The organism is Sphingobacteriales bacterium (assembly GCA_016719635.1).
Taxonomy (GTDB): domain Bacteria; phylum Bacteroidota; class Bacteroidia; order Chitinophagales; family JADIYW01; genus JADJSS01.
In genome coordinates, this window is sequence record JADJYT010000004.1 from 230,686 (window position 1) to 399,335 (window position 168,650).

The following is a 168,650-nucleotide window of genomic DNA, read 5'->3' on the forward strand; positions in this document are numbered from 1 at the left end:
CCCGGAAAAGCCGATGAGAAGGCAAAGAATGAAGAAAAATTGACGATTGCCGTAGAAAATGCACATAAATCATTTGAATATGTCAAGCATTATGAACGTAAAGGCGCGGAAGTGGTGACCAATGAAATTGCAGAAAATGTGGATTTAAATATGGTGACAGGTTCCCGTATAGATGATAAAGTAAAATTGTTCTTTAAGGTAAAGCAATTAAAAATACTGGCACATAAAGATCCGACAAAAAAACAGGCGTATGAGTTTGCACAGGCGGCAGCCGATTCATTGAAATCTATTGCCAAGAAACACCACGAACTGGGATATGATAAGATGGTTCAGGCGATGCTGGCTAAAGTCCCGATTCAACCGGATCAGATTGCTGATTTCGAAAAAAGCGTGCGGGTGGACATAAAAAAAGATTTAACGAAAGAAATTGAAAAGGGCGACAATAAAATCATTCGCTATGGGTTGATTGCAATGCTGTTAATCATCATCATTTCATTTGTATATACGGAAAAAGTGAAAGAACCCAGCGCACAACGAACCGCCAATAATTTCAAACAAATGCAGTTGCTTTCTTCTGCCGCGTTCAGTATTGGTCATGGCGGCAACGATGCGCAGAAGGTTATGGGTATCATTGCGGCAGCATTAATAGCGAACGGAAATATTGTGGATATCAAGGCTATGCCGGATTGGGTGCCTTTGTCCTGTTACCTTGCCATAAGTTTGGGTACGCTGAGCGGCGGCTGGAAGATTGTAAAGACCATGGGAACAAAAATCACCAAAGTAACACCTTTGGAAGGTGTTTGCGCAGAAACGGCAGGTGCGACCACCTTGTTCCTGACGGAGCAAATGGGTATTCCTGTTTCTACCACGCATACCATCACAGGTGCAATTATCGGGGTGGGTGCTACCAAAAGATTAAGTGCTGTAAGGTGGGGTGTGACGATTAATCTATTGTGGGCATGGGTATTGACCATTCCTATCAGCGCATTACTGGCAGGATTAACGTATTATATCGTTTCCTTCTTCGTGAAATAGTTCTAGATTTGTAAGAATAAAAACCCTCCGGAACCGGAGGGTTTTTCCTATTCAATCAATCTTCTGTGGTAATTGATCTGTCCGAGGTGATATTCGAGATGAGCCAGCAGATGCAGCAGCATAAAATCCGTTTTAACCGTCTGTCCGTGTTTTTCCAGCGGGAAATCTTTATCAAAATCTTCTTCCGGCAGATGAGTCAATGTTTGTTTGACGATATTTGTCGTATTGTCTATAGCATCAAGCAACTCCTTCAGCGGGATGTTCTTATCGGAAAATTCTTTGTCCCGTTGGCGTATATATCCGGTATTGCCTAGTGTTGCACCGATAAAATGGTTCAGGTTGCCAATTAGATGTAAAGCTAAGTTCCCGGCAGAATTGCTGATTTGTTTCTCCGTTATCCAAAGATTGTCTTCATTCTTATACAAACTGATTTCTTCTCTCAGTTTTAATAAGTCTCTTTCAACTATTTCTGCTAATGCGTCTTTTATCATAGAAATTTACAGATGAAATGAATTTAGTTGTATACTGCTAAAATTTAATCCAGTGCCATGCCACCTTGCTGCCGTGTTTATTGTCGTTAAACTCGATAGCCGGCGCCGGAAGTTTTATGACATTCAATACCTTCATCAGTCCTTTTGCCCAATGTCTCTTTACAGGCAGCTTGGTCCAGTCTATATCGAAGGAGAAATAAAAACGATGTAAGCGCTGTATGTCCGATCGGTCGATAATATCCGCTGGGTCTTCATTGTTTAAATCCTCATCACCGCCGAGATCGTTCTTAGACCATACGTTTTTGTAGCCTCCCAGCATGCCACCGGCGCCGTAACCGAACGAAAACTGCAGCCATTTTGGAAACTTTGACTTGGGATTTTGTATAAACGCACCCGGTGCCACACTCCACCAAAATGTCAAAGAGTTATAGTCTTTCAGTAATATTTCTCCGAATGAGGTGCCATATAATTTATCCGTTCTGGCTTTTACCTGCGGGTCATTATATTTGGAATAATTGGTTGGAAATGCCGATATCTTCATCTGGATGCGCTGGTCATGCCAGATATATTGCTGAATGCCGAACAACAGGGAGCCGGCGATATTCATGGAAACATCCGGCCATGAAAATCCCCATTTTTTCTGAAATCCGTCGTTGATTTCGATGGACAGCTGCCACATGTTACCCATCAGGATCCCAATCCAGATGGCATGTTTTTCTTTCACACCGGCCCATTTGTAGAGGTCATAGGTCCATTTGGTTTCCAGATAACAGCTATAGACATGGGCAATCTTATCCATTTGATTCCATTCACCCCAGTCGTTAAAGAAATGAAATTTTGATTTGTTGTATTGGGAATACCAGGCGCCGCTCCACCAGGCATTGGCACCTACATATAATCCGCCTATAAATCCCGTTACTAATCCGACTCTGGGTTTATTCAGCACTTCGGAAGGACGAAAAAACGAGAACGGCTTGCTCATTTTTATTTTTCCGGTATAATTGTAGGCAGCGTCTTTTGCAATATAATCGTAATGAAAGACGGTGTCGTATCCGGCAGAATAGACATTTTCATTTTGCCAGATGGTGTCAGGAATCAGGTCGTAGGAGGTGATTATTTTTTTGACTTCATATTGATTCGTAAAAACGGTGTCGTTATGTACTTCCCAGTTGTTATTGCTCCAAACCGAGTCTTTCACCATAGTATAGGGTGAATGAACAGCCGGTGTGTCTTTCTGTTTTTTACTCTTGTTTTGTTTTCCAATGCAGAAAGCAGGCAGGAATATAAAAAAGCAGATAATTAAGACAACAGCTTTACGGATCCCATTCGTCCAAAACGAATGCTTAACTGTAAAGTGTTTCACTTTTCTCATGCTTGGTTATTTAACAGCACAGCTTTTACCGTTTCCAGAATATCAATGACGGCAGTTCTGTCTTTTGCTTCGGCATACACACGAAGAACGGGTTCAGTGCCGCTGGCGCGTATCATCATCCAGGATTCATTTGGAAGGAAATACTTCCAGCCGTCAGTATCTTCCTTTCGTTCAATGGGATAGTTTCCAAAGCTTTTATATGCGTCATTTTTACAGTTAGCGATAACCTGTTGTTTTAATGCTTCCGAGATGTGCAGGTCATAGCGGTCGTAATCAAAGATGCCGACCACATCGTATACCTCCTGTATCAGCTCCTGGATGGATTTTCCGGTTTTTGCCATAAATTCCATCAATACCAATGCCATCCACACGCCATCCCGTTCCGGAATATGTCCTGTAATGGCAATACCACCGCTTTCTTCACCACCCACCAGTACGTTTTCATTGACCATGATTTCACACACATATTTAAATCCGACGGGTGTTACCTCGCACGCTAATCCGTATACTTCGCACATCTTTTTTATCTTGTTGGAGACGGTAAATGAAATGGCTACTTTACCCGTCAGGCCTTTGTATTTGTACAGATAGTGAATCAGCAACAGAATGACATGATGTGAATCAATGAAATTTCCTTCATTGTCATAACAACCGATCCTGTCTGCATCACCGTCGTTGGCAAATCCGAATTCAATATCCGTGGAGTTTTTTATCAGTTCGGAAAATTCGAGTAAATTCTTGTGCAACGGTTCGGGAGCCTGCCCTTTAAAACCCGGATTCTCCTCGCAATGCAGGTAAACCAAATTATCCGGCAACAGCCGGCGGACAATTTTCTGTCCGGCGCCATACATGCCATCGTATCCGAAAATCATACCACACTCACGAATCGCTTTCATATCGAAAGAGGCTTCTACGTGGTCAAAGTACATGGTTTCTAAATCCACGTATTCCAGTTTGCCGGATTGGATATATTCTTCGAGGGAAGCGGAAGGAACGACCGTCTGATCAGGTATCAATGCCTCTACCTTGGCAATATCAGCCGGTGTGGTGGGGCCGCCAAAGTGTGATTTTAATTTGAATCCATTGTAGGAGGGCGGATTATGTGAAGCGGTAATCACCACACCTGCTTCGGCTTTCAGTTTTACACAGCCTAAAGACACCATGGGTGTAGAGCAGATACCTTTATGCGCATAAACCTTTACGCCGTGATGGCACAATACCTTAATGGTGGTTTCTGTAAATAGCGGTCCTCCAAACCGGCAATCGTGCCCGATGACGATGGTTGGTTGTGCTGAGAAGGATTTTACCCAAAGGGCGGTAGCTTCTGCTACCCTAGCTACGTTGTCTGTTGTGAAATCCTGTGCAATGATGGCTCTCCAGCCGTCGGTTCCGAATTTTATCTGCATTTCTAAAGTGAATTAAGGCTTTAAAAATACAAAAATAAATTAAATCGGCCGTTTTGCAATGAATCCGTATACTTTAAAAGCGTCTGATTTATCATTAAAATTTTTTAACCGCCGATTCTGCTCTTTTCTTCTTCGTTGCTCTTATTTACACGGGTATTCTGGAACTTTTTCCCTTTCTGGAAATTATAAGTGACGCTTAAACTGAAGAATCGGGAACTCCATCGGTTAGTGGTTTTGGAATTAACATTAAAAAAGTTAGTCGTGTAAGACATGTTTTTAGTACCTAAGATATCATTGCCTGCTAACCGGATACGGAGTTTCTTGTCAAAAAACGCTTTGGAGACGGATATATTTAACATGCCATCGCTTTGCATAATATCAGTTGCATCGTAGTGCGGTGAAGTGTAAAACCCAAATACATTAATCGTAAAATCTTTAGGTAAAATAAATGTATTATCCAGTGAAATATTGAATTTATGGGAAGTGACGATAAATGGGGAATTGTTGACAATGGAATTGTATTTAAAAAAGGTGTATTGTGCGGAATAGGAAATCGTCCACCATTTAAATAGCTCCCTGTTGATGTTCACACCTATATTCAGGTTGTTGCGTACTTTAAAATTGGACGCTCTGTAAGTGGAAATTTTTGTGCTGTCATCCTGAAATATCAGGTGGGTGTAGTTGTTATTCAGGTTTTCATGGCCTATGAAAAAGCTGTAGGCATTTTTGTACGTGTAGGTGAATTCCGTAATATTAGCGTACTGTGGTCTCAGGTTCTCATTTCCGGTCCAGATGGAATACGGACTCAGATAAAACTGAAAAGGATTTAAGTCATTGAAATCAGGACGGTTGATCTTTCTGCTGAAATTTAAATTGATACTGTGTTTGTCCTTTATGTTTTTCTGTATGAATACACTCGGAAAAAAGTCAACGTAGTGCCTTTTGGTAATTTTGTTTAACGTGTAAGACCGCTGATTGGTATTGGTTTGTTCTATTCGCAGGCCTAAATTGGTGCTCCAGCCTTTTTTCCAGTTTTTGCTCCAGGTGGAAAATAGCGCATTAATATTTTCTATGTACTGAAATTTGTTGGATTTAGTGCTGTCAAACACATACGCTGTACCTGACAGATTTTTAAATTGTATGTCATTGGTCGTTGTTGTCCATGTGAATTTTACACCAAACTCAATACTGTGTTCTTTTTTCATCGGTTTGTTATAGTTCAATCTGGCGGTATGCAAATTAACGATGTACGGGTTGTCTTGTATAAAATCGGAATGTGGAATGGGCTTCTCTGCATTGGTAGAATCATAGAACCCCATGTCTAAATGGCTGTTGGTATATAAATACGAATAGGTATAATCATACGTTAGTTCCAGTGAGCTGCCCATGCTGTCCAGCACACTTCTGAAATTAAAATTGGCGGAAGGGTTAATACCTTTGCCATAAGAGGTATTAATTGTTTTTTGAATAGAATTCAGATTTTCACTTATCGAAATGTTATTGAATACATTTAAATGAGAATTAGCGGTGTGAGGATTGTAAAACTGAAATATTTCACCGCCTATACCAATGGTGTTTTTATCATTGATGTTGTATTTTAAGCTCAGGTTGGCGTAGTGATTGATAAATTTGTTCCTATCATAACTTTTTTCATCAAAACGAATGATGGCACTGTCGCCTGTGAAATCACGTTTAAAGGTGTTTTTCTGATAGTTGTTGTTATACCCGAAATTATAATTGGTACTTAATGTCCATTTTTTGTGATTCACATTGATATTGAAACCCGTTTCTGTACTTGCAAATTCATTTTGCCGGTAATTGGCATATACAGATCCGTTCATACCGGTCATCAGACTGGATTTTAGCTGAATCTCAAGTACGCCGCCTTTTGATTCCGCATCGTAACGGGCGGACGGATTGCTCACTACATCAATTTTTTTGACATTTGAACTTTGAACGGATTTTAACAGGTTTGCCAATTGTTCAGCATTTAATACTTCCACTTTTCCGTTAATGATTACCTGAACATCACTTTTCCCATTGATGCGAATCTGCTCATTGCCGCTGACCGTTACGCCGGGAACGGAACGTAATAAATCCAGTACATTTTCGCCGCTCGATTTCGCGCTGTTTTCTACATTGTATACTATTCTGTCCGCTTTGCGTTCAATAATGGGCCTTGATGCGGAAATTTCTACTCCTTTCAGTATGTTTTCTTCCAGCTTTAAGGCGATTTCCCCTATATCTTTTGTAGCATTGTTTTCAAGCTGGATATCCGTTATCGTGTCCGTCTTATATCCGACATAAATTACTTCTAAAAAGTAATTACCATCCTTCAGGGCGTCCAGTGAAAATTGGCCGATGCTGTCACTTGTTGCGCCATTCAGAAAATTCGTGTTGCCATTCTGATGTAGCAGGATATTGGCGAATTCAACCGGATGTTTGTTTTCATCTTTTATGATTCCTTTGATCGTATTGCCTGAAACAAACGACAGGATCAGAGTGAATAAAAAGGTGGTAAAAAGATTCCTCATATTTTACAGTGTTACAGCAGTTAGTAGCAACCTGTTGACTTTTATTACAACCGTTTCATTTTTTTAACAAGTTGCAGCCGAACCAAACCCAAAGGATGTTGTTTTGACATATTTGGTGAGAATGGATGTTGTTAACAATTTAGCATAGATTTTACTTTCTTAATACTGTTTTTGCACCTATTTTTGTGCTATGCAGGATACATTCAGACATCAGGGGTTAAGGAAACGATTGGTCGGTGAATTGAGGGGTTTAGGGATAAAGGACGAACCTATACTAAACGCAATAGAGAAAATTCCAAGGCACTTCTTTGTGGAGCACACATTCGAACACGATGCTTATGAAAACAAACCGTTTCCGATCGGGCGCGGACAAACCATTTCCAACCCGTTTACGGTAGCGTATCAGACAGAACTTTTAGAACTCAATAAGGAGGATAAGGTCTTGGAGATTGGAACGGGTTCCGGATATCAGTCAGCTGTGTTGGCAGAATTGGGGATACAGGTTTTTACTATCGAACGGCATCAGCCATTATCCTTGAAAGCAAAGAAATTACTCGAGCGTTTAGGGTATGGTAAGGTGAAGACTTATTTTGGAGATGGATTTAAAGGCTTGCCCGATGAGGCGCCTTTTGATAAAATTCTGATTACGGCCGCTGCGCCTGAAATTCCGAAAGAACTACTGAAACAATTAAAGATTGGCGGACTCATGGTAATTCCATTCGGGGAAGGGGATACCCAACAGATGATACGAATTAAACGATTGGATAACAATGAATTTGAAAAAGAAACGTTTGATTATTTTACTTTTGTTCCGATGTTAAAAGGTATTGAAGATTAATATTTTACAAAAGAAAACAGCTATCATGAAAAAACTATTTTTAAATATAAACGCCCTACTCATAGCGATGTTCATTTTTGCGAATTTGCAGGCGCAGAATGCAAATTCCGTAAAGGCGTTTGATGATTTATGGGAAAAGACAGCACACGGAAACGGTAAAACCGGAAATGTTACAAAGGATTTGAATGCACTGGAGAGAGAAAAAATAAAATCAATTGATGTTAAAGAGAAGAACCTGAATCCCAATGCAAAAAAAATTGACACCAGTAATCTGGAAATCTTTTCCACTAAACCGATTGTCAAAGGGGCTACCTACAAAAGCAAAACCACGGATAAGCCAAATGAAGAAGCGGAGACAACTAAGACGGCCATTCCTGTTCCCCCGATAAATGCAATAAAAGATACGGTTAAAATAAAAGAAGTAGTAAAACCAAAAATTGTAATACAACCGAATCCTGATTTGAAAATAAAAGAAGAAGTTAAAACCAAAATGGACGTTAAACCGCAGCCAAAGATCGATGATTTTTCCACCCATCCTATTGTCAAAGGGAAAAAATCAACGGAAGCAATTGAGAATGCAGTTACAGAAAGACCTAATAAGGTTAAAATGGATACGGCTAAAAATGTTAGGGAATTTACATTTGAATCGTCTCCTGTAATTAATAAAAATGCCAGTTATAACCGACGGGATGAACCGATGCCTAAGTCAAAGGCACAGATAGAGGATGAAATCCCGGTTAACAGGAAGCCCAATAACACCAACATAGGCAAAGACGATGCTTTCATTAAAGAAACCTACGCGCAATACAACAAGGAGGCCGATTCTTTGCATCTGGCAAATAAGAGAAAACTGGACAGCATCATGAAATCGCTTAATATAAAAGTGCCGGTGGTGATTAACCCGGGGGATTACATTGATATTTATGTCAATGGAGGCGGTACCCTGGTGACGAATGATTCAAAAATATATGACCGCATTTCCATTTTGCATACCGGTGTGGTACAGCGCGAATATAAAACCAAAAATGAAGGGGTTCAACGTATGGAAAAGAAAATTTCACGCGATGAGTTGACCAAACTTGCCCAGTATATTGTAGATATGGATTTCTTCGATTTCAAGGAAGAATATGATTGTGCCGACAATGATGCTGCCTGCAGCGACCGAATGAAAAAGTCACCACAGCCTGTTCCTATGGACATATCCGTGACGGTAGGGCAACGAAAGAATAAGGTGGATGTATCTCTGTTTACTCCGAAATCCGAAAAGAACTGGGTGAATTATCCGGCTAATCTGGAGAAGATAATGAATGCGGTATATGCCATCGTGGAAAAATAACAACGTACAAGTTTTCGGTTATTTTGATTTTAGTAACTTTATTTTAAATCCAAAGCCATGAAACCGATTGCATACATCTTTATGCTTTTTGCCATTTTAATTGGCAGCTGTAATCCGACAGATTCGCCCGTGGTTAACCAGAAAATCAGGTCTTTGACAATTACCACTTTCGGAGACACGGTATCGTATGAATTCAGTTATACAGATGACCGGCTTACTGCTGTCAATAAACAGGGTGATCCATATGCCAGATTATCCTACTACACGAATGAGGTGAATGTCGAAATGGTCAAGCCATCTTACAGCGATACATTCCGCATTTATCTTTCACCTGCCAATTTTATTGATTCGATTAAACAGCAGGGGATACTGCAACGGAAATATTTCAGGAATATCGCAGGACAGCTGGATTCTTGCCGGTATACGGAGTCGGGGGTTTCCCTGTTTTATGATAATGTGGTTTATTCTGGAAATCAGATTTTGAATTTTCGCCAATCCCGGCCTTACACTTGTGGCTTTTATAATACCTGTATACAGATTGGTTCAGATACCGCTGCATATACTTCACTGACGCCGCAGCCCAATCTTCCTGAGCAGTTCTTTACATTTCCTTTGTCCGAAGGGCTAAGTTTTAAGGATTTAAACCCGATGTTCCTGGTGCAGCAGAGCGGAATATTCCCGTATCTCTCTCATCGGAATCTGGTGGGTAGCTGGAATACTTTTTATTCCATACTGGTTACACAGACAACACCGCCTAAATTTCATTTCCGCTATACGTATTCATTTGACACACAAAACAGGGTGATTGCCATGTATACCTACAATACTTTGCAGTCGGATACCGTTCCGTTCAAAACATATTCGATAGGCTATTTTGACTGATAAAGAAATGGAAAACTATTTCTTTGTCCAGCTGTCCTTCAGGCCAACCGTCTTATTGAAAATAATTTTATCCGCAGTAGAATCTTTATCGGGATAAAAATAGCCTTTACGTAAAAACTGGAAATGATTATCGGTAGTTGCCTCTTTTATCGCTGGTTCTGCATATGCGGCAGAAATGGTATGTAAGCTGTTTTCATTGATATAGTCCTTGAAGTCGCCCTCTTCCGCATTCGGATTTTCTACCTTGAACAACCGGTCGTATTCGCGTATTTCCACCTGAATGGCATCTCTTGAATTTACCCAATGTAAGGTCCCCTGTGCCTTAACACCCGAAGTGTCATTGCCGCTCTTGCTGCCCGGAAGATAATCACAATGAATGGCTGTTATGGTTCCGCTTTTGTCTTTTTCGACGGAAGTACATAATACTATGAATGCGCCTTTTAAACGGACATGCTGCCCGACAGCCATCCTGAAAAATTTCTTCGGAGGATTTTCCATAAAGTCTTCCCGTTCAATATAGATTTCTTTCCCGATTTTTACGGTGCGGAAACCGGTTGATTCATCTTCCGGATTATTTTCTATTTCTAATGGAATGTCCTCCTCATTAAAGTTATCTATCACTACTAACACCGGATCAAACACCACCATTCTGCGTAACGATATCTTGTTGAGTTCTTCTCGTACACAAAATTCCAGCAGGGAAATATCGTTCACCTTTTCACGCTTGGCAATGCCGGCTCTGTCGCAAAACTCACGGATAGCGCCCGGAGTGAAGCCGCGCCTGCGCATCCCTGAAATGGTAGGCATTCTCGGGTCGTCCCAGCCGGACACATGCTGTTCGTTGACGAGTTGCAACAGCTTGCGTTTGCTCATTACCGTATAGTTTACGTTCAGTCGGGCGAACTCATATTGTTTGGAAGGGTAGATGCCTAATTTCTCGATACACCAGTCGTACAATTCACGATGCGGCACAAACTCCAGCGTGCAGATGGAATGTGTGATCTTTTCGATGGAGTCGCTTTGTCCGTGTGCAAAATCGTACATGGGATAGATACACCACTTATCGCCGGTGCGATGATGATGTGCAAACTTAATGCGGTATAAGAGAGGGTCACGCATCAGCATATTCGGAGATGTCATGTCAATTTTTGCACGCAGTGTTTTAGAGCCTTCTGCAAATTCGCCGACTTTCATGCGGGCAAATAAGTCAAGGTTTTCCTCTGTGCTTCTGTCCCTGAAAGGGCTGTTTTTTCCGGGATCTGTCGGTGTGCCTTTTTTTGTGGCAATTTCATCAGCAGATAGATCACAAACATATGCATCACCCTGACGGATGAGCTGTAATGCAAATTCATATAATTGATCGAAATAGTCGCTGGCGTAAAAAACATTCGCCCATTCAAAACCCAGCCACTTCACATCTTCCATGATGTTCTCTACATATTCGGTATCTTCTGTAACCGGGTTGGTGTCGTCAAACCGGAGATTTGTATTTCCGCCAAATTTTTTAGCCACACCAAAATTCAGACAAATCGAAGAGGCGTGTCCCATATGCAGGTAACCGTTGGGTTCCGGTGGAAAACGGGTTAGGATGGAATCGTATTTCCCTTCCTTTAAATCGTTGTCGATGATTTCTTCAATAAAATTAAGTGACTTATTTTCTCCGGTTGGTATTTCCATTTTTTCTGTTTTTGAACTCGCTATACAATCCATCTTTATAACTGGCTGAAACAATTTTCCACTCTCCTGATAGTTTCACGCCTGCCAAGTAAACAAATCAGGTCGGGTATGCCCGGCCCGGACAATTCCCCGACAAGGCTAACACGCAGAAATTTCATTAAGTCCCCCGTTTTTATATGATTGGCGTCTGCAAATTCTTTCAGGGGGATATCTATATTTTCCCTTTTAAATTCCGTGATGGCATCCAATGCATCTGAAAATGTATCGGTATGAAACGTCTCTTTAATCGTGGTTAATTTGGATAATACTGCTGTATCGTATTGTGCAGGAGCTGAAAATAAATAAGGGAAATTATTGGCATCATTCAAAAAGACAAAGCGGTCTTTGACCAAACCAATCGCTTTTGACAGGTAGTCTGTATCGATGCCGGTAAACTTATCCGGGGCATTTTTTTTCAGCCAATCAGCAATCTCATCATCGGTTAATTTTTTGATGTATTCTGCATTGAACCACTTGGCTTTCTCAAAATCGAATTTGGCGCCGGCCTTATGCAGTTTTTCAAGACCGAACAATTCTATCATTTCATCCAGCGAAAAGATTTCCTGTTCAGTACCCGGGTTCCACCCCAGAAAGGCCAGCATATTGACGAATGCCTGCGGCAAGAATCCACGTTCTTTAAAACCTTCGCTGACCTCACCCGTTTCAGGATTGGTCCAGTTCAACGGGAAAATCGGGATTCCAAGGCGGTCTCCGTCGCGTTTGGATAATTTGCCATTGCCATCCGGTTTTAAAATCAATGGCAGGTGTGCAAATTCCGGCATGGTACTTTCCCACCCTAAAAAACGATACAATAATACGTGTATAGGCGTGGAAGGCAGCCATTCTTCACCCCGAATCACATGGGTGATTTTCATTAGGTGGTCATCCACCACATTCGCCAGATGGTAAGTGGGCATGCCGTCACTTTTAAACATCACCTTGTCATCCAGCTGGGAAGAGTGGAATACCACTGACCCTCTGATGATATCATGGATATGTATGGATTCTTCTTCCGGCACTTTAATCCGCACCACATACGGATCGCCGTTTTCCAGCCGTTGCTTTACTTCTTCCTGTGACAGGGATAAACTGTTTTTCATACCCATACGGGTAGCGATGTTATACGAAAAGTTAGGATTTCCTTTTGTCTTCTGCTGCTCGCGTTCTGCTTCCAGTTCCACTGCAGTATCAAAGGCGATGTAGGCATTGCCTTTTTCCAGTAACAGGTCTGCGAATTGTTTGTACAAATGTTTGCGGTCACTTTGCCGGTAAGGGCCGTAGTTACCTCCTTCGTTAATGCCTTCATCCAGCTTAATACCCGCCCAGGCTAAGGTTTCCATGATATATTTTTCCGCACCCGGAACTAAGCGGTTCTGGTCGGTATCTTCAATGCGTAAAATAAAATCACCACTCTTGTTTTTGGCAAATAGATAATTGTACAAAGCTGTGCGGACGCCGCCTAAATGCAGCGGACCGGTAGGGCTTGGTGCAAAACGAACTCTTATTTTACTACTCATTTTTTTCAGTTTAATGCTCCTTACGGCAAATTTCGAGGGGACTGTAAAGTTACTAAGATAATGATGAAAATAAAATCCGATAGTTTAATATAAAATGATGTTTTGCTGCCTGCATTACTTATCCGGATAGCCCAGTATGAGGTATTCTTTCGAAACAGGGGGCTTGTAAAAGACATTCCCGAAGAGTATAAGCCAGCGTGTTTTCAGGCTATGGTTATGTTTCAGCTCAAACCAAATCTGGGCGAAACCGCTGAACGTGACGCGAAAAGGGTTCATCAATATGCTGGGGTTGCCGCTTAACCCTGTATTCGGAGGGGTAGGTTGCGGTTGCTCAAAAGTGCCGAAAATTCTATCCCATAACAAGTAAATGCCGCCGCCTAAATTGACGGTCTCTTTACCTACCTCAGAAGTATGATGCACATAATGATAGATTCCGCTGCCCGTTAGGTCTGAGAAGAAACGGACAAATCTATTGTGATAGGCGGTATGGTAATGTGTGGAAAGATGATTGAAGATTTCAAAATGATAATAAAAAATCAAGATTAAGGTGGTTTCCAGAATCAGGGAGCCTTCATAAAATAATTTGGTGAATAACACATTAAACAGCAACCCGGGAATGATTAATATGAAATCAAAATTAAATGCTAAAGGTATACCAACGGGATGCAGTATCTCAGGCATGTGATGCGGGCGGTGAACGGTTAGCCAGAGCAGCCTAGATTGATGGGTGAGCCAATGGATGAAGTAACCTCCGAGTGAGCTGACTGTTAAACCCAGAAATATGGTAAGAAGCGCAACAGGATATGGCAATTCCACCAGAGTGGGAATGTTGTTGTATATGAAATATTGAAAGCGGTCTGCCATATTTTCCATGACCATTACCCCGTTATGGAACCCATTGCCGCTCAGCCAGTAAATAAGTCCTATGATCCGGAATAATAAAACGGTTGCTGCGACAACCAACACTACAGAGAAAATATATACCAGAAAGTCGCGCTGGAATTTTTGCCGGTCGAACATTCTCATTGAAATAAAGTAGGATGAAATGATAAGGTAGACACGAAAAATATAGCAGCTCAGAACCCCTGCTATCCACATATAAGGAAATAGCTGTTTTACAATTGCAGGGGCCTCATAGGATATTTGTCCTTGTAGTAGACGGATAAAATCGCTGATACCTATCTTCAGTCCGGGATTGCCAATCTTGAGGAATAACTCCATGAAGGTATAGCCAAATGCAATCACGACGACGAGCAGATAAAAATGGGCGGATGGCCTTGAAATATTCCAGTCAACTTCCCACCAATGGCGTAAGCGTTTCTTTATGGAAGTAATCATGGGATAGAATTATTGACAGAGAACAATCTCTAATTTATGAAAATTTTTTTTACTTAACCGCAGTGATAGCAATAAATGACCAATACTTTAGTAATTTTAAGGGTTCAAATGTATTTTGTACGAACTCCATATATTATTCAAAAGCTATTCAGCGGTATTATCTGGAATTTTTCGGATGTAACCAATAAGGTGTATCTGACATTTGATGATGGGCCACATCCTGAAATAACACCCTGGATATTGGCTCTGCTGAAGAATTATCAGGCAAAAGCAACGTTTTTTTGTTTAGGGAAAAATGCGGAGAAATATCCCGGACTGATTACGCAGATCCTGAACGAAGGACACGGCATAGGCAATCATACCCATACACATCTGAACGGATGGAGGACAACGAATGAGGATTATCTGCAGGATATAGAAAATGCAAACCGGACAGTAAAGAGCAGCCTGTTTCGTCCGCCATACGGCAGGATAACATTGGCTCAGCTCACACAGCTTTCATCCAGCTATAAAGTGATTAACTGGTCGTTGATGCCGGGTGATTTTGACGAAAGCATTACATCTGTTCAGTGCCTGCATAATTTACAAAAAGCACAAGGCGGCGATATCATTGTACTGCACGAGAATGATAAGAGCAGAGTTCATTTGGAGTACAGTCTTCCGTTGTTTTTAGAAAGTAACAACAGATTCATTTTTGATAAAATTAACTTCTAACTTACTATGACACTCATCGATACACATACCCATCTTTATGAAGAACAGTTTGATGCAGACCGTTCGGAGATGATACAACGGGCTATGGATAACGGGGTGTCAAAAATGATTATTCCCAATGTGGATTCAACGACCATTGATGGCATGATGGCATTAGTCAGACAGTTTCCAAATGCTGTTTTTCCGATGATGGGACTGCATCCATGCTACGTAAAGCCGGATAGCTATCGGCAGGAAATGGAGATTATCCGCAATCATCTGTTCAGCAACCAAACTTTTGTGGCAGTAGGTGAAATCGGCATTGATTTATATTGGGATAAGACTACACTTGACATACAAAAAGAGGCTTTTGAACTTCAGTGTGACTGGGCGCTGGAAAAAAACCTGCCGGTTGCGATTCATTCCAGAGATTCCACTTATGTGTTACTGGATATTTTAAAGAAAAGAAGGGCCAATCCTCAGGGTGTATTTCATTGTTTTACCGGCAGTCCGGAGGAAGCCGCTGAAATTCTGAAACTCGGTTTTTATCTTGGTATCGGTGGGGTGGTAACCTATAAAAATACACAACTGAGAGAAACGTTAAAACAGCTTCCACCTGAAAGGATAGTTTTGGAAACCGATGCACCCTACCTTCCGCCCGTACCCCACAGAGGGAAGCGCAACGAAAGTGCCTACACCAAAATAGTGGCGGAAACATTGTGTTCCGTGTACGAGATCGGATTGGATGAAATAGCCGCTATTACATCCAAAAATGCCGCTGATTTGTTTGGCATATGATTTGAATGCAGTAACTTAGATTTCTAAATAAAATCTATGAGAAAGGTATTCCTGTTTTTAATTGTTGCCGGCTTTTTGATTTCGTGTACGAAAACAGAAGATACCGGTCCGAAGCTCATATTTATATTCAAATTTGATTCTACCCAGACCCGATTAAATAACTTCGGTAATCCTGTCACGACGTTGCCTGCAGGCCACGCGGCGCAGTCGCCCGTTTTTCATAGTATGAGCGCACATTACATAGAACTGGCACCTGATAGTTTATCACCAATAGGAACGGGTACAATTCTGTATAAAGCGAATGAGGTTAACACCGGCGGGGCGTTGGCCATCGATTTTTCCAAATCTGTATTTGCCGGAAATGATGAAGTGTTTTTTTCAGTTCCGATTAAGAATGTAACGCCCGGTTCTTACAAATGGTTGCGGGTTTCATTAGCTTACCAGAATTATGATATCAAGATAAAATATGAAAATTCAACTTACCCGGTTGCAAACGGCATGTATACAGGAAGAGTAGCTTCTTTCGTTGGATTTAATACATACATCACTTCCTATAGGGTGAAGAATCAGACGGTAACGGTGAATGCCAACAAGAAACAGGGATATGGCGCCGTGGAAGTAAATGATTTACCTTTAGGAATTACAAGGCCGCCGGTGGAATGGCAGGCTCCTGAAAATGCAACGACGGTTCCTAATCCTATTTTCAATACATCTCCTATTGCTCCGGGTTCCTGCGTGGTGACAGGCAGATTCCTGTCTCCTTCCGGATTTACCATCACCGGTGCAGAAACAGGCGATGTGGTGATTACGGTTTCGCTTTCTACCAATAAAAGTTTTGAGTGGAAAGACAAAAACGGAGATGGATTGTTTCAGCCGCTGAATGCCGCTAATACAGGTGTGGAAGATTCCGTGGTGGATATGGGTATTCGCGGACTGATTCCGTTTGTGGATTAATACAAACAGTTTTCCAGATTAACGGCCTTACCTTCTTTCTTGTAGGTTCCGCTGATATTGACGAATGCTCCGAATCCGCAACTGCCGTCATCGGTAGATTGAAGTATTTCCAGTTTTTTATTTTTAAAAGTAAATGTGAGCTCACATGGCTTGTCACCCGTATTCAGTGATTCGCTGTGTGTATATACCCCGTCAGCGGAAGGGGAAGCCGTACCCTGGATCTCGCCAGTATGATAGCCGGGATATCCCTTTGTATAGCTGATGCAGAAACCTATTTTTTTATTAGAGAAAAGCATGACAGTGGCTTTGCCGCCATAACCATTTTCTCCCTTGGGAATGGCTGCTCCCTTTGCTTCCTCTTTGCTCATGCCAAGGGAATAAGTGCCGGAAATATTGTCCGCATCTTCGGCTATCCATTCTTTATTGATAAGGCTGAACGATAATTCTTTGCCGCTTGTATTGCTCCAGTCTCCTTTATACAGATTATTCAACATTTTGCCTTTGAATGTTCCGGTGATGGTGTCATTGACCTTTTCATTCAGCGTGATGGTATTTCCGCTTCTTGTTCCTTCCAGATCAATCGGTTTAAAACTGCTGGAATAATAGTAGGAGCCTTTTACCTTAGCGGCTTCTATGGTTAGCTTCATGTGTATCTCGTACTTGTTATTCATCTTTCCTATCAGGATAACGGTTACGGGCTTTTTAGATGCAGCGTAACTGAAGGATGTAAGTACGATTAGGATTGCCGGAATGATTATTTTCCCGGCATGGTAAATTCTATTCTCCATATTTTATTGGTAGTGTGATATAACAATTTACTTCTTTTCCGTTTTGTTTGGCAGGTATCCACTTAGGCATGCCGTCTACCAGCATAATCGTTTGCAGGTCAAACGACGGATCTGTACTTTTTGTGATCTTGGGATTCTTCGCATCACCCAAAGTATTGATGTGAAATTTGACTACAACAGTCGCCTTTTTACCAACCAGTGTATCCGGTATGAACGCCGTGCCGGAAGCAATATATTCTTTCAGGCCTTTTTCGCCGTCCTGAAATTGAGGCATAATTTCAGCTTTCTCCACAATTACGGATTCATCATCTATTCCCGAATTTTCTTCCTTCGCCACTTCTTTAGTCGATTGATAGAGATAAGGATGTGCCAGAGAATCTAACTTCCTCTCTTCCCGAAGCATTTTATCAACGTCACCGCCGTATTTGGAATACAGGATATCATTTTTAGGAAACGGGCTTTTTGGAGGCTTAAAGCCATAAATAGTCAGCAACAATAATAATCCTACTGGTAAGATGAAAAATTTTGTATGCACTCTTTTTCGCATTTAATCAAACTTAGCTAAAAAAATGCGTAAAGTCAAAATAAGCACGTTAAGCGCAGGTTATACAAACATAAAATTAGCAGGAGAATTTAATTACTTAAAATAATAGGCGCCTGTATAGCTGATGACGGAAAAAATGCAATAGCTGATAATAAAAAACAGGAAATCCGCTTTATGTTTAGTACCGAATAAAATAACATATAGTATCACAACCAGCATGGAAGCAATAAATTTTAGGGTAATGGCAGCCAGATTGGCGCCGGCTTTAGCCGCAGCTAGTTTTTGGCGGGATTGAACTATCATAAGATAAAAGAGGAATGAAACCGCCGCCATCCCCATAGACATCCAGTAGTAGCCCATTTTTAAATCATCCGCGATATAAAAACCAGCAAGTATAAAAAAACCTGTAATAATTACTAACGAACAGAACCACTTCATGGATTGCTGAATTGTTGGTAGATGCGATAAAATGCGGCGGCTAGCCCGATGAATAAGAAGAGGAGAATCAGTATCGGTTGCGTTTGAAATTGTTTATCCAGGAAAAAACCGATACCTGTGAAGACTCCGATGATTGCAAACATCTCAAATGCCATCCCGGAATAAGCTACCCAGTTTCTAGCCTGCTGTTTGTTGGTAGGGGGTGTTGGTTTCTCCATGGTGGGTGGTTTGCTGAAGTGGTTTCGTTACGGCATTGGTATTGACCAGAGAGCCGGTAATGTTTGCACCTTCTTCCACAATCAGCTTTTTGTATTTGACATCACCGTCAAAAACGGCTTCCGAGCGGAAGAAAAGGATACCGTTAACTTCCAGGTTGCCGTCCACTCTTCCTTCAATGGTTAGATCATTGCAGGTGATATGACCGGTGATATGTGCATTGCTGCCTATCACTACTTTGGAAGAGCAGATAATATTACCCATGATGGTTCCGTCTAACCGGATATCGGTTTGTGCTGAAATATCTCCGGAAATGACAGTGCCCTCATTAATCCTGTTGGCTACCATGGTTTCTCCGTTTTTTGTTGTACCTCGTGAAAACATATTTCTTTATTTTAAGAATTTGGCGGGGTCAATCGGCTGTCCCTTGTACCAAAGTTCCAGAACAGAAGCATATTTCCCGGATGGCCTGATTTTACCTGCATTCGCTATGGTTTCGCCCATCCGTACAAAGTTACCTGTTTTCTTTAACACTTGATTATTATTTTTCAAGATATAAACCAGCTGATTTTCAGACTGAACGGCAATATAAGCGCCATTCGAAAGAGAGTTTCCGGTAAAAATGACATTGCCGGATAATACCGCTTTAACTGCTTCATTAGCACCGGCCTCCATGGTGGTGCCGGTCGATTTATTCGGGTCAAACGGACTGATTATTTTTCCTGAAACCGGCTTTTGGAGCTGTAAATTGCTGAATATACTAGTTTTGGTATCGCGAACAGACTCCATTAATTCAGCATTTTGGAGCCCTTTTTCCATCTTTTTTACAAATTCTGCCTCATCCGTTGTCTTTAAACTTAAAATGCCGCTGTCCACCTTGGATTTTTTCAACGGCGTCGCAACAGCATCTACCACTACCTTGTCATTGAGAATGTTTTGCAGATTCTGGACATACTTCTGATGGGCGTTTAATTTGCGCTCCAGCTCCTGCGTCTTGATATTCATACTGATTACCTCGCTTCTTCCGGAAGAGGTTCCATAACCCGGAACATATTGTTTCAGCGGGGTGAATGAAATGAAAAGAAAGTTTAAAAAGGTGAAAAATGCGAGCAGCAATCCACCTACGACTATCACATTCAGTCGGTTAAGTTCTAATACCAGTTTGACATCATAGTGTTTTTCATCTACAATCTGGAAGCGATATACATCCTTCAGCTTTTCACGCCACTTGCTCCAATCCGGTTTTTTTAACGTCATTGTGAATGAATTAAATCAATTTCACTCGAATAAGTAAAATAAATTTAAGAAATTGCGTTAAAATTAAGGAATTAAAACGAGCATGCGTTTATATACGGTCAAAAAATTGTTTCTTCTTTTAGGTTGTGTTAGCTTTTTTACGATACTCTCGTTCGCAGAAAAGAAAAAGAAAACACAGTCGCAATATGAAAAACCCAACATCATCAAACGGGCATGGGGTGATTTAACCACACGCAACAACTATTATTTCAATGCCAATGAATTGTACAAGGAACTGGTGTTTAACTATCAGTTCCAGCGAAAGTATGACTATAACAAACTGCTTCCTTTTTATTACCATGACGACGCGGATTTTTCGCAGTATACCACAGAACTGGAAACGGTTGCCAAAAAAACCGGCATCGTTCTCCAGCTGCACGATTACAGCCGCTGGCGTGATAATGCCTATTTGTTGCTGGGTAAATCCCAGTTTTTACGCAAACAATACGATACTTCCTTAATCACGTTCCAGTATATCGTCACCACGATGAAGCCGGGAAAGATGAACTATAAGCTCGAGTTCAGTAATAAGGATCGTTTGAAATACATTCGACAGCGGCAGAAAGAACTGGCGAAGCAGGCCGGTGAAAAGAAAAAAATCATTGAATTCCAGTATAAGAAACAACAGGAAGAAGCGAAACAGAAAGCAGATGATGCCCGGGAAAAGCAACAGGCAGCTATCGACAAGAAGCGGAAGGAAATTGAAGAAATAATCAAAGCCAAAAAGAAGATCATAGAGCTGCAGAAGAAAGGCAAGAAAATTCCGGCAGACTTAATAGCAAAGGCAAAGGGGAAATCCTCCGCCCTGGACTCCAATGTGGTAAAGCTGAATCCGAATGTGAAGAAAACGGAGAAACCCAATTTTGACAGCAAGCTTCCGTACGTTATGATGGGAGATCAGTACGTGAAAAACCCATACTATGTCGACTCCACCGCCAAACGGGATAATCAGAAACCGCTGGATGCATTAACGGCCAAGCAGGAAGCCAAGTTCGATAAGCTTACTGTCTGGGAAAAGATCAAGCACAAACCATCCAGGCCGGAAGCTATAGTCTGGATGTCCAAAACATTGATAGAGTCAGGGAATTACGCGGATGCTAAAAGCATGATATCCTACGGGAAGTCATTGCGCAAGCTTACGAAAAAACAACGACGAGAATTTTATCTGATTGATGCGTATTATAACATCCGCAGAAATGACTACTCTCCTGCAATCGAGGAGCTGGAGAACGCCATGCTGTATTTCAAAAAGAAAAAGGAAAAAGCGTATTACGAATACATTCTGGCACAGTTGTATCAGAAGAATGATCAGCCTGCCGATGCGGTGGATTATTATGTGAAAGCGGGAAAGCATACCAAAACGGAAGAATTGAATCTGTTTGCTCAAATCCAGCTGGCCAAATTATACGGACAACATCCCGATCTGGCAGACCAGGATATTGTAAAGATGCTCACCAAACTGATTCGCTTTGGCAAAAACAAAGACCATGCGGATGAAGTGTTGTATACGATTGCCAATTATTATTACTTCAATAAAGATACTGTCAGCACGATAGCCTATCTGCAAAAATCCATCAGCAAATCTGTTTCAAATAAAGAACAGAAAGGTAAATCATATTTGCGACTGGGAGAGATTTACTACGAAAAGGAAGATTACGCGCAGGCGGCTGTGTATTATGACAGCGCTATCGTATTTCTCCCCAGTACTATTGAGGGTTATGATGCCATTGTCAGCAGAAAAAGTACATTAGCGGAATTGGCCCAGAATACCAAAATTGTTATGGTGGAGGATAGTCTGCAGCGTCTGGGAAAAATGAATCCGAAAGACCTGGAGAAATTTCTGGCAGATGTAAAAGCCAGGCAGGAAAAGGAAGAAAAGAAAAAATCAAGGTTCAGCTCAGAAGCGGGGGATAACGGTTCGTCCGCTCCTGCAGTATTTGTTCCTGAAGATGCCGTCTCTAACGGATTATGGTACTTCTATAATCCGGAATCCAAGAGCAAAGGTTACAACGATTTTGTTCGGCTTTGGGGTGACCGAAAACTGGAAGACAACTGGCGCAGAAGCAATAAATCCGCTTTTTTTGATGAATTACCAGCCGCTAATAACAATACAGATACAGTTTCTTCGGCTGCAGCCCTTAAAGGTAAAGACAAAGGTAAAGTTACCACAGCCGCTTCTGACAGCCTTGCAATACCAGAATCTCCGGAAGATTTTATGCGATCTGATGCGAAGATTGCAAACGCCCTTTTTGGTAACGGAGAGCTTTTCAAGAATAAACTGAATAATCTTCCAAAATCCAAACAGGCTTTTGATGAACTGACACGTCGGTTTCCTAATAGTGAATATGACGCAAAAGCACACTATTATCAATACCTGATTTTTCTGGATAAGAATTTACAGGGTTTGGCAGAAAAAGAGAAACAATACATTTTACAGAACTATCCGCTCAGTGATGTATCGGAGGTGTTGAGAAATCAGGGAAAAAAATCATCGCAAGAAACGGAGGGAGAAACTTCCGCACGTTTATATGCTTCTACCTATCAGTTGTTTTTAGACGGGGATTACAATCAGGTCATTAAGAATAAATTTATTGCCAAGACAAAATATCCGTCTTCCTTTGAGATGCCTCAGTTTGAATTTCTGGAGGCGGTCTCGTATGGAAAAACCAAACAGTACGACGCATATAAGAGATCGTTATCAGACATCATTACCAAATACAAAGAAGGTGAAATTAAACAGAATGCGCAGGAATACCTGATTGCCTATATACAGTTTGAAAGCCACCTGAAAGATACAACGGCCCCGTTTATAAAACCTGAAATCATTCAGCTTCCGAAAGATACGATTTCAGAGAAGTTTGTTTTTGATACAACCAATGTTTTTGTGTTACTGCAGTTAAAGGAAAAATATATCAATGTTCAGTCTGTCGTTGCGAAACTCGTCAAATTTAACAAGACCAAATTTGACATCTTTAGAATCAAGGTGAATCCATTTTTCATAGATGGGTTCACACTGATCCAGATGAAAAAATTTGACGGTATTACGGATGCCAGAAATTATTACGACGCCCTGCAGATTCATGCACCATCCCTTGTCGGAGATAATGATCTGAATAAGGTGGATTATTTCATTATTGCACCTGCCAACTTCAGGTTGATTAAAAATCAGGTTGATTTAGACAGGTATTCCAGGTATTATATCGAAAATTATTTGAAATAATGAGCACAGGACTTCAATGGTTTAAAGACCCTAAAAATTTATGGAAACTTTTCGGTCTCGGCGTATTGGGTTTAATGGTGTTTTTTCTGCTGGTGCGTATTGGTCTGTTCGGACGTCTGCCCAGTTTTGATGAACTGGAAAATCCAAATGCTAACTTGTCTTCCAAGATTATTTCAGCAGATTCAGTTGTAATCGGGAAATATTATGTTGACAACAGGAGCAATATTGCATATGATCAGTTGCCGCCGATTTTGGTAAAAGCCCTGGTGGCGAATGAAGACGAACGCTTCTATGATCATTCCGGCATTGACCTGAAAGGAACACTTCGTGCGCTGGTAACGCTGGGAAAGGACGGAGGTGGAAGTACCATCACGCAGCAGCTGGCTAAAAACATGTTTCACAACAGAGCCAGAAACATCGTGCAGCGTATTTTCCAGAAGGCCAAGGAATATGTCATCGCCGTGATGCTTGAACGTCGCTATACCAAAGATGAAATCATTGCGATGTATTTCAATACGTTCGATTTTGTCAATAATGCCGTCGGGATTGAGAGTGCCTCCAGGGTTTATTTTAATAAGAAACCCAATGAGCTTAAAACAGAAGAGGCCGCCATGTTTGTCGGTATGCTGCAGAATCCGTCCTATTACAATCCAAGAAGATTTGAGAAAAGAACACGCGACAGACGCGCGACCGTTTTGCGCAAACTGGTGGATAATGGTGACATTACACCCGCCCAGTTTGAAGCATTGAAAGATAAACCGATTGAACTCGATTTCCATCCCGAATCAGCCAACGACGGTTTGGCTCCTTACTTCAGAATGGTGCTGGCGGAAGAGTTGAAAAAGTGGGCGAAAGAAAATAAAAAACCGAATGGAGAGTCTTACAATATTTACACCGACGGTCTTAAAATTTATACTACCATTAACACGCGTATGCAGAAGTATGCGGAGGAAGCTGCCATTCAGCACCTGACCCGCTATCAGAATATTTTCAAGGCACAGTTTACTGCCGGCTGGAATCCCTGGGGCACAAAAGATGGTAAACGCATCCTCGAAACAGCCTGCAAGTATACGGACAGGTGGGTGGCACTAAAAGAACAGGGGTTGTCAAAAGATGAAATACTCCAAAACTTCCAGACACAGAAACAAAAGATGAAAGTCTTTACCTATCGAGGTATGAAAGACACAACGCTTACACCATGGGATTCTGTCAAATACTATAAATCATTCCTGCAGATTGGAGTAATGGTGGTTGAGCCTTATACCGGATATGTGCGTGCCTGGGTAGGTGGCCCGAATTTCGAACACTTTAAATATGATCACTGCAATGTCAATACCAAGCGTCAGGTAGGCTCCACCTTTAAGCCGGTGCAATATGCTCTGGCGGTTGATAACGGATGGTCGCCATGTATGAATATACCAACCGGTCCGATTACCGTTACCTATCAGGGACAGGTTTGGCAGCCTAGAAATTCCGGACGTTTCGGCGGTGCCTATCCGATGAAAGTATGTCTGGCACATTCCATCAATACCGCTGCGGCGTACATGATGAAAAATTTCGGACCGGAAGCGCTCGTTGATTTATCCCACAAGATGGGCATTACCTCCAAAATTCCTACCGTACCTTCCATTTGTCTGGGTGCCGGCGAGGTTTCTCTCTATGAAATGATGACGGTATATTCCACTTTTGTCAATGCAGGCATCAGTACCAAACCTCAGTATTTGCTCCGTATTGAAGACAAAGACGGCAATATCATCCAGAATTTTACTACGGAGATGAAAGAAGTCTTTAACGACAATACCGCTTATAAGATGTGCCAGATTATGAAAGGACCCGTTTCCCCGGGTGGTACGGCTGCGGGCTTACGTGCCTATTTCTCCTATCCTGCTGATGTGGGCGGCAAAACCGGAACGACCAACAAGAATACGGATGCCTGGTTTATCGGCTTTACACCCGAATTGCTTGCCGGCGTTTGGGTAGGCTGTGATGATCCTTTGTTACGCTTCCTGTACACCGGAACCGGTCAGGGAGGACGGGCAGCTATGCCGGTTTGGGGGATGTTCATGCAGAAAGCATACAGTGATGCCAAATTAAAACTGAATAAAAAAGCGAAATTCTTTGCCCCTTCCGATTCTTCGCTGGTGAAAAATATCTGTGAAGAAGGAGGCGATGTGCTCATCAGCGGTGGAAGTGCCGGCAATTGGGGACAAGTGGATGAAGAGGCGCCGGATTCGGAATATTAATGGCATTGCAAACTCAATACCCTCTTGTCAGCAGACAGGAAGGTTCGAAACAATTTCTTTAAATTGAAGCATGACACCAATAGCACAACGCATTTTATGTCTTATTTTAATGTGTCTTTCAACTGTTACTTTTGCCGATAAACTATTTTTTGATCTTTCCAATCTACCTCCCGCCGCTTCACTGAAGTATACCATTGAAGATGCTCAAACATTGCTGAAACAGGGCAATATAATCATTGCCGATAAATTTGACAGTGCAACAACCTTCAATGTAATTCTTCAACTTGATTCCGATACGTCAAGATATAATAGTCTATATGAGGCCAATACAAAACAGACACAAAAATTTTCAATAAGATCGAGTATCCACGAGGGTACTTATCTGATTGAAATTACTTCGTTGTCGGCAAAAGGTCTGTCAAACGGCATTTATTATTTCCTGCAAAAACATTTGGGTTTTCAGTTTTACCATCCCAAAGAAACCATCATTCCCGATTTGTCCGATTTTCAGCCGGATACTTTTTCTGAAACGATAACTCCGCGTTTTGATAAAATCGGGTTTCATGTGCATGCGATGCATCCATTGGAAATTACAGAAGCGTTGCTGAATGAAAATACGCCCAATGGTGCAGAGGAAGTGAAGACGTATATCAATTGGTTGTGCAGAAACGGACAGAATTATCTTGAATTCAATCTTCTGCGCAGTATAAAACTGAAAACATGGGTTCCGTATATGAAGCCGATTGTTGATTACGCACATGAACGGGGCATTATTTGTGGTGCGGATATGTCATTTCACATGATTCAGCAGCGTGCATTCCAGTTGTATAAGAATTTTCCCGCATCGTTCAGAAAAAAGGACAGACAGATATTGGATAATATTTCCGCCCTGATGCAGATAAACTGGGATGTCTGGAATGTGGAATTTGCAACGACGGAATTCACCCATAAAGACCAGGAAAAACTGCACAAACAGCAGAAATTCCTGTACGACAGCCTGGCGAAATATCACGTGAAACTTACGAGCAGAAAACACGTGGTGAAAGATGAAAATTTGATTTCGAATGCGAAATCCATGAAAACAGGCAGAACGGATATGGACAGCGCCTACAGCCAGTTTGTGCATACAGTGATGTTTTATGGATTGCTGGATTCGAGTACGCCCGTATACCGGAACAAAGATTTCTCTCACCTGCGAAACCTGTTGATAGAAAGTAAAACATACCGGGACACCTGGTATTTTCCGGAATCTGCCTACTGGATTACGTTTGACAATTCGGTTCCTATGTTCTTGTCTCCTTATCTTGCCACGCGCTTGCGGGATATTCAGTATTGTGATTCATTAGGTATTAATGGCCATCTTACCTTTACGTCGGGACAGGAATGGAATTACTGGCTCATCGACTGGAGCATTGCTCGATGGTGCTGGAAAAATGAACATTCGGCAACTGCTGAAACCAATGCTTTGGAATTTTTAAAGATTGCCGTTCACGATACGGCTTTATTGCACTTTGCAGAAAAAGTAAACGGACTGCAAACGGAGTTTATCAAAAATAAACAGCTGATAAAAGTCATGACGGCGCAGACCATTACAGATGAAATCGGCGGAAAACTGAACCTGGAATTTCACCCAAGGCCTGAGTATGCATATAAATACATCCTGAATAAGGCGACTAAAGAAGAACTGGAATTTATACAGAGAAAGTATATATCGGTACTAGATTCTTTCGTACAGCAATACAATGACCTCAGACGGAATTATGGATCCGATGCCGGAAATAAACTGATTAATGAACTGTTGCTGAGTTTCGATATAACCGCATTACGCGCGCTGCATAGACGAAATACACTCTCTTATCTAATCGCATACCGCTTCAATAAAGTTAATAAAACAAAGATTCCGGTTCAGCAGTATCTGGATGAAGCAAAAGCGGTCAGGGAAAAGGCGCTAACCTTGGTAAAACAACAGGAAGCAAATTATCGTTTTCCGGTGAGCAATGTGGCTGCACAAAAGAAAAGTAAAACCGTGTATGATTTCGGGTATCTGTACCCGGTATCCAATCTTCATTTTTGGGAACGGGAAGAGTTGCAGGCGAAAAATAACAAATGGAAATTCTGGTACAAAAATATTTGGGATGTGCTTAAAATAATAGGCGTGAAGAAGTAGTTTTACTGCATTTCTTCTTCTGGATTTTGTGAGTCGGTAAACTGGGCTAATTCCCTTTCTTCGCCTTCGGTTTTTCGTCTTCGTCTTTCGCTTTTTCTTCAATCACAAAACTGGCGGGAAAATACGATTTCAGCTGCTGCATGAATTTGTATGCTTCCTGCTGCGTGGCGAAATCGCCCACCCTCAGTTTGAAGTTCGGGGAGGAGTAGGATATGAAAATCGGAATGCCGGGATAACGGGCGGAAAACTGGGATTTGGCTTCAAAAACCTTATCGCGGGAAGTAGCCTGAAATACCTGCACCCGTATCGCCTGTTTCTTGGCGTCGTTGTTGCGCATGTACATCTTTTGAAGCACGTCCACCCGAGGGTCTTTGAAAAACAAGATGTTGTTGTTGATTTCTACCTGCGTCGTATCATTGTCCGCTGCACTGGTAAGTAAAGCGGTAAAAAGTAAACAACAAACAGTCAAAATATATCTCATTCCGGCTTTTTAAACTTTCCCTATTGACAATAAACCCTTCAGAATCTTTTTTTGCTTATGAATCAATTCTTATGCCAACTCCTGTCCATGACAGTGCTTGAATTTCTTTCCGCTTCCGCAAGGGCAGGGATCATTTCTCCCTATCTTCACTTCCGCGCGCACCGGCTGCTGTTTTTCTCTGGTTTCACCGCTGTCGGCACTTTTAAATTCTTCGCCCATATTGCCGCCTTCGTCCCCTCTGGATTCTTTTGTTTTTTCCACGACCTTTTTCTGACGGTGCTGCTGAATCTGGTTTGCATCCTGTACCGGCAGGCTTCCCTTTAACAGGAAGGTGGTTACATCCTTATTGATGGCGCTCAGCATCTGTTTGAATAATTCAAACGCTTCAAACTTAAAGATCAGTAACGGGTCTTTCTGTTCGTGTACCGCCATCTGCACGGAGTGCTTCAAATCATCCATCTGGCGTAAATGGTCTTTCCAGTGATGGTCGATGAAGGAGAGGATGATGTTTTGTTCAAATACTTTTATCAGTTCACGGCCTTTGCTGTTATAGGCTTTCTCCAGATTTGCGACGATATTGATGTTTCTGTTACCGTCTGTAAACGGGATGACGATATTCTGGAACTGGTTCCCTTTTTCTTCATACACATTTTTCACCACCGGATAGGCTTCCTTCATGATGGCTTCTGACTTGCGTGCATACTTCTCATACACTTCATGGTACAAACGGTCGGCTAGTTCATCCGCTTTCTGGTTCTTTAAGTCAGCTTCGGTAATGGCAGTATCCACGGAAAGGAATCGGATGCAGTCTAACCTGAATGCTTCGATATCCAGTGCGATTTTGGCATCGTTGCAAATCTCATAACTCAGTTCATAAAACATGTTGATGAGGTCAAACGTAATGCGTTCGCCCGCCAACGCATGCTGTCTTCGTTTGTATATCACTTCGCGCTGCGCATTCATCACGTCATCGTATTCCAGCAAACGTTTGCGGGTACCGAAGTGGTTTTCTTCCACTTTTTTCTGTGCGCGTTCTATGGATTTGGTCACCATGGAATGCTGAATCACTTCCCCTTCCTTGTAGCCCATTTTATCCATAAGGCCCGCTATTCTCTCAGAGCCGAATAATCGCATCAGATCATCTTCGAGGGAAGCATAGAACTGGGTGGAACCCGTATCGCCCTGACGGCCGGCACGGCCTCGCAACTGCCTGTCCACACGACGCGAGTCGTGACGCTCCGAACCGATGATGGCCAAACCGCCTATCTCTTTCACACCCGGGCCGAGCTTGATATCCGTACCACGTCCCGCCATATTGGTGGCGATGGTGATTTGTCCCGGTAAACCCGCCTGTGCCACGATTTCGGCTTCACGCTGATGTTGTTTCGCATTCAGTACATTGTGGGAAATCTTGCGCATGTTCAGCATTCGGCTGAGTAATTCCGATACTTCCACATTCGTTGTACCCACCAGCACCGGACGGCCATCCTCTTTCAGCTTCTGGATCTCGTCGATGATGGAATTATATTTTTCACGCTTCGTTTTGAAAATCAAATCTTCCCGGTCGTCGCGTTGTGTCGGCTTGTTGGTTGGCACTACCACCGTATCCAGTTTATAGATTTCCCAGAACTCAGCCGCCTCCGTCTCCGCTGTACCCGTCATACCGCAAAGTTTGTGGTACATCCGGAAGAAGTTCTGCAATGTAATCGTGGCAAATGTCTGTGTGGCCGCTTCGATTTTTACGTTCTCTTTTGCTTCAATCGCCTGATGTAATCCGTCGCTGTAGCGTCGCCCTTCCATGATACGGCTGGTCTGTTCATCGACAATCTTAATCTTGCCGTCCATGATGACGTATTCGACGTCTTTGTCGAAAAGGCAATAGGCTTTCAGCAGCTGGCTGACCGTATGCAGACGCTCGGATTTGATATTGAAATCCAGCAGCACCTGGTCTTTCAGTGTCAATTTTTCCTGATGGGAAACAGATTGCTGTTCCACTTCGGCAATCATGGCGCCCACATCCGGCATGATGAAGAAATCTTTTTCCTCTCCGGAAGAGGTGATCAGGTCGATGCCTTTCTCCGTTAAATCAATCTGGTTGTTCTTTTCATCGATGACGAAATAAAGTTCCGCATCGCAGACCGGCATTTCCTTCTGCTGGTCCTGCAGATAGTAATTTTCCGTTTTCATCAGTATCTGGCGGATACCCGGTTCGCTCAAATATTTGATGAGTGCGGAGTTTTTCGGCAACCCTCGGTGTGCACGCAACAGTGCCAGTCCGCCTTCGCCTTCCTTATGGCCTGTTTTGCCTTCGGCAATTAGTTTTTTGGCATCCAGTAAAAACTGGCCAACCGCTTTTTTCTGCGTGGCCACCAGTCGCTCGATGCGCGGTTTCAGTTCCTGGAACATCTGTTCTTCGCCTTTCGGCACCGGCCCGGAAATGATCAGCGGTGTTCTCGCATCGTCAATCAAGACGGAGTCGACCTCATCCACCATGGCAAAGTGCAGTTTGTGCTGTACCTGTTCATCCGGTGTGCGTCCCATGTTGTCGCGCAGGTAGTCAAAACCGAATTCGTTGTTGGTACCGTAGGTGATGTCTGCCAGGTAGGCGTTTTTACGGGCATCCGTATGTGGCTCATGCTTGTCGATGCAATCGACGGTCAACCCCAGGAAATTAAACAGCATGCCGTTCCATTCCGAGTCACGGCGTGCCAGGTAGTCGTTCACAGTAACGATATGTACTCCGCAGCCGGCCAGCGCATTCAGGTAGGCCGGTAGGGTGGACACGAGCGTTTTACCTTCCCCCGTTGCCATTTCCGCGATTTTTCCGCGGTGCAGCACGATACCACCAATCAACTGTACATCATAGTGTACCATGTTCCAGGAGATTTCACCACCGGCTGCTGTCCACTTATTCGGGAAAACGACCTCGTCACCCACGATTTTCACCGCCGGATTTTTGACGGCTAAATCCCGGTCAAACTGGGTAGCCTTTACGCGGATGAATTCGTTGGTGGAAAATCGCCTGGCTGTTTCTTTTACGACGGCAAAGGCTTCCGGCAGTATTTCATTCAGGATTTCCTCGATGGCTTCGTCGCGGTCTTTCTTCAGTTTATCGACCTGCGCAAAAATGGCCTCTTTTTCATCAAGTTCCAATTCCTGGGTTTCCGCCTTTTCAGAGAGTTCTTCTATCTGCCGGTCTATTTCGGAAAGATATTGCTGGACCCTGTATTTGAAGTCCTGTGTTTTCTGACGGAGTTCGTCGTGTGTGAAATTCTGGTAGGACAAAAAGTGTTCATTGATTTCGTCTATGATGGGTAGGACTGACTTAACGTCACGATTCGATTTGCTGCCGAAAATTTTGGAAAGTCCCTTCTGGATGATATTTAGCATGATATTACAGTATAAATAGGTTGCAAAGTTAACATTTTGCACTCATTTGGAGTGATAATAAAAGTGAATTTGCAAATATTGTGCAAAAAAGCCGCAGCGGACAAAATGACACCAAACCGAAGGGAATGCAACTAAGATTAATTGAGATAAGATGGGGTGGAAGGCTTTGGAAAATAAGGGGAGAAGCTATTTGTAGTGGTTTTGTTGGGTGTGTTAGTACCCCATTATTCAGACAGTGCAAATTAGGGCTTTTGATAGATTTAATAAATTAATTTCCATTCATTGGGTGTTTGATTTTGTAAAGATTCACGTAGCCGTCAATGATATGAATTAAAATGATTATTTTGCAGCAAAAATTTCCATGCACATTTTATTACTCGGGTCCGGTGGCCGTGAACATGCATTTGCCCTCAAAATAGCGGCGAGCAGGCTGTGTACGAAATTGTTTATCGCTCCCGGAAGCCCCGGCACAGCTGGCCTGGGAGAAAATGCCGCAATAGAATCGACGGATTTCCCGGCTATAAAAAAACTGGTGCTGGAAAATGATATCCGCATGGTCGTTGTTGGCCCGGAGGTTCCGCTCGTAGAAGGAATTTACGATTTTTTTATGCAGGATGAGGCGTTAACTTCTATTCCGGTTATCGGTCCTTCCAAAATGGGTGCGCAGCTGGAGGGCAGCAAGGCGTTTTCCAAAGCCTTCATGCTCCGGCATCATGTGTCTACTGCCGCCTATGCGGAGTTTACGCAGGCAAATCTGGCGGAAGGCATTGCTTACATTTCCAGGCAAATACCTCCGGTGGTGCTCAAAGCGGATGGACTGGCTGCCGGCAAGGGCGTGCTGATATGTCCGACGATAGAGGAGGCGACGGCAGAGTTCACAGACATGCTGGCTGGAAAATTCGGAGATGCCAGTTCCAGAGTAGTCATCGAAGAATTTATGGACGGCATCGAATATTCGGTGTTTGTGCTGACAGACGGAAAAGACTATAAGATTCTGCCGACGGCGAAAGACTACAAACGCATAGGCGAGGGAGATACCGGACTGAACACGGGAGGCATGGGCGCCGTTTCGCCGCCGCCCTTTGTGACGGATACTATGATGCAGACGGTGGAGGAGACGATCATACAACCTACCATCGCGGGATTGCAGAAAGATGGAATCGTTTACAAAGGGTTTGTGTATGTCGGCCTGATGGTGTTAAAAACAGGGGAGATAAAAGTGGTGGAATACAACTGCCGTATGGGTGATCCGGAAACGGAAGCTGTTTTCCCGAGATGGAAAAATGATATCATAGCCGTTTTTCAGTCGTTGGCAAACGGACGCTTGTCTGAAGTGAATATTGAGATGGATGAGCGGGCTGCGGTTACAATCATACTGGCCAGCGGTGGCTATCCGCAGGAGTTTGAGAAGGGTAAAATCATCTGCGGCATCAGCGAGGTGAATGACTCATTCGTATTTCACTGCGGAACGATAAAAGATGCCAATGGAAATATCGTCACCAACGGTGGGCGTGTACTGGCGGTTACTTCCCTGCATCAGGACTGGCGGGAGGCGTTGAAGCTTTCCAATAAAAATGCGGAAAAGATACAGTTTGAAGGAAAATACTTCCGGAGGGATATTGGATTTGATTTGTAACTTTCGACCTCGAGGGTCGGTCGACCCTCGAGGTCGAAAGTTAAATTTCCTTTTTTTTATGGAATTTGACCCATTTTGGTATCTAAATGATAGGCAAATTTCCGTTTATGATAAAAACTACATTCTTAGAGCCAGAAAATATTTATCACATCTACAACAGGGGAAATAACAAAGAGAATTTGTTTCTCTCCTCGTCAGACTATAACAGATTCCTTCTGAATTGGTCGAGATATATTGAACCCGTAGCTGAAACGTATGCTTATTGTTTACTGCCTAACCATTTTCATTTTCTGATTAAAATTTTACCGGAACAAAACATCAGATATAATTTTCGTCACAAGGAACTGGGTGATAATCAGCGACTTTTATATTTTATTTCTCATCAGTTCTCCAATACCTGCAATGCTTATACAAGATACTTCAATCTCAAACATGATAGAATCGGTAAGTTATTTACGGAACGTTTCAAACGAAAAGAAATAATGGATGATATGTATTTTACTGAAATGATCAGGTACATACATCATAATCCGGTAAAACATGGAATTGCTGAGAACTACAAAGATTATCCGTACAGCTCATACTGGAGCCTGGTCTGTGACCGCCCAGTTATGTTGAAAAGAGATACGGTAATGGAATGGTTTGGAACCAGACATCATTTCAGGGAAGTCCACGACCACCCTCGAGGTGGTTAGTCAATAATCAGCATCGCATCACCGTAAGAAAAGAAATTATATTTCTTCTGCATGGCAATCTGATAGGCTTCCATCGTTAAATCATAGCCGGCGAAAGCCGCCACCATGATGATTAAACTGGATTTCGGAACGTGGAAATTGGTAATCATGCTGTTGGCAATGGAGAAGTCATACGGCGGATGGATGAATAAATTGGTCCAGCCTTCCATAGGTTTTAATAAACGTTCAGCGGAAACGGCAGTTTCGATGGAGCGCATGGCAGTGGTCCCCACAGCACATACATTTTTACCACGCTGGATGGCACGGTTCACAATCTTCGTGCATTTCTCATCGATTTTGAAATATTCCGCATCCATCTTATGCTTGGACAAGTCTTCCACATCAATAGAACGGAAAGTACCCAGTCCGATGTGCAGTGTCAGTTCCGCGAAATCCACACCCTTTATCTCCAGACGTTTCATCAACTCCTTGCTGAAGTGCAAGCCCGCTGTTGGTGCAGCTACCGCACCTTCACTGCTGGCAAAAACGGTTTGATAACGTTCCTTGTCAATTTCTTCCGGTTCTCTCTTGATGTACTTTGGAAGTGGTGTATTCCCTAATTTATCCAATACTGCCCTGAATTCGGCTTCGCTGCCGTCGAAAAGGAAACGGATGGTTCTTCCTCTGGAGGTCGTATTGTCCACCACTTCCGCCACCAAATCATCATCGCCAAAGTATAGTTTATTGCCAACCCTGATTTTACGGGCAGGATCTACCAAAACGTCCCACAGGCGCAGGTCGTGGTTGAGTTCTCTTAATAAGAATACTTCAATCTTTGCACCGGTTTTTTCTTTCGTACCGTACATACGGGCTGGAAAAACCTTAGTGTTATTGATGACCATTACATCGCCGTCGTCAAAATAATCGAGCACATTCTTAAATGTTTTGTGTTCAATCTTGCCGGTTTTACGGTGTACGACCATTAATTTGCATTCGTCCCGCTGTTTGGAAGGATAAAGCGCGATTTTTTCTTTGGGGAGTTCGAAGTCGAATTGTGAAAGTTTCATGAAGTTATTATTTTACGGAATAATAAAAGTGTTGCAAAGGTAACTGTAAGAAACGCATTTTACAAACGACAGATGTTTTTATTTGATTAAATTTGACACATGTTCCAGTTTTTCAGGGTATTGAGTGAAACGTTTAAATTGACCATACAACAACTATGGTTGAATAAGCTGCGCACGTTTCTATCCCTATTCGGAATAACGGTGGGTATTTTCAGCATCATCGCTATTTTGACTGCGGTGGATGCCCTGAAAAACAATATCAATCAATCCATCAACAGCCTGGGAGATAATATTCTGTTTGTCAATAAATGGGCATGGACATTTGATGGCCCAAGCGATTATCCGTGGTGGAAATATTTCCAGCGTCCCAACATTAAATATGAGAATTACAAGTACGTACAGGCGAAATCAAAACTGGCCGAGTATGTCACTTTTGAAATCAACCCGAGACAGCCGCCGGAAGTGGCGTATAAAGATAAAAAGACGCACAAGGCACAGGTTTCTGCCGTAACGGATAATTACGGAAAAGTTTTTCAGCTGGATATCGCACAGGGAAGATTCTTGTCCAATATGGAAATCAGCAATGGTATCAATGTGTGTGTGGTGGGAGGCGATATTGCCGATAAGCTCTTTAAAAACATCACCAACCCGATTGGCATGGAACTGAAGATGGATGGCCGGCGATTAACGGTGATTGGCGTAATAGCCCGGAAAGGGCAGGATTTGCTGGGTTTTAATTATGACAAGGCCGTGATCGTACCGCTGAATTTTTATGAACGTAATTTTTCATACGACATCAATCAGATTGATCAGACACTTGAAATACGCTCTAAACCCGGCGTTATGCTGGATGAATTGAAACAGGAATTGATTGGCATTATGCGGGCTTCCAGAAAACTGAGACCGGCACAGGAGGATAATTTTTCCGTGAACCAGCTGAGCGTAATTGCCAAAGGGTTTGACAGCCTGTTCGATTCGTTAGGATTGGTGAAATGGGTGATAGGCGCCTTTTCACTGATCGTTGGAGGATTTGGTATTGCCAATATCATGTTTGTGAGTGTATCGGAACGCAAGGCTATCATTGGAATTAAAAAAGCACTGGGCGCTACGCGAAGTGAGATTTTGCTGGAATTTCTGCTGGAGGCAATCTTCCTTTGTATGATGGGTGCTATCGTCGGATTGTTGCTGGTATATGTGATGTGTTATTTTCTGACGGAGGCATCGGGTATGGAATTTACACTCAGTATCATCAATGTGGCGGTTGCCTTTGGTATTTCATTTTTGCTTGGTATTTTATCCGGTATCATACCGGCTTACCTGGCTGCCACCATGGATCCGGTGGAGGCGATTCGCAGTAAATAATCGTCAAGTCAACATATACGTAATCTTAACTGGGATAGTAGTAATGTTTGTTTCTGTTTTTATCGTATAAATTCCGACAGAAAAAGAGTATGAGAAATCAAAATAAACCCAATAACAGCAATGGGAAACTTTAAATTTTATACCTCAATATGAAACCGTAAATTGTATCTTTATACAGAATATTTCTATCTAAAACTAGATAGTGTTATACCTGAATTCAGCTTTGAAGAATGAAACTAACCTATCAACATATTTCAGATGTCTTTCGTCACTATTTGAGTGATGCTTCAAATGAGTCTGACGCTCAGGATGAAATCGGCAAATTGTTACATGACTGCATAGCAACGAATACAAAACTTTGGAAACTGGAAGATGTGGCAAGAATGCACCATTTGGGTTACGAATCTGTTGCCAAGACAAAGATGGAAATTGACATCGTTAATCATAAAAGGAATGAAACAATAAACATACTTGATTCATTTCTTGACAAACATCTTTGTAATGTTCAGCTTGAATCCAGCTCAAAATTCTATTCAGAAAGTCCGGGAATGTTAATTGACAGGCTTGCTATTTTATTCATTAAACAGAATTTCATACGGCAATTGATTGATAAAATGGATGACAAGCTCCTAAGAATTGAATTTGCTGAAAAAGAACAGCTGTTAAATCAAAACATAACAGACCTAGGCTTGTTCTTAGACCAATACTTTGACAGAATCAGAAACGGTGAAACTTTCTTTAAGATTTACAAGCCGCTCAAGATATATAATGACCAAAGAATAATGAGATACATTAAATCAATGACCATAGATTGAATTGACTGAGATACTACATCCTCGATTCGATTGCCTGATGGAATTTCTGAACTATGCCAATTTCGCGAGTGCGTTCTTAACACGGGTGAAGGCTTCTTTTAAATTTTCTTCTGAAGCGGCATACGAAAAACGGATACATTCCGGTGCGCCGAAGCCGGTCCCGCTCACAGCAGCCACATGTCCTTCGTGCAGTAAGTATAACGCTAAGTCATCGGCATCCCTGATGGCCTCGCCATTAAAGTCTTTGCCGAAATAGGCGCTTAAATCCGGGAATACATAAAAGGCTCCGGTAGGCACATTGCATTTCACATTCGGAATGTCTTTCAGCATATCCAATACCAGGTCTCTTCTTTTTCTGAATGCTTCACGCATATCGTATGTTGGCTGCTGGTCGCCCAGCAAGGCTGTAATCGTCGCATGCTGTGCCACCGAGTTCGTACCGGAAGTGATCTGTCCCTGTAGCTTATCACAAGCTTTAGCAATAGAAGCAGGTGCTGCCATATATCCGATTCTCCATCCCGTCATCGCGTAGCCTTTTGCCTGTCCGTTCACGACGATTGTTCGGTCTTTCATGGAAGGGAATTCCGCAATGGAAACGTGTTTTCCGGTATAGTTGATATGCTCGTAAATTTCATCGGAAATAACATAGACATGCGGATGTCTTTCCAACACCTGAACAAAGCTTTCCAGTTCCTCTTTGGTATAAACAGAGCCGGTAGGGTTGCTTGGGGAAGAATAGACTAAGAATTTTGTTTTGGGGGTGATCGCAGCTTCCAGTTGTGCTGCTGTCATTTTGAAATCGGCGTCTACCGATGTCGGGATATATACCGGAACGGCATTGCACAATTTTACCTGTTCCGGATAAGACACCCAGAAAGGAGCGGGAATGATGACTTCATCGCCTTCGTTTAAGAAGGAAATGAAAATGTTGGCCAAGGATTGTTTGGCACCCGTGGAAACTACAATATTTTCCGGCTTGTACTCCAGTTGATTATCGCGTTTCAGTTTTTCACAGATGGCCTGTCTTAAATCCAGGTAACCGGAGATAGGAGAATAAGAATCGTATTTGCCGCTGTCGATAGCCTTTTTGGCGGCTTCCTTGATATGCTGGGGCGTGTTAAAGTCAGGTTCGCCCAATGACAAACTGATGACGTTTACGCCTTTGGCGGATAATTCTCTGCTGAGTTGAGCCATTTTGATGGTTGCGGATTCAGATACTCTGTTGAGTGTGTCGGAAGTTGGTAGCATATTGTCTGTTTTCTAAAAGCAAAAGTAGCCAAATGGAGGACAGAAATTATTGTACAATATGTTATGTTTAAATAAAGAGTTGATTTAAATTCGGTACATGATTGCTCAGTTTTCTGTTACATTGCCTGCTTATTCAAGAGGGTTCCACCTCATCACCCGGGAGGTATTGCATTCCATTCCTGCATTACCGAAAACGGGTATCCTGCATGTTTTTATTCAGCATACCTCTGCTGCACTGATCGTAAATGAAAATGCGGACAGCGATGTCAGAATGGATCTTGGCAACTGGATGAATCGGGCTGTAAAGGAGAATGAACCTTATTACAGCCATACGCTGGAAGGAGCCGATGATATGCCGGCGCATATTAAGTCATCGCTCATGGGGAGTTCCGTTTCCATTCCCATTACAAGTTATCGGCTGAACTTAGGAACATGGCAGGGAATTTATCTGTGTGAATTCAGAAACAACGGTGGGAGAAGAAATTTGATTGTGACAATATACGGGGAATAAAAAAAACGCCCTTATGGGTGTTTAGAATGCTGTTGTTTTATTTGATTCTTCCGGCTCTGCAGTAACGTTTTTCCCAGTAAGAGTCGCTTAAATCACTGATGGTTACTCCCTGTGAGGAGGAAGAATGGGTGAACTTTCCGTTTTGGAGGTAAATGCCGACATGTGAAATGCCACCGCCCTGAACATTGAAGAACACTAAATCACCTTCTCTCAATTCTTCCCTGTCTACATACTCAGTCAGGTCGGCTAATTGCCGGGATGTGGCATAGGAGTCGGTGCAGGTTGCCTCATTCATTAATTTGTACACGTAGTTGGAGCAATCAATTCCTTTGTCTCCTTTACCACCATAGCGATAAGGCGTGTACAACCATTTGAAAATGTTCGCATACATTCCCAGGTCTGTGGCTTTGTTGATATTGACACCTACTTTTTGGAAAAAATAGGAGAATGCATCCAAATCTATGTTTTTCTGATCACAGATTTTTTCGAGAATGGAACAGAATCCTCCGCTGGCATAACTGTTATTCGTTAACAGTGTAGTAACCAATAATAAGGAAAGTGCTGCTTTTTTCATTATTGTAAAAATAGAAAACTACCCTTAGGAATCCGAATATTTGCAATAATGTTGCAGGTTAAAAACTTGTTAAAAAAGCTCTAATTGATTATAATTTTATGATTTTCAATGATTTGATTTTTACTGACGATTTGCAGGCTGTAAAAGCCAGGGCTTAGGAAGGAGGTGTTTAGGGTGGTATGGTTGTTTAGAACCGGACTTTGAAAAACCATTTCACCCAATGTGTTGAAAATGCAGAAAGCAGCATGCTGATTATTCAGTTCCCGGTTCCATATGATATGCAGTAATCCTTGTACAGGGTTTGGATACAGGTATGCTTGGTTAACGGTATTTTCAGCGGTGTAGGATGTAACGGCATTTGTATAGTGTAAGGTATATTTTCCCATGGATAACCCCGGTAGTACAAGCGAGTCAAATTGAGTAAGGGTGTCGGGTAGTATTCTGTATCCGTTTTCATCCATGGTTTGATTGATATACTCACAGTTGGAAAAACCGGTGGACGTGAAATTATCCGCATCCGCTATATAACTGCTGCCCGATTCAATGAGCAATAACTGATTGCCTTTCCTGATGGAACGATTATAAAGTGGTAATGCATGCGGGAGCGTATCGGTATTGACAAATTGGATGTAGATTTCTTTGGCAGCATCATTGACAAATGCGTCTGCTGTGATATTTGCATCCGTCTGCACAAATGCTGACTTTATTTTTTTAACGGTTTGATGGAGTGTATTGCTCCAGATAAAGAAAGGTTCAAACATGATCTGTTTTTGTGCGTAATATAAATGAGTGTCTGTGGTGTCATAACCGGACCGTACCAAAGGCCAGGGGTAATAGGCACTGGCTAACAGGTGATACATCCACGTCTTTACCATATTCGGCCGCTGTTCATACAACTCAACCGATTTTCGAATGAAATGATAAATATATAAAGCGTGGAGGAAGGTTCCGGTGGCATAGGACTGGTCCGTAAAGTTCCACTCCGTTACCCATAACTGCTTGTGGTTTCCCGTATTGAAAACGGATTGAAGGCTATAAGGCATGCTGTTGTTGCAATAAGCTTTTATATACAGTTCGGTTAGCTTGTTGATGATGTATTTGTCTTTCTTTTCAGGAATGGCAGCATAATCTTCACAGGATATGAAATTCTGGAAATACAAATGTGGGATCAATGCACTTACATTCGGCTGTAATCCATAATAGGCATTCCAAAGGTCTTTTACCTTTCCTGTCAATCCGTATGGTTTTATTAAAATGGGAAGATGATTGCTATCCGGTTGAAGATAACTGAGCCGAACGGCTGCCGGCACGCCGCAGGGCAGGTTGTAACGGGCTTTGATGCTGTCCGCATACAACGAAACAAGGATCCAGTTTTTTAATAAGCCTTCAAAGAAATTTCGTATCGGAAAATTAACCAGTGTGGTGGAGTCCGCCCGCGTGGTATTGGTAACACAATCGTATCCGGAGTAAGACAGGTCATCGTCATAGATGATATAATCTGCATCGGTTTCATTTCCGATTTCAACACCCTGCACCGGTATGTCATATCTTTTCAGATATTCCAAAGCATCCAGATTTTCCTTAAACCGGCTGTAAAATCCGGGTGTACGTACCAGCTTATCTTTTATCCTCTTGAATAAACCGTTCTGTTGTATGTTGAAAACGGACAGTGCATAAAACCAGATATTGGTGCTGTCCAGATAAAAATCACCATTGGAGTTGAGGAATGCGTTATTGTTATTGTTGTAAGTATTGATCAGGTATTGTATGGAATCGCTGAAAGGGATCAGGTCGCCTTTGTAAAAATGGGTATGTGAATTGAGCCTGAAATACACACCCACCTGTTTCCCGCTGCCTTGATAAGCCTGCACTTCGTCCTTAAAATATTCAATGATATTTTTATTGACCTTTCTGTCAAACCGTAAAAATAAATTTGCCCACGGATAACCGATTCTGCCGGGCGCGCAGTTGGTTTCACCGGTATCTATACCGTACCCATTTCCGTAAAAGTGATAGAAATTTCCAATCGTCCCGCCCGGAAAACGAAACAGCTTTATACCCAACGGCTTTGTTAAGGATAGTATAGTGTCACTGAAATGAGAGGAAATGACAGTACCCGCAGTGTCCCAGGCATAATTTATCTGGTCATTCAGGCTCATGCTGCTGATGCCTGTGAAAATGCCTGGGTATGGGTCGTTCAGCACCGTTTGGGAAATATCCAGCGTATCGTTTGAATACGCTTTAGAAGTTAAAAAGGTAAAAATTATACAGGCATACAACCATTTCATTCTGCTAAAAATAAGAAATATTGCAGAAATAGGTTGATTTGAGTTAAAATCCGTTACGGCGAATTATAACTCCTTATTTTACAATTGTTAAATAATTATTAATCCAATGCATGCATTGGATTTTTAATGCTAACTTTCCTTCAACTAAAATTATCGGACATGGCAGCAGATGCAACAAAACTAATAGGAGGAAATTTTCTTTTCTCAGAAACCAACCCTAAAGACGTATTTATTCCGGAAGAATTTACCGAAGAGCAGAAAATGATCTGGCAAATGGTACACGACTTTTGCCTCAAGGAAATACATGGATTGGGCATTGAACGGGTGGCGCAACTGGATGCGGAGAAAGACAAGGAGCTGCTGCTGGAATTATTTCATAAAGCTTCAGAATTAGGGATATGTGGTGTTTCCATTCCCGAAGAATACGGTGGTATGGGCCTGGATTTCAACACCGGTTTATTGTTTACGGAAGCACTGGCATTGGGTTTGTCCTTTGCGACGACCATCGGTGCGCAGGTGTCTATCGGTTCTTTGCCTATTGTGTTTTACGGCACACACGAACAAAAAGAAAAATATCTGCCAAAGATTGCCGCCGGTGAATATGCCTGTTCGTATGCATTAACGGAACCGGGAGCCGGCTCTGATGCCAACTCGGGAAAAACCAATGCGGTGTTGAATGAAGCCGGGACACATTATTTGCTGAACGGACAAAAGATGTGGATTACCAACGGCGGTTTCGCGGATATCTTCATTGTCTTCGCCAAGATAGAAGATGATGAAAGATTATCAGCCTTTATAGTAGAGAAGGAATTTGGAGGCATTGAGATTGGAAAAGAAGAAAAGAAGATGGGTATTAAAGCCTCTTCCACCGTGCAGCTGTTTTTCAACAATTGCCCGATTCCGAAAGAAAATTTACTGGGTGAGCGCGGAAAAGGATTCAACATGGCGTTGAATATCCTGAACAACGGACGTATTAAGATATGTGCCGGCGGTGTGGGCGGTATCAAATTCGGGGTAACCAAATCCGTGGAATATGCCACACAACGTATCCAGTTTGATAAACCTATTTCTGATTTCGGCGCCATCAAATACAAGATAGGCCAGATGGCGATGCTCGCTTTTGTGAACGAATCCGCAGCCTACCGGGTGGGAGCGGAAGTGGATAAAAAATACCTGGAACTGAAAGCGAACGGCTCTTCCGAAAATGATGCGAAAATCAACTCCATGCGTGAGTATGCGATTGAGTGCGCCATCCTGAAAGTACAGGGTTCTGAGGCGGTGTGTTATGCTGCAGATGAAGCGATACAGGTACACGGTGGTATGGGGTATTCCATGGAAACCGGTGTGGAGATGGCGTATCGCGATGCGCGCATCACCAAGATTTATGAAGGCACGAATGAGATCAACCGCATGCTGAGTCTGGCGGAATTTTATAAAAGGGCTTTCCAGACCAAAGAGTTGAAATTAAATGATGCGATGAAAACGATACCGTTGGGCATTGCACAGAATTTCAATCCGTTTAACAGCGGGTTTCTGGCCACCGAGTCGGAAATCGTTTCCAACCTGAAGAGTGTCTTTATGATCATCACGGGAGCGGCAGGCCGAAAACTGAAAACCAAACTCGTGGATGAGCAGGAGATTGTGATGAACCTGGCGGATATCATGGCGGTGGCGTTCATGGCGGAATCCGCCCTGCTGCGTGTCAAAAAACTGAATGCCGATCCGAATGCCGACAAAGAAGCGTTGAAGACAAAAATTAAAATGCTTCAGTTATACATTTATGAAGGGCTGGATATCGCACGTAAATCGGCGGAGAATGCGATTGACAGCTATGCAGGCGGTGTGGAGAAATTTACCATCAAACGACTGGTGAACGGCTTGCTGAAAAGTTATGATATCAATCCGAAAGACACCCGCAGGGAAATTGCGGATGTGGCGATAGCTGCAGGTAAATATCCGTTCTGATAAAAGGTCATTGCGAGTGCAGTGCAGCAATCTGTAAAATGAAAAAAGGCCTTATGGTTTTGTAAGGTCTTTTTTATTTCTCCAGTTCCTTTCCGAAAGTTTCCAGGGATGCATAAACCTGTTCCATCACTTCGCTGAACGCTTTGAGCTGTTTGGGTGAAAGATTTTCGGTAATGCTTTTTTCCAGGTCAAAGACCGTTTTCAAGGCAATCTTTCTCAGTTTTTTTCCTTCCGGCGTCAGGAATACCAATACTTTGCGCTGGTCATTTTCATCCGGTTTTCTGGAAATAGCGCCGCTCTCTTCTAGGCTGTTCAAGGTTCTGGACAGACTGTTCGGCTCCATACCGATGCGGGGCGCAATCTTGGTCACCGGCACGCCGTCTTCTTCGTAGATGGCCATCAAAACAAATGCCATCGAAATGGTGCCGTTGTATAGATGTGCCTTGTCGTTAAATACTTTCACTATGTTCAGCCAGGAAGTACGCAAATGGTATAGTACCATCTGACTGGCGGTCTGTTCAAACAAATCCATGTGTTAAAAGTAAAAAATAAACCGGCATTTAGTATCTTGTAACAGGGAAAAAATGAATGCAAGCATTGAAAAATATATAAAAGCGTATAACCTGCTTCAGTTAGGCGGATGGTTGGCTGGATTGGCATGTCTGCCATTTAATTTTCTGATCGGGTATTATATCATTGCGCTGTTCCAAATTTATTCGCTGGCGGAAATAGTTCATGCGTTAAAAAAATGGCACAATTCGTCCCCTTTATACAGCTTTCTGCAGATCGGGGCAAGGCTCTTTATTTTGTTCTTCTCGTATGTGTTGATTTTAAGCTCCGTTTTCAGTCCGTTGCCGTGGCTGAATGAAGTGGTGTATGTTATGTTAACGGCATGGTGCCTGGCTGAAGTGATCCGTTATGGTTATTATGTGATGCTGCTCTTTAAAAAAGAGTACAAATGGCTGATTAAGCTCCGGTATACAGCCTTCATTATTTTGTATCCGCTGGGTGCCGGCTGTGAATGTTACCTGTTATACCTGATTTTTCACCTTAATGCTATACTTTGGATAAAAATTTTAATCATTGGGGTTGCTATCCTGTATGTGTTTATGTTTCCTAAGTTATATTTGCACTTACTGCGCCAACGCAGGAAAAAGTTAAACGAAAGCAAAACATAATTTCAATTTATACTTATCAATTAAATACCATGAACGATTACTTACAAAATGCCACCTTGCGCCAGGTACTGAAAACATTGAACATACCGGTACCGGTGCCGCCCATTCTCAAACGAAATTTAAATGCCTATTCGGATGAAGAGCTGACCGCAAAAAAAATCGCCGTTGCCGGTAAAGAAACGGATTTTTTACATCAGCTTCAGAAAGAACTGCATCCTAAAACAGATGTCGCTACCGTATATGATGCTGCCATAGATGGACTGGTCGTGAATTGTGTGGGCATGGAAACCATCGATGACCTGGAGGATTTATATACTGCCATCAAAAATGCTTCTGTTAAAGTTGCAGCCAACGGAAGGATAGTGATTATCTCCAAACTGGTGTATGCTGATGCCTTATCATACGCCGTACAGAAATCCATAGACGGATTTTCAAAAGCGCTGTCCAAAGAAATAGGCGGAAAAAAAGGTGTGACCGTCAATCAGTTAAAAATCACCCATAACGAGGTAACAGTGCCGGATATTGCGAAAGTGGCTTTCTTTTTTCTGAGTGATAAATCTTCCTTCATCACAGGCCAGGTGGTGGAACTCAATAATGTTACCGGAAATGCATTCCAGTCACCCGCGCAGTTATTGAAAGGGAAAACGGCCATTGTAACCGGCGGCGCCAGAGGGATAGGTGCCGCGGCTGCAAGAGCCTTGCACAGAGAAGGCGCAAAAGTGATTATCGTGGATGTCCCGCCTTCCAAAGAAGATGCGGAAAAACTGGCGCAGGAAATTGACGGAGATGTGTTGCTGGAAGATATCACATCGCCGCAGGCGGTTCAGGATATACAACAATATGTTCTGAATAACTATAAAGGACTGGATATTTTGGTAAATAATGCCGGAATCACCCGAGACAAGACCATCGCCAAAATGAGTATTGACCAGTGGCGCGGGGTGTTGAATGTCAACCTGAAGGCGGTCATCCAGCTCACGGAAACCTTTTTAAAGAATGGGTTTAACGAGCATGCCAAAGTGGTCAGTTTGTCATCGATTTCCGGTATTTCCGGCAATGTCGGCCAGACGAACTATTCGCTTACCAAGGCGGGTGTTATCGGCTATATGCAGGCCGTTGCCTCCAAACATCCGACGATTTCTGCAAATGCGGTAGCCCCGGGATTCATTGAAACAAAGATGACGGAAAACCTGCCGTTTTTTGTCAAGGAAGGAGGCAGAAGGTTGTCTACCTTGAAGCAGGGCGGATTGCCGGAAGACGTGGCGGAGCTGATTGGATTTTTATCATCCCCGCTTTCAGACGGGATAGACGGGCAATGTATCAGAGTTTGCGGCGGCAGCATGATAGGCGCATAAGATCAGGAATTCGATATTTATTGACACTTTATTTTTGAATTACTGTACTTTTGCGTAATATTACGCCATCATTAACAAAAAATAACTTTAAATATTACAGAGTAAAGGTTTTGGAAGATGTTATCCTTGCTGTACTCTTAGAAATTAAAACTACAAAAATATACACATGAAAAAACTGATTTCTTCTGCTGTTCTGGTACTTTCTTCCATTTTTATTTTTGCACAACAACCATTGGATAATGGAGCTGTTTCCGGTAAAGAGCCGCTTAAATTACGCATTCGAAAAAATGTTATCCGCCCGCTTGGTAAAGACTGGTATGTTACATTCAGTGCAGGTTATGGTATGCCGTTTCTTTCTACAAATAAACGTTCACCGCTGAAGGAAATCGGAGACAAAGACTGGTATCAGAAAAACGGAGAGTTAAGTGTCAAGCCATTATTTGGAACAAACGGAGGCGGTTTCGCGTTCAATCTCGGCTGGGGACACATGTTTAACAAATATATTGGAATTGATGTCCTGCATACGGTAGCCTGGCATCCGGAGCAGCTGGATGCCCGCATAGATTTAGACACCTATTATGCTACCCAAAAAACCGGAACGCTCGGAATATATATATCTCCGCATTTGATTATGCGATGGGATAATGGAAAGCGTTTTGGCATAACCGGCAAAGCAGGGTTGGTGCTGCCTATTTTCGGACAAACGCAATCACGGGCCTACATTTTGGATAAACAAGGCCGGATTATTGAAACGTTGGGCGGTTATCCGGTGATTCCTTTAGCCATTCCCGGACTTATAGGATTGGAGATAGAACTTAGTGCAAATGCACATACTTCCTATAAGCCAACGGTTGGTGTCAGCGCTTCCATCGGGTTCGATGTAAAACTCAGCAAACGAGTTACACTCTTTGCAGAGGCAAGGGTACAGGCATATACGATAACCCTTAAAGAAACCATATTTGATGAATTCAGGCAAACTTCCAGCATCAATGTTTTAGGTATTAAAATTCCGGCACCGGATGGTTTATTGGTCATTCCGTCCAACGTAAACAGTGCTGCCGAAGCTCCTGAATTCCTGAAGCATTATGTATACAAGTCAGAAATTACAAAGGAGTCCAATACCGCCCGTTATGGTTTTAAAGAGATTATCAATTTAGATCCGAACATACCGGAGGTGGATATTAACAAACCTAGGGATGAACCCGGTCAGAAATTTAATGCATCCACCATGTATTTCAATGCCGGCCTGAGAATAGATTTTGACCTGATGGCTAAAAAACGGGAAGCACAAAGAGATGGAACGTCTTCCAAAAAGAATAAAAGATAAAATTCAATGAGTCCTATTGTTTATTGATTTCAGAACAGAAGTTTAAAACAGCAGCTATGTTAAAACAAATCCATAAAAATTCAGCTATGAGGAAACTGATTGTACTGTTGTTAACCTTTGTCATCATCAACACAATATCGGCGGAGAAAGGACCTAAAAAGCCGAAAACACCCGTTACTCCTGCACCTGAAAGTAAACTTAATATCAGGAAAAAAGTCTCCAGGCCGGAGGGAAAAGGATGGTACATATACGGAACAGCCGGTTACGGCATACCTTTTCTCAGCACCAACAAGTTTTCCCCGTTTAAAGAGGTCGGAAACAAGGACTGGAATCAATCGGATACAACATTAAGTGTAAAGCCGATCTTTGGAACATTAGGCGGAGGCTGGGCAGGCAGTTTTGGCTGGGGCCACATGTTTAATAAGTACATAGGGATAGATGTTTTGCATACCGTCGCATTCCATCCCAATCGGCTGGATGCGAGAATCAATACCGATGTAACACTGTCAAATGGAAATAAAGCATCTTATTTTGCAGAAGAATACACAGAAATTAAGCCTGCAATTTATATCAGCCCGCATTTAGTGATGCACTGGGATAATGGCAAACGCTTTGGCATTACCGGTAAAGCCGGCCTTTGTCTTCCAATCGGCGGATCACCGGTTTCCAGAGCCAAGGTAATCGACCATTCCGGCAGATTACTGGAAACACTGGCAGGGTTACCAACCATACCTTTGACCTTAATTGATCCCAGCTTTAGCATGGAATACAACGCAGTGGCCAAAACATCCTTACACCCTACTATAGGTGTAAGTGCTTCCATTGCGTTTGATGTTCGTCTGTTTAAAAATGTATGGGCGTTTGCAGAATTCCGTGTACAGGCATTTACCATCCGTCCGAAAGAGACGAAATTTTCGGAGTTCTCTGTAAAAACGGAATCCTCCCTGCTTCCGTTAATTTCAGCTCTTACACCAATCCCGCTAAATATAGCCAGTGCTGCGGAAGCACCGGTATATCTGAAGCATTTTGTCTATCACGGTGAAATTACCGAAGAATCTAACACCCTGCGTTATACCACCGGTTTGGATTTGAAAGAAATTGATATTGATAAACCCATGGATGAACCGGCACAAAAATATAACGCCTCTACCATGTATTTTAATCTGGGCGTCAGGATGAACTTTACACAAAACTGGGATAAAAGAAGAGGCGCAAAAGTAATTCCAAAAAGAGAAGCAAAAGCAGCCAAGAAAGCAAATAAATAAGAATATTTTTTTCGCGTTCTATATTTTTCAGACAGTTTAACAGGTTTTCTTTTATGAAGAGGAGCATAACATTTATAACCGTAATGTGCTTATGCATGATGCCGGTTTTAGCAGGCTATGTCTATGGCAGTATGAGGTTTGATAATGCAAACCGTAAGTATATCATTTATGTGCCGGATATTTATACTACTCAAAACAAGTCCGTTCCATTATTGGTAGGGTTGCATGGTTTTGGTGACACTATCGGGAATTTCAGCCGTATTTGTATGTCCGATATTGCGGATACGGCCAATTATATTTGTGTTTATCCGGAAGCATTGCCGGATCCTGTGTTAGGCGCAAATGCCTGGAATTCCGGAGCAAGTACCGGAATCGTTGTCGTAAACAACGGCGTGAAGGACAATGCCTTTATCAATGCACTGGTAGATACCATCATTTCAAGATATCGGATTGATTCCACCCGCATGTATGTCTTTGGTTTTTCTTTTGGCGGGTTTATGACGGACAGGCTGGCTGCAGAGAACAGCAACCGATTTGCCGCCGCCGCTAATGTTTCCGGCCTGAGAGGAAATTCGTTAACGGCCTTGCCGGCAAAGCCTATGCCTTATCTGAAGTTTCATGGTACCAATGATGCTACAATTGGCTATTACGGCACGTCAACGCTTGGGTTCCTTCCCGGATTAGGTATGAGTGCTGAAAATACCGCCAAATTTTGGGCAACGCAGAATCAGTGTAATATGACGCCTGTGATAGATACGATGCCGGATCTTGCCAATGACGGAAAACGTTTTGTCCGGTTCACCTACAACAACGGCAGAGAAAACAGTAAAGCAATTTTTTATAAAGTAATGAACGGGGAACACAGATGGTACGGCTTACCCGCAAATGATATCTCTTATTGTCAGACCATTTGGTCGTTCTTTCGTCAGTATTCAAGGAATAGTATCATTTCATCCATAAGAGATAATCAGCAGGATGAAGTGCGTCTTAAAATTTATCCGAATCCATCCGGAGAAAAAATCAGGATAGACATTTCTGCAGTGAAAGAACACATAAACAGGCTGTATGTATATTCCATTACAGGGAATCTGGTGTACAGCACGGAAGTGACAGGTGCATCACCGGAACTATACATCGATACAAAACTCTCTTCTGGAATATATATGTTACAGTTAGCCGGAGAGAATGGTATTCTTGCAACGGAAAAAGTGGTTATACAGTAGATTTATACGAAGCGCAGATGAAACAGCTGTGTCATGTCCATGACTTTATTGAATCTCATGGCGATTCTGGTCGTCAGCCGCTGATTGGATTTCGGCATGTCTTCAAAAAACTTAATGGCTCTCACCAGTTCAATATGCTCACTCCAGTTGGTGACCGTTTCCGGTTTTAAAATGCCCCATTCCAAATGCGCCTGTTTCATGCCTGCCGCCTTGATGCGGAAGTCTACAAAAAATTTAGCGAAATGAGAAATCACATCAAACACGATTTCCGCTCCCTTTAATCTGGAGGCAATGGTGGTCAAAAAGGATTTTACATCCTCTTCTTTAAAATAAGGCAATACACCCGGAATGGTGATGAACAATCCGTTTGAAATATCGCCGATATCATCTAGCCAGGTATAATCCAGCATTGACTTTGCAATATAGGTTACCCTGCTGTTGGGAGGAGGCAGCAATTGCGTGCGCAGTGCAATGGAATCCGGTAAATCCAGGTCGTACCACAATGCGGTACCATTGTCGCAACGGTAATAGGTCGTATCTAATCCTGCGCCGATATCCAGGATTTTTCCGTTCGGATTTTTTTGCAAAAATGCTTTTATGGCTTCATCCATCTTGTAAGCGCGGTAGCATAAGCCGTGTACACCAATCTCCGTAATGTTTCGCAGCAGCTTTTTCTTATCGACATCCAGTTGTCTGAATAATTCTACGGCTTTCGTGTCATTCAACAACGGATGTTTATATTCCGTTTCTTTAGCGCGGGAAACCAAAGGCAGCAATAACGTTTCTTGCACACGGCCAAGCCGGATAGGTATCTTTTTCATACGAAAAACTCTTTAGTTTTTATTCGATTCTATTTACCCGGGATGATAGACCCTTTCTTTTTCTTTCATGATTTCTTCGTACTTCATGCTCATCTTTTTACATTTCTTATGTACGAATAAATCCATCTGGTCGTCATAATGTTTATTGCCCTCCACATTGCTGGCGCCATAAGGTGAGATGCTCTCAATAATGGGTCCGTCTTTGGTAAATTGTACCAGTTCTATATACGTTTCGCCGGTCTCAGCTTTGTAAACACCATTTTTATGTTCAGCTATCCACATGGTGGCTAACACATCGGGAATACCGCCAATCGGCAGTTCTTTTTTCCCCCTTACCAGATGCTGCAGGTCACCTAAAGGAACCTCGAGGGTACCGAAATGTTTTTTCAAATGTTCCTGCGCTTCTTCTACACACTGTACCAGATACCATTCTTTTATTCTTGCTCTGGTTGCCGGGAAATGCCCCTCTTCAACCAGCTTGTCAATGACCTTGCGAATGACAATGGCTACTATGGCAGCCTGTTTGTTATTCATATCAGCACTGCGGTTCCATTTATTCAGGACTTCAATGCTTTCTTTAATCTGCGGGTGCTTTTTGGGATCAAAACGCAAAATATCTTCGATGTTGACCATGGCATAGTTATATGCCGGATTCATAAATGTCTGGTCGTATTTGATAACTTTGAATTCGTCATAGGATATCTTGCCGCAATTGCCAAACAGGTAACTGGTTCGCATGGAACGGTTGTCATCATAGGCAAAATAATAAGGAGCTAACGGGCTTTTGGATTTTACGGGATTGTCTGCTTTGGATGTGCAGTTGAATGGGGTGTTATTGTTGTTGAAAATATACCCGCATGTTGGATTAATTATTTTTACCAGACTGTCATACGGGTAGTAATCATTGGCTTTCCATAAGGTGGCAGAGGTATCCCCGGGCAGCACATTCCACCAATTGTAGTGTTTATCTCTTCTGGGGAAATGCCCGTTGTCTATATATAATATGTTGTCGTCTCTGTCAGCATAAACGATATTCAGTCCGGGCAATGCCATCATCTTCAGCGCCTGCTGAAATTCTTCCAGATTTTTAGCTTTATTCATATGGTACCATTGTTCCGCACCGCGAATGTCAAAAGAAGAAGGAAAGCGCATGGCAAAATATTTACCGTCTTTTTCCATAACGGGACCATATACACTTTGGTAAAATGTCTTCGTGACGGGAATCTTGATGAACCAGAAAAGCTTTACTTTAAGTTTTACCTTTTTCTCCACCAGATCCAGCCATTTGCCGTCGAAATAATATTTATGTTTTTCCGTCGGATGCATTCTCAGTAAATAGACGTCATCATGATCCGCCATACTGACCGTATGCGCCCAGCCTAAATTTTGATTGACGCCATGGAAGATGGTCACTCCGCCGGGAAAGGTGCCACCTAACATATCCCAGCCTTCCTCAGAATGAACATGCGCCTCATACCAGGAGTAGGGTCCTTCCAGCGGCTGGTGTGAATTGATGCCCAGATACGTGCGGCCGTCTTTCGTTTTGGCACTGTTGACTGCAAATCCATTAGAACCTTTGGGTGCTGTAAGCATGTCTGTCTTTAACGTCCCGTTGGATATCTTCATGAGGGTAAACGGAACATTTGTCATCAGGGCCAATCCGATGGTATAACCGACAATCATGTCTTTCTCCGTAATGGGAAGCAGGTCGTGCATACTCTCCACTTCGGGATGTGCCTTGATATAATTGTTGCAGGCCAATACATAAGCGCCCAGTATATTTTTAAATTTGGGTGAAAAACTTTTGTCGTAGTTTTTATCGACACTTTCCCTCGCTCCGATGAAAGCGCACAAGAAATCCATGATGGCGCCGTCTTTACCTTTTAGTTCAGCCAGTCTGCCTCTTGCGGTCAGCAGATTTTCCCGCATCGATTTGATATCATCCTCACAGGTCGCCCATGCCAGACCGTATGCCACTTCTTCATCCGTCTTTCCATAGATATGCGGTACCCCACATTTGTCACGGATAATCCGGATGTTTTTAGTATTGATTTCAATGGCGGAAGAAATATGGAAGAGGAACAGAATCGTTGCGGTAAAAAAAATTCTTTGCATAGATTTTAATTAGACAATTAAGGTAAGTATAAATAAGAAGAAATCAGCTAATCGATTGTTTAATTTTGGTTAATGTTAAACAGATGCCGATGCGTTGAATTTTCTTATCTTCATCAAAATTTTTACATGCATATTCTCACCATAAATTGCGGCAGTTCCTCCATCAAAGCGGACGTTATTGATACAGTACATCATACGGCTGTGCTGTCTCTGGATGCAGAGCGTATTCCTGTCGCACCCCAGATAAAGCTCAATGGCGCTGTACTGACTTATGAAGGTGATCTGACATTGGACAACATCATAAGATTTTGTCTGAACCACCTAAAGGCTGCAGTAACAGGAAAGGATATTCAGGGTATAGGACATCGCATAGCACATGGGGGAGACAGATACAGCCAACCGGTGCTGATTGACGAAAACGTGGAACAGGCAATCCTGTTGCTGAGCGATTTGGCACCGCTGCATCATCCGGCCCATTTGTCGGGTATAAAGATGGCAAAAGTAGTATTTGGGAACCTGCCCAATATTGCAGTATTTGATACCGCCTTTCATCAGACACTACCCAAGAGAGCGCAGTATTATTCCATCGATAAGAAGATGGCGGATAAATATGCCATAAGAAGATATGGATTTCATGGGACGAGCCATAAATACGTTGCGGAAAGGGCAGGCAGTTACCTGAAAGAAGATATCCGAAACTTGAGGATACTATCCTGTCATTTAGGAAACGGTTCCAGTATCTGCGCCATTGAGTACGGCAGAAGCATCGAAACTTCCATGGGTATGACACCAATGGAAGGACTGGTGATGGGCACACGCTGCGGGGATATTGATCCGGGAATCGCTACGTTCTTGCAGGAAAAGGAGGGTTGGACACCCAAACAAACCGAAGATTTTTTGAATAATCATTCCGGACTATCCGGGCTAAGCGGCATCGGAAATGACTTGAGGGATATACTTCAGCAGGCGGAAAACGGGAATGAAGACTGCCGGCTGGCGATTCATGTCTTCACACACCGGCTTACAAAATATATTGGAGCGTATGCGGCGGTGATGGGCGGTGTGGATGTGCTCATCTTTACGGCAGGCATCGGAGAAAACAGTGCGGAAATCAGAAACAGGACATGTCAGGGATTGGATTTCCTCGGCATCAAACTGGATGGGGATAAAAATAAATCGGCAAGGCTGACAGATGAACAGGATGTCATCGCCATATCTGAAGAGAACTCCAGGGTAACCATCCTTGCCATCCGGACGGATGAACAATATGCCATTGCGTTGGAAGCTCAAAAGATCTTGGAAGAAAAAAATAAAGTCAATACGCTTCCCAAAATACCCATTGCCATTTCAGCCAGGCATGTACATCTGACCAGAGAGACCCTGGATAAATTGTACGGGAAAGATTATGAGTTGACCGTCTATAAGTCTTTGTCACAGCCTGGGCAATTTGCCGCAAACGAAATGGTGACGCTGGTGGGTCCCAAAAACCGAATTGAAAATGTCCGGATATTGGGGCCGCTTCGCACAAAGGATCAGGTGGAGATTTCCAAAACGGATGAGTTTTTTCTGGGTATAGACGCGCCGGTCAGAGACAGTGGCAATGTGGCGGGATCGCCGGGTATTACATTGATTGGAGAGGCTGGTACCGCTGCCATTAAGGAGGGAGTGATTGTGGCACTGCGGCATATTCACATGCATCCGGAGGATGCTCAAAGATTTGGAGTAAACGACAGGGATATGGTGAGTGTGGATGTGGAAGATGAAGACCGCCCGCTGACCTTTAAGAATGTGCTGATTCGTGTTTCCGATAAATTCAAACTGGAGATGCATATTGACACCGACGAAGGCAATGCCGCGGAGATTCAGAGCGGGGAAGAAGGTGTGCTGATGGCTTGTGGTAAGAATGTAAGTCTGCAGTTAAAGAATGTCTGAGTAATGCGGTATTATATCTTTTCGACGAAATTGTAATAAATCATCCGTTTTAATGACTAATTTAGAATCTTAAATTTTTGTATGAATAAGCTGATTTTTCTTTTCCTTTCAATTAGTTCGTTATTATCATTTTCACAGTCGAAAGACGTTGTGGGTGCTAACATTGACCCAACGGCAAAGCCCGGTGACGACTTTTTCAAATATGCCAACGGCGGGTGGATAAAACAAAACCCGATTCCCGCAGCCTACTCACAGTGGGGTATCGGCAACCTGGTGCAGGAAGATGTATGGATGAAACTGAAAGCCATCAACGAAAAGGCATTAATCAGCTCATCAGGGGATGAAAATACCCGAAAGATTCGCTATTTCTACTTCACCGCCATGGACACCTTGCTGATAGAAAAAGTAAAGCTGACTCCCATCACCGCCGAATTATCGATGATTAACAGTATTCAGGATATAAAGGGGTTGATCAAAGTCATCACCTCCCTGCATTCCGCAGGTATTCCGGTAGCCTTTGATTTAGGGGTTTATCAGGATATGAAAAACAGCGAAGTGAACGCATTGTATTTATCTCAGGGCGGACTGGGGCTTCCGAACAGGGATTATTATTTCAACAAGGATGCCCGAACCGTAAAAATTGTGACCGATTATAAGGCCAGGCATTTGTTGAGAATGCTCGGTTATGTCAATCCGGCATTTCAGAATGGTGCGGCAGGCGTTTACAGCCTGGAGAAGATGCTGGCAGAAAAATCCAGAAAACTGGAAGACCTGCGCGACCCGTATGCGAACTATAATAAAATGTCGGTTGCGGATTTGAATAAACTGACTCCAAAGATGAACTGGAATACGGTGTTCGCCCAACTAAACATCAAGACGGATTCAGTCATTGTCGGCCAACCGGAATTTTTTACACAACTGAACACAGCCTTATCCAAAATCCCTTTGGCTACCTGGAAGAACTACCTGAGATTTCATGTCATTTCCTCCTATGCTGACTATTTATACAAGAAAGTTGACAAAGAAGATTTCAGGTTTTACAGCACCGTTCTCCGAGGAAAGAAGGAGCAATTGCCGCGCTGGAAACGTGCATTGATCTGGGAAGAAGGAGCGATGGCAAAAATTAAGTACGGTTATAAAGAAGGTGGGTTATCCGGACAAATGGAAAGATTTTTCTGCCTTGAAGCTAAATGACAAATCCATCGTGGAGAATATGCGCAATGCGAATAAATTCTGGTTCAACTATCATATCGGCAAGCTGAATAAACCCGTGGACAGAACGGAGTGGGATATGACGCCGCAAACCTATAATGCCTATTATAATCCTTCCAATAATGAGATTGTATTGCCGGCAGGTATTTTTGTCATCCCGGGCCATAAAGACGCCGAGATTGATGATGCTGTCATTTACGGATATGCCGCCGCTTCCACCATCGGACACGAAATCACACACGGGTTTGATGATGAAGGACGTCAGTTTGACGATAAAGGGAATCTCCAAAACTGGTGGCAGGAAGAAGACGAGAAAAAATTCAATGAGAAAGCCGCCAGATATGTGGATCAATTCAATAATTACGTTGTGCTGGACAGCCTTCATATCAATGGAAAAGCTACCCTGGGTGAAAATATCGCCGACCTGGGCGGCCTGGTCATTGCCCTTGATGCCTTCAAGAAAACGGTGCAATTTAAAGAAGGAAAAACGATCGATGGTTTAACGCCTCTGCAGCGCTATTTCTTAGGTTATGCCCTCGGGTGGCTTGGCCATGCCAGAGAGGAAGAGCTGGCAAGCCGTGTGATGACCGATGTACATTCGCCTCCGTTCTTACGGGTAAATGGACCATTTTCGAATATTGATGATTGGTACGATGCATTTGGCATCCAAAAAGGAGAAAAGATGTGGCGCGATGGCTCAGATCGTGTCAAAATATGGTAAAATAATCCAGTCTTTCCTGGGTTGGCTTAACGAATCCTGATTAACAGCTAGTTGATGTTGGTGTTTTTTTGTTGATATATGTCAATAAAAAACACCAAATTTGCCACTTACCAATCCAAATCCACCATTTAGGCACTTAAAACCGCCATATATAAAGTGAGGTTTTCAGAGAATGAATTACGTAGTAATATTGTATCAACAAACAGATTGTTTACGTTTCTCTCTCTTTATCTGTTGTTTACGGCTTTTAAAAGGCCCTAAAGTATTTAGAAGCTCATTCCCATTGAAAAATTTGAAGTTTTCTAAAAGTTTCACTCTCAGGTGAAACTTTTTTATAAGATATGAAACCATTTTTAAAATATTTTTGTTATTTTTAATGATTCTAGGTTCTGCTAAGAACATTCTGAAAACCCGAAAATTATTAAAAACCTGTGCTTATGAGAAAAATCTACATTATTATACTATTCCTCGTTTTTCATATTCCGCTTTGCTTACTGGCAGACAGCAGTGATTTGGATTTAACGGTGAATAACGGCAACTCCAAAGCAGTTATACGAAGTATATGGAAATATGAACAGGACTTATCTGCCTTTTCCTATGATAATGGCATCGCCAAGAAAATCTATTACCTGTCCCTGAATTCGGACGGAACCTATCACCAGTATGTACAGGTGATTCCAAGCAGTCCGCAAAATTATTACAGGGTGAAAAACTTTGAAATTAACGGAAAATGGTTTGAAAAGAACGGAAAACTGATTCTAGACGAATACGGCAAAGAAAATGCCATAGACTATAATTTCATGTATTCCAATTTTGAGAATATTGATAACCAGTTCATCTCTAAAAAGTAAATTATTTCTTCATTCTAAAATTAGTTGGTATTAGTTGATTTTACGTTTGGCCGCTCGTTAGAGCGGCTTTTTCATTTCTAAAATATTATTTCTTCTTTGTTTAATATGGAATTGGTTCTAATCCCTCATTCATTTTGTAAATTTATTGCGTACTAATACATAGTTTGTTAAAAACAACGAATACTGTGTGATGAAACAACCAACTGAAAATCCTCTACTGGACAGTATCGCTGCTCAATTGGAAGGTGAATTTTTCTACGATGCAAAAATGCGGACGCTTTATGCCACGGATGCATCCGTTTATAAAGAATATCCCCTGGCCGTCGCATATCCAAAGTCGGAAAAGGATATACAGGCACTCATCCGGTTTGCCCGCGAAAATAAAACGTCTTTAATCCCCCGTACTGCCGGCACCTCTTTGGGCGGTCAGGTGGTTGGCAACGGAATCGTGGTGGATGTTTCCAAATATTTCGATAAGATTCTGGAGATAAATAAAGAGGAAAATATGCCATCGTTCAGCCGGGTGTGGTTAGGGATGAATTAAACAGGCAGTTAAAATCTGCAGGCCTGGTTTTTGCACCCGAAACGTCTACGGCCAACCGTGCCATGATTGGCGGTATGGTGGGGAATAATTCCTGCGGTACGAATTCTATCGTTTACGGTTCCACCCGCAATCATGTGCTGGAACTGAAAGGGTTACTGAGTGATGGTTCTGCCGTGAAATTTCACGCGTTATCCAATGGAGATTTTCAGCAGAAACTCGCTATGGATAATCAGGAAGGGCAGGTCTATAGATTCCTGCAGAAAGAACTATCCGATAAAGAAACACAGGAGGAAATTACCGCACAGTTTCCCAATCATAAAATTCACCGCCGCAATACCGGCTATGCCATCGATGAGTTGATTCGTCAGCAGCCTTTTGATGAGAAAGGTTTGCCATTTAATTTGTGTGAATTGATTTGCGGCAGTGAGGGGACACTTGCTTTCATCACTGAAATTAAATTAAACCTGGTGTCACTTCCTCCAAAGGAAAAGGTAGTGGTGGCCGTGCATTTCAAAACACTCGAAGAAAGCCTGCGCGCTAGCGTGCTGGCGATGAAGCATAAGCCAACGGCCTGTGAGCTGATGGATAAGATAATTTTAGACTGTACCAAAGAAAATATTGAACAGGCCAAGAACAGATTCTTTGTAAAAGGGGATCCGGAAGCTATTCTGTGTGTCGAGTTTCATGCAGAAACCAGACAAGAAGTGGAAGCGAAAGCGTTTGCGCTGCAAAGTGACTTTGAAAAGGAAAATGTAGGGTATCACTTCCCGTATCTGTTTGGCAATGATACGACCAAGCTTTGGAATCTTCGCAAGGCGGGCTTAGGCTTGCTTGCCAATATGCCGGGAGACTCGAAAGCTGTGGCTGTCATCGAGGATACCGCAGTTACTGTGGAAGACCTGCCGGCTTATATCGGGGAGTTTACGGATATGATGAACAGCCACCGGCAGCGTTCGGTGTATTATGCGCATGCCGGTGCCGGAGAGTTACATTTGCGCCCTATCCTGGATTTAAAGAAAAAAGAAGACAGGATCTTATTCAGGACAATAGCGACCGAATCGGCAACGTTGGTCAAAAAATATAACGGTTCGCTCAGTGGCGAGCACGGCGACGGCCGTGTCAGAGGAGAATTTATTCCGATGATGGTGGGAGAGAAAAATTATCAGTTGCTGCGCAGATTAAAGTATACGTTTGACCCGGATAATATCTTTAATCCCGGAAAGATTGTGGACACCCAGCCGATGGATACTTCATTGCGTTATGAAGAGAATCAGGAAACACGTCAGTTTGAGACCATTTTCAGTTATGATAAAGACGGCGGCATTCTGCGGGCAGCGGAAAAATGCAACGGCAGCGGTGATTGCCGCAAACTGCCCGGCAGCGGCGGTACGATGTGTCCATCGTATATGGCTACGAGAAATGAAAAGGATACCACAAGAGCGCGTGCAAATATTCTGAGAGACTTTCTGTCGAATTCTTCAGAGGTAAATAAATTCAATCACAAAGAAATTTACGATGTGATGGATTTATGCCTGAGCTGTAAAGGATGTACTTCCGAGTGCCCGTCCAATGTCGATATTACCACGTTAAAGGCGGAGTTCTTATACCAGTACTACAAAGAAAACGGCGTTCCGCTGAGAACCAGGGCAATTGCAAATATCGGTCAGTTGAGTAAGCTGGCGATGTTGTTTCCCGGGTTGAGTAATTTCGGTTTGTCGAATAAGCTGACATCCTCCATATTAAAAAAAGCGTTAAAGATTGCTCCGAATCGTTCCATGCCATTATATCATAAACAAACGTTGCTGACCTGGTACAAGAAAAATCAGGACAAGCTGCAGGCACAGGGAGAGCGTAAAGGGAAAGTGTATTTCTTCTTTGATGAGTTTACCAATTTCAATGATGTGGAAATCGGAATTAAGTCATTGCTGCTGTTAGCAAGATTGGGTTATGAAGTGGCTTATATGCAACATGCCGACAGCGGCAGGGCGCATATGTCCAAGGGTTTGATAAAGAAAGCACAGGAGCTGGCAAATGAAAATGTACGCATCTTCAGCACGTGGGTAAATAAGGATGTGCCTTTAATAGGAGTCGAACCATCCGCCATTTTATCATTCAGAGATGAATATCCGAGGCTGGTGGACAAGAATGAAATACCGAAAGCCCGCAAATTAGCACAAAACTGTTTTATCATTGATGAGTTCATAGCTAAAGAAATTCAGAAAGGGAATATTACAGCCGGACAGTTTACAAAAGAAAAAAAATACATCAAACTGCACGGCCATTGCCATCAGAAAGCATTATCCTCTGTCGATCATACCATCCAGCTGCTGAGTTTGCCTGAAAATTATCATGTGGAAAACATACCGAGCGGATGCTGCGGTATGGCAGGCAGCTTTGGTTATGAACAAGAGCATTTCGACGTGTCCATGCAGATAGGCGAGTTGGTATTATTTCCCGCAGTCAGAAATGCAGCCCCGGATACCATTATCGCTGCCCCAGGCACCAGTTGCCGCCACCAGATAAAAGACGGTACGCAAAAACAGGCATACCATCCCGTGGAGGTATTGTATGATGCTTTGTTGAAATGAAATGATTTTAATTTTTTTTTTATTTTTAATTATTTCAAGTGCATATAACGTACCGATATTGTAGTTATCCACAATTTACTGGGGACTCGTGTGATATGAGTAATTGAATTTATTGAGGAAAATCAAGGTACGTCTAACTGTTTTTTGTTATTTTTATGTAAAGTAAGTGAACTTCCTTTATGCAAAGTATACAGAGTATTACCGTACAAACCTTTATTAATGTTTTCAGAAGAAGCCTCTTTGTCCATAAAACCGAGGCAAACACCATAAGGGTTGGTTTCGAGCGGATGTCTAACATTTCCAAATTCCCCCGATTTGTCAAAAAGGAAGAACTCACCTATGCCGGTGTCGATGCTTCCTGGTTTATCCCGGAGGGATACGGTAAATCCAAGACTATATTGTATTTGCATGGCGGCGGTTATGTGATGGGTTCCGTCAATACACACAGGGCATTGATAGCAAGGATAGCGAGAGCCACCAACTGTAAGGCACTGGCCATTAATTACAGAAAATCTCCTGAAAACCTGTATCCGGCAGCCATTGAAGATGCAGTCAATACCTACAAGCAAATGATAGCAGATGGATATGAGAATATTTTCATCATGGGTGACTCGGCAGGCGGCGGTTTGTCGCTCGCATTGCTGCAAATGATTAAGAAACAGAAGCTCCAGAAGGCCGCCGGTACGGTATTGTTATCGCCCTGGACAGATTTGACTTTAAGTGGCGATAGCGTTCACTCCAAAAAGGACGTGGATCCACTGATACAGCCGCATTTACTGGAAATATTTTCCAAACGGTATTATGGAAATGAAGACCCTGCCAATCCATTGATATCTCCGCTGTTCGCAGACGTGAAAGGGTTTCCGCCAACATTGATACAGGTGGGTGGCAATGAAATCTTGCTGGATGACTCGACGCGTATTGCGCAGAAACTCAATAAGGCAGGTGTAAGGGTCAAGCTGGATATCTTTGAGAATATGATGCATGTATGGCAGTTTTTTGGTGGTATTATGCCGGAAGCCAACAGAGCGATTGAGGAAATAGGTGAATTTGTAAAATCTATTAAGGTCTCCACAAAAGCGGATAAATTGGATACGATGGCAGTTTACTAAATGTCATAGTGTAATATCAGCTGCCGCTATAAGGTGTATTCGGTTTTTTAATAGTAGTTCAATTATGGAATATCTTGACGCCAATAAACATAAAATCGTCTGTCCTCAATGCGGGGCCAATGATTTTAAAGAGGTTGATTCAAGTCACATCGAATGTGTGCATTGCGGTACTCAGGTGGACACCACCATTATTCTTACGGATAATACCCATCACAACATGGTGATTAAAGACGGTGCGGAAGTGCAGGTAAAAGACCATGCCAACGTGAAAATCAAGGGCGGACTGGAAATAAAAGGCGGTAGCCTGACCATAACAGACGGCGGCAGTCTGGAAATAGGATAGTGTAATTTTCAAAATCTTTTTTATATTTGTCGAAGAATGATGCTTTCTAACAAACAAATGATGTGTTGTTGCTGTTGTAAAACAGATATGGAAGGCTATGTCTAATCATAAACTATATTATACCATATACCAGCCTTCCCTAATTGCGGAAGGCTTTTTATTTTTTAACAATTAAAAGATATATAATGAGTAGTTACAGATTTGAAACATTACAGCTGCACGCCGGCCAGGAAGTGGATCCAACAACAGGCTCTCGCGCTGTTCCGATTTACCAAACCACCTCTTATCAGTTTAAGGATACTGAACATGCGGCTAATCTGTTTGGCCTTCGTGAATTCGGCAATATCTATACACGTATCATGAACCCGACAACGGATGTGTTTGAGAAACGAATAGCAGCGCTGGAAGGCGGCGTGGCGGCACTGGCGACGGCATCCGGACAATCCGCGCAGTTTCTGGCGCTAAACAATATTCTCGAAGCAGGGGACAATTTTGTTTCCACTTCCTTTTTATACGGAGGTACTTATAACCAGTTTAAAGTTGCATTTAAACGTTTAGGTATTGATGTTCGCTTTGCAGATGGTGACAATCCGACAAGTTTTGAAAAACTAATTGATGATAAGACAAAAGCGATTTATCTGGAATCTATCGGAAACCCTAGAGGCAATGTGCCTGACTGGGCTGCTTTTAAGGCTATTTCTGATAAATACGATATACCGATTGTTGTTGATAATACGTTTGGCGCAGGCGGTTATTTATTTCAACCCTTAAAACATGGAGCTCATATTGTCGTGGCATCTGCCACCAAATGGATTGGCGGTCATGGTACGTCCATAGGTGGAGTTATTGTAGACGGCGGAAATTATAACTGGGGCAATGGAAAATACAAGCAGTTTACAGAACCTTCCGAAGGTTACCATGGTTTGAAATTCTGGGATGTATTCGGTACGCCCGGTCCTTTCGGCAATATTGCCTTCATCATCCGTGCGCGGGTGGAAGGATTGCGTGATTTTGGTGCTTCTGTTTCCCCTTTCAATTCCTTCCTGTTTTTGCAGGGGCTGGAAACATTGTCCCTGCGGGTAGAACGCCATAGTCAGAATGCATTAGCATTGGCGCAATGGTTGCAGCAGCATCCTAAAGTGGAGAAAGTGACTTATACCGGCTTGCCGGATTCACCGTATCACGAACTGGCGAAGAAATACCTGACCAATGGGTTCGGCTCCGTATTCACCTTTGATGTGAAAGGCGGATATGATGCGGCGAAGAAATTTATCAACTCACTGAAGTTAACCTCACATGTGGCCAATGTGGGTGATGTGAAAACACTCGCCATTCACTCTGCATCTACCACGCATGAGCAATTGACTGACGCGGAACAGGCTGCATCCGGCGTGTCCAGGAGTTCCATCCGCGTTTCTGTAGGTATCGAACATATTGATGATATCAAAGCCGATTTTGACCAGGCATTGAACGTATAAAATTTTTAAATCTCAAATTCTTTTGTGTCTGTGCATATACTAACATATAACGAACCCATCCGATTAGAATCCGGCACTGAACTTCCCAAAGTGGAAATTGCCTATAATACCTTTGGTACCTTGAATGCCGATAAATCAAACGTGGTCTGGATTTGTCATGCGTTCTCCGCCAACTCGGATCCGACGGAATGGTGGCCCGGAATGGTGGGAAACGGTAAGTTTATAGATCCTGAAAAATATTTCATTGTGTGTGCCAATATGCTCGGATCCTGCTATGGCACTACCGGGCCGTTGTCCGTGAATCCGGAAACGGGGAAAAAATATTACAACCATTTTCCGGTGGTGACGGTCAGGGATATGGTGCAAACCTTATCCATACTCAGAAAATACCTTGGTATCGGTAAGATACATTTTGCCTGTGGCTTTTCCATGGGTGGGCAACAGCTGCTGGAATGGGTGATACAGGAACCGGACAGTTTTGAAAATATTTTATTAGGGGCCACCAACATTAAACATTCTCCGTGGGGGATTGCATTTAATGAATCACAACGATTGGCTATTGAAGCCGATTCTACCTTTGGGGAAGAACGCGATGATGCCGGTGCCAATGGCATGAAGGCAGCACGCAGCATCGGCTTGATTTCGTACAGGAATTATAAGGCATATTGCAAAACACAGGAAGATACGGACAATACCAAGCTGGAAAATTTTAAAGCCTGTTCGTATCAGCAGTATCAGGGTGAAAAGCTGGTAAAACGCTTTAATGCCTATTCCTACTATATTTTGTCCAAAGCGATGGATAATCACAACATCACGAGAGGAAGGGGAGATGCTAAAGAAGTGTTGTCGGCTATCAAATGTAATACACTGGTGCTGGGCATTACTTCCGATTATCTGTATCCGCTGGAAGAACAGCAGTTGCTGACATCCCTGATACCGCACAGCATTTTTGTAGAGATAGATTCTGATTACGGCCACGACGGATTCTTAATAGAAGATGTACAGATGACTAAAATATTGAGCACCTTCCTGCGGGTATAATTTCAGGTGCTTTGCAGAACCGTTCTTATCCGCACAGTCTCCGGAAATGAATGCTACGCAGCTTTCTGTAGCAATATCATGCCACTATGATTGTGGGGCACAAGCGTACCAAAACGAAACCCCTAATTTCCTGCGGGAGGCAGACGGGCGACTAGGCACGAGGATAAATTCTGTTTTGTCCACGTTCATTGTGAGGTACGAAGCAATCATTTTTTAGGTTGAGCTTACTTTAATCATCTTTGCAATTTCAACGGCACGTTCTTTTATGGCATCCACATCACTTCCCACTTTATCATAAGCGAGTGCAACACCCATTCTGCGATAAGGACGCGTGGTGGGTTTCCCAAAAATCCGTATATCACTTTTAGTATGACTCATGGCATCTTCCAATCCGGTATAGAGTGGATGTGAACCATCTTTTTCCGCTAAAATAACGGCGCTGGCACCTGCCCGTTCTAAAGTGATTTCAGGAATCGGCAACCCTAAGATAGCACGTGCGTGCAATTCAAATTCTGAGAAATTCTGTGTACCGGCCAGGGTGACCATGCCGGTATCATGGGGTCTTGGGGATAACTCTGAAAAATAAACACCGTCATCCGCCAGGAAAAATTCCACACCCCAGATGCCTGCTCCTGTCAGTGCATTTGTAACGGTACCAGCCATTCTTTCCGCTTCTGCTAAATCTTTCGATTTAACAAACGCAGGCTGCCAGCTTTCCTGATAATCTCCGCGTTCTTGTCTGTGTCCGATTGGCGGACAAAATAAAGTAGGGCCGTTTATTTGTGTAACCGTTAATAGCGTGATTTCCTTATAGAAATTGACAAACGCTTCCACGATGATTTCCGTGTAGTCGCCGCGCTTGCCGGACTGCGCATATTCCCAGGCTTTTGAAATATCTGATTCAGTTTTAATAACGGATTGTCCCTTCCCGGATGAACTCATTAATGGTTTTATCACACAGGGTATACCAATCTTTTCGACAGCAGCCGTTAGCTCTTCCAGACTATCGGCATATTCATATTTAGCTGTCTTTAAACCCAATTCTTTTGCTGCCAGATCCCGAATTGCTTTACGGTTCATGGTGAAGTTGGCCGCTTTCGCACTGGGTACCACCGTGATACCCTGTTGCTCGTAGTCATAAAACCGTTCGGTGCGGATGGCTTCAATCTCCGGTACTATCATGTCTGGCCGGTGTTTGGCTACAATGGCATCCAGCGCTGAACCGTCCAGCATGTTGATGATTTCCCGCTCATCGGCCACCTGTTGTGCGGGAGCATCATTATAGGAATCAACGGCAATCACATATTGCCCCAGTCGTTTCAGGGCAATCACCAGTTCCTTGCCCAATTCACCGGAACCTAATAATAGTATTTTTTTCATAGGATACTAAATTTGTCAATTTTCTAAGTCTTGTAAAAATTTTGGCCATAATAACTTTTCTGCACTTGAAAGGAAAAAACCGCGATGCCCGAATTTTTTCATTCCATAATCGTTTGCATGCAGCGTTTCAATAGATTTGTCCGCATGTGTATACAGATTTAAGATGTATGCACAGCTTTTCCGGTTGGCTATCACATCATCTGCCAAATGATATTCTTTTACAGGGTTTGTAATGGTGTGGTAATGTGATACGACAGGTTGTTCCCGGAAAAATGGAACGAAGAAATCCGGATGAAAACACCAGCTCCGTAATTCCAGAATTATATTTTTGGGAAATCCACCGCTGCTACCGAACAGTTTGTTGTTCATATAACCGTATCGGCGGATGGAATAGGGCACGACCATTTTCCAGAAGAACCACATCCCCAGCCTGACGGGAAATGTAAGATTGCCGACATACCCGTTAGAGGCGGCCACTAAAAATACCTTGTCAAAATGTCTGCAGTTATTGGTGTAGCCGATAAGCTGGCCGCCTGAGCTATGTCCCACTACATATTTTTTCAGGGATGCGTATTCCTGTATTATATAATCCGTTACGCTTTCCATATCCGCAATCCAGGCCGTATGCGAAACTGCAGACCTGAAATTAGCCGCATCGCCGTAATCATAGGTTACGGTTATGTAATTATTTTTTGTCAGGAATTCAGCAAACTTCCAATAAACCTGCTCCGGAATGCAGGTGCCGGTATTGATTTGTACGATGCCTTTAACCGTAACTTCGGGCACTCTTAGTGTCAATGGTATGCTTTTACCGGATTTGGATGGTATGGTAACAGATTCAATTTGCATTCCGAAAAAAAAGTTTCGCTTTCAAATTTAATCTTCTTATTTTTAAAAATATTAATTCCTTCCTATGGATTTTCAACACAACCTCCGGACACTCGAATACATTAAGAAAGTACGGCAGTTTATAGACCAGAAAATTAGACCTGCTGAAGAAGAATACTTCAAAGAAATACATCACAGAAATCTGGGGAGCGACTGGAAAAAATGGACCGTTTCTCCCGTTGTGGAGGATTTAAAGCAACAGGCGAAAGCGACAGGCTTGTGGAACTTGTTTTTGCCGGACACAGAACATGGACAGGGATTGTCCACGATTGAATACGCACCGCTGGCGGAAGAAATGGGTAAAAGTTTTCTGGCACCCGAGATTTTTAACTGCAATGCACCGGATACAGGCAATATGGAAGTACTCCATAAATATGGCACTGCTGAACAAAAGGCGACATGGCTCTCACCGTTGCTCAGCGGAGATATACGTTCGGCATTCTGTATGACGGAACCTGACGTCGCCTCCTCGGATGCCACCAATATGCAGGCAACAGCTTTGATTGAGGGGGATGAGATTGTCATTAATGGTACCAAATGGTGGAGTTCCGGCATCGGACATCCAAATTGTAAGGTCATCATCTTTATGGGTTTATCGGATCCTTCCGCACATCGGCATGCCCAGCACAGCATGGTATTGGTTCCTGTCGATACACCCGGTGTGACCGTTGAACGTATGCTGCCCGTTTTTGGAGAGTATGACGAACCTTACGGCCACGGTGAAGTGTCTTTCAAAAATGTGCGCGTTCCGTTATCCAACATGATTCTGGGAAAAGGAAGAGGTTTTGAAATTGCACAGGGACGATTAGGCCCCGGCAGAATCCACCATTGCATGCGCTGCATTGGTGCTGCGGAATATGTTTTGAAACTGCTGATTGAAAGAGGATTGTCAAGGGTGGCATTTGGTAAGCCTATCATCAATTTAGGAGGCAACAGGGAACGCATTGCAGATTTCAGGATTGCCATCGACCAGGCGAGATTGATGACGTTGTTTGCTGCCTGGAAGTTAGATACGGTTGGTGCGTTGGGTGCGATGACGGAGATTTCAGCGATCAAGGTGGTGGCGCCGAATGTGCTGCAACAGGTAACAGACGAAGCCATACAGATTCATGGTGGCGCAGGTGTTTCTAATGATTTTCCGTTTACCGCATTTTTTGCGGTGGCGAGATGTATCCGAATTGCAGATGGCCCCGATGCCGTGCACCGCGGTCTGATTGCACGGTTTGAATTGCTGAAGTATCCGAATGCAGGTAAGTAATTTGTGATAAAAAATGACTGTCTGCAAATTATTTTAGAAATACCGCAGAAGAGTTAGGGATATGGTTTTTGAAGTGATAGAAGTAAAATCAACGAAGTATGGCAATCGGCATTTGCGTTGATTTTATCTTCGGTTTCTTTTGAAATGCAATGTAGAAAGAAAATCATCTTAAAAATCATAAATGCTTTTTGGTTTACTCGATTTGTGTATTTTAAATGGAGCTTTTGAATGTTTTACATTTTTTTTGGCATCAAAAAGTGACAAAGAATAATATAAAAATATGAATGAACAACTCATTGATAAAGCCAAACCCGTTCGCGAAAAGGAGCAACTGCCTTTAGATAAGGTAGATGCCTGGATAAAAAATAATATACCAAGTGTTACCGGAACACCCGAAATCACCCAATACACCGGCGGAGCATCCAACTGGACGTACAGAATAAAATACGATTCACACGATCTGATTTTGCGCCGCCCCCCCGCGGGTACCAAAGCAGCTTCCGCACATGACATGAAGCGCGAATACGACATTCAGAAAGCGCTGATGCCGTATTACACCGTACCTGAAATGCTGGCATTTTGCAGCGATCATTCTGTAATGGATTGTGATTTTTATATCATGCGCAGAGTGGAAGGCATTATTCCGCGTGCCAATCTTCCAAAAGAATTGAATCTTGAAAAAGAACTAGTCAGGCAATTATGTTTGAATGTTATTGATAAATTAATTGAATTACACAAAATTGATATCAATTCTTCAGGTTTGGATAAATTTGGAAAAGGAAAAGGCTATAGCGAACGGCAAATCAATGGCTGGAGCGAACGATACAACAAAGCGAAAACCTGGAATGTGCCGAAGTTTGCTAAAGTGATGAAATGGCTGAAAGCCAATATTCCGGAGGAGGAGGGAATCTGCCTGATTCATAATGATTTTCGTTTTGACAATGTGATTTTAGATGCGGAAAACCCGATGAAGATTATCGGCGTACTGGATTGGGAAATGGCCACCATCGGAGACCCTATGATGGATTTGGGAAATACACTGGCCTATTGGGTGCAGGCAGATGATGATTTCATGGCAAAGTCAACCAGACGACAACCTACCAATGCGGAAGGCATGCTGACCAGAAAAGAAGTCATCCGGTATTATTGCGATAAAATGGGGTTTGAACCAAAACAATTTACCTTTTATGAAGTGTACGGATTGTTTAGACTGGCCGTTATTGCACAGCAGATCTATTACCGCTATTACCATAAACAGACACGGAATAAAGAATTTAAAAAATTCTGGATACTCATTCATTACCTCAACTGGCGATGCAAGAAAGCAATTAATCAATCAATTAGCTAATTAGCTAATTATCAAATTAACTATGGCAACAATCTATTTAATACGTCACGGACAGGCACAATTCGGCATGGAAGAATACGACGCGCTTTCACCCACCGGCATCGAACAGGCAACATTACTCGGAGCAAGTCTGCTGCAACGCAATGTCATTCCGACAAAAATTATTTCCGGTGCTATGAAACGCCATCAACAGACGATGCAGTATTGTTTAGAGAAAATGAATTTGTCTGATGTAGAAAGAATAACCAACGATGACTGGAACGAATTTGACCATCGCGATATCATTGCAAAATACGAGCCGCGTTATGCCGATTTAAATGAACTGAAGAAGGATATTCTTCTGGATAAAAGTCCGAAAGAAAAGATTACGGAAGTACTCATTGGTGCTGTCAGCCGTTGGACCGGCGGACAGCACCAGGACTACAACGAAAGTTGGATAACATTTTGCGAACGTGTAAGAAACGGCTTGCAAAAAATAGAAAGCGAAACGCAAAAAGACGATGTAGTTTTTGTATTCAGTTCCGGTGGCAGCATATCCGTTATTCTTCAAAAGATCCTGGATTTATCCGTGCAGAAAACGTTTGAACTCCAGTTGAATATTGCCAACTGTTCGATTACAAAACTCAAGACGTCATCGCTTGGTTTACGATTGCTCGCCTTTTCCGACCATGCTCATTTTGAAGGTGATCATGCCAATTGGCTGACGTATAAGTAACTGAAATGAAGGTTCTTAAGTTTCGTATAGATAATTATCCAACGTTAAATTCCAATGCAAGCATTGTTTTTTATAAATTAAATCCTACTTTTACCAAACGAGCGTTTGGTTAGCATCTTGAAAAGTAAAACTACCAAACCGCAGAAGAGTTAGGGTTATGATTTTTGCAGTGATAGAAGTAAAATCAACGAAGCTAAGCAATCAGCATTTGCGTTGATTTTATCTTCGGTTTCTTTCGAAATGCAATAGAGAAAGAAAATCACCTTAAAAATCATAAATGCTTTTTGGTTACTTTTTGGCATCAAAAAGTGAAAAAAAACGAGGGCATTATTAATTAAAATCTTAAATACTTAAAAATGGCAGAAGCTTATATCTACGACTGCGTGCGGACACCACGCGGCAAAGGCAAAAAAAACGGTGCATTACATGAAGTCACACCCACTGAATTGCTGGCACAAATGCTGAAAGCAATTCAAAAAAGAAATAACCTCGATACGTCTTTAGTGGAAGACGTGATCATTGGTTGTGTAACGCCTATCGGTGATCAGGGCGGTAACATCGCAAAGACAGCCGTGATGATGGCTGATTATTCGGATTCGGTTCCGGGTTTTCAGCTGAACCGTTTCTGCGCGTCCGGTCTGGAAGCCGTGAATCTGGCTGCGATGAAAGTACGCTCCGGCTGGCAGGACCTGATCATTGCAGGCGGTGTGGAATCGATGAGCCGTGTGCCCATGGGCTACGATGGCGGTGCATGGGTACTGGATATGCGCGTGAACAGTCATACGCATTTCATACCGCAAGGTATCAGCGCTGACTTGATTGCTACGCTGGAAGGTTTCAGCAGGGAAGATTGTGACAACTATGCCTTGCGTTCGCAAAAACTGGCAGGTATCGCCAAGGCGGAAGGCCGTTTCAAAAAATCCATCGTACCTGTAACAGATATTAACGGACTAACGGTTTTAGCGGAAGATGAATTCAATCGTCCGGATACGACATTGGAAGGTTTATTGTCTTTAGCACCGTCTTTCCAGATGATGGGTGAAATGGGCTTTGATTCCGTGGCATTGCAAAAATATACGACATTGGAAAAAATCAATCATATCCATACACCGGGCAACTCTTCCGGAATTGTGGATGGTGCCAGCCTGGTGTTGATTGGTTCCAAAGAAATCGGAGAAAAATTAGGATTGAAACCAAGAGCGATTATCCGTTCGGTAGCCGTTACGTCAACAGAACCTACCATCATGCTTACAGGTCCCGGCCCGGCTTCGCATCTGGCCCTGAAAAAAGCAGGTATGACCATCAGCGATATTGACTTGGTGGAAATGAATGAAGCGTTTGCCTCCGCGGTATTGCGTTTGCAAAAAGACCTGAACGTGCCGGATGAAAAACTGAACGTAAATGGCGGAGCGATTGCATTAGGCCATCCACTGGGTGCTACGGGTGCCATGATTCTGGGAACATTGGTAGACGAGCTGGAACGTACCGGAAAATCTACCGGTTTGGCTACACTTTGTGTGGGCGGAGGAATGGGAATTGCGACGATAGTGGAAAGAGTATAGGTTGCTGAATGATGATAAACACAAAACATAATTTTCAGAAATACTTTTTAAAAAGTAGTGGTGTGTTTATTTTCATTTTTTTCACTACGGCCTGTTCCAAAGAATCCAATACTGTTGTCCCTGCTGAACTGCTCTACGCTACCCGCGGAAACAACCCGGGCATCTACGACCAGAGCGGCAGATTTGTGATTCTAAGGGGTGTCAACTATAATTCATTAGGCGATTACTGGCAGGGCAATCCGGCTTACCCTACTGTAAAGAAATACGATGCAAATGATTTTAAGGAAATGGCAAGGTTTGGTATGAATTGTGTTCGGCTGGTGCTGAGCTGGAGTGCCCTGGAACCTCAGCGCGGTGTTTACAATTATGCCTATATCGACAGTATCAGAATGGCTATTGAAGATGCCGCCAAATACAACATTTACATTGTGCTCGATATGCATCAGGATGCGTGGGGCAAATATATCGTAACACCGAAGAATGTAAGCTGCGAATTTCCGAATAAGGGATGGGATGGCGCACCGGCCTGGGCAACCCTGACTGACAATATGAGTACCTGCATGTCTTCGGATTTCAGAGAGTCACCGCCGGCAGTTTACCATGCCTTTCACAACCTGTGGTTTAATACAAATGGTATTGCGGATGATTTTGCCAGTATGTGGAAAGAACTGGTGAAGCATACATGCGGCTATAAAAATGTGGCAGGATATGATTTGTTCAATGAGCCGGGATTGGGTGACGGCCCTTTGAATCTGGAATTCGACCGATATTCCGGTGTCTTGTCTAAAACCATTAATTCCATACGTGCCGGAGAGAAAGAAGCCGGCGGCTATGAACATATCATCATTTTTGAACACACCATTACCTGGAAAGGTGAAAAAATTCCCTTTACTCCGAGATTTGATTTCACCGCAGATAACAATATCGTTTTTTCGGCACATAATTATTTCAAAGATCAGCCGGAAACCATATTGTCATTGGAGCAAGGTATGGAATTGTTTGCAGTACTTTCCAAATTCTATCAGACGGCATTTTTCTGCGGAGAGTGGCTCTACTATGAAAGGGAATACCTGAACCGGTTTGCGGCATTTGAAGATGCGCATTTTTGGAGCGATACGTTCTGGCAGTGGGCAGCCCCTCCGGGCGATCCGCATCATGTCAGTTGGGATGGCATACCCGGAAATATGAAAACCACCCTGTTTATCGAAACGGACGCAAATGCCAATTCTACGGGCGTTTACAATGAACCAGCAGCTAAGGTCATCAGCCGTGCTTATCCAAGAGCTATACAAGGTAAGCCATTGTCACTTTCTTCCAATCCGGATAACGGGGAATTTCATTTAGCGGCAAAGACAGAAACTGTTGGCATAACGACACTCTGGATAAATGACAGATTTGGTGAGCCGGTAATAAATGGCACAAACGCTACCGTGAATCATATCGAAAAAGTACCCGGTGGATATCTAGCAGATTTGATTGTAAACAATCATTATACGATTGATGTAACGCATTAAGTAACTTTTAAAATTAAAAACTTCAAAGGAAGACAGAAATTACTTGTAAGTATGATGTTAAGCAATAAACCAATATTATATGTACTGTGTATTATGCTTTTTTCTTGTCAAAAGCAGCAGGATACTATAGTCTCTGATAATGAAGATTTATCGGAAGCATTTGGTATGGCTGTACCGCATCTGGCACATGGCCGCCTTGTTGATGCAGTTGCACGATATAATATGGGGGTTCGCTGGATAAGACGGGATATTACCTGGGAGAATATTGAAAAAAGCAGAGGCATATTTGATTTTAGTGAAATTGATACAGTCGTAAATCGGGATAATGGGAGCGGAACGAACGTTTTAGGTATTTTGGATTACAGTAATCTGCTATACATTAAGAATTCGAATGCGACTACCAGCTATCCTCCGGATACTTTAGAGTATTTTGGAAATTATGTAACACAAACGGTGACACATTTTAAAGGTCGTATCAATGTCTGGGAGATATGGAATGAACCGAATGGACCGACATTTTGGAAACCACAGCCAAATCCACGTGAATTTGGAAAATTAGTTTTAGAAGCTGCGCAAAAAATAAAAGCAGCTGACCATTCCGCAAAGATTATGCTGGGCGGCATGGTGGGAAACTCAGACCCCGTTTTTTTTTCGCTTCGCCCATGGGGATTTTTAGAAGATTTACTACACATATATCCGGATATTGTAAAATACATTGATATATACGCTATACATCCGTATACGCTATTACAATCTCCTTCTCCTGAAGATGGTACATTTCTGATAAAAATCGGATACATCGATATGCTTAAAAACTTTAAATCAGTATTGAGTAAATATGGTGCGGGAACTAAAGAAATATGGGCTACCGAGTTAGGATGGCACACTGCTGTACAGGCACCAATCTTTAAAGGAGTTTCAGAAAACCTACAGGGCGCTTATATGGTCAGAGCATGTGTTCTGGCACTCTCTCTGGGAATGCAAAAAGTATTTCCATATACTTATTGTGACGGTGAAGGTGATTTAACGCAAAGTGAAGCGCATTTCGGAATGTTTTATTATAAACCCCATCCGGCGGTAAATGAGCCTTATTTGCCGAAGCCTGCTTACTTTGCCTATAAAACCATGTTTGAGCAATTAAGCGCCACACATTTCATTGAAGATTTACGCATGGAAATGAATTTATCCAGTCAGATATATGCGTATAAATTTGATAATGTCATAGTCGCCTGGACGACTGCTTCATCAGGAAAGTCCATACAGTTAAAGAATATTCCGGTACAAGTGATCCAGATGGACGGTACAAAGTCTGTTCCCGTTACTGCTGATATATCCTTAAGTCAATACCCTTGTTATATAAAAATATGAGTAAATAATTGTTAATATAAATAAATTTAAAACACAGTAATATGTTTCACTACGAAAAAGACAACGACAACATCGTCACCGTAAGGATGGATATGCAAGGCAGAAGTGCTAATGTCATCAACGAAGAATTCGGTAAGCTTTGGTTGGAAACCATCGACCGATTGGAAAAAGAAAAAGCGGAAATTGCAGGCGTGGTACTGACCTCTGCGAAATCAACCTTCTTTGCCGGAGCGGATATCGACAATCTCTACAAACAAACCGATGCACAATTGATTTTTGACATGTGCGAAGGCCTGAAAAAACAATTGCGCCGACTGGAATCCTTAGGAAAACCGGTCGTTGCAGCCCTCAACGGGGCGGCACTCGGCGGCGGTCTGGAAATCGCGCTGGCGTGCCATTATCGCGTAGCACTTAACAATCCGAAAGCGCAATTCGGCTTGCCGGAAGTGGGCCTGGGCCTATTGCCCGGCGGCGGCGGCATCGTGCGATTGACACGTATGATAGGCTTACAGCCTGCATTGCCTTTACTATCAGAAGGTAAACGTTTAAAAGTGAAAGAAGCATTGAGCAACGGTCTTATCAACGAGATTGCGGAAACAGCGGAAGATATGATGGCGAAAGCAAAAGCATGGATTAAAGCGAATCCGAAAGCGATGAATCCTTGGGATGATAAAGGCTTCAAATTTCCGGGTGGTGATGCGCGCAACCCAAAAGTGGCGAGCATGATTCCGATTGTTCCGGCCATGACCAAGAAAAAAACATGGGGCAATTATCCGGCTGTGGAAGCCATCATCAACACGGCGGTAGAAGGCTCCGTGGTGGATTTTGAAACGGCTTGCAGAATTGAATCCCGTTACTTCACGTCGCTGGCGGTAGGACAGGTGTCTAAAAACATGATTACCGCTTTCTGGTACAACCTGAATGCGATTAATGCAGGCGGCTCACGACCAAAAGGCTTTGATAAATACAGCACGAAAAAAGTGGGCGTATTGGGTGCCGGTATGATGGGAGCCGGGATTGCGTATGTGTCTGCGATATCAGGAATGGAAGTCGTGCTGAAAGACGTAAGTGTGGAAGCGGCGGAAAAAGGAAAAGCATATTCGGAAGGCTTGCTGAAGAAGCGTGTTTCCAAAGGTAAAATGACCAAAGAAAAATGGAAGAAGTGCTGTCTAAAATAAAGGCGACAGACAGTGCTGCGGATATGGAAGGCTGCGATCTGATTATCGAAGCGGTATTTGAAGACAGAGCACTGAAAGCGAAAGTGACGCAGGAAGTGGAAGCGGTGATGTTGCCGGAAGGAACCTTCGCATCCAATACTTCAACCTTACCAATTACCGGTTTGGCGCAGGCATCTGCACGGCCAAAACAATTCATCGGTCTGCATTTCTTTTCACCGGTAGACAAAATGCCATTAGTAGAAATTATCTGTGGCGCGGAAACCGATGACGCTACGTTGGCTAAAGCATTCGACTATGTATTGCAAATCAAGAAAACACCGATTGTGGTAAATGATTCACGTGGTTTCTATACGTCTCGAGTATTCTCTACCTATGTGATGGAAGGCATCGCCATGCTGGGCGAAGGTCAACATCCTAAATCGATTGAAAATGCCGGTATGAAAGCCGGTATGCCGGTAGGACCTTTGGCACTGACGGACGAAGTGAGCATGAAGCTGATGGATCATATCCGCAAACAAACGGAAAAAGACCTGGCAGCAGAAGGGAAGACCGTACCGACACATCCCGGATTTGCCGTATGCGAAAAACTGCTGGCAGTAAACCGACCGGGCAAAGCGGCAGGTGCAGGTTTCTATGAATATCCGCAGGGCGGCACCAAATATCTGTGGCCGGAACTGACCAATATGTTCCCTCAGAAAGAACCGTTACCACAACAGGAAATGGTGGACAGAATGCTGATCGTTCAGGCGCTGGATACGGTTCGTTGTGTGGAAGAAGGCGTGTTGCGTTCGGTAGCGGATGCCAACATCGGCTCCATCTTCGGCTGGGGTTTCTCACCGTTCAACGGCGGAACACTGCAGTTCATCAACGGCTACGGCCTGAATAAATTGATTGCACGAGCGAAAGAACTGGAAGCCAGATACGGCGAACGTTTTTCTGTTCCGAAATTACTGCAGGACAAAGCCGATAAGGACGAGTTGTTTGTGGATTAACGATCACCTTGTGTCAATCGTGGCACAAACATACCTAATCAATATCACACACCATCAAGGTTTAAAAAACCTTGATGGTGTGTCATTTTGTATTTGAAAACATTCTGATAGATTTGTAGGATAGTTTTATGAAATGAAAAATAAAAAGCTTGAAGCATTTATCTATTTTCTCCTGGCAATTCTATTTGCAGGCTTTGCTTATTTTATCTTTGAAGAATTTAGACCGGTCGGGAATGTATCCGAATTTTCGCAATTCAATACATTAAGCTGGATTGGGCATCGCATTGGGAAAATACCCATTGTGATGCTTATTTTGGTGCTGTCGGTTTTTTATTTTTACAAGAGCATCCGATTTTTTCGGAATATATAATATTTGTATTTCCTTTCCAGACAGAATCTGATGTAAGGACGCTGCGTATCGGTAAGGAATAGGCAGAACTTTATTTTACCTGAGTATATTGACAATTTACTCAAATAGTTATACATTACGATAACCATGAAATTATGAAAGTATCGAAATGGATATTGTGCAGTTTTATTTTGATAAACAATATCCTTTTGTTTTCACAAAATGCAGGTTTTGATATCGGAATTCATTATCCCATCTCTACCAAATCTGATAAAAATAATTTTCCGTTTTCGGCAGGACCCACTGTTTTTAATACAATCATATCCAATACCGTTCTATCCAATTCATTAACAAGCGCTTTGCAGATTGCGGATGTTGTTTCTGTTGATAATCAGCAGAATGTCAGAGTGGCTAATTTCCCCGGTGTTCACCTGGGAGGCTCCTATACCTTTAGCAATAAAATCCGCATAAAACTCAGTACAAATTTCTATACGGGAAACAGAAGCGGTAAAAATGATTTCATTTTCATAAAACAACTGCAGACAAAAGCAGATACATTGCCCATTTCATTCAGGCAGAAGCAGTTTTCAATTGGCCTGCATCCGCAGGTATCATATATTTTCTGTAATAAGAAAGTTCATCCGTATCTGGGCGCTGGATTTTCCTGGCTGTATCGTATTTATAAGCCACTTGAATATGAGCTGGCGGGTATCGGTTTTTCTGATAATACAACTACCAGACAGCATGGTGTTGGAATCAATGCAGATTTTGGTGTAGAATTTAATGCGTACAAACATATCAATGTAGATATTGGGATGAGTTATCAGGGTATACAGTTTATTAAGCGTAATTTTGTTTCCATCCCTTCTGTCTACGCCACGCTGTCTGTGGTATTTCCGAGTACTAAAAGTAATACTGCTGCCAACACGAATATTACTGTTCCGCCTGAAAATTTATCATACTACCATTCTATGGATCCGGATTCTGTTTCCTATTGGTATCCTGTTCCTTTGTTCGATGTCCCTCCGCCGGGAGATATATGTATGTCGGATGGTATGGATATCCGGGAAAAAATAGATAAACTCATCGAGTTACTGAATAAACTGAAGGAATTGGGTGATAAAACACAGGAGGAGCTGGAGGAAAATGATTTATATGGTGAAGTGCAGGCGCTGAAATCGATACTGGAATTATTGGAATTATTAGAGAATTACGATAAGATTGACAGCACGATGCTCAATGCCATGACAGAATTTATGTTGTGCAACAGCAAACCGCTGCGCGACCAGATTTCCAGTAAAAAGGATGTCGTGAGCAATGTTATCCTGCCGTTGAAATTATTGAAGACGATTATTGGAGCCAAGATGATGGACAAATCATTATCCAAAGCGGAAAGAGACAAACTAAAAAAAGCTTTTAAATACCTGAAAGAAAAGATCGAACAGATAGAAAAGGCGGTTGAAAAAGGCGAAAGCCTCGACAAGATTCTGGAGTATTACGACAAGATAAAATCGGACATCAACTGGCCGTCGGATTTGCTGAAGTCACTGCTGGAAAGCGCCATGAAAGAATTGCAGAAGGCGATAAAAGATAAGGCTAAAGAGGCATTTAAAAAGGAACTGCAGTCTATACTGGCAAAGATACTGGGGAATGCCAATGCCGCAAAAGCAGCAATTTCAATTGGAAAAGATGTGGTGGATTTAATTGATGCCTGGGATAAACTGAATAAATTAAAAGATACGGATGCCAAATGGAATGACGGATTGATAAAAATTATTGACCTTGCTAAAAAAGGAAAAATGTACCCTGAAGGGGTGGATTGTGTGTGGTGGAATGTAGAAAGTGATGAAATAGGAAAAGTGGTTATTACAGCTCACATGAAATGCTGGTGTCCTAAGAAAGATGGAAAACCCGGAGAAGGTGAATGGAAAGACACGCCCGTGGATTTAGTTGACAGTAAAGGGAAAACTACAAGAAAGATTACGATAGAGAACCCGGAAAGTAATGGTAAAGCAGACTTGAAAGTAAAATCACCTCCAAAATCAGAACGGGCATGCGGCGGAGACAATTGTATCATTTTTATAGACGTGGAAATTTACAATAAGGATGGAAAATTAATTTCCAGCGGCAGCATGGTGGCCGGTGTGCCGTCTGATTAATACTAGCTGCTTTAAATAGGCACGATCGATTTTAATAATAAGATTCTATTTCCCCTGCAGGCTCTCTCGCAGGTAATCTTTGTAAGGCATGATGGATAAAAGAAAAATAGAATTCGCCTGAAAGAACGGAATCCGCTAAAACTACAACCCGTTGATGGAGTCCACAACGGCTTTAGCATCACCGATTTCGTAAAAATCAACACCAAGAAAATTTACAAAATGGCTGTTGGCGGCAGAACATTCCTGTACGCGCTTGCCGACTACTCCTCTGGCATTTGCCTTTGGTGCGAGCGACTTATCAGGTAGCCCGAGCACATTCCCCAACCAGTGATTAATCAGGTATAATTCCCTGGTGCCGCTTCCGCCACGGTTCACGGCGCAGTCAAATTCACTGAGTTCCTTATAGGAATATTTGGTATCAAAGACAGTTGACCACGCGTGCATCAGATACGGTATATTAGGAAGTTTGTCGCTTTCGGCAAATAATACCAGCCGCTGGTTACTGTCTGTCATGGTCTGTAAGGTGGGCCATGTTCCGTTGTAGGTAAACGTAAACTTATCCAGGCCAATGCTGTCAATGGCTGTTTGCAGTTGTACATTGCTTCCGTTGTTTTCAAAAATAATGGAAATGACGGCTTTCGGATTTTCTGACAGGAAGTCCTTAATTTCCTGCAGTACGTCCACCAGTTTTTGTTGGCCGACAATGGGCGTTCCGTGATACGTTAATGCGACACCATTGTTGCCATCATAAGTGTCGATCATCAGGCCACGCACACCGTTCTTTAGCTGATTGGTAATGGAATGCGTCTGGTTAGGGATGGTAAAGCCTTTTTCAGTATTATTCATGGCATTATGCGTCATCATAAAGCAAACCTCATTGTATCTCTTTGATAACAGTAATTCATCCGAAGTCAGGGGTATGCTTGTTTCTTCACAGGAAAAGAGGGCTATGGTAAGGCAAAATAATAAACCAATAAACGTATAGTTGCCATTTTGTTTCATATATCTGTATAATTTAAGCAAAATGTAAAATTACGCCTTTGCACATTAATATTTGATACTTTTTTAGTAATATTAGTATCGGATTTAATATGGCAAAAGGTAAACCATCTATTATCAGTAAAATTTTTAATGATCCTACCATGGAGGAATATGTGAATGTATTTCCAAATAAGGTAGGATCTCATGGCTTTGATGCATGGGGTTTCAATATCAAGAATATGAAGAACAACATGCGCTTCACCAAATTCCTGTACGATAATTTTTATAAGGTGGAAGCCTTTGGTCTGGAAAATATTCCAAAGAATGGCAGATGTCTGATTATACCGAATCACAGCGGACAACTCCCGTTTGACGGCATGTTGGTTGCCTATGCACTTTTAACAAATCCCAACGGTGCACGTGCGCCAAAAGCCATGGTAGAACGGTTTCTGCCTTCCGTACCGTTTATCGGAAACTGGCTGAGTTCCGTTGGGGCTGTAATTGGTGATCCGGTAAATTGTGAACGGATGCTCGATAATGAGGAGGCAGTAATCGCCTTTCCGGAAGGTGTGAGGGGTTCCAATAAACTATACAGGCACAAATACCAGTTGCAGCGGTTTGGCACAGGGTTCATGCATCTGGCCATGAAGCACCATGCACCGATAATTCCGGTTGGCGTTATTGGGATGGAAGAGACCATCCGATCCTATGCGGACATTAAACCGCTTGCAAAAGCCTTGGGTATGCCTGTGGCGCCATTGGTATTGCCGTTTATCTTTCCATCTAAAGTTTACATTTATTTTGGTAAACCGATTTTCTTTGAGAACGATGTGTATAAAGAACATGACATTAAGGGCCGGGTAGATACGGTAAAGGCGGCCATTAATGAATTGATTCAGGAAGGGTTGAAAAAGAGAGAAGAATACATGGCGGAAAAATCAAAGAAATAAGTTGTTCATTTTATACTAACACCGTTTCTATATGGAACCGAAAAAGAAAATATTAGTTACCGGCGCCGCCGGGGCATTGGCAAAAAAAGTAATCGATAAACTCAAAAAAGATTACAAAATCATTGCCATTGATTTTCGAACAAAAGTGGACCTTGGGATTCCGGTAGAGAGCTATAAGGTTGACTTTAATAAACGAATCTTTGAAGATATTTTCAGGGAACATCAGTTTGACGGCATCATCCATCTGGGCAGGATTTCAGCGCAGGAGTTAAACCGGTTTACACGCTACAACGCCAACGTGATAGGAACGCGAAAGTTATTTGATTTGGCGAGGAAATATAAGGTACCCAAGACCCTGGTCATGTCCACTTACTTTGTTTACGGGGCTTCTCCGTACAATCCTTCCTTGCTGGATGAAACAACACCGTTAAAGGCCTCCGAACTGACAATGGATTTGGTGGATTCGGTGGAGCTGGAGAATTTGTCTACGATTTATTTATATAAACATCCGGAGTTGAACATTACGGTTTTGAGGCCATGTAATATTGCCGGACCAGGCGTTCGGAATACGTTCTCATTATTGCTGTCAGAAAAACGTTCTCCGGTGTTGTGGGGCTTTTCACCGCTGATGCAGTTTATACACATTGATGATATGCGGGATGCCATCTGTCAGGCATTTGAGAAAAACATTCCCGGTGTATACAATGTCGCACCGGATGATTATATCAGCCTGCAGGATGCCATAAAAGCATCCGGCTCTCAAACGATTCAAATACCATCAGTGCCTCCGTCATTGACGGAAGGAATAGCGAAATTGTTGAAATGGAAATCCTTTCCTCCGTATCTGATAAATTATTTTAAATATCCCGTCATCATTGACGGCAGTTTATTTACGAAGACGTTTGATTTTAAACCTAAGCGGACCTTAGATGATATTTTCACTTATTATAAGAGTTTAAAATAATACACGGTTATCTGTTGCTTTCCGCATTTATAATATTCTTGTTGTAAGAAGTAATCCATTGAAAAGTTATACCTCCAGTTTAGAAACGCCATTAGGCCTAATCGAAATAAATGCGAATGGTACTGGCATTTTATCGGTGCTTTTTTTGGACGATACAGCGCGAATAGAAAGCGAAGAAAATGATTTTTCAGCTTCCGCTAAGGCAGAGCTTACGGAATACTTTTCCGGTATAAGAAAAACGTTTGATTTACCGCTGAACTTTATGGGGACTGGTTTTCAGCAGAGGGTATGGTCGCAGTTGCTTGCAATTCCGTATGGGGTCACTGTTTCTTATCTGGATTTAGCGAAACAATTAGGTGACCCGAAATGCATCAGGGCTGCTGCATCGGCAAATGGTAAAAATCCATTTTCCATTATTGTACCTTGTCACAGAGTGGTAGGAAGTAATGATACTTTGGTTGGTTATGCAGGCGGATTGTGGCGTAAACGTTGGTTGCTGGAACACGAAAATAAAATAGCCAATGGTTTGCAATTGCTCTTTTAAAGAACAGCCGTTTTATAAAATTGTATCCTGTAATTTCTTTTCCTGACATTCCTGCGTTCTGTACGGTTTAACCCCTCGAACGTATATGCAGGGAAGGTTTGATAATGCTGCCTATCTGCGACACGTTTCATGTTTTTGCTTGGTGTAAATGGCTTGTAATGCAGTACGTTTTCCTGAGGATAGTAATAACAGCAGTTTACCAGTATGAAATTGCTGTCTGTGTGATACGGATAATTTGTTTTTTTATTGATGGGGTTTGGAGAAATGGCCAAGAATAACGTATCCGATGACTCATTGTAAAACTGATCACTCCTGAATTTTCGGTTGTCTATTTTCAGGTCATACAGCATGTCTTTCGGATAACCTAATTTCTGATATTCTATGGTGAAATGAATGAAATGTGCAGAAAAGAACAGCAATACGGCGGTAAAAAGCAGGATCTGACGGTTGGTCGTTTTCACCTGCCGGATCAGATAAACGAGTGTGATTACCAGAAAGGGCATATATAGATGCATGAGCCTTCCATAAAAAACCATCTTGTGGAAAAGGGTACCTAAGGTTCCATGAGCAACTATTCCTATGAAACCTATACAAAATAATAAATAAAATGGATTGCCTGCAATAACAGAAATATCTTTCTTTGCACTCAGTAGTTTGGCTGATTTAAAAAGCATAATGACAGCTGTAAACAACAGGATAAATCCCGGAATTTGTTCTACCTCAGCTAAATACTTGACCGGAAATGCCAGCGATTCATCAAAGGATCCCTGGCTGATGGTATCTGAGAGCGTGCTGCTAGCCCACAGGTAGGATTCTCCTCCTACGTAGGAGAATAATTCAAGTCCAAAGATAATACATATGAATCCGGACAGGATACTCATGCCATTTTTAATAAAATCCCTGAAATTTCGTTGTAGGACTATGTTTTCCGAAAAGTAAATGAATCCGATAAAAACCGGAATATAATAATAACCCGGATAAATGGTAAAAGAAATCCCGCAAAGTATGCCTAATCCAAAATTGATAAGAATACTCTTATCTCTTTTTCGGAAATAGATATATAAAACCAATAACAGGCAGAGCAGGGATTTTTCATAGGGCAGGATATGCCTGATATAGATATTCGAATTTACCAGTAGTTTGTATAGAATTACAGTAAGCAGTGCATACGTTGAATGTTGGAATAAGAGTTCTGCCAAAAGGTATAAGACGAAAAGTAATACCAGGTTTACGAGGATATTGAAGAAAACGGGAATTTTAAGCGAATCCAGATTGGCAGGAGAGATGCCTTTAAAATGATACAGCAGCCCCTGTAAAGTCACTGAAGGTAATCTGAAAATGGCATCTCCCGGTTTTCCCCGTGTGTTGTTTATGTGTCCGCTGAAATTAGGAAAGTTCTTTTGAGACAAGGCATCCATTGCCAATACCGCTTCATAGTATAGATTTTCATCCGGAATGGACATAGCCCCCTTATCACAGATAAAGATGTTGTAAATCAAACAGATAATTAAAAAAACAGTGATCTTCTTGTATTTCATCCCCGGCTTTTCAAAATGTGTATAAATATAGTTATATAATTCAGATTGATACACGTTTTTTCGTTCAAAACATTTCAGCTTTTTGTACCTTTGTGGACTGATTTTTTAAAACAAAAGCAACAAAATGGGAAAAGTTCTTATTATCGGCGCCGGTGGCGTAGGAAATGTAGTTGTTCGCAAATGCGCACAGGTACCGGAAGTATTCAGTGAGATTATGCTTGCCAGCCGTACCAAATCCAAATGTGATGCCATTGCGGCTGATATAAAGAATGTGAACATACAAACAGCAACTTTGGATGCGGATAATGTACCGGAAATAGTTGCGTTAATCAATTCTTTTAAACCGGATCTGGTGATGAATATAGCATTGCCTTATCAGGATTTAACGATTATGGACGCTTGTCTGGAAACCGGCGTTCATTATTTAGATACGGCAAACTATGAGCCGAAAGACGAAGCGAAATTTGAATACAGCTGGCAGTGGGCGTATCAGGAGCGTTTCAGGGAAAAAGGCATCATGGCTTTGTTGGGTTGTGGTTTTGACCCGGGTCAATCCCAGATTTATGTGGCGCATGCCGCTAAACATCATTTTGATGAAATACATTATTTAGATATCGTGGATTGCAATGCAGGTGACCACGGACAGGCCTTTGCAACGAACTTCAACCCTGAAATCAATATCCGGGAAATTACGCAGGAAGGTAAATATTGGGAAAATGGCGAATGGAAAGTGATTCCTGCCATGTCCATTCATAAACCGATTGAATATCCGAACATCGGACCCAAAGAATCCTATTTATTATACCACGAAGAGCTGGAGTCACTGGTAAAGAATTTCCCAACCATCAGACGGGCACGCTTCTGGATGACGTTCGGTCAGGCTTACTTAACACATCTGGAGGTGATGCAGAATATTGGAATCACCTCCATCAAACCGATTATGTTCCAGGGCAGGGAAATAATCCCGATAGAATTCCTGAAAGCATTGTTGCCGGAGCCGGGAAGTCTGGGTGAAAATTATTCCGGAGAGACCTCTATAGGCTGCCAGATGAAAGGCATCAGGGATGGCAAGGATAAAACCTATTTTGTCTGGAACAACTGCAAGCATCAGGATGCATACAACGATTGCAAGGCACAGGGCGTTAGTTATACCACCGGTGTTCCTGCCATGCTGGGGGCAAAATTAATGCTGGAAGGCATCTGGATGAAACCGGGAGTATACAACACGGAAGAAATGGATCCGGATCCGTTCATGTCACAGGTAGGGAAATACGGCTTGCCATGGGAAGAAAAAATAAACCCGGAACTGCCGCACGAATATTAACAGGCTGTCATGCTGAACTTGTATCAGCATCTTAAAAATAATTATCTTTATACTTCGCAGGGCTGATACAGCTGCGAAGTTTTTATTTAAATGCTATGCAAACCATAACTGCCAATTATATCGATATATTGAACAGGGAAATTTTTCCTGCACGAATAGTCGTTGAAAACGGAAAGATAGCGTCCATCGAAAGAACGGAGGATGTGGTATCAGACTATATTTTACCGGGCTTTGTAGATGCACATGTGCACATCGAAAGTTCCATGCTGGTCCCGACAGAATTTGCAAAGAAAGCGGTTGTGCATGGTACGGTAGCGACTGTTTCCGATCCGCACGAAATAGGAAATGTTTTGGGGAAAGAAGGCGTGTATTATATGCTGGAAAATGCAGGGAAAAGTCCGCTTAAATTTAATTTCGGGGCACCATCCTGCGTGCCGGCAACAGGTTTTGAAACAGCCGGTGCGGAGATAACGGTTGAAGATATCGATGAATTGATGCAGTTGGATGAAATTAAGTATCTGGCGGAAATGATGAATTATCCGGGAGTCCTGTTTCAGGATAAACTGGTGATGGATAAAATTTCGGTGGCGGTGAAATATCATAAACCGGTCGACGGACATGCACCCGGATTAACGGGTGAGGAGGCACTGCAATACATTGCAGCTGGAATCTCTACCGACCATGAATGTTTTACATACGAAGAAGGATTGTTCAAGCTGCAACAGGGCATGAAAGTGCTGATTCGTGAAGGCAGCGCTGCGAAGAATTTTGACGCGCTGATTGATTTATTGCGTGAATATCCTGATGATATCATGTTTTGCTCCGATGACAAGCATCCGGATGATCTAATGGCAGGACATATCAATTTACTGGTGAAACGTGCCTTGCAGAAAGGAAATGATTTATTCCAGGTTTTACAGGCTGCCTGCATCAATCCTGTCCTGCATTATAAACTGGATGTCGGCTTGATCAGGTCAGGTGATGCGGCGGATTTCATTCTGATAAACAATTTGGATGATTTTGAAATCCGGGAAACGCATATTGATGGTATATGTGTGGCTAAAAATGGTGTTACCTGTTTGGAAACTATTCCTGAAAAGATAGTCAATAACTTTTCCATAGGGAACAAGCAACCGTCAGATTTTTTACTGAAAGTATCCAATGAAAAAGTGAAAGTGATAGAAGTACTGGATGGTCAGCTTATTACCAGTACGTATATCGGAACGGTTCAAACGAATAAAGAAGGGTATGCTTTTTCTGCCCTGGAAGAGGATATACTGAAAATAGCCGTTGTCAATCGTTATCAGGATGCACCTGTTGCGGTAGCTTTTATCAAAAACTTTGGATTGAAAAAAGGAGCACTGGCTTCATCTGTGGCGCACGATTCGCATAATATCATTGTAGTGGGAGTGGATGAAGAAAGCATGAGTATAGCTGCAAATGCGGTTATTGCGGAAAGTGGAGGTCTTTCTGTTACGGATGGAGTGCAGACAAGAATATTGCCGTTGCCAGTTGCCGGATTAATGAGTACGGACAGTTGTGAGGTGGTTGCAGAGAAATATACCGATTTACTTGAAATGGCAAGGCAATCAGGCTGCACGTTGCACTCTCCGTTTATGTCCATGTCTTTTATGGCATTATTGGTAATACCTCAGTTAAAGCTCAGTGACAAGGGATTGTTTGACGCTGAAAAATTCCGGTTTTGTGGTTTGGAAGTAAATTGATTTATAATAATAGCAGATACAAAAAACTGCACTAACTTTAAGGTATGAATATTGATTATACTAAAATCCCGTCCCCATCCTATGTAATGGAGGAAGAAAAGCTACTGAGCAATCTGACCCTTTTGAAACAGGTGCAGGCTGATGCAGGTATTCATATTATCTGTGCCTTGAAGGGGTTTTCCTTTCATCATGTATTTCCGACAGTAAAAAAATATTTACATGGTGCCACTGCCAGTTCTTTACACGAAGCCAGATTGGTTTTCGAAGAGATGGGTGTAAGGGCACATACCTATTGTCCTGTGTATGTCCCGTCTGAGTTTGACGAAGTGCAGTCCATATCGTCCCACATTACTTTTAATTCTATATCCGAATATGAACGATATAAGGATAAAATGCTGCCATCAGTTTCTTATGGTTTCCGAGTAAATCCGGGTTATTCGGAAATACAGACGGAATTGTATGATCCCGCGTCACCTAATTCGAGATTGGGTATTCCGTCCGGTTTGTTGGGTGATACTTTGCCGGAAGGCATTGCCGGTATTCATTTTCATGCGTTGTGTGAAAATACATCTTATACGCTGGAGAGAGTGCTGGAATCCTTTGTAAAATTATACCATCCTTTGATTCAACAGGCGAAATGGATTAATATGGGAGGCGGACATTGTATCACACGTAAAGATTACGAACCGAAGCATTTGATTCAATTGATGAGGTCGTTTAAGGCACAATATCCGAATATTGAGGAGATAATCCTGGAGCCAGGCAGCGCTGTCGGCTGGCAGACCGGCGTATTGGTCAGTACCGTGCTGGATATTGTTCACAACGGAGCATTTCCAACGGCGATGCTGGATGTGTCGTTTACCTGTCACATGCCCGATACGCTGGAGATGCCTTATAAGCCTGTTATTCGGGGACAGGCAGAGAAAAGCCTGTTTGAATACAATATGGGCGGTATGAGTTGTCTGGCCGGCGATTATGTGGGCTCCTATTGTTTTGAAAATGAACTGAAAGTGGGAGATACGGTTGTATTTGAAGATATGATACACTATACCATGGTAAAAACGACCACTTTCAACGGCATTAACCTTCCGAATATCGGAATCTGGAAAACCGATAATACATTTGAATTAATCCGTTCTTATGGTTATGAAGACTATAAAAACAGGTTGAGTTAAATCAATTAATGTAAATAATCCTGTTTTCGTTTAAAGCTATCAGAACTGCCATCACTTTTTTTTATAAATTGCATGTTCATTGAATACGTATGCAGACAATATTTGATAAATTATACAGAAAAGCGGAACGATTGATCTCTTCAGAAAAATCGGTACTGTCTAATTTCCTGGACGATGTATTTTTGAAGATCGGAGAGTCGACGGAATATTTCTACAAGTTTCAGGACAGCCTTTTTGCTTTAGTGAAGATGGCCCGAGCCTGGCTTGAAGGGGATTACAAAAATATTTCTAAAAGATCGATTGTCGCTGTAGTGGCAGCATTGATTTATTTTGTGAATCCATTTGACCTGATTCCTGATTTTATCCCTATACTCGGACACCTGGACGATATGCTGGTCTTGGGATATTTGATCAAGATGCTGAATAAGGAAATTGAACGATTTATGGCCTGGCAGCAGGCTCAGGGCGTTCAGTAACAAATTGAAAAAATATGGATAATTCTCTGCTTTCGGTTATCCTGCGTTACTATTACCCCGAAACGTCCCGAAAGGTTCAGGATATAGTCGCTTCCCATGAGAAGCTGGAAATGCTAACGGCAAAAGTTTACGGCAAGCTGGAGAAATCAGTGCAGCAATATGCGGACATCAGTGGCCGATTGATGGATTTGACCGGATTGTTAGATGCATGGCGTAAAAAAGAGTATACTGACATTTCCTATCTTAATCTTATTTTAGGTGTTTTCATCCTAGTGTATTTTGTCAGCCCCTATGATGTTATACCCGATTTTATTCCGTTTGCAGGTAAGGTGGATGATGATTTTGTCCTGCAAAGAGGATTCGCCATGCTGGATATAGAATTGGAAAAATTCCGCAGATGGAACATGCAGCGATAAGAAGCACTAAACCTCGTTAATTGGCTGAAGCCAGCGGATTACACCAACCCTTTCTTATAGGCTATTTTCAGGAGTGCGGCGGTATTGTTCACATTCAGTTTCGCCAGCATATTTTTACGGTGTGTTTCTACCGTATTTTTACTGATGAATAATTTGGTGGCAATATCCTGTGAGGTTAACCCCAATGCAATCAGTTGTAATATTTCCAGTTCACGCTGAGTGATTTGAGCTGCCAGCTCATCATAATTTCTGTCATCATCGTCATCCCCGTTTGAGATGGAGTTAATCAGTCTCTCCTGTGCATCCTGATCCAGATAAGACTTATCCTGATTCACCGTTTCGATAGCTTTCAGCAGATCATCTTTGGATATGTTTTTCATCACATATCCTTTTGCACCGATTTCCAGGCATTCTTTTATGAAACGCGGCTCACTATGCATGGTCAGCATCAGAATCTTAATGTCTGGATTGGATTTTTTAAGTTGTTTGGTGGCTTCCAGCCCGTCCATCTCCGGCATGTTTATATCCATCAGTACCACATCTACCTTGGCATTTCTGATACGCTCAACGGCTTGTTTGCCATTGTGGGCGGTGCCGGCAATTTTTATATTGGGTTCATCGTCCAGTAATGAAACAATTCCATCCAGAAAGATCTGATGGTCATCTACTACAAAAACATTTATTTCCTGCATAAGGCTGATTTAATAAGTCACAAAGTTATTTCTTATTATGCAAATTCCCTGCCATTTACCAATATTTAATAAAAGAAAACCACTTCCTTGTTTTCAGGTACTCATAATTGGTTTCATTCTCATAGGCTTCGCGTTCAAACGAAATATTTCGGTATGCCTGCTCCCAGTTTTTATATTTTAATAACAAAATCAAAAATTCAAGATAATAGAGTACTATAAACAGGATCAGCAATAATTCGGCCTGTTGGTAAATATGAATCATCTCATGATTAATAAAGGTTTTATCATTTTTAAGGGTATTGTTTTTAAGAATAATAAATGGGTAAATAGTAATCCCAGAAATTGGTTTAGGCGTAAAATAGCGTATAATAAATGAGTTAACCCAGATAATCATAGTCTGAAATTAAAAATTAAATTCCAAAACAAAGATTAACACATCTGAATTCGTATTTTTAGGAGATAATAAAATAATATGGGAACGAGAAAATATGACATTGTCTTATTTGGTGCAACGGGGTTTACAGGTAACCTCGTATCGGAATATTTTGCACATCATGTGTCTCCTCATAAGGTCAAATGGGCGATAGCAGGCAGGAATATCAATAAACTGGAAGCGGTAAAGATAAAATTAATGCACCTGAATCCGGAATGTGCAGAGGTGGGAGTGTTGGAATGTAATTCTGATGATTTGAAATCGTTGGAGAAAGTAACGAAGCAGACAACCATCATCATCACTACGGTAGGGCCGTTTGTACAACATGGCGATAATCTGGTGCAGGCCTGCGTCAATACTTCCACGAATTACTGTGATATCACAGGGGAACCGGAATTTGTAAAATCTGCTTTGAAGAAACACGATGACGCCGCCCGGGAAAAAGGCATATATATCATCAACTGCTGCGGTTTCGACAGCATCCCGGCAGATGCCGGAGCATTTTTTACGGCTATGCAGTTGCCTGCCAATGAAGTCAAAACGATAAGAGGATTTGTATCCACCAATGCTTCCTTCTCCGGCGGCACATATGCTTCCGCTATCAATGCGATGGCAGATGCAGGAAAAAATTTCAGTATTTTCCCGGCTAAAAAAAGTGACGATCCTAAACCATCAAAGAAACGGATAGAAAGTACAATCTATTTTGATAAGACTTTAAAAAAGTGGGCGATACCCATGCCGGTTATCGATCCCTGGATGGTCATGAGAACCAGCGGTTATCAGAAAGATGTTTTTGGAGATTCTTTTGAATATGCCCAGTTTATCTCGGTAAATACGCTGCCGCAGGCTATCGGACTTGTTGGAACTGTAGGTACATTAGTGGTCGGCGCTCAAATTCCGCCTGTTAAAAACCTGATGCTGCAATACCGCAAAAGCGGAGAAGGTCCATCACTGGGAGAGCGCGCAAAAAGTTATTTTAAAGTGACCTTTATAGGTGAAAGCGAAACTAAAAAAGTGCTGACAAAAGTTTCCGGCGGTGACCCCGGTTATAGCGAGACATCGAAGATGTTATCTGAAACGGCGCTGACCTTACTGGAAAATATAGGAAAGTTGCCGATAGCCGGTGGTGTGCTGACACCCTGCGGCGCATTGGGCAATCTGCTGATTGAAAAATTACAATCCAAAGGGATTATGTTTGAAGTGATTGGTTAATTGTATGAAAAAGCAAATTTTGTTTATGCCGGTATTCTTGTTTCCAACCGGATTTGCAAATCATTCAGCACCATTTTTTTCCACTCTTCGCTTCCTGGAGATTCCGGAAAGCTGGCTTTATATTCTGCAATATCAGCAGTGTCGATATTCATTTTAATCGTTTTGAAAATTTTGGGCATTCCTTCTCCCGGAATCTGTACGTGATGCAGGCCTCCGCTATAAGCAAAGATTATCTGCCCTTTATACAGTCCTTTCAGAACATCCACTACGCCCTGTTTTACGTTCATTTTTTTGCCCTCCAGGTCCAATCCGTTTTTTCGTTTCATTCTTCCTTCCGGAGCGATGATGATGATGGAGTCTTCATAGATGGATTCTAAAAATTGCTCCCAGCTGTTATCTCTTTTCCTTGTAATCGGCATCATGCCTGGGCTGAATAATTTAAAGAAAAATCCGACAATGGGGCGGTTGAGCGTCTTATCTGCAGCCGGTGCCACCATTCGTTTGGAGAGTGTGCGTAAAAAATGATTGGGTAAAAACCCCAGGTATAAAAACTCAAACAGCGAAGTGTGATTCAGAAAGATAATCAGTTTAACGTCATTCCATCTTATCCCGGCATCTCCCCTGGGCCATCCTATTTCAAAACGATAAAATAATTGGGATACAAATTTAATAAGCAGCAGCGTGACATAACTGAGAATACTTTTCATCTTTCCGGTTCTAACACCACCTCAATATAATTATTCATATTTAGATATTTGTTAAAAGCGGCCTTAATTTTTTGTCTGTCGATTCCGTCGATGAGTTTAGGGTAGTTTTCCAGCATGCGGATATCCTTTCCATACTCGTCAAAATAAGTAATCGTATTGACCCAAAAACCGTTATCTTTTAAATCCGTTTCATGTTCTCTGCGCAATGTTTCCTGCACTTTCTTTATTTTCTCTTCACTGGTCATATAATTTTTCAGTGAGTCTATATTCCGGTAAACCGCTTTAAGTAACTCGTCAGTGCGCTTTGGGTCGGTATTAAACTGAATATTGATTCCATAGGCATTTTTTGGACGTTCCGCAAATTGTCCGTTTACACCTACGCCATAAACGCCTCCCTTGTCTTCCCGCAGGGCTTCCCGTAGCTGAATGTCTGATATTTTAAGCAGGACATTAAATATGAAATAATCCTCCTCTGTCCATGCAGCCTGACCATGGAAATGTATGCCTACCAGATTTTTTTGTGTCAGACCCATTTTTTGCGTAGAGTGGACGACTCCTGTTGTCTTGATGATATTCGGGTCCTTCCAGGTTTCTTTTTGTCCGTTCGACGGAAGGCCTCCTAAGTAGGTTTCCAGCAATGGTTTTATTTTTTCAATGTCAATATTACCCACCAGCACGAATGTAAAATCTGATGCATCTTTGAATCGTTCCCTGTATATTTGAAACGATTTCTCAAAATCAACTTTTGCCAGTTTATCTGTGGTGGTGATGCCTCTGCGGATGTTGTTGTTGAAAATGATGTTCTGAAATTTATCGACAAAAAAGGCGCCCGGGTTGTCTAAAATATGTTCGACGGAACTCTTTTGTTTAGACATGAACGAATTGAAATCATCCAGTGATTTACGCGGTTGTGTGAAATACAGGTAGGTAAGCTGAAGCATCGTTTCCAGGTCTTTTTGATTGCAGCTGCCGTTAAATCCTTCGTCCAGCTCAGCCACATACGGATAGCAGGCAGCCGTCTTGCCGGCCAGTAATTTCTGTAATGTTGTTTTATTAAAAGTAGATACGCCCGATTCGAGTACAACCGCATTCGAATAATCGGCGCTCATATAATCTTCGTCCGGATAGAGGGAACTGCCACCTGGGCTATAGGCAGTCATTAGTATTTCGTCGTTTTTGAAATTGGTGGTCTTCAGTATAATGCGTACGCCGTTTTTTAGTTCGAGGGTTGTGATATTGTAAGATTCGTTTTTTGTTTCCTTTACAACGGGAGAAGGAACAGGGGGTGTATTTATCAGAGGTTCATCAATGATAATTTCTTCATAGGGAACGACTTTTCCCGTAATTATTTCATCTGCTAATTCAATGATATCGTTTTCAGAAGGCAATGATTTTTTTTCTGTCTCGGGTGCTGTCAGGACAATTACCCTGTTTTTGTCGGTGATATATTTTACGGGTAACGCGTTGATATCTTTCAGTGTGATTTTCGGGATAATTTTCTTTGCCAGCGTGCACTCTTTTTCAATGCCCGGCGAGGGCATATTCTCTAAAAAATGAGTTATATATTCTCCCGCCAGGTCGCCGGACGCTGTCTTATTCTTTTCTTTCAATGCATTTTCGTAGCCTGTCAGCAATTCTTTTTTTTGCCGTTCCAGTTCGGATGCCGTGAACCCATACCGCTTTATACGTTCATTTTCGGTTAACAGGATTTTTAGGGCATCTATGGTTTTTCCTGTTTTTGTTACGGCCGTTAAGTTGAAAGCATCGTTGGCCCGTGTTTCCCGTTCATATCCCGAATATGCTGCGAAGAAAGGCGGATTGGGCTGCTGCATCAGTTCCTGCAACCGGTTATTGAACATCCCGTTAAACAGCACATTTATCAGGTATCTTTTGAATCCTTCTTCTGAGTTCTGGTTGTCTGCCGGATGCTTATAGATAATCATGACTCTGGAATAGGTTGCTTCCGGGTCCGTGCAGACAGATACCAGTGTTTTGGAATGTTCCGGCAAACGATAGATTTCTTTTTTCTTTTCTGCAGTTGGATTCTGTATGCCACCAAAGCGTTTCATAATCTGCCGCTCCATTTCACCCACATTGATATCACCCACAACAATAACAGCCATTAAATCTGGCCGGTACCACGAGTTGTAAAACGAGGAAAGCCGCTCGTAGGGTGCATGCAGCAGAACAGCTGTGTCACCGATAGGCAATCGTTCCGCATACCTGGATTGGTGATAAACGACCGGTAAATAGTTATCCATCATTCGCTTGTTGGCACCTAAGCCATTCCTCCATTCAGAAAGTACGACACCGCGTTCCTTGTTTATCTCGGTGGTATCGAAACTCAACCCATTCGCCCAATCCTCCAGTACCGTTAATCCTTTATCCAGCATCTCTTTTTTATCGGTCGGGAGTTGCAGCATATAGACGGTTTCATCAAAACTGGTATAAGCGTTCAGGTGGGTGCCAAATTTCGTGCCGATGCTTTCCAGATAATCGACCAATTCATTTTTTGAAAAATGCTTTGTACCGTTGAATGCCATGTGTTCCACAAAATGCGCCAGCCCTTTTTGTGTTTCTTCCTCCTGATTGGAGCCTGCATTGACTGCCAGCCTAAGTTCTACACGGTTCTCCGGTTTGTTATTATGCTGGATGTAATACGTTAGTCCGTTCGACAGTATTCCGTAACGTACTACCTTGTTGAGCGGCAAAGGTTTGCCGGTGGCAGATTTTGCCTGGGCTCTAATGCCTGATAAGATCAGGCTGATTACAAACAGCAGCAACAACAAGCTTGAGGATTTTCGCATGATTTTTTTAAATTAATCGGACAGTAATTATCGTAAGATAGAACAGGGGAAAGATATAAAAATTATTATGAAGCCGGATGCTCTTTTAATTCCAGTTTGCGTATCGATGGTGATACGAAATAGGTGGCGATAACAATCAGGCAAGTCATGCATCCGCCGAAGATGACGGCAGGTACCGTACCCATCAGATGAGCGGTGGCTCCGCTCTCAAACTCACCGATTTCATTGGAAGATCCGATAAACATGGAGTTCACGGCGGAAACCCTGCCCCGCATGTGGTCAGGGGTGGCTAATTGAACAATGGTATGGCGAATGGATACGCTGATGCCATCCAGCGCCCCGCTCATCACTAAACAAAACATGGAGAACCAGAATAACTTGCTGACGCCAAACAGGATGATGAACACACCAAAGCCAAATACGGCTATCAGTAATTTGATACCGGCATTCTTACGGATTGGGAAGTAGGCAAGTATCAGCAGCATGATGATGGCACCCATGGCTTGTGCGGCTCTCAGCCAACCTAATCCTTCGGCACCTACATGTAAGATGTCTTTGGCATACACGGGCAGCAATGCCACCGCTCCGCCAAATAAAACAGCGAACAGATCCAGTGTGATGCAGGACAGGATGACTTTATTTTCGACGACAAATTTCAATCCTTGCATGGCACTTTGAAAAACACTTTCTTCCTGCGGAATATACTGAATCGGTTTTTTCTCAATCTGCATCAATGCGAAAATGGCGATGGATAAAAAGAGAACAATAAAAAAGAAGGTAACGGTGATGCCGAGTTTGCCGAGCATAATACCGCCGACCGCCGGACCCAGCACAGCACCCAGTTGCCAAGCCGAACTCGACCAGGTGATGGAACTTTGATAAACCTCTCTCGGAACAATCTGCGCCGCCAAACCGAAGGATGCCGGTCCGGAAAAACTGCGTGCAATACCTGTAAGAAAAATAACCAGAAAAATCAGTATCACTACCTTCTGGTTGCCCATAAACACAATCACATTGGATTGGGTGATGAAAAGCAACACCAGACACATGACGGTATAGAGGGTTATAAATCCTATCAGCATCGTCCGCTTATCCGATTTATCCGCAACATATCCGCCATACAGGGCAATGCCGATGGCAGGAATGGCTTCCGTTAATCCGATAAAGCCTAAAAGTAATTTTGAATTCGTCAGTTCATAAATCTCATAACCGATGATTACGGCCTGCATGGTGAGCGCAATCGTAATCAGAAAACGAGCCAGTACATAAGCACGAAATTCTTTATACCGAAGTGCCAGATAGGGATCTTTCCCGGAAGGAGTATTCATTGGGTAAAAATAAGATAAAAAGCAGGATAATCAGCTTACAGCTTATTGATATATCCCTTTAAGTGCGGTTTTTCCTGGGTATTGTCCACCACATCAAAGTCAAAGCCTATATCCGTCTTTTCATGGCGGAAAATGATGCTGGCCGGCAGAAAAACAGGTACTTTAAAGGAAGCAGTCAGTTCAAAGCTTTCCGGCATTCTTTTTTCAAAGATGGATAATATTTTCCCTACACTCCACATACCGTGAATGATGTGGCGTTCAAAACCAAAGATCTTGGCTGTCAGCGGATGTAAGTGTATGGGGTTAAAATCGCCGGAAGCCATGGCAAATTCAAAACCCAGGTTTTGATACAGGCTCCAGCTTTCCTTAATGCAGTTTTCGTGTAAGGTGGGCTGCCTCCATTCCAGTACATTTCCTACCCCTTCTTTGCCTTTGTACAAATAGATGCTTTCATCTTCCCATATGCGTTTACCGTTCACTTCGATATAGCTGAGCACCTCAAAAGCCTGCCCTTTGTCGTGTGCAATCAGATTGCCCAATTTGCAGGTAACGGAAAAATCTTCACCAATGTATAACGGACGGTGCTGTTTGATGGAATTGGCGAAATGAATCAGCCCGGGCAACGGAAACGGCACTTCCGGCTGGCTGAGCAATTGGGTGTGCAGCGGAAAGATGTAGGCATGTATGTAGGTGGCTGGAACAATCAGCGTATGGTCAAAGCCGCAGACCTTGTTGTATTTTTTGAGTGCGTCAGGTTTAAGAGATGTCTTTTCCAGATGGATGGAGATATCCGGAAAATCTCCCTTTCCTTTTTTGAAAAAAGTGGTGGCGACGCGGGCATATAAGCCGGCCCCGGAATTGATGGATTGCAGTTGTATGGTTCGTGACATGTTAGATAAATACTTAACAGAAAGGTACGGAAATAGATAAAGAAAAATATTGATGCAGGATAAAAAATGAGATTATTTCAGTTTCAATCGATAACTGCCGCTTTTGACGGCTTTGCGCAATCTTTTCCTACTGCCGTCATCAATGATCATCGCGCCGGCCATGCAGGAAAGGCCGCCAAGCAGCGCACCTAAGAAAGTGGTTATCATTAATAAAACGCCTCCGGTGATGTCCGTTTTCAGGCTCTGGGAAAATAACAGGGCGATTTTAGAACTCAGGATATGTTCATTTCTGATGTCCAGCACAAGTGCATATGCCAGCCAGAATATACCTACCGCCAGCAAACCGGCTAAAAAATTATTGCCCGCTTTGTTGGATAAGATCAGGCCGACCATAAAGCATATGATAAAGGGTGTGTACCAAGGCATAAACAGGGTAAGCAGGAAACTCAACAGCAGGATGGAGAAAACTTTAACTAGGAACATAGTGCTTTATTTTTTGTTGGTAATACTTCTCATGGCTTCATTCTTATCCGCATAGAAATGCAGTTTGTAATACTCGCCTTTTGCCCATTTATCTATAAATTCCGTAAACCCTTTGGTAGCGGGATTGCCGCTTTGTCCTCCGGGATACAGGCCGTAGCATTGTGGTTTCCCGTTGGTGAAATCCACTATCATGCGCCAGGAAGGACCCCATTTGGTGGAAGCGGCATTTACAATATTATTATAGCCGCCTATCGGTAAGTCCTTGATCGAGAAAGCATCCAGGAGGGCTAAATGGGTGATGCGGGTATTTTTATAATATTGCCATTTTGCAGTATTATTCTTGTCTTTTTCGAATTCCCTGAAAAAAGAGGTTGTTTTTCTGAATGCCAGCTCTACCACCTCTTTAGCTGTTTCTTTCGTATCGGTGTTCAGAATGTCAAATAACGGAAATGCAGGATCGCTGACAATCAGGTTCGCGGTGTTGTAAGGCTCAGGCATGCGCAGCGAAACATTCTTGTTATCCAGTTCATCATAGGTGGTCTGTTCGATAGTTTCCCAAAGTTTATAAAAATAACTGGGTGCTTCCAGTTCGATATTGGCTTCGTAATTCCAGGAGGATAAAGAAGCGATTATCTTTTTGGATAACGGATCATTGCTGCCGTCCATATTAGTAAGCAGCGTAGGTAATACTTCTTTGGCCAGCAAACTTAAATTGTTGTTTTGCAGTTTGCCCATATCTTCCCGGGTAGCATGTTCTGTTGAGGTAAGTGTGGTGTTGATGACTCTGTTTCTGTAGTTTTCATACACTCCGTTTGTCAGATACGGATAGGTTGGATCCACCGGATTCTGATTGGCGCTGCTGCAAAATCCACGCTCCGGGTTCAGTACATACGGATTCTGTTCATTGGGAATGCTGGCTTTTAGTTTTGCCAAATCCACCGTTGCCAATGGAGTCAAAAAGGAACCATCGCCGGGATTGGTGCGCAGCATAAATCTTCCCTGCTGCCGGATGGCGATATTATTCTCCACGTCCGCATACACAAAGTTTTGTCCGGGACAGGAATAGTAATTCAGGGCTTTCAGGTAATCCTTGTGATTTTTGGCGGTGTTCAGGTAATAAAAAGCCATTAAATCGTTGGAGGGCTCTTCTGCCCGCCAGTACGTGGCGATGTGTTTTTTATCATCCGCTTCGCCAAATGTTTCGTCATAGACAATAGCACCGACTTTGGTCATACGGATGCTGTCCACCAGATCCTTTCCTTTTCTGATTTTATAGGTTTCCACATCATATTCAAATGGAACATAATCATTACCCAGTTTGTAGGCTCTTTTGCGCTTATCCTGATATTCCACCGTAAAATTATTGATAACATCCCGTTCTGCATTCGTCACACTCCAGGCGATGTGGTCATTGTGGCCGATGATTACACCCGGTGCGCCCGGAATGGTTACGCCATACACATTTAAGCCAGGACAATTCAGCTGTACCTGGTACCAGATGGAAGGCAGGTTGAGGGACAGATGCGGGTCACCGCATAAGATGGGTTTGCCGGATTGTGTTTTGCTCCCGTTGATACACCAGTTGTTGCTTCCGTAATTCGGATTGGAATAAAATTCCCGGTAAGGATTCTTATAAAAGGCAAGGGAAGATTTATTGGCAGTTGGGGCGGAGAAAGAATCCACCGATTTAAAACCCCACTTGGTACCGACAGGAATAATCGGGTCAATAGCCGGCGGCGGAAAGTCTGGAAACATCTTTTTGTAAATTTCTGTCCCGAATAAGCGAAGTGCATTGGTGTTCTCAACATCGGTATCGTAATAGGTTAAATCCTTGGCCATATATTTCATCAGCAAGGCGCATTTCAATGGCGTCCACGGTTCAGGCTTATAGCCGATGAGTTTGTATTCGATGGGAAAGTTGGCAGGCTTAAGCTGTTCGATATAAGCATTCACCCCTGCTGTGAAATTATCTACAATCGCTTTGCTGACCGGATTCTTCTCCATTTCGACAACGGATGCTTTTGCTGCTCTGACAATTCCGATTCGTCGGCTGAACCGGTCCATAGACAGGGCCTTTTCACCCACCAGTTCTGTCAGCCTGCCGGATGCAGCATAGATCTGGAACTCCATCTGCCAGAGCCTGTCTTTTGCTTCCACATACCCCTGGGCATACATCAGGTCTTCTTTGCTGTCGGCAAAAATATGCGGTATGCACAGTTCGTCATAGACTACGGTGGCCGTTCCTTTCGGGCATTGAATCTGTAATGAAGTGTTGCGTGTTTCTTTTTGTGAAGCGCTTTTCCAGAAGCCATGGGTGGGCGATAAAAACATGCCCAAAGCCGGAACATCTCCTAAAGGCCGGTTCAGAAAAAACACCAAAACGCCAACGGCTAATGCTATGAATACACCTGAAATCTTTTTAACCATAAGACTGAATTACATCAAATTTACTGAAAAGATATAAGGAAACCGATAGAAGATATAAGAATTTTAAAATGAATTCTGTAGCGGTTTGATTATTTTTGGAATATGAACAATAATGAAATTGCGCAACATTTCGCCCTGCTTGCCGACCTGATGGAATTGCATGGTGAAAACCCGTTTAAGATCAAGAGTTATACGTTTGCCGCCCGACATTTGAAAAATTTGGAACCGCCACTGTCCAACCTATCTATTGAAGAGCTGGAAGAAATAGAGGGAGTGGGAAAGGCGATAGCAGCTAAAATTTTTCATTTATGCAAAACTGGTAAGCTGGACCTGCTGGAAAAGTTTTTGTCCGTAACACCGCCGGGCGTGGTCGAGTTATTGAAAATAAAAGGCATTGGCCCTAAAAAGATAGCGCAGCTCTGGAAAGAACTGGAAATAGAGAGTATAGGTGAACTGGAATATGCCTGTAATGAAAACCGATTGATTACACTGAAAGGATTTGGTGCCAAGACACAGGAAAATATCTTGCAGCAGATACAGTTCATCAATCAAAGTTCGAATAAGTTCTTGTGGGCAAACCTGGAAGAGCTGGCCAATGAAATCTTGCACGAATTGACGCAGCAGTACCCGGATTTGCTCATCTCCACCTGCGGTGATTTCAGAAGGAAAGCCATCGTCCTGGAAGGAATAGATTTTTTAGTTGGAAATGAGGATCCGGCAATACAACATGCAATAACTGAAAAATATAAGCAGTATCCTGTTCATTTCTATTTCTGTGGCAAAGACTCTTTTTTTCTGAAATTGCTTGAATTATCCAGTGATGCTGGTCATTTTAGTTTTTTATCCTATAAAACCGACGCGTCAAGATCATACTCTTCTGAAAAAGAAGTGTATGAAAGCGCAGGTTATCCGTTTATCATTCCTGAACTGCGGGATAACAGGATGGAGTGGGAATTGGCGGAACGCGGAGCGCTGGATAAGCTGATTCAGCTAAGGGATATCAGAGGGATTGTTCATGCACACAGTGATTACAGTGACGGCAGCAATACATTGAAAGAAATGGCGTACCATTGCAAAGAGCAGGGGTTTGAATATTTGGTGATTTCTGACCACAGCAAGAGTGCCTTTTATGCGGACGGATTGAAGGAAGATAAGATACTGCAACAACATCAGGAAATTGACCTGCTCAACAGGGAACTGGCACCATTCAGGATTTTTAAAAGTATCGAAAGCGATATACTGAATGACGGCAGTCTGGATTATGATAACGATGTGCTGCAATCATTTGATTTGATTATCGCTTCCGTGCATTCCCAGCTGCGCATGAACGAGGAAAAGGCCATGCAGCGGCTGATAAAAGCGGTTGAAAATCCATATACCACCATACTTGGGCATTTAACGGGCAGACTGCTGCTGTCGCGGCAGGGATATCCTGTAAATCATAAAAAAATAATTGATGCCTGTGCAGCCAATAAGGTGTGTATCGAATTAAACGCGAATCCATATCGGCTGGATATCGATTATTCCTGGATTCTTTACTGTCAGGAAAAAGGATTATTGGTTTCGGTCAATCCGGATGCCCATAATTTGCGGGGTGTTCATGATATACAGTACGGCACCCATGCGGCCAGGAAAGGCGGTTTGCTGAAGGAGAACACACTAAACGCTTTAACGAAAGATAACTTTGAAAAATACCTGAAAAATAAAAACCACCGATAGCAAATTGCTATCTTTGCAAAAAAAAGTAGAATATGCAAAAATCACTTTATGTTTTCATCTTATCGGGTTTTGTCATGCTGTTTATGGTTCAGTGCAGGAATAAAGAAATATCGGCGGATGTTGAAATCCAAAAGTTTGATAAGGATTCTATTTTAAAAAATGATAAGGTCTTAAAGAAGACGGATTCTGTCAGCAAAATCACTGACTCGGAAGCGGAGGCAGGAAATAAAGAAGTCACCTCCATAAGATTTGATAAGGAAGTGTACGATTTCGGTGAATGCACGGAAGGAGATAAGGTGATTAAATCAATCGAATTCACGAACACAGGTAAATTGCCGCTGGTGATTAACCAGACTTACGGTTCCTGCGGATGCACTGTTCCAAAATACAATAAAGAACCTATCGCTCCGGGTAAAAAGGGGGCAATTGAGATTCAGTTTGATTCCTCCCGCAAACCGGGTGCCAATACGAAATCCGTCATGATTGAAGCGAATACAAACCCATCTGTTACAAGCATAACTTTCAGTGTAAAAGTAAATACAAAGGCTAAGAAAAAATAGACTATAGTTTGTAAGGATTCAAAAATGAAAAACTACCTATCATTAGTAAAATTCTCTCATACCATCTTCGCGATGCCTTTTGCCATGATAGGTTTCGTGTTGGGATGTTACCATATTCCGGGCATCACTGAACCATATTGGTGGGTATATAAGTTGGGATTGGTGCTGTTGTGCATGGTGACTGCACGAAATGCCGCCATGGCTTTCAATCGCTACATAGACAGGAGATACGATGAAAAAAATCCGCGGACGGCTGTTCGTGAAATTCCAAGTGGCATCATTACTCCTAAAAACGCGTTGTTTTTTGTAGTGGTAAATTGCGGCTTGTTTATAGCAGCAACCTTCTTTATCAATCCATTATGTTTCTATTTGTCGCCTGTTGCTTTGACGGTCATATTGGGATACTCCTTGACGAAACGTTTTACATTCTTGTGTCATTTGATTTTAGGTGTTGGACTGGGGCTGGCACCCATCGGCGCTTTTCTCGCAGTTGCCGGCAGATTTGAAATCCTTCCGTTGTTTTTTTCGTTTGCCGTTTTATGTTGGGTGGCGGGTTTTGATATCATTTATGCCTTACAGGATGTGCAGTTTGATCAGGAGCACAAGCTGTATTCCATTCCGTCTTATTTCGGACAGGAAAAGGCAAAATGGATCTCCCGTTTCCTGCATCTGTGCAGTACGCTTTGCATCTTTTCCGCCGGCGTGTATGGCAACTTTCATATGTTATTCTGGATAGGTTTTGCCATATTCTGTGGTTTATTGATTTATCAGCATTCTTTGGTGATTCGTTTCGGACTGCAAAAGATAGGTATGGCATTTTTTACCACAAACGGAATAGCCAGTGTCTTGTTCGCTGTTTTTGTGATTGCAGATGTTGTGTTTTAAATCAAAACGGGAAGCAGAAATGCTTTTTAAATCGTTAAGACGTTACAGTTAAAATAAATATGTCAAAAATTCTTGCAATAGATTTTGGTGCTAAACGGACAGGATATGCCATTTCGGATGACTCCAGAATATTCGCATTTGGATTGTCGACTCAGGAAACAAAGAATAACATATCCTACCTGCAGAATTTACTGCAGAAAGAAAAGATTGATACCATCGTTATAGGCCTTCCCAAGAAATTAAATAATGAATTCGCAGATATTGTTCCGCGAATTCAGCAGTTTAAAAATGAGCTTAGAAATAAATTTACGGATATTACCCTTATAGATATGGATGAGCGTTTTACCTCCAAAATGGCGTTTCAGTCTATGATTGACAGTGGAATGAAGAAAAAAGACAGGCAAAACAAGGCGTTGGTAGATGAAATCTCTGCCACCATTATCTTGCAAAACTATTTAGAAGTACATAAATCCTGAACGCCGGGAACGATTCATTTTATTTAAACGTTTATTTTTTTAAATTTGCAGCCGGTATGCATGACCTACATTCATGTATCGACAAATAATATGATTTTAGCCATTACACTCTACGGAGACCCGGTTTTGAAAAAACGTGCAGAGGATATTTCATCGGAATATCCCAATCTGAATGATTTGGTTAAAAACATGTGGCAAACGATGTATGCCGCCTCCGGTGTGGGGCTGGCTGCGCCGCAGGTTGGTTTGTCAATCCGCTTGTTTGTGGTGGATACCCAGCAATTGGCGGAAAAAAGAAAGAAAGGTTTTACCGGCATCAAAAAAGTATTTATAAACCCAACTATACTGACAGAAACAGGAGAAGAATGGAAGTATGAAGAAGGCTGTTTGAGTATTCCCGGAATCCGCGAAGATGTCTTTCGTCAGCCGTCAGTAAAAATTCATTATTTCGACGAGCAGTTCAATGCATTCACGGAAGAGTATGACGATATCACAGCAAGGGTCATTCAGCATGAATATGACCATATTGAAGGGATTTTGTTTACAGATAAACTCAAGCCTCTGAAGCGGAAGTTGTTGTTGCCAAAACTGGCAAAAATTGCCCGGGGTGAAGTGGATATTGATTACCGCGTAAAAGTGTATAAAAAGTAAATCTTTTACTTCTTTTTCTTCTTTTTAGCCTTGATGTCTTTGATGAATTGTGCCCAGGCAAACGGATTTGTCAGAGAAATACCGGGCCTTTGATTGCCGTAACGGTTATAGTAATATTCAGCCTGAGATTGGACATATTGATTGAAATTTTCTTTGCCGTCAAAATTGGTCTTCTTGGAAATTTCATCCGTCAGGATGGATTGTTCAATTGTTTGTTGTGCCAGTTCCTGTAAGTTATTCGGAATATCCAGATTCAGCATGGCGTGTCTCAATTGTCCGGGTGTTGGCAATGGTTTGATGGTGACACCTTTAAGCTGAACAATATCGCGTTCCAAACCTACTTCTTTTGTGAAACTTTTTTGTTCAAAGTCTGTTGGTATGACAATCTTGAAGGTTTTGTATCCTAGTGACTTAACGACAATGGTATCTCCTTTTCCTGCAACAAAAATAAAATATCCGTCGGCTCCCGTGATGGTACCCCTGTTTTCGTTCTGAATATAAACGGCACAAAAAGGAACGGGTACATTACTTTCCGCATCTCTTACAAATCCGGAAAATTGAACAACATCCTTGGCTCCGGCAACAAAATAAGTATAGCTGAGAAAAAGAACAGTAAACAGTCGCTTCATGATGAAAATTATCTCCAAAATTAATACCAATAATCGGTTAATACTACTTTTTACACTTTAATAATACTTTTTAACAGATTTACAACTAGTTAGCACCCGATTTTTAGGGCTTAGCAAATAACGGTAAATCGCTTATCTTTACCATCCGGCTTTTTACCATTTCATCACTAAAAATTTCAAGCTCTATGGATTTTATTCAACCTTTAATAGAACAAAATAAAAACAGATTTGTAGAGGAGCTTATTGAATGGCTCAGGATTCCTTCCGTGTCCGCTGATCCTAAGTTTAAAAACGATGTGCTGAAAGCAGCCGCATACCTGAAACAGCAATTTGAAAAAATCGGAATGGAAAATGTAGAGCTGCTGCCTACAGAGGGATACCCCGTAGTGTATGCCGAAAAGATATCGGATGCCTCCAAACCAACCGTTTTGGTTTACGGGCACTACGACGTGCAGCCTGCAGACCCTTATGAACTGTGGACTTCACCGCCGTTTGAGCCGGTCGTGAAACCGACCGATATTCATCCGCAGGGCGCTATTTTCGCACGAGGTGCCTGCGACGACAAGGGACAAGTGTATATGCATGTGAAGGCATTGGAGATCATGTTGTCGAATCGTGTTTTGCCCTGCAATATCAAAGTTATTATCGAGGGGGAAGAAGAAGTGGGTTCATCCCATCTCGGAGATTTTCTTCAGAAATATAAGGAAAAACTGAAAGCCGATGTCATTTTGGTGTCTGATACCGGCATCATCAATAATGAAACACCTTCGATCACGAATGGCCTGCGCGGCTTGTGCTATATGGAAGTGGAAGTGGTCGGACCGAATCGTGACCTGCATTCGGGCATTTACGGCGGCGGTGTCGACAATCCGCTGAATGTATTGTGTAAGCTAATCGGAGGCCTGAAAGACGACAACGGACATATTGCCGTCGAAGATTTTTATGGCGATGTGCTGGATCTGAGTGCCGGGGAAAGGGCGCAAATCAATGCAGGGCCTGTAACCGTGGAGGCATTTGAAAACAGCATCGGATTGCCAAAATCATTCGGAGAAGAAGGATATACACTGGCGGAACAATTAACCATCCGACCGACACTGGATGTCAATGGTATCTGGGGAGGGTACATCGGCGAAGGAGCTAAAACGGTACTGCCGGGCAAAGCCAATGCTAAAATATCCATGAGGTTGGTTCCAAATCAGTCATCTAAAAAAATAGCGGAAATCTTCACCAGGCATTTTGAGAAAATTACGCGCGATACGGTGAAAGTAAAGGTGACCGAACATCACGGCGGGGAACCGTATGTGACGCCGGTGGATTCCGTGGAATTCCAGGCGGCATACAAGGCGATGGAGAAAACGTTTGGCAAGAAGCCGTTGGCCATGCGCAACGGCGCCAGTATTCCGATAGTTGCGCTGTTTGAAGAAATTCTTGGACTGAAAACCGTGCTGATGGGCTTCGGGCTCGACAGCGATGCCATCCATTCCCCGAACGAGCATTACGGGCTGTTCAATTATTTCAAAGGCATCGAAACCATTCCGTATTTTTATCAGTATTATGCGGAATTGAAAAGGTAGAATTTATACTAAAGATTAACTAACTTTAATATATGGTAGAACTGACGTTGGATTGTAACGAAATATCATTCAGGCAGCATGCTTTGCAGCGAATGATAGAACGAAACATACCATTTGAAGTTATAGAATAGGGTATAAAATTTGGCGAAATTATTAAAGTGTATAAAGATGACAAACCTTTTGAAAGTAAATTATTGTTTGTGAATTTTAAAAACCGGGTTGTTCATCTGGTGGTTTCAAAGGATATGGATAATAATATCTGTTATGTAAGTACGGTTTACATTCCGGATATCTTAATTCGGGAAGAAGATTTAAAAACAAAAAGATAAACATATGAAAACTTGCCCTATCTGTAAAATTGGAAAAATCGGCAGCCCGAGTAAAACCACACTGGCGGTTGAGAATGAAGGTACCTTGATTGTAAAAAAGAATGCCGATGCAGAAATCTGTGATAATTGTGGCGAAGTTTTTCATACGGCCCAAACGGCACAGCAGATTATATCTGTTACTAAGCAGGCACACGTAAGTGGCAGGGAGTTAGAATTGGTTAGGTTGTAGTTGTTTCCCTTTTTGTATTTCACTAACTTGATATTTTGGACTGTAGCGAGAAATCTTGCTTAAATTAATGATATTTTATGCCAATACCAGATTTTCAAACCTTGATGCTACCTTTATTAGAATTTGTTTCTGATGGTAAAGAACATATTAGTAATGAAATTGAAGATTTTTTAGCAGAAAAATTTAATTTATCAGATGAAGATAGGCAGCAGATGTTACCAAGTGGAAAACAGCAGGTTTTTACAAACAGAGTTGCTTGGGCTAAAGCAGACCTGAAGGGAGCTAAATTAATTGATTCACCCAAAAGGTCTTTTGTGTCAATAACAGAAAGAGGTAAGAAGATTATAGAATCAAAACCATCTAAAATTGACAGAAAACTGTTAAAACAATTTGATGAGTATAATTTTTATATAGGTGCTTATAAGAATGACGATAAGGTTGTTTCTAAAAATGACAATAATGTAATCAGTACAAATGACTCTACACCAGATGAAATTTTAGAATCATCGTATCATACAATAAGAAAGAATTTGGCAAGCGAGTTGCTTTCAAAGTTAAAAAGCATGAACCCTTACAGATTTGAAGTAGTAGTAGTTGAGTTATTGGTAAAAATGGGTTATGGTGGTTCCATTACAGAAGCAAGTAAAGCCATAAAAAAAAGCGGAGATGAAGGAATTGATGGTGTAATAAGCGAAGATAAATTGGGATTAGATATCATTTATATTCAGGCTAAACGCTGGGAAAATGTTGTTGGCCGTCCTGAATTACATAAATTTGTTGGTGCATTGGCAGGACAAGGCGCTAAAAAAGGAATATTTATTACTACCTCTCACTTTTCCAAAGACGCGTTAGAATATAATCCAAAGAATGATACCAAAATTGTTTTAATTGACGGAATTAAATTAGCAGATTTAATGATTGATTATAATCTTGGAGTATCAAAACAAAATATTTACGAAGTAAAAAAGCTGGATACAGATTATTTTGAAGAAGATTAGTTTTATTTTATATTTCAACCATTGATCACCCGCGATACCATAGCAAAAATACTTGATACGGCTCAGATAGAGCAGGTGGTGGGTGATTTTGTCAATCTCAAAAAATCCGGAAGCATATTAAAAGGCAACTGCCCCTTCCATCAGGAAAAAACACCTTCGTTCGTCGTCAACCCGAATAAGAATATTTTCAAATGTTTCGGCTGTGGCAAAGGCGGCGACAGCGTCAGCTTTATCATGGAACATGAGAAGTTTTCCTTTCCGGAAGCACTGCGTTACCTGGCCAACAAATACCATATAGAAATTGAAGAGACACAGGTGGCAGCCGAGGACAAACAGGCACAGGATGAGAAAGACAGCCTGCTGATTGTGTTGAATTTTGCAGCAAAGTTTTATCAGAAGCAACTGACCGAAACGGAAGAAGGAAAGGCCATCGGGTTGTCTTATTTCAAGGAAAGAGGGTTTCTGGATGAAACCATTTCCACGTTTCAGCTGGGCTATGCACAGGATAGTTATGACAGCTTGTTGAAGGATGCCCTTCAAAACGGCTATAACAGGGAGCTGCTGCTGAAAGCCGGGCTGATAAAAGAAAAAAATGACAAGGCTTACGATTTCTTCCGCGACCGCGTTATGTTTCCGATTCACAATGTCAGCGGTAAAGTCATCGCTTTTGGCGGGCGTATTCTGAAAAAATCAGAAAACCAACCGAAATACATCAACACGGCTGAAACGGAATTATACCACAAGAGCCAGATATTATATGGTATTGCACAGGCAAAAAATGATATACGCAGGGAAGAAGTCTGTTACCTCGTTGAGGGCTATACGGATGTGATTTCTTTGTATCAGGCAGGTATCCGCAATGTGGTGGCTTCCAGTGGTACGGCACTGACCAAGGAACAGGTGCAGCTCATCAGACGTTTCACACAGAATATAGTGATATTGTACGATGGCGACGCGGCAGGCGTGAAGGCTGCATTGCGCGGATTGGATATCGTGCTGGAACAGGGTTTGAATGTAAAAATAGTATTGCTGCCGGATAGTGAAGACCCGGATTCTTTTGTGAAGAAAAATGGAACGGATGCCACGCTGGATTTCATTAAGAAAGAACAGAAGGACTTTATCCTGTTCAAAGCCACACAAGGCATCAAAGACATCGGTAATGACCCGATTAAGAAATCCGAAGTCATTAAGGATATTGTAGAAAGTATTGCGCTGGTACAGGATAATATCAAACGTCAGCTGTACATCAAGCATTGCGCCGATATTGTGGAAGTGCCGGAAAATATTCTGGTCAATGAAACCAATAAGATCCGCACACAGCATTTCAAAAAATCCAGAGAATTTACACAGGAAGAAACACAGGATATAAATACCTATGTACAAACGCCCGTTAACCATACTCAGCTGATTTCAAAGACCTCTCAGCTGTATCATCAGGAAAGAGACATTGTCCGCATTTTGCTGGAACACGCTGATAAATCAATGACGGAAGAACATTCTGTAGCCGAATACGTCATCTTTGAACTGGTGGATATCGACTTTAAGAACGACGTATTTTGGAAAATCATCAAATGGCATATGGATGCCTATCAGAACGACATCCCGTTTTCGGAAATCAAGAATCTCAATACCTTAGAGGACAAGGATGTGAAAGAGTGTCTGATTGAATTGATGTCGTCTCCATATGAGTTGAGTCCGAATTGGTTTAACAAGCACGAGATTGTTGTAAAGGGGAACGGAGATGCCTATAAATCGGATGTGGTCTCTGCCATGCAGCGGTTTCGTTATTTCAAACTGATGGAGCTGATGAAAATAATGGATGAAAAAATTAAGACAGCGGAGCAGGCCGGCAGATTCGAGGAAATGATTGCCGCCCTGATGAAGAAAATGGAGTTGGTGAAAACCCGTGAGCAACTGGCTAAAGAAATCCAAACGGTTATTCATCCATATTGAATTATATTCAATTGATTATAAGTAGATTATGATTTAAACTGTTTGAAATAATTGTAATGCAATTAAATAATAGTAACCTAAATACCCATTAATTATCAACTAATTACCAATAACGCGTAACATTTTGTAATTTTGCGCTTCATTTTAAAACTAATAACGACGAGTTTGCCTTTGGAGTGATTTTCCACAGAGGCTTGTCACCATTATAAATCGTACAAAAAATGTTATTATTCTCCATAGGACCTACCGCTACAAAAGTAATTTTGCTCTTACTAAGTTTGTCAATTTTGATTTTATTGCACGAAATGGGGCACTTTATACCATCAAAGATCTTTAAAATTAAAGTACACAAGTTTTACCTGTTTTTTGATTTCCTTTTCCCTTTTTCCAACATAGGTAATTTTGCCTTGTTCAAAAAGAAAATCGGCGATACGGAATACGGCCTTGGCTGGTTTCCATTTGGCGGGTATGTGCAGATTGCAGGTATGGCAGATGAAACACAGGATGCAGAAGAACTGAAAAACAGTGAACCTCAGCCCTGGGAATTCAGAAGTAAACCGGCCTGGCAGCGAATGATTGTCATGGTAGGCGGCGTAACGGTCAACATGATCTTGGCGATGGTTATCTTTACAGGATTGCTGTGGAAATACGGGGAAGAATTTCTGCCGATGAAAAACATGACCAATGGGGTTATGATTGTGGATTCCCTGGGATATCAGATGGGGTTACAAAACGGAGATAAAATTTTACGGATTGATAATGAAATGGCCGGTAATTTTGAAGAGTTCCAGAAGGACCTGATTCTGAACGATGCAAAAAATATTACAGTGGAACGCAACGGTGCAGAAGTGGTTTTGCCGCTTAAGGACGGCGTTTTATCGGCAGTTATCAAACAGAAGAAAGCCAGTTTTATTTTACCGAGAATACCCGGCGTCGTGGCGCAGGTACAGGATGCATCCGGTGCTGCAAGGGCAGGGATGAAGTTGGGGGATAAGATTACCGCTGTCAATGATATGCCGACTCCTTTTTATGACGAAGTAAAAAAAGCAATTACTGAAAATAAAGGAAAAACCATTAAGGTCACGGTGGAAAGAGAGGGTAAATTGGTTGAACTGAGCGGCGAAGTTTCCAAGGAAGGTCTGTTTGGATTCGGTTCTCAGGCCTATTCTGAATTACTCAAGACCGAAAGAGTGAATTACAACTTCGCAGCGGCTGTTCCGGCAGGTATTGAAAAATCTTTCTTTACATTGGGTAATTATTTCAAAAGTTTGAAGATGTTGTTTACTTCAAAGGAAGTAAAAGTAAAAGACAGTTTAGGGGGATTTATTTCCATTGGCAAAATGTTTCCGGATACGTTTGACTGGGAACATTTCTGGGTACTGACCGCCACCATTTCAGTGATTCTGGCATTCATGAATATTTTGCCGATTCCTATGCTGGATGGAGGATATGTCGTCTTTTTACTATATGAAATGGTGCGTGGCAAGCCGCTTCCGGACAAAGTTCAGCAGTATGCGCAGAGTGTGGGGATGTTCATCATCTTAGGCTTGTTGTTGTTTGCAAACGGTATGGATGTGATCAGGGCCATATTTAGTTAAAATAAATTTCAGCCTATCATTTGAAATGCAGCTTTTTTCATTAAATTTGCATCCCGTTCTTTTGAAATTGGTTATTAGTTGAATGTCATAAGGTTCATTACTTCCTGGTAACTTCTTTTCTCAGGCGCGCCGAAGTGGCGGAATGGTAGACGCGCACGACTCAAACTCGTGTACGCAAGTGTGTGGGTTCGAGTCCCACCTTCGGTACTCTTTAAGGCATCCTGCGGGATGCTTTTTTCTTTATCATAAACAGATGCGATACCGTTTTCGAAATATATTGACGCTTATTGTTTTGTGCAGTTTCTATCTAAATGCTTCTGCAAAATACCCGATAAAACCGATGCCTTCGGATACGGTACTGAGATTTATATCCAATTTCGGAAAAGATTCCCTGCTGCATTTGCTGGATAATCGAATTGAAAGAGCCGTCCGCTTTTTTAACGAAACTAAGTACGAAATTTATGAACCACTGCCTATTGCTCAGTTTATCGCTGTCAATGATTGTTATGATTTGGGAATCGATTTGTCTGAAAAGAGTAGTATCAACAGGAATGGTTTTTTTAAAATGTACGGTAATGAGTATTACCGCACAGATTCCCTGCGCTTTGCAGTACGGAAAATGAGTGATAGCCTGCCGGATTTCAACAGCCTTTTTTTTCAACATATGAAAGATGATATGACAAAGGTAGGATTTGCCGTTTTCTGCGATGTCATACCTTTTTCAAAAAATAATGCTGATTCAGCGTACAAAAGATCTTTCGGTTGTCCTGCCTACGAAAAACTAAGCATATATTTCATGTTTACGGATTTGGCACGGAATTGTCCTGAGTATATTAGCGTGACGCAAACGTACAGGGAAGATTTATTCGGCCGGTTGTATGACAAATACAGTTTTAAAAGATTGATTGGATGGTGCAATAAAACAGGCATATCCGCCGTGTCTGACAAAACGAAAATTTATAATTCATATGTTCTGACTGCATACGGATTATATGCAAACGATATTACGTTAGACCAAAGATCGGATAATCTGTTTTACCTGTTTGCCTTGCAGAAGGAACTGCACGGCGACTGGCCGGCGCATTATACTTCCAATGTGCTGGTTCATGATGATTATTCCACATTTTATGCTTTATGGGCATTGGTTCAGTTTAGGGAAAAGCTGGCAAACTGGCAGATTCGTTAAATTTCACGGAATGAATTGAAGATTCCCTAAATCTTTTACTTTTTTCAATTATTTTACTTAATTTTAAGTAAAGTATGACATGAGTAGAATTTTACAATCTATCTTATCTGTATTTATCTTTTTTGTTTCCGTAGTTTCCTTCGGACAGAATGGTTATTGTGGTCAGGAAAATCTTCACAAAAACGGTGAAACACCTTACGATTCCGTTTACTTTGAAAATATGATGAATGCATACGTTAATGCAGTAAATCATAAGAATATCAAAATACTGAACCCTTATCTGTTGTCTGAGCAGGAATTTAAAGATATCATTGAATTCAACAGACGTTACTTTCCTCAATGCCTGAGTACCATGGATACCACTTATAAGTCCGTAACATTTATGACCATATACAATAAATTTATAGAAAGGGATATTACCATCAATAAACTTACCGTTGTTGAATCCAGATCTTCATTTTCGTGCAGTAACGGAGAGTTGAAAAAAATACACTGTGATATAAACTTTAATAAAAGAGACATCAATAACGGGATGTCCAGGATTATTTTATTAACAGCCAAAACTTTATCTGGTGATTTTAAAATCGGAATAGAAGTTTGTGAATCTAAACTTTTCACCAATGATTAGACTATACAAAAATGGTGCCTTCGGCATCCTGATGCTTTTTTTGATGACTTTGCCTCAGCATCTCTTCGGGCAGATGTATAATGACGGCGGCCTGCGGCTCAGGGTTTGGGCACATAAGGTATGGTCTGCTGCCAACTGCGGTGATATTGGTGATCAGGAATATAACATTCAGGATATCCAGGCACGGGTCCGAGATGCTGCCGGTACCGGGTATATTACCTCCCCCAGCGGATTCAATGCGGCTTTCTGGGGGGCGGAAAACCGGTTTTACTCATTTAATCCCAACCAGATGAATAACGTAAATTCGGCCGGTCTGCCTTTAGAGGCAGAGGGATATAAGATGCTCGATATAACGTATTCCGGTTCTCAGGTACCAGTAGAATTTCAGGTCTACCTGGGGAAAGCATTTGAAGACGATTGTTACGGCGATATTTTATCCTGCTACCAGGGTGCACCGCGTCAGTATGATGAGTGTTGCTGTCTGTTTGGGGTCTGCGCATTAGGAGATGATTATTTTGCAGGCTCCGCTGGCTGGACTGCAGTTAATTTCCGGGGAGGTAACAATGGTGCAGTCAGTTACACGCTGCCGGTTATGCTCAGCTCAGGTGGTGAGCACAGATATGCGGTGGTATTTGCATACAGATGGGATTGGTCACCGGCATTGAAACCACTGTGCGCTTCACTTCCAAACTATAAAGACGGTAATATTACCGTTACGGCTGATTTAGTCGGTGTATTTAATGATATGGATTGGGATGGCGGTACATGCGGCATTGCTATTGGCGGCGCTGAAGACTTAAGGGTAAAGGTTTTAGCTAAGGACAATATTACTGCCGGCTTTCCTTCATTCCCTACCGGGCCGGGTTCGGCAGTAAAGATTTCGCAGGATGTTCCCGGTTATAATACGTTTGCAGCTGTAAATATTTTTAATAAAACATATACTACTGAAACAAATTTCTCTGCTTTAAATTTAGCATGGGATCTTTTTGAAGAAGACGGATTTTATTTATCCATCCTGGGTTTTGGAATTTCCTGTGGTACGGATGATAATTATGAAGGGTCTGATTATTCTTTTCCCTGGTTTTGTATCAACAGCGATGATGCGCATAATGTAACACGAACCGGCGGACCTGGTGGAACGGTGAACACCGGCTATACCATCAACTGGCGCGACAGCCCGCCGAATACCTATAACTATGTTGAAGTTCCCGCCGTTATAAGCGGATCATCCTATCGGAACTGGATGCTGAAGATACGCTATCGATGGACCATCAGTGCACCTACGGTATCTATCGTCACCACAGACTTACACGCCTGCAGGGGTACTACCCAGTCATTAACGGCTACCACTGCAAATGCAACCTATTTTCAGTGGCAGGTGGCTGATATAAATGGATCCGGGACAGGAAACTGTCCTGCAGGTGCAAACTGGACTAATGTTTCCGGTGCAATTTGCCCAACCATTACCTTTCCGCAAACACTCGGAACCAGGACTTACCGATTAATCGTATACAACAGAAACGGAAGTGGCAGCACTACCAGCTCCGGCTCAAGATATGATTCAGCAGTTTCCAATTGTGTTAGGGTTACTTATTTCCCCTATACTCCGCCAATAGTTTCCACTGCATGCGGACGTTCCGTACCTTCCGGAAATGCTGTTAACTTCTCGGTTCCGGCTATTCCGGCACTGAATGCGATAGGCGATGCATTAGCGGGCTGGCAGTATAATTGGAGCATATCCCCGACAACAAATGTTGCACCTACTTCGGCCACAAATTCCAGTACATTTTCACCTACGTTTGCCGCCGCCGCCGCCGGTACCACCTATACCGTCACTTTAACGGTAGTTGATCCGTGCGGGGCGATTTCCGACTCAACAACAACTTGCACATTTACAGTAACGACACCTTCCTGCGATTTGCTTTATGTTGCACCGGCAGCTAACGGCGGAAATGATGGCAATGCCGGTACGGCAACCTCCCCCTATGACACCATCACCAATCCACTGGCAAATATTTCCGGTTCCAGAAATCATATTCGTATAATGGGTGGGGCGACCTATAGTGAAACGCAGTGGTTATTACCTGCTAATGCAATTATTGACGGTGGTTGGGAAATAGTGAATTTAGCTTTAGGAGAGTGGCGGAAAAATTCAAGCCTTACAACAACAGTTAATTTAAACCCGGGAACACAAAATAACGGCTCGGTGGGTTATCATCGCGGAATAATTTCTAATGGTAACAGCTGGCTGTTACAGGATTTAACGGTAAATGTAAAGGTCTCGACACCTGCAACAGGACAATACCTCAATAAGGGTTACACTGTTTACGGTTTTTATATAAACGGCAATACAGGCTGGGAAATAAAAAGGTCCACAATCAATGCCGGCCCGGGTTCTACGGGTGCTGCAGGTACTACACCATCGGGATCCGGAGGTTCCGGAGTTGGTGGCGGTGCTGGTGGCGGTGGTGGTAATGGCAGCACTTCAGCCTGTGGCTGCGGAGCCTGGGGTACTTCATCGGGAGGTTTAGGCACCTCCGGCAATGGCGGAGCAAGTGGCGGAACAGGTGGCGGAAATTGCTGTGGAACAGGATGTAATGTTGCAGGATGTGATGCAAATGGATGTTATGCCGGAAATGGGAATCCAGGCAATGGTGGTGGAGTAGGTTCAACAAACTGGGCGGGAGGCAACAGGCCTGCCAGTCCGGGTGTAGCCAGCCCCTATTTTATTCCTGCAGGTCAGTCAGCAAGCGGCAGTAATGGATTTGGCGGCGGCGGCGGCGGCGGCGGCGGCGGCGGCGATTATGGAACGTGTTGTACGTGCAGTCCATGTCCCAGTGGTTTTTATTATGGCGTTACAGGAGGAAGAGGAGGTCACGGCGGGCTGCCCGGTTCGGGGGGCTGGGGTGGTGGTGGCTCTTTCGGTATATACATTGTAGGGAATGCCGCAGGGACTTTGAGTCAGTCTGTATTTAATGCAGGAGCTGTCGGATTGGGAGGTAACGGAGCAGTCGGGCAGCCGGGAGAAACCGGATTAGGGCCATATTCCGGCGGCGGTTCGGGTGGGTGCAATGGAAGTCAGGGTAGCGGCGGCGGCGGCGGTAAGGGCGGTAACGGCGGCCCTGGCGGAAGAGGCAGGGACGGCGCTAATGGCATAGCACAGGGAACAGTTAATCTGGCGACAACGCCTGCAAATATTGTAACAGTAGCCGTTGGGGCTTCCGGGGCTGGTGGTCCAAATGCAGTTGCAGATTTCTTAAGAGCAACCTATAATAGAGGTTGTACCAACTCAGTCATTACTTTACAAAAAGCGGCAGGCAGCGCTCCGCCAAGCGGCGCGTTTGATTTTACAGTCATGGGTTCTCCAACACTCATTAATAATGAGTCACCAAATACGACCACTTACGCCAATGTGACCGGTGCATCGACCTTAGAGGTAGTATATAGCTCAGCCGGAGGCTGGAAAACAATGGATTTAACGACCATTAACCCCTGGCAGTATTTTATAAGAGTTTTGGAAACAAGACCGTTGCCAACTATCTCTGTTGCAAAAAAACGCATTTGTTCCGGAGATAATACCTCTTTTACAATTACGTCCAATAACCCCAATCAGGATTTTGCGGGAAATGCATCGGATTATGAATGGAGATGGAGAAAATATAAAGATGGCACTATCCGCACTTCCCCGATTCCTGCGTGGACCAACGGAACAGGAGCCGGAGCAAATACAATTGCACCAACTAATGCTACGTCAGATACCATTACCTATTTGATAGCAGCCAGGGTAAAAGATAAGTGTTGCGGCTGGTCCGGATGGGTATATGATTCCGTCGTAGTTTTCCCGCCTATTTCACCGAATAACACGTTTACAGTTTGTGCAGGTTCTCCGGCCAGTGGCTCAGATGTATGTTTGACAAGTGCTTCACCATTATGCGTAAATGCTCCGAGTGGTGGCTCAACCTATTCATTTATTACCATATTCTACAGATATTCTACTGATAATGGAACAAGCTGGTCTGCATGGAGTACAACCCGACCTACCAATATTACAAAAGCTATCGGTACAACGATTGTTCAAACGATGTCAGCCATAGGTTCATCCATTAGTGTAGTTGGGCTGGGAAATTGTGATACTGCATATTCAATTACACAAATTACCTGGAATATCAACGATACAGTTAACGCAAATGCAGCATTGGTGGATGTTTCCGGCTGCGGTAATCCAAATGCCACGGCTACCCTTCAGGCAGCTTCACCTGCAGTCGGTTCAGGTCAGTGGACATTGGTCACTTCTTCTGCAGGTGTTACATCCAATCCGGCAATGCCAACTTCAACGCTGGATGTGAGTGTGGATATACCATTTGGCGGAAGTGCGACATATAAATGGAAAGTCGTCAATGGGGGGTGTTCTGATTCAATATCTATTCCGATAACAGCACCTTCCGTTTCCAACACTATCATTACGGATAATTCCGATTTATGTTATACCTGTCCTATTCAGAATGGAAATACCTATACCTATTATGATTATGAGGGGAAAATAATTTGTACCATTGAAGATTTAACAGGAGGCGCTTATTCTGCATCTGCTTTAGGTGAAACAGAGGTGTGTACTCATATAAATACGTATACACCAAGAACATGGACAACCGCCTATCCATCAGATTCCATGCCGTATCTTCAAAGATGGTGGTCCGTCAGTCCGGAATTTCCACTTGGCAGACATGCAAGGGTAACGTTATACTTTAAAGCACCGGAGTATGCTTCTTTGCTGGCAAAAGCAGACGGTGGATCCTATAATTTTGCGAGTATCAATGAATTAAGGGTTTCTAAATTCCCGGGCGGCGGCGGTGGTACCTATTCCGGACCAAACGGCAGTACAACCATTCATACACCGGGCGGTCAGATGCTGCCGGCAGGACAAGGGTATTACGGGGGAAATGCGACCTGGACAACTCCTGTCTTTTCAACCTACGCCGGAAATGGAACGGATTATCAGGTACAATTCATCGTAGATACATTTTCCACTTTCTATATCCACCCGGTAAGATTCCCATACGAAGTGTTGCCGGTAGAACTGGTGTCCTTTACCGGAATACATATCGGCGATAAGAACAGGCTGGACTGGATGACGGTATCAGAAAAGAATACATTTAGATTTGTGGTGGAAAAAAGCTTAGATGGGATTAACTGGTTTTATGTAGGTGAAAAACCTGCCGCTGGAAACAGTGCAACTACACTTCGCTATGATTTGTTTGATTATTATCCGGTAGCAGGAAATAATTATTACAGATTGAAAATGATAGACATGGATAGTACGTTTGAATACTCGAATATCATTAACATTCCAATTGCCACTTCTAATATAACCGGTATTATAGGTGTATTCCCTAATCCGACATCACAGGATATCACTATTTTGATATCTTCCAGCAGCAGTCAGAATGCTGCTATAGCTATTTATGATGTATTGGGTAAAGTGGTTAAAACGACAACTGTAAGTTTGTTGACGGGTGTTAACAGCAATACGCTTAATCTAAGTTCATTGGCGAATGCCGCTTATATGCTGGTGTTAACGGACAAAAACGGAACTGAATATAAATACAAGATTGTGAAACAATAATCATAATCATAATTATTTATTAATGTAAAGGGCTGCAGGGTTATTATTGCAGTCCTTTTTTATGTAAGACTTTAACGGAACGAAGTGAATGGAAATTGAACATCAGCAAAAAATCAAAAAAGACAATCCTGTTTATTTTCCCGTAATGAGTATCTTGAGTTAATAAATGGCAGTCAGCACGATTAAATAATACAAAGGCTTTTACAGATACAAGATGGCTACAAATAAAAAATCTACATTAAAGAAACGGCAATATCCTTCATCTGTCCTTATGTCTGATGTAAGTAATCAAAAATCAATATACCATATCTGCAGCGGCACATACTTTCATTACGGATTATTGATATTGTCCGGTTTTTTACTGTTTGGTTACACCGTTACGTTTGATTACGGACTGGATGATGAGTTTATAGTGTCATCTATCAGCCAGGCTGGTCCGGGTTTCAACGGACTTCTTTTTATCTTTAAATCCTGGTTTGCAAGTGCAGATTACCGGCCGGTTACCTTAGCATCCTTCTGGCTGGAAAGATTTTTCTTTAAAGAAATGAATCCATCCGTTTCTCATTTTCTCAATGTGATGATTTTTGTTTTTTTGCTGACCCGGATTTACAAATTCATCGTAATCAGCAGGATGATCGGGGATGTGAATAGGCTGAAGATAGTTGCCTTACTGACCGCCGTATTTTTTCTTGTCCACCCCAATCATGTGAGTGTGGTGGCAAATATCAAAAGCCGTGATAATTTATTAAGTATGACCTTTGGGCTGATGGCTGCCATTCAGCTGATTACGGCTTTCGACCGCATTCAGTATCAAAGAATATTTGTTGCGCTTTTACTGATAGTCTTAGGGCTGCTTTCAAAAAGGGACAGTTTTGTTTTCCTGATAGTACCCGTGCTCGTGCTGTTTTTCTTCAGAAATCAAGGTGTAAAAAAGTTGCTGATTATTTCGTTGCTGAGTTTCTTCCTGCTGATAGTTTCAGCGTATGTAGTAAATGATTTAACGTCTAATCTAGATACGAATTTGAATCGCAGCTTTTGGGGGTTAGATGAGAATCCATTATACCAAAATGATACATTCTATAACAGGATTTCACTTGCCCTGACCTCTTTGTTTTATTACATAAAATTCCTGTTTATTCCCTTTGGCTATTACTTTTACTTCGGGTACAATCAAATTCCGCTTACTTCTGTCTTCTCACCGATGAATATAACCGGTATGGCAATTGTCTTAGTGCTCTTCATATTCAGTATCCGATTTTATAAAAAAAATAAGGTTTATCTATTCTCCATGTTGTTCTTTTTTCTGTCTATCGCGTATGCGTTAAATTTTATCAGCCCGGTTGCGGGTATTGTCATGGATCGCTATAATTTTATTGCATCAATGGGATATTGCATGGCGTTGTCAGCAATCATAACGGATATGCAGCAGTCGGATTACTGGCGAAGGTTGGTAAAGCCGGTCTTTATTGTTTTATTGGTTACTTATGCAGGATGTACAATATACAGAACCACGGCATGGAAAGACAGATACACGTTGTTCGACCGGGACTTGAAACATCTGACAAGGTCTGTAAACGCAAACCGGATTGCAGCGGGTACCTATATTCATTTTGCGTTACAGGAAGAAATGAAATCATCCTACGACAGAAGCCTGACGGATAGTTTCATCAATAAGGGAGAACGGTATGCATTGCTTGCCGTAAAGGCGAACCCGTTATCCGCACAGTCCTGGGAGCATGTGGGTCTGTGTGAATTATACCGGAGAAATGACAGCACTACGCTGGAGATTTTCAGGAAATGTTACCGGTTGGATTCCTCCTACCTGTCTGGTGTGAATTATTTGGGATTGGCATTCTGGAATCTCGATCAGATAGATTCTGCCGCTCATTATTTTAAGTTTGTTATACAACGGGAAAAGATTTTCAGTTATTCTGCCAACAATCTGATAAATATGTACATGCAGCGAAGCAGGCATAGGGAAGCAGATAGTTTGCTTCAGTATCTGGAACGAAGATTCCCGAATGATGTAGGTCTCAAGCGGAAACAGGATGAATTGAAAAATCATCCGGTACCTTTCAGCAGATAATGGATGTGATAGACTGGCATAACCTGAATAATTCAACTCAGATCATTCATCGGCATACAGTGAAGATGCCTGCATATCAGCAGTTGATTTTTTAAAGGTCAACTGTTCTCCCCGTCCTTTCTTGAATACTTTGCGGCCCGGATTCAACCCTTTGCGCAAGGCTCGTCTTTCTTCTTCCGGTAAGGAGACGATGCTCATGCAGTCTTCACAACAGCAACCTTTGTATTTTGCTGTACAGGATTCACACTGGATGAATAGCAGATGGCAGGCCTCGTTTTTGCAATTGGTGTGTGTGTCCGCGGGCTCACCACATTGATGGCATTGGGCAATAACTTCATGTGAGATTTTTTCTCCCAAACGTCTGTCAAAAACAAAATTCTTGCCACGGAATTTATTCCTTAAACCTAGTTGCTGTACCTGTCGTGCATATTCAATGATGCCGCCGTTCAACTGATACACCTGTTTAAACCCGTTATGTTTTAACCAAGCGCTTGCCTTTTCACAACGGATGCCGCCGGTACAGTACATCACCACCGGTTTATCCTTGTCGTTTTCCAGCATATTGACTACCAGAGGCAGCTGTTCCCTGAAAGTATCCACATCCGGCGTAACGGCATTCTCAAAATGCCCGATTTCGCTTTCATAATGATTGCGCATATCTATCAGAATAGTATCCTCCTGATCGGTCAGTCCGTTAAATTCTTCAGCGTTGAGATGGATGCCGCAGTCACTCGAATTAAAGGTGTCATCATCCAGTCCGTCCGCCACAATTTTTTTGCGTACCAGTATTTTTAATTTGGAAAATGATTTTCCGTCATCATCGATGGCATAGTTCAGGCGTATACCTTTCAGAAATGGATAGGAGTACAGATGTTCGATAAACGCCGTCTTGTTATTTTCAGGTAAGGAAATCTGTGCATTAATGCCTTCGCGGGCGATATATATTCTGCCTAAGACATCCAGGTTGTTCCAGGCCAGATACAGTTCATCCCTCCATAATGAAGGTTGTTCCGTTTTGGCGTATTTATAAAAGGAGATGGTAATGCGGTTTTCGCTGTTTTCCAGAAGATTTTTCTCCAATATCCGCTTGTCTACCCTGTTCCAAAGTTGCATGCTTTGTATATTTGGGTTAAATAATTTTTACAAAAGTAGTACAATTAAAAGGTTTTTTGTAATTTAACGTCGATTTTATAAATCAATACAAACAAAAACTAAATAAGATGAGAAAATTACTGGTTATTATTTTGCTGTTAGGAACATTTATAAACCATTCAGAGGCGAAAATTCAGGCAGGTATCGGCATTAATGTGGGTCCCAATTTCGGAAGGATGAACAATGAGTTTTTGAAAGGTAAGTTATCTACAGCCGGTGGTACACTCAGTTTTGTTCCCGGAGTACATGCAGCCATTCAGGGCAGGATATGGATAAATAAGTTTGTAGGGGTAAATCTAGGTATTGAATTCAATATGGGTGGAAGCAGCTACACAAAATATTCAGGTGCAGGAAATGTCATCAGTTCCAATAAAACACATAAAGAAAACCAGCTGACCATTCCTGTAACCATTATGGCTGGTTGGGGAAATCAGCGATTGAGAGTATTTGCCAATGCAGGAGGTTATTTCGGTTACAATATCAGCGGTACAGATGTCAGAACAATCAACAATAATGGTTCTGTTCAGCCTAAAGTAAGTGAAAAGGCAGATTATAAAGAAGTTTATAATAATATCGACGCAGGTGTCAGAATGGGGGCAGGTATTCAGGTATATGTTTCCAAAGACCTGAGAAGCAGTGTAACCTTTGATATGAATTATGATTTTGGATTGGTGAAAACGTTCAGAGGTGCGGTTGATCCGTTTTATAATAACTCTACCAAATTAAAACTGTACAACTCGAAATTTAATATCGGTGTTGGTTACATGTATACGTTTGGTAAAAATCAGGCGGAAGAGCAACCGAAAACAGGTCTGTAATTCATTCAGTCAGCAAATGTAAAAAAGGGAAAGTTACACTTTCCCTTTTTTTATGTGATTCAGCGCATAATCTTTTGAACCATAAGAGATGATAACATCAGCACCTGCACGGCGTATGCTCAACAGCGTTTCTTCTAAACATTTAGAATAATCCAGCCAGCCGTTTTTTGCTGCCGCCTGCAGCATGGCATATTCACCACTCACATGATAGGCGGCAATGGGAATCGGAAAATTTAGTTTCAGTTCGTGAATGATATCCAGATAAACTGTGGCCGGTTTTACCATCAGGAAATCTGCACCCTCTTCAAAATCCATGGAGGCTTCCAGCATGGCTTCCCGTTTATTGGCGGGGTTCATCTGGTAGGTTTTCTTATCACCCGATTTGGGTGCCGAATCCAACGCATCACGAAACGGTCCGTAAAATGCACTGGCATATTTAGCCGTATAACTCATGATGGATGTGTCTGTAAATCCTTTGGCATCGAGCGCATCTCTGAGATAGCCTACACGTCCGTCCATCATGTCGCTTGGCCCGATGATATCTACCCCGGCGTTTGCCTGGGCAATTGCCATCCTCGCTAAGATGGGTAAGGTTTTGTCGTTTATAATTTTTCCGTTTTCAACATATCCGTCGTGTCCGTCACTGCTGTATGGATCCATGGCGACATCGCTGATCAGGCAGCATTCCGGAAACTTTTTTTTGAAGGCAGCAATCGCTTTGAGGTAGAAATTTTTTTGAGAATAACTGTAGCTGGCTGTCTTATTCTTTAATCCGTCATCGACGGCAGGGAATAATATAAAGGAGTACACACCCGCATTCATACATATCTCTATTTCTTTCAGGGCATTATCTATGCTAAGCTGAGACATGCCGGGCAGCGACTTTATCGCATTCTTCTTATTTCGGCCATCCGCTAAGAATAAAGGTTGTACCAGATGTTGCGGAAGTAAGCTGGTTTCTGCTGCCAGTGCGCGTATGGCAGCACTCTTTCTGTTTCGGCGAGGACGTTGTAACATACTGCAAAAATACAAATAAATGTCAGTACCGGGAACAGATGAATATAAATTGTCGATGTGAGCATTTTTTGAGAAAGAGCGGATGTATCAGACTAATTTCTCCAGTGCCAGTTTAATCGACTTTTCCATGTCTTCCAAGATATGAGTCGTATTGAAAGGAACAAAAGGGTTGCCTAAAATATTTTCATACAACTCAATATACCGGTTGGAAATATTGGATACAATTTCTTCCGTCATTTCCGGCACTGTTTGTCCCTCTTTGCCCATGAAATCATTCGCAATCAGCCATTCGCGCACAAACTCCTTGGAAAGTTGTTTTTGCGGTTCACCTTTTTCGAGGCGTTCTTCATATCCTTCGGCGTAAAAATAACGGGAAGAATCCGGCGTATGGATTTCATCCATCAGGTAGATGGTGTCGCCGATTTTCCCGAATTCATATTTGGTGTCCACCAGTATCAGTCCGCGCTCTTTGGCCAGTACCGTCCCTCTCTGAAAAACGGCATGCGTGTATTTTTCCAGTTGCGCATACTCTTCTTCCGGCACAATTCCCTTAGCGATGATTTCCGCCCCGGATATTTCTTCGTCGTGCCCGACTTCCGCCTTGGTCGTGGGGGTGATGATGGGTGTCGGCAGTTGCTGGTTTTCCTTCAGGCCATCCGGCAGCTGTACGCCGCAGATTTCGCGGATACCGTTTTTATAGGCGCGCCATGCCGAGCCGGCGAGATAGCCGCGAATGACCATTTCCACCCGGTAGGGCTCGCACAGTTTGCCGATGGTCACATTCGGATGCGGCACATCCACCACCCAGTTGGGTACAATATCGTTGGTTTTGGACAGATGGTAATTGGCGATTTCATTCAGGATTTGTCCTTTGTAGGGGATGGGTTCAGGCAGTACCACATCAAATGCGGAAATGCGGTCGCTGACAATCATCACGAGGTAACGGCCGTCAATATTGTAGACATCCCGGACCTTTCCTTTGTAAAAACTCTTTTGCCCGGGAAACTGAAAGTGTGTTGCGCTGATGGCCATACGGAATGGGATTGAATGGCACAAAGGTACGAAGTAAGACAGCAGTATCTCTGACAATATTTCCACAGCAGCTGTCTTTTCAACAACAAATTATTTATTGAGGTTGGCAGTTTACCTTCAAGCGAGCGTAGCGACGCTATCTCATAAACTGTCCGGTTACCTTTGCTGCTCACCTTTGTCTGGCCGTATGGAAAGAGTTTCATATATCGTGTGAATGAAAGAAACTAACCTTTGATTGGATAAGCGTTTAGATTTAAGGATCCGGTCAGTGAGCGACAGGTATAACAGAGGCGAGTAATCCAGTGGAACACTCGCCAGTGAGGAGGTGGTGTTGCAAATAGTATGTAGAATCATTCTGTAAGCCATTTGAACCAAGTTTCCTGGGTTATTATAGGTATGTTGTTTTGCAGGCATACACTCATTGTATGTCCTGTTCCTCCATTCATTGGGTTTCCCAAATCATCATAAAATATACCAAAAGTTGCAGGTTTTATATATTCCGTTCCAATTGCTTTAATGGTATCCCGAATTATATATGCGGCTTTTATAGAGTATCGGTTTTTATCACCCGACACATATTGGTCTATTAATTTTTCCATTTTCTTGTTTCTTTTGGATTCATACACTACCTCAGGTTCTGAAGCGATATTTATGTCATCCAATGAAATGGTCTCGTATGCATGATTATTTCTTTGTCTATGCCCGGAGTAAGGTGTAATTACCTGTAATCTTTCATAATCTACTGACCTGACACCTTCAGAAAATAATTGATCAGAGCCGTCTGCATTTCCACTTCGGAAAATCATTTTTTTTGACAAAGATGCCAGCATCTTCCCAAGTGCAATTAGCTTATATTTATCCTTTTCCAAAACTTTTCTCTTACCTTCAAGAAGGATAATTGAATTTTCATTGTCAAATCTGTTAATAAATTCATTTAATGTCATGATTGTTTTTTACGATTACCGGAACTGTTAAAAATAAGCAATTGGCATATTTTTTCAAGATTTTTTAGCAAAAAAGCAATTGCTCTTGTTTAGAATACTTGTTATCATGCCATACGAGTACCTTGGTTAAGGATGAAGGAAGTGGAAAATGGAATGTGACCCCGCAGGGATTCGAACCCTGGACCCGCTGATTAAGAGTCAGCTGCTCTACCAACTGAGCTACGAAGTCATTTATTGAACGAGGTGCAATTTACGATTTTATTGCGTTGTTTTGACCCTCGAGGTTAAAAAAATGAAAAAAGCCGTACTGCAACAGTACGGCTTTGTGTAAAATTAAACAGTCAGCTTAATTGGCATTGCCTTGTCCGTTCCGGAAGTGCTGCTCCCGTTCCGTTTCTTTGTCAAATGCCTTTATAATGTCTTTCACCAATCGGTGACGCACCACATCATCTCCGGAAAGGTGCACCATACCGATGCCGTCGATACCATCCAGAATCTGCATGGTCTTTCTCAAGCCGGATTGCTGGTTTTTCGGTAAATCGATTTGTGTCATATCACCGGTGATGATACACTTGGCGGAAGGGCCGATACGTGTCAGGAACATTTTTAACTGCAGCTGTGTCGCGTTTTGCGCTTCATCCAGAATCATAAAGGCGTGGTCGAGCGTACGTCCTCGCATATAGGCCAGCGGTGCCACCTCAATCACACGGTTCTGCATATAATACGTGAGCTTGTCCGGAGGAATCATATCATCCAATGCGTCGTACAGCGGCCTTAAATACGGGTCTATCTTTTCTTTCAGGTCGCCCGGCAAAAATCCTAAATTTTCACCTGCTTCCACCGCCGGGCGTGTGAGGATAATTTTCTTCACCCATTTATTTTTCAATGCACGCACTGCCAATGCCACCGCGGTATATGTTTTTCCGGTACCTGCCGGCCCGATGGCAAACAGTATATCGTTATTTTCTGAAGAGTCCACCAGTTTCTGCTGGTTCTCCGTTCGCGCACGCACGAGTGTGCCGTTGTTGCCATACACCAAAACGTTATCCTGAAATTGCGGGAAATTCGTTTCATAAGGATTACGCCCGTGCAGGATCTCCTCGATGTGCTTGTCGGAGATTTTTCCGTAGCGTTCGAGGTATTCCACGAGCTGGTGCACTTTTTCGCTGAACACTTCCAGGTCTTCCTGGGAACCGGCAACTATGATCTTGTTGCCTCTTGCGCTGATATTTAGCCTGTTAAATTCTTTTTTCAGGATTTTCAGCTTGTTGTTGTTGAAACCGAAGAACTCTACCTGATCGACAGTTTCTAATTTAATAGTTAGTTCGCTCAATTATTTTCTTATTTTTGTTTTTCAATTCCAAAGAAACGGTTTTTGTATTTCCTTTGGCTTATCAATTTGAAAATAGAATAAAATTTTAAATGGCGGTAATAACGTTATTAACAGACTTTGGAGAAAAAGATTACTATGTAGGCTTATTTAAAGGGGATTTATACTCATCCAGCCCATCAGCCAAGATTGTGGATATCTCACATTCCATACCACCTTATGACATTGTAACAGCCGCTTTTTTTCTGAAAAACGTCTATGCGCACTATCCGAAAGGCACGATTCATATCGTGCGCGTGAATGAACAGGGGCTGGCAAGCCAGAAAATCCTGGCTGCAAAGTACCAGAATTACTATTTCATCGCTCCCGATAACGGAATCCTTACGTTGATTTTTGAGGATAAGCCGGATTTAATCGTGGAAGTGAATATCAAACAGGTAAAACTGAACACGCTGGAAGAATATTATTGCAGGGTGGTGAAAGAAATTATCTTTAACAACAGCATCGGTTCCATTGGCATGGCTATCAACGATTATGTAGAAAAGAAATTTATGACTCCTGCCATACAGCAGGATAAGATTGTGGGTAATGTCATGTATGTCGATAATTTTGGGAACGCCATTACAAATATCCATATCGGTGAGATTGAACGGTTTGGTGCTGAAAAACAGATGCGTATCAATTATCGCAAATACGATTTTATTGAACAGATTGTAACTAATTATTCTGATGTGCCACCAACATACAGCCTGGCACGTTTTAATTCCATCGGATACCTGGAGTTATGCATTAACGGGGGCAGTGCCTCCGATTTATTGGGATTGACCACCGGTGATGCCGTGCAAATATTATTTGAATGATAATACGGATTGTGAAATTAACGATGCGCGAAACGGAAGCAGAAACGTTCAAAATGTATTTTGCTACCGTGTGCGATACCATTCGCCGGCAGAAGGGATGTAACTTGCTGCAGGCATGGCAGGATATCAGCAACCCGGCTGTTTTCTTCACCTACAGTTTGTGGGATAGTGAAGAAGATCTGAACAACTACCGGGATTCCGCTTTCTTTGCCCAATTCTGGAAGACGGTGAAACAATGGTTTGGAGCAAAAGCGGAAGTCTGGAGTTTTGATAAGATAGTGGACTTGCCCTGAGAATTATAGTAAAGATAAATCGGCATTTAGCAATAAGCAATGGAAACAATTTCTTTAAAAGAGTACAGTATACAATTTGATGATTCATTGCAGTCATTAGGTGCTTATTTATCGGAGAATAAGTATTCTGCCGTTTTTATACTGGTGGATGAAAATACGAAAGAGCACTGCCTGCCGCTTTTAAAATCCGTCATTACCGAATTTAATTTAATAGAGACCGAAAGCGGTGAAGAAAATAAAAATCTGCTGGCCTGCGAAAGTATCTGGCAGCAGCTGATGGAACTAGGAGCAGATAGAAAAGCGGTGGTGGTCAACCTCGGAGGTGGGGTGATTGGAGACATGGGTGGATTTGCTGCCGGTTGCTACAAGAGGGGGATTGATTTTGTCAATGTACCCACCACCCTTTTATCGCAGGTGGATTCTTCCATCGGCGGCAAACTGGGGATTGATTTTAAATATGGGAAAAACCTGATCGGCTTATTCCGGAATCCGATGTTGGTGGTGGTTTCTGCTGCATTCTTTAAGACCTTGCCGAAACGCCAGTTTATTAACGGATGGGCAGAGATATTCAAACACGCGCTGATTAAAGATAAAGAACAATGGGAGGTTTATAAAACGACCGATATCTCAACATGTGCCATGAATCCGGTTGTATATGCTTCCTTGCTGATTAAAAAATCCGTGGTGGAAGAAGACCCTTTTGAAAGAGGCTTGCGTAAGATACTCAACTTCGGACACACTATAGGACATGCCATTGAGACCTACTCGCTGGAACATGATTCGGACAGTTTACTGCACGGTGAAGCTATTGCCATCGGCATGATTTGCGAAGCTTATTTATCTGTTCAGAAATGCGGATTGAAAGAAAATGAATTGAAGGAGATACAAACCCTGCTCATTACTCATTTTCCAAAACGGGCTATAGCAGGTTTTGACAGGGATACATTATTCAAAATCATGCAATCGGACAAGAAAAACCAGGGTGATAAGATGCTTTTTGCATTGTTAAATGAAATAGGCAGTTGTGAATATGATGTTGAAGTAACCCATGCGGAAATCGCCGTTGCGATAGACTATTATATTGCCTCATAGTCTTTAGTCTTCTTCCTTGCTCCTTTTAAATATCTCCCAGTTGCGGACGAATCACTATTTCCTCGACAACGGAATTGCCGGATAGCTGCGTGATGGCATAAACTAAATCTGCGATATCCTCCGGCTTGCTGAACCTGTCTTCCGGCAAGTCTGTGTCACCCCAGGAGTCTGTCAGTGTGGCACCGGGGAGGATGGATGTCACTCTTATATTGTAAGGTTTTAATTCCTCTCTTAATGTTTTGGAGAATCCCAGAAGCGCGAATTTGCTGATGGAATAACTGCCGCCGTTTTCATACGCCTTGATACTGGCAATCGAACACATATTGAATATGAATCCTGCTTTCTCCGCCATCATTGCCGGCACTACTTCCTTCGTCAGGTAATAGGCACTGTATAAATTGGTGGCTATCTGCTGTTCTAAAACTCCGTCCTCTTCTTCGGTGATCTTACCCGGCAGGAAAATACCGGCATTGTTGATTAAAACATCCACTTTGTTAAAGTGAGACTGAACAAAACGACCAAATCTTCTTACGTCTTCTCTCACAGCCATATCACAGGAAAAGACAGCGATGGTCGGATGATTCTGCTGAAGTTCTGCTAATTTCTTTTCATTCCGGGAACAAACTAAAACGGAATGGTGGTGAGCGGCAAATTTTTCGGCTATGGCTTTCCCGATGCCCCTGCTGGCACCTGTGATGACGATGTTCATACTATAAAATTATAAATTCTTTTGTCTTTTGACTCATTACCTGTTACTTATTACTAAAAATACATTATTTTTACCCACTTTATAAGAAAACCAAAACAGCAAATGGCAGAATACGTACACGATACCGGAGGCCCCATTTTCCATATTGGAAGATATGTCCTCATGATTAGACGTTGTTTTGTGAAGCCGGAACGTTTTTCCATGTATTGGAAAGAAACGCTTCGCCAGATGGTCAATATTGGTGTTGGTTCCCTGGTGATAATCCTTCTGATTTCCTTTTTTATAGGGGCGGTTTCTGCGGTTCAGTTTGCTTATAACCTGTCCAGTTCCATGGTGCCGATGTATTATGTCGGGTATGTTGTTAAGGAATCCCTGATTTTGGAATTGGCGCCTACCATCTCCTGTCTGGTGCTGGCTGGTAAGGTGGGATCTAATTTATCTTCCGAGCTGGGCACCATGCGTCTGACAGAACAGATTGACGCTCTGGAGATAATGGGGGTGAATACCTTTTCCTATCTGATAGGGCCTAAATTAATGGCAGCCATCACAATGGTTCCGATATTGGTGGTTATATCTGCCGGCACTGGTATCTATGGCGGTTTGCTGGCAGGTTCATTGACGGGATATGTGTCTTCTACGGATTTTATACAAGGGGTATTGATGAACTTTATTCCAAAAAACGTTTATATCATGCTGACAAAAGCAGCAGTCTTCGGGTTTATCCTGACATCAATTTCCTGTTATCAGGGATTTTATGCACACGGAAGCTCCATAGAAATCGGAAAGGCAAGCACCCGTGCAGTGGTTTTAAGCAGTATTATGGTATTGTTTGCTGACCTTATTTTAGCATGGCTATTATTAAACTAACAGATACTACGAAGGATGATAGAAATTAAAGATGTTACAAAAAAATTCGGTGAACAGGTCGTGCTGAACGGAATTACATCTTTTTTTGAAGGAGGGAAAAATAACCTGATTATCGGAAAGAGCGGATCAGGTAAAACGGTGTTGTTGAAATGTATAGTAGGGTTACTTACACCTACCGACGGACATATCCTATTTGACGGGAAGGATTATGTGGCGATGGGAATTGACGATAAAAATGAGATTCGCAGGGAAGTGGGTATGTTGTTTCAGGGAGGTGCCCTGTTTGATTCACTTACAGTGGAGGAGAATGTAAGATTCCCGCTGGATATGTTTACCAAGATGCCGATGTCTGATAAAAATGAACGGGTCAATGAGGTGTTGAAAAGGGTGAATCTGGTAAATGCCAATCATAAATTTCCTTCCCAGCTTTCCGGTGGTATGCAAAAACGTACCGGTATCGCCCGTGCCATCGTGATGAACCCGAAATATTTGTTTTGCGATGAACCCAATTCCGGCTTGGACCCGCAGACCTCCATAGTGATTGATGAACTGATCATGGAGATTACGGAAGAGTATAACATCACCACCATCACCAATACACACGATATGAACAGTGTGATTACAAACGGAGATAAGATAATATTTCTGCATCAGGGCAACAAGCATTGGGAAGGTACCAAAGAGACATTGTTTGAAGCGGACAATCAGGAATTGATTGATTTTATATTTGCATCCGATTTCTTAAAGGAGGCCCGCGATGTACGCTTGAATAAATTAAAAAGTAAACTTAAACAGCAGTGATATTTTGTCACTTCAAAACAGCCAATTAAAGATGAGCATCTTAGTCAACAAAAACTCTAAAGTCATAGTTCAAGGTTTTACAGGTAAGGAAGGAACATTTCACGCAACACAGATGATAGGATACGGCACCAATGTGGTAGGTGGCGTAACGCCGGGCAAGGAAGGTACATCCCATCTGGAAAAGCCTGTTTTTAATACGGTAGAAAATGCGGTGAAAGCCACAGGCGCGGATGTATCTATCATTTTTGTACCGCCTGCCTTTGCTGCGGATGCCATTATGGAAGCGGCGGATGCAGGTATAAAAATTATTGTAACAATTACAGAAGGCATTCCGGTACAGGATATGATAAAAGCGAAGAAGTATGTTACATCCAAAGGTGCAAGGATGATAGGGCCGAACTGTCCTGGAATCATCACCCCGGAAGAATGTAAGCTGGGTATCATGCCCGGGTTTGTATTTAAAAAAGGGAGAATCGGTATCGTATCCAAATCCGGAACACTGACCTACGAGGCGGCAGACCAGGTGGTAAAGGCGGGTTATGGCATTTCAACAGCAATAGGAATCGGCGGAGATCCGATTATCGGCATATCCTCCAAAGAAGCCGTAGAACTCTTTATGGACGATCCGGAAACGGAGGCTATTGTCATGATAGGCGAGATAGGCGGTACCATGGAAGTGGATGCTGCTTATTGGGTAAAAGAGAATATGAAAAAACCTGTAATAGGTTTTATCGCCGGACAAACGGCTCCCAAAGGAAGACGTATGGGGCATGCGGGTGCCATTGTAGGCGGAGCAAATGATACGGCTGCCGCAAAAATGGCCATTATGAAAGAATGCGGCATTCATGTAGTGGATTCACCGGCATTTATAGGTAAAATGGTGGCTGATGTACTGAATAAGCAGTAACAGAACTTGTGCCATAAGGTTTCATACTTCATGCATTCATCCTTAATAACATCTTCTATTTGCATTATTCCTGAAAAATCAGGATACTTGCAGGATAGACGTCGGTTGTAAATTGATTCAATAGGTTATTCTGTTTTTAATTTTTTTACAACTTCCGTTTCTTGACGCAAATTTCATGACTTTCATCTCTTCATATCCCTGGTGGTTTCTGCTTTTCTGTATGGCAACCGGAATCCTGTTTGCCTATCTGCTGTATGGAAGGAGGTCGTATGTTTTTCATGAAAAAGAACACAAAGGATGGAGATATGGATTAGCCTTTATTCGTTTCTTATCAACTGCGCTGATTGCTTTTTTATTATTGTCATTATTGATTAAGCATAAAAAAACCGAAGAAGAAAAACCGGTTATAATTGTGTTACAGGATAACTCCTCTTCGTTGAGTGTGTCCTTTGGCGGCTTTCCGAAAGACCAGTATAAAAAGGCTTTGGGCGCTCTTCAGTATAAGATAAAAGAAAAATTTGAGCTGATATCCTACAGTTTCGGCAACACGCTTTCCGTTTACCAAACCCCGGATTTTTCGGAAAAGGAAACGGATATCTCCAATGCGCTGGAGGAGGTATTCACCCGTCATGGTTCACAGAATATTGGAGCAATTGTTTTGGCATCAGATGGTATTTTCAATAAAGGGAATTCACCGTTGTACATTAAAAATGCATTGGCCGTTCCTGTCTATACTATCGCATTAGGAGACACTGCCATTAAGAAGGATGCGATGATAAAAAGTGTCCGTTATCCTGAGATCGTATACCTCGGGGACCAGTTTACCATCAATGTCCAGATTGAAGCCAATCATCTGAAAGGTCAAAATACGACGCTGGAAATTACTGCTCCGGATGGAAAAGTGATTCTGAATAAAGTCATTCAAGTAACGGAAGACCGGTTTACGTATCAGACGGATGCGATAGCAGATGCCCCCAGACCCGGAGTACAGCAGTACAAGGTAAAGCTAAGAACCCTGGCAGGAGAGGCTATTGCCGAGAATAATTATGATCTTGCCTATGTGGAAGTATTGGATGGAAGACAAAAGGTGCTGATGCTTTATGATGCGCCCCATCCGGATGTCAAGGCTTTTAAAAATGCCATTGAACAGAATAAAAATTACGAATTTGAACAGGCGGATATCAAGATTTTTAAGGGCAATTACAAAAAGGCGGATTTGCTGATATTGTACGGATTACCATCACTAAATACGACCGGTTCCCTGCCCTTGATTCAGGAAATGATGGGTTCCGGAAAACCGTTGTTGTTGGTGTTGTCAGCCGCAACGAATGTTGCACAATTCAATACCCTTCAGAATATCCTGCAAATCACAGGCACCTCTCAGAATGGAAATGATGTCTATCCGGTTTACCAGCCGTCGTTCTCCAAATTCACCACAAATGAAAATACGATAAAGGGTATACAGTCGTTGCCTCCTTTGCTGGCGCCTTATGGGAAATATCTGGCTGCGACGACGTCAGATATTTTCTTGAAGCAGCAGATTGGGAACGTACCGACTAATAATCCGCTGATTCTGATGAACGAAGTGAACGGTAAAAAGACCGGTATCATCTGCGGCGAAGGTATCTGGCGCTGGCGTATGAATGAATTCCTGCAAAACAATAATTTTGATGCCACCGATGAAATTATAAATAAATGTGTGCAGTATCTTACCGTAAAGGCGGATAAAAGAAGGTTCAGGGTGCATACACCCAAAAATATTTACAATGCCAATGAATCCATACAGCTGGATGCGGAGTTGTATAACGAAACCTATGAACTGGTGAATGATGTGGATGCTTCCTGTGTGGTCAAAGGGGATAATGGTAAAGAATATCCGTTTGTATTTGACAAAACGATCAATGCATACTTCCTGAATGCCGGCGTACTTCCGGTAGGAAATTATATGGCCAATGCTAAAGCCACCTACAAGGGGAATACCAATACGGCTGTCTGCAGTTTCTCTGTCCGTCCTGTCTTGATAGAGACTTTATATACTCAGGCCAATCATTCCCTGCTGCGTGTTTTATCGGTACAAAGCGGAGGGAAATTATATTATCCCAATACCATGCAGTCAATAGCAGATGATTTGGAAAAAAACAATCAGGTTAAGTCCATATTATACGATACGTTTTCAACCCGTCCGCTGATAGATATAAAATGGATTTTCGGACTTATCCTGCTTTTGTTGATAAGTGAATGGTTTATTCGTAAATACAATGGAAATATTTGATATTTTTGCGTAACCGATAAAATAGATTTTTCATGAAAAATGCCATCAAAATAGTTCTCTTACTTTTTCTGATTACTTCGCTGAATGCTGCAAAGGCCGTTGAAAAGGGAGATTTTCACGTGATTCTAGCCGCCAATCTTGGGCATCACAGTTTTATACCTATTTATGATCTGGAAGCACCCAATGCAAATACTGGGAAACTAGAAAAATTGGGCTTTATACCCGGTTTTACATTAAATATGGATTATGCTGCCAGCCCTTACTTCAGTATAGGCGGTTGGTTTACGTTTTCCGGCAGGACCTATACCCGTGATTCGCTGAGTGTCTTTAAGGATTTTAAGTACAGAAGTTTCGGATTGGGAGTGCGTGGCGTATTCCATTTGTATCAACTGATTTCCGAGAAAGGAAATACCAAGCTGGACCCGGAAAAATTCGATGTGTATATTCCACTGTCAGTAGGTGGGGGATTTCGCATGAAAAGTAAAGGAACGACCGTTCCTGAATATCAGAAATTCAAAGGTGGTGCCATTGTCGGAACAGGATTGGGGATGTCCTATTTTTTTGTGGAACATATCGGGGCCAATATTGAAGCGGGCTATTGTGAAGGTTCTTATGCCAAAATTGGTCTGGCCTTTAAATTTTAAGGAATTATCAGCAGTTTGATATTCAAGGGCAACGCATAGTGTTGCCCTTTTTTGCTTTTGATTAAAAATTCTTGCTGCGGACTGCCTACTACTCATTACTAATTCGTACCTTTGCCCCGAATTTTTTAAATCTTTAATCCAAAATAAAATCACATGAAAGTTACCGTTGTAGGTGCAGGAGCAGTGGGTGCCACCGTTGCTGACAACATTGCACGTAAAGAATTATGCCACGAGCTGGTATTGTTAGACATCAAAGAAGGTTTGGCGGAAGGCAAGGCCATGGATATGATGCAGACTTCTTCACTTTTGGGATTTGATACTAAAATAACAGGTTCTACGAATGATTATTCCAAGACTGCCGGAAGCGACGTGGTGGTGATCACTTCAGGAATTCCACGCAAACCGGGTATGACACGTGAGGAATTAATCGGTACCAACGCCGGAATCGTTAAGGGTGTGGCGGAAAATATCTTAAAACATTCTCCGGATGCCATTCTGGTTATTATTTCTAACCCGATGGATACGATGACCTATCTTGCATTAAAAGCAACGGGTATCCCTAAGAACCGAGTTATCGGTATGGGCGGTGCCTTAGACAGTTCCCGCTTCAAATTCTATTTGTCGCAGGCGTTGGGTTGTTCTCAGAATGATTTGAATGCTGTTGTTATTGGCGGACACGGAGATACCACGATGATACCTTTAACACGACTGGCAACGCTGAACTCCAATCCGGTTTCCAATTTACTGGATGCAGATAGCTTGAAAAAGGTAGCTGCTGATACCATGGTTGGAGGTGCAACACTGACAGGTTTAATCGGTACTTCCGCATGGTATGCTCCGGGAGCAGCAGGTATGGCGGTGGTGGAGGCCATATTGCGTGATGAGAAGAAAGTCATTACATCCTGTGTTTACCTCGAGGGTGAATACGGTCAGTCTGACATTTGCATGGGTGTTCCGGTCGTAATCGGCAAGAGCGGATGGGAAAAAATCATCGACTACAGACTGAATGACGACGAACAGGCAGCTTTCAATAAAAGTGCCGATGCGGTAAGGGCGATGAACGACGTTCTAAAAACGCTGTAATATTAAATTTTAGGGGTGTTGATAAAAATAACACCCCCCAGATAAAAGATGAAATTCCCCTGTGATAGCTGATTTATATCAATTATTATAATGTGAATATCCGATAAAAAGGGCACTCATTGAGTGCCCTTTTTATTTCTTCCGGTTGATTTGTTTGCAGATTATACATATCTTTCCCAAAAAATACATAATTATGGAAATAAAGAATTTAACAAAGTACCTTGCGGAAGGCATTGGTACCATGGTATTGGTTTTAATGGGCTGCGGCAGTGCCGTCATAGCAGGTGCTGATGGTACCACAGGTGTCGGTTTGCTGGGTATCTCTTTTGCCTTTGGCTTATCAGTGGTAGGAATGGCTTACACCCTTGGCCCAATATCTGGTTGCCATATCAATCCTGCAATTTCTGTGGCGATGCTTGTAGCCGGACGATTAACACCTAAAGACACCGCAGGATACATTATCTCGCAGGTGATAGGAGGCATTGCGGGTGCTGGAATCTTATATATTATTGCCAGTAATCAACCTGCTTTTGAAATGAAAGAATGGGCGCTGGGATCGAACGGCTGGGGCGAGGGGTATCTCGGTGAGTATTCTACGCTGGCGGCATTTATTGCTGAAACGGTGTTTACCTTTATTTTCCTGACAGTTATCTTTGGCACTACCAGTTCCCAAAATTCGAACGGTGCCTTTGCCGGATTGGTAATTGGTTTGACATTGGTATTAATCCATATCGTAGGTATAAAAGTTACCGGTGTTTCCGTTAACCCTGCCAGAAGTATTGGTCCTGCCGTATTTGCAGGCGGTGCTGCATTGACACAACTATGGCTGTTTATAGCTGCGCCGATTGCCGGTGGTGTAGTTGCGGCCCTATTTTGGAAGAAGGTATTGGGCAGAGACTAAACCAACTTGTGAAAAAAATATTAAAAGCATTCAATAGTACCTCTGTTGGATGCTTTTTTTATGTTAAGGTAAAACATAAGTTCGCTTTAATCATTAATTTTACCGGATGAGAAAAACCATACCTTATTTGTTTCTGCTGCTTATGATTGCTTCCTGTAAGAAACAAGATTCAGACGTACTGGTGGAATTTGTCGTCAAAACGACCAATAAGACTCCTTTCGGCAGACCTTATGTATTGAATACCCCTGATAGCAAAATACTTTTTTCAAATTTCAGGTTCAGGGACTCAACGGATAAACAAGTTCTTGTCCAAGATATTTTTCTTTACAAAAATGACAGCCATTCCTTTTCCTTTTCAGTCCCGGAGGGGACGTTTTCTATTTTTGAATTCTCATTTGGACTGGACAAGGATCAGAATGCATCCATTCCGGCCAGTTTTGAAGCAGCCCATCCCTTGAGTGTAGAATCGGGATTATATTGGGATATGCTGAAATACAGATTTTTGGTTGTGGAAGGCAATATTGATAATTCTCCAACCAAGAATCAAACCCCAACAAACCCTTTTTCCATGCATATAGGCACAGATACTCTATACCATACTATAAGTGTAACAGGTTTGCCAAAAGCCGGCAGTAAACTGACCGTTGAGCTGGATTTGGACAAGTTATTTGTATTGGATGCGGATCCTTTTCAAATCACCAATTTCAGTATTCACAGTGAATCTACTGAAATACCCAGGGCGATAGCAATCAAGAATAGTTTTATAAGTGGCATAAAAACAACCATTACTCCTTAATGAGTAAAAGGATAAGCATATTATCAGCAATTGCAGCATTTTTGTGCGCGGTTACCTTGTTTTCCTGTAAAAAAGAAGTGGTACTGATTCCGCCTGCCACAACGCCTTATATACCTCCTGTTATCAGAAATTTCAGAAGTTTACCGGAGAATCCTGATAATCCGATGACTCTGGAAGGCATAGCATTGGGTAAGAGATTGTTTTTTGATCCTATCTTATCGTTAGATTCTACTATCTCCTGTTCCAGTTGTCACAAGAAAGAGAATTCCTTTTCAGATCCATCAGTCAGGAGCTCCGGAGTGGGAGGCACACTTGGAAAAAGACACTCCATCGCTTTGATTAATCTGGCCTGGCAAAAAGACCGGTTCTTTTGGGACGGCAGGGCTGCTTCTTTGCAGGAACAGGCAAAAATGCCTATTGAAGACCCGCTCGAAATGCATTTGCCTATAACACAGGCAGTACAGCGGTTGCAACGTCAGCCTGGTTATATTGATTTATTCTGGAAAGCATTTGGAACTAAAACGGTAAGCGAAGGGTTGGTTACAAAGGCGTTGGAGCAATTTGAAAGATCCCTGATTTCTTATAACACACGATTTGACAGATATCTCCGGAGTGAAGGTACTCTTTCTGATGCTGAGTTGAGGGGATTGCAAATTTTTACCACGGAAAAAGGAGATTGCTTTCATTGTCACAGCACAGCTGCCCCGGAAGTTTTTATTTCTCCGGACAGGACATTTGCCAACAACGGTCTGGATTCCGTTTCTGCAGCAAATGATTTTGTGGATTTGGGGTTAGGCAAGTTTACCGGAAATCCTTCAGATAACGGCAGATTTAAGATACCTGCACTTCGGAATCTTGCCTTCAGCAACCCTTATATGCACGACGGAAGGTTTGCTACGTTGGATGAGGTTATTGATTTTTATAATGAAGGGCCCAAGGGCTCACCTACACTGGAGCCGATCATGCGGGAGAAGGCAAATAAGCGGGTTGAAACCACGGGATTCTGGGGGCTGAATCTGTCAACGCAGGATAAGGCGGATTTAAAAGCATTCTTATTAAGTTTTACCGATTCATCATTTGTGGAATAGAACTTTTCGGAATGTCTGATAATTTGGATGTTACGGCAAAGATTGCAATGTGTTCAGGTACTCCTGCGCTTTTTCCTTATTCCCCAGATTGGAATGGGTTGCCGCCATGTTTCTGATGGCGTCTTTATTGCCGGGATTCAGTTGAATTATCTTTTCAAAACAGCTTATAGCCTTTTCGTATTGTTTCAGCACAGCATAGCAATTTCCGGTATTGTTCATGGCATTAATATGATTACTATCCAGTTGAAGTGTCTTCGAATAATTTTTGATTGCAGAAGCAAAGTCGCCTCCTTTCGCATACCAGTTGCCGATATTGTACCATACATCGGGTTCTTTGCTGTCCAGTTGAGCAGATTTTGTTAATGCATTGAATGCCTCTTCCCGCTGATTGGTTTCCGTTAAACTCATACCCAGGCAATTTAACAAGACGGCATTGTTGGGTTCCATTTGCAGGGCGGTACGGCAGGTTTCCGTTGCTTTTGAATAATTGCCTGTGTAGTAATAGGCATTGACTCCCATGATATAGAATTTTATTTTGTCGGGTTCGTTTTTGTAAAATGGAATACCATTCTCAAAGGCATGAATAACCTGCGGATAGTCTTTCAGTTGGGATTGACAATAAGCCAGCAGGTTCCATGCCTTGAAATTATCCGGAATAATGGCAAGGCTTTGAGTTAAATAACTGACGGCTTCCCGGCAATTCAATAACTTATCCGGATTGTTTTCCGGAAGCGGGATGATTTTCTGTTTAGTGAATTCAAATGCATAGGCGGACAAAACCCTGTAGCTTTTCGGATTGTGTTCTTTATCGGCAGTAAATAATGTAAGGTTGTCTTTCCAGTCCGCATTTCTGCTTACGGTTTTTACAGAAAAGAGTAATAAGATAAAACCCATCAAAACAACCATCCATTTGTACTCCCGGAAGATATTGGCAAAGCTCGCCTCTTTACCGACTGAAAACAGGAATGCTTTTTCCATTAAGAATACAACGGCAAGGCATAATCCCAGTGAAGGCAGAAATAAAAATCGTTCTGCGAGAGTGGCTTCTATTAAAAGAAAAATATTGGAAACGATGGAAAGCGTAATGCCAAAAAACAGGATCCCGAATACAATCACACCCTTCTTCCTGAAGTTTTTAAGAATATAAAACAATAAAAAGAACAGGACCCCCATAGTCATCATGAATCTGTAATCACTGAAGGTGATGGTCGGGAAAGTGTTCAGGGAGTAATCAAAACTCAGCGGATGCGGGAAGATAAATAGCAACAGGTAATACCCCACCAGCATAACTGCCGTAGCGATTCTGTCAGCCGGGTTTTCAGCCGCAACCAGAGAATTATTCAGTACATCAATTTTATTGAAATTCACTAAACTGCCTAAGGCTATTTTACGGAGGATGAAATAGATTGCAACACCAACCAGTAATGCAATCATCACTATCAGTAGTTTTTTGTAATCCATAGCATTGAAAAAATACATGGATAACGGAACAACGGCAAAGAGTGTGATGGCGCTTTCCTTGGATAATACGGCCAACAGGAAACAGATACTTCCCAACGCCAGATCTTTTATCTGTGTAGTGACGGCGTATTTATGGAAAGATTGAAATGCGAGTATGGCGAACAGCAACCCCAGGATTTCATCACGGCTTTTGATATTGGCGACTACTTCTGTATGTAGGGGATGTACTGCAAAAAGTATGGTTGCCGACAAAATAACCAAAGAATGTCTTTGCGGCATCCATTGTTGCAATAACAGATACAGAAGATATATGCTAAGCGCATAAAAAAGTATATTGATAAGGTGCCCTACTATTGGTTGGTTGGGGGCAACCTGCCATTCAATAGCAAAAAAGATTAGGGATAGAGGACGATAAAGGCTTTCCTGGCGGTCCCAGGCGCCTTTTCGATAGGCAGAGGTCATGATCTCCGGTATGGCTTTTATACCTTTCGTTACAATCGTATTTTTTGCCATTACCGTGTCGTCATCCAGCACATACCCGTGATTCACCGTATTGATGTATAGCAGGAAGGCAAATGCGGCAGCTATCCACGGAAACCATTTTGTATAATCAAATGCAGGTCCGACGGACACCTTCGTTACCGGTTCAGTGGTTTTGCTCTGAATAGCCGGTTTTTTAGCTGCAGCTGATTTCTTCATGTTATAAAGCTACAACAAAGATAGGATATTCTAATGTATTGACTGAATGGTATTCAGGTGGTGCTGAATATGGTAAACGGTAAAAAATAATAATTCCCGCACGGTAATCTTTCCGATAATCGGATGCGGAATCAGGTAGGTGTCCAATTCTTCTTCTGTCCAGGAATCCAGGGATTGCAATAATTCTTTTGCAGAATTCTCCCAAAGCTTTTCCACCAGAAATCGAATAGGTACCATGCTTATTTTTGGCTGAAATGGAAAAGTCGCTTTTGCACCTCCGCTCAGGCTTCGCTGATATCTCCATACCACCTCATCGTAGTTTTGGCAGGTGCGGTTGTTGGTATCATATAATTGCTTCAAAACCACTTTCGGTATATTAAGGCTAAGATTGGTGATGAAATTGGATAGGGTCAGGTGGTCTGTATTCTGTGCAATGCTCCATTTTCCGTTTATAGTTTTCTTAAAGGTGGCATCATCTACCGTCTTCAGGTATCCATTTAATTCATCAAAAATGGATATCAGCGCTTCTTTGATATCTTCTTTTGAGTTCATTTTTGTTATCATTGCAGTGTAATTGTATTAAAGTTACACACTAACAGACAAAATCTGGGGTGAATCAGGTTATGCAATTCTTAAATCAATAATCAGGCAAAAAGTCATTGGAAACATTGCATACATATAAACAATTTGTACAGGTCATTCTGCCGCTGGCATTACCCAGATTATATACGTATGCTGTGCCTGATTTTTTAACCGGTCAGTTAAAACCCGGCTGCAGGGTGGAAGTGCAGTTCGGCAGACAGAAACTATATGCGGCACTGGTCCATTCGGTCAGCAATCAGCCTCCGTTGGAATATGTCGCCAAGCCGGTCTTGTCTGTCATGGATGAGCAGCCAATCGTCACTTCCGGGCAATTGAAATTCTGGGAATGGCTCGCATCATACTACATGTGCACACTCGGGGAAGTGATGCAGGCGGCGTTACCGGCTTATTTTAAGCTGGACTCGGAGACATATTTCGTTAAAAACCCTTCTGAAGAGATGGATATTCTGAATCTTCCGGATGACGAATACATGATTGCCGAGGCATTGAACCATCAGGATGCCATTACTGTCAAAGACATTATACAGATTCTGCAAAAACAAACCGTCAGCAAACCGATTAAGAGTCTGCTGCAAAAGAAAATAATGTATGTCAGGGAAACGCTGAATGAAAAATACACACCCAAAACGGATACCTTCATCGCATTGGGAGATAAATATAACGCCAAAGGAATGCCTTCGAAAGAAGCATTCGATTTGGTCGTAAAATACCCGAAACAGGAGGCCGTTCTGCTATCGTTCATGGAATTTTCCAAAAAAAATCAGTCGGTGAAGCGGTCAGAATTGCTAAAAAAAGCAGGTGTTTCTTCTGAGGTGCTGAAGTCTTTAGTCAATAAGGAAATTTTTACTCTGCAGGAATGCGTGATAGACAGAATAGGTAAATCAGGGCCGGATGAATTGACTGCATTTGCATTGTCTCCGGAACAGACAGCTGCCCTTCAGGAAATCAAAGAGCATTTCCAGACCAGGGAAGTGGTGTTGCTGCATGGCATTACTTCCAGCGGGAAAACATTAGTGTACATTGACCTGATAAAAGAACAATTACAGAAAGGAAAACAGGTATTGTACCTGCTGCCGGAGATTGCATTAACCGCTCAACTGATACAGCGAATAGAAAAAATCATCGGTTCGATAGCGGTGTATCATTCCAAATTCAACAATGCCGAACGGGTGGAAATATGGAATAAGGTGCTGAGCGGTGAAACAAAAGTGGTGCTGGGCGCCCGTTCTGCCGTCTTTCTCCCTTTTCAGGAAATCGGTTTGGTGATTGTCGATGAAGAACATGACACTTCCTATAAGCAATACGATCCGGCACCCCGCTACCAGAGCCGTGATGCCGCCATTTATTTGGCCAAACAATTTAACGGAAAAGTGGTATTAGGTACCGCTACGCCAAGCATAGAAAGTTATGCGAATGCAACAGCCGGAAAATACGGGTTGGTAAAGCTGAATAACCGCTACGGCGATATACAGTTGCCTGAAATAAATTTTATCAGTTTAACGGAAGCTAACAAGAAAAAACAGATAGTTTCCGGTATCACTTTTGTACTCCGCGATGAAATTCAACAGACATTGAACAATAAAGAACAGGTTATACTTTTCCAGAACAGGAGAGGATATGCGCCTTACCTTGCCTGCAGCAGCTGCAACTGGATTCCGATGTGTAAAAATTGTGATGTGAGTCTGACGTATCATAAGTTTACGAATGACCTGCGCTGTCATTATTGCGGTTATACGCAAAGCGTCGTAAATACCTGCAAAGCCTGTGGTTTGAACGATATGCAGCAGAAAGGATTGGGTACGGAGCGCATTGAAGAAGATTTGAAAACGATGTTTCCGCATGCCAATATCGGCCGGATGGATTATGACACGGTTCGCAGCAAAAAAGGACATGAAAAAATTATTGAAGCGTTTGAAGAGGGAGCCTATGATATTTTAGTGGGAACGCAAATGGTGACGAAGGGGCTGGATTTTGAGAATGTAAGTATGGTGGGTGTGCTGAATGCCGATGCTTTGTTGTTTTATCCGGATTTCCGGGCGATGGAACGCGCGTATCAGCTGCTGCTGCAGGTGAGCGGCCGTGCCGGCAGGAGAGGCAAACGCGGAAAGGTGTTCATACAGATTGGCAATATCCATCATGTGATGGCGGATTATATCTTGAATAAAAGCTATGAAGATTTTTATATGCAGCAGCTGCAGGAAAGGCAGCAGTATAATTACCCTCCGTATTCAAGACTGATTCAGCTGACGCTGAAACACAAAGAAATAAAAACTACCATAGAGGCGGCCACTAAAATTGCCGAATACCTCAATGCCAGATATCCCGGCTGGGTGGTAGGTCCGAATGCACCGATTATCCAGAAAGTTAACAACCTGTATCTGCGCGATATACTGATAAAAATTCCCAAAAACCATAAGGAACTGGCGATTGTCAAGAAAGATATACAACAGTCGATTCAGGCATTATACCAGTTTCAGAGTTTTAAGCAGTTGAGAGTGGTGGTGGATGTGGATTGTTATTGAAGATATTGCATTTTTTTTATTTCCCCTTTCCTTTCCATAAGATCAAAACGGTATAAATCAGGATTTTAAAATCCATCAATAGTGAAATGTTTTCTATATACAGCAGGTCATACCGCATGCGTTGCAGCATTTCTGTAATGCTGGAAGCATAGCCGAATTTTACCATTCCCAGCGAGGTGATGCCTGGTTTTACACGTTGCAGGAGCTGGTATTGAGGGGCTGTCTGAATAATCTGGTCAATGAAATATTTTCTTTCAGGTCTGGGGCCAACAAGGCTCATATCGCCTCTGAGTACGTTCCATAATTGTGGTAGTTCATCTATGCGGTATTTTCGGATGAACTTACCGAAAGGTGTGATGCGTTCGTCATTTTCGGAGGATAACTGTGGAATTCCGTTTTCTGCATTCAGCACCATTGAACGGAACTTGATGATGGAAAATAATTTGCCGTTCAGCCCCACTCTTTCCTGACGGAAGAAAATAGGACCGGCGGATGACTTTTTGACTTTCCATCCGATTGCCATAAGCAGCGGTGATAAAAATAGTAATCCAAAAAGAGAGGCAAATAGGTCAATACCACGTTTGGCGACTCGCTGCCAGGGTTGTATCAACGCTGTCGGGATTTCTATCAACGGCGAACCAAAGATGCTTTGCGTCTTAAATTTTCCCGATAAGATATCTAATTCATCCGGCAATATCTGCACCGTTTTTTCCTGATTCAGGAATGAGATGATGGTACTTTCCATCAATTGCGTCGAAACACTTCCGAGTGCGAGAATGACATCTTCGTAATATATGTTAACCGGATGTATACGGAAAGTCCCATTATCCAGTTCCTGTTTCTGAACAATCCGATAGGGAAGTTTGACCTTAGAGGAATTGATATCCTGTTCTATCTTTTCACAATTTTCCTTGGTGCCAATTAAGAGTGTCGGTATAAAAACTGTTCCATTAGCTATCTGGTGTTTCAGTATCGTTAAGACGCTTAACCTGAATACCACAGTGCAAAAGAAATGCAATACGATAAATCCAAAGAACAGGTAATAGTAGTCTTTGTATCCCTGTATGAGGTCGTTGAGCATTAAACTGAAAAAGAGTATGATTCCGCCGACAAATGACTGTAAGGCTGTTTTATAGATTTCCTGCAGCCTCGACTTTTTCAGCATTTTCGTGTAGGTGTTGGAAAAAAAATAATAAATCACCCAGAAGACAGGGATGAAGAAAATACCGAATATGAACTTTTTGTCATGGATCAGTTCATCTAAACCTAATGCAATATGCTCAATGTATGTTTTACGAAAAATAAAAAAACAACACCAGCCGGCAAGTGCTGCGAAATAGTCTGACAACAGGTAAGCATATACGCCCTTATCGGCATTTTTGTGCATAAACAAAAGTACTAAATTGTAGACGTATTGAGAGACAGAAGAAAAATTAATTTAAAGAGTACCACACGCCGTAAAAATGGGTGATGCTGCCGCCGAGCACGAAACAATGCCATACGGCATGATGGTAGGTGAATTTTTTCCAGGCATAGAATATGACTCCCAGGGAGTAACACAGTCCGCCGGAAATCAGCAGCCACATCACATTTGCCGGCATTCCGTGTATCATCGGCTTGATGATGAAAACCGCCATCCATCCAAGTACAAGGTAGCTCAGGGTGGAGATGAAGTCATATTTGCCGGTAAAGAAAAATTTTAATAATACGCCCACTGCTATGATGCTCCATAGTATCATTAAAAACGTACCGGCTTTGGGATTGGTAAGATATTTGGCGATGTAAGGCGTATAACTCCCTCCAATCAGCATATAAATGCTGATGTGGTCCAGTACGCGGAGTTTCTTTTTGAGTTTTTCTTTCTGGATGGCATGATAAATGGTGGAAGATGCATATACCATAATCAGGCCGATGCTGAATACGATGCATGCCACCAAATAGATGGTTTTAACGTGAAAAGCTTTGTGCAGTAAAAAAGGAGTCGCAATCAGAAAGAATAAGATTCCTATTCCGTGTGTTATACTGTTAGCAATTTCCTTTTTTATTTCAACTTTCATTAAGTATATTTATGAAATTAAAGATACAGAATAATATGAGAAAACCGGCTGTGAAATCAAGGCGTCCTATTATCGTTTCTTTAATAGTAGGTATCTTTTTCGTGTCTTGTTACCCGTTGTCAACCGGAGCGATTAAATGGAGAATCAAATGGGATAAGAATTTACTGGCCGGAAAAAAGGAATTCTTGTCCGCAACCGTTTCCAATGTATCCAAATCACCCAACATCATTTTAATCGTGGCAGATGATTTGGGGCTGAATGACGTCAGTTGTTATGGCAATTCCACGGTTCAAACGCCCTTCATCGACGAATTGGCACAAGAAGGGGTGAAATGCACAAAAGGGTATGTATCTTCTCCGATTTGTGCACCATCGAGGTGTGGTATTCTCACCGGCCGCTATCAGCAGCGATGCGGATTTGAAACCCAGCAGATGGAGTTTTATCCTACCAACCTGATTGAGTATTTTACGGGCAAGTATTTCTCTGAGAAAGACAGCTCCTGGGTGGTTGTTACAAAGCCGCATTATCCCAGAGAATGGGAAATTGTCAAACAGGGTATCCCTCCTTCAGAAATAACACTTGCAGAGTTACTGAAAAAAAATAATTATGCTACCGGTATCATCGGCAAATGGCATTTAGGTAAAAATCCGGAAATCAATATTCCCGGTAAATGCGGCTTTGATTATCAGTATGGCTGTTATGGTGCCTTCACCTTGTATGCCGAAAAAGAATTTCAGGATAATATTGTGAATCACCGGAGAACAAATTTTGAGGCAAAATATCAGTGGCAGATGGCAAGGAAGGAAGACGCCATGATTTATGAAAACAACAAGAAGATAAAACATGAAGCACAATACCTTACGGATGCGATTCGTGACCGCTCCATTCAGTTTATAGAGAAGAATAAAGACAGACCATTCTTCTTATATATTCCTTTCACTGCGCCGCATGAGCCTTATCAGGCGCCGCTGGATTTATTTGCCAGAGAATATTATAATACAAAAGATAAAGGAAAAGCGGTTTATAATGCCATCATCCGTTCCATGGATAATGCAGTGGGTGCGATTCACCAAAAAATAAAAGATTTGAATCTGGATGAGAATACGATGATTATATTTTTGAGTGATAATGGGCCTGCCACTTACACACAGATTCCTACAAGTGAGCCATTGAAAGGCGGAAAACTGACACAATTTGAGGGAGGCATAAAAGTTCCGTTTATCTTTAAATGGAAAAGCCATTTGCCGGAAAATACAGCTTATAATGAATCGGTCATTTCGCTTGATATTTTTACAACCGTCGCAGCCATCTGCAATATCAATTTATCTATCGACAGAATTTATGATGGTACCAATCTGTTTCCGTATCTGTCCGGACAAAACGATGCTGCTCCGCACGATAAATTGTTTTGGAGGGCGGATCACATACATGCTGTCATAAAAGGCGATTATAAACTGATTTTCAGTTCAAGAGATAAATGGGTTGAATTGTATAATCTGAAAACTGACAAGGGAGAGAGAAACAATCTGCATCTATTGATGCCTGATAAAGTCACGGAATTGACCAAAGATATCGAGGACTGGGAGTTGACGCTTCCCAAAAAACCCTTATGGCCGCGGCTGATGGACCATCGTTTTATAATAGAAGGGGTAGAATATTTATTTCCAACCTAACCTGTTTCTATGCTGTATTCCGTGTTTTACATCTTATTAAGGCATCATCCGACTCGATTCTTGTGTTGTCTCGTATCCATCCTTTTTATTTCCTGTGAGCCTAACAAGCCTTCCGGATGGATTAGAAAGGACGGCATGGTACTGATTCCCGGAGGAGAATTTGAGATGGGCGGAAACAATGAGCAGTCAAGGGTTGATGAATTTCCTGTACATAAAATGAAGGTACCTGATTTTTGGATGGACGAGACAGAGGTGACGAATGCACAGTTTAAAAAATTTACAGACGCTGCCGGCTATGTTACCACCGCAGAAAAAGATTTTGAATATCAGGATGAGCAGGGTAAGCCGGTTTTTCAGAAAGCAGGCTCTCTTGTTTTTAATCCTCTAAAACCCGGTGAAGAAGCAAACCCGAATACCTGGTGGAAATTTGTGGAAGGTGCTGACTGGAAACATCCTGAAGGGCCGGAGTCTTCCATCGAAGGCAAAGAAAATTTCCCGGTGGTACATATTTCCTGGTATGATGCATTGGAATATTGCAGGTGGTCCGGAAAACGGTTGCCAACGGAAGCGGAATGGGAATATGCAGCAAGAGGTGGTATGGAAGACAAAATTTATACATGGGGGAACGAGTCTGTTAATAGAGGAAATCAAAAATGCAACAGCTGGAACGGCGATTTCCCGTATCTGAATACACGATTGGATAAATACGAACGGGCAGCTCCGGTGAAATCCTACGCTCCTAACAACTTCGGATTGTATGATATAGCCGGCAATGTTTGGGAGTGGTGTGAAGACTGGTATGTGAAAGATATTTATGTTTATTGTAAGAAAAATAATATCTTTAATATATCTGTTAATGACAGGCAAACAGAAATTATGAAAATCGAACGACCTATGGAAAAGGTCATCAGGGGCGGCTCATTTTTGTGCAATGACAGCTACTGTTCCGGATTCAGGGTGTCGGCACGAATGAAAACATCACCTGAAACCGGTTTGCAGCATACGGGTTTCAGATGTGTGCGTGATGTAAAAGTTAAGTGACATGAGAAAGAGTTTGATGATTGGATTTTTATTTTTGGTTCCATCGCTTTTATTCGGCGAAATGAAACCCCATGTGTTTAAGATGGGTGCCCGCCCTAAACTTCAGATTGGTTTTCAGTCCGGGATAAATATAGACCATTATGTTTATCAGTATAAAGCACAAAAAGATGTTGGATTGGGGTATCAGGGCGGGATTTTTTTCAGGGTATCCAGACAGAAAGTTTTTGCTCAGTTTGAACTGAATTATTTGTGGTCACAGGTTCATATCAACAGTGATGCATTGACAGGCACTATCGGTCAAAATATCCCAATTGGTCATCTGACCATGCGTTATCATACGTTTGGAATTCCTTTTATTTTTGGCGCCATCCCTGTCAAAAAACCTATTTTTAAGTGGAGGATATACAATGGAATCGAGGCTGATTTTATCATGAAGGCACATGCCGTATTATATCAGCAAAACAGTAAAGAAGTCTATAAGCTGAAACTGAATGAAAAGAGAGCAATACTCAGGCCGGAACAATTCAGTTACCAGCTGGGAACCGGAATGGATATTGCCATGTTTATCTTTGATTTTAAATATAATTTAGGATTCCGCAGTTTTTACAAGGAAGTTTTCCGGACGCAGACCCACATGTTCCAAATGACAGCCGGCGTCATATTTTAATTTTTTTTTACATCTTGTTATTGTAATTTATACATCGAGTTTCTATTTTTACCGTTATGTCTGAATATCTATTTGCCTATGGCACCCTGCGCCTGAACCAAAATCACCCTATGGCGGGGGCACTGGCTGAAAATGCGACCCTCATCGGCATGGCAATACTGCCCAAAGCCCGTTTATACAGAATTGACTGGTATCCGGCATTAATCGAAACCACGGATGCCGGTGATGAAGTCATAGGCGATGTATTTAAGCTGAACGATGCTGCGGTACTGAAGAAAATAGATGAATACGAAGGGATAGGAGTTGGAACGGTACCGTATGAATACAGAAGGGTAAAGGCAACCATCAATACGGAAAAGGAAGAGCTGGAAAGCTGGGTGTATTTTTACAACATCCCCCTTCCTGAAAACGCTGAACGGATAGAATCCGGTGATTTCTTAAATCCATGATATGCGAACGGCAAGCCTGATAGTAATGATGAAAATAGTTGGCATACTGTATGCACAGGATTCTTTATCCGTCAGGCCTAAACATTTAAATGCACAAAGTATTTTATTTGCGGATACCCAGAAGCAAAAGCAGGATTCAGCGATTTTCAAAACGCCAGCCTACAAACAGGGATTTTTCTGCAATTTCGAAGACCAGCTGAATCGCAAGAAAGTACCGATAGATTTTTCCCTGGGAAACAGCAAGTATTAATTCACCCACATCTTCAAAAATAAGATCCGTTATGCAGGACAGAGCCATTGTAGATATGAATATAGACCTGGAGGATTTTTTTCAGACCAAAACGGTTCAGGTTATCGAAGCAATTACCGGCGATGAACAGCCGTTATGGGGAATGATGAGTATCCATCACATGCTGGAGCATCTTGTTTTCCCCCTTGAGTTTGTCCTTTTCAACGAGAAGGTACAGCTGATTACTCCTGCAGAAAAACTTCCAAGGCAGCGGGAGTTTTTATACAGCGAATACGGCATGCCTGTCAGTTTTAAACCACCTTTTCTTCCAAAAGACGAAACTGTTCCCCTGAAAACCGCAACCTTACAGGAAGCAAAAGACCAACTGAAACGAACCATTTCGCAATTCCTCCATACCATTAACAAGCCTGATTTTACAACATTGCTGCATCCGTTATTCGGTCGGCTGGATAAACGGGAATGGCTGATTTTTCAGTACAAACACTTTATGCATCATTTTATGCAATTCGGATTGGTGTAGTTTAATGAAAAATTTACTGTATTATCTCAAACAAATACCTGTTATTCCCTAACTTCGTCGCATTATGGCAATGGAACTACCTACCGTACAAGGGATCTTAAAGGCAAAAAATGTGCTGAGCAATGTTGTGGAAACCACTCCGTTGAAGCTCAATGAGCATCTTTCAGAAGAATTCGGTTCAAAAATTTATCTCAAAAGAGAGGATTTGCAGGTCGTTCGTTCCTATAAAATAAGGGGTGCTTATAACCTCATGTCTCAGTTGTCTGCAGCACAAAAAAAACAAGGCGTCGTTTGTTCCAGTGCCGGCAATCATGCGCAGGGATTTGCCCTGTCCTGCAGCCTGCTGAAAATAAAAGGGATTGTCTTTATGCCGGTGACTACACCCAAACAAAAGGTATCTGCGGTGGAACGCCTGGGTAAAAAATATGTGGATATTGTTTTATCCGGAGATACCTACGACGATGCAAAGAATGCGGCCATCAAATTCACACAGAAGGAAAATAAGATTTTTGTTTCCCCATTCGACCATAAACTGATTATTGAAGGACAAGGTACGGTTGGTTTGGAAGTGCTGGAGCAGATGGGTAAGAAAAAGATTGATTATGTTTTTGTTCCCATTGGCGGCGGTGGTCTCGTTGCCGGAATCATTACCTGGTTCAAACAGTTTTCGCCTGCAACCAAGATAATCGGTGTGGAACCGGCAGGAGCGCCGGCGATGGAACAGTCCATCAAAAAAAACAAGGTCATCCTGCTCGATAAAATAGACAGTTTTGTGGATGGCGCTGCCGTCAAACAGGTGGGACATATCACCCTGCCGATTTGCAAAAAAGGACTGGATGATATGGTTCTGGTACCGGAAGGCAGAATCTGCACCCGCATTCTGCAGCTCTATAACCAGGATGCGATAGTGGCGGAGCCGGCTGGTGCCTTGTCGATTGCCGCACTGGATTTTTATAAAGAGCAGATCCGGGGAAAAACGGTGGTCTGCATCCTGAGCGGTGGTAATAACGATATCGAACGTATGCCGGATATCAAGGAGCGCTCCCTGATTTATGAAGGATTAAAACATTATTTCATTATAAAATTCCCGCAGCGCAGCGGTGCATTGAAGCAGTTTGTCAATAAGGTGCTGGGTGAAAATGATGACATCACGCTGTTTGAATATACCAAGAAAAACAGCAAGGAAAGCGGACCGGCTTTAGTCGGTATCGAGCAGAAAAACAGGAGCGATTACGATGCACTCCTGCAGCGTATGAAGAAATATAAGGTGGATTATATTCCGATTCAGGAAAACCCTATGCTGTTTAATTTCCTGATATAACCAGACATTATTGGAAATTAACACCATTGCGAATGTATTTACGGGTAACAATCAGGTGTATGAATCTAACCGTTGGTTTTCCTGTACACAAAATGTCTGATTTGTATCATACGAACCATTTGCAATAGCTCAAAATTCCCTCTTTCATATAAAACAGCGTGTTAATTCCCGAATACTCGATGAAATATGCCAAATACTCAATTATAATCATTTCTGATGAATTTATTGTAGATTTAATTAACAAATATACAACGATGAGAATCATCACTAAACATGTAACCATTATCTGTATCTGTATGCTTGCTGCCTGTAATAAAGAAATTACCGGCATTAATACAACTTTCAAAAATCTGCGTGTAGAAGTTGGCAACAGAGTATCCTTTGTACTTAAAGAAGATGGTTCGCTTTGGGCAAGCGGGAAAAGAAATGGAGGAGAACTTGGTATCGGCACCGGACCAAACAGCGCTACGTTCATGAAAATTGCTGATAGTGTTGCTCAGGTATCGGCAGGCAGCTCTCAAACGTTCATTTTAAAGGCAGATAAAACGCTTTGGGTTACAGGAAGTAATTATGTTGGTGAACTAGGAATTGACGATACAATTCACGCTAATTTATTTTATTTCACGTTTGCAGAAGATAGTGTGGAAAGTATCAGTTGTAATGGTCAATCGTCTTTTATAATAAAAACTGATTATACACTTTGGGCTGCTGGCAATAATGACAACGGACAATTAGGTTTAGGCAGAATTGGCTCAACTCCTGTTTTTAAAAAAGTAAAAGATAATATTGCGTTTGTTTCAGCTGGCAACGGACATTCGTTGGCTGTTGACCGTTCAGGATTCTTGTATGCGACAGGCGATAATGAATATTTTCAATTTGGCAACGGTACGGATAATAGTTCCAATACCTTCAGATATGTGTTAGACAGCGTTAAAATTGCCGCTGCAGGGAGCAGTCATAGCATGATCATACGAATGGATAATTCACTTTGGATTAGTGGCGTCAACCAGTTTGGTGCAGTTGGTAATGGTAATATCGGCGATATTATGGCATTTAATAAAATTGCGGACAACATACGATTTATAAGTACCGGCGATTACACTTCATTTTATGTTGACTTTGCGGGGAATCTTTATGGAACGGGTGCAAACCATCACGGACAATTGGGAGACAGCAGCACAGCGCATCCGGTCACTGCCTTCAAACTGATTCATACCGGCGTAACCAATGTTTCAACAGGTTTTTACAATTCCATGATTATGAAGAATGATACCGTTTATACTACCGGTAACAACGAATATGGTCAATTAGGTGATGGTACAAATTTTAATTCTTTATATTTCAGAGTTGTATTTGACCGGTAATTGAAAAGTATCTGCAGGATGCTTTACCAAACCTGGCAGATTCTCAGATAAATATAGAATTGGACTATTTTTTAGTACATTATATTTTAGGTTATAAATAAGAATAAAATGAGAAAATTCACTCAGGTATTTATCTTACTGATGGCAGCTGTATCAGCAAAGGCTCAGGAATTTAAGATACTTTCAACAATCAGTGTTGAAACAGACTACGAATACGGGGGCGTAAAAGGGTTTAATATTACTTATAAATACAATTTCCTTTCACTGGAAGAATTTGCACATAACGACACGTTGCTCCGTGGCTGTGAATTTAAATTAACGACACAGCTATTGGCGAATAATGAAAAGGTAAAACCTGCCCAGGGATATAAATCGGTTACAAACAGCAGTGGTGTTCTGGAATATACTATTAAATTAAAAGGAAGGGAAATTCAACCTTCATACTTTGATAAAAAGGTAACACAATTCATTCCTTATGCCGCCCTAAATCTTACTGAAGGCGAAAACACCGTTACAGTACAGGCAGAAATGAGCGGTAAAGATGCAGATGGACATTTGCATCAGCATAAAAAGGAGAAAAAAGACATTTCATTCAAAAAACCGCCCACCAAATTATTTACCTTGAATATAGATTATATAGAAGTAAATCCACATAACGCAAAGGGCCATGTCTGGGATTATGCCATGTTTAATTCGGATGCACCAGATGTTGGGGTAAATGTTTTAGTGGGCAATACAAGCGTGTTTAGGTCAAATGTAAATGATTCACACATGTTTGCTGCAGGACCCAATTCAAAGAATATCTCATTTATGATTTCAGCAAAAGATAAGATCAGCGTTCTGATCCAAGACATTGACGTACTGTTTCATGACCTTATCGCTAAATGGGAGATTGCCACTAGATATAAGAAAGACGGTCAGGTCTATACATACGATAACACAAACGCCAACATCAAGTCATGCAGCGTAAATTATAAAATTAATTAGTATGAGCAAGAAATCAATAATTTTCGGCATTTTATTTTTGATGATGATAAGTGCCTGCAAAAAAGAAAATCAACAAACGCCGGTTGTTTACGTTGCAGGTCATCAGTTAAATGGAGCTGATAACTGGATAGCTAAATATTGGAAAAATGGAAAATTAATAAATCTGTCTGATGGAACCAAAAGCGAGCTGACCAACACCATTGTAGTGCAAAATGGAAATGTATATGTTTCCGGAACTGCCTATTATGACGGATTTTCTGTAGCTAAGTATTGGAAAAATGGAACTGGTATAAATTTAACAGATGGAACAGCAAATGCCTTTACAACAGATATGAAAGTTGTTAATAATGATATATATATTTCAGGATCAGTAATAGAAGATGGAATTTACAAAGCTGTATATTGGAAAAATGGAATAATTAACTATCTCACAAATGGTCCTAACTATGCTGGAGCAAGTTCTATTTTTATTCTAAACAACAATGTATTTGTTGGCGGCTATAAAAGAGCTGCAAACGGAAATTTAGTAGCAATGTATTGGAAAAACAGTGCCCCATTTGTAATTTCAACATCTGCAAATTATTCAAGGGTAGATGACATAGCTGCAAAAGGCGACTCGGTTATTTCATTTGGTTCAATAGATGACAAACCAACCTTTTGGTTAGCTAATACTGCATTTGAAATTGTTACAGACCTGCTCACCCCTAAAAAAGTAGTCTTTAACGGCGATGATATGTATATACTATTCTCAGGATTTGATACAGAAATTGATAATAGGGCAAACGCATACTTAAAAAACGGTGTAATAAATATAATCGATGAACCATCCAGGCAGGGAATAACACTAAATGATATTTTTATATCTGGAAGTGATGTCTATTTAGCTGGAAATGATACAAATAACGACGGCGCAAGTCCTATGATTGCACATTACTGGAAAAATGGCAAAAGCTATAACCTTACTTCTGAAAATACGGCTGAAAGAAGAGCAGAAGCAACATCTGTTTTTGTTGTTGAATAATTTATCTGAAAAATTAAAATCCAAGTTAAATTTATACAATCAGCTGCAAAATAAAACATACAATATGAAAAAGAAAGTAATTATAATTGGCATTTTATTTTTGATGATGATAAGTGCCTGCAAAAAAGATAAACAGCCAACTACAGATGTATATCTGGTTGGTCAGCAAAGTATATCTGGTGATGAAAATATAGCCATTTTGGTGAAAAATGGGAAAATAACTGCGTTGGGAACACCCGCTTATATTTCTGCTGCAACCAGCATAGTTGTGAAAAATAACGATGTATTTATTGGCGGAAGTACACGTAGGGTACTAGGTGAAAAGAGTATTGCAAAATATTGGAAAAATGGAACGGAAACTACATTAACAAGCGGAACATACAATGCATCTGTTCGTTCTATTGATGTGGATGAGAATAATAATATTTACTGTGCAGGTTACGAATTTAACAGCAATAATAAATCGGTTGCAAAATACTGGAAAAATGGAATAGCAGTTAATCTCACCAATGGCACTTATGATGCACAAATAAATAGCATTAAAATTTATAATAATGATATCTACTGCGCAGGGTATGAAAAAAATCCGGATAGTGAAATTGTAGTAAAGTATTGGAAAAATGGAATTCCTGTTGATTTAACAACAGGACAAATTAATGCTAATGCGATGTCAATATTTTTATATGCTAATGATGTGTATGTAGCCGGATACGCACTATACGGCGGAAAAACCGCTGCCGCACTCTGGAAAAATGGAATCGTTACATTTTTATCAAGCGGAGTTAATACTGAATTAGCAGCAGATGTGTTTGCAAAAGATAATGATGTTTATGTAAGCGGAACTGCAATAACAGGAGGAGGAGACACTGAAAATAAAATTTGGAAAAATAATACAGCAACAGTATTATCTAATGACCTAAACAATAGCGATCCTTCTGTTTTCGTTTCAAAAAATAACGATGTATATGTAACCGGCTATTCCGGAACACCGGCAAAGTACTGGAAAAATAATGTTATTTCAGATGCAACAGAAGTAACAGCAAATCGGACAACAATCAGAGATATTTTTGTTGTAGAATAATATAATTTCACAAAAAAAACAAAATTTATGAAAAAATACACACTCATCGCCTTTTTAATTTTTATTCTTTCAGTAAGTGCCTGCAAAAAAGATAGAATCAATGAATTTATTGATATTTATACTACAGGTTATATTTCTCTTCCTGATACGATTATTGATGGAATTGCCGTACCAGAACGGCAAGTGGCTACCGTATGGAAAAATGACTCTCTAATAATACTTTCTGATACATCTTCAGAAGCCAACGCCATTTTCCTTCAGGATGATAATATGTACGTAGCAGGACACTTTTTTCCTGAAGGTGCAACGTATTGGATAAATGGTATACGCCAAAACTTACCAACTTACAGAGGATATGCTGCCATCACAACTGATATTGCAGCAATGTCAAATCTTGTATATGTAAGCGGTTATGTTGCACGGGTATCAGATTCGATCTACACTGCCAAACTTTGGCGCAATGGTACGGAAGAAGTATTGGCAAACAGCACAGATGCTGTTGCAAATGCTGTTGCAATCAATGCACTGGGTGATATATATGTTGTTGGATGGAAAAAAATCGGAAACACTATTAATGCTGTTTATTGGAAAAACGGACAACAATTTATTTTAGGTCCTGGCGTAGCGAATGATATTTTTATTGTCAATAACACAGTATATATTGGCGGACATACTTACAACAATTTTGGCGGACAAAGAGCGGCATACTGGAAAAATAATTTAATATCAATCTTAGAAAATGATTTAAATTCAGATGTAGTTGCAATCTCATTTTCTGATAATGTTGTTTTTGCTGCTGGCAGAACAAATAACGATGCTTGTTATTGGCGTGATGGCTCAAGGTTTCAGGTACAAACGAGCGATACATATAATAATTCTATCAACGGAATGGCCACATACGGCAATAGTGCATTCTCTGCAGGTAGTATACTTATCAATGCTGAACAAAAGGCATACTACTGGGAAAACAGATCAAAATACATCCTGCCTGCCGGTACTTATGATTTTTGGTCTGAAGCGAATGATATAGCCATAAAAGAAAAATAATTATCTATCCAAAATAAATTATTAACTTATAATATCACTATCATGAACTTTAAAAATCAAATTAATTTATTATATAGTATTGCAATTGCAGCAATCGTTTTATTAAGTTTTTCCTGTAAAAATAAAGATACAGACAGCACTTTCTACGAGCTTTCTATTACAGATCCTAACGGAACTACTTTACCATTTACGGTCAACGATGAAGGATTGTTGGCTGGCTATATTGACAACATTCAATATGGTTTAACTTTTTCGGATGGACCAAATTCAAGTGTCATCGCTAAACTCTATCGTTTAGATTATGCAGTAAATGAATCAGCTAAAGTTATGCAATTAACAAAAGTTACAGCAGCCGTTGATACGATTCCTGAAAGTGCCTCTAAGAAAATGAATGGCGGAAATAACCGTATCTTTGATATTAATGTAACCAATATTGCAGCCAAGAAAAATGACAATGGTTGGAATGAATGTGCTCAAACTGGTGTTTGTTGCAGTATAGACCAAGAGAATAAGATAGTTTGCTGCGGTTCTTGTGATCCAATACCTGATAACTGTAAAGGTTGTGGATTAAAAAAATCCATTCGGAACGGATCTTATTATGGCTACACCGGAAGATGAACCAACTTTAAAAGATCTTTTCAGAAATTACAATACCCTTACGGTGAAATTAAAATAACACGCAACAATGTCCAACACCCTGCAAATAGCACAGCAACTAATTAAACAGCCAATTGCCCTTTACTACACGAATGAGATGAGTAGTGGAAGAAAGCTGGCGGGTTTGATTTTGCTTTCATTTTTTTTATTGCTCGGTATCGGCATTTTTAAGGGTGGCCTGGAAGCCGAAGAAAATGGGGTGTATTATATGGTTTTTGGTGTTGTATTAGGTGCGTTTCCGTTTTTCCTGCTCTTTTTAATGATAAATAATAAAAAAAAATCAATAGCTTTAATAGACAAAGAAGGTGTTACACTAAAAAACAATAAAAAATATAATTGGGAAAACTTACGCAGCATCACCTATCATACTTCATTATATGAAAAGATGGAAAGTGAAAGGTATATCTCTATTGAGTTCATTTTTGCAGATAACAGCGCTTTTGTCTTTTATGATACAGATCAGTTTTCAAACATAGTATATATAGCAGAGAGATTACAGGTACCCATAAAAGAGACAGCAGTTGCACGATTTAAATAATATTATTCATCACAATAAAACAAATTTATGAAATCAGTTAAAATTTCAGTTATTCTTTTTTTACTGGCAGGAAGTATGGCCTGCAGTAAAGTGACCGTAACAAACAATCCGGACATAGACGACAGAACCGTCAGCATATCATTAGACAGCAGCGGTAATGCTAATAACGAACTAATAGATTTAGACGATGACGGCACCGATGATTTTAATATTTTCAGCGTGTTACCTAGTTTAAATAAAAACAACTCAGATGTAGGTATCAATGGATTAACTTTTTATGAATTTTCTACAGAAGCACAATCACCGGTAAGTAATAATATTAAATCATTTGCTGAAGGTGCATCTGTCAATTCAGCTTCCGGTACATGGAGCACCTTAGCTTCATTCTATTTTAACCTTAATGGCATCGCCGGTTATCCGGTTGGCATCAACGAGCAAGGCGATAAATTTATCGGATTCAGAGTAAATGACGGGGGTGATTTCTATTACGGATGGATGAAAGTAAATGTAACAGGCGGACACAAATTAACTATAAAAGAATATGCTGTACAAAAAATAGCAGATACCGCTATTTTAGCGGGAGAAAAATAAATACAAAAAATGTTTATAAAAAAAATACAATTATACGCAATACTCTTGTTGTTGTTTTCCACTGCAGGCTGCAAAAATGAAGCAATAAACAATCCTGATATTGAGGATGCTGTTTTGGATGTTTTTTTGGAAAATACAGAACCTCTCTTGACAAAATTCAAAGAGGTTAATATTATCGGTGAAGGAGATGTGGATTTTAGTATTGGTATTGATAATCAGGAAGATGCAGGATTGTATTATATAGATTTGTATGCATATGATTCAAAATATGAATTTTTGGGTTATTATGATTCTGGTGATGAGGTTATCAAAAACATGGAAAAGGATACTGACATACAACCATCAGATACAATCTGGGGACCTTTCTCCCCTTTGCATTACCTTATTCTCAATAGTGATGATGGTTCTGTCGTGCGGGAATTCGGATTCACAGACATCGGAGATCAGTACATCGCATTTCGCAAAAAAAATAGTGCAGGTGGATATTTTTATGGCTGGATGCTGGTAAATATTGAACGAAGTAAAAAAGTAACCATCAAAGAATATGCATTGCATAAAATTGCCGATACACCCATAAAAGCCGGAGAAAAATAATACACTAAAATATACATTTATGAAAAAGATAAATTTATATGTAATGCTATTATTCTTATGTTCTATACAGCATGCATGAAAGAAGAAGTAAATAATCCTGATATTGAGGATGTAACTTTAGATTTTTCAATTGAAACCACAGATCCTATAGGTATGCCAAAAAAGATTTGTTTATAGATGGTGAAGCACTACAAGATTTTACTTTTGTAATCGTGCATCCTGACGATAATCCAAATCAACATCTCATTCAGGTTGATGTGTATGATAGTAAATATGAACTTCTGACGAACTGGGAACCAGGTATTGTATATACATCAATAAGAACAATACAAAAAGGAAGTAATATTCAACCTTCTTTATCAGAATGGAAAAGTGGTTCATTTGTTTTATATATTAGTTTAACTGTTGGTGTAACAGCAGGATTTACAGATATCGGAGATCAGTATATCGCATTTCGCAAAAAAAATAGTGCAGGTGGATATTTCTATGGATGGATGCTCGTAAACATTGAAAATGGTGAAAAAATAACTATTAAAGAATACGCATTACATAAAATTGCAGACACACCAATAAAAGCCGGAGAAAAATAATTTCATTTAAATAAAACAAAATTATGGGAATCATCATTCTAGTCGGAATTATAATACTAATTATAATCCTGTTATTTTACATTGGCGGCAAGTTCGCGATAATATTGCTATTGATAAAGCAAATAATGAAACAATAATTAATGTCAACGATGCTGTTGCCTATTTAGGAAAAAAAAAGAATATAAGCATTTAGATGGTATTTATTTTTGACCAATCGTCGTCTGTTGTTTTATAAACAAAGGTTTGGCTGGTTAAATATTGTTCCATTTTTAGGCGAAGCACTTTCAAGTGTTTTTATTGATAAAAATTTAGAATTAGAAATACCAGTTCATCAAATAACACATTATCTATTCAAGCCAGTTATCCATTACTCTAACAATGGATTTGTAATGAAGGAAGAAGGATTTACTACAATTTTTACTAAACAAAATGAGGTGTTCGATTTTGATATCCAGGCATTAGGTATGTCAGAAAATAAAATTCCGGATATTCTGTTGAAGCTGGAAGAGGTTCAAAAAACACTGGATAATCCAAATCAGTACAATCCTAACAAATAAAAATAATTAATAAAATAAGCTATGGAGAATATTCCTTTTATAGCATTCCTGTACGGCATTATACTTATAATTGGCATTGTATTAGCAGTATATTACTTATATATTGAAAGAGGCATTACCGATAAGAATGAATTTCTGCATTTATTATTTTTCGCACCAAACGGTTTTGGAAACTGGAAATACAACAGCATTAGCAGAAGGAACCAAACCACAGAACATTCAAAAAAATGGTACACTTCACAAGTACATGATACGCATCAACTGGTGCATCATTGCTGCTTTACTGATCTATGAAATTTATACCTTTTACCACCTTTATCAGATGCTCGTTCACTACAACGAATTTAAAGATAACGCATCAGCAACTGTTGGCACCAATGCTGCTGATGTTTTATACAGCTCCTTTGGATGGATGATAAATTTGAGCGTATATATAGTACTTGCATTTATGGCTATTGTTTTATTTTTTTCATTTTTAGTTTGCATCCTTCTGTTTATTCTCTTACCTAAACTCTTGTTTAAAAACAAATAATTTATATCGATTAGAACCATTTTAATTTTCAGATATGAAACACAAAACAAACACTTTTACTGTCTCTTTACTGTTCATGGCAGTATTCATTTGTTTTGCAGGCACTGTAAAAAAATGGAAAATGATCAAACGACCGTTACCGACATTGACGGTAATGTATATGGAGTTGTAAAAATCGGCTATCAGTACTGGATGCTGGAGAATCTGAAAACCAGCAGATACAATGACGGCACTTCCATTCCAACCGGGTTAAGCAATGCCGCCTGGGGGGCTGCAACGAATGGCGCATATTCGATTTATGAGAACGATGCATCAAATGATACCACTGGTGGTAAGCTCTACAACTGGTATGCGGTAAATTCCGGCAAATTAGCACCAGCGGGCTGGCATATTCCATCCGATGCAGAATGGACCGTTTTAACTGACTTTTTAGGAGGTTTGGCAGTGGCTGGAGGTAATATGAAATCTGTTGCCGGATGGAAGGTACCGAATACTGGTGCTACCAACAACAGCGGTTTTACAGGTCTTCCTGCTGGTTACCGAAACTACATTGGACAATTCAAAGATATTGGGAGCTACGGGTTCTTTTGGTCTTCTAACGAGGACGATACAGACAATGCGTGGCACCGCGATCTGAGATACAATTATTCAGGTGCAGGTAAATTCAGCGACTATAAGGAGGGTGGCTTTAGTGTGCGATGCGTCAGGGATTAGTTTTTTAATTTTTCAATTAGATTTATTTATGGGGTATATTTAGCTGTTGGCGTTCATTGAAGCATGCCTTGACGGCAATCTTGAATCATTGAATTGAAAGATAAATTCCATTTGAAACCATTAAATTTTTCAAAAATAAAACTTATGACAAACGCTTTTACTGTCTCTTTACTGTTCATATTCCACTAAAAACTATTCGTTTTAATTAAAGTTTAGTTTATTATACCTGCAGATTATTAAAATCACATTAAACCTAAAATCATGTGTCAGAAAATAAATATACTTGTGCTGCTTGCAATTGTCGTATCCTTTTCTTGTAAAGACAAAAAAGAATTTAAAATTTCGTCAGCTTCTGTAAATTTTGATTCTTGTATGCTAATATACAATTCAAAAAATGACAGTATATATAACCCGTTGTGCGGTTTAAGCAAGCGCAAATTTAAGATGATTAATTGATTTGTTGTTGCTTTTATTTATAAACTGTAAAACAGTAACGGCACATAATTTTGATTTTATCCTGGTGATTAATCCATCAAATGATTTTGCATAATTTCTTTTCAACAAGAACTGGTCACAAAGTTGTGAGAATAATGTTTCAATTCTCTTTCTACATTTTCTAAAAATGAATGGATACTTTTGATAGTTTTGTTGATTGGTTCTCATGGGTGTCTTTAATTCTATTTTGCATGTTTCAAATAAATCTAACTGATGTGTTTTGGATAAATACCCTTTATCGCCAATCAGCATAGCATGGTTCATTCCACTATGCTTTATCGTTTCTAAGAAATGTACATCATGTACGCTGGCTTTGCTAATATTCATTGACATAAACGTGCCATTTAAGGTAGTAGATACATGTAGTTTATAACCATAATAATGTGATTTGCTTACTGCGGAATATCCTTTATCTGGTGCTGTTTCAAAATGCTGTTTGCAAATTTTAGAACGTTTTTCTCTTGCTAATTGGCAAATAGGAATCGGTATAGAATCTACAATAAATACATTCTCAAATGCCGAAAAATGATGTGCTATTTTTTCATTCAGTTGTTGAATAAAATGTTGTAATCTTCGCCTTCGTTTATTGTAATTAGAACGGTCAATTAAATTGGGAAAGTCATTATAATATTCTGTCTTTAGTTTTTTCCAAAATGAATTTTCAGAATCAATGCTTAAGGCTTCTGCACAAACGGCTAATGAAATAATTTCACAATCATTCATTTTAGGCGGATTACGGTAAAATTGGAAGTTATTTGTATCATCTACCATAAAATCATGTAAATAAATTTTGGAAAGCTGATAAATTTTATCGAAATTTGTTTTGATGTTGTGCATTGCAAGTAATTGTTAGTCAAATAAATACATGCAAAAACCATGCTAATCACATGATGCACAACATCTTTTTTAAATTTTTATTTAAACCGCACAACGGGTTATATATAATATAATTAAGCAAGAAATTGATGCAAGCAAAGATTCGACCAAACCAACAGGTTTCTTAAATTTACCTTCTAGAGAAATGCTTACACGTCTTAATAAATATGACATTCTTTTGTTTAAAGAATACTTCTCTGATATAAATAAACCTTATATCATTAAAAATATAGAAAACGAAGTTGTACATTTTACAATATTCAATAATAATAAAATAATAGAGTTAGAAGTACTAAATCGTGAGTTACTGTTTAGTAAAAATTCAGGTACCATTCAATCAAAAGCCATAAACCCTGAACTTTTACAAAAAGTAAGCACTAATTGCCGGTGTAATCAGAATGAAGATTTGAATAATCCGTTTTCAAATCAGATTTTACAACAGAAAACCAAAACATTTTACAGATTAGATATTACTTCAAAAATGGATATAAATACTGCTGGAAATTTTTAAAGGAAGATGATGTTCTCAGTCAACTTTAAAAGAAATAGAAAAATAAAATAACACTATGCTGTCATTCGGAAACATTAGTACTTTTGTAGCTGCACTGTTTGTTGAATCAGATGGATAGAATTACTTCCTTAGTATTGATGCATAATGTCAAGCCCCGCTATTGGCAATACCAATGTTGGCAGCCGTTATTTCTTCGTCAATAGTTCTGTGTTTGCCACTTTCATAACAAAGTAAGGGTTTGCTTTGCCTGCCCGTTTCAGGATGATTAAAATGGCCTGTCAAAATCATCTTCTTTGGATGGGTAATAATTGGTACAGCACTTGCAGAGTCGGTAACTATGACTGCTTCACTTTCAACGACTGCTCCATTTTCATTAAAAATAAATCCTGTGCGTTGATACGCTACTTCAACGGTATGTTTTTTTACTGTCACCGGTTGAAAATTCTTGACCCTCGATATTTTTATAGTTTGTCGCAATATTGAATTTAATTGCAGGTATTGCAAATATATCTTCATGTACAATTTTATATTTCCATGACAACTTACTGTCTGTCTGCTCCTTTATTCCTTGGGCTACAAGTTCATCAGTGAGTTTAATTGCATCTTTCAGTGTTTGATATTTGTCCAAGCCCTTTTACTAAAAATGATTTCATGTTGATTGTCTTTTGGTACAAGTTTTAAAATGAAATTATTGTCGTTGTTATAATAGAGTATTTGGGTAATTTTATTGTGGCCTCATCATAATAATACATTCCAAATGCAGCAACCTTTGAAGTGCCAAAATTTATTGGTTCGTCTAATGCCTGAAGTTTTGTTTCAAATGGAAGTGTCTTATTAAAAGATGCTTTTGCAATTATTGCACCGTCAATAATAGCTGCTGTTACAGAATACTCTTTGTCGGTCAGTGAACGTTGATGCGATATAGATTTATTTAAAAGGTTAAAATCAATAGAGTTTGTGCTGTCAGATAGTATTGGGATTTAAGTTCCTCTTTAATTTTGTCCCAGGCATATAAAAATGCAGGTGCATAAATAATGTTTTTATTTTCTGAAATTGGATTTTCCAGTGTAATAACAAAGTCTGTTTGTTTTAAGTTGTCCAAACTTGTAACATTTTGGCAAGTCACTCCAAACAGGTTCACTTTTCTTATTACCAAAATTGCAAGAAGTCAGGGCAAAGAAAACAGTCAAAGTTAAAATTGTCTTTAAGCTACGGATAGTTGTCATATTGCAAGTGTAAGTGTCCTGCTTGTGTCGAACAGTCAAATTTAGAGTATTTATTGGATTTAATAAATTAATTTCCCATCATTGTAAGTGTCTCAGGCATCCTGCTCTCTAAAACGGAATTGTCAAATCTCAGAATCCAAACTTTAATTTATCATTAAACACAACGTCCCGGCTTTGAAGTATGGCAATACTGCACTATTGTAGTTATATTAGCAATCCTGCTTTACAAGAAAAAGGAAGATAATAGTATATGAAAGATTATTCCCGTGAATCCCTGGAATTGCACGGAAATGCTGAGAGGGAAGATTTCCATTGAACTCAAAACTCCGCTGGAGTCCAAAAATGACTTGACGTTGTGTTATTCACCCGGCGTGGCAGAACCGGTTCGGCAGATTGCCAATGATGAGGAAAGGGTCTGGGATTTAACCATTAAAGGAAATATGGTAGCCGTGATTACAGACGGCTCTGCCATTTTAGGGTTAGGAAATCTCGGTCCTGAAGCTGCCATCCCCGTGATGGAAGGTAAAGCTATGTTATTTAAGAAGTTTGCAGGCGTGGATGCTTTCCCATTTGCCTTGCCACACAGAACACGGAAGAGATCATTCAGACCATTAAAAAATATTGATCCGGTTTTCGGCGGCATCAACCTCGAAGATATTTCATCACCGCGCTGTTTTGAAATTGAGGAACGTCTGCAGGGTTTGGGTATTCCCGTTTTCGACGACGACCAGCACGGCACCGCCATTGTTGTTCTCGCAGGAATCATCAATGCCTGCAAATTGCTCGATAAAAATATCGCAGATTTGAAAGTGGTCATTAACGGAGCAGGAGCAGCGGGTTTGGCAATTTCCAAATTGTTGATGTGCCATGAAATAGATCCTTCTGTCTGTACGCCGGTGAAACAGATTGTGATGTGCGATACCAAAGGTATCATCCATAAGGACCGGTCGGATTTGAATGACTTTAAACGCGAAATATTAAAATATACCAATCCGTTCAACACGAAAGGAACCCTTAAAACGGCCTTAAGAACGCGGATGTCTTTATCGGGGTAAGCCAGGCCAACCAGCTGACAACCGAAGATGTGTCTACCATGAATGCAGCTCCCGTCATTTTCCCGCTCGCCAATCCGATTCCTGAAATTACCCCGGAGAATGCCTACCTCGGAGGTGCAGGCGTAGTGGGTACGGGCAGAAGCGACGTTACCGAAGCCAGATTAACAATGTGCTCGCCTTTCCGGGTATCTTCCGCAGGGCACTCTCGATATGCGTGCGAAGAATCACCACTCGCATGAAAGTGGTAGCTACTTGTACCAATGCTGGGTGTGTGACGGACATACACCGCGATAACATCTTCCGTCACCCTCGATCTCGTAACCCGTGGCTGTAATGGTAGCACAAGCGGTCAAGGATGCCTATCTGGAAGATATAAAGTTCTGGAAACTCCCAAACGCGCTTTACTAAAATCCGTTACCCCTTCCAAGTGTAGAAACTAAAAAATGTCCGCTTAAATGTCGTTCCCTTGTAAGGAGTCTCATAAGATACTTAATGAGATT

At 41.7% G+C, this 168,650-nt stretch carries 141 protein-coding genes, 2 tRNA genes and 3 pseudogenes (1 of these 146 running past the window's edge); 98 read left to right on the plus strand and 48 right to left on the minus strand.

Annotation, left to right across the window (positions count from 1 at the left end; genetic code table 11):
- Positions 1–1,035, plus strand: the 3' portion of a protein-coding gene (locus tag IPM95_09940) for an inorganic phosphate transporter (protein ID MBK9329610.1). Its footprint begins 636 nt before the window's first position; only the last 1,035 of its 1,671 coding nucleotides appear in the window; its start codon lies off the left edge, out of view; the stop codon is at positions 1,033–1,035.
- A 47-nt stretch (positions 1,036–1,082) separates the two neighbouring features.
- Here IPM95_09940 and IPM95_09945 read toward each other — a convergent pair whose 3' ends face one another.
- From IPM95_09945 to IPM95_09960, 4 genes are all read right to left on the minus strand, one after another.
- On the minus strand, positions 1,083–1,526 hold the full coding sequence (locus IPM95_09945; GenBank protein ID MBK9329611.1) for a DUF1572 family protein: 444 nt from the start codon (positions 1,524–1,526) through the stop codon (positions 1,083–1,085).
- A gap of 37 nt (positions 1,527–1,563) precedes the next feature.
- Complete coding sequence (locus tag IPM95_09950; GenBank protein MBK9329612.1) at positions 1,564–2,898, minus strand: DUF2279 domain-containing protein; 1,335 nt, start codon at positions 2,896–2,898, stop codon at positions 1,564–1,566.
- Positions 2,895–4,304: a phosphoglucomutase/phosphomannomutase family protein gene (locus IPM95_09955; protein MBK9329613.1), complete on the minus strand. Its 1,410-nt coding sequence runs from the start codon at positions 4,302–4,304 to the stop codon at positions 2,895–2,897. Before IPM95_09955 ends, IPM95_09950 begins: the two co-directional genes overlap by 4 nt.
- A 104-nt stretch (positions 4,305–4,408) precedes the next feature.
- Positions 4,409–6,838 (minus strand): TonB-dependent receptor, encoded by a 2,430-nt coding sequence (locus tag IPM95_09960; protein ID MBK9329614.1) that lies wholly within the window; start codon positions 6,836–6,838, stop codon positions 4,409–4,411.
- Positions 6,839–7,028: 190 nt separating this feature from the next.
- Here IPM95_09960 and IPM95_09965 point away from each other — a divergent pair, with 190 nt between their 5' ends.
- The 3 genes from IPM95_09965 to IPM95_09975 are packed head-to-tail and all read left to right on the plus strand — an operon-like array spanning position 7,029 to position 9,894.
- Positions 7,029–7,676, plus strand: a complete 648-nt coding sequence (locus tag IPM95_09965) for a protein-L-isoaspartate(D-aspartate) O-methyltransferase (GenBank protein MBK9329615.1) — start codon at positions 7,029–7,031, stop codon at positions 7,674–7,676.
- A 25-nt stretch (positions 7,677–7,701) separates the two neighbouring features.
- Positions 7,702–9,012 (plus strand): hypothetical protein, encoded by a 1,311-nt coding sequence (locus tag IPM95_09970; GenBank protein MBK9329616.1) that lies wholly within the window; start codon positions 7,702–7,704, stop codon positions 9,010–9,012.
- Between the two features lie 57 nt (positions 9,013–9,069).
- On the plus strand, positions 9,070–9,894 hold the full coding sequence (locus IPM95_09975; protein ID MBK9329617.1) for a hypothetical protein: 825 nt from the start codon (positions 9,070–9,072) through the stop codon (positions 9,892–9,894).
- A gap of 15 nt (positions 9,895–9,909) precedes the next feature.
- Here the strand turns inward: IPM95_09975 and IPM95_09980 are convergent, their stop codons facing one another.
- The 3 genes from IPM95_09980 to IPM95_09990 all read right to left on the minus strand — a co-directional run bounded on the left by IPM95_09980 (position 9,910) and on the right by IPM95_09990 (position 14,465).
- On the minus strand, positions 9,910–11,571 hold the full coding sequence (locus IPM95_09980; protein MBK9329618.1) for a glutamine--tRNA ligase/YqeY domain fusion protein: 1,662 nt from the start codon (positions 11,569–11,571) through the stop codon (positions 9,910–9,912).
- Positions 11,572–11,606: 35 nt separating this feature from the next.
- Positions 11,607–13,127, minus strand: coding sequence for a glutamate--tRNA ligase (locus IPM95_09985; protein ID MBK9329619.1), 1,521 nt, complete (start codon positions 13,125–13,127; stop codon positions 11,607–11,609).
- A 114-nt stretch (positions 13,128–13,241) separates the two neighbouring features.
- Entirely contained in the window at positions 13,242–14,465 is a 1,224-nt protein-coding gene (locus tag IPM95_09990; GenBank protein ID MBK9329620.1) for a sterol desaturase family protein, read from the minus strand.
- 108 nt (positions 14,466–14,573) lie between these two features.
- Here IPM95_09990 and IPM95_09995 point away from each other — a divergent pair, with 108 nt between their 5' ends.
- The 3 genes from IPM95_09995 to IPM95_10005 are packed head-to-tail and all read left to right on the plus strand — an operon-like array spanning position 14,574 to position 16,910.
- Entirely contained in the window at positions 14,574–15,179 is a 606-nt protein-coding gene (locus IPM95_09995; protein ID MBK9329621.1) for a polysaccharide deacetylase family protein, read from the plus strand.
- Positions 15,180–15,185: 6 nt separating this feature from the next.
- Complete coding sequence (locus tag IPM95_10000) at positions 15,186–15,956, plus strand: TatD family hydrolase (protein ID MBK9329622.1); 771 nt, start codon at positions 15,186–15,188, stop codon at positions 15,954–15,956.
- 36 nt (positions 15,957–15,992) lie between these two features.
- Positions 15,993–16,910, plus strand: coding sequence for a hypothetical protein (locus IPM95_10005; GenBank protein MBK9329623.1), 918 nt, complete (start codon positions 15,993–15,995; stop codon positions 16,908–16,910).
- On the opposite strand, the gene IPM95_10010 is transcribed toward IPM95_10005, so the two are convergent.
- From IPM95_10010 to IPM95_10035, 6 genes are all read right to left on the minus strand, one after another.
- Positions 16,907–17,698 (minus strand): hypothetical protein, encoded by a 792-nt coding sequence (locus tag IPM95_10010; protein MBK9329624.1) that lies wholly within the window; start codon positions 17,696–17,698, stop codon positions 16,907–16,909. The two genes, IPM95_10005 and IPM95_10010, sit on opposite strands and share 4 nt — an antisense overlap.
- A complete protein-coding gene (locus IPM95_10015; GenBank protein MBK9329625.1) occupies positions 17,688–18,233 on the minus strand; it encodes an energy transducer TonB in 546 nt (181 codons plus the stop codon). The genes IPM95_10010 and IPM95_10015 overlap by 11 nt, the downstream gene beginning before the upstream one ends.
- Positions 18,234–18,335: 102 nt before the next feature.
- On the minus strand, positions 18,336–18,680 hold the full coding sequence (locus IPM95_10020) for a hypothetical protein (GenBank protein ID MBK9329626.1): 345 nt from the start codon (positions 18,678–18,680) through the stop codon (positions 18,336–18,338).
- Positions 18,677–18,898 (minus strand): AtpZ/AtpI family protein, encoded by a 222-nt coding sequence (locus IPM95_10025; protein MBK9329627.1) that lies wholly within the window; start codon positions 18,896–18,898, stop codon positions 18,677–18,679. Before IPM95_10025 ends, IPM95_10020 begins: the two co-directional genes overlap by 4 nt.
- Entirely contained in the window at positions 18,858–19,280 is a 423-nt protein-coding gene (locus IPM95_10030) for a polymer-forming cytoskeletal protein (protein MBK9329628.1), read from the minus strand. Before IPM95_10030 ends, IPM95_10025 begins: the two co-directional genes overlap by 41 nt.
- Positions 19,281–19,286: 6 nt before the next feature.
- The gene (locus tag IPM95_10035) at positions 19,287–20,153 is read right to left on the minus strand and encodes a peptidoglycan DD-metalloendopeptidase family protein (GenBank protein ID MBK9329629.1); all 867 of its coding nucleotides are present in this window, start codon (positions 20,151–20,153) and stop codon (positions 19,287–19,289) included.
- An 82-nt stretch (positions 20,154–20,235) separates the two neighbouring features.
- On the opposite strand from IPM95_10035, the gene IPM95_10040 reads away from it, so the two are divergent.
- The 3 genes from IPM95_10040 (at position 20,236) to IPM95_10050 (ending at position 27,822) form a co-directional block, all read left to right on the plus strand.
- Complete coding sequence (locus IPM95_10040) at positions 20,236–23,412, plus strand: hypothetical protein (GenBank protein ID MBK9329630.1); 3,177 nt, start codon at positions 20,236–20,238, stop codon at positions 23,410–23,412.
- Complete coding sequence (locus tag IPM95_10045) at positions 23,412–25,655, plus strand: transglycosylase domain-containing protein (GenBank protein MBK9329631.1); 2,244 nt, start codon at positions 23,412–23,414, stop codon at positions 25,653–25,655. The genes IPM95_10040 and IPM95_10045 overlap by 1 nt, the downstream gene beginning before the upstream one ends.
- Positions 25,656–25,725: 70 nt before the next feature.
- Positions 25,726–27,822, plus strand: coding sequence for a hypothetical protein (locus IPM95_10050; GenBank protein MBK9329632.1), 2,097 nt, complete (start codon positions 25,726–25,728; stop codon positions 27,820–27,822).
- A 46-nt stretch (positions 27,823–27,868) separates the two neighbouring features.
- Here the strand turns inward: IPM95_10050 and IPM95_10055 are convergent, their stop codons facing one another.
- Positions 27,869–28,303, minus strand: coding sequence for an SPOR domain-containing protein (locus IPM95_10055; protein ID MBK9329633.1), 435 nt, complete (start codon positions 28,301–28,303; stop codon positions 27,869–27,871).
- A gap of 69 nt (positions 28,304–28,372) precedes the next feature.
- Positions 28,373–31,693: a preprotein translocase subunit SecA gene (gene secA / locus IPM95_10060; protein MBK9329634.1), complete on the minus strand. Its 3,321-nt coding sequence runs from the start codon at positions 31,691–31,693 to the stop codon at positions 28,373–28,375.
- Positions 31,694–32,054: 361 nt separating this feature from the next.
- Here secA and purD point away from each other — a divergent pair, with 361 nt between their 5' ends.
- Positions 32,055–33,329 (plus strand): phosphoribosylamine--glycine ligase, encoded by a 1,275-nt coding sequence (gene purD / locus IPM95_10065; protein ID MBK9329635.1) that lies wholly within the window; start codon positions 32,055–32,057, stop codon positions 33,327–33,329.
- 107 nt (positions 33,330–33,436) lie between these two features.
- A complete protein-coding gene (locus IPM95_10070; protein ID MBK9329636.1) occupies positions 33,437–34,024 on the plus strand; it encodes a hypothetical protein in 588 nt (195 codons plus the stop codon).
- On the opposite strand, the gene queA is transcribed toward IPM95_10070, so the two are convergent.
- The gene (queA, locus tag IPM95_10075; GenBank protein MBK9329637.1) at positions 34,021–35,070 is read right to left on the minus strand and encodes a tRNA preQ1(34) S-adenosylmethionine ribosyltransferase-isomerase QueA; all 1,050 of its coding nucleotides are present in this window, start codon (positions 35,068–35,070) and stop codon (positions 34,021–34,023) included. The genes IPM95_10070 and queA overlap by 4 nt on opposite strands.
- Positions 35,071–35,169: 99 nt before the next feature.
- On the opposite strand from queA, the gene IPM95_10080 reads away from it, so the two are divergent.
- Positions 35,170–36,432, plus strand: a complete 1,263-nt coding sequence (locus tag IPM95_10080; GenBank protein ID MBK9329638.1) for an ABC transporter permease — start codon at positions 35,170–35,172, stop codon at positions 36,430–36,432.
- A 230-nt stretch (positions 36,433–36,662) separates the two neighbouring features.
- A complete protein-coding gene (locus tag IPM95_10085) occupies positions 36,663–37,247 on the plus strand; it encodes a DUF4254 domain-containing protein (GenBank protein MBK9329639.1) in 585 nt (194 codons plus the stop codon).
- A gap of 51 nt (positions 37,248–37,298) precedes the next feature.
- Here the strand turns inward: IPM95_10085 and IPM95_10090 are convergent, their stop codons facing one another.
- Positions 37,299–38,495, minus strand: a complete 1,197-nt coding sequence (locus tag IPM95_10090) for a pyridoxal phosphate-dependent aminotransferase (GenBank protein ID MBK9329640.1) — start codon at positions 38,493–38,495, stop codon at positions 37,299–37,301.
- Between the two features lie 97 nt (positions 38,496–38,592).
- Between IPM95_10090 and IPM95_10095 the strand changes: the two genes are divergently transcribed.
- Positions 38,593–39,006, plus strand: coding sequence for a YjbQ family protein (locus IPM95_10095; GenBank protein MBK9329641.1), 414 nt, complete (start codon positions 38,593–38,595; stop codon positions 39,004–39,006).
- 37 nt (positions 39,007–39,043) lie between these two features.
- Here the strand turns inward: IPM95_10095 and IPM95_10100 are convergent, their stop codons facing one another.
- Both IPM95_10100 and IPM95_10105 read right to left on the minus strand, forming a co-directional pair.
- A complete protein-coding gene (locus IPM95_10100; protein MBK9329642.1) occupies positions 39,044–39,580 on the minus strand; it encodes a C40 family peptidase in 537 nt (178 codons plus the stop codon).
- 80 nt (positions 39,581–39,660) lie between these two features.
- Positions 39,661–41,868, minus strand: coding sequence for a T9SS type A sorting domain-containing protein (locus IPM95_10105; GenBank protein ID MBK9329643.1), 2,208 nt, complete (start codon positions 41,866–41,868; stop codon positions 39,661–39,663).
- A 159-nt stretch (positions 41,869–42,027) separates the two neighbouring features.
- Here IPM95_10105 and IPM95_10110 point away from each other — a divergent pair, with 159 nt between their 5' ends.
- Positions 42,028–43,833 carry an acyl-CoA dehydrogenase family protein gene (locus IPM95_10110; GenBank protein ID MBK9329644.1) on the plus strand — a complete coding sequence of 602 codons (1,806 nt, stop codon included), beginning with the start codon at positions 42,028–42,030 and terminating at the stop codon, positions 43,831–43,833.
- 73 nt (positions 43,834–43,906) lie between these two features.
- On the opposite strand, the gene IPM95_10115 is transcribed toward IPM95_10110, so the two are convergent.
- On the minus strand, positions 43,907–44,365 hold the full coding sequence (locus tag IPM95_10115) for a MarR family transcriptional regulator (protein MBK9329645.1): 459 nt from the start codon (positions 44,363–44,365) through the stop codon (positions 43,907–43,909).
- A 52-nt stretch (positions 44,366–44,417) separates the two neighbouring features.
- On the opposite strand from IPM95_10115, the gene IPM95_10120 reads away from it, so the two are divergent.
- The 5 genes from IPM95_10120 (at position 44,418) to IPM95_10140 (ending at position 50,181) form a co-directional block, all read left to right on the plus strand.
- Entirely contained in the window at positions 44,418–45,011 is a 594-nt protein-coding gene (locus tag IPM95_10120) for a protein tyrosine phosphatase-like domain-containing protein (GenBank protein ID MBK9329646.1), read from the plus strand.
- A 29-nt stretch (positions 45,012–45,040) separates the two neighbouring features.
- Complete coding sequence (locus tag IPM95_10125; GenBank protein ID MBK9329647.1) at positions 45,041–46,366, plus strand: 3-oxoacyl-ACP reductase; 1,326 nt, start codon at positions 45,041–45,043, stop codon at positions 46,364–46,366.
- 166 nt (positions 46,367–46,532) lie between these two features.
- A complete protein-coding gene (locus tag IPM95_10130) occupies positions 46,533–47,693 on the plus strand; it encodes a hypothetical protein (GenBank protein ID MBK9329648.1) in 1,161 nt (386 codons plus the stop codon).
- Between the two features lie 86 nt (positions 47,694–47,779).
- Positions 47,780–48,958: a hypothetical protein gene (locus tag IPM95_10135; protein ID MBK9329649.1), complete on the plus strand. Its 1,179-nt coding sequence runs from the start codon at positions 47,780–47,782 to the stop codon at positions 48,956–48,958.
- A gap of 95 nt (positions 48,959–49,053) precedes the next feature.
- Positions 49,054–50,181 (plus strand): T9SS type A sorting domain-containing protein, encoded by a 1,128-nt coding sequence (locus tag IPM95_10140; GenBank protein ID MBK9329650.1) that lies wholly within the window; start codon positions 49,054–49,056, stop codon positions 50,179–50,181.
- Positions 50,182–50,183: 2 nt separating this feature from the next.
- Here IPM95_10140 and IPM95_10145 read toward each other — a convergent pair whose 3' ends face one another.
- Complete coding sequence (locus IPM95_10145; protein MBK9329651.1) at positions 50,184–51,002, minus strand: class I SAM-dependent methyltransferase; 819 nt, start codon at positions 51,000–51,002, stop codon at positions 50,184–50,186.
- Positions 51,003–51,035: 33 nt separating this feature from the next.
- The gene (locus tag IPM95_10150) at positions 51,036–53,117 is read right to left on the minus strand and encodes a penicillin acylase family protein (GenBank protein MBK9329652.1); all 2,082 of its coding nucleotides are present in this window, start codon (positions 53,115–53,117) and stop codon (positions 51,036–51,038) included.
- A gap of 126 nt (positions 53,118–53,243) precedes the next feature.
- Between IPM95_10150 and IPM95_10155 the strand changes: the two genes are divergently transcribed.
- From IPM95_10155 to metX, 9 genes and pseudogenes are all read left to right on the plus strand, one after another.
- A complete protein-coding gene (locus IPM95_10155) occupies positions 53,244–55,049 on the plus strand; it encodes an acetate/propionate family kinase (protein ID MBK9329653.1) in 1,806 nt (601 codons plus the stop codon).
- 81 nt (positions 55,050–55,130) lie between these two features.
- Positions 55,131–56,243, plus strand: a complete 1,113-nt coding sequence (locus IPM95_10160) for a hypothetical protein (protein ID MBK9329654.1) — start codon at positions 55,131–55,133, stop codon at positions 56,241–56,243.
- The gene (locus tag IPM95_10165) at positions 56,230–56,982 is read left to right on the plus strand and encodes a M13 family metallopeptidase (GenBank protein MBK9329655.1); all 753 of its coding nucleotides are present in this window, start codon (positions 56,230–56,232) and stop codon (positions 56,980–56,982) included. Before IPM95_10160 ends, IPM95_10165 begins: the two co-directional genes overlap by 14 nt.
- 437 nt (positions 56,983–57,419) lie before the next feature.
- Positions 57,420–57,833 carry a hypothetical protein gene (locus tag IPM95_10170; protein MBK9329656.1) on the plus strand — a complete coding sequence of 138 codons (414 nt, stop codon included), beginning with the start codon at positions 57,420–57,422 and terminating at the stop codon, positions 57,831–57,833.
- Positions 57,834–58,023: 190 nt separating this feature from the next.
- Positions 58,024–60,965 (plus strand): annotated as a pseudogene (locus tag IPM95_10175) (FAD-binding protein).
- A gap of 179 nt (positions 60,966–61,144) precedes the next feature.
- Positions 61,145–62,077 (plus strand): alpha/beta hydrolase, encoded by a 933-nt coding sequence (locus IPM95_10180; GenBank protein MBK9329657.1) that lies wholly within the window; start codon positions 61,145–61,147, stop codon positions 62,075–62,077.
- A 64-nt stretch (positions 62,078–62,141) separates the two neighbouring features.
- On the plus strand, positions 62,142–62,420 hold the full coding sequence (locus IPM95_10185; protein MBK9329658.1) for a hypothetical protein: 279 nt from the start codon (positions 62,142–62,144) through the stop codon (positions 62,418–62,420).
- Positions 62,421–62,605: 185 nt separating this feature from the next.
- Positions 62,606–63,898, plus strand: a complete 1,293-nt coding sequence (locus IPM95_10190) for an O-acetylhomoserine aminocarboxypropyltransferase/cysteine synthase (protein ID MBK9329659.1) — start codon at positions 62,606–62,608, stop codon at positions 63,896–63,898.
- Positions 63,899–63,922: 24 nt separating this feature from the next.
- Positions 63,923–64,939: a homoserine O-acetyltransferase gene (gene metX / locus IPM95_10195; GenBank protein MBK9329660.1), complete on the plus strand. Its 1,017-nt coding sequence runs from the start codon at positions 63,923–63,925 to the stop codon at positions 64,937–64,939.
- 213 nt (positions 64,940–65,152) lie between these two features.
- Here metX and purT read toward each other — a convergent pair whose 3' ends face one another.
- Both purT and IPM95_10205 read right to left on the minus strand, forming a co-directional pair.
- The gene (gene purT / locus IPM95_10200; GenBank protein ID MBK9329661.1) at positions 65,153–66,319 is read right to left on the minus strand and encodes a formate-dependent phosphoribosylglycinamide formyltransferase; all 1,167 of its coding nucleotides are present in this window, start codon (positions 66,317–66,319) and stop codon (positions 65,153–65,155) included.
- A gap of 15 nt (positions 66,320–66,334) precedes the next feature.
- Positions 66,335–67,168: a hypothetical protein gene (locus tag IPM95_10205; GenBank protein MBK9329662.1), complete on the minus strand. Its 834-nt coding sequence runs from the start codon at positions 67,166–67,168 to the stop codon at positions 66,335–66,337.
- A 64-nt stretch (positions 67,169–67,232) separates the two neighbouring features.
- Here IPM95_10205 and IPM95_10210 point away from each other — a divergent pair, with 64 nt between their 5' ends.
- The 8 genes and pseudogenes from IPM95_10210 (at position 67,233) to IPM95_10245 (ending at position 79,650) form a co-directional block, all read left to right on the plus strand.
- Positions 67,233–68,465 carry an acyl-CoA dehydrogenase family protein gene (locus IPM95_10210; GenBank protein MBK9329663.1) on the plus strand — a complete coding sequence of 411 codons (1,233 nt, stop codon included), beginning with the start codon at positions 67,233–67,235 and terminating at the stop codon, positions 68,463–68,465.
- Between the two features lie 280 nt (positions 68,466–68,745).
- Complete coding sequence (locus IPM95_10215; protein ID MBK9329664.1) at positions 68,746–69,813, plus strand: phosphotransferase family protein; 1,068 nt, start codon at positions 68,746–68,748, stop codon at positions 69,811–69,813.
- Between the two features lie 22 nt (positions 69,814–69,835).
- Positions 69,836–70,528, plus strand: coding sequence for a histidine phosphatase family protein (locus IPM95_10220; protein ID MBK9329665.1), 693 nt, complete (start codon positions 69,836–69,838; stop codon positions 70,526–70,528).
- Positions 70,529–70,884: 356 nt separating this feature from the next.
- Positions 70,885–72,090 carry an acetyl-CoA C-acetyltransferase gene (locus IPM95_10225; GenBank protein ID MBK9329666.1) on the plus strand — a complete coding sequence of 402 codons (1,206 nt, stop codon included), beginning with the start codon at positions 70,885–70,887 and terminating at the stop codon, positions 72,088–72,090.
- Between the two features lie 62 nt (positions 72,091–72,152).
- A complete protein-coding gene (locus IPM95_10230; GenBank protein MBK9329667.1) occupies positions 72,153–73,604 on the plus strand; it encodes a cellulase family glycosylhydrolase in 1,452 nt (483 codons plus the stop codon).
- A 93-nt stretch (positions 73,605–73,697) separates the two neighbouring features.
- Complete coding sequence (locus IPM95_10235) at positions 73,698–74,972, plus strand: hypothetical protein (GenBank protein MBK9329668.1); 1,275 nt, start codon at positions 73,698–73,700, stop codon at positions 74,970–74,972.
- 41 nt (positions 74,973–75,013) lie between these two features.
- Positions 75,014–77,142: pseudogene (locus IPM95_10240) on the plus strand (enoyl-CoA hydratase/isomerase family protein).
- Between the two features lie 504 nt (positions 77,143–77,646).
- Positions 77,647–79,650, plus strand: coding sequence for a hypothetical protein (locus tag IPM95_10245; GenBank protein ID MBK9329669.1), 2,004 nt, complete (start codon positions 77,647–77,649; stop codon positions 79,648–79,650).
- 141 nt (positions 79,651–79,791) lie between these two features.
- Here the strand turns inward: IPM95_10245 and IPM95_10250 are convergent, their stop codons facing one another.
- The gene (locus tag IPM95_10250) at positions 79,792–80,652 is read right to left on the minus strand and encodes a phosphatidylinositol-specific phospholipase C domain-containing protein (GenBank protein ID MBK9329670.1); all 861 of its coding nucleotides are present in this window, start codon (positions 80,650–80,652) and stop codon (positions 79,792–79,794) included.
- A gap of 89 nt (positions 80,653–80,741) precedes the next feature.
- Here IPM95_10250 and IPM95_10255 point away from each other — a divergent pair, with 89 nt between their 5' ends.
- The 3 genes from IPM95_10255 to IPM95_10265 are packed head-to-tail and all read left to right on the plus strand — an operon-like array spanning position 80,742 to position 83,089.
- On the plus strand, positions 80,742–81,581 hold the full coding sequence (locus IPM95_10255) for an acyltransferase family protein (protein ID MBK9329671.1): 840 nt from the start codon (positions 80,742–80,744) through the stop codon (positions 81,579–81,581).
- A 31-nt stretch (positions 81,582–81,612) separates the two neighbouring features.
- A complete protein-coding gene (locus tag IPM95_10260) occupies positions 81,613–82,545 on the plus strand; it encodes an SDR family oxidoreductase (GenBank protein ID MBK9329672.1) in 933 nt (310 codons plus the stop codon).
- A 58-nt stretch (positions 82,546–82,603) separates the two neighbouring features.
- Positions 82,604–83,089: a methylated-DNA--[protein]-cysteine S-methyltransferase gene (locus IPM95_10265; GenBank protein MBK9329673.1), complete on the plus strand. Its 486-nt coding sequence runs from the start codon at positions 82,604–82,606 to the stop codon at positions 83,087–83,089.
- Here the strand turns inward: IPM95_10265 and IPM95_10270 are convergent.
- A complete protein-coding gene (locus IPM95_10270) occupies positions 83,086–84,627 on the minus strand; it encodes a hypothetical protein (protein ID MBK9329674.1) in 1,542 nt (513 codons plus the stop codon). The two genes, IPM95_10265 and IPM95_10270, sit on opposite strands and share 4 nt — an antisense overlap.
- A 124-nt stretch (positions 84,628–84,751) precedes the next feature.
- Between IPM95_10270 and IPM95_10275 the strand changes: the two genes are divergently transcribed.
- From IPM95_10275 to IPM95_10295, 5 genes are all read left to right on the plus strand, one after another.
- Positions 84,752–85,951 (plus strand): saccharopine dehydrogenase family protein, encoded by a 1,200-nt coding sequence (locus IPM95_10275; protein ID MBK9329675.1) that lies wholly within the window; start codon positions 84,752–84,754, stop codon positions 85,949–85,951.
- 95 nt (positions 85,952–86,046) lie between these two features.
- Entirely contained in the window at positions 86,047–87,675 is a 1,629-nt protein-coding gene (gene ade, locus IPM95_10280) for an adenine deaminase (protein MBK9329676.1), read from the plus strand.
- A gap of 44 nt (positions 87,676–87,719) precedes the next feature.
- On the plus strand, positions 87,720–88,850 hold the full coding sequence (gene nspC, locus IPM95_10285) for a carboxynorspermidine decarboxylase (protein MBK9329677.1): 1,131 nt from the start codon (positions 87,720–87,722) through the stop codon (positions 88,848–88,850).
- A gap of 89 nt (positions 88,851–88,939) precedes the next feature.
- Positions 88,940–89,326, plus strand: coding sequence for a DUF1232 domain-containing protein (locus tag IPM95_10290; protein MBK9329678.1), 387 nt, complete (start codon positions 88,940–88,942; stop codon positions 89,324–89,326).
- A 14-nt stretch (positions 89,327–89,340) separates the two neighbouring features.
- Complete coding sequence (locus IPM95_10295) at positions 89,341–89,742, plus strand: DUF1232 domain-containing protein (GenBank protein MBK9329679.1); 402 nt, start codon at positions 89,341–89,343, stop codon at positions 89,740–89,742.
- A gap of 38 nt (positions 89,743–89,780) precedes the next feature.
- Here the strand turns inward: IPM95_10295 and IPM95_10300 are convergent, their stop codons facing one another.
- On the minus strand, positions 89,781–90,434 hold the full coding sequence (locus tag IPM95_10300) for a response regulator transcription factor (protein ID MBK9329680.1): 654 nt from the start codon (positions 90,432–90,434) through the stop codon (positions 89,781–89,783).
- 472 nt (positions 90,435–90,906) lie between these two features.
- On the opposite strand from IPM95_10300, the gene IPM95_10305 reads away from it, so the two are divergent.
- Positions 90,907–92,079: a saccharopine dehydrogenase NADP-binding domain-containing protein gene (locus IPM95_10305; GenBank protein MBK9329681.1), complete on the plus strand. Its 1,173-nt coding sequence runs from the start codon at positions 90,907–90,909 to the stop codon at positions 92,077–92,079.
- A gap of 23 nt (positions 92,080–92,102) precedes the next feature.
- Here the strand turns inward: IPM95_10305 and IPM95_10310 are convergent, their stop codons facing one another.
- From IPM95_10310 to IPM95_10335, 6 genes are all read right to left on the minus strand, one after another.
- Complete coding sequence (locus tag IPM95_10310; GenBank protein ID MBK9329682.1) at positions 92,103–92,786, minus strand: 1-acyl-sn-glycerol-3-phosphate acyltransferase; 684 nt, start codon at positions 92,784–92,786, stop codon at positions 92,103–92,105.
- Entirely contained in the window at positions 92,783–95,593 is a 2,811-nt protein-coding gene (locus IPM95_10315; protein MBK9329683.1) for an insulinase family protein, read from the minus strand. The genes IPM95_10310 and IPM95_10315 overlap by 4 nt, the downstream gene beginning before the upstream one ends.
- Positions 95,594–95,658: 65 nt before the next feature.
- On the minus strand, positions 95,659–96,921 hold the full coding sequence (locus tag IPM95_10320; protein ID MBK9329684.1) for an MFS transporter: 1,263 nt from the start codon (positions 96,919–96,921) through the stop codon (positions 95,659–95,661).
- Positions 96,922–96,956: 35 nt separating this feature from the next.
- Positions 96,957–97,811 (minus strand): hypothetical protein, encoded by an 855-nt coding sequence (locus IPM95_10325; protein MBK9329685.1) that lies wholly within the window; start codon positions 97,809–97,811, stop codon positions 96,957–96,959.
- Positions 97,812–97,883: 72 nt separating this feature from the next.
- Complete coding sequence (locus IPM95_10330; protein ID MBK9329686.1) at positions 97,884–98,294, minus strand: hypothetical protein; 411 nt, start codon at positions 98,292–98,294, stop codon at positions 97,884–97,886.
- 6 nt (positions 98,295–98,300) lie between these two features.
- The gene (locus IPM95_10335) at positions 98,301–100,721 is read right to left on the minus strand and encodes a penicillin acylase family protein (protein ID MBK9329687.1); all 2,421 of its coding nucleotides are present in this window, start codon (positions 100,719–100,721) and stop codon (positions 98,301–98,303) included.
- A 102-nt stretch (positions 100,722–100,823) separates the two neighbouring features.
- Here IPM95_10335 and IPM95_10340 point away from each other — a divergent pair, with 102 nt between their 5' ends.
- The 5 genes from IPM95_10340 to IPM95_10360 all read left to right on the plus strand — a co-directional run bounded on the left by IPM95_10340 (position 100,824) and on the right by IPM95_10360 (position 105,012).
- Complete coding sequence (locus IPM95_10340; GenBank protein MBK9329688.1) at positions 100,824–102,440, plus strand: DNA polymerase/3'-5' exonuclease PolX; 1,617 nt, start codon at positions 100,824–100,826, stop codon at positions 102,438–102,440.
- Between the two features lie 32 nt (positions 102,441–102,472).
- Entirely contained in the window at positions 102,473–103,000 is a 528-nt protein-coding gene (locus IPM95_10345) for a DUF1573 domain-containing protein (GenBank protein MBK9329689.1), read from the plus strand.
- 24 nt (positions 103,001–103,024) lie between these two features.
- Positions 103,025–103,885, plus strand: coding sequence for a UbiA family prenyltransferase (locus tag IPM95_10350; GenBank protein MBK9329690.1), 861 nt, complete (start codon positions 103,025–103,027; stop codon positions 103,883–103,885).
- A gap of 59 nt (positions 103,886–103,944) precedes the next feature.
- On the plus strand, positions 103,945–104,361 hold the full coding sequence (gene ruvX, locus IPM95_10355) for a Holliday junction resolvase RuvX (GenBank protein MBK9329691.1): 417 nt from the start codon (positions 103,945–103,947) through the stop codon (positions 104,359–104,361).
- A 90-nt stretch (positions 104,362–104,451) separates the two neighbouring features.
- Positions 104,452–105,012, plus strand: coding sequence for a peptide deformylase (locus IPM95_10360; protein ID MBK9329692.1), 561 nt, complete (start codon positions 104,452–104,454; stop codon positions 105,010–105,012).
- A gap of 5 nt (positions 105,013–105,017) precedes the next feature.
- On the opposite strand, the gene IPM95_10365 is transcribed toward IPM95_10360, so the two are convergent.
- Positions 105,018–105,641, minus strand: a complete 624-nt coding sequence (locus tag IPM95_10365; protein MBK9329693.1) for a carboxypeptidase-like regulatory domain-containing protein — start codon at positions 105,639–105,641, stop codon at positions 105,018–105,020.
- 185 nt (positions 105,642–105,826) lie between these two features.
- Between IPM95_10365 and IPM95_10370 the strand changes: the two genes are divergently transcribed.
- The 10 genes from IPM95_10370 (at position 105,827) to IPM95_10415 (ending at position 121,845) form a co-directional block, all read left to right on the plus strand.
- A complete protein-coding gene (locus IPM95_10370; protein ID MBK9329694.1) occupies positions 105,827–107,215 on the plus strand; it encodes a dipeptidase in 1,389 nt (462 codons plus the stop codon).
- 333 nt (positions 107,216–107,548) lie between these two features.
- Entirely contained in the window at positions 107,549–107,773 is a 225-nt protein-coding gene (locus tag IPM95_10375; protein MBK9329695.1) for a YgiT-type zinc finger protein, read from the plus strand.
- A 77-nt stretch (positions 107,774–107,850) separates the two neighbouring features.
- Positions 107,851–108,771 carry a restriction endonuclease gene (locus IPM95_10380; GenBank protein MBK9329696.1) on the plus strand — a complete coding sequence of 307 codons (921 nt, stop codon included), beginning with the start codon at positions 107,851–107,853 and terminating at the stop codon, positions 108,769–108,771.
- Positions 108,772–108,792: 21 nt separating this feature from the next.
- Positions 108,793–110,724, plus strand: coding sequence for a DNA primase (locus IPM95_10385; protein MBK9329697.1), 1,932 nt, complete (start codon positions 108,793–108,795; stop codon positions 110,722–110,724).
- Between the two features lie 221 nt (positions 110,725–110,945).
- The gene (gene rseP / locus IPM95_10390; protein ID MBK9329698.1) at positions 110,946–112,322 is read left to right on the plus strand and encodes an RIP metalloprotease RseP; all 1,377 of its coding nucleotides are present in this window, start codon (positions 110,946–110,948) and stop codon (positions 112,320–112,322) included.
- A gap of 128 nt (positions 112,323–112,450) precedes the next feature.
- Positions 112,451–112,529 (plus strand) — tRNA-Leu (locus tag IPM95_10395).
- A gap of 46 nt (positions 112,530–112,575) precedes the next feature.
- Positions 112,576–113,508 (plus strand): hypothetical protein, encoded by a 933-nt coding sequence (locus IPM95_10400; protein ID MBK9329699.1) that lies wholly within the window; start codon positions 112,576–112,578, stop codon positions 113,506–113,508.
- 79 nt (positions 113,509–113,587) lie between these two features.
- Complete coding sequence (locus IPM95_10405) at positions 113,588–114,136, plus strand: hypothetical protein (GenBank protein ID MBK9329700.1); 549 nt, start codon at positions 113,588–113,590, stop codon at positions 114,134–114,136.
- Positions 114,129–119,759, plus strand: coding sequence for a T9SS type A sorting domain-containing protein (locus tag IPM95_10410; protein ID MBK9329701.1), 5,631 nt, complete (start codon positions 114,129–114,131; stop codon positions 119,757–119,759). Before IPM95_10405 ends, IPM95_10410 begins: the two co-directional genes overlap by 8 nt.
- Before the next feature lie 214 nt (positions 119,760–119,973).
- A complete protein-coding gene (locus IPM95_10415) occupies positions 119,974–121,845 on the plus strand; it encodes a hypothetical protein (GenBank protein MBK9329702.1) in 1,872 nt (623 codons plus the stop codon).
- A 42-nt stretch (positions 121,846–121,887) separates the two neighbouring features.
- On the opposite strand, the gene IPM95_10420 is transcribed toward IPM95_10415, so the two are convergent.
- On the minus strand, positions 121,888–122,958 hold the full coding sequence (locus IPM95_10420) for a rhodanese-related sulfurtransferase (GenBank protein MBK9329703.1): 1,071 nt from the start codon (positions 122,956–122,958) through the stop codon (positions 121,888–121,890).
- Positions 122,959–123,065: 107 nt separating this feature from the next.
- On the opposite strand from IPM95_10420, the gene IPM95_10425 reads away from it, so the two are divergent.
- On the plus strand, positions 123,066–123,815 hold the full coding sequence (locus IPM95_10425) for a PorT family protein (GenBank protein ID MBK9329704.1): 750 nt from the start codon (positions 123,066–123,068) through the stop codon (positions 123,813–123,815).
- A gap of 33 nt (positions 123,816–123,848) precedes the next feature.
- On the opposite strand, the gene hemB is transcribed toward IPM95_10425, so the two are convergent.
- The 5 genes from hemB to IPM95_10450 form a co-directional block, all read right to left on the minus strand.
- Entirely contained in the window at positions 123,849–124,832 is a 984-nt protein-coding gene (gene hemB / locus IPM95_10430; protein ID MBK9329705.1) for a porphobilinogen synthase, read from the minus strand.
- A gap of 87 nt (positions 124,833–124,919) precedes the next feature.
- Positions 124,920–125,864: a phosphoribosylaminoimidazolesuccinocarboxamide synthase gene (locus tag IPM95_10435; protein ID MBK9329706.1), complete on the minus strand. Its 945-nt coding sequence runs from the start codon at positions 125,862–125,864 to the stop codon at positions 124,920–124,922.
- Positions 125,865–126,214: 350 nt separating this feature from the next.
- Entirely contained in the window at positions 126,215–126,808 is a 594-nt protein-coding gene (locus IPM95_10440) for a hypothetical protein (protein ID MBK9329707.1), read from the minus strand.
- A 156-nt stretch (positions 126,809–126,964) separates the two neighbouring features.
- A tRNA-Lys gene (locus IPM95_10445) sits at positions 126,965–127,037 on the minus strand.
- Positions 127,038–127,154: 117 nt separating this feature from the next.
- The gene (locus tag IPM95_10450; GenBank protein ID MBK9329708.1) at positions 127,155–128,141 is read right to left on the minus strand and encodes a PhoH family protein; all 987 of its coding nucleotides are present in this window, start codon (positions 128,139–128,141) and stop codon (positions 127,155–127,157) included.
- An 89-nt stretch (positions 128,142–128,230) separates the two neighbouring features.
- On the opposite strand from IPM95_10450, the gene IPM95_10455 reads away from it, so the two are divergent.
- From IPM95_10455 to aroB, 3 genes are read left to right on the plus strand one after another with little or no spacing between them, the layout of a single operon-like run.
- Positions 128,231–128,998: an SAM-dependent chlorinase/fluorinase gene (locus IPM95_10455; GenBank protein MBK9329709.1), complete on the plus strand. Its 768-nt coding sequence runs from the start codon at positions 128,231–128,233 to the stop codon at positions 128,996–128,998.
- Positions 128,995–129,291, plus strand: coding sequence for an antibiotic biosynthesis monooxygenase (locus tag IPM95_10460; protein ID MBK9329710.1), 297 nt, complete (start codon positions 128,995–128,997; stop codon positions 129,289–129,291). The genes IPM95_10455 and IPM95_10460 overlap by 4 nt, the downstream gene beginning before the upstream one ends.
- 39 nt (positions 129,292–129,330) lie before the next feature.
- On the plus strand, positions 129,331–130,383 hold the full coding sequence (aroB, locus tag IPM95_10465) for a 3-dehydroquinate synthase (protein ID MBK9329711.1): 1,053 nt from the start codon (positions 129,331–129,333) through the stop codon (positions 130,381–130,383).
- Positions 130,384–130,408: 25 nt separating this feature from the next.
- On the opposite strand, the gene IPM95_10470 is transcribed toward aroB, so the two are convergent.
- Positions 130,409–131,092 carry an SDR family oxidoreductase gene (locus IPM95_10470; GenBank protein MBK9329712.1) on the minus strand — a complete coding sequence of 228 codons (684 nt, stop codon included), beginning with the start codon at positions 131,090–131,092 and terminating at the stop codon, positions 130,409–130,411.
- 102 nt (positions 131,093–131,194) lie between these two features.
- Here IPM95_10470 and IPM95_10475 point away from each other — a divergent pair, with 102 nt between their 5' ends.
- The 9 genes from IPM95_10475 to IPM95_10515 all read left to right on the plus strand — a co-directional run bounded on the left by IPM95_10475 (position 131,195) and on the right by IPM95_10515 (position 140,451).
- The gene (locus IPM95_10475; GenBank protein ID MBK9329713.1) at positions 131,195–131,959 is read left to right on the plus strand and encodes an ABC transporter permease; all 765 of its coding nucleotides are present in this window, start codon (positions 131,195–131,197) and stop codon (positions 131,957–131,959) included.
- Positions 131,960–131,974: 15 nt separating this feature from the next.
- Entirely contained in the window at positions 131,975–132,760 is a 786-nt protein-coding gene (locus IPM95_10480) for an ATP-binding cassette domain-containing protein (protein MBK9329714.1), read from the plus strand.
- Positions 132,761–132,791: 31 nt separating this feature from the next.
- Entirely contained in the window at positions 132,792–133,667 is an 876-nt protein-coding gene (gene sucD / locus IPM95_10485) for a succinate--CoA ligase subunit alpha (protein MBK9329715.1), read from the plus strand.
- A 175-nt stretch (positions 133,668–133,842) separates the two neighbouring features.
- Positions 133,843–135,939 (plus strand): VWA domain-containing protein, encoded by a 2,097-nt coding sequence (locus IPM95_10490; GenBank protein ID MBK9329716.1) that lies wholly within the window; start codon positions 133,843–133,845, stop codon positions 135,937–135,939.
- 32 nt (positions 135,940–135,971) lie between these two features.
- Positions 135,972–136,583 (plus strand): hypothetical protein, encoded by a 612-nt coding sequence (locus IPM95_10495; GenBank protein ID MBK9329717.1) that lies wholly within the window; start codon positions 135,972–135,974, stop codon positions 136,581–136,583.
- A 153-nt stretch (positions 136,584–136,736) separates the two neighbouring features.
- Positions 136,737–137,666, plus strand: coding sequence for a malate dehydrogenase (gene mdh, locus IPM95_10500; protein ID MBK9329718.1), 930 nt, complete (start codon positions 136,737–136,739; stop codon positions 137,664–137,666).
- 193 nt (positions 137,667–137,859) lie between these two features.
- Entirely contained in the window at positions 137,860–138,567 is a 708-nt protein-coding gene (aqpZ, locus tag IPM95_10505; GenBank protein ID MBK9329719.1) for an aquaporin Z, read from the plus strand.
- Positions 138,568–138,673: 106 nt separating this feature from the next.
- Complete coding sequence (locus tag IPM95_10510) at positions 138,674–139,363, plus strand: hypothetical protein (protein ID MBK9329720.1); 690 nt, start codon at positions 138,674–138,676, stop codon at positions 139,361–139,363.
- Positions 139,363–140,451, plus strand: coding sequence for a cytochrome-c peroxidase (locus IPM95_10515; GenBank protein ID MBK9329721.1), 1,089 nt, complete (start codon positions 139,363–139,365; stop codon positions 140,449–140,451). Before IPM95_10510 ends, IPM95_10515 begins: the two co-directional genes overlap by 1 nt.
- Positions 140,452–140,481: 30 nt before the next feature.
- Here the strand turns inward: IPM95_10515 and IPM95_10520 are convergent, their stop codons facing one another.
- Together IPM95_10520 and IPM95_10525 are read right to left on the minus strand one after the other, a co-directional pair.
- On the minus strand, positions 140,482–142,611 hold the full coding sequence (locus tag IPM95_10520; GenBank protein MBK9329722.1) for a tetratricopeptide repeat protein: 2,130 nt from the start codon (positions 142,609–142,611) through the stop codon (positions 140,482–140,484).
- 30 nt (positions 142,612–142,641) lie between these two features.
- Complete coding sequence (locus tag IPM95_10525) at positions 142,642–143,163, minus strand: DinB family protein (GenBank protein ID MBK9329723.1); 522 nt, start codon at positions 143,161–143,163, stop codon at positions 142,642–142,644.
- Positions 143,164–143,270: 107 nt separating this feature from the next.
- Here IPM95_10525 and priA point away from each other — a divergent pair, with 107 nt between their 5' ends.
- A complete protein-coding gene (priA, locus tag IPM95_10530) occupies positions 143,271–145,736 on the plus strand; it encodes a primosomal protein N' (GenBank protein ID MBK9329724.1) in 2,466 nt (821 codons plus the stop codon).
- A 16-nt stretch (positions 145,737–145,752) separates the two neighbouring features.
- Here the strand turns inward: priA and IPM95_10535 are convergent, their stop codons facing one another.
- Both IPM95_10535 and IPM95_10540 read right to left on the minus strand, forming a co-directional pair.
- Positions 145,753–147,123 (minus strand): sugar transferase, encoded by a 1,371-nt coding sequence (locus tag IPM95_10535; GenBank protein ID MBK9329725.1) that lies wholly within the window; start codon positions 147,121–147,123, stop codon positions 145,753–145,755.
- A gap of 46 nt (positions 147,124–147,169) precedes the next feature.
- Positions 147,170–147,793 (minus strand): hemolysin III family protein, encoded by a 624-nt coding sequence (locus IPM95_10540; protein ID MBK9329726.1) that lies wholly within the window; start codon positions 147,791–147,793, stop codon positions 147,170–147,172.
- A gap of 11 nt (positions 147,794–147,804) precedes the next feature.
- Here IPM95_10540 and IPM95_10545 point away from each other — a divergent pair, with 11 nt between their 5' ends.
- The 20 genes from IPM95_10545 (at position 147,805) to IPM95_10640 (ending at position 163,987) form a co-directional block, all read left to right on the plus strand.
- Positions 147,805–149,466, plus strand: a complete 1,662-nt coding sequence (locus IPM95_10545) for a sulfatase-like hydrolase/transferase (protein ID MBK9329727.1) — start codon at positions 147,805–147,807, stop codon at positions 149,464–149,466.
- Between the two features lie 9 nt (positions 149,467–149,475).
- On the plus strand, positions 149,476–150,507 hold the full coding sequence (locus tag IPM95_10550; protein ID MBK9329728.1) for a formylglycine-generating enzyme family protein: 1,032 nt from the start codon (positions 149,476–149,478) through the stop codon (positions 150,505–150,507).
- A gap of 1 nt (position 150,508) precedes the next feature.
- Positions 150,509–151,174, plus strand: coding sequence for an outer membrane beta-barrel protein (locus IPM95_10555; GenBank protein ID MBK9329729.1), 666 nt, complete (start codon positions 150,509–150,511; stop codon positions 151,172–151,174).
- A 56-nt stretch (positions 151,175–151,230) separates the two neighbouring features.
- On the plus strand, positions 151,231–151,623 hold the full coding sequence (locus IPM95_10560; GenBank protein MBK9329730.1) for a gamma-glutamylcyclotransferase: 393 nt from the start codon (positions 151,231–151,233) through the stop codon (positions 151,621–151,623).
- 1 nt (position 151,624) lies between these two features.
- Positions 151,625–151,873: a hypothetical protein gene (locus IPM95_10565; protein MBK9329731.1), complete on the plus strand. Its 249-nt coding sequence runs from the start codon at positions 151,625–151,627 to the stop codon at positions 151,871–151,873.
- A gap of 31 nt (positions 151,874–151,904) precedes the next feature.
- Positions 151,905–152,393, plus strand: coding sequence for a DUF1569 domain-containing protein (locus tag IPM95_10570; protein MBK9329732.1), 489 nt, complete (start codon positions 151,905–151,907; stop codon positions 152,391–152,393).
- Between the two features lie 70 nt (positions 152,394–152,463).
- Entirely contained in the window at positions 152,464–153,714 is a 1,251-nt protein-coding gene (gene ilvA / locus IPM95_10575) for a threonine ammonia-lyase (protein ID MBK9329733.1), read from the plus strand.
- 254 nt (positions 153,715–153,968) lie between these two features.
- Positions 153,969–155,078 (plus strand): hypothetical protein, encoded by a 1,110-nt coding sequence (locus IPM95_10580; protein MBK9329734.1) that lies wholly within the window; start codon positions 153,969–153,971, stop codon positions 155,076–155,078.
- Positions 155,079–155,186: 108 nt separating this feature from the next.
- Positions 155,187–156,065 carry a hypothetical protein gene (locus tag IPM95_10585; protein MBK9329735.1) on the plus strand — a complete coding sequence of 293 codons (879 nt, stop codon included), beginning with the start codon at positions 155,187–155,189 and terminating at the stop codon, positions 156,063–156,065.
- A 1-nt stretch (position 156,066) separates the two neighbouring features.
- The gene (locus tag IPM95_10590) at positions 156,067–157,086 is read left to right on the plus strand and encodes a hypothetical protein (GenBank protein MBK9329736.1); all 1,020 of its coding nucleotides are present in this window, start codon (positions 156,067–156,069) and stop codon (positions 157,084–157,086) included.
- Entirely contained in the window at positions 157,007–158,167 is a 1,161-nt protein-coding gene (locus IPM95_10595) for a hypothetical protein (GenBank protein MBK9329737.1), read from the plus strand. Before IPM95_10590 ends, IPM95_10595 begins: the two co-directional genes overlap by 80 nt.
- Before the next feature lie 27 nt (positions 158,168–158,194).
- Positions 158,195–159,214 (plus strand): hypothetical protein, encoded by a 1,020-nt coding sequence (locus tag IPM95_10600; GenBank protein MBK9329738.1) that lies wholly within the window; start codon positions 158,195–158,197, stop codon positions 159,212–159,214.
- Positions 159,215–159,256: 42 nt separating this feature from the next.
- Positions 159,257–159,832: a hypothetical protein gene (locus tag IPM95_10605; GenBank protein ID MBK9329739.1), complete on the plus strand. Its 576-nt coding sequence runs from the start codon at positions 159,257–159,259 to the stop codon at positions 159,830–159,832.
- Positions 159,833–159,899: 67 nt separating this feature from the next.
- Positions 159,900–160,409 (plus strand): hypothetical protein, encoded by a 510-nt coding sequence (locus IPM95_10610; protein MBK9329740.1) that lies wholly within the window; start codon positions 159,900–159,902, stop codon positions 160,407–160,409.
- A gap of 27 nt (positions 160,410–160,436) precedes the next feature.
- Complete coding sequence (locus tag IPM95_10615; GenBank protein MBK9329741.1) at positions 160,437–161,000, plus strand: hypothetical protein; 564 nt, start codon at positions 160,437–160,439, stop codon at positions 160,998–161,000.
- Between the two features lie 9 nt (positions 161,001–161,009).
- A complete protein-coding gene (locus IPM95_10620) occupies positions 161,010–161,594 on the plus strand; it encodes a hypothetical protein (protein MBK9329742.1) in 585 nt (194 codons plus the stop codon).
- Between the two features lie 167 nt (positions 161,595–161,761).
- The gene (locus IPM95_10625) at positions 161,762–162,184 is read left to right on the plus strand and encodes a hypothetical protein (GenBank protein ID MBK9329743.1); all 423 of its coding nucleotides are present in this window, start codon (positions 161,762–161,764) and stop codon (positions 162,182–162,184) included.
- A gap of 224 nt (positions 162,185–162,408) precedes the next feature.
- Positions 162,409–162,741, plus strand: coding sequence for a hypothetical protein (locus IPM95_10630; protein MBK9329744.1), 333 nt, complete (start codon positions 162,409–162,411; stop codon positions 162,739–162,741).
- Between the two features lie 127 nt (positions 162,742–162,868).
- Complete coding sequence (locus IPM95_10635) at positions 162,869–163,273, plus strand: hypothetical protein (protein ID MBK9329745.1); 405 nt, start codon at positions 162,869–162,871, stop codon at positions 163,271–163,273.
- Positions 163,274–163,387: 114 nt separating this feature from the next.
- Positions 163,388–163,987: a fibrobacter succinogenes major paralogous domain-containing protein gene (locus IPM95_10640; protein MBK9329746.1), complete on the plus strand. Its 600-nt coding sequence runs from the start codon at positions 163,388–163,390 to the stop codon at positions 163,985–163,987.
- Between the two features lie 423 nt (positions 163,988–164,410).
- On the opposite strand, the gene IPM95_10645 is transcribed toward IPM95_10640, so the two are convergent.
- On the minus strand, positions 164,411–165,253 hold the full coding sequence (locus tag IPM95_10645; GenBank protein ID MBK9329747.1) for an IS982 family transposase: 843 nt from the start codon (positions 165,251–165,253) through the stop codon (positions 164,411–164,413).
- A gap of 250 nt (positions 165,254–165,503) precedes the next feature.
- Here IPM95_10645 and IPM95_10650 point away from each other — a divergent pair, with 250 nt between their 5' ends.
- Positions 165,504–165,869, plus strand: a complete 366-nt coding sequence (locus IPM95_10650; protein MBK9329748.1) for a hypothetical protein — start codon at positions 165,504–165,506, stop codon at positions 165,867–165,869.
- 147 nt (positions 165,870–166,016) lie between these two features.
- Here IPM95_10650 and IPM95_10655 read toward each other — a convergent pair whose 3' ends face one another.
- Both IPM95_10655 and IPM95_10660 read right to left on the minus strand, forming a co-directional pair.
- The gene (locus IPM95_10655) at positions 166,017–166,385 is read right to left on the minus strand and encodes a hypothetical protein (GenBank protein MBK9329749.1); all 369 of its coding nucleotides are present in this window, start codon (positions 166,383–166,385) and stop codon (positions 166,017–166,019) included.
- Positions 166,386–166,800: 415 nt separating this feature from the next.
- Positions 166,801–167,010, minus strand: a complete 210-nt coding sequence (locus IPM95_10660; protein ID MBK9329750.1) for a hypothetical protein — start codon at positions 167,008–167,010, stop codon at positions 166,801–166,803.
- Between the two features lie 335 nt (positions 167,011–167,345).
- On the opposite strand from IPM95_10660, the pseudogene IPM95_10665 reads away from it, so the two are divergent.
- Positions 167,346–168,558: pseudogene (locus tag IPM95_10665) on the plus strand (NADP-dependent malic enzyme).
- The last annotated feature ends 92 nt before the right edge of the window (positions 168,559–168,650 follow it).

What these genes read in the sequence shown, in the direction of transcription:
- IPM95_09945 (MBK9329611.1), bottom strand. Translation starts at nt 1,526, where the DNA reads ATGATAAAAGACGCATTAGCAGAAATAGTTGAAAGAGACTTATTAAAA.
- IPM95_09950 (MBK9329612.1), bottom strand. Translation starts at nt 2,898, where the DNA reads ATGAGAAAAGTGAAACACTTTACAGTTAAGCATTCGTTTTGGACGAAT.
- IPM95_09955 (MBK9329613.1), bottom strand. Translation starts at nt 4,304, where the DNA reads ATGCAGATAAAATTCGGAACCGACGGCTGGAGAGCCATCATTGCACAG.
- IPM95_09960 (MBK9329614.1), bottom strand. Translation starts at nt 6,838, where the DNA reads ATGAGGAATCTTTTTACCACCTTTTTATTCACTCTGATCCTGTCGTTT.
- IPM95_09965 (MBK9329615.1), top strand. Translation starts at nt 7,029, where the DNA reads ATGCAGGATACATTCAGACATCAGGGGTTAAGGAAACGATTGGTCGGT.
- IPM95_09970 (MBK9329616.1), top strand. Translation starts at nt 7,702, where the DNA reads ATGAAAAAACTATTTTTAAATATAAACGCCCTACTCATAGCGATGTTC.
- IPM95_09975 (MBK9329617.1), top strand. Translation starts at nt 9,070, where the DNA reads ATGAAACCGATTGCATACATCTTTATGCTTTTTGCCATTTTAATTGGC.
- IPM95_09980 (MBK9329618.1), bottom strand. Translation starts at nt 11,571, where the DNA reads ATGGAAATACCAACCGGAGAAAATAAGTCACTTAATTTTATTGAAGAA.
- IPM95_09985 (MBK9329619.1), bottom strand. Translation starts at nt 13,127, where the DNA reads ATGAGTAGTAAAATAAGAGTTCGTTTTGCACCAAGCCCTACCGGTCCG.
- IPM95_09990 (MBK9329620.1), bottom strand. Translation starts at nt 14,465, where the DNA reads ATGATTACTTCCATAAAGAAACGCTTACGCCATTGGTGGGAAGTTGAC.
- IPM95_09995 (MBK9329621.1), top strand. Translation starts at nt 14,574, where the DNA reads ATGTATTTTGTACGAACTCCATATATTATTCAAAAGCTATTCAGCGGT.
- IPM95_10000 (MBK9329622.1), top strand. Translation starts at nt 15,186, where the DNA reads ATGACACTCATCGATACACATACCCATCTTTATGAAGAACAGTTTGAT.
- IPM95_10005 (MBK9329623.1), top strand. Translation starts at nt 15,993, where the DNA reads ATGAGAAAGGTATTCCTGTTTTTAATTGTTGCCGGCTTTTTGATTTCG.
- IPM95_10010 (MBK9329624.1), bottom strand. Translation starts at nt 17,698, where the DNA reads ATGGAGAATAGAATTTACCATGCCGGGAAAATAATCATTCCGGCAATC.
- IPM95_10020 (MBK9329626.1), bottom strand. Translation starts at nt 18,680, where the DNA reads ATGAAGTGGTTCTGTTCGTTAGTAATTATTACAGGTTTTTTTATACTT.
- IPM95_10025 (MBK9329627.1), bottom strand. Translation starts at nt 18,898, where the DNA reads ATGGAGAAACCAACACCCCCTACCAACAAACAGCAGGCTAGAAACTGG.
- IPM95_10030 (MBK9329628.1), bottom strand. Translation starts at nt 19,280, where the DNA reads ATGTTTTCACGAGGTACAACAAAAAACGGAGAAACCATGGTAGCCAAC.
- IPM95_10035 (MBK9329629.1), bottom strand. Translation starts at nt 20,153, where the DNA reads ATGACGTTAAAAAAACCGGATTGGAGCAAGTGGCGTGAAAAGCTGAAG.
- IPM95_10040 (MBK9329630.1), top strand. Translation starts at nt 20,236, where the DNA reads ATGCGTTTATATACGGTCAAAAAATTGTTTCTTCTTTTAGGTTGTGTT.
- IPM95_10045 (MBK9329631.1), top strand. Translation starts at nt 23,412, where the DNA reads ATGAGCACAGGACTTCAATGGTTTAAAGACCCTAAAAATTTATGGAAA.
- IPM95_10050 (MBK9329632.1), top strand. Translation starts at nt 25,726, where the DNA reads ATGACACCAATAGCACAACGCATTTTATGTCTTATTTTAATGTGTCTT.
- IPM95_10055 (MBK9329633.1), bottom strand. Translation starts at nt 28,303, where the DNA reads ATGAGATATATTTTGACTGTTTGTTGTTTACTTTTTACCGCTTTACTT.
- secA (MBK9329634.1), bottom strand. Translation starts at nt 31,693, where the DNA reads ATGCTAAATATCATCCAGAAGGGACTTTCCAAAATTTTCGGCAGCAAA.
- purD (MBK9329635.1), top strand. Translation starts at nt 32,055, where the DNA reads ATGCACATTTTATTACTCGGGTCCGGTGGCCGTGAACATGCATTTGCC.
- IPM95_10070 (MBK9329636.1), top strand. Translation starts at nt 33,437, where the DNA reads ATGATAAAAACTACATTCTTAGAGCCAGAAAATATTTATCACATCTAC.
- queA (MBK9329637.1), bottom strand. Translation starts at nt 35,070, where the DNA reads ATGAAACTTTCACAATTCGACTTCGAACTCCCCAAAGAAAAAATCGCG.
- IPM95_10080 (MBK9329638.1), top strand. Translation starts at nt 35,170, where the DNA reads ATGTTCCAGTTTTTCAGGGTATTGAGTGAAACGTTTAAATTGACCATA.
- IPM95_10085 (MBK9329639.1), top strand. Translation starts at nt 36,663, where the DNA reads ATGAAACTAACCTATCAACATATTTCAGATGTCTTTCGTCACTATTTG.
- IPM95_10090 (MBK9329640.1), bottom strand. Translation starts at nt 38,495, where the DNA reads ATGCTACCAACTTCCGACACACTCAACAGAGTATCTGAATCCGCAACC.
- IPM95_10095 (MBK9329641.1), top strand. Translation starts at nt 38,593, where the DNA reads ATGATTGCTCAGTTTTCTGTTACATTGCCTGCTTATTCAAGAGGGTTC.
- IPM95_10100 (MBK9329642.1), bottom strand. Translation starts at nt 39,580, where the DNA reads ATGAAAAAAGCAGCACTTTCCTTATTATTGGTTACTACACTGTTAACG.
- IPM95_10105 (MBK9329643.1), bottom strand. Translation starts at nt 41,868, where the DNA reads ATGAAATGGTTGTATGCCTGTATAATTTTTACCTTTTTAACTTCTAAA.
- IPM95_10110 (MBK9329644.1), top strand. Translation starts at nt 42,028, where the DNA reads ATGGCAGCAGATGCAACAAAACTAATAGGAGGAAATTTTCTTTTCTCA.
- IPM95_10115 (MBK9329645.1), bottom strand. Translation starts at nt 44,365, where the DNA reads ATGGATTTGTTTGAACAGACCGCCAGTCAGATGGTACTATACCATTTG.
- IPM95_10120 (MBK9329646.1), top strand. Translation starts at nt 44,418, where the DNA reads ATGAATGCAAGCATTGAAAAATATATAAAAGCGTATAACCTGCTTCAG.
- IPM95_10125 (MBK9329647.1), top strand. Translation starts at nt 45,041, where the DNA reads ATGAACGATTACTTACAAAATGCCACCTTGCGCCAGGTACTGAAAACA.
- IPM95_10130 (MBK9329648.1), top strand. Translation starts at nt 46,533, where the DNA reads ATGAAAAAACTGATTTCTTCTGCTGTTCTGGTACTTTCTTCCATTTTT.
- IPM95_10135 (MBK9329649.1), top strand. Translation starts at nt 47,780, where the DNA reads ATGAGGAAACTGATTGTACTGTTGTTAACCTTTGTCATCATCAACACA.
- IPM95_10140 (MBK9329650.1), top strand. Translation starts at nt 49,054, where the DNA reads ATGATGCCGGTTTTAGCAGGCTATGTCTATGGCAGTATGAGGTTTGAT.
- IPM95_10145 (MBK9329651.1), bottom strand. Translation starts at nt 51,002, where the DNA reads ATGAAAAAGATACCTATCCGGCTTGGCCGTGTGCAAGAAACGTTATTG.
- IPM95_10150 (MBK9329652.1), bottom strand. Translation starts at nt 53,117, where the DNA reads ATGCAAAGAATTTTTTTTACCGCAACGATTCTGTTCCTCTTCCATATT.
- IPM95_10155 (MBK9329653.1), top strand. Translation starts at nt 53,244, where the DNA reads ATGCATATTCTCACCATAAATTGCGGCAGTTCCTCCATCAAAGCGGAC.
- IPM95_10160 (MBK9329654.1), top strand. Translation starts at nt 55,131, where the DNA reads ATGAATAAGCTGATTTTTCTTTTCCTTTCAATTAGTTCGTTATTATCA.
- IPM95_10170 (MBK9329656.1), top strand. Translation starts at nt 57,420, where the DNA reads ATGAGAAAAATCTACATTATTATACTATTCCTCGTTTTTCATATTCCG.
- IPM95_10180 (MBK9329657.1), top strand. Translation starts at nt 61,145, where the DNA reads ATGCAAAGTATACAGAGTATTACCGTACAAACCTTTATTAATGTTTTC.
- IPM95_10185 (MBK9329658.1), top strand. Translation starts at nt 62,142, where the DNA reads ATGGAATATCTTGACGCCAATAAACATAAAATCGTCTGTCCTCAATGC.
- IPM95_10190 (MBK9329659.1), top strand. Translation starts at nt 62,606, where the DNA reads ATGAGTAGTTACAGATTTGAAACATTACAGCTGCACGCCGGCCAGGAA.
- purT (MBK9329661.1), bottom strand. Translation starts at nt 66,319, where the DNA reads ATGAAAAAAATACTATTATTAGGTTCCGGTGAATTGGGCAAGGAACTG.
- IPM95_10205 (MBK9329662.1), bottom strand. Translation starts at nt 67,168, where the DNA reads ATGCAAATTGAATCTGTTACCATACCATCCAAATCCGGTAAAAGCATA.
- IPM95_10210 (MBK9329663.1), top strand. Translation starts at nt 67,233, where the DNA reads ATGGATTTTCAACACAACCTCCGGACACTCGAATACATTAAGAAAGTA.
- IPM95_10215 (MBK9329664.1), top strand. Translation starts at nt 68,746, where the DNA reads ATGAATGAACAACTCATTGATAAAGCCAAACCCGTTCGCGAAAAGGAG.
- IPM95_10220 (MBK9329665.1), top strand. Translation starts at nt 69,836, where the DNA reads ATGGCAACAATCTATTTAATACGTCACGGACAGGCACAATTCGGCATG.
- IPM95_10225 (MBK9329666.1), top strand. Translation starts at nt 70,885, where the DNA reads ATGGCAGAAGCTTATATCTACGACTGCGTGCGGACACCACGCGGCAAA.
- IPM95_10235 (MBK9329668.1), top strand. Translation starts at nt 73,698, where the DNA reads ATGCTTTTTTCTTGTCAAAAGCAGCAGGATACTATAGTCTCTGATAAT.
- IPM95_10245 (MBK9329669.1), top strand. Translation starts at nt 77,647, where the DNA reads ATGAAAGTATCGAAATGGATATTGTGCAGTTTTATTTTGATAAACAAT.
- IPM95_10250 (MBK9329670.1), bottom strand. Translation starts at nt 80,652, where the DNA reads ATGAAACAAAATGGCAACTATACGTTTATTGGTTTATTATTTTGCCTT.
- IPM95_10255 (MBK9329671.1), top strand. Translation starts at nt 80,742, where the DNA reads ATGGCAAAAGGTAAACCATCTATTATCAGTAAAATTTTTAATGATCCT.
- IPM95_10260 (MBK9329672.1), top strand. Translation starts at nt 81,613, where the DNA reads ATGGAACCGAAAAAGAAAATATTAGTTACCGGCGCCGCCGGGGCATTG.
- IPM95_10270 (MBK9329674.1), bottom strand. Translation starts at nt 84,627, where the DNA reads ATGAAATACAAGAAGATCACTGTTTTTTTAATTATCTGTTTGATTTAC.
- IPM95_10275 (MBK9329675.1), top strand. Translation starts at nt 84,752, where the DNA reads ATGGGAAAAGTTCTTATTATCGGCGCCGGTGGCGTAGGAAATGTAGTT.
- ade (MBK9329676.1), top strand. Translation starts at nt 86,047, where the DNA reads ATGCAAACCATAACTGCCAATTATATCGATATATTGAACAGGGAAATT.
- nspC (MBK9329677.1), top strand. Translation starts at nt 87,720, where the DNA reads ATGAATATTGATTATACTAAAATCCCGTCCCCATCCTATGTAATGGAG.
- IPM95_10290 (MBK9329678.1), top strand. Translation starts at nt 88,940, where the DNA reads ATGCAGACAATATTTGATAAATTATACAGAAAAGCGGAACGATTGATC.
- IPM95_10295 (MBK9329679.1), top strand. Translation starts at nt 89,341, where the DNA reads ATGGATAATTCTCTGCTTTCGGTTATCCTGCGTTACTATTACCCCGAA.
- IPM95_10300 (MBK9329680.1), bottom strand. Translation starts at nt 90,434, where the DNA reads ATGCAGGAAATAAATGTTTTTGTAGTAGATGACCATCAGATCTTTCTG.
- IPM95_10305 (MBK9329681.1), top strand. Translation starts at nt 90,907, where the DNA reads ATGGGAACGAGAAAATATGACATTGTCTTATTTGGTGCAACGGGGTTT.
- IPM95_10310 (MBK9329682.1), bottom strand. Translation starts at nt 92,786, where the DNA reads ATGAAAAGTATTCTCAGTTATGTCACGCTGCTGCTTATTAAATTTGTA.
- IPM95_10315 (MBK9329683.1), bottom strand. Translation starts at nt 95,593, where the DNA reads ATGCGAAAATCCTCAAGCTTGTTGTTGCTGCTGTTTGTAATCAGCCTG.
- IPM95_10320 (MBK9329684.1), bottom strand. Translation starts at nt 96,921, where the DNA reads ATGAATACTCCTTCCGGGAAAGATCCCTATCTGGCACTTCGGTATAAA.
- IPM95_10325 (MBK9329685.1), bottom strand. Translation starts at nt 97,811, where the DNA reads ATGTCACGAACCATACAACTGCAATCCATCAATTCCGGGGCCGGCTTA.
- IPM95_10330 (MBK9329686.1), bottom strand. Translation starts at nt 98,294, where the DNA reads ATGTTCCTAGTTAAAGTTTTCTCCATCCTGCTGTTGAGTTTCCTGCTT.
- IPM95_10335 (MBK9329687.1), bottom strand. Translation starts at nt 100,721, where the DNA reads ATGGTTAAAAAGATTTCAGGTGTATTCATAGCATTAGCCGTTGGCGTT.
- IPM95_10340 (MBK9329688.1), top strand. Translation starts at nt 100,824, where the DNA reads ATGAACAATAATGAAATTGCGCAACATTTCGCCCTGCTTGCCGACCTG.
- IPM95_10345 (MBK9329689.1), top strand. Translation starts at nt 102,473, where the DNA reads ATGCAAAAATCACTTTATGTTTTCATCTTATCGGGTTTTGTCATGCTG.
- IPM95_10350 (MBK9329690.1), top strand. Translation starts at nt 103,025, where the DNA reads ATGAAAAACTACCTATCATTAGTAAAATTCTCTCATACCATCTTCGCG.
- ruvX (MBK9329691.1), top strand. Translation starts at nt 103,945, where the DNA reads ATGTCAAAAATTCTTGCAATAGATTTTGGTGCTAAACGGACAGGATAT.
- IPM95_10360 (MBK9329692.1), top strand. Translation starts at nt 104,452, where the DNA reads ATGATTTTAGCCATTACACTCTACGGAGACCCGGTTTTGAAAAAACGT.
- IPM95_10365 (MBK9329693.1), bottom strand. Translation starts at nt 105,641, where the DNA reads ATGAAGCGACTGTTTACTGTTCTTTTTCTCAGCTATACTTATTTTGTT.
- IPM95_10370 (MBK9329694.1), top strand. Translation starts at nt 105,827, where the DNA reads ATGGATTTTATTCAACCTTTAATAGAACAAAATAAAAACAGATTTGTA.
- IPM95_10375 (MBK9329695.1), top strand. Translation starts at nt 107,549, where the DNA reads ATGAAAACTTGCCCTATCTGTAAAATTGGAAAAATCGGCAGCCCGAGT.
- IPM95_10380 (MBK9329696.1), top strand. Translation starts at nt 107,851, where the DNA reads ATGCCAATACCAGATTTTCAAACCTTGATGCTACCTTTATTAGAATTT.
- rseP (MBK9329698.1), top strand. Translation starts at nt 110,946, where the DNA reads ATGTTATTATTCTCCATAGGACCTACCGCTACAAAAGTAATTTTGCTC.
- IPM95_10400 (MBK9329699.1), top strand. Translation starts at nt 112,576, where the DNA reads ATGCGATACCGTTTTCGAAATATATTGACGCTTATTGTTTTGTGCAGT.
- IPM95_10405 (MBK9329700.1), top strand. Translation starts at nt 113,588, where the DNA reads ATGAGTAGAATTTTACAATCTATCTTATCTGTATTTATCTTTTTTGTT.
- IPM95_10410 (MBK9329701.1), top strand. Translation starts at nt 114,129, where the DNA reads ATGATTAGACTATACAAAAATGGTGCCTTCGGCATCCTGATGCTTTTT.
- IPM95_10415 (MBK9329702.1), top strand. Translation starts at nt 119,974, where the DNA reads ATGGCTACAAATAAAAAATCTACATTAAAGAAACGGCAATATCCTTCA.
- IPM95_10420 (MBK9329703.1), bottom strand. Translation starts at nt 122,958, where the DNA reads ATGCAACTTTGGAACAGGGTAGACAAGCGGATATTGGAGAAAAATCTT.
- IPM95_10425 (MBK9329704.1), top strand. Translation starts at nt 123,066, where the DNA reads ATGAGAAAATTACTGGTTATTATTTTGCTGTTAGGAACATTTATAAAC.
- hemB (MBK9329705.1), bottom strand. Translation starts at nt 124,832, where the DNA reads ATGTTACAACGTCCTCGCCGAAACAGAAAGAGTGCTGCCATACGCGCA.
- IPM95_10435 (MBK9329706.1), bottom strand. Translation starts at nt 125,864, where the DNA reads ATGGCCATCAGCGCAACACACTTTCAGTTTCCCGGGCAAAAGAGTTTT.
- IPM95_10440 (MBK9329707.1), bottom strand. Translation starts at nt 126,808, where the DNA reads ATGACATTAAATGAATTTATTAACAGATTTGACAATGAAAATTCAATT.
- IPM95_10455 (MBK9329709.1), top strand. Translation starts at nt 128,231, where the DNA reads ATGGCGGTAATAACGTTATTAACAGACTTTGGAGAAAAAGATTACTAT.
- IPM95_10460 (MBK9329710.1), top strand. Translation starts at nt 128,995, where the DNA reads ATGATAATACGGATTGTGAAATTAACGATGCGCGAAACGGAAGCAGAA.
- aroB (MBK9329711.1), top strand. Translation starts at nt 129,331, where the DNA reads ATGGAAACAATTTCTTTAAAAGAGTACAGTATACAATTTGATGATTCA.
- IPM95_10470 (MBK9329712.1), bottom strand. Translation starts at nt 131,092, where the DNA reads ATGAACATCGTCATCACAGGTGCCAGCAGGGGCATCGGGAAAGCCATA.
- IPM95_10475 (MBK9329713.1), top strand. Translation starts at nt 131,195, where the DNA reads ATGGCAGAATACGTACACGATACCGGAGGCCCCATTTTCCATATTGGA.
- IPM95_10480 (MBK9329714.1), top strand. Translation starts at nt 131,975, where the DNA reads ATGATAGAAATTAAAGATGTTACAAAAAAATTCGGTGAACAGGTCGTG.
- sucD (MBK9329715.1), top strand. Translation starts at nt 132,792, where the DNA reads ATGAGCATCTTAGTCAACAAAAACTCTAAAGTCATAGTTCAAGGTTTT.
- IPM95_10490 (MBK9329716.1), top strand. Translation starts at nt 133,843, where the DNA reads ATGACTTTCATCTCTTCATATCCCTGGTGGTTTCTGCTTTTCTGTATG.
- IPM95_10495 (MBK9329717.1), top strand. Translation starts at nt 135,972, where the DNA reads ATGAAAAATGCCATCAAAATAGTTCTCTTACTTTTTCTGATTACTTCG.
- mdh (MBK9329718.1), top strand. Translation starts at nt 136,737, where the DNA reads ATGAAAGTTACCGTTGTAGGTGCAGGAGCAGTGGGTGCCACCGTTGCT.
- aqpZ (MBK9329719.1), top strand. Translation starts at nt 137,860, where the DNA reads ATGGAAATAAAGAATTTAACAAAGTACCTTGCGGAAGGCATTGGTACC.
- IPM95_10510 (MBK9329720.1), top strand. Translation starts at nt 138,674, where the DNA reads ATGAGAAAAACCATACCTTATTTGTTTCTGCTGCTTATGATTGCTTCC.
- IPM95_10515 (MBK9329721.1), top strand. Translation starts at nt 139,363, where the DNA reads ATGAGTAAAAGGATAAGCATATTATCAGCAATTGCAGCATTTTTGTGC.
- IPM95_10520 (MBK9329722.1), bottom strand. Translation starts at nt 142,611, where the DNA reads ATGAAGAAATCAGCTGCAGCTAAAAAACCGGCTATTCAGAGCAAAACC.
- IPM95_10525 (MBK9329723.1), bottom strand. Translation starts at nt 143,163, where the DNA reads ATGAACTCAAAAGAAGATATCAAAGAAGCGCTGATATCCATTTTTGAT.
- IPM95_10535 (MBK9329725.1), bottom strand. Translation starts at nt 147,123, where the DNA reads ATGCACAAAAATGCCGATAAGGGCGTATATGCTTACCTGTTGTCAGAC.
- IPM95_10540 (MBK9329726.1), bottom strand. Translation starts at nt 147,793, where the DNA reads ATGAAAGTTGAAATAAAAAAGGAAATTGCTAACAGTATAACACACGGA.
- IPM95_10545 (MBK9329727.1), top strand. Translation starts at nt 147,805, where the DNA reads ATGAAATTAAAGATACAGAATAATATGAGAAAACCGGCTGTGAAATCA.
- IPM95_10550 (MBK9329728.1), top strand. Translation starts at nt 149,476, where the DNA reads ATGCTGTATTCCGTGTTTTACATCTTATTAAGGCATCATCCGACTCGA.
- IPM95_10555 (MBK9329729.1), top strand. Translation starts at nt 150,509, where the DNA reads ATGAGAAAGAGTTTGATGATTGGATTTTTATTTTTGGTTCCATCGCTT.
- IPM95_10560 (MBK9329730.1), top strand. Translation starts at nt 151,231, where the DNA reads ATGTCTGAATATCTATTTGCCTATGGCACCCTGCGCCTGAACCAAAAT.
- IPM95_10565 (MBK9329731.1), top strand. Translation starts at nt 151,625, where the DNA reads ATGCGAACGGCAAGCCTGATAGTAATGATGAAAATAGTTGGCATACTG.
- IPM95_10570 (MBK9329732.1), top strand. Translation starts at nt 151,905, where the DNA reads ATGCAGGACAGAGCCATTGTAGATATGAATATAGACCTGGAGGATTTT.
- ilvA (MBK9329733.1), top strand. Translation starts at nt 152,464, where the DNA reads ATGGAACTACCTACCGTACAAGGGATCTTAAAGGCAAAAAATGTGCTG.
- IPM95_10580 (MBK9329734.1), top strand. Translation starts at nt 153,969, where the DNA reads ATGAGAATCATCACTAAACATGTAACCATTATCTGTATCTGTATGCTT.
- IPM95_10585 (MBK9329735.1), top strand. Translation starts at nt 155,187, where the DNA reads ATGAGAAAATTCACTCAGGTATTTATCTTACTGATGGCAGCTGTATCA.
- IPM95_10590 (MBK9329736.1), top strand. Translation starts at nt 156,067, where the DNA reads ATGAGCAAGAAATCAATAATTTTCGGCATTTTATTTTTGATGATGATA.
- IPM95_10595 (MBK9329737.1), top strand. Translation starts at nt 157,007, where the DNA reads ATGGCAAAAGCTATAACCTTACTTCTGAAAATACGGCTGAAAGAAGAG.
- IPM95_10600 (MBK9329738.1), top strand. Translation starts at nt 158,195, where the DNA reads ATGAAAAAATACACACTCATCGCCTTTTTAATTTTTATTCTTTCAGTA.
- IPM95_10605 (MBK9329739.1), top strand. Translation starts at nt 159,257, where the DNA reads ATGAACTTTAAAAATCAAATTAATTTATTATATAGTATTGCAATTGCA.
- IPM95_10610 (MBK9329740.1), top strand. Translation starts at nt 159,900, where the DNA reads ATGTCCAACACCCTGCAAATAGCACAGCAACTAATTAAACAGCCAATT.
- IPM95_10615 (MBK9329741.1), top strand. Translation starts at nt 160,437, where the DNA reads ATGAAATCAGTTAAAATTTCAGTTATTCTTTTTTTACTGGCAGGAAGT.
- IPM95_10620 (MBK9329742.1), top strand. Translation starts at nt 161,010, where the DNA reads ATGTTTATAAAAAAAATACAATTATACGCAATACTCTTGTTGTTGTTT.
- IPM95_10635 (MBK9329745.1), top strand. Translation starts at nt 162,869, where the DNA reads ATGAATTTCTGCATTTATTATTTTTCGCACCAAACGGTTTTGGAAACT.
- IPM95_10640 (MBK9329746.1), top strand. Translation starts at nt 163,388, where the DNA reads ATGGAAAATGATCAAACGACCGTTACCGACATTGACGGTAATGTATAT.
- IPM95_10645 (MBK9329747.1), bottom strand. Translation starts at nt 165,253, where the DNA reads ATGGTAGATGATACAAATAACTTCCAATTTTACCGTAATCCGCCTAAA.
- IPM95_10650 (MBK9329748.1), top strand. Translation starts at nt 165,504, where the DNA reads ATGCTTACACGTCTTAATAAATATGACATTCTTTTGTTTAAAGAATAC.
- IPM95_10655 (MBK9329749.1), bottom strand. Translation starts at nt 166,385, where the DNA reads ATGAAGATATATTTGCAATACCTGCAATTAAATTCAATATTGCGACAA.